General features: G+C 46.5%; 231 protein-coding genes, 1 tRNA gene and 2 pseudogenes (2 of these 234 cut by a window edge). 84 read left to right on the top strand and 150 right to left on the bottom strand.

What is annotated here, in order from left to right; all coding sequences use genetic code 11:
- The 9 genes from dnaG to Pcarn_RS01660 all read left to right on the top strand — a co-directional run.
- Nucleotides 1–1,569, top strand: the 3' portion of a protein-coding gene (dnaG, locus tag Pcarn_RS01700; RefSeq protein WP_261834682.1) for a DNA primase. 198 nt of this gene lie to the left of the window's left edge; only the last 1,569 of its 1,767 coding nucleotides appear in the window; its start codon lies off the left edge, out of view; its stop codon occupies nt 1,567–1,569.
- A 98-nt stretch (nt 1,570–1,667) separates the two neighbouring features.
- On the top strand, nt 1,668–3,515 hold the full coding sequence (gene rpoD / locus Pcarn_RS01695) for an RNA polymerase sigma factor RpoD (protein ID WP_261834681.1): 1,848 nt from the start codon (nt 1,668–1,670) through the stop codon (nt 3,513–3,515).
- A 152-nt stretch (nt 3,516–3,667) separates the two neighbouring features.
- Nucleotides 3,668–3,743 (top strand) — tRNA-Ile (locus tag Pcarn_RS01690).
- A 220-nt stretch (nt 3,744–3,963) separates the two neighbouring features.
- Complete coding sequence (locus Pcarn_RS01685) at nt 3,964–5,037, top strand: restriction endonuclease PLD domain-containing protein (protein WP_261834680.1); 1,074 nt, start codon at nt 3,964–3,966, stop codon at nt 5,035–5,037.
- Nucleotides 5,038–5,149: 112 nt separating this feature from the next.
- Nucleotides 5,150–6,226, top strand: coding sequence for a DNA cytosine methyltransferase (locus Pcarn_RS01680; protein WP_261834679.1), 1,077 nt, complete (start codon nt 5,150–5,152; stop codon nt 6,224–6,226).
- Nucleotides 6,227–6,466: 240 nt separating this feature from the next.
- Nucleotides 6,467–8,071 (top strand): BCCT family transporter, encoded by a 1,605-nt coding sequence (locus Pcarn_RS01675; RefSeq protein WP_261834678.1) that lies wholly within the window; start codon nt 6,467–6,469, stop codon nt 8,069–8,071.
- A gap of 370 nt (nt 8,072–8,441) precedes the next feature.
- Nucleotides 8,442–8,888, top strand: coding sequence for an L-alanine exporter AlaE (gene alaE, locus Pcarn_RS01670; protein ID WP_261834677.1), 447 nt, complete (start codon nt 8,442–8,444; stop codon nt 8,886–8,888).
- Nucleotides 8,889–8,957: 69 nt separating this feature from the next.
- Nucleotides 8,958–9,500, top strand: a complete 543-nt coding sequence (sigZ, locus tag Pcarn_RS01665) for an RNA polymerase sigma factor SigZ (RefSeq protein ID WP_261834676.1) — start codon at nt 8,958–8,960, stop codon at nt 9,498–9,500.
- Nucleotides 9,501–9,583: 83 nt separating this feature from the next.
- A complete protein-coding gene (locus tag Pcarn_RS01660) occupies nt 9,584–10,291 on the top strand; it encodes a glutathione S-transferase family protein (protein ID WP_261834675.1) in 708 nt (235 codons plus the stop codon).
- Between the two features lie 34 nt (nt 10,292–10,325).
- Here the strand turns inward: Pcarn_RS01660 and Pcarn_RS01655 are convergent, their stop codons facing one another.
- From Pcarn_RS01655 to Pcarn_RS01635, 5 genes are all read right to left on the bottom strand, one after another.
- Complete coding sequence (locus tag Pcarn_RS01655; protein ID WP_261834674.1) at nt 10,326–11,285, bottom strand: LacI family DNA-binding transcriptional regulator; 960 nt, start codon at nt 11,283–11,285, stop codon at nt 10,326–10,328.
- 164 nt (nt 11,286–11,449) lie between these two features.
- A complete protein-coding gene (gene chbA / locus Pcarn_RS01650; RefSeq protein ID WP_261835624.1) occupies nt 11,450–11,758 on the bottom strand; it encodes a PTS N,N'-diacetylchitobiose transporter subunit IIA in 309 nt (102 codons plus the stop codon).
- A gap of 22 nt (nt 11,759–11,780) precedes the next feature.
- The gene (locus Pcarn_RS01645) at nt 11,781–13,163 is read right to left on the bottom strand and encodes a glycoside hydrolase family 1 protein (RefSeq protein ID WP_261834673.1); all 1,383 of its coding nucleotides are present in this window, start codon (nt 13,161–13,163) and stop codon (nt 11,781–11,783) included.
- Between the two features lie 56 nt (nt 13,164–13,219).
- Nucleotides 13,220–14,542: a PTS sugar transporter subunit IIC gene (locus Pcarn_RS01640; protein WP_261834672.1), complete on the bottom strand. Its 1,323-nt coding sequence runs from the start codon at nt 14,540–14,542 to the stop codon at nt 13,220–13,222.
- 45 nt (nt 14,543–14,587) lie between these two features.
- A complete protein-coding gene (locus tag Pcarn_RS01635; RefSeq protein ID WP_261834671.1) occupies nt 14,588–14,893 on the bottom strand; it encodes a PTS sugar transporter subunit IIB in 306 nt (101 codons plus the stop codon).
- Between the two features lie 349 nt (nt 14,894–15,242).
- Here Pcarn_RS01635 and Pcarn_RS01630 point away from each other — a divergent pair, with 349 nt between their 5' ends.
- Nucleotides 15,243–16,562: a PTS sugar transporter subunit IIC gene (locus tag Pcarn_RS01630; RefSeq protein WP_261834670.1), complete on the top strand. Its 1,320-nt coding sequence runs from the start codon at nt 15,243–15,245 to the stop codon at nt 16,560–16,562.
- A gap of 19 nt (nt 16,563–16,581) precedes the next feature.
- Here the strand turns inward: Pcarn_RS01630 and focA are convergent, their stop codons facing one another.
- Nucleotides 16,582–17,433: a formate transporter FocA gene (focA, locus tag Pcarn_RS01625; protein ID WP_261834669.1), complete on the bottom strand. Its 852-nt coding sequence runs from the start codon at nt 17,431–17,433 to the stop codon at nt 16,582–16,584.
- 143 nt (nt 17,434–17,576) lie between these two features.
- The gene (locus Pcarn_RS01620; RefSeq protein WP_261834668.1) at nt 17,577–18,104 is read right to left on the bottom strand and encodes a DUF3299 domain-containing protein; all 528 of its coding nucleotides are present in this window, start codon (nt 18,102–18,104) and stop codon (nt 17,577–17,579) included.
- Nucleotides 18,105–18,483: 379 nt separating this feature from the next.
- Between Pcarn_RS01620 and Pcarn_RS01615 the strand changes: the two genes are divergently transcribed.
- Nucleotides 18,484–18,870, top strand: coding sequence for a DoxX family protein (locus tag Pcarn_RS01615; RefSeq protein WP_261834667.1), 387 nt, complete (start codon nt 18,484–18,486; stop codon nt 18,868–18,870).
- Here Pcarn_RS01615 and Pcarn_RS01610 read toward each other — a convergent pair.
- Both Pcarn_RS01610 and Pcarn_RS01605 read right to left on the bottom strand, forming a co-directional pair.
- Nucleotides 18,863–19,507 (bottom strand): HAD-IA family hydrolase, encoded by a 645-nt coding sequence (locus Pcarn_RS01610; protein ID WP_261834666.1) that lies wholly within the window; start codon nt 19,505–19,507, stop codon nt 18,863–18,865. The genes Pcarn_RS01615 and Pcarn_RS01610 overlap by 8 nt on opposite strands.
- Nucleotides 19,508–19,509: 2 nt before the next feature.
- Entirely contained in the window at nt 19,510–20,394 is an 885-nt protein-coding gene (locus tag Pcarn_RS01605) for a LysR family transcriptional regulator (protein ID WP_261834665.1), read from the bottom strand.
- Between the two features lie 95 nt (nt 20,395–20,489).
- On the opposite strand from Pcarn_RS01605, the gene Pcarn_RS01600 reads away from it, so the two are divergent.
- Nucleotides 20,490–21,854, top strand: a complete 1,365-nt coding sequence (locus tag Pcarn_RS01600) for an MATE family efflux transporter (protein WP_261834664.1) — start codon at nt 20,490–20,492, stop codon at nt 21,852–21,854.
- A gap of 29 nt (nt 21,855–21,883) precedes the next feature.
- Here the strand turns inward: Pcarn_RS01600 and Pcarn_RS01595 are convergent, their stop codons facing one another.
- From Pcarn_RS01595 to Pcarn_RS01575, 5 genes are all read right to left on the bottom strand, one after another.
- The gene (locus Pcarn_RS01595) at nt 21,884–22,804 is read right to left on the bottom strand and encodes a M14 family metallopeptidase (protein WP_261834663.1); all 921 of its coding nucleotides are present in this window, start codon (nt 22,802–22,804) and stop codon (nt 21,884–21,886) included.
- Nucleotides 22,805–22,835: 31 nt separating this feature from the next.
- Nucleotides 22,836–23,414, bottom strand: coding sequence for an alpha-ketoglutarate-dependent dioxygenase AlkB family protein (locus Pcarn_RS01590; protein ID WP_261834662.1), 579 nt, complete (start codon nt 23,412–23,414; stop codon nt 22,836–22,838).
- Between the two features lie 54 nt (nt 23,415–23,468).
- Nucleotides 23,469–24,617, bottom strand: a complete 1,149-nt coding sequence (locus tag Pcarn_RS01585; RefSeq protein ID WP_261834661.1) for an HlyD family secretion protein — start codon at nt 24,615–24,617, stop codon at nt 23,469–23,471.
- Nucleotides 24,617–25,018, bottom strand: a complete 402-nt coding sequence (locus tag Pcarn_RS01580; protein ID WP_261834660.1) for a hypothetical protein — start codon at nt 25,016–25,018, stop codon at nt 24,617–24,619. Before Pcarn_RS01580 ends, Pcarn_RS01585 begins: the two co-directional genes overlap by 1 nt.
- Nucleotides 25,019–25,279: 261 nt before the next feature.
- Entirely contained in the window at nt 25,280–25,702 is a 423-nt protein-coding gene (locus Pcarn_RS01575; RefSeq protein ID WP_261834659.1) for a glycine zipper domain-containing protein, read from the bottom strand.
- Between the two features lie 216 nt (nt 25,703–25,918).
- Here Pcarn_RS01575 and Pcarn_RS01570 point away from each other — a divergent pair, with 216 nt between their 5' ends.
- Together Pcarn_RS01570 and Pcarn_RS01565 are read left to right on the top strand one after the other, a co-directional pair.
- A complete protein-coding gene (locus tag Pcarn_RS01570) occupies nt 25,919–27,988 on the top strand; it encodes an alkyl/aryl-sulfatase (protein WP_261834658.1) in 2,070 nt (689 codons plus the stop codon).
- Between the two features lie 66 nt (nt 27,989–28,054).
- Nucleotides 28,055–28,546, top strand: coding sequence for a hypothetical protein (locus tag Pcarn_RS01565; RefSeq protein WP_261834657.1), 492 nt, complete (start codon nt 28,055–28,057; stop codon nt 28,544–28,546).
- Here the strand turns inward: Pcarn_RS01565 and Pcarn_RS01560 are convergent.
- Nucleotides 28,543–29,472, bottom strand: coding sequence for a LysR family transcriptional regulator (locus Pcarn_RS01560; RefSeq protein WP_261834656.1), 930 nt, complete (start codon nt 29,470–29,472; stop codon nt 28,543–28,545). The genes Pcarn_RS01565 and Pcarn_RS01560 overlap by 4 nt on opposite strands.
- Entirely contained in the window at nt 29,469–30,449 is a 981-nt protein-coding gene (locus Pcarn_RS01555; protein ID WP_261834655.1) for a Gfo/Idh/MocA family protein, read from the bottom strand. Before Pcarn_RS01555 ends, Pcarn_RS01560 begins: the two co-directional genes overlap by 4 nt.
- Before the next feature lie 456 nt (nt 30,450–30,905).
- On the opposite strand from Pcarn_RS01555, the gene pykF reads away from it, so the two are divergent.
- A complete protein-coding gene (gene pykF, locus Pcarn_RS01550) occupies nt 30,906–32,318 on the top strand; it encodes a pyruvate kinase PykF (RefSeq protein WP_261834654.1) in 1,413 nt (470 codons plus the stop codon).
- Between the two features lie 71 nt (nt 32,319–32,389).
- Here pykF and Pcarn_RS01545 read toward each other — a convergent pair whose 3' ends face one another.
- The 10 genes from Pcarn_RS01545 to Pcarn_RS01500 all read right to left on the bottom strand — a co-directional run bounded on the left by Pcarn_RS01545 (nt 32,390) and on the right by Pcarn_RS01500 (nt 45,485).
- The gene (locus Pcarn_RS01545; protein ID WP_261834653.1) at nt 32,390–32,521 is read right to left on the bottom strand and encodes a hypothetical protein; all 132 of its coding nucleotides are present in this window, start codon (nt 32,519–32,521) and stop codon (nt 32,390–32,392) included.
- 197 nt (nt 32,522–32,718) lie between these two features.
- The gene (gene ilvN / locus Pcarn_RS01540) at nt 32,719–33,213 is read right to left on the bottom strand and encodes an acetolactate synthase small subunit (protein WP_261834652.1); all 495 of its coding nucleotides are present in this window, start codon (nt 33,211–33,213) and stop codon (nt 32,719–32,721) included.
- A gap of 1 nt (nt 33,214) precedes the next feature.
- On the bottom strand, nt 33,215–34,936 hold the full coding sequence (locus tag Pcarn_RS01535) for an acetolactate synthase 3 large subunit (RefSeq protein ID WP_261834651.1): 1,722 nt from the start codon (nt 34,934–34,936) through the stop codon (nt 33,215–33,217).
- Between the two features lie 350 nt (nt 34,937–35,286).
- Entirely contained in the window at nt 35,287–37,128 is a 1,842-nt protein-coding gene (locus Pcarn_RS01530; protein ID WP_261834650.1) for an AMP-dependent synthetase/ligase, read from the bottom strand.
- Nucleotides 37,129–37,345: 217 nt separating this feature from the next.
- Complete coding sequence (gene leuO, locus Pcarn_RS01525) at nt 37,346–38,323, bottom strand: transcriptional regulator LeuO (RefSeq protein WP_261834649.1); 978 nt, start codon at nt 38,321–38,323, stop codon at nt 37,346–37,348.
- Between the two features lie 364 nt (nt 38,324–38,687).
- Nucleotides 38,688–39,746: an MJ1255/VC2487 family glycosyltransferase gene (locus Pcarn_RS01520; protein ID WP_261834648.1), complete on the bottom strand. Its 1,059-nt coding sequence runs from the start codon at nt 39,744–39,746 to the stop codon at nt 38,688–38,690.
- Nucleotide 39,747: 1 nt separating this feature from the next.
- A complete protein-coding gene (locus Pcarn_RS01515; protein ID WP_261834647.1) occupies nt 39,748–40,305 on the bottom strand; it encodes a phosphatase PAP2 family protein in 558 nt (185 codons plus the stop codon).
- A 125-nt stretch (nt 40,306–40,430) separates the two neighbouring features.
- A complete protein-coding gene (locus Pcarn_RS01510; RefSeq protein ID WP_261834646.1) occupies nt 40,431–43,538 on the bottom strand; it encodes an efflux RND transporter permease subunit in 3,108 nt (1,035 codons plus the stop codon).
- On the bottom strand, nt 43,535–44,845 hold the full coding sequence (locus Pcarn_RS01505; protein ID WP_261834645.1) for an efflux RND transporter periplasmic adaptor subunit: 1,311 nt from the start codon (nt 44,843–44,845) through the stop codon (nt 43,535–43,537). Before Pcarn_RS01505 ends, Pcarn_RS01510 begins: the two co-directional genes overlap by 4 nt.
- A complete protein-coding gene (locus Pcarn_RS01500; RefSeq protein WP_261834644.1) occupies nt 44,835–45,485 on the bottom strand; it encodes a TetR/AcrR family transcriptional regulator in 651 nt (216 codons plus the stop codon). The genes Pcarn_RS01505 and Pcarn_RS01500 overlap by 11 nt, the downstream gene beginning before the upstream one ends.
- A 394-nt stretch (nt 45,486–45,879) precedes the next feature.
- Between Pcarn_RS01500 and leuA the strand changes: the two genes are divergently transcribed.
- The 5 genes from leuA (at nt 45,880) to Pcarn_RS01475 (ending at nt 51,482) form a co-directional block, all read left to right on the top strand.
- Nucleotides 45,880–47,430, top strand: a complete 1,551-nt coding sequence (gene leuA / locus Pcarn_RS01495) for a 2-isopropylmalate synthase (protein WP_261834643.1) — start codon at nt 45,880–45,882, stop codon at nt 47,428–47,430.
- Nucleotides 47,431–47,490: 60 nt separating this feature from the next.
- Nucleotides 47,491–48,582 carry a 3-isopropylmalate dehydrogenase gene (leuB, locus tag Pcarn_RS01490; RefSeq protein WP_261834642.1) on the top strand — a complete coding sequence of 364 codons (1,092 nt, stop codon included), beginning with the start codon at nt 47,491–47,493 and terminating at the stop codon, nt 48,580–48,582.
- 10 nt (nt 48,583–48,592) lie between these two features.
- Complete coding sequence (gene leuC, locus Pcarn_RS01485; RefSeq protein WP_261834641.1) at nt 48,593–49,996, top strand: 3-isopropylmalate dehydratase large subunit; 1,404 nt, start codon at nt 48,593–48,595, stop codon at nt 49,994–49,996.
- Nucleotides 49,997–50,008: 12 nt separating this feature from the next.
- On the top strand, nt 50,009–50,611 hold the full coding sequence (gene leuD / locus Pcarn_RS01480; RefSeq protein ID WP_261834640.1) for a 3-isopropylmalate dehydratase small subunit: 603 nt from the start codon (nt 50,009–50,011) through the stop codon (nt 50,609–50,611).
- A gap of 91 nt (nt 50,612–50,702) precedes the next feature.
- Nucleotides 50,703–51,482, top strand: a complete 780-nt coding sequence (locus tag Pcarn_RS01475; protein ID WP_261835623.1) for a DUF547 domain-containing protein — start codon at nt 50,703–50,705, stop codon at nt 51,480–51,482.
- On the opposite strand, the gene Pcarn_RS01470 is transcribed toward Pcarn_RS01475, so the two are convergent.
- Both Pcarn_RS01470 and djlA read right to left on the bottom strand, forming a co-directional pair.
- Nucleotides 51,472–52,011, bottom strand: coding sequence for a DUF924 family protein (locus tag Pcarn_RS01470; RefSeq protein WP_261834639.1), 540 nt, complete (start codon nt 52,009–52,011; stop codon nt 51,472–51,474). The genes Pcarn_RS01475 and Pcarn_RS01470 overlap by 11 nt on opposite strands.
- A gap of 7 nt (nt 52,012–52,018) precedes the next feature.
- On the bottom strand, nt 52,019–52,861 hold the full coding sequence (djlA, locus tag Pcarn_RS01465) for a co-chaperone DjlA (RefSeq protein WP_261834638.1): 843 nt from the start codon (nt 52,859–52,861) through the stop codon (nt 52,019–52,021).
- Nucleotides 52,862–53,010: 149 nt separating this feature from the next.
- Between djlA and lptD the strand changes: the two genes are divergently transcribed.
- From lptD to Pcarn_RS01435, 6 genes are read left to right on the top strand one after another with little or no spacing between them, the layout of a single operon-like run.
- Nucleotides 53,011–55,476, top strand: coding sequence for an LPS assembly protein LptD (gene lptD / locus Pcarn_RS01460; protein WP_261834637.1), 2,466 nt, complete (start codon nt 53,011–53,013; stop codon nt 55,474–55,476).
- Nucleotides 55,477–55,506: 30 nt separating this feature from the next.
- Complete coding sequence (gene surA / locus Pcarn_RS01455; protein ID WP_261834636.1) at nt 55,507–56,823, top strand: peptidylprolyl isomerase SurA; 1,317 nt, start codon at nt 55,507–55,509, stop codon at nt 56,821–56,823.
- Nucleotides 56,813–57,799 carry a 4-hydroxythreonine-4-phosphate dehydrogenase PdxA gene (gene pdxA / locus Pcarn_RS01450; RefSeq protein ID WP_261834635.1) on the top strand — a complete coding sequence of 329 codons (987 nt, stop codon included), beginning with the start codon at nt 56,813–56,815 and terminating at the stop codon, nt 57,797–57,799. Before surA ends, pdxA begins: the two co-directional genes overlap by 11 nt.
- A complete protein-coding gene (gene rsmA / locus Pcarn_RS01445) occupies nt 57,796–58,602 on the top strand; it encodes a 16S rRNA (adenine(1518)-N(6)/adenine(1519)-N(6))-dimethyltransferase RsmA (protein ID WP_261834634.1) in 807 nt (268 codons plus the stop codon). Before pdxA ends, rsmA begins: the two co-directional genes overlap by 4 nt.
- 21 nt (nt 58,603–58,623) lie before the next feature.
- Nucleotides 58,624–59,004: a Co2+/Mg2+ efflux protein ApaG gene (gene apaG / locus Pcarn_RS01440; RefSeq protein ID WP_261834633.1), complete on the top strand. Its 381-nt coding sequence runs from the start codon at nt 58,624–58,626 to the stop codon at nt 59,002–59,004.
- 12 nt (nt 59,005–59,016) lie between these two features.
- A complete protein-coding gene (locus Pcarn_RS01435) occupies nt 59,017–59,820 on the top strand; it encodes a symmetrical bis(5'-nucleosyl)-tetraphosphatase (protein ID WP_261834632.1) in 804 nt (267 codons plus the stop codon).
- 5 nt (nt 59,821–59,825) lie between these two features.
- Here Pcarn_RS01435 and Pcarn_RS01430 read toward each other — a convergent pair whose 3' ends face one another.
- The 9 genes from Pcarn_RS01430 to rplU form a co-directional block, all read right to left on the bottom strand.
- Complete coding sequence (locus Pcarn_RS01430) at nt 59,826–60,362, bottom strand: porin family protein (protein WP_261834631.1); 537 nt, start codon at nt 60,360–60,362, stop codon at nt 59,826–59,828.
- Between the two features lie 129 nt (nt 60,363–60,491).
- A complete protein-coding gene (locus tag Pcarn_RS01425; protein WP_261834630.1) occupies nt 60,492–61,421 on the bottom strand; it encodes a LysR family transcriptional regulator in 930 nt (309 codons plus the stop codon).
- A gap of 1 nt (nt 61,422) precedes the next feature.
- The gene (folA, locus tag Pcarn_RS01420; protein ID WP_261834629.1) at nt 61,423–61,905 is read right to left on the bottom strand and encodes a type 3 dihydrofolate reductase; all 483 of its coding nucleotides are present in this window, start codon (nt 61,903–61,905) and stop codon (nt 61,423–61,425) included.
- A 19-nt stretch (nt 61,906–61,924) separates the two neighbouring features.
- On the bottom strand, nt 61,925–62,401 hold the full coding sequence (locus tag Pcarn_RS01415) for a threonine/serine exporter family protein (RefSeq protein ID WP_261834628.1): 477 nt from the start codon (nt 62,399–62,401) through the stop codon (nt 61,925–61,927).
- A complete protein-coding gene (locus Pcarn_RS01410) occupies nt 62,398–63,165 on the bottom strand; it encodes a threonine/serine exporter family protein (RefSeq protein ID WP_261834627.1) in 768 nt (255 codons plus the stop codon). Before Pcarn_RS01410 ends, Pcarn_RS01415 begins: the two co-directional genes overlap by 4 nt.
- Nucleotides 63,166–63,252: 87 nt before the next feature.
- Nucleotides 63,253–64,320, bottom strand: a complete 1,068-nt coding sequence (locus tag Pcarn_RS01405; RefSeq protein WP_261834626.1) for an FUSC family protein — start codon at nt 64,318–64,320, stop codon at nt 63,253–63,255.
- Between the two features lie 103 nt (nt 64,321–64,423).
- On the bottom strand, nt 64,424–65,593 hold the full coding sequence (cgtA, locus tag Pcarn_RS01400) for an Obg family GTPase CgtA (protein ID WP_261834625.1): 1,170 nt from the start codon (nt 65,591–65,593) through the stop codon (nt 64,424–64,426).
- A 200-nt stretch (nt 65,594–65,793) separates the two neighbouring features.
- Nucleotides 65,794–66,051, bottom strand: a complete 258-nt coding sequence (rpmA, locus tag Pcarn_RS01395) for a 50S ribosomal protein L27 (protein WP_101113344.1) — start codon at nt 66,049–66,051, stop codon at nt 65,794–65,796.
- Nucleotides 66,052–66,070: 19 nt separating this feature from the next.
- Nucleotides 66,071–66,382 (bottom strand): 50S ribosomal protein L21, encoded by a 312-nt coding sequence (gene rplU, locus Pcarn_RS01390; RefSeq protein ID WP_017029047.1) that lies wholly within the window; start codon nt 66,380–66,382, stop codon nt 66,071–66,073.
- Nucleotides 66,383–66,651: 269 nt separating this feature from the next.
- On the opposite strand from rplU, the gene ispB reads away from it, so the two are divergent.
- Nucleotides 66,652–67,623 (top strand): octaprenyl diphosphate synthase, encoded by a 972-nt coding sequence (ispB, locus tag Pcarn_RS01385; protein ID WP_261834624.1) that lies wholly within the window; start codon nt 66,652–66,654, stop codon nt 67,621–67,623.
- Between the two features lie 45 nt (nt 67,624–67,668).
- Here the strand turns inward: ispB and Pcarn_RS01380 are convergent, their stop codons facing one another.
- Nucleotides 67,669–67,857 carry a hypothetical protein gene (locus Pcarn_RS01380; protein ID WP_261834623.1) on the bottom strand — a complete coding sequence of 63 codons (189 nt, stop codon included), beginning with the start codon at nt 67,855–67,857 and terminating at the stop codon, nt 67,669–67,671.
- Between the two features lie 106 nt (nt 67,858–67,963).
- Nucleotides 67,964–68,899, bottom strand: a complete 936-nt coding sequence (gene mdh, locus Pcarn_RS01375) for a malate dehydrogenase (RefSeq protein ID WP_261834622.1) — start codon at nt 68,897–68,899, stop codon at nt 67,964–67,966.
- A gap of 279 nt (nt 68,900–69,178) precedes the next feature.
- Between mdh and argR the strand changes: the two genes are divergently transcribed.
- The 4 genes from argR to Pcarn_RS01355 all read left to right on the top strand — a co-directional run bounded on the left by argR (nt 69,179) and on the right by Pcarn_RS01355 (nt 74,317).
- A complete protein-coding gene (gene argR, locus Pcarn_RS01370; RefSeq protein ID WP_261834621.1) occupies nt 69,179–69,649 on the top strand; it encodes a transcriptional regulator ArgR in 471 nt (156 codons plus the stop codon).
- Between the two features lie 417 nt (nt 69,650–70,066).
- Nucleotides 70,067–71,035, top strand: a complete 969-nt coding sequence (locus Pcarn_RS01365; RefSeq protein WP_261834620.1) for a TAXI family TRAP transporter solute-binding subunit — start codon at nt 70,067–70,069, stop codon at nt 71,033–71,035.
- Nucleotides 71,036–71,231: 196 nt separating this feature from the next.
- Entirely contained in the window at nt 71,232–73,805 is a 2,574-nt protein-coding gene (locus Pcarn_RS01360) for a TRAP transporter permease (protein WP_261834619.1), read from the top strand.
- Nucleotides 73,806–73,879: 74 nt separating this feature from the next.
- Nucleotides 73,880–74,317: a universal stress protein gene (locus tag Pcarn_RS01355; protein WP_261834618.1), complete on the top strand. Its 438-nt coding sequence runs from the start codon at nt 73,880–73,882 to the stop codon at nt 74,315–74,317.
- Nucleotides 74,318–74,348: 31 nt separating this feature from the next.
- On the opposite strand, the gene Pcarn_RS01350 is transcribed toward Pcarn_RS01355, so the two are convergent.
- From Pcarn_RS01350 to rapA, 3 genes are read right to left on the bottom strand one after another with little or no spacing between them, the layout of a single operon-like run.
- Nucleotides 74,349–75,305: a D-2-hydroxyacid dehydrogenase gene (locus Pcarn_RS01350; protein WP_261834617.1), complete on the bottom strand. Its 957-nt coding sequence runs from the start codon at nt 75,303–75,305 to the stop codon at nt 74,349–74,351.
- Between the two features lie 8 nt (nt 75,306–75,313).
- On the bottom strand, nt 75,314–76,051 hold the full coding sequence (rluA, locus tag Pcarn_RS01345) for a bifunctional tRNA pseudouridine(32) synthase/23S rRNA pseudouridine(746) synthase RluA (protein WP_261834616.1): 738 nt from the start codon (nt 76,049–76,051) through the stop codon (nt 75,314–75,316).
- Between the two features lie 10 nt (nt 76,052–76,061).
- Nucleotides 76,062–78,968 carry an RNA polymerase-associated protein RapA gene (gene rapA, locus Pcarn_RS01340; RefSeq protein ID WP_261834615.1) on the bottom strand — a complete coding sequence of 969 codons (2,907 nt, stop codon included), beginning with the start codon at nt 78,966–78,968 and terminating at the stop codon, nt 76,062–76,064.
- Nucleotides 78,969–79,227: 259 nt separating this feature from the next.
- Here rapA and Pcarn_RS01335 point away from each other — a divergent pair, with 259 nt between their 5' ends.
- The gene (locus Pcarn_RS01335; RefSeq protein ID WP_261834614.1) at nt 79,228–80,604 is read left to right on the top strand and encodes a PhoH family protein; all 1,377 of its coding nucleotides are present in this window, start codon (nt 79,228–79,230) and stop codon (nt 80,602–80,604) included.
- A gap of 46 nt (nt 80,605–80,650) precedes the next feature.
- Here the strand turns inward: Pcarn_RS01335 and Pcarn_RS01330 are convergent, their stop codons facing one another.
- Together Pcarn_RS01330 and mpl are read right to left on the bottom strand one after the other, a co-directional pair.
- On the bottom strand, nt 80,651–81,280 hold the full coding sequence (locus Pcarn_RS01330; RefSeq protein ID WP_390904459.1) for a flavin prenyltransferase UbiX: 630 nt from the start codon (nt 81,278–81,280) through the stop codon (nt 80,651–80,653).
- Between the two features lie 2 nt (nt 81,281–81,282).
- On the bottom strand, nt 81,283–82,644 hold the full coding sequence (gene mpl / locus Pcarn_RS01325) for a UDP-N-acetylmuramate:L-alanyl-gamma-D-glutamyl-meso-diaminopimelate ligase (RefSeq protein WP_261834613.1): 1,362 nt from the start codon (nt 82,642–82,644) through the stop codon (nt 81,283–81,285).
- 283 nt (nt 82,645–82,927) lie between these two features.
- Between mpl and fbp the strand changes: the two genes are divergently transcribed.
- On the top strand, nt 82,928–83,941 hold the full coding sequence (gene fbp / locus Pcarn_RS01320; protein WP_261834612.1) for a class 1 fructose-bisphosphatase: 1,014 nt from the start codon (nt 82,928–82,930) through the stop codon (nt 83,939–83,941).
- 31 nt (nt 83,942–83,972) lie between these two features.
- Here fbp and Pcarn_RS01315 read toward each other — a convergent pair whose 3' ends face one another.
- Nucleotides 83,973–84,488 (bottom strand): lipocalin family protein, encoded by a 516-nt coding sequence (locus Pcarn_RS01315; RefSeq protein ID WP_261834611.1) that lies wholly within the window; start codon nt 84,486–84,488, stop codon nt 83,973–83,975.
- Nucleotides 84,489–84,626: 138 nt separating this feature from the next.
- Here Pcarn_RS01315 and Pcarn_RS01310 point away from each other — a divergent pair, with 138 nt between their 5' ends.
- On the top strand, nt 84,627–85,376 hold the full coding sequence (locus tag Pcarn_RS01310) for a sugar nucleotide-binding protein (RefSeq protein ID WP_261834610.1): 750 nt from the start codon (nt 84,627–84,629) through the stop codon (nt 85,374–85,376).
- On the opposite strand, the gene Pcarn_RS01305 is transcribed toward Pcarn_RS01310, so the two are convergent.
- Genes Pcarn_RS01305 through tamA form a run of 3 tightly spaced genes read right to left on the bottom strand, consistent with a single transcriptional unit; the run spans nt 85,365 to nt 91,283 of the window.
- Nucleotides 85,365–85,709 carry a gamma-glutamylcyclotransferase family protein gene (locus tag Pcarn_RS01305; RefSeq protein WP_261834609.1) on the bottom strand — a complete coding sequence of 115 codons (345 nt, stop codon included), beginning with the start codon at nt 85,707–85,709 and terminating at the stop codon, nt 85,365–85,367. The genes Pcarn_RS01310 and Pcarn_RS01305 overlap by 12 nt on opposite strands.
- Nucleotides 85,710–85,731: 22 nt before the next feature.
- Nucleotides 85,732–89,559 (bottom strand): autotransporter assembly complex protein TamB, encoded by a 3,828-nt coding sequence (gene tamB / locus Pcarn_RS01300; RefSeq protein ID WP_261834608.1) that lies wholly within the window; start codon nt 89,557–89,559, stop codon nt 85,732–85,734.
- On the bottom strand, nt 89,559–91,283 hold the full coding sequence (tamA, locus tag Pcarn_RS01295) for an autotransporter assembly complex protein TamA (RefSeq protein ID WP_261834607.1): 1,725 nt from the start codon (nt 91,281–91,283) through the stop codon (nt 89,559–89,561). Before tamA ends, tamB begins: the two co-directional genes overlap by 1 nt.
- A 129-nt stretch (nt 91,284–91,412) precedes the next feature.
- Here tamA and msrA point away from each other — a divergent pair, with 129 nt between their 5' ends.
- The 6 genes from msrA to Pcarn_RS01265 all read left to right on the top strand — a co-directional run bounded on the left by msrA (nt 91,413) and on the right by Pcarn_RS01265 (nt 96,062).
- Nucleotides 91,413–92,048 (top strand): peptide-methionine (S)-S-oxide reductase MsrA, encoded by a 636-nt coding sequence (gene msrA / locus Pcarn_RS01290; RefSeq protein WP_261834606.1) that lies wholly within the window; start codon nt 91,413–91,415, stop codon nt 92,046–92,048.
- A gap of 74 nt (nt 92,049–92,122) precedes the next feature.
- Nucleotides 92,123–92,674 (top strand): YtfJ family protein, encoded by a 552-nt coding sequence (locus Pcarn_RS01285; protein WP_261834605.1) that lies wholly within the window; start codon nt 92,123–92,125, stop codon nt 92,672–92,674.
- A 120-nt stretch (nt 92,675–92,794) separates the two neighbouring features.
- A complete protein-coding gene (zrgA, locus tag Pcarn_RS01280) occupies nt 92,795–93,538 on the top strand; it encodes a zinc uptake protein ZrgA (protein ID WP_261834604.1) in 744 nt (247 codons plus the stop codon).
- A 52-nt stretch (nt 93,539–93,590) separates the two neighbouring features.
- Nucleotides 93,591–94,295 carry an ABC transporter ATP-binding protein gene (locus tag Pcarn_RS01275; RefSeq protein ID WP_390904478.1) on the top strand — a complete coding sequence of 235 codons (705 nt, stop codon included), beginning with the start codon at nt 93,591–93,593 and terminating at the stop codon, nt 94,293–94,295.
- Between the two features lie 2 nt (nt 94,296–94,297).
- Entirely contained in the window at nt 94,298–95,557 is a 1,260-nt protein-coding gene (locus Pcarn_RS01270) for an ABC transporter permease (protein ID WP_261834602.1), read from the top strand.
- Between the two features lie 10 nt (nt 95,558–95,567).
- On the top strand, nt 95,568–96,062 hold the full coding sequence (locus tag Pcarn_RS01265) for a DUF3299 domain-containing protein (RefSeq protein ID WP_261834601.1): 495 nt from the start codon (nt 95,568–95,570) through the stop codon (nt 96,060–96,062).
- A 1-nt stretch (nt 96,063) separates the two neighbouring features.
- Here the strand turns inward: Pcarn_RS01265 and cobA are convergent, their stop codons facing one another.
- The gene (gene cobA, locus Pcarn_RS01260; protein WP_261834600.1) at nt 96,064–96,900 is read right to left on the bottom strand and encodes a uroporphyrinogen-III C-methyltransferase; all 837 of its coding nucleotides are present in this window, start codon (nt 96,898–96,900) and stop codon (nt 96,064–96,066) included.
- A 102-nt stretch (nt 96,901–97,002) separates the two neighbouring features.
- On the opposite strand from cobA, the gene Pcarn_RS01255 reads away from it, so the two are divergent.
- Entirely contained in the window at nt 97,003–97,455 is a 453-nt protein-coding gene (locus tag Pcarn_RS01255) for a GNAT family N-acetyltransferase (RefSeq protein ID WP_261834599.1), read from the top strand.
- Here Pcarn_RS01255 and Pcarn_RS01250 read toward each other — a convergent pair whose 3' ends face one another.
- Nucleotides 97,456–98,058: a LysM-like peptidoglycan-binding domain-containing protein gene (locus Pcarn_RS01250; RefSeq protein ID WP_261834598.1), complete on the bottom strand. Its 603-nt coding sequence runs from the start codon at nt 98,056–98,058 to the stop codon at nt 97,456–97,458. It abuts the gene before it with no gap.
- 214 nt (nt 98,059–98,272) lie between these two features.
- Here Pcarn_RS01250 and Pcarn_RS01245 point away from each other — a divergent pair, with 214 nt between their 5' ends.
- The 3 genes from Pcarn_RS01245 (at nt 98,273) to Pcarn_RS01235 (ending at nt 100,906) form a co-directional block, all read left to right on the top strand.
- On the top strand, nt 98,273–98,893 hold the full coding sequence (locus tag Pcarn_RS01245) for an FKBP-type peptidyl-prolyl cis-trans isomerase (protein ID WP_261834597.1): 621 nt from the start codon (nt 98,273–98,275) through the stop codon (nt 98,891–98,893).
- Between the two features lie 153 nt (nt 98,894–99,046).
- Nucleotides 99,047–100,315: an O-acetylhomoserine aminocarboxypropyltransferase/cysteine synthase family protein gene (locus Pcarn_RS01240; RefSeq protein ID WP_261834596.1), complete on the top strand. Its 1,269-nt coding sequence runs from the start codon at nt 99,047–99,049 to the stop codon at nt 100,313–100,315.
- A gap of 102 nt (nt 100,316–100,417) precedes the next feature.
- Nucleotides 100,418–100,906, top strand: coding sequence for a DUF2780 domain-containing protein (locus Pcarn_RS01235; RefSeq protein WP_261834595.1), 489 nt, complete (start codon nt 100,418–100,420; stop codon nt 100,904–100,906).
- Nucleotides 100,907–100,968: 62 nt separating this feature from the next.
- Here the strand turns inward: Pcarn_RS01235 and rplQ are convergent, their stop codons facing one another.
- The 37 genes from rplQ to fkpA form a co-directional block, all read right to left on the bottom strand.
- Nucleotides 100,969–101,349, bottom strand: coding sequence for a 50S ribosomal protein L17 (gene rplQ / locus Pcarn_RS01230; protein WP_005383141.1), 381 nt, complete (start codon nt 101,347–101,349; stop codon nt 100,969–100,971).
- A 26-nt stretch (nt 101,350–101,375) separates the two neighbouring features.
- A complete protein-coding gene (locus Pcarn_RS01225) occupies nt 101,376–102,368 on the bottom strand; it encodes a DNA-directed RNA polymerase subunit alpha (RefSeq protein ID WP_141270902.1) in 993 nt (330 codons plus the stop codon).
- A 24-nt stretch (nt 102,369–102,392) separates the two neighbouring features.
- Nucleotides 102,393–103,013, bottom strand: a complete 621-nt coding sequence (gene rpsD / locus Pcarn_RS01220) for a 30S ribosomal protein S4 (protein ID WP_261834594.1) — start codon at nt 103,011–103,013, stop codon at nt 102,393–102,395.
- A gap of 31 nt (nt 103,014–103,044) precedes the next feature.
- Complete coding sequence (gene rpsK / locus Pcarn_RS01215) at nt 103,045–103,434, bottom strand: 30S ribosomal protein S11 (protein WP_004398450.1); 390 nt, start codon at nt 103,432–103,434, stop codon at nt 103,045–103,047.
- Nucleotides 103,435–103,452: 18 nt separating this feature from the next.
- Nucleotides 103,453–103,809, bottom strand: coding sequence for a 30S ribosomal protein S13 (rpsM, locus tag Pcarn_RS01210; protein ID WP_261834593.1), 357 nt, complete (start codon nt 103,807–103,809; stop codon nt 103,453–103,455).
- A 147-nt stretch (nt 103,810–103,956) separates the two neighbouring features.
- Nucleotides 103,957–104,070, bottom strand: a complete 114-nt coding sequence (gene rpmJ, locus Pcarn_RS01205; RefSeq protein WP_039969906.1) for a 50S ribosomal protein L36 — start codon at nt 104,068–104,070, stop codon at nt 103,957–103,959.
- Between the two features lie 38 nt (nt 104,071–104,108).
- The gene (gene secY / locus Pcarn_RS01200; protein WP_261834592.1) at nt 104,109–105,443 is read right to left on the bottom strand and encodes a preprotein translocase subunit SecY; all 1,335 of its coding nucleotides are present in this window, start codon (nt 105,441–105,443) and stop codon (nt 104,109–104,111) included.
- 20 nt (nt 105,444–105,463) lie between these two features.
- Entirely contained in the window at nt 105,464–105,898 is a 435-nt protein-coding gene (gene rplO, locus Pcarn_RS01195; protein WP_261834591.1) for a 50S ribosomal protein L15, read from the bottom strand.
- 5 nt (nt 105,899–105,903) lie between these two features.
- The gene (gene rpmD / locus Pcarn_RS01190; RefSeq protein WP_017029085.1) at nt 105,904–106,080 is read right to left on the bottom strand and encodes a 50S ribosomal protein L30; all 177 of its coding nucleotides are present in this window, start codon (nt 106,078–106,080) and stop codon (nt 105,904–105,906) included.
- A gap of 3 nt (nt 106,081–106,083) precedes the next feature.
- On the bottom strand, nt 106,084–106,584 hold the full coding sequence (gene rpsE, locus Pcarn_RS01185; protein WP_261834590.1) for a 30S ribosomal protein S5: 501 nt from the start codon (nt 106,582–106,584) through the stop codon (nt 106,084–106,086).
- Between the two features lie 14 nt (nt 106,585–106,598).
- Nucleotides 106,599–106,952, bottom strand: coding sequence for a 50S ribosomal protein L18 (gene rplR, locus Pcarn_RS01180; protein ID WP_261834589.1), 354 nt, complete (start codon nt 106,950–106,952; stop codon nt 106,599–106,601).
- Between the two features lie 9 nt (nt 106,953–106,961).
- Entirely contained in the window at nt 106,962–107,495 is a 534-nt protein-coding gene (gene rplF, locus Pcarn_RS01175) for a 50S ribosomal protein L6 (protein ID WP_261834588.1), read from the bottom strand.
- Between the two features lie 12 nt (nt 107,496–107,507).
- Entirely contained in the window at nt 107,508–107,900 is a 393-nt protein-coding gene (gene rpsH / locus Pcarn_RS01170; protein WP_261834587.1) for a 30S ribosomal protein S8, read from the bottom strand.
- 29 nt (nt 107,901–107,929) lie between these two features.
- Nucleotides 107,930–108,235 (bottom strand): 30S ribosomal protein S14, encoded by a 306-nt coding sequence (gene rpsN, locus Pcarn_RS01165; RefSeq protein ID WP_261834586.1) that lies wholly within the window; start codon nt 108,233–108,235, stop codon nt 107,930–107,932.
- 17 nt (nt 108,236–108,252) lie between these two features.
- Nucleotides 108,253–108,792, bottom strand: coding sequence for a 50S ribosomal protein L5 (rplE, locus tag Pcarn_RS01160; protein ID WP_261834585.1), 540 nt, complete (start codon nt 108,790–108,792; stop codon nt 108,253–108,255).
- A 25-nt stretch (nt 108,793–108,817) separates the two neighbouring features.
- Nucleotides 108,818–109,135: a 50S ribosomal protein L24 gene (gene rplX, locus Pcarn_RS01155; protein WP_261834584.1), complete on the bottom strand. Its 318-nt coding sequence runs from the start codon at nt 109,133–109,135 to the stop codon at nt 108,818–108,820.
- Nucleotides 109,136–109,147: 12 nt separating this feature from the next.
- A complete protein-coding gene (gene rplN / locus Pcarn_RS01150) occupies nt 109,148–109,519 on the bottom strand; it encodes a 50S ribosomal protein L14 (protein ID WP_006075569.1) in 372 nt (123 codons plus the stop codon).
- A 164-nt stretch (nt 109,520–109,683) separates the two neighbouring features.
- Nucleotides 109,684–109,938 (bottom strand): 30S ribosomal protein S17, encoded by a 255-nt coding sequence (rpsQ, locus tag Pcarn_RS01145; protein WP_261834583.1) that lies wholly within the window; start codon nt 109,936–109,938, stop codon nt 109,684–109,686.
- Entirely contained in the window at nt 109,938–110,129 is a 192-nt protein-coding gene (rpmC, locus tag Pcarn_RS01140) for a 50S ribosomal protein L29 (RefSeq protein WP_261834582.1), read from the bottom strand. The genes rpsQ and rpmC overlap by 1 nt, the downstream gene beginning before the upstream one ends.
- On the bottom strand, nt 110,129–110,539 hold the full coding sequence (rplP, locus tag Pcarn_RS01135; RefSeq protein ID WP_261834581.1) for a 50S ribosomal protein L16: 411 nt from the start codon (nt 110,537–110,539) through the stop codon (nt 110,129–110,131). Before rplP ends, rpmC begins: the two co-directional genes overlap by 1 nt.
- 11 nt (nt 110,540–110,550) lie before the next feature.
- Nucleotides 110,551–111,249 carry a 30S ribosomal protein S3 gene (rpsC, locus tag Pcarn_RS01130; protein WP_261816529.1) on the bottom strand — a complete coding sequence of 233 codons (699 nt, stop codon included), beginning with the start codon at nt 111,247–111,249 and terminating at the stop codon, nt 110,551–110,553.
- Between the two features lie 19 nt (nt 111,250–111,268).
- The gene (gene rplV, locus Pcarn_RS01125) at nt 111,269–111,601 is read right to left on the bottom strand and encodes a 50S ribosomal protein L22 (RefSeq protein ID WP_261834580.1); all 333 of its coding nucleotides are present in this window, start codon (nt 111,599–111,601) and stop codon (nt 111,269–111,271) included.
- Nucleotides 111,602–111,611: 10 nt separating this feature from the next.
- On the bottom strand, nt 111,612–111,890 hold the full coding sequence (rpsS, locus tag Pcarn_RS01120; RefSeq protein WP_004736729.1) for a 30S ribosomal protein S19: 279 nt from the start codon (nt 111,888–111,890) through the stop codon (nt 111,612–111,614).
- Between the two features lie 20 nt (nt 111,891–111,910).
- On the bottom strand, nt 111,911–112,735 hold the full coding sequence (gene rplB, locus Pcarn_RS01115) for a 50S ribosomal protein L2 (protein WP_261834579.1): 825 nt from the start codon (nt 112,733–112,735) through the stop codon (nt 111,911–111,913).
- A 16-nt stretch (nt 112,736–112,751) separates the two neighbouring features.
- A complete protein-coding gene (rplW, locus tag Pcarn_RS01110; RefSeq protein ID WP_261816526.1) occupies nt 112,752–113,054 on the bottom strand; it encodes a 50S ribosomal protein L23 in 303 nt (100 codons plus the stop codon).
- Entirely contained in the window at nt 113,051–113,653 is a 603-nt protein-coding gene (gene rplD, locus Pcarn_RS01105; protein WP_038228833.1) for a 50S ribosomal protein L4, read from the bottom strand. Before rplD ends, rplW begins: the two co-directional genes overlap by 4 nt.
- Nucleotides 113,654–113,669: 16 nt before the next feature.
- A complete protein-coding gene (rplC, locus tag Pcarn_RS01100) occupies nt 113,670–114,299 on the bottom strand; it encodes a 50S ribosomal protein L3 (protein ID WP_261834578.1) in 630 nt (209 codons plus the stop codon).
- A gap of 14 nt (nt 114,300–114,313) precedes the next feature.
- Complete coding sequence (rpsJ, locus tag Pcarn_RS01095; RefSeq protein ID WP_001181007.1) at nt 114,314–114,625, bottom strand: 30S ribosomal protein S10; 312 nt, start codon at nt 114,623–114,625, stop codon at nt 114,314–114,316.
- A gap of 481 nt (nt 114,626–115,106) precedes the next feature.
- Nucleotides 115,107–116,291 carry an elongation factor Tu gene (tuf, locus tag Pcarn_RS01090; protein WP_261834263.1) on the bottom strand — a complete coding sequence of 395 codons (1,185 nt, stop codon included), beginning with the start codon at nt 116,289–116,291 and terminating at the stop codon, nt 115,107–115,109.
- A 147-nt stretch (nt 116,292–116,438) separates the two neighbouring features.
- Entirely contained in the window at nt 116,439–118,532 is a 2,094-nt protein-coding gene (fusA, locus tag Pcarn_RS01085) for an elongation factor G (RefSeq protein ID WP_261834577.1), read from the bottom strand.
- 139 nt (nt 118,533–118,671) lie between these two features.
- Nucleotides 118,672–119,142 carry a 30S ribosomal protein S7 gene (rpsG, locus tag Pcarn_RS01080; RefSeq protein ID WP_045957025.1) on the bottom strand — a complete coding sequence of 157 codons (471 nt, stop codon included), beginning with the start codon at nt 119,140–119,142 and terminating at the stop codon, nt 118,672–118,674.
- Nucleotides 119,143–119,239: 97 nt separating this feature from the next.
- Nucleotides 119,240–119,614 carry a 30S ribosomal protein S12 gene (gene rpsL, locus Pcarn_RS01075; RefSeq protein WP_004399892.1) on the bottom strand — a complete coding sequence of 125 codons (375 nt, stop codon included), beginning with the start codon at nt 119,612–119,614 and terminating at the stop codon, nt 119,240–119,242.
- A gap of 167 nt (nt 119,615–119,781) precedes the next feature.
- The gene (gene tusB / locus Pcarn_RS01070; protein WP_261834576.1) at nt 119,782–120,054 is read right to left on the bottom strand and encodes a sulfurtransferase complex subunit TusB; all 273 of its coding nucleotides are present in this window, start codon (nt 120,052–120,054) and stop codon (nt 119,782–119,784) included.
- On the bottom strand, nt 120,055–120,411 hold the full coding sequence (gene tusC, locus Pcarn_RS01065; protein ID WP_261834575.1) for a sulfurtransferase complex subunit TusC: 357 nt from the start codon (nt 120,409–120,411) through the stop codon (nt 120,055–120,057).
- A complete protein-coding gene (gene tusD, locus Pcarn_RS01060; protein ID WP_261834574.1) occupies nt 120,408–120,800 on the bottom strand; it encodes a sulfurtransferase complex subunit TusD in 393 nt (130 codons plus the stop codon). The genes tusC and tusD overlap by 4 nt, the downstream gene beginning before the upstream one ends.
- A gap of 3 nt (nt 120,801–120,803) precedes the next feature.
- Complete coding sequence (locus Pcarn_RS01055) at nt 120,804–121,475, bottom strand: helix-turn-helix transcriptional regulator (RefSeq protein WP_261835621.1); 672 nt, start codon at nt 121,473–121,475, stop codon at nt 120,804–120,806.
- A 248-nt stretch (nt 121,476–121,723) separates the two neighbouring features.
- A complete protein-coding gene (gene fkpA / locus Pcarn_RS01050; protein WP_261834573.1) occupies nt 121,724–122,509 on the bottom strand; it encodes an FKBP-type peptidyl-prolyl cis-trans isomerase in 786 nt (261 codons plus the stop codon).
- 273 nt (nt 122,510–122,782) lie between these two features.
- Here fkpA and Pcarn_RS01045 point away from each other — a divergent pair, with 273 nt between their 5' ends.
- Nucleotides 122,783–123,025, top strand: coding sequence for a SlyX family protein (locus Pcarn_RS01045; protein ID WP_261834572.1), 243 nt, complete (start codon nt 122,783–122,785; stop codon nt 123,023–123,025).
- 3 nt (nt 123,026–123,028) lie between these two features.
- On the opposite strand, the gene Pcarn_RS01040 is transcribed toward Pcarn_RS01045, so the two are convergent.
- The 5 genes from Pcarn_RS01040 to kefG all read right to left on the bottom strand — a co-directional run bounded on the left by Pcarn_RS01040 (nt 123,029) and on the right by kefG (nt 127,270).
- Nucleotides 123,029–123,970 carry an isoaspartyl peptidase/L-asparaginase family protein gene (locus Pcarn_RS01040; RefSeq protein WP_261834571.1) on the bottom strand — a complete coding sequence of 314 codons (942 nt, stop codon included), beginning with the start codon at nt 123,968–123,970 and terminating at the stop codon, nt 123,029–123,031.
- A 108-nt stretch (nt 123,971–124,078) separates the two neighbouring features.
- Nucleotides 124,079–124,642 (bottom strand): peptidylprolyl isomerase, encoded by a 564-nt coding sequence (slyD, locus tag Pcarn_RS01035; RefSeq protein ID WP_261834570.1) that lies wholly within the window; start codon nt 124,640–124,642, stop codon nt 124,079–124,081.
- Nucleotides 124,643–124,706: 64 nt separating this feature from the next.
- Nucleotides 124,707–124,901 carry a YheV family putative zinc ribbon protein gene (locus Pcarn_RS01030; protein ID WP_261834569.1) on the bottom strand — a complete coding sequence of 65 codons (195 nt, stop codon included), beginning with the start codon at nt 124,899–124,901 and terminating at the stop codon, nt 124,707–124,709.
- Nucleotides 124,891–126,702, bottom strand: coding sequence for a glutathione-regulated potassium-efflux system protein KefB (gene kefB / locus Pcarn_RS01025; RefSeq protein WP_261834568.1), 1,812 nt, complete (start codon nt 126,700–126,702; stop codon nt 124,891–124,893). The genes Pcarn_RS01030 and kefB overlap by 11 nt, the downstream gene beginning before the upstream one ends.
- Nucleotides 126,689–127,270, bottom strand: a complete 582-nt coding sequence (gene kefG, locus Pcarn_RS01020; RefSeq protein WP_261834567.1) for a glutathione-regulated potassium-efflux system ancillary protein KefG — start codon at nt 127,268–127,270, stop codon at nt 126,689–126,691. Before kefG ends, kefB begins: the two co-directional genes overlap by 14 nt.
- A 146-nt stretch (nt 127,271–127,416) precedes the next feature.
- Between kefG and Pcarn_RS01015 the strand changes: the two genes are divergently transcribed.
- From Pcarn_RS01015 to crp, 6 genes are all read left to right on the top strand, one after another.
- On the top strand, nt 127,417–129,345 hold the full coding sequence (locus tag Pcarn_RS01015) for an ABC transporter ATP-binding protein (protein ID WP_261834566.1): 1,929 nt from the start codon (nt 127,417–127,419) through the stop codon (nt 129,343–129,345).
- Nucleotides 129,342–129,800 (top strand): TIGR02444 family protein, encoded by a 459-nt coding sequence (locus Pcarn_RS01010; RefSeq protein ID WP_261834565.1) that lies wholly within the window; start codon nt 129,342–129,344, stop codon nt 129,798–129,800. The genes Pcarn_RS01015 and Pcarn_RS01010 overlap by 4 nt, the downstream gene beginning before the upstream one ends.
- A 4-nt stretch (nt 129,801–129,804) precedes the next feature.
- Nucleotides 129,805–130,827 carry a hydrolase gene (locus Pcarn_RS01005; RefSeq protein WP_261834564.1) on the top strand — a complete coding sequence of 341 codons (1,023 nt, stop codon included), beginning with the start codon at nt 129,805–129,807 and terminating at the stop codon, nt 130,825–130,827.
- Entirely contained in the window at nt 130,802–131,023 is a 222-nt protein-coding gene (locus tag Pcarn_RS01000; protein WP_261834563.1) for a YheU family protein, read from the top strand. The genes Pcarn_RS01005 and Pcarn_RS01000 overlap by 26 nt, the downstream gene beginning before the upstream one ends.
- Nucleotides 131,024–131,046: 23 nt before the next feature.
- Entirely contained in the window at nt 131,047–131,916 is an 870-nt protein-coding gene (locus tag Pcarn_RS00995) for a phosphoribulokinase (RefSeq protein ID WP_261834562.1), read from the top strand.
- A gap of 213 nt (nt 131,917–132,129) precedes the next feature.
- Entirely contained in the window at nt 132,130–132,762 is a 633-nt protein-coding gene (crp, locus tag Pcarn_RS00990; protein ID WP_261834561.1) for a cAMP-activated global transcriptional regulator CRP, read from the top strand.
- A gap of 50 nt (nt 132,763–132,812) precedes the next feature.
- Here the strand turns inward: crp and Pcarn_RS00985 are convergent, their stop codons facing one another.
- The 16 genes and pseudogenes from Pcarn_RS00985 to Pcarn_RS00910 form a co-directional block, all read right to left on the bottom strand.
- Complete coding sequence (locus Pcarn_RS00985) at nt 132,813–133,604, bottom strand: DUF1338 domain-containing protein (protein WP_261834560.1); 792 nt, start codon at nt 133,602–133,604, stop codon at nt 132,813–132,815.
- Nucleotides 133,605–133,619: 15 nt separating this feature from the next.
- Nucleotides 133,620–135,080, bottom strand: coding sequence for a succinylglutamate-semialdehyde dehydrogenase (gene astD / locus Pcarn_RS00980; protein ID WP_261834559.1), 1,461 nt, complete (start codon nt 135,078–135,080; stop codon nt 133,620–133,622).
- Nucleotides 135,081–135,110: 30 nt separating this feature from the next.
- A complete protein-coding gene (astA, locus tag Pcarn_RS00975) occupies nt 135,111–136,130 on the bottom strand; it encodes an arginine N-succinyltransferase (protein WP_261834558.1) in 1,020 nt (339 codons plus the stop codon).
- A gap of 24 nt (nt 136,131–136,154) precedes the next feature.
- On the bottom strand, nt 136,155–137,366 hold the full coding sequence (locus Pcarn_RS00970; protein WP_261834557.1) for an aspartate aminotransferase family protein: 1,212 nt from the start codon (nt 137,364–137,366) through the stop codon (nt 136,155–136,157).
- 216 nt (nt 137,367–137,582) lie between these two features.
- Nucleotides 137,583–138,167: an anthranilate synthase component II gene (locus Pcarn_RS00965; protein WP_261834556.1), complete on the bottom strand. Its 585-nt coding sequence runs from the start codon at nt 138,165–138,167 to the stop codon at nt 137,583–137,585.
- 80 nt (nt 138,168–138,247) lie between these two features.
- Nucleotides 138,248–139,273, bottom strand: a complete 1,026-nt coding sequence (trpS, locus tag Pcarn_RS00960) for a tryptophan--tRNA ligase (protein WP_261834555.1) — start codon at nt 139,271–139,273, stop codon at nt 138,248–138,250.
- Nucleotides 139,274–139,405: 132 nt separating this feature from the next.
- Nucleotides 139,406–140,083 (bottom strand): phosphoglycolate phosphatase, encoded by a 678-nt coding sequence (locus tag Pcarn_RS00955; protein WP_261834554.1) that lies wholly within the window; start codon nt 140,081–140,083, stop codon nt 139,406–139,408.
- Nucleotides 140,076–140,750 (bottom strand): ribulose-phosphate 3-epimerase, encoded by a 675-nt coding sequence (rpe, locus tag Pcarn_RS00950; RefSeq protein ID WP_261834553.1) that lies wholly within the window; start codon nt 140,748–140,750, stop codon nt 140,076–140,078. The genes Pcarn_RS00955 and rpe overlap by 8 nt, the downstream gene beginning before the upstream one ends.
- A gap of 82 nt (nt 140,751–140,832) precedes the next feature.
- Complete coding sequence (locus Pcarn_RS00945; protein ID WP_261834552.1) at nt 140,833–141,663, bottom strand: Dam family site-specific DNA-(adenine-N6)-methyltransferase; 831 nt, start codon at nt 141,661–141,663, stop codon at nt 140,833–140,835.
- Between the two features lie 67 nt (nt 141,664–141,730).
- Complete coding sequence (locus Pcarn_RS00940; RefSeq protein WP_261834551.1) at nt 141,731–143,161, bottom strand: SPOR domain-containing protein; 1,431 nt, start codon at nt 143,159–143,161, stop codon at nt 141,731–141,733.
- 45 nt (nt 143,162–143,206) lie between these two features.
- Nucleotides 143,207–144,313: a 3-dehydroquinate synthase gene (gene aroB / locus Pcarn_RS00935; protein WP_261834550.1), complete on the bottom strand. Its 1,107-nt coding sequence runs from the start codon at nt 144,311–144,313 to the stop codon at nt 143,207–143,209.
- A gap of 21 nt (nt 144,314–144,334) precedes the next feature.
- Nucleotides 144,335–144,853 (bottom strand): shikimate kinase AroK, encoded by a 519-nt coding sequence (gene aroK, locus Pcarn_RS00930; RefSeq protein ID WP_261834549.1) that lies wholly within the window; start codon nt 144,851–144,853, stop codon nt 144,335–144,337.
- A gap of 216 nt (nt 144,854–145,069) precedes the next feature.
- Nucleotides 145,070–146,035 (bottom strand): annotated as a pseudogene (gene pilQ, locus Pcarn_RS00925) (type IV pilus secretin PilQ); the annotation flags it as partial.
- Nucleotides 146,036–146,141: 106 nt separating this feature from the next.
- Nucleotides 146,142–146,591, bottom strand: a complete 450-nt coding sequence (locus Pcarn_RS00920) for a hypothetical protein (protein WP_261834548.1) — start codon at nt 146,589–146,591, stop codon at nt 146,142–146,144.
- Nucleotides 146,592–146,667: 76 nt separating this feature from the next.
- Nucleotides 146,668–147,216 (bottom strand): PilN domain-containing protein, encoded by a 549-nt coding sequence (locus Pcarn_RS00915; RefSeq protein ID WP_261834547.1) that lies wholly within the window; start codon nt 147,214–147,216, stop codon nt 146,668–146,670.
- The gene (locus tag Pcarn_RS00910) at nt 147,209–147,979 is read right to left on the bottom strand and encodes a hypothetical protein (protein ID WP_261834546.1); all 771 of its coding nucleotides are present in this window, start codon (nt 147,977–147,979) and stop codon (nt 147,209–147,211) included. The genes Pcarn_RS00915 and Pcarn_RS00910 overlap by 8 nt, the downstream gene beginning before the upstream one ends.
- Before the next feature lie 172 nt (nt 147,980–148,151).
- Between Pcarn_RS00910 and Pcarn_RS00905 the strand changes: the two genes are divergently transcribed.
- Nucleotides 148,152–150,794: a penicillin-binding protein 1A gene (locus Pcarn_RS00905; RefSeq protein ID WP_261834545.1), complete on the top strand. Its 2,643-nt coding sequence runs from the start codon at nt 148,152–148,154 to the stop codon at nt 150,792–150,794.
- Between the two features lie 42 nt (nt 150,795–150,836).
- Here the strand turns inward: Pcarn_RS00905 and oxyR are convergent, their stop codons facing one another.
- A complete protein-coding gene (gene oxyR, locus Pcarn_RS00900; RefSeq protein WP_261834544.1) occupies nt 150,837–151,721 on the bottom strand; it encodes a DNA-binding transcriptional regulator OxyR in 885 nt (294 codons plus the stop codon).
- Nucleotides 151,722–151,850: 129 nt separating this feature from the next.
- Here oxyR and Pcarn_RS00895 point away from each other — a divergent pair, with 129 nt between their 5' ends.
- Both Pcarn_RS00895 and Pcarn_RS00890 read left to right on the top strand, forming a co-directional pair.
- The gene (locus tag Pcarn_RS00895; protein ID WP_261834543.1) at nt 151,851–152,579 is read left to right on the top strand and encodes a redoxin family protein; all 729 of its coding nucleotides are present in this window, start codon (nt 151,851–151,853) and stop codon (nt 152,577–152,579) included.
- A 62-nt stretch (nt 152,580–152,641) separates the two neighbouring features.
- Nucleotides 152,642–154,093 carry a dihydrolipoyl dehydrogenase gene (locus Pcarn_RS00890; RefSeq protein ID WP_261834542.1) on the top strand — a complete coding sequence of 484 codons (1,452 nt, stop codon included), beginning with the start codon at nt 152,642–152,644 and terminating at the stop codon, nt 154,091–154,093.
- Nucleotides 154,094–154,143: 50 nt separating this feature from the next.
- Here the strand turns inward: Pcarn_RS00890 and Pcarn_RS00885 are convergent, their stop codons facing one another.
- From Pcarn_RS00885 to argC, 5 genes are all read right to left on the bottom strand, one after another.
- Nucleotides 154,144–154,491, bottom strand: coding sequence for a RidA family protein (locus Pcarn_RS00885; protein ID WP_261834541.1), 348 nt, complete (start codon nt 154,489–154,491; stop codon nt 154,144–154,146).
- 231 nt (nt 154,492–154,722) lie between these two features.
- Nucleotides 154,723–156,597 carry an argininosuccinate lyase gene (gene argH / locus Pcarn_RS00880; protein WP_261834540.1) on the bottom strand — a complete coding sequence of 625 codons (1,875 nt, stop codon included), beginning with the start codon at nt 156,595–156,597 and terminating at the stop codon, nt 154,723–154,725.
- A 53-nt stretch (nt 156,598–156,650) separates the two neighbouring features.
- Nucleotides 156,651–157,859: an argininosuccinate synthase gene (locus Pcarn_RS00875; protein ID WP_261834539.1), complete on the bottom strand. Its 1,209-nt coding sequence runs from the start codon at nt 157,857–157,859 to the stop codon at nt 156,651–156,653.
- Nucleotides 157,860–157,922: 63 nt separating this feature from the next.
- Nucleotides 157,923–158,705, bottom strand: a complete 783-nt coding sequence (argB, locus tag Pcarn_RS00870) for an acetylglutamate kinase (protein ID WP_261834538.1) — start codon at nt 158,703–158,705, stop codon at nt 157,923–157,925.
- Between the two features lie 20 nt (nt 158,706–158,725).
- On the bottom strand, nt 158,726–159,745 hold the full coding sequence (gene argC / locus Pcarn_RS00865) for an N-acetyl-gamma-glutamyl-phosphate reductase (RefSeq protein ID WP_261834537.1): 1,020 nt from the start codon (nt 159,743–159,745) through the stop codon (nt 158,726–158,728).
- 128 nt (nt 159,746–159,873) lie between these two features.
- Here argC and argE point away from each other — a divergent pair, with 128 nt between their 5' ends.
- The 3 genes from argE to Pcarn_RS00850 all read left to right on the top strand — a co-directional run bounded on the left by argE (nt 159,874) and on the right by Pcarn_RS00850 (nt 164,749).
- A complete protein-coding gene (gene argE / locus Pcarn_RS00860) occupies nt 159,874–161,025 on the top strand; it encodes an acetylornithine deacetylase (RefSeq protein ID WP_261834536.1) in 1,152 nt (383 codons plus the stop codon).
- A 179-nt stretch (nt 161,026–161,204) separates the two neighbouring features.
- Nucleotides 161,205–163,835: a phosphoenolpyruvate carboxylase gene (ppc, locus tag Pcarn_RS00855; RefSeq protein WP_261834535.1), complete on the top strand. Its 2,631-nt coding sequence runs from the start codon at nt 161,205–161,207 to the stop codon at nt 163,833–163,835.
- 383 nt (nt 163,836–164,218) lie between these two features.
- Nucleotides 164,219–164,749 (top strand): PadR family transcriptional regulator, encoded by a 531-nt coding sequence (locus Pcarn_RS00850; RefSeq protein ID WP_261834534.1) that lies wholly within the window; start codon nt 164,219–164,221, stop codon nt 164,747–164,749.
- 87 nt (nt 164,750–164,836) lie between these two features.
- On the opposite strand, the gene metF is transcribed toward Pcarn_RS00850, so the two are convergent.
- The 3 genes from metF to Pcarn_RS00835 all read right to left on the bottom strand — a co-directional run bounded on the left by metF (nt 164,837) and on the right by Pcarn_RS00835 (nt 169,462).
- The gene (gene metF, locus Pcarn_RS00845) at nt 164,837–165,730 is read right to left on the bottom strand and encodes a methylenetetrahydrofolate reductase (RefSeq protein ID WP_261834533.1); all 894 of its coding nucleotides are present in this window, start codon (nt 165,728–165,730) and stop codon (nt 164,837–164,839) included.
- A 165-nt stretch (nt 165,731–165,895) separates the two neighbouring features.
- Nucleotides 165,896–168,295, bottom strand: coding sequence for a bifunctional aspartate kinase/homoserine dehydrogenase II (locus Pcarn_RS00840; protein WP_261834532.1), 2,400 nt, complete (start codon nt 168,293–168,295; stop codon nt 165,896–165,898).
- Between the two features lie 3 nt (nt 168,296–168,298).
- Nucleotides 168,299–169,462: an O-succinylhomoserine (thiol)-lyase gene (locus tag Pcarn_RS00835; RefSeq protein ID WP_261834531.1), complete on the bottom strand. Its 1,164-nt coding sequence runs from the start codon at nt 169,460–169,462 to the stop codon at nt 168,299–168,301.
- Nucleotides 169,463–169,652: 190 nt separating this feature from the next.
- On the opposite strand from Pcarn_RS00835, the gene metJ reads away from it, so the two are divergent.
- Entirely contained in the window at nt 169,653–169,970 is a 318-nt protein-coding gene (gene metJ / locus Pcarn_RS00830; RefSeq protein WP_261834530.1) for a met regulon transcriptional regulator MetJ, read from the top strand.
- 61 nt (nt 169,971–170,031) lie between these two features.
- Here metJ and Pcarn_RS00825 read toward each other — a convergent pair whose 3' ends face one another.
- Together Pcarn_RS00825 and rpmE are read right to left on the bottom strand one after the other, a co-directional pair.
- Nucleotides 170,032–171,294 (bottom strand): malic enzyme-like NAD(P)-binding protein, encoded by a 1,263-nt coding sequence (locus Pcarn_RS00825; protein ID WP_261834529.1) that lies wholly within the window; start codon nt 171,292–171,294, stop codon nt 170,032–170,034.
- Nucleotides 171,295–171,435: 141 nt separating this feature from the next.
- The gene (rpmE, locus tag Pcarn_RS00820; protein ID WP_004737142.1) at nt 171,436–171,654 is read right to left on the bottom strand and encodes a 50S ribosomal protein L31; all 219 of its coding nucleotides are present in this window, start codon (nt 171,652–171,654) and stop codon (nt 171,436–171,438) included.
- A gap of 243 nt (nt 171,655–171,897) precedes the next feature.
- Between rpmE and priA the strand changes: the two genes are divergently transcribed.
- The 5 genes from priA to hslU all read left to right on the top strand — a co-directional run bounded on the left by priA (nt 171,898) and on the right by hslU (nt 177,903).
- A complete protein-coding gene (priA, locus tag Pcarn_RS00815) occupies nt 171,898–174,099 on the top strand; it encodes a primosomal protein N' (protein WP_261834528.1) in 2,202 nt (733 codons plus the stop codon).
- Nucleotides 174,100–174,325: 226 nt separating this feature from the next.
- Nucleotides 174,326–175,330 carry a DNA-binding transcriptional regulator CytR gene (cytR, locus tag Pcarn_RS00810; RefSeq protein ID WP_261834527.1) on the top strand — a complete coding sequence of 335 codons (1,005 nt, stop codon included), beginning with the start codon at nt 174,326–174,328 and terminating at the stop codon, nt 175,328–175,330.
- Between the two features lie 65 nt (nt 175,331–175,395).
- Nucleotides 175,396–175,941 carry an SPOR domain-containing protein gene (locus tag Pcarn_RS00805; protein ID WP_261834526.1) on the top strand — a complete coding sequence of 182 codons (546 nt, stop codon included), beginning with the start codon at nt 175,396–175,398 and terminating at the stop codon, nt 175,939–175,941.
- A gap of 91 nt (nt 175,942–176,032) precedes the next feature.
- Nucleotides 176,033–176,557: an ATP-dependent protease subunit HslV gene (gene hslV / locus Pcarn_RS00800; protein ID WP_261834525.1), complete on the top strand. Its 525-nt coding sequence runs from the start codon at nt 176,033–176,035 to the stop codon at nt 176,555–176,557.
- A gap of 14 nt (nt 176,558–176,571) precedes the next feature.
- Nucleotides 176,572–177,903, top strand: coding sequence for an HslU--HslV peptidase ATPase subunit (gene hslU / locus Pcarn_RS00795; RefSeq protein WP_261834524.1), 1,332 nt, complete (start codon nt 176,572–176,574; stop codon nt 177,901–177,903).
- A 68-nt stretch (nt 177,904–177,971) separates the two neighbouring features.
- Here the strand turns inward: hslU and Pcarn_RS00790 are convergent, their stop codons facing one another.
- Nucleotides 177,972–179,138, bottom strand: a complete 1,167-nt coding sequence (locus Pcarn_RS00790; RefSeq protein WP_261834523.1) for a nucleotide sugar dehydrogenase — start codon at nt 179,136–179,138, stop codon at nt 177,972–177,974.
- A 163-nt stretch (nt 179,139–179,301) separates the two neighbouring features.
- Between Pcarn_RS00790 and rfaD the strand changes: the two genes are divergently transcribed.
- The 8 genes from rfaD to Pcarn_RS00750 are packed head-to-tail and all read left to right on the top strand — an operon-like array spanning nt 179,302 to nt 187,392.
- The gene (rfaD, locus tag Pcarn_RS00785) at nt 179,302–180,243 is read left to right on the top strand and encodes an ADP-glyceromanno-heptose 6-epimerase (protein WP_261834522.1); all 942 of its coding nucleotides are present in this window, start codon (nt 179,302–179,304) and stop codon (nt 180,241–180,243) included.
- A gap of 12 nt (nt 180,244–180,255) precedes the next feature.
- Nucleotides 180,256–181,233 (top strand): lipid A biosynthesis (KDO)2-(lauroyl)-lipid IVA acyltransferase, encoded by a 978-nt coding sequence (locus tag Pcarn_RS00780; RefSeq protein ID WP_261834521.1) that lies wholly within the window; start codon nt 180,256–180,258, stop codon nt 181,231–181,233.
- The gene (gene waaF, locus Pcarn_RS00775) at nt 181,230–182,261 is read left to right on the top strand and encodes a lipopolysaccharide heptosyltransferase II (protein WP_261834520.1); all 1,032 of its coding nucleotides are present in this window, start codon (nt 181,230–181,232) and stop codon (nt 182,259–182,261) included. Before Pcarn_RS00780 ends, waaF begins: the two co-directional genes overlap by 4 nt.
- Nucleotides 182,254–183,453, top strand: coding sequence for an O-antigen ligase family protein (locus tag Pcarn_RS00770; protein ID WP_261834519.1), 1,200 nt, complete (start codon nt 182,254–182,256; stop codon nt 183,451–183,453). Before waaF ends, Pcarn_RS00770 begins: the two co-directional genes overlap by 8 nt.
- Nucleotides 183,450–184,532 (top strand): glycosyltransferase family 4 protein, encoded by a 1,083-nt coding sequence (locus Pcarn_RS00765; protein WP_261834518.1) that lies wholly within the window; start codon nt 183,450–183,452, stop codon nt 184,530–184,532. The genes Pcarn_RS00770 and Pcarn_RS00765 overlap by 4 nt, the downstream gene beginning before the upstream one ends.
- A gap of 4 nt (nt 184,533–184,536) precedes the next feature.
- Nucleotides 184,537–185,499: a WavE lipopolysaccharide synthesis family protein gene (locus Pcarn_RS00760; protein ID WP_261834517.1), complete on the top strand. Its 963-nt coding sequence runs from the start codon at nt 184,537–184,539 to the stop codon at nt 185,497–185,499.
- A gap of 14 nt (nt 185,500–185,513) precedes the next feature.
- On the top strand, nt 185,514–186,293 hold the full coding sequence (locus tag Pcarn_RS00755) for a glycosyltransferase family 2 protein (protein WP_261834516.1): 780 nt from the start codon (nt 185,514–185,516) through the stop codon (nt 186,291–186,293).
- A complete protein-coding gene (locus tag Pcarn_RS00750) occupies nt 186,274–187,392 on the top strand; it encodes a glycosyltransferase family 4 protein (protein WP_261834515.1) in 1,119 nt (372 codons plus the stop codon). Before Pcarn_RS00755 ends, Pcarn_RS00750 begins: the two co-directional genes overlap by 20 nt.
- A 45-nt stretch (nt 187,393–187,437) precedes the next feature.
- Here Pcarn_RS00750 and Pcarn_RS00745 read toward each other — a convergent pair whose 3' ends face one another.
- Genes Pcarn_RS00745 through Pcarn_RS00725 form a run of 5 tightly spaced genes read right to left on the bottom strand, consistent with a single transcriptional unit; the run spans nt 187,438 to nt 192,331 of the window.
- Nucleotides 187,438–188,388 (bottom strand): glycosyltransferase family 9 protein, encoded by a 951-nt coding sequence (locus Pcarn_RS00745; protein WP_261834514.1) that lies wholly within the window; start codon nt 188,386–188,388, stop codon nt 187,438–187,440.
- 4 nt (nt 188,389–188,392) lie between these two features.
- Nucleotides 188,393–189,379: a WavE lipopolysaccharide synthesis family protein gene (locus Pcarn_RS00740; protein ID WP_261834513.1), complete on the bottom strand. Its 987-nt coding sequence runs from the start codon at nt 189,377–189,379 to the stop codon at nt 188,393–188,395.
- A 2-nt stretch (nt 189,380–189,381) separates the two neighbouring features.
- Nucleotides 189,382–190,428 carry a hypothetical protein gene (locus Pcarn_RS00735; protein WP_261834512.1) on the bottom strand — a complete coding sequence of 349 codons (1,047 nt, stop codon included), beginning with the start codon at nt 190,426–190,428 and terminating at the stop codon, nt 189,382–189,384.
- 16 nt (nt 190,429–190,444) lie between these two features.
- The gene (locus Pcarn_RS00730) at nt 190,445–191,299 is read right to left on the bottom strand and encodes a phosphotransferase (protein WP_261834511.1); all 855 of its coding nucleotides are present in this window, start codon (nt 191,297–191,299) and stop codon (nt 190,445–190,447) included.
- Between the two features lie 9 nt (nt 191,300–191,308).
- The gene (locus tag Pcarn_RS00725) at nt 191,309–192,331 is read right to left on the bottom strand and encodes a glycosyltransferase family 4 protein (RefSeq protein WP_261834510.1); all 1,023 of its coding nucleotides are present in this window, start codon (nt 192,329–192,331) and stop codon (nt 191,309–191,311) included.
- 124 nt (nt 192,332–192,455) lie between these two features.
- Here Pcarn_RS00725 and waaA point away from each other — a divergent pair, with 124 nt between their 5' ends.
- Complete coding sequence (gene waaA / locus Pcarn_RS00720; protein WP_261834509.1) at nt 192,456–193,724, top strand: lipid IV(A) 3-deoxy-D-manno-octulosonic acid transferase; 1,269 nt, start codon at nt 192,456–192,458, stop codon at nt 193,722–193,724.
- Here the strand turns inward: waaA and Pcarn_RS00715 are convergent.
- Entirely contained in the window at nt 193,717–194,424 is a 708-nt protein-coding gene (locus tag Pcarn_RS00715) for a 3-deoxy-D-manno-octulosonic acid kinase (protein ID WP_261834508.1), read from the bottom strand. The genes waaA and Pcarn_RS00715 overlap by 8 nt on opposite strands.
- Before the next feature lie 92 nt (nt 194,425–194,516).
- On the opposite strand from Pcarn_RS00715, the gene Pcarn_RS00710 reads away from it, so the two are divergent.
- The gene (locus tag Pcarn_RS00710) at nt 194,517–195,572 is read left to right on the top strand and encodes a glycosyltransferase family 9 protein (protein ID WP_261834507.1); all 1,056 of its coding nucleotides are present in this window, start codon (nt 194,517–194,519) and stop codon (nt 195,570–195,572) included.
- Nucleotides 195,573–195,578: 6 nt separating this feature from the next.
- On the top strand, nt 195,579–196,076 hold the full coding sequence (gene coaD / locus Pcarn_RS00705) for a pantetheine-phosphate adenylyltransferase (protein WP_261834506.1): 498 nt from the start codon (nt 195,579–195,581) through the stop codon (nt 196,074–196,076).
- Nucleotides 196,077–196,089: 13 nt separating this feature from the next.
- Here coaD and Pcarn_RS00700 read toward each other — a convergent pair whose 3' ends face one another.
- The 4 genes from Pcarn_RS00700 to rpmB form a co-directional block, all read right to left on the bottom strand.
- Entirely contained in the window at nt 196,090–197,094 is a 1,005-nt protein-coding gene (locus Pcarn_RS00700; protein ID WP_261834505.1) for an NAD-dependent epimerase, read from the bottom strand.
- Nucleotides 197,091–197,912, bottom strand: a complete 822-nt coding sequence (gene mutM / locus Pcarn_RS00695; RefSeq protein ID WP_261834504.1) for a bifunctional DNA-formamidopyrimidine glycosylase/DNA-(apurinic or apyrimidinic site) lyase — start codon at nt 197,910–197,912, stop codon at nt 197,091–197,093. The genes Pcarn_RS00700 and mutM overlap by 4 nt, the downstream gene beginning before the upstream one ends.
- A 98-nt stretch (nt 197,913–198,010) precedes the next feature.
- Nucleotides 198,011–198,178 (bottom strand): 50S ribosomal protein L33, encoded by a 168-nt coding sequence (gene rpmG, locus Pcarn_RS00690; RefSeq protein ID WP_084884015.1) that lies wholly within the window; start codon nt 198,176–198,178, stop codon nt 198,011–198,013.
- Nucleotides 198,179–198,191: 13 nt separating this feature from the next.
- Nucleotides 198,192–198,428, bottom strand: a complete 237-nt coding sequence (gene rpmB / locus Pcarn_RS00685) for a 50S ribosomal protein L28 (protein ID WP_021704597.1) — start codon at nt 198,426–198,428, stop codon at nt 198,192–198,194.
- Between the two features lie 333 nt (nt 198,429–198,761).
- On the opposite strand from rpmB, the gene recG reads away from it, so the two are divergent.
- Entirely contained in the window at nt 198,762–200,840 is a 2,079-nt protein-coding gene (gene recG / locus Pcarn_RS00680; RefSeq protein WP_261834503.1) for an ATP-dependent DNA helicase RecG, read from the top strand.
- Nucleotides 200,841–200,956: 116 nt separating this feature from the next.
- Here the strand turns inward: recG and Pcarn_RS00675 are convergent, their stop codons facing one another.
- Nucleotides 200,957–203,269 carry a Tex family protein gene (locus Pcarn_RS00675; RefSeq protein ID WP_261834502.1) on the bottom strand — a complete coding sequence of 771 codons (2,313 nt, stop codon included), beginning with the start codon at nt 203,267–203,269 and terminating at the stop codon, nt 200,957–200,959.
- Between the two features lie 211 nt (nt 203,270–203,480).
- Between Pcarn_RS00675 and Pcarn_RS00670 the strand changes: the two genes are divergently transcribed.
- The 4 genes from Pcarn_RS00670 to envZ all read left to right on the top strand — a co-directional run bounded on the left by Pcarn_RS00670 (nt 203,481) and on the right by envZ (nt 208,285).
- On the top strand, nt 203,481–205,388 hold the full coding sequence (locus tag Pcarn_RS00670; protein ID WP_261834501.1) for an ATP-dependent zinc protease family protein: 1,908 nt from the start codon (nt 203,481–203,483) through the stop codon (nt 205,386–205,388).
- Between the two features lie 60 nt (nt 205,389–205,448).
- Nucleotides 205,449–205,949, top strand: coding sequence for a transcription elongation factor GreB (gene greB, locus Pcarn_RS00665; RefSeq protein WP_261834500.1), 501 nt, complete (start codon nt 205,449–205,451; stop codon nt 205,947–205,949).
- Nucleotides 205,950–206,163: 214 nt separating this feature from the next.
- Nucleotides 206,164–206,883: an osmolarity response regulator transcription factor OmpR gene (gene ompR / locus Pcarn_RS00660; RefSeq protein ID WP_261834499.1), complete on the top strand. Its 720-nt coding sequence runs from the start codon at nt 206,164–206,166 to the stop codon at nt 206,881–206,883.
- Between the two features lie 7 nt (nt 206,884–206,890).
- Nucleotides 206,891–208,285, top strand: coding sequence for a two-component system sensor histidine kinase EnvZ (gene envZ, locus Pcarn_RS00655; RefSeq protein WP_261834498.1), 1,395 nt, complete (start codon nt 206,891–206,893; stop codon nt 208,283–208,285).
- 49 nt (nt 208,286–208,334) lie between these two features.
- Here the strand turns inward: envZ and nfuA are convergent, their stop codons facing one another.
- Both nfuA and Pcarn_RS22150 read right to left on the bottom strand, forming a co-directional pair.
- Nucleotides 208,335–208,925 (bottom strand): Fe-S biogenesis protein NfuA, encoded by a 591-nt coding sequence (gene nfuA / locus Pcarn_RS00650; RefSeq protein ID WP_261834497.1) that lies wholly within the window; start codon nt 208,923–208,925, stop codon nt 208,335–208,337.
- 110 nt (nt 208,926–209,035) lie between these two features.
- Complete coding sequence (locus tag Pcarn_RS22150; RefSeq protein ID WP_390904477.1) at nt 209,036–209,251, bottom strand: ComF family protein; 216 nt, start codon at nt 209,249–209,251, stop codon at nt 209,036–209,038.
- Nucleotides 209,252–209,820: 569 nt separating this feature from the next.
- Here Pcarn_RS22150 and bioH point away from each other — a divergent pair.
- Nucleotides 209,821–210,627: a pimeloyl-ACP methyl ester esterase BioH gene (gene bioH, locus Pcarn_RS00645; protein WP_261834496.1), complete on the top strand. Its 807-nt coding sequence runs from the start codon at nt 209,821–209,823 to the stop codon at nt 210,625–210,627.
- Here the strand turns inward: bioH and cysQ are convergent.
- The 14 genes from cysQ to gspC all read right to left on the bottom strand — a co-directional run bounded on the left by cysQ (nt 210,578) and on the right by gspC (nt 223,310).
- Nucleotides 210,578–211,396, bottom strand: coding sequence for a 3'(2'),5'-bisphosphate nucleotidase CysQ (gene cysQ, locus Pcarn_RS00640; RefSeq protein WP_261834495.1), 819 nt, complete (start codon nt 211,394–211,396; stop codon nt 210,578–210,580). The two genes, bioH and cysQ, sit on opposite strands and share 50 nt — an antisense overlap.
- Before the next feature lies 1 nt (nt 211,397).
- Nucleotides 211,398–211,952 carry an ADP compounds hydrolase NudE gene (gene nudE, locus Pcarn_RS00635; protein ID WP_261834494.1) on the bottom strand — a complete coding sequence of 185 codons (555 nt, stop codon included), beginning with the start codon at nt 211,950–211,952 and terminating at the stop codon, nt 211,398–211,400.
- 65 nt (nt 211,953–212,017) lie between these two features.
- The gene (locus tag Pcarn_RS00630; RefSeq protein ID WP_261835620.1) at nt 212,018–212,776 is read right to left on the bottom strand and encodes a type II secretion system protein N; all 759 of its coding nucleotides are present in this window, start codon (nt 212,774–212,776) and stop codon (nt 212,018–212,020) included.
- Nucleotides 212,777–212,782: 6 nt separating this feature from the next.
- Complete coding sequence (locus Pcarn_RS00625) at nt 212,783–213,283, bottom strand: type II secretion system protein M (protein ID WP_261834493.1); 501 nt, start codon at nt 213,281–213,283, stop codon at nt 212,783–212,785.
- Complete coding sequence (gspL, locus tag Pcarn_RS00620) at nt 213,283–214,533, bottom strand: type II secretion system protein GspL (RefSeq protein WP_261834492.1); 1,251 nt, start codon at nt 214,531–214,533, stop codon at nt 213,283–213,285. The genes Pcarn_RS00625 and gspL overlap by 1 nt, the downstream gene beginning before the upstream one ends.
- Complete coding sequence (gene gspK, locus Pcarn_RS00615) at nt 214,502–215,533, bottom strand: type II secretion system minor pseudopilin GspK (protein WP_261834491.1); 1,032 nt, start codon at nt 215,531–215,533, stop codon at nt 214,502–214,504. The genes gspL and gspK overlap by 32 nt, the downstream gene beginning before the upstream one ends.
- The gene (gene gspJ / locus Pcarn_RS00610; RefSeq protein WP_261834490.1) at nt 215,514–216,149 is read right to left on the bottom strand and encodes a type II secretion system minor pseudopilin GspJ; all 636 of its coding nucleotides are present in this window, start codon (nt 216,147–216,149) and stop codon (nt 215,514–215,516) included. The genes gspK and gspJ overlap by 20 nt, the downstream gene beginning before the upstream one ends.
- Entirely contained in the window at nt 216,136–216,495 is a 360-nt protein-coding gene (gene gspI / locus Pcarn_RS00605; protein ID WP_261834489.1) for a type II secretion system minor pseudopilin GspI, read from the bottom strand. The genes gspJ and gspI overlap by 14 nt, the downstream gene beginning before the upstream one ends.
- Entirely contained in the window at nt 216,479–217,096 is a 618-nt protein-coding gene (gspH, locus tag Pcarn_RS00600) for a type II secretion system minor pseudopilin GspH (protein WP_261834488.1), read from the bottom strand. The genes gspI and gspH overlap by 17 nt, the downstream gene beginning before the upstream one ends.
- Before the next feature lie 11 nt (nt 217,097–217,107).
- Nucleotides 217,108–217,551 (bottom strand): type II secretion system major pseudopilin GspG, encoded by a 444-nt coding sequence (gene gspG, locus Pcarn_RS00595; protein ID WP_261834487.1) that lies wholly within the window; start codon nt 217,549–217,551, stop codon nt 217,108–217,110.
- 20 nt (nt 217,552–217,571) lie between these two features.
- Nucleotides 217,572–218,789: a type II secretion system inner membrane protein GspF gene (gene gspF / locus Pcarn_RS00590; protein ID WP_261834486.1), complete on the bottom strand. Its 1,218-nt coding sequence runs from the start codon at nt 218,787–218,789 to the stop codon at nt 217,572–217,574.
- Nucleotides 218,789–220,288, bottom strand: a complete 1,500-nt coding sequence (gspE, locus tag Pcarn_RS00585) for a type II secretion system ATPase GspE (RefSeq protein WP_261834485.1) — start codon at nt 220,286–220,288, stop codon at nt 218,789–218,791. The genes gspF and gspE overlap by 1 nt, the downstream gene beginning before the upstream one ends.
- Complete coding sequence (gene gspD / locus Pcarn_RS00580; RefSeq protein ID WP_261834484.1) at nt 220,288–222,321, bottom strand: type II secretion system secretin GspD; 2,034 nt, start codon at nt 222,319–222,321, stop codon at nt 220,288–220,290. The genes gspE and gspD overlap by 1 nt, the downstream gene beginning before the upstream one ends.
- An 83-nt stretch (nt 222,322–222,404) precedes the next feature.
- On the bottom strand, nt 222,405–223,310 hold the full coding sequence (gene gspC / locus Pcarn_RS00575) for a type II secretion system protein GspC (RefSeq protein WP_261834483.1): 906 nt from the start codon (nt 223,308–223,310) through the stop codon (nt 222,405–222,407).
- A gap of 280 nt (nt 223,311–223,590) precedes the next feature.
- Here gspC and hslR point away from each other — a divergent pair, with 280 nt between their 5' ends.
- From hslR to Pcarn_RS00555, 4 genes are all read left to right on the top strand, one after another.
- Entirely contained in the window at nt 223,591–223,977 is a 387-nt protein-coding gene (gene hslR, locus Pcarn_RS00570; RefSeq protein WP_261834482.1) for a ribosome-associated heat shock protein Hsp15, read from the top strand.
- Between the two features lie 14 nt (nt 223,978–223,991).
- The gene (gene hslO / locus Pcarn_RS00565) at nt 223,992–224,861 is read left to right on the top strand and encodes an Hsp33 family molecular chaperone HslO (protein WP_261834481.1); all 870 of its coding nucleotides are present in this window, start codon (nt 223,992–223,994) and stop codon (nt 224,859–224,861) included.
- 323 nt (nt 224,862–225,184) lie between these two features.
- On the top strand, nt 225,185–226,813 hold the full coding sequence (gene pckA, locus Pcarn_RS00560; RefSeq protein WP_261834480.1) for a phosphoenolpyruvate carboxykinase (ATP): 1,629 nt from the start codon (nt 225,185–225,187) through the stop codon (nt 226,811–226,813).
- A 109-nt stretch (nt 226,814–226,922) separates the two neighbouring features.
- The gene (locus Pcarn_RS00555; RefSeq protein WP_261834479.1) at nt 226,923–228,821 is read left to right on the top strand and encodes an AsmA family protein; all 1,899 of its coding nucleotides are present in this window, start codon (nt 226,923–226,925) and stop codon (nt 228,819–228,821) included.
- 10 nt (nt 228,822–228,831) lie between these two features.
- On the opposite strand, the gene Pcarn_RS00550 is transcribed toward Pcarn_RS00555, so the two are convergent.
- From Pcarn_RS00550 to Pcarn_RS00540, 3 genes and pseudogenes are all read right to left on the bottom strand, one after another.
- A complete protein-coding gene (locus Pcarn_RS00550; RefSeq protein WP_261834478.1) occupies nt 228,832–229,755 on the bottom strand; it encodes a bifunctional GNAT family N-acetyltransferase/hotdog fold thioesterase in 924 nt (307 codons plus the stop codon).
- Between the two features lie 31 nt (nt 229,756–229,786).
- Complete coding sequence (gene dtd / locus Pcarn_RS00545; protein WP_261834477.1) at nt 229,787–230,221, bottom strand: D-aminoacyl-tRNA deacylase; 435 nt, start codon at nt 230,219–230,221, stop codon at nt 229,787–229,789.
- Nucleotides 230,222–230,302: 81 nt separating this feature from the next.
- Nucleotides 230,303–230,686, bottom strand: a pseudogene (locus tag Pcarn_RS00540) (virulence factor BrkB family protein); its annotated part runs 424 nt beyond the window's last position; the annotation flags it as partial.

Raw genomic sequence — 230,686 nt, 5'->3', positions numbered from 1 at the left:
CACGGTAATGCTATCGATTTTATGATGGAGTACGAACGTCTTGAGTTTGTTGAAGCCATTGAAGAGCTCGCCTCTCACCTAGGTGTTGAGGTACCAAGAGAACAGCGCCAAGGTGGATTTAATCGCCAGGGCCCATCGGCAAACTCTGAACAAAAACGTTCTCTATATGATCTTTTAGGCAGTATCTCTAACTTCTATCGAAGCCAGCTAAAAACTTCAGCAGGTAAGGTAGCAGTGGACTATCTAAAGGGACGTGGTCTCAGTGGAGAGATAGCGCAGAAATTTGATATTGGTTTTGTCCCAGACGAATGGGACTCGGTTCGTAAGAACTTTGGTCAACAGAAGCAGACCCAAGATGCGCTAGTTAGCGCGGGCATGCTGATTGAGAATGACAAAGGTAACCGCTACGACCGCTTCCGCGGACGTGTGATGTTTCCAATTCGAGACCGTCGCGGTCGAGTAATTGGATTCGGTGGTCGAGTACTAGGTGATGGAACGCCAAAATACCTAAACTCACCAGAAACCCCAATTTTCCATAAGGGTAAAGAGCTTTACGGCCTTTACGAGGTTCTTCAAACCCACCGCTCCCCCGAGCAGGTACTGGTTGTCGAAGGCTATATGGATGTGGTGGCTCTGGCGCAGTTTGGTGTGGACTATGCGGTCGCTTCCCTAGGTACTTCCACCACGGGCGATCACCTGCAGATGCTGTTCCGTCAAACCAGTACTATCGTCTGTTGTTACGATGGTGACCGTGCAGGCCGAGATGCCGCATGGCGCGCGATGGAGAATGCCCTCCCCTACCTGAACGATGGACGTCAGCTTAAGTTTATGTTCCTGCCCGATGGCGAGGATCCTGACAGCTATATTCGTCAGCACGGTAAAGAGGCATTTGAACAGCAAGTGACCGAGGCCATGTCTCTGTCGGACTTTATGTTCCAAACCTTACTGTCCCAGGTAGACACTAGCAGTAAGGAAGGTATGGCGAAGTTGAGTACCCTCGCTGTACCGTTAATCGACAAGGTTCCAGGCGGAACACTTCGTCTTTATCTGAGGGAACTGCTTGGGCGCAAACTAGGTCTAGTTGAAGAGAGCCAGCTGCAACAGCTGCTATCGAAAAATAATCAGCAAGAGACGCGCCCTGCTCCTCATAAAAAGATAGAGCGAACACCGATGCGGGTAGTTATTGCATTATTGCTACAGAACCCGCAATTTGTGGACTTTGTCCCGAATTTAGATTCCATTAGGCAAACCAACCTGCCTGGACTAAGTTTATTACTCGATGTGGTTGATAAATGTCTAAATCATCCCCATATCAGCACAGGCCAGTTATTAGAGCACTGGCGAAATCAAAAAGACGAAAGAATCTTGTCGCTTCTGGCGAGTTGGGATATCCCTACTTATAAAGAAGAAGACAACCTAGAAGATATATTTTGCGATTCACTGGATAAGGTCATTTATCAGTGTATCGAAAGGCAAATAGAAACTCTGCAAGCAAAAGAAAGAAGTATCGGCTTATCAGTCGATGAGAAAAGGGAGCTGCTAGCACTAATGCTAGATTTAAAAGCGTGAGACCCTGATCGCTTGTAATGTTGAAACTTTGCTATACTTAGCGGTTCGCAATTCGAAGCAAACTAGTTCCATCACAGACCAGAATTTGGATACCATCTATGGATCAAAATAGGCAGTCACAGCTTAAAGCACTAGTTCTTAAAGGTAAAGAACAGGGCTATCTAACTTACGCTGAAGTAAACGATCACTTGCCACCTGAAATCGTTGACTCAGAGCAGGTCGAAGACATCATCCAGATGATCAACGACATGGGCATCAAAGTAGTTGAAAACGCTACAGAAATTGATGACGACACCATCGATGAAACCACCACTGAAGTCGATGAAGAAGCTGCAGAAGCTGCGGTTGCTGCTCTTAGTAGCGTAGAAAGTGAGATTGGTCGTACTACAGACCCAGTGCGCATGTACATGCGTGAAATGGGTACCGTTGAGCTTCTTACTCGTGAAGGCGAGATCGACATTGCTAAACGCATTGAAGACGGTATCAACCAAGTACAGGCTTCTGTTGCAGAATTTCCTGGTACTATCCCATACATCCTTGAGCAGTTCGACAAGGTCCAAGCTGAAGAATTACGTCTAACCGACGTTATCGCTGGTTTCGTTGATCCTGACGATGAAGAAACTACAGCGCCTACAGCGACCCACGTTGGTTCTGAGCTTGCTGAAACTGACCTTAAAGATGAAGATGGCGAAGACGACGATTCTGACGAAGAGAGTGAGGAAGAGGAAGATACAGGTATCGACCCTGAGCTTGCTCTGGAGAAATTCACTGAACTTCGTAACACCTATCAAGACCTGCAGCTAGTTGTTAACTCTGAAGGCCGTGGTAGCGATGCATATCGCGTAGCTACTGATAAGGTTCTGGACGTATTCCGCGAGTTTCGCCTAACTCCTAAGCAGTTCGACCATTTGGTTAACGAACTACGCACCTCTATGGAGCGCGTTCGTACTCAAGAGCGTCTGATCATGCGTCAAACCGTTGAATACGGTGGCATGCCGAAAAAAGATTTCGTTAAGCTATTTACTGGCAACGAATCAAGTGAAGCTTGGGTAGACCAAGCTCTGTCTTCAGACGTGGCTTACAAAGAGAAGATCCGTCGTAACGAAGAAGACATCCGCCGCTCAATTCAAAAGCTAAAAGCGATTGAAGAAGAGACGTCACTAACGGTTCAATCTATCAAAGACATCAGCCGTCGCATGTCTATCGGTGAAGCGAAAGCTCGCCGCGCGAAGAAAGAGATGGTAGAGGCGAACCTACGTCTTGTAATCTCTATCGCGAAGAAATATACCAACCGTGGCCTACAGTTCCTTGACCTTATCCAGGAAGGTAACATTGGTCTAATGAAAGCGGTTGATAAGTTTGAATACCGTCGTGGTTACAAGTTCTCGACTTACGCAACTTGGTGGATCCGTCAGGCAATCACTCGTTCGATTGCTGACCAAGCACGTACAATCCGTATCCCAGTGCACATGATCGAGACTATCAACAAGCTAAACCGTATCTCTCGTCAAATGCTACAAGAGATGGGTCGTGAGCCACTACCGGAAGAACTGGCTGAGCGCATGCAGATGCCAGAAGACAAGATCCGTAAAGTACTGAAGATCGCTAAAGAGCCAATCTCAATGGAGACACCAATCGGTGACGATGAAGATTCGCATCTAGGTGACTTTATCGAGGATACCACTCTAGAACTGCCTCTAGACTCTGCAACTTCTACTAGCCTGAAGTTTGCAACTAAAGACGTTCTTGCTGGCCTAACTCCTCGTGAAGCTAAAGTACTTCGTATGCGCTTTGGTATCGACATGAACACTGACCACACCCTAGAAGAAGTTGGTAAGCAGTTCGACGTTACTCGTGAGCGTATCCGTCAGATCGAAGCTAAGGCTCTACGTAAACTGCGTCACCCAAGCCGCTCAGAAACCCTGCGCAGCTTCCTAGACGAGTAAAGCTAGACCTGTAAGCGTAAAAGGTGAGCCTAGGCTCACCTTTTTTGTTTTTAGTCTGTTCAATCGCTTAAAAACCATACGCAAATCAGTAGATTGGTCGAGGTGTTCCCTAGACACTCCCCCGAGCATCTCATATAATCTTCAACCTACACGGCCCCTTAGCTCAGTGGTTAGAGCAGTCGACTCATAATCGATTGGTCCGCAGTTCAAGTCTGCGAGGGGCCACCATACTCTAGAAAGCCTGAGAGCATTATTGCTTCTCAGGCTTTTTGCTTTTCTGCTCTCTGTGTAACGAATATTTACCACCTCTAGAACTTCATTTCTCGCTTTCATCAATGAAGCACCGAGAACCCAAATCACAGAAAATCCAATTACCCATGAAAACTATGTACTCTTTTTACCGCAATTATTAATGTAGGTAGGTCGGTATGTTTAGGAGATCAAATTAGTGCTATATACCAATCGTTCAAGCGAAAAATTTAAAACAGAATTTACACAGAAAGCTAATCAAGCAAAGAGTATTCACATTGCAAGTGGTTACATGGGACATTCCCTAGTTTCGGAGTTAACCCCCACTCTTACAAAAGTCGCAGAACAAGAAATATGTAGAGTCCTAATTGGAATGGTTTTTCATAAAGGACTCAACAAACAACAGCTAGACTCACTCACTAAACTTGATGATGCACTCAAAAACAAAAACCCTGAGAGCGGTGTCTTTATTTCGATGAAAGAGTATCACGGCAAGATCTACCGCATTTCCAATGGGATAGAAAACACTCTTTACATCGGGTCATCTAACTTTTCTACTCAGGGTTTCAGTGACAGACTTGAGTGCATGGCAAAAATTGAAGATCAAAATATCATAAATGAAACAGACAAATATATTGATGATCTCTTTTCCATGAACACTACCAAAAGGCTAAATCAAGTTGACCTAACACAGAAGTCTAAATCAACCATATCTTCTCTCTCACAACAAGCAGATATGGACATTAGCAACTATGAAGTACTGAGAAATTCTTTCCCATCAGTAAATCAAGCTATTGGCAAGCTAGAAATCGAACTTAGAGTAGATGCGCAGCCAAATTCAGGCCTTAACTTATTCTTTGCAAAGGGAAGGTTGAATAGAAGCACCAATACATACCAACCAAGACCTTGGTACGAAGTGGAACTTGGAGTCCAAAAGTCAGATACTCAAAATTCTTTCTATCCACCTACAACGCCAAACCCTACATCACCGACCAGTAATTCAAGAAATGGAACGTTTACCGCCTACTTTGAGCGAAATGGAAAGTACTTTAAGATAAAAATGGTCGTATCAGCAGATTTCGGCAAAAATATTGCCTCGCATGATGATTCCGGTGGACGAGCAACTTTAGGAAAGTTACTCAAGGGTAAGCTAGAGGATGCAGGGCTACTCAAGTACGGTGATAGGATTACCTCTGACACTTTAGAACAGTATGGAAAAACATCGATTACGTTCCACAAATTTGCAAACGGAGAGTACTTTCTAGAGTTTTAAGTAAATATTTATCAATGTTCTATTTGAATGTTTTTTCCTACCTGCTTGCTAGAGAAATCAGCAAAGAAAAGTTAATATAGCCGGCTGAATGTTGGACCTAGAGAGTAAAGATATGATATTTAAATTTGCAGAGATTTTTTGTGGCCCAGGAGGGCTAGCTCTAGGGGCAAAAAACGCATCATGTAAAGTCGAAGGCATTGAGTTTCAGCCTGTATGGGCAAATGACATTGATGCCTCAACCTGTAAAACTTATGCCCGCAACATTCACAATGGCGATGAATCAAAAGTATATTGCGCCCCAGTTCAAGAGCTTGATTTTGACAATCTTGAAGGTTTTGACGGTCTTAGTTTTGGTTTTCCCTGCAATGACTTTTCTCAGGTAGGGGAAAAGAAAGGGACTGATGGTAAATTTGGTCCCCTTTACAGCTATGGTGTGAAAGCGATAAACGCGAAGAATCCAAAGTGGTTCTTAGCAGAGAACGTAGGGGGGCTACAAAGTGCAAATGAAGGTAAAGCCTTCAAAACTATACTTAATGCGCTTCAAAATGCAGGTGAAGTCGGCTATAAGCTAAGCGTCCACTTATATAAGTTTGAAGAGTATGGCGTTCCTCAAAAAAGGCATCGTTTTATTATTGTGGGTATCAGAAATGATTTAGGTCTTGAGTTTAGAGTACCTAAAGCTATCACTCCAAATCCAGAAGACTATGTGACCGCCAAAGAAGCACTGAGTGATATTCCACCAACAGCAACACACCACGAGCTAACTCGTCAATCTGCTACGGTTGTAGAAAGGCTAAAACATATACCGCCGGGTGAAAATGCATGGTACGAAGGTATTCCTGAACATCTACAGTTGAATGTAAAGGGAGCTAGAATGAGCCAGATTTATAGAAGGCTTCATCCAGAGAAACCTTCATATACTGTGACTGGAAGCGGTGGTGGTGGCACTCACGGATATCACTGGTCAGAACCAAGAGCCTTGACTAATAGAGAAAGGGCTCGCATTCAAACCTTCCCTGATTCCTATTTTTTCGAAGGCAGCAAAGAAAGCATAAGAAAGCAAATTGGAATGGCTGTTCCACCAGCTGGTGTAGAGCATATATTTGTGGCTCTAGCTAAAACCTTTGCAGGTATACCTTATGAATACATTGACCCTAAATATGATGAGGACTTTCTGGCAACTTTGTAACTAAGATAATTCAAGTCTGCTAGAGGCCACCTTATTCTAGAAAGCCTGATGAAGAAATTCGTCAGGCTTTTTTTATGTCCATATGTCTGCCGTTGCTCATTCATCATACAAATTTGAACACTAGGTGACCAAATGTTAAAATTTGCGCGCAGAATTTCCTGCGCAACCTAAACGGAGGACGGTTTTGTCGTATTTCTCTAGTGATGAAGTCCTAGGCACGCGACGTGATTTTAAGAATTTATGGATGATACTAATAAAAAGTACAGTATAGAAACCACCGACTATGAGGTGGGTCAGGACAATATTCAAAAGTGGGGCTTTGACATACATAACCCCGTATTCGGAACTAGCGCAGTTCTCATCATAGTAACCCTCGTAAGTCTTCTCTTGGTTGGACCAACAACCGCCCTTAACTCACTCAACGCTCTCAAAAACGGCATCATCAATCAGTTTGATTCCTTTTTTATGTGGGCAACCAATTTCTTCCTTCTATTTGCACTGATACTTATAGCCTCACCGCTGGGCAAGATTCGTATTGGTGGCAAAGAAGCAAAGTCTGAACACAGCACCTTATCTTGGATAGCTATGCTGTTTGCTGCTGGAATGGGTATAGGGTTGCTATTCTGGGGTGTAGCTGAACCCGTCGCCTACTTTACTGATTGGTACGGAACTCCGTTAAACGTTACTGCCTATAGTGAAGAAGCCAAATCGATGGCTCTAGGCGCGACCATATTCCACTGGGGGCTGCACGGCTGGAGCATCTATGCCATCGTCGCTCTTTCACTGGCATTCTTTACCTACAACAAGGGACTTCCACTTTCAATCCGCTCTACCTTCTACCCTATCTTTGGTGATAGAGCCTGGGGTTGGATGGGGCACGTGATCGATATTCTCGCTGTATTAGCGACCCTATTTGGACTGGCAACATCACTAGGCCTGGGCGCTCAGCAAGCCACCAGCGGGTTTAACCACGTGTTTGGCTTAAATGGTGGTATTGGAACCCAGTTGATTGTTATTTCCTTAGTAACCTTTATCGCCTCTTTATCTGTAATGCGCGGTATCAATGGAGGCGTGAAAATACTGAGCAATATCAATATGTTGGCAGCATTTGCACTATTGGTTTTTGTCATCTTTGTTGGCAAAGATACCGTGCTGTCATCTTTGTGGTACACCATCGAAGGATACGCAAGTAACTTTGTAGAGCTTAGCAACCCTCACGGTCGTGAAGACAGCGTTTGGATGCATGCTTGGACCGTATTCTATTGGGCATGGTGGATCTCTTGGTCACCATTCGTGGGTATGTTTATCGCTCGCATCTCTAAAGGCCGCACAGTACGAGAGTTCCTTATTGCAGTCATTGTTATCCCAACCGCGGTAACTCTGGTGTGGATGTCAGTATTTGGTGGCATCGCCATCGACCAAGTAGCGAACAAAATCGGCCTACTGGGTGCAAATGGGCTGACCGATATCTCACTCACCCTATTCCATGTATACGATGCAATGCCGTTTAGCTCGGTATTGTCGATACTGTCGGTTGCTCTGATCCTGATTTTCTTTGTAACCTCGGCCGATTCTGGTTCGTTGGTTATTGATAGCATCACAGCGGGGGGCAAGATAGATGCTCCTGTTCCACAGAGGGTATTCTGGACCTGTATTGGTGGTGCCATCGCTGCTGTAATGCTTTGGGTAGGTGGTAAGGATGCCCTACAAGCTCTGCAGTCCGGCGTGGTAGCCACGGCGTTACCATTTGCATTGGTATTGCTACTCATGTGTGTAAGCCTGATAAAAGGTCTTAGAACCGAGATATCAGAATATCGAGCTCTAACTCCTAAGACTGAGTCTTAACGCTACAAAACTAACGTAAAAACAAAGCCTGACCACGCAAATGGTTAGGCTTTTTTCTGCTCAAAGCACTCTGATTTTCTAGGTTGAAATTTTTAACACATTTTTGTTGAACTGCGCCCAATAGTTACCCTAGAATGCGCGTCAATTATTGACTAGAAAACCATAAAGCCCGTGAACACTTGGCGCTTTCCTCAAACACATCCAGATAGTGATTATTCCGTGACATCGACTCTGTTCGGTGGTCGCTGCATTTCTGTTTTCTACGATTAACGCCTAGCTGCGCTCTGCAGCCTAAAACACCCCTCTAAATTTTGCGCCTCACGCTAGTGAAGGTGCTACTCCTCGTGCGTTTTTGAAAATAGGTATAAAAATGAAGATTAGTCGCATCTGGTTGGCTGATACCCTGGCTCTTATGAGCTTCACTATTGTCACTGGTATGTTCATCGAAGTGGTTATCGTGCAGATGACTATTCAGCAGTCTCTGATGTCTCGATTGCTGTGTCAGCCGATCAATATCCTAACCGGCAGACTTTACGGTCGTTATCGCGATAGCGTGCTTAGAGCAATTCCATTCCATGGCCCAAACTGGCTAATATCGGCTGTGGGTGATGTACTTGCCTATATCAGCTTTCAGTTGCCACTGTATATCGCTATCTTATTAATTATTGGCATGGACTTACCTAGTATTGCTACAGCGGCGACTACTCAAACCCTAGCCCTGTTTGTGCTCGGAGCCCCTTATGGAGTGTGGCTGACCAAGGTTCGTCGCTGGGTTAAAGCTCCGACTCAAATGAGTCCAGATACCGCGAGTGCCTAGTAAATTTTTTGCATCTAAATAGCTAAGGTGCCACCATCTCTAAAGATATAATTGAGGTTATTAGCCAAGATGAAGATAGAAGCTGTCTGGTCAGAATATCAGAGTGCCCTTAAGGCCTTTTTGCATAAGAACGTATCCGATCCTGATGACGTTGATGATCTACTACAAGAGGTGCTGATTAAATCTTTCAATAACCTCAGTGCGGTCAAAGATGCCAGCAAGATGAAGTCTTGGCTGTTTCAGGTAGCGAACAACACACTTATCGATTTCTACCGCAAGCGTGGTAAAACTCACGATATCGATGAGGAAGACCTGTGGCATGGCGAGAGTGAAGAGAGCATTATTGGGGAGCTTTCAGATTGCATCATGCCCTTTATCGATGCACTTCCTGACAATCAAGCGGCGTTACTAAGGGCTATCGAGCTTCAAGGCGTTTCGCAAAAAGAGTATGCGGAGCAGCAAGGCATCAAGTACTCCACCCTGAAATCTCAGGTGCAGAAAAGTCGTCAGAATCTTCTTGGTCTATTCAAACAATGCTGCGATTTCTCTATCGATAGTCGCGGCAACATTATGACCTACGAACAAAAAAGCTCTGATTGTTCAGGCTGTTAGAGAAAAGTTTTAAATTAATCTCGTCTTTCTCATCATGGCTTCGTCTTATGGGTGTAAATTGAAAAACACTCGATGGAGTCATGATGAACAAATTAATTAGCTTTAAAAACTGCCCTTTCGTACAGCGTGTAATGGGCTCTCTCATTGCTAAGAATATTGAGTTTGAGATCGAATATATCGAGCTCTCTAACAAGCCACAGTGGTTCCTAGATATCTCACCAAACGGTCAAGTGCCCGTACTAGTCACTGAAGATAAGACCGTATTGTTCGAATCCGATGCCATCGTAGAATACCTAGATGATAAGTACGCACCTATCGAGCAGGTCTCACCGGAACAGAAAGCACTAGATCGCGCTTGGTCGTATCAAGCCTCAAAGCATTACATGCCCCAGTGTGGCACCATGAGCGCCAAGGACAAGCAGACCTTTGAAACGCGACTGCAAAACCTTTCTAAGTCTTTTGCTAAGGCTGAAAAGCAGCTTGCTGATGGACCTTACTTTAAGGGTGAACAGCTATCAAATATCGATATAGCTTGGCTTCCTATCCTGCACCGTGCCCACGTTATCAAAAAACGCTCCGGCTTTGATTTACTAGACGGTTTTGCAAAGGTGCAACAGTGGCAAAAGACACTCGTTGAATCGGGCTTGGCAGCCAAGACCGTACCAGAAGACTTTGAAGAGGTATTCAGTCGCTTTTACCTAGGCGATACCTATCTAGGTAAACTGGCTCGTGGTGAAGAGTGTCATGGTCAGCAATCTTGCACAGAAAAGTCGACCTCTTGTTGCGGATAAAAAAATAGCCCTAGCAGTTGCTAGGGCTATGTTTCTAATTTCTGTCGATAACCGACTCTCGCGTAACCAAGCGACCTGTTATCAGTGGTGTTTTCTCAACCACCTTATCATCTAGACAGGCATCGAGCTTTTGCATTGCGTTGTCGATAATAGTCTGAGATGGATAGCTGATGCAGGTCAACGGTGGGTTGAGCTGGCTGGCAAGCTGTGAGTCCTCAAGAGAGATAATTGAAACCTCTTGCGGTGTTGCAAGGTTAAAGCTTCTAAATAGATTCATAGCAATCGCGGCCTGGCTATCGCGCATTACTACCAGAGCGCTAAATTGACTAAAGCTGTTAAGTAGTGACATGATTGCCTGCTCACAAGAGCCGTTAGCCGTGACTATAAGCTGACGATTCACTGGGATAGCCATATTCTGTAGTGCTTGTTTATAGCCTTGCAGAACCTGCTCTGACGCATACCCATCATCATCAAGCACAACCGCAATACTGGTGTGTCCTTTGCTCGACAAGAAGCGACACGCGCTTTCGGCAGCAAATACATAGTCATAGTTGACTCGACTCTCTGCATCTTCAGCAACCGAATCTACCGCAATCACACGACTGTCGGATTCTGAAGCAAAGCTTCCTCCTACGGAGATAATGGCATCACAATGGCGCTGCGATAACTCATCCACCAACCTCTGATGCTCCTGTGTAGTTTCAGCAAACTGCACCAACATATGTTTACCACGACTCTTCAATGCCTTAGCTAATAGTGGCAAGTAGGTAGAGACCTGCCCAGCATCGGTAGAAGAGAGAATTACGCCGATATAGTCAGAACGCTTGTTAGCTAGGGTTTGCGCCGCTGCATTAGGACGATAATTAAGCTGCTCTGCAGCACGCAGCACCGCATCTCGACTCTCTGGCTTCACTCCACGACTGCCACTCATCACGCGAGAAACGGTCGCCTTGGATACGTTCGCTAGTAACGATACGTCTGTGATGGTTGCCATATACAATCCTTGCAATCATGCTTTCCTTAGTCACGGAAAGCGGTTTCAATATAATTTCAGCATTGTACCTTATCTAGGTCACAAATAAAAAAGCGGCCTCAAGCAGGCCGCAAAAAATGCTGAATGACGGGAGCTACATCATCATCCGGCTAATCAGGAGGTTGTTAGGCGGCTACACGTTTGTGAAGCTCTATCATCTCAACCACCAACTCCTTGGCTAACATTGAGGTCATAAGGTGGTCCTGCGCGTGAACCATGATAAGTGTCATCTTAGTCTTGCCAGTGCCCTCATCGGCTTCAATCAATTGGGTCTGCACTAGGTGCGCGCGGTTAGCAGCCTCTTGCGCTTCCTTGATTAACGACTCTGCTTCTTCAAACTGGCCTTGCTTGGCCTGACGAAGCGCCTCATAACACAGACTTCGTGACTCACCGGCATTAATGATGATGCCCATTACCTGCTCTTCAAGTTCAATACTCATTGTTGTTCCCCCAGAATTAGTTAAAGCCATTCTCTTTCGAGACAGTTGCAAACCACTCACCGCTCTTCTTCACTGAGCGCTGTTGCGTCTCAAGGTCTAGACGGTAGAAGCCGTAGCGGTTCTTGTATGCGTTTGACCAAGACCAATTATCGATAAAGGTCCATAGGTGATAACCAAAGCAGTTCGAGCCCTCTTGAATGCCCTTGTGAACCCACTCTAGGTGCCCACGAATGAACTCGATGCGATAGTCATCTTGGATCTGACCATCAACAAGAAACTTCTCCTCTCCTTCAACGCCCATACCGTTTTCAGAGATATAGCAAGGCAGGTTGCCGTAGTTCTCGCGCAGGTTGGTTAAGATGTCATACACACCCTTCTCGTAGATTTCCCAGCCGCGATGCGGGTTCATCTTGCGCCCCGGCATCTCGTAGGAATCGAAGAAGTGCTCTGGCATGAATGGCGCTTCTGGATGTACCGCATTCTCGCGAGCCTTAACACGGCGCGGCTGGTAGTAGTTCACGCCAAGCACATCCACCTTACCGGCTGCGATAGTCTGGCAATCAGACTCTTGAGTCTCAGGCAGTTGTCCGTGCTCTTTTAGAAGTTCTACCAACTCTACTGGGTATTCACCTTTCACTGCTGGGTCTAGGAAGCTACGGTTAAACATCAAATCACAGATGTTTGCGGCCTTCAGGTCTGCAGGGTTTTGCGAGCGTGGATAAGATGGCGTTAGGTTCAAGATGATGCCGATCTGCCCCTCTTGCTCAAGACTACGATAACGAATTACCGCTTCAGAGTGCGCAAGAATGGTGTGATACGCCACAGTTGCGGCACGCTTAAAGTCCACCACATTTGGATAGTGGAAGTCATATAGGTAACCACCCTCTACAGGCACGATAGGCTCGTTAAAAGTGAACCAGTTCTTCACTCGGTCACCGAATAGCTTGAAACAGGTTTCAGCAAACTCAGCGTAGGCAGTCACTACCTCACGGTTTTCAAAACCACCAATCTCTTGCATCGCCATTGGCATGTCGAAGTGGAATAGGCAGATAAACGGCTCAATCTCTTGAGCAATTAGCTCATCAATAACCTGGTTGTAGAAAGCTATCGCCTCTGGATTTACCTCACCGGTTCCTTGAGGGATAAGGCGAGACCAAGAGATAGAGGTTCTAAAGCTGCTGTGACCAATATCTTTCATCAGTTGGATATCGGCCTTGTAGTTGTTGTAGAAGGTCGAAGCCTCGGTAGCCGATACTCCATTGTGGAAACGGTTTGGTTGGTCTTTGTACCAATGGTCCCAGATGTTATCGCCCTTGCCGTGAGTAAATGCCTCACCCTCGGTTTGTGTTGCCGATGCTGCGCTTCCCCAGCTAAAACCTTGTGGAAATTGAAAGTTCATTGAATAAACCTCTTATTGGGGCGGCGGGGCCGCCCACTTATGTTTGGAAATAATGTTTAAGCAGTTGCTACTTCTGAGGTAGCTTGTTTTTCTTCTTCAGCGGCTTCTTGGTCGAGCAACTGTTTTTCATAGGCTTTTAGGAATGGCAGATACATGATTGCCGACATAGCCATACAGATGAAGCACATTATCACGGGACTGAATGCCCAGTTCGCTGCCCAAGATGCCCCGATAGGTCCAGGTGTTGTCCAAGGCGTTAGAGATACCACGCGTTCTACTAGGCCTAGGTCTAGGGCAAACCAAGCTAGGGTTGCGTTGACCATAGGGATCAAGATGAATGGCAGGAAGAACACTGGGTTCATGATGATCGGTGCACCAAATAGGATTGGCTCATTGATGTTGAAGATAGCTGGCACACTGCCCATCTTACCGATAGTGCGAAGGTGGATTGCACGGCTACGCATCAATAGGAAAGCTAGAGGTAGAGTCGAGCCTACGCCACCAATCAGTAGATAGTGATCCCAGAAGCCTTGTACAAAGATATGTGGAATCGCTTCGCCCGCTGCCATAGCCGCTTGGTTTACCGAAAGGTTCGCCATCCAAAATGGATTCATGATGCCTGTCACGATAAGTGCACCATGGATACCTGCAAACCAAAGGATCTGACACACAAGCACCGCTAGTAGAACCGCTGGCAAGGTATCCGATGCCGCAACCAAAGGCTGTACTAGAGACATAATCGCCTCAGGAATGATCATGCCTGTCTTAGCTTCGATGAATAGGTTGAGTGGGTGCAGAGTCAAGATGATTGCCATTACAGGAATCAGGATCTCGAATGAGCGAGCCACACCAGTTGGAACCTCAGGTGGTAACTTGATAGTCACGTTATTACGCTTCAAGAAGGCATACACCTCTGTTGCGTAAATCGCTGAAATAATTGCGGTAAAGATGCCTTGACCCGAGAAGTACTGCATCGAGATAGAGCCGTCTTGCAGCGGTGCTGCTACCAGCAAGAACGCCATTAGAGAAAGCAGGCCGGTAGTCACAGGGTCTAGATTGTGGTGCGTTGCTAGACTGGAGCCAATTCCCACCGCAATAAATACGGTCATGATCCCCATGCTGAGATTAAACGGTAGCATCAATTGCTCACGGTAGGTCTCAGAAAAACTCAGCCAGTTTTGGGCAAAACCCCAGGTGGTATCTGGCGAGAACGGAGGGAAGATAAACACTAACATGAATGAGCCAACAATCATGAAGGGTAGCGCTGCGATAAAGCCATCTCTTATAGAGGTGACGTATTTTTGTTGGCCAATCTTACCGGCAATCGGGGTTACCTTTTGCTCGATTACATTGACCATTTTGTCGTATAGGGCACTCATTGTTTTTCTCGTTTGTTATCTATTTTTGTTCACGTGAAAAGCGGATTAATCGATAAGTTCTAGTGCGAAATCCAACACCTTATCGCCCTTCTGCATGCCGTAATCCATCATGTTGATTGGCTCAACCTTGATGCCGTGCTTGTCGGCAACCTTCTGCAGATCTGCTTGCATGTATTTCACCTGAGGGCCCAGTAGCACTACCTCATAGTTGCCCACTTGGTTATTAAATTCAGCTGCACCAAAGGCCTTGATCTCAGCCTCGATTCCACGTTGCTCAGCAGACGCTTCCATTTTTTTAACCAGTAGCGAAGTCGACATTCCAGCTGAGCAGCAAAGCATAATTTTTTTCATTTTTGGTAATCCCCTGTTTAAGTACCTTTTTAATATTGCCCAAATGAAACCATTTGGAAACCGGTTTCCAAATGGTTTCATAACTAGTGTGATTAGGATCATTGAGATCCTTAAAAATCCGCCAAAATTCGTGATCGAACCGAAATAAAAGGGTCAACAAGGCGATATAGGTAAGGGGATATTTATCTATGAAACAGGAGATGTATAAGTTTTAGCAGTGGTGAATCAGGGGCTTACGGACCTATTGACGGCATAAATGTGCGCGGGGCGTGATTTTTAGTTTCCTTAGTTTCCGCCGAGTCCAATTGTTAGGTATCCTGCCAAGCAGATCATGATTAGGTAGCCCACAATGGATCAATCTCGTATTCGAGTCCTTGCTAGCAGTGTCGAGCAATATATTCAGCCTGTCGCCAAGGTATTGATGCGAAACAAACATCTGACTGCCATTCGTGATGGCTTTCAGCTAGCTATGCCATTTATCTTCGTTGGTTGCCTATTCGTTCCCATTTTGTTTCCACCGTTCAAACACGCCAGCAATGCCTTTGCTAGTGCTTGGTTAGACCTCAGCTACTCCCTTGGCAAAATCATTCTGCCTATGTATCAACTCTCCCTGGGGGTGGTTGCGCTGATCGTCTCATTCGGGGTCGCATCTAGCTTAGCTAAGCAGTATCAACTGCCTGAGCGACTGTCTGGGCTGACCGGTGCTATGGCTTTTCTATTGCTATCCGGCTTCTATGGCGATCGCAGTGAGGGCTTTGAATACCTTGGTGGTGCGGGACTTTTTACTGCGCTTATTGGTGCGGTATTTGCCGTTGAGATAATTCGCCTGTTTGTGAAGCAAGGCTGGATAATCAAGATGCCGGAAGAGGTGCCTATCCTCACCCAGCAGAGCTTTAAGCTCATCCTACCGATCACCGCCGTTATGCTAAGCATCTCGATATTCAATGCACTGGTTGAGGCACGCTTTGGATTGCATTTCCCGCAGTTGATTGAACAGCTTCTTACGCCTTTGGTTCTGGCCTCTGATAGCTTGCCAGCACTACTTGTAGCGATACTTATCTGTCAGTTGCTGTGGTTTATCGGTATCCATGGCTCATTGATAGTCACAGGTATTATGAATCCGTTCTGGATGTCGATGCTACTCAAAAACCAAGAAGCCTATGAGGCAGGTGCGGCGGTGCTCCCTCATATCTTTCTGCAAGGATTTTGGGATTTCTTTCTATTGATTGGTGGTGTGGGCTCTACCCTGCCACTGGTATATATGGCAATAAAGAGTCGCTCCCATCACCTCAAGTCAGTGGGAAAAGTGGGCGCAGTACCGTCACTGTTTAACATTAATGAACCGATTCTATTTGGTTTCCCGATCATACTTAACCCCTTGTTCCTGATACCTTTTGTGCTAGTTCCTATGCTAAACGCCACCCTAGCCTGGTATCTGACACAGTTTGGAATCCTAGATAGGGCCTTGGGCATTATTCCTTGGTCAGTACCTGCCCCGATAGGCGCCATGTGGACCGGAAACGGCAGCCTTGCCAATGGACTCATGGTTGTCCTTGCCATGGTCAACTCCTACTTTATGTACCTACCCTTCTTCCGCTCACACGAGAAGGTATTGCTTGAGCAACAAAAAGAGCGGGCAAAAAAAATCCGCGCCATGCGCGGATATTAGAATTGATCTTGAGTTGCGATTAGTCGCGTAGGTAAACCATCCAGTAATACATACCAACGAATACACCACCGCCGATGATATTACCTAGGGTAACTGGGATAAGGTTGTTCATCACAAAGCCCATTACGTTTAGGTCTGCGTAATTGGCAATGTTAGCACCCGTCATCTGCCAGAACTCAGCCGGTGCGAAGTTCTTGATAGCGATAGCCATAGGCACTTGGAACATGTTTGCGATACTGTGCTCAAAGCCAGAAGCAACAAACATAGCAACAGGAAGAATAAGCACAAGGATCTTATCGGTTAGCGAACGAGCACTGTAAGTCATCCAAACCGCAAGACAAACAAGCAGGTTACACATAACGCCAAGAGCGAGTGCTTGCCAAAAGGTGTGGTGCAGTTTGTGCTGAGAGATAGCCATGGCATTGAGGCCCATCTGACCTGCATCGCTCATGTACTCACGGGTTACCATCATAATACCAACTAGGGTAATAGCACCAACGAAGTTACCAAAGTAAACAACTGCCCAGTTCTTGAAAAGCTCACCCCAGGTAATGCGGCCGCTGGCTCGCGCAACCAGAGTAAGTACGCTACTGGTGAACAGCTCACCACCTGTGATAACCACAAGGATCAAACCTAGGCTAAATGCTAGACCACCAGCAAGCTTGCTCATGCCATAGGCCATATCTGCACTACCGGTAGTCACTACCGTATAGAACACGAATGCGATACCAATGTGGACACCAGCAGTAAGCGCTAAAAGGAAAGATTTAAACTGATTTTTCTTCGCTTTACTTGCCCCAGCCTCTGCAGCACGCTCTGCCATTTGAGGTGGTATAAATGAGTCGAAAGGGTTTAGATTTGAGTCCGCCATATTGCAATCTGTTCCATAATAAGAGGTCAAAGAGTACGCAGAATTTACTCCCACACCTTTTGATTGCAAATAGCCGTTTCTGCAACTTTATATTTACCTTTCCGAGAAGCACAGATTAAAACCCTAAATTTTATAGGGTTTGGTTAGCCCACAGGTACTACTTGCGCACCGGTAATACGATAACCCACCCCCATGCCATCGGTCTCAAACTCACTCATCTCAAGAGTGCCCTCAACCATAACCGCATCGAAGTAATAGCTCACCGGAACACCTTGCTCCAGCTTTATATGGATCATCTGATTGGCTGGCGGAGGCGGCACATGAATGCAAGCGCCAAAGAATGGCACCAAGATAAACTCATTGATGGTCTTGCGGTCACCATCTAGGGGCACAATAAAACCACCAATGCGCACCCCTTGATTATTGAGCGCGTGTTCCACACCCACCTCTTGTAACCCATATTCTTGAGTCACCGCCGGTGCACTCTCATCATGAAGTGGCATGGCTTTTAGTTGCTCTAGCCTAGCACTAAGCTTGGTTCGTTCCTGCTCAGGGATAAGATCCATCCACTGCAACTCTCTTACCTCCGCGCTCTGGGTAGTTTGATTACAGCCCACTAATAACAAGCTCAATAAAAGACAAATAACGACACTCAGGGCTTTGCTCAACATGGACTTAATTCGATTTGGCTCAAGGAAAGTTGGCTTTGCAAGATAGTTCAGCTTTATGAAAATGAGATTAAATCTTGAATAGGACATGGAGAACAATCAAAACAAACTCATCCCAACCTAAAGAATTGTGAGCTAATTATCTGTTTTTATTGAAAAATAATTTAGATTAAATGCTCTATGCAAAAGAAAATAAAGGGTTAGATTTTATTTCAGACTCGCTTTATCTTCTAAAACGACGGGATTGAATAGGCTTTTAGCCCTAGGAAATATCGCAAGTAACTGAATTTTTTCAAATTAGTACTTAATAGATATTGTTTCATATATGTACAACAGGGTAGTATTCAACATAAAGAACACCGTTCCATAAAGGAGAATAATTATGATCAGAAATATAGAGCCCATGACTCGGGTATTTTCTATGGTTCTGGCTATTTTCTTTGGAATGGGTGGTCTCGCCAAACTGCTAGGTGTGCGTGTAATGCATTACCCTTTTGTCGAGCTCGGGCTCTCCTCTTGGTATGGCTACCTGATAGCGATAATGGAGGTGAGTTTTGCAGTTGGTGTGTTGGTGAAGTCGTTTGCCTCTATGTCGGCACTGGGTATGACAGTGGTCATCCTTGGGATCACCTACTATCACTGGAGTTACTTTCCGCTGAATGCCGTCATACCCGATATTGTTTTGTTGTTGCTGGCTATCTTCGTTAGCTATGTACGTCATGATGATTGTATTACTGTGGATCAAGAGCGCTTTGCTGATCCTACTTAAACACTAAGCTATCTCTGCCCTCTAGGCTGATCTGAGAAAGGTTTTCTACACAGCGATCAGCTTGATGCAAAACATCTGCATCAAAATGACTAAGAATCCCCACCACCGACATCTTGGCATTCACTCCAGCTAGCACACCCGCAGGTGCATCTTCAAATACGATGCAATCGCTCGGGGTTAATCCAAGCTGCTCCATCGCCATGAAGTAAGGTCTTGGATTTGGCTTGCCCTGCTCCACATCATCTTTGGTAATGAATACCTCAGGGGTTGGCAAACCTGCGGCTTTAACTCGGGCATGAGCAACTTTTTCTGTACCCGAAGTCACTATGCCCCACTTTATATCTAGCTGTTGCAACTGTTGGATAAACTCAAGCGTCCCTGGCAATGCAACCACACCTTCCACATCGTTCACCTCGGTCTGCTCTAGCCATAGACATTCTTGCTCGATCAGCTCGGGAGTCGCCTGTGGCAATAGCTGCGTAATTGAATCTACCGCCGGCTTACCGTGAATAAACTCTAGGGTGTGTTTTACATCTAGGTCATTTCGTTGAGCCCATTTTCTCCAGCTGCGCATCACAGACTCATAGGAGTCCACTAAGGTTCCATCTAGGTCAAACAGTAAGCCTTTAAATTTCATAATCATTCCTCAACTAAAAACATCTTCGGCAACTCGGTGTGTAGCCACTCTCCTACTACACCAAATCCAGTATCGCGACGACGAATCAAACCCACTTCGGTGGTTTCACTCAGAGGCAGGCTTTTAAGGCTCAGCGCCTTTAGCGCCTTCACATAAAACTCCGAGTTAACAATATGCTCGGGTATCAGGGCCCAGCCTAAACCATTGCCAACTAAATCACCGATTACGTAATAACTATCGATATACCAATGGTCAGCCACCAGCGGTTTATCCCGACCTCGACCAGTTTTGTCACAGATAACAAACTGTCGATATTTTTGCAGATCTGAAAGGCTCGGTGACTTGATATGCGTCAGTGGATGGTCGTTTGATACCACCAAACGCATTTGATATTGCCCTAGGGCCGTAAATTCGAGCTGTGCATCTATCTCTTTAGTGCGAAACAAGATACCCATAGCGGCTTTTTTCTGTAGCACGTATTGGGAGATGTCATCCCTAGAGCCGTTGATAATGGTGAGCTTAAGATGGGGAAACTTTTTGGCAAGGGCAATGATGACCGGCTGAAAGGCCAATACCTGCACCGCTTCATCAAAGGCCAGCACCAACTCAATCTCTTCCTCTCGAGAAGCGGTCAACGCCCGAGATTGCAAACGCTCTGCCTGCTCTAAAACCGCCTTTGCCTCCAGAAGCATCTCATGTCCTAGAGCCGTTAATTCAGGTAATCGCCTACTACGGTCAAAAAGCTCAAAGCCAAGATCAGTCTCTAAATTAGCGACCGCCGTACTCACCCGAGATTGCGCCTTGTCTAACTTTCTTGCTGCTGCCGAAAATGAGCCTAGCTCAGCGGCCATCACAAATGCCTGCAGTTGGTCTAATGTCCAGTTCACGCTCACCTTCCATCCGAATAGCGGATAGTAACTAACTTTTATTAATCATATTTTGATAGATAATAGTGTCAAATTTATTCATAACCTTTTGAAACATGACCATTGAAGCGATTAAAAAAGATGAATCTGTAAGCCGAGTATTCTGGCGCTTTGCTATACCTTCGGTAGCTGCCATGCTCATCAATGGCCTGTACCAAATTATCGATGGGATCTTCGTTGGTCATTACGTAGGTTACGCGGGCCTTGCTGGCATCAACATGGCTTGGCCTATCATAGCAACCATAATGGGCTTTGGTATCCTTGCGGGTATGGGCGCAGGCAGCCTGATCTCTATGGCTCGTGGCGCCGGTGACACACCTCAAGCCCAGCGAGTGCTTAACACGACTATTGGCCTATTACTGCTGTTTTCGGCTCTTTCGATACCTATCGTCTTGTTCTACGGTTACGAGCTATTGCAACTGCAAGGTGCGAGTGGTGATTCACTCAAGCACGGCTTCGACTATATCAATATCTTCAGTTATGCCGCGCCGTTTGCCATCATGGCTGCAGCCATGCCTATCTTGGTTCGCAATGATGACAGTCCTAAGGTCGCTACAGTACTCACCATCTTAGGTGCTGTGCTCAATATCGGTTTAGACTATTTGTACCTTGGTATTCTAGGGCAAGGGCTTCAGGGAGCGGCCATTGCAACCGCTATCTCTCAATCTATCGTTGTTATGCTTGGACTAATCTACTTCTTCACCCCAATGGCGAAGATACGTATTACCAAGCTGAGTATTGAAATCAAATCAGCCATAGAGATCTGTAAACTGGGCAGCTCAAGCCTAATGATGTTCGCTTATTTCTCATTTGTTATCGCGCTACATAACTTGCTACTGATGAAGTATGGCAGTGAGATACATGTGGGTGCGTTCGCCATCATTGGCTATATCGCAACCCTATACTATCTATTTGCCGAGGGTATCGCGTCGGGCATGCAACCACCGGTGAGCTACGATTATGGCAATCAAAGACCTGAGCGCGTAAAACAGACAGTCGCTCTGGCGAGTAAAGTGATTCTGATCTCTGGTGTGGCGACTGTGATCTTGTTGAACCTGTTCCCAGAGTTCTTTATCTCACTGTTCGCAGCGCAAGATGAAGCATTGCTGAGCGCAACAGTTGAAGGACTCAGACTGCACCTCAGCATGCTATTTTTAGATGGGTTCTTGTTCCTTGCCTCTGTCTACTTCATGGCTGTAGGTAAAGGGGGTAAGGCGCTGTTCGTATCTATGGGTAATATGCTGGTGCAATTCCCATTCCTATACTTAGCACCGCAGTGGCTAGGAGTAACTGGAGTATGGCTAGCGGTGCCGCTTTCAAACCTAGCGCTAACCCTAGTAGTTGCACCTATGCTGTGGAAAGACCTGAAGGAATTACTCATTCCAGATCTGGAAATGACTCCAGCAGCGCAAACCACATAGAAAAATGGCTCCTTTCGGAGCCACTTTTTTTAGATAACTGTTTTCAGATAATCCAGCATACCGGTGATAGCTGCAACCTGAGCTCTGTTGCACTCCTCAGGAGTTGCCTTTGAGCTGTCCGGATATACCTCTGTGGTTGTGGTGTACTGTGCGCCAGTAAAGCCTGCACACAAACCCAGTTTCTCTAACGGATAGTTGATCACACCAAACTGAACCACAGGAGAGCCAATGATGGTACCGTCTGGGTCTGCTGGCGCAATATGAGTCACTTTAGACACTGACTCGATCACTGCCTTTTGCAGTTCTGGCTGAGGATTTTCAGTATCGCCTACTGTGTAGAAACCATCAGGGATAGAACCTTCAAAGAAATCTAGACCATCACGAGCGGCTAGTGCTGGACGGAATTCTTGCTCATCACTGTCGGTAGTCTCATGCAGATCGATGTGCGCTAGGATCTCAATGCCAAGGTCTTTTACAAACTTCATCACTTGAGCAGACTCAGGTGCTGGGCTGTTTTCAACAAAAGAACGGTTTGGATCGATAGCTTCAGGGTTCCAACGGTTGATGATCTCGTAGCCCCAAGGCGAAACGCACGGCGCCACGATAAGGTTGAACTGCTCTAGGTATTGGGGCGCAGTTTCTTTAAGAAAAAGCAGAGCACCATGAACACCACTGGTCTCATAACCATGCACACCACCTGTAACTAGAACCGTCGGCTTGCTCGCATCCCAAGACTTAGATTTGAAACCATACAAAGGGTACGGACCCGATGGATAGGCTAGCTCACCATATTGCACACGCTCAAACTCATCACCAATAGTATCCATCTTGGTGACAACCTCTTGTTGATAAGAGCGCTGAATCTGGCGACTCTCACGCCACTGTAGAACTTCTTTCTCTGTCCATTTTTGTCCAGGTGTACCGATTGGGTAAGTGTGTGCTTGCTGCATTATGGGGCTTCCTTTGTAATAAGTATGCGGGCTAGCCTATCACACTCCTAAAGGTAAGATTAATACGCTCCATGTTAACTTTTCTCATTTTTGGCAGGCTGTGCTTCCAATATTCTTGCAATTGACCACCCATAGTAAAAAGATCACCATGATCCAAAAGGTACTCAAGAGTCTCTCCGCTGGACTTGTGCCTTAGTAAGAAACGCCTGCTCGCACCTAGGCTCACCGAGGCTATCACCGGGTTTACACCTAGCTCCTTCTCATTGTCACTGTGCCAACCCATATAGTCCTCACCGTTGCGGTAAAGATTAACTAGTACAGAGTTAAAGTGAACATCGCACACAGATTCGATTCTAGATTTAATGAATAAAAGCTCGGGAGTCCAAGGGGTTGGCTGCATAGTGAGACCCGAATAGGTGTAGCTGGCATCACCACACCAGGCCTGTAATCTAGGCTGAAGAACGGATTTGCCAAACATCTTTATCGAGCGTTGTTCCCAAGGAAGCTCTGCCCTTAGAGCTTTAAACAAATGGTCAGATTCTTGGTGCGAGAAGAAGTTCGGTTTAAATAAGATCTCTCCCTGCTCTACCTGTTGCCAATCTGCTCTCATTATTGCTCCCTGCTTGAAATAAAAAGTCGGACACTGGGTCCGACTTCAATCTAATTAAAATGCACCAAGATAACTCTTGATGGCCGATAGCCTTAAAGTGGCGCCACCTAGCATATCGATAGGACCAAGCAGGCTAAATGGTTTCTTAGCACTTACCCACGCCGAACCGCGCGCACCCACTGGTATATCTATACCCTCTGGCTCTTCAAATTCGATCAAAATCGTACGGCCGATATTACGTGAGTTACGGAAAATCTGCTGTGCAACGTTAGACTCACCACTAAAGTGGGTACCCTGCGCTTCACCCGTTGCACCAGTCAATGAGTGCACTCGGCCACGGAAGATATGACCCGGATACGCATCTACATAGAACTCCGCAAACTGCCCTTTTTCAATCTTTGACCACAGCTGATCCGGCACACGCATCTCTAGAATTTTAGTATCTGTATTCCAGATCTGAACGTTACCAAATCGAGACCCTGCCGCGGTATCTAGCCTGGTGACCACACCATCGAACGGCGCGCGTACCACTAGACGATCTTTCTCAAAGTTAACCTGATCGATCTTCGCTTCAATAGAGGCTTTTTGGTGCTCGATATTGGCGATCTGAGCCTTGATTTCCATCTGCTGGAAGTAGATCTGGTCAATCTTGGCCTGAAGTACTAATAGCTCAAGTTTTTGGTCTTCTAACATGCCCTCAGCATTCTCAATATCACGAGGGGAGTAAGCATCCTTAGTAGACTTCATACGCTCGATATCGCGCTTGGTCTGCTTGATCTTAACCTTGATCTGGGACTTTCTGGCCTCAAGCTCATTACTAATATCGATGGTCTTCAGCTTAGCCTTTAGCTCGGCTGAATTGTCGGTCATCGCCAACTGGGCTTCTAAGTCAGCAAGCTGATTCTCTTCATTATTGTCCACTAAGGTATAGAGAATTTGCCCCTTCTTCACCTTCTGGTTGTGGTCAATAAAATAGGTTTCGACTGAATCTGTGGCTGGACTCAAGATAGCTGACTGGGCACGGACGACCGCACTGTTGGTCAGGTCCACTGGCGAGTAGTGCCTGTGAGCAAAATACACCGCCACATTCATCGCAACGCCTATGAAGATCATGATGCCGTAGTTAACCTTAGTCGGCTTAACTAGCTTGGTCTTAATCAGTAACCAGCAGATAAAGATATAGGGATAGAGTAACTCTTTCATTATACGGCTCTCCCTTTAATAACATTGGCAATCTTGCTCCAATCGGTTACCACGATAAGGATGGCAGCAATCCACAACCAGCCCCAAAAGAAACCAAGCATACAAAGCCAAAACACCAATTTTGCCTGTCCAGTATGTTCAGAGTGTTTCTTTGGCATAGAGTGCACCACCCAATAACCCCAGACTGCAAGGCTTAGGGTTAGCAGGGTCATGGCTGCCAAAAAGCCCATAAATACAGGCTTATCAAACAGCTTTGCCTTTAAAGGTGAGACGTTTGTCCAATACTCTGCAGGGATATCATTGCCATGCACGGTAAAGGCTAAACCAAAGAACTTAGCTAGACCGAGGAAAGCCAAGATACCCACTAGGATATAGACCTTCTTTTTATGCTTAGCCCACATAGGCGCCTCCCAATATTGAGAGGAAATTAGGGTTATTCAGTGTCATAGCTCGCACCAACCTCGAAGTTAAGAAAAGGAATTGGGCGAATTTTTACTCAACGAGCCTAATTACACATACCCATTTTGCGCCATAACCTGTAAGTCGTGGTATCAGATGGCAATGCTATTGACCTGGCTCAAGTATGCAGTTCCATAAAAAAAGGCCCTCAAACCGAAGTTCAAGGACCTTTCCACGGGAATTTATCTATTTAAGAAAGGGGGTTAGCCTTCACTCTGTTCTGATTTCTTGTCTTCAGACTCCATCTCAGCCAGCTTAGCCTCTAACTCTTTGATCTTAATCTCTGCTTCTAGCTCAGCTACACGCTTCTCCGCATCAGAGCGATTATCTTGGCTCAAACCATCAGCTTGGATTTGGCTTCGCTCTGTTTGGCGCGCATCATCCACATCTTTCATCGAGCCTGCTACACCGCCTGCTACAGCACCCGCTGCCGCGCCTTTAGCTGCCAGACTCGCATCACCAGTCAAAGCACCGGCTGTTGCACCAAGCAGTGCACCGCCAACCGCACCTCGGTTGCGACTCGCATTCTTATTCTCAGCATCCAGTGCATCATTAGAGGCACAGCCTGTCACGGTGAACAGTGAAGCCAAAAGTAAAAGTAGAGTAGATTTAGAGCGAATTTTCATAGCAACCTCGTTGTCTCTGGTAACGGTGCCTATTTAACCACCAGCCTGAGATTCAAAATAGATCGCAAAGAATATAGCTGATATTTCTTTAATAAATATCCACGCCTCGTGACTGATATTTATATTTAAAATATCTGATCGCTAGTTGACGCTAATGATTGCCAAGTCACATCTCCTTACATTAAGCGCATCAGATTCCACGACACAAAGAGAGATATGATGAAACGTCTTCCATTGTCACTAGCAATCATTACTGCACTTACCGCTACAACTTCAATTGCTTCAACCAGCGCAAGTGAAGCCCTACCGAACTTTAATGCCGAGTCCAAGCAAGCGACCGAATACACGACAGAGTTCAACAACTCTCTACGTAGCCAGCTTAACTTTGCTGATAAAAAAGACTTCGACCTAGCCGACAAGGGCTTTATCGCTCGTGAGGATAACCTAAAGATCATGAGCAAAGATGGCAAAAAGGTTGCTTGGGAACTGGGTAGCTATGAGTTCCTATTAAAAGGCAAAGACTTCGATAGCATCCATCCAAGTATGCAGCGTCAAGCGGTGCTGAACATGAAACACGGTCTGTATAAAGTGCGTGATGGCGTGTATCAGGTGCGTGGCTACGACTTGGCTAACATCACCTTCGTTCGTTCAGACAACGGTTGGATCGTATTTGACCCACTGACTATTCCAGAAACGGCAGAGGCAGCATATAAGCTATTTAAAGAGAACACTCCCGGTGGCGACCTACCAATCAAAGCCGTAGTTTATTCTCACTCACACGCTGACCACTTTGGTGGTGTCAAAGGCATCGTATCTCAAGCGCAAGTGGACGCGGGTGAGGTAGAGATCATCGCACCGCGCGGTTTCACCAAGCACTCTATCTCTGAAAACGTACTAGCCGGCACCGCGATGGCTCGTCGAGTGCTATATCAATACGGTACTTCGCTTGAAAAAGGAGCACAAGGTCAGGTAGATGCGGCTATTGGTAAGAGTGTAGCCTCTGGTGAACTGTCTCTGATCGTACCAACTATTGAGGTACAAAAAGATATCGCTTCGGTTGAAGTAGATGGTCTAGAGCTAGTAATGCAGAATGCTCCTGAGACAGAAGCGCCATCTGAGATGAACACCTATATCCCAGAGTACAAGACCTACTGGGGAGCAGAAACTACCGTTGGTGGCCTTCATAACCTATACACGCTGCGCGGCGCATTCGTGCGTGACTCACTGCAGTGGGCAGATGTAATCAATGAAGCCCTGTATGAATTTGGTCATAAATCAGAGGTGCTTATCGCCTCTCACAGTTGGCCACGCTGGGGCAATGACAACGTGGTGGACTTCCTTGAGAAGCAGCGTGATATGTATGGTTACCTGCACGATGAGTCCCTGCGTCTGGCAAACCACGGTGTAAACATCAACGATATCCAAGATGAGTTTGTGGTACCTGATGCCCTAGCCAACGAATGGTATCTGCGTGGCTATCACGGTTCTTACCATCGTAATGCGAAAGCAGTGATCAATAAGTACCTTGGCTATTTTGATATGAACCCAGCCAACCTTATTCCGCACAATACCACTGAATCTGCAAAGCGTTATGTAGAAGACTTCGGTACAGAAAATATCATGCGTGCAGGCTTTGACGCTTACCAACGTGGTGACTATCGCTGGTGTGCAGAGATCGTAAACAAGGTGGTATTTGCTGAGCCAGAAAACAAGCAAGCGCGATTCCTACAAGCAGACTGTCTAGAACAGCTCGGCTATCAGAGTGAGTCTTCTGGTGAGCGCAACGTATTCTTGGTGGGTGCGGATGAGCTTCGCCGTGGCATCGTCAAGGGTGCATCAACCAAGACCGCCTCTGCTGACATGATTCAAAACATGCCAACCGAAGACTTCCTTAACTATATGGGTGTACGTCTAAACGGTCCAAAAGCCGTTGCCGATAAGTTTGAGATGCGTGCGAATTTGGTAATTCAAGATGAAGAACAGAAGTTTGCTATCGAAGTTAAGAACGGCCGCATGAGTTCTATCGAAGGCTATGATGTGCAAAACCCGCACTTTAGCTTGAGCATGGAACGTAAGACCCTAGACAAGCTTCTTACCCAACAAGCCACCATGCAACAGCTGATCAAGTCAGGTGAGATTCAAGCAAATGGTGAGCTAGAGAAATTGGGCGAACTGACGGCTTACCTAGATAACTTCGAGATGTACTTTAACGTTATCGAGCCTCAAGACCATTCAGACTATAGCGTAGGTTACTCAAGCACAGGTGAATCGCCAATCAACAGATAATAATAACAGCGTCATTGGCTGACTTATGGCCCCGCAAGGGGCCTTTATTAGTACAGAGGACATACCATGAAGTCGATTATCACTATCGCCGCGATTACCGCCCTTTTCTCTTCTAGCCTGTTTGCATGTGTCATGGATGGTGTGGGCACAGGAGCGCTATATACAGTGCCAAAGCAAACCTTTTCCGTTCAACTTGCCACCCACAAAGCCCTAAAAGAGCAAAAGTTTTCAGCAGCTCAAGGAGCCAGGTACGACCAAAAGATGATGATGTTGGTGTATCAACTCAAGCAACGCATGCAAGGTAAACTAAATCCCGCAATTCAAGGCAGTTGGTATCTGTTTGAAACCAGCGAAGGGCACTACCTTAGACTCGATATCAATGAGGGTAAATTAGACATCAAGCAGCATGAAGTACCCGCTGGTGATGTAGAGGATGCCATCCTAATCGATGTGGATACATTGGCGGCAATACTGCAGAATCAAATAAGCCTTGAGCAGGCCAAACAACTCGGTGTTATTCACCTGCCACAAGATATAGAAGGTTTACTTCAAAGCTAGGGCTTTATGCCCAATGCCTTATGCATCACCTTAGTGACATGCTCTCTCAGCCATTGGTTGGCTGAGTTGTCACTCAAGCGAGTGTTCCACACAAGATAGGTGTGGTATTTATTCTCCTCAAACGGAAACGGCAAGATATCCAGATTAAAGATATCTTTGTACTGCTTAGCTAGGTGCATGGGAACCGTGCCTACCGCTTCACTTTGCGATACTGCCCCCATAATACCGACCAAAGAGGCATGCTCACTGTATACCTTGCGCATAGGTAGCACCTCGCTCACCAGCATACCCACAAAAGAAAGGCTATGGCGACGAAGATTTAGCATGGCATGCTTCTCTGCCATATAGCTCTCTTTGCTAATGGTATCTTGGGTCAGCCTTGGGTGGTCCTTTCGAACCACGCAGCAGAGCAGATTGTCGGTTAACAGTTGAGACTGATAGATTCTAGAAGACGGCTTGATGACGTCTAAAACCAAATCGACCCTGTCATCACTTAGGTGCTCATAAATCTCTTGCTCTGTAGGCGGCAACTCTTTGACTATTACTTCTAGCCCTTCCGGCATAGGGTTGTCTTGCAGCACTTGTTGCAAGATATACAACAGCCCCTCATTACAGTACACCTCGAAGCTTCGCAGACTCTGCTCTGGCTCAAAGGTCTCAATACCCGAAAGGGATCTCTCGATATCCAACAGTGGCATTGAGACTCGTTGATAAAGGTCTTGAGCAAAACGGGTCGGCTTGATGCCTCGCCCTGTGCGAGAAAAGAGCTCCTGACCTGCCCCTTCTTTTAGTCTCGCCAAAGCGTTACTCACCGCAGACTGGGTCATATCCAGCTCATCGGCTGCTTTGGTTACCGACTGACTGCGATAAGCAGCCACAAACACCCGCAAAAGGTTCAGGTCAAAATGTTTACTCTTGGTTCTCATAGATTCTCATCAGCTGGGAAGGTGACACCAGTTTGGCGACGTATCTCAGTGATCAGTTTAGACACAGTTAGCGCGCGCTGTTTAGCTTCTTCTTTTATCTCACCATTTTTTACGCAATCTGCGAACGCAAGCGCCTCGTAGTACATAGGGTTTGAATGCTGCTGCTGAGTGAGGTCAATCGGTGCTTTGTTTCTTTGATGAAATGAAACCGTGTTGCATAGAGCTATCATGTCCGTTTGCAATGTGCCTTTTTCTCCCTGTACCTCACAAGGCAAGAAACTGTCATTAACCTTAGAGTGAGTCAAAACCGCATCAAATTCACCATAGTTAAGAATCACGCTACCGTGGCCATCCACACCTGTGTCCAACTTAACCGCATCCGCCTTAACCGACTTTGGTTCACCAAAAAGAGCAACTGCTGCTGAGACACAGTAGAAGCCGATGTCCATTATGGAGCCATTAGAGAAAGCAGGATTGAAGGTATTTGGGTTCTTCCCATCGAGATACTTTTGATAGCGAGAAGAATATTGGCAATAGTGGATATTGGCCTTTCTCACCTGCCCTAGGCGCTCTAGGTTCTGCTTTAGTACCGCAAAGTTTGGCAGATACTCAGACATGTACGCCTCAAACAGCACCACACCACAACGCTCTGCTACCTCAAACATCTGCTTGGCAAGTGGGAAGTTGGATGCCATTGGCTTTTCAACGATGACGTGCTTCCCCGCTTCCATCATCTGCATCGCTTGAGGAGCGTGTAGCGAGTTAGGGCTCGCAATATAAATGCAGTCAGCCTCACTACTCGCGAGCTCTTCTAGATCAGTAAAGGTTCGAGTGACATCAAACTTGCTAGCAAACGCTTTGGCTGAGTCTTGATTGCGAGAATAGACCGCGAACAGTTCAAATTGATGGGTATCTAGGGCTGCGCGCACAAAGCGCTCGGTGATCCAGTTGGTGCCAACGATGGCCAGTTTCAACATCTTTTCCTACCTTGGAGCATTTTGATTTCGAGGCACTATAGCACGCTAGGGGTCGTCAAATTTGAGCAAAACTGGGGGTAATAATTATTTCATTGTTAAAAATAAATATTTTGCGCTAAAACCTTGTTCTAAGACAAATCTGAGCCGTGAATTCAGTCTCGTAAGGTGTTAGAATCCGACACCATCAAGAAATTTTATTACATTTCTCATTTTGTCTATTACTTCACTGAAAATGTGAGCAAAAGCAAAAAACTGAGAGATGAACCGCTTTAGAATCGGCTTCAAAGCTGTTTTCAAAGCAAAATTCGTCAGAATTTCCCAATAGGGTCCTGGTAACCGTACAGGCACAGCGATGTAAGTGCTGACGGTAAATTTTGTAATTTAATTACAAATGAAGTAATATAGCCGCCAGTATCCTATTTGAACTTACATAATACTTACCGGAGAGTATTTTCCATGAAAAAGACCAAAATCGTATGTACGATTGGCCCTAAAACTGAGTCTGTAGAGAAGCTAACTGAGCTAGTGAACGCTGGCATGAACGTAATGCGTTTGAACTTCTCTCACGGTGACTTCGCTGAGCACTCTGCGCGTATCGAGAACTTCCGCACAGTAATGGCGAACACAGGTAAGCAACTAGCTATCCTACTCGACACTAAAGGTCCAGAAATCCGTACTATCAAGCTAGAAGGCGGCAATGACGTTGATCTAGTAGCTGGTCAAGAGTTCACATTCACTACTGACACTTCTGTAGTTGGTAACAAAGAAACTGTAGCGGTAACTTACGCTGGTTTCGCTAAAGACCTAACTGCTGGTAACACTATCCTAGTAGACGACGGTCTAATCGAAATGGAAGTGCTTTCTACTACTGAAACTGAAGTTAAGTGTAAAGTTCTTAACAACGGTGCACTAGGCGAAAACAAAGGTGTTAACCTTCCTGGCGTATCTGTACAGCTTCCAGCTCTTTCTGAGAAAGACAAAGCTGACCTTAAGTTCGGTTGTGAGCAAGGCGTTGATTTCGTTGCTGCTTCTTTCATTCGTAAAGAAGAAGACGTTAAAGAAATCCGTGAGCTTCTAAACGCGAACGGTGGCGAGAACATCCACATCATCTCTAAGATTGAGAACCAAGAAGGTGTAGACAACTTCGACGCTATCCTTGAAGCTTCTGACGGCATCATGGTTGCTCGTGGTGACCTAGGTGTTGAAATCCCAGCTGAAGAAGTAATCTTCGCTCAGAAGATGATGATTGAGAAGTGTAACCGCGCTCGTAAGATGGTTATCACTGCAACTCAAATGCTTGACTCAATGATCCAAAACCCACGTCCTACTCGTGCGGAAGCTGGTGACGTTGCGAACGCAGTAATGGACGGTACTGACGCAGTAATGCTTTCTGGTGAAACTGCTAAAGGTAAGTACCCAGTAGAAGCTGTTACTATCATGGCTCAAATCTGTGCACGTACTGACGGCGCTCTAAAAGCTGAACTAGGTTCTCGTCTAGACAGCCCACGTCTACGTATCACTGAAGCTGTATGTAAAGGCGCTGTAGACACTGCTGAGAAGCTAGCTGCTCCTCTAATCGTTGTTGCTACTGAAGCTGGTAAGTCTGCACGTTCTGTACGTAAATACTTCCCAACTGCAAACATCATTGCTGTAACTACTAACACTAAGACTGCTGCTCAGCTAGTTCTAACTAAAGGTGTTACTCCAGTAGTTGTTGACTCTATCGAGAGCACTGATGCGTTCTACATGGCTGGTAAAGAGATTGCTCTTGAGACTGGTCTTGGTAAGAAAGGCGACATCGTAATCATGGTTTCTGGTGCACTAGTTGCTTCAGGCACTACTAACACTGCTTCTGTACACGTACTGTAATTTACAGACCTGTTTAGATGCTAAAAAGAGAGCCAATTGGCTCTCTTTTTTTGTTTTCTTAGAAAAGAAAATTAATAAGCGAACAGCTCTCGCCTATGGGTGTTCATCAGAAGCGCCATCGCCAGAAAATAGATAGGGTTCACCGTCATACCCATCAACATCAAGCCACTAACGATCAATCGAACAAACGCACTCTTTAGCATATCTCGCCTCTTCTTCTAACCAGAGCACAATTCCGTTTCTGTCTGGGCGATTAAAATTTGCACGAATCTTATCGGTTAAATTTCAAACAATCAAGCACCTTCAACTGAGTATTAGTTTTCACTCAAATTTTTGCACTAAAAAAGCCACTCCTTTTCAGAAGTAGCTTTTGTTGTATCACAGTTTTGTTTGGGTGTGATTAAGGCTTGAGTGTACGCTCACCACGAGCAATACCTACTACTCCGCTTCGAGCCACCTCAATAACATCGGTGATCTCTGATACCGCCTTGATAAAGGCATCCAGCTTCTCACTGGTACCCGCAAGTTGAACCGTATACTGAGATGCCGTCACATCCACTATCTGCCCTCGGAAGATATCTGCGGTACGCTTTACCTCTGCACGAGCAAAACCTGATGCCTTGAGCTTCACCATCATCAGCTCGCGCTCGATGTGTTCAAACTCAGTGACTTCTTGCACCTTGAGCACATCGATAAGCTTATGCAGTTGCTTTTGGATCTGCTCTAGCTGAAGCTCATCGGTCTCAGTGGTGATGTTTAGACGCGATAGGGTTTCATCATCAGTCGGAGATACGGTCAGGGATTCGATGTTGTAACCACGTTGAGAAAACAGACCTACAACGCGAGACAGGGCCCCTGATTGGTTTTCCATTAACAGCGAAATAATGTGTCTCATGTTAGGTTCTCTCCGTCTTGCTCAACCACATCTTATCCATACCCTCGCCTTTGATCTGCATTGGGTATACGTGCTCTGTCTCATCTACGCTGATATCCACAAACACCAGCCTGTCTTTCATCGCCAACGCCTTCTCAAGGCCCGACTCTAGTTCATCTGGAGATTGGATTCTGATACCCACGTGACCATAGGCCTCAGCGATAGCGGCAAAGTCTGGTACTGAGCTCATATATGAGTTGGAGTGACGACCTTGATAGATGATGTCCTGCCACTGCTTAACCATACCTAAAAAGCGGTTGTTCAGGTTGATGATCTTAACTGGAATATCGTATTGCAGCGCAGTAGATAGCTCTTGAATATTCATCTGAATACTGCCATCACCGGTTACCACCACTACCTCTTCTTCAGGGTGAGCGAACTTAACTCCCATACCAGCAGGCAGGCCAAAGCCCATGGTGCCTAAGCCACCAGAGTTGATCCAACGACGTGATTTCTTGAACGGATAATAAAGCGCTGCAAACATCTGATGCTGACCCACATCCGATGCCACATAGGCATCACCATTGGTCAATTTGTGCAGGGTTTCAATAACCTGTTGTGGCTTGATACGCTCTGTAGAGGTTTCATAAGAAAGACACTCTTTCTCACGCCAGGTCTCGATCTCGCTCCACCAGGTATCCAGTGCCTCTTTATCGTTGCGCGCGTCATTAGTGCTCAGCAGTGAAGTTAGACTTTGCAGTACCTTCTCCGCTGAACCCACGATCGGTAAATCTACACGTACGTTCTTCGAGATAGAAGAAGGGTCGATATCGATGTGGATAACCTTAGCGTTTGGACAATACTTCTCTAGGTTGTTGGTGGTACGGTCGTCAAAGCGTACACCCACACCGAAGATAAGGTCGGCATTATGCATCGCCATATTGGCTTCATAGGTACCATGCATGCCTAGCATGCCCAGAGAATTCTTGTGCATTCCTGGGAAGGCACCAAGTCCCATTAGCGTACTTACTACAGGGATATTCAGTTCTTCAGCAAGCTGAACTAGGTATTCGTCAGATTCGGAGATTACCGCACCACCACCAACGTAAAGGACAGGTTTCTTCGCCTCAAGAAGCGCTTTCAAGGCTTTCTTGATCTGTCCCTTGTGACCCGAGGTCGTCGGATTATAAGAACGCATCTTAACCGACTCAGGGTACTCGTATGGCAGTTTGATTAGCGGATTCATCACATCCTTTGGCAGGTCGATAAGCACAGGGCCTGGGCGACCGGTGGATGCAATATAGAATGCTTTTTTAATAGTCTCTGGGATGTCTTCAGCGCGCTTGACTAGGAAACTGTGTTTTACCACAGGTCGAGATACACCCACGATATCGCACTCTTGGAAGGCGTCATTACCGATAAGATTGTTCGGTACGTTGCCGGTGATCACTATCATAGGGATAGAGTCCATATAAGCGGTTGCGATACCTGTGATAGTATTAGTTGCGCCAGGGCCAGAGCAGGTCATAACCACGCCAGGCTTACCTGTGGCGCGGGCATAGCCGTCTGCCATGTGGGTAGCCGCTTGCTCATGTCGAACCAACACGTGTTTGATCTGATCTGACTTTGCGTGAAGGGCATCGTAGATGTCGAGAACTGAACCGCCCGGATAGCCAAAGATTTGCTCTACTTGTTCTTCAATCAATGACTGGACGACCATCTCAGCGCCGGATAGCATTTCCATTAACTTCTCCTTACCGTCATTAGCCCATTGGGTGTATGAACTAAGCGGTTTGACATAGTTTAGGGCTTATTCGTAGCCTAATCGTGAAATCCTCGCTTCCTCAAGGGCGATGAGCCCATGTGGAGCCTGTTCTTACTATGTTTCTGAACCTGCCATAGCAGATGCAGAATAACCTGTTCAAGATAACGCTTTTAACCCACAAATGTCTACGTAAAAAACACAATTCATTAACAGGGTTTCACAGAAACTGGTTTTCGAGGTGAAGAGCATTAATAACCCATTGATATAAAACAAAAAGGCCACTGAGGTTATTCACACTCAGTGGCCTTTAAATCTTCAGTATTTAGAAATTAATGCTTAGGTTTTGCCTTATGATTGCCACCTTCAGCATACATATCTTCAATTTCTTCCTGATAACGCTCGTTGATCACTTTACGACGAAGCTTCTGAGTCGGGGTTAGTTCACCCTTCTCCATTGAGAACGCTTTAGGTAACAGCTTGAACTTCTTGACTTGCTCAAACTTCGCTAGGTTCTGCTGAAGCTCAGCAACGCGCGCCTCAAGCATCTCAACGATCTGGCTGTGCTTGATCAGGTCGACCTTGTCGTGATACTTGATATTCAGCTCTTTGGCGTGCTCTTCTAGCGCTTCATAGCTTGGAACAATCAATGCGGATACAAACTTACGCGTATCTGCAATAACCGCGATCTGCTCGATAAAGTGATCTTTACCGATAGTGCCTTCAACTACCTGAGGCGCAATATACTTACCGCCTGAGGTTTTCATTAGCTCTTTGATGCGATCGGTAATGAATAGGTTGCCATTGTCGTCAAAATGACCTGCATCACCGGTTTTCAAGAAGCCGTGTTCATCAAAGGTCTTTGCTGTTTCTTCAGGAAGCTTATAGTAGCCGCGCATTACCATAGGACCACGAACTAAGATTTCATTGTTCTCGCCAATCTTCACCTGAGCACCCGGCATAGAGGTACCGATGGAATCTGGGTTAAATGCTGGCTCATCCCAACAAGAAACGGTTGCAGTAGTCTCTGTCATACCATAGCCAAGCTTGACGTTTAGACCCAGAGCGTGGAAGAAGCGACCGATAGTCTCGTCCAGTTTCGCACCACCACACGGCATCATCTTAATACGTCCACCCAGCAGTTCACGAAGCTTAGCTAGCACTAGTTTATCCGCTAGAGCATGGCTCTTCTTCAGCATCACCGAAGGCTCACGGCCCTCTTGCTTACATAGTGCCATACGTGCGCCCATGTTCACCGCCCAAGTAAACATAGCTTTTTTCACGAATGAAGCGCGAGATACTTTTTCATGGATAGCAGAGAAGATCTTCTCGTAGAAACGCGGTACCGCACACATTACCGTAGGCTTAACCTCACCTAGGGCTTCACGCACCTGCATGGTGTCGATTAGATAGCAGTTAGTGGCGCCTTTATACAGCACGTACATGGTCCAAGCACGCTCGAACACGTGAGAAAGCGGGAGGAAACACAGAGATACGTCATCTTCGCCTAGGCTCAATCTCTCGTCATGGCCTTTCAGCTGAGAAGCGAAGTTGGCGTAATCGAGCATTACACCCTTAGGTTGACCTGTTGTACCTGAGGTATAGATAAGGGTTACTAAGTCATCTAGGTTAGCATCTTCGATACGTTGGTCCAGGTCTTGCTGCAACTCCGGCTTTTCAGCTAAGGCTTGTTGACCTTGCTCAATGAAGGCATCCCAAGACAGAACATTTGAGTGTTCGCCAAGGTTGATGTCCTCGCTCATTGCCACGATAAGCTCTAGTTGAGGGCATTCATCGAAGATAGATACGGCCGCATCGTACTGCTCTTGTTCACCAACAAACAGCACCTTAACGTCCGCATTTTCAATTACATATGCAGATTGCTCTGCGGTATTGGTTGGATAGATAGGCACAGTCACTAGGCGTGCTTGCAGCGATCCCAAATCAGCCATGCTCCACTTCGGCATGTTGTTGGAATTGATACCTACCTTATCTTGAACACTCAATCCTTGAGCCATCAGAGCCAGCGATACAGCATCCATTTGCTGTCCAAATTGCTTCCAAGAGATACCTTGCCAATCACCCCCAACCTTGTGTTTTAGGGCGATCTTATCTCCTCCGTCAATGGCGCGCTGACGTACTTTTTTGACAATATGAAACTCTGTGATGGTCATAACCTTACCTTTTGGCTTACACCTGTAAGCTGAGTGAGCGCCTAGTCTACATCCGAGTAAATAAAACGCAATTATATTGCGTTGAACGCTATACAAAATGCGACATCCGCCACGTTCTCTTTTCCCCATAAGGGTAGTAGTTACAAGGATTTGGACATAAAAAAAGCACTGTAAATTTGATCTACAGTGCTTTTGTAACTGAATGTAATCTTTTGGCTTAGAAACCAGTAGCTTCTTCCGATGCAACCTCGCCACAAATCGCCATCAATTGGTCACGCATCCAGGTGTGAGCGCCATCTTTTTGGATAGACTCGTGCCAGGTCAGATATGCCTTCACTTGCTTCTCTGCTTTCGGATAAGGAATGGTTTGGATGCCTAGGCTGTCTGGGAAGTACTTAGTGATCCAGCTTGGTACCGCACAGATAAGCTCAGACTGAGCCGCTACTGCAATAAGGTTACCTAGGGTTGCACCTTGATAGGCGGTCTCACAATCGAGATTCTTATAGATAAGCTCGTTAAAGCTCACCATGCCGTTTACGCGAGATAGACGAGCGTGCTTTTCATTTTGGAACTGCTCTAGATTCATCGAGCTTACACCGCCAAGACGAGGATGATTTTTCGAACACACTACTACTAACTCATCAGAGAAGATCTCTGTGCTTACAAAGCCTTCTTTTTCGAACTTCGCGTAGTCGATAACAAAATCGATATCCTGATATTTAAGCTTCTCTTCTAATGTATTGCCCGCTAGAGAGTCTAGCTTAAGGGTAACATTCGGAGCTTGTGCCGCAACATCACGCATTAGACGAGGGGCAAAACGCACATCATTTGGTGTGCAGATAGCCACTGAGAAGTTGCGAGTCGAAGTCACAGGATCAAAGCTTGCGCCTGGTAGTTCATTCTTAATTAGCTGCAGCGCCTGACGCACTGGGCCAAATAGTTGGCGTGCACGCAACGTTGGCGCAATACCGCGACCTTGACGCATGAAAAGTTCGTCTTGGAACATTACCTTTAATCGTGCCACTGCGTTACTCACCGCTGGCTGCGACATATTTAGATTCTGTGCCGCACGGGTAATGTTTTGCTCTTGCATTACTGCATCAAAAACCGTCAATAGGTTTAGATCCACACCACGCAAGTTACTCTCTTGACGAACTCCTTTTGTCACTGTGTTTTGGGTATTGCTAGTCAACATATCGTTTGTCTCTTTCAAATAAGTTCACCGAACTGGATTTATGCGAGTACATACATATCTGTAAGTACTCATTTATCTTTCAGTCATCAACTGGATGAATAATCAACGACGGCTACTATCTGGCAAAAACATTCACCGTGCCAAACGATTTGACAAAGAATCAGTACATTTTAGCACCACTTTATAAAACCCCTTTTAGATCAAGGCTTTGATATAAGTGTAAAAACATATAAATTAGCTTTTAGTAGACTTTTTGATGCAAAAATGAAAATCAGCGTTCCATTTAAGTAACGAAAGAGACAAAAAAACCGACGATTGTCAGCGTCGGTTCTGCATATTTAACGAGAGCTATAACTCTATTTTATCAATCCATCAGGTGGGTGCAGTGGCTAGGAAAATCGACCTGTTTCCATAAAGCATCGCTCAACTTCTGTTGTTGATCCCACTCTCCTTCCACTACCCACTGTGAGATCGCAGAGGCGACATCAGGATAAGAGATAGGATCCGGCTTGTCCTCTTCGAGCCAGCTTCGCACTATGCTGGGTTCAAGTTCTAGCATTGCCTTACCCAGGCCAAGATAGTCGATAGTAGCAACATTGCTCTGCTGCTCAAACTGACCTTCCAATGGCTTCAACAATAATTTCTTACCTAGACTCAACGCCTCAGAGGGCAACTCAAATCCGCCGTTGGCGATCACCCCTTGGCAGGCAAACAGGTCTCTTTGAAATTCATCCACAGAGAGAGGACGAAACTGAATATTCTGATAGTCATCTGCATTTCGCACATCCGGGTGATAGCAACGGAATTGGTACTCACCGAAGCGCTGCAGTAATTCACTGACCTGTTTGAGATCTTCAAAAGGCAGGTACACCAGGATAAAGTCTTGTTCACTCACCTCCATAGGCGCATTTATGTGCACTATAGGTGGCAATATAGGTTGGTCGAAATGATACCAATGCAGTCCTAGATGAAAATCGGCCGGTGCGAAGTGATGGATAATGGTCTTATCCATCAAACCAAAGCCTTTCTTTGGTACATGATAGCGGAATGCATTCTGGTGACTGATACCGATACATGGCACATCTTGCTTTCGGGCAGCCCAAGCGGTAACAGGTTCGAAGTCATTCAGCACTAGATCGTATTCCTTGACGTTTACTGTGCTGATATCCTGAAACAGCTCTACCAAATTATTGCTAGTCGCGGTCTTGATGTAGTCCACCTTGCCCTTGCTGGAGTTGAAGGTCAGCCCAGAGAAGGTGCGGTAATCATCAAACACATCCATAGAAAAGTACTTCTGTTTCTCTCTACCAGAGAATACAAAATCAACGTCAATGCCCTCGGTACGTTTTAGCGCTTTTGCCATCGCCCTCGCGCGAGCAATATGACCGTTTCCCGTCCCTTGGACGCCATATAGAATCTTCAATTTAAACTCCTACAATCCACATTGCGGTCAAGGTCGCTGAAACGCCCAGAATCACACCCGCTACGATATCGCTAAAGAAATGCACCCCAAGCAGGATACGAGACAGGGCTATCATGGCGGCCCAAGGCACAGCAATCAGAGCCAAGCTAGGAAAGAACACGCAGATCAAGGTCGCCATTATGGTTGCAGCTGCAGTGTGTCCAGAAGGCATGCTGTATTTGTCCGACGGCTCAATAAAGTTACAGATTTGCGTTGAGAGGTCATGAGGGCGGCGGCGACGGAAGCTATTCTTCGCTATCCAATAGATAGGCAGTTCAATGGCAAAGGCTATCAAGCCACAGATGAGTAGCAGTTTGCCAAGCACCGGATCGGCAATCCAAGCCATCAAGGCAATTACAGGGTATAGGTGCCCATCGCCAGAGTGAGAAACTGCGCGGCTAAATTGCCCAACCTGATTGGCATATCTATGCCCAACACACAGATGTGAGAACGCTAGGTCAAACCTGACTATGGGGTTGATGCGCGTAATTTGTTGCGTTTGTAGGTCAAAGCTGCTCATGGCACCTCCCTGTCCTTTTGCGATGAATTACTAAGCAAGTTAATCATCGCAAGTGACAGAGAGGTGACGTTTTCCGATCAGCTAGATTACAGTTTTAAAAAGTTTTGGTTTCTATGTTTGTTTAGCTAGGCACTCAAATCCTCGTGCTTCACTACCTTGCCAAAATCCGCGAGGATGGCGTAGGCACACGGCACCATAAACAGCACCAAGATAGTGGATGCGAAGATACCGAATACAATAGAGATAACCAGAGGTTGGATAACCTGTGCCTGAAGGCTAGTCTCCAGCAATAGTGGTAATAGGCCTGCGGCGGTAGTCATAGAGGTAATGAACACGGCGCGGAAGCGCTCACGGCTCGCCTTGACCACTGAGTCGTGCACACTATCCCCTTCATCCACATGATGGCGGATATACTGCACCAAGAGTATGGAGTCGTTAACCACGATACCCGCAAGGGACACAAAGCCCATCATACTCGGCATACTCATATTGTGTCCGAGTAGGAAATGCCCCCAAATAACCCCGATAAACGCCAGCGGAATAGCAAGCATTACCACGAAGGGTTCTAGGTAACTACGGAATTGATAGCTCAAAATGGCGAACACCCCAAACAAGCCTACTAAGAAGCCCTTACCCATAGAGGCGCCAGTCTTCGCAGAGTCCTTTGACTCACCTTCAAAATCAAAGCGCAATCCCGGATATTTACTCTTAAGCTCAGGCAGTTCCCGCTTCATAAAGGTATTGAGGATTTCTCCTGAACTTGCTTTTGAGTTATCAACATCGGCAAACACACTCACCGTACGCAGACCATTAACTCGCTCGATACGCACATAGTTACGCTGGAAATCAAAGGTCGCGATGCTGGCTAGAGGGATCTGTGCGCCATCATTGGTGATGATAGGGAAATTAGCCAAGCGCTCGATATCACCTGCAACCTCTTTATCGAGGCGCACCTCTATCTTGATGTTCTCTACGCCTACCTGAATCTCATCAGCAGTTTGACCATAAAAGGCAGCACGGAGCTGATTGGCAATCATCTGCCCGTTCACACCATAGGTTTCAGCGCCGGGACGAAGCTTAACTAACACCTCTTCCTTACCCATACGCATATCATCCAATACACCGTGTACGCCGTCGAACTCATTCAGGTAAGACTGAATCTCAATGGAAGCGGCTTTTAGCTCACGCAGATCATCGTGTTGTACTCGGATCTCAATGGCTCGGCCGCCTGGGCCCATGGTTGGCTGTTTGAACACCATAGAAATAGGCGTAGCTAACTCACCCACATCCTCACGCCAAGCATCAACAAAATCATCGATAAGGGTATTTCGAATCTCCGCGCCAAGAAGGTCTAACCGCACTGTGGCTAGGTGCGGACCAGATTCGTTGGCATCAGCATTGGTATTGAAACTGGCGGTAATGTGCTGCACCAAAGGCTCACCGCCTTCCATCTCCTGAGACCATTTTTTGTCTAGCTTTTCTGCTGACGCAATAAGCTTATCCACTACTGCTTCCGTTTGGCTCAATGATGCGCCCGGAGGCAAAATGATACGAGCCTCGGCAATATCACCATCTAGCTCTGGAAAAGGCACAAACTTAAGATGCCCACCGGCTAATAGAGAGATAGAGATGAGCAAGGTGGCAATCACTCCGCCCATAAATAGGTAGCGATACTCAACCGCTTTATCGACTGCGTTTACTAGCGTGGTATTTCTAAAGTGCTCAAACTTCTCAAGGAATACTCGCTTGAATTTAAGGTCCGGACGCTCTTTTTTCTTTGCATGCAAAGAATGCGCAAGGTGGTGAGGCAGGATAAGGAAGGCCTCTACTAGGCTCAAAGAGAGCACCAGTATCAATACCTGAGGCACAGCCTTAAGCACCGCGCCCATTTCACCGTCGAGGAACAGCAAACTACCAAAGATACAGATCGTGGTTAGAAAGGAGGACAATACGCCTGGAAAGACCTTTCGTACCCCGTTATAAATGGCATCGTCTATACTCTGCCCCCTATCAAGGTGAGAGGCGATGGACTCGGCGATTACTATGGCATCGTCCATCATGATACCTATCGCCATAAGAAGCCCCACTAGCGACATGATATTGATGGATATCCCTAAATTAGCCATCAAGAAGATGCCACCAAGGAAGGCTACTGGAAGCCCCGCCGCCACCCAGAATGAGTAGCGCAAACTAAAGAACAGCCACATGGTCAAAAACACTAGTACGATACCCTGCCAGCCGTTCTTCACCATCATGGTCAAGCGGTCCCACAGTACAGAGGATAGGTCATTAGTTGTTTCGATTGTGACGCCATCTGGGGCAATATGGCGCTGATCATCAACGAACTTAACTACCTGCTCTTTAATACGCAGGGCATCATCTTCTTTATTCTTGCTCACTTTTAGAATGGCCGAAGGCTTGCCATCAAACAGCACCTTTTGCTCATCCAACTCAAAGCGGTCGGTAATGGTCGCAACATCACGAAGGCGGATAAGTGAGCCATTGGGGCCTGAGCCCACCACTATGCTCTCAAGCTGCGTCGGAGTTATGCGCCTTTCATCGAATCTAATCAGGAAGTTTTTATCTGGTGTCTCAACGTTCCCGCTCGGCAGTTTTACGTTCTGTCTGCCTATCTGCGCGGCAATATCACTCACACTCAGGCCCAGCTGACGCATGATTTGTGTATCGAGCTCAACGCGATATTGATGGTCGGAAAAGCCGGACACCTGAACCAGAGACACGCCGTAGTCGAGCTTTAGAATCCGCTTTAGCTTCTCTGCATAGGCCTTAAGTTCAGGCCAACTAGTATCAGCAGTAATCGCGATATCGATAACCGGCTCATTCCAATCCAGCTCTTGAACCACAGGAGATTCAATCTGATCTGGAAAGTCGTTGATGGCATTTATTTGGGTTTGAACGTCCACCAACATACGACCAATATCGGCACTCTCATCCAACTTCAAGGTCAGACGTGCACTACCCTCAATTGCCTCACACTTGGTCTCTTCGATATTCGAGAGGCCATCGACGGCATCCTCCATTCGCACACACAGGCTCTCTTCCACTTCCATAGGAGAAGCACCCGGATAGACAATGGTGGCCATGATGTAGGGCGGAGAAAACTCAGGAAAGGTCTCTCGCTTGATGGTGCCAAGGGTCAACGCACCCACCAAGAGCAGCAGAAACATCAATAGGTTGGCTGCGGTTGGGTGTCTCGCAAAAAAACGAATCACGCTTCGTCCTCCTGCTTATGCTCTTCCAACTTAAGAGCCATACCAGGGATTGCAGGCAAGAGATCGTTTAAGATCAATTTGTCCCCTTGCTGGATCTCTCCCTCAATTACTACCTGTTGGTCACGACGATACTGAACCTTGACTGGCAAAATCACTAGTTTCTTATCTTTGAACAGATAGATCTTGTCGCCGTGCAGTGCTCTTTCAGGCACCACCCAACTTGCTGATGGCGCGCCTTCAATCTCAGCTCTCACTAGCATGCCACTCACAAGCGGTGGACCTGATTCAGCACTTAATTGACTGTAGTCTTGAGTGATCTCGAGGATAACCCCTGCTGTCGCTTGGCTAGGGTCAATGGAGTCTGAGATTCGAGCAACCTTAGCAGGCCAAGTAGCTTCAAAACTGCCACTAGACAGCTTCACTTCTGCTTTTAGCTTGCCGATACTTGGCAAAGGAGAGCCCACATCATCACGACTATCTGCGGAGATACTGCCGATCAGCTTCTGCACATCATGAATAGAAAGCTGTGCTTCCACCTCCATCACATCCAGGCCCTGTGCCATGATCATCTCTTGTTGCTGATTGACTACCTGATTAAGCTCAATGCCAACATCGGAGATCCTCAGATCTCGTGGCAACACGACAGAGGTTTTCTCTAACTGGCGCTCCGCTTCTTGAACCTTAGAGCGGTTTACCTCAACCAGCGCTTCAGCTACTCGTTTTTCATCTGGGTATAAGGCTAGTTGGTTCTCTATATCCTGAACGACTTTTTGCTGAGCAAGATAAGACTGCTGTTGGGTGTCCACGTCAGACTGAGAAGCCACCTTCTTGTTTCGTAGGTCTTGTTTACGCTGCAGTTCTTTTTGTGACAGAACTAGGCGGTTTCGCTCTATCTTGACCGTGTTTTGGCGATTTTTATGCTCAAGTGCCAGTTTCTTTAATTGGGTTTCACTGCTGTTGAGGTCCGCTTTGGCTTGAGTGAGCTTAAGCTCGTAATCTAAGGGATCGATGCGAATCACCTCGGTACCTGCAGGCATGATACGACCGCGCTCTAGATTTGGGTGACGATACACTACTTTACCCGACACCTCGGCGATCGCCTTCCACTCAAACTTAGGTGCAACCTTGCCAAAGCCTATGGCCTCGGGAGCAATTTCCACAGGCTCTAATTCCATCACCTCAACAACGCGAGAGCGATCTCCGGCAGGTTTTGTCGCAACCTCAGGTCGAGTCTCCATCATGATGATAAGTACGATCACCCCCACCGCTAAGGCAGGAAAAAACAACAGCTTTTTATTAATCTTCATTGGTCAAACTCGTTTTATCAGCGGGTTGCTGCAGGATGCCATTAAACATGACATCGATGTTGTGAGCGAAAAGCTCATTTAAGAACTCTGGGTTAATATCGATTCCATGCTTCTCGAGAAGGGCGTTCGGGGCGATAAATGGAAACAGCATTAGGCTCAAGATATTCAGCTTACATTTCTGTGGATCAAGCCCATCTCGTACAATGCCCTTACTATTGTCGAACAGTCGCTCGTTGACGTTCCCTACCATCTGCTCGAACATCTTATCGGTTAACCTTCTTTGTACCTCAGACGGTGGCATACCAAGCACTCGAAATAATAGGCGTGGAAACGCTAAGTCTTGACTCATCACCTCAAAATGAACCTTTAGCATTCCAACCAAGGTGCTGGAGTCTGAACTGGGATACTTAGTGCGGGCATGGGTCAGTATTGGAGCCATCACGTGCATTATCATTGCCTCAAACAGTCCCTCTTTACTGCCGAAGTAATAACGAATCATGGCAGGATTTACCCCAGCCTTTTCCGCAAGCATACGTGTAGATACTTTTTCATAGGGCATGCTAGTGAACAGATGTTGTGCCTGTTCCAATAGCGCATCCCTAGTCTTGGTTTCAGAGGTCGGACGTCCTGCTTTTCTCACCCTATTCACCCCATTAATTAATCATTTGATTAATTATAGCGATAAATTAACCACCTGATTAACAAACAAAATTAATCAAAAACCCAAGATTTGGATAATTTTGTTATCCCAACGTAGATATGACCTATATTTCTGCAATTTTAAATTTGCGCAAATTTATTCCACTTTATGCTTGACGCTCATGCCGGAAGTGCGGTACTAATTTGTTAACTTCGTTGATGGAATGTTTTTTAATATGAAATTTGGTGTATTCACTTCTCTACTGCTCCTCCTGATCGTGACTTAATCGCGCGGGTAGCTAGTGGGCGAAAAACGCCACCATCAACAAACAAACCCGCAAAGAGAATGCGGGTTTTTTTGTATTTAAATCAAACAACGGAATAAGGAAGCCAACATGAGTGATCAGGTGATAATCTTTGACACTACATTACGTGACGGTGAGCAAGCACTGTCAGCGAGTCTAACGGTCAAAGAGAAACTGCAAATCGCATATGCCCTTGAGCGCTTGGGCGTTGATGTTATCGAAGCTGGCTTCCCTATCTCTTCTCCGGGTGATTTCGAGTCAGTTCAAACCATCGCAAAAAACATCAAAAACTCTCGCATCTGTGCCCTATCTCGCGCCGTTGCCAAAGACATTGATGCCGCAGCCGAAGCCTTGAAGGTTGCTGACCAATTCCGAATCCACACTTTTATCTCTACCTCTACTATTCACGTCCAAGACAAACTTCGCCGCAGTTACGATGATGTTATCGAAATGGGTGTGAACGCCGTTAAACATGCGCGCAAATACACTGATGATGTCGAGTTCTCATGCGAAGATGCAGGTCGTACTCCAATCGATAACCTTTGTCGTATGGTAGAAGCGGCTATCGATGCCGGTGCCAACACCATCAACATCCCAGATACCGTTGGCTACACAGTACCAAACGAGTTCGGTGGCATTATCCAAACCCTTTTCAATCGCGTTCCTAACATCGACAAAGCCATCATCTCCGTGCACTGTCACGACGACCTAGGTATGTCGGTTGCTAACTCTATTGCAGCAGTTCAAGCGGGTGCTCGTCAGATTGAAGGTACCATCAATGGTATCGGTGAGCGTGCAGGTAACTGCTCACTAGAAGAAGTGGCGATGATCATCAAGACACGTGAAAGTCTACTCAACGTGTCGACCAACATTAAGCACGATGAAATCCACCGCACCAGTAAGCTAGTTAGCCAATTGTGTAACATGCCTATTCAGAGCAACAAGGCGATTGTTGGCGCAAACGCATTCAGCCACTCTTCAGGTATCCACCAAGATGGCATGCTTAAGAATAAGAACACCTATGAGATCATGACTCCAGAGTCTATCGGTCTTAAGAACCAAGCCCTTAACCTAACCAGCCGTTCTGGTCGTGCTGCGGTTAAGAGCCATATGGATAGTATGGGTTACCGTGAAGAAGAGTACGATCTAGATACTCTATATGCTGACTTCTTGAAGCTAGCTGACCGTAAAGGCCAGGTATTTGATTACGACCTAGAAGCATTGATGCACTTTGCTAACCTTCGCGACGAAGACGACTTCTTCAAGTTGAACTATCTAAGCGTGCAATCTGGTAGCGTAATGGCAACAACCAGCATTAAGCTTCAGTGTGGTGATGAAGAGAAGAGCGAAGCAGCTGTGGGTAACGGTCCTGTTGATGCCCTTTACCAATGCATCTATCGTGTTACCGGTTATGACATCGTACTAGACAAGTTCGACCTTACCGCAAAAGGCGAAGGTGAAGATGGTCTAGGTCAGGCAGACATCATCGCCAATTATAAGGGTCGCAAGTACCACGGTACCGGCGTTTCTACTGATATCGTTGAGGCATCAGGCCAAGCGCTGCTTCACGTAATCAATAGCATCCATCGCGCTGATCAGATCGAAGAGATCAAACAGAACAAACTTACTGAAACCGTTTAAATTTTATTCCCCTCGCAAGAGGGGAAATTTCTTATTTTATTTTTGAAGGAAGCCCATTTCATGGCAGATAAATCTTACAAAATTGCAGTCTTACCTGGTGACGGCATTGGCCCAGAAGTAATGCAACAAGCACACAAGGTATTGGACGCAATTGAGCAGAAGCACGCAATCAAGTTCGAGCGCAACGAGTTCGATGTAGGCGGTATCGCTATCGACAACCACGGTTGCCCACTTCCAGAAGCTACCCTTAAAGGCTGTGAAGAATCTAATGCCATCCTATTTGGCTCTGTAGGTGGTCCCAAGTGGGAAAACCTACCACCAAACGAACAACCTGAGCGTGGCGCACTACTGCCTCTACGTAAGCACTTCCAACTGTTCTGTAACCTGCGTCCAGCACAGATCCACAAAGGTCTAGAGAGCTTCTCTCCACTGCGTGCAGACATCTCAGACCGCGGTTTTGATATCGTGGTAGTGCGAGAGCTAACTGGTGGTATCTACTTCGGTCAACCAAAAGGTCGTGAAGGCGAAGGGGCGAACGAAAAAGCGTTCGACACTGAGGTTTATCACCGCTATGAGATTGAGCGCATCGCTCGCATCGCATTTGAATCAGCGCGTCTACGTAACAAGAACGTTTACTCTATCGACAAAGCAAACGTACTGCAGAGCTCTATCCTATGGCGTGAAGTGGTAGAAGAAGTAGCGAAGGACTTCCCTGACGTAATTCTAAACCACATGTACATAGATAACGCGACCATGCAACTTATCAAGGATCCATCTCAGTTCGACATCATGCTTTGCTCGAACATCTTTGGTGACATCCTATCTGATGAATGTGCAATGATTACTGGCTCTATGGGCATGCTTCCTTCTGCAAGTCTAAACGAGAGCAACTTCGGTCTTTACGAGCCAGCGGGCGGTAGTGCACCAGACATCGCAGGCAAGAACATCGCAAACCCTGTTGCTCAAATCCTATCTGCAGCACTAATGCTTCGTTATAGCCTAGGTGAAGAGCAAGCAGCTAAAGACATTGAAGCGGCAGTAAGTAAAGCACTTGCGGCAGGTGAGCTAACTGCAGACCTAGCAGGTGAAAACACAGTTCTAACTACATCAGAAATGGGTGACAAGATCGCTCAGTACATCTTAGGCGCGTAAGGAATCAATCATGGCTAAAACCTTATATGAAAAAATCTATGACGCGCACGTTGTAGTAGCAGCAGAGGGTGAAAACCCTATCCTGTACATCGACCGTCACCTAGTACACGAAGTAACTTCTCCGCAGGCGTTCGACGGCCTGCGTGAAAAAGGCCGCCGTGTTCGTCAAACAGGCAAGACATTCGCGACTATGGATCACAACGTATCCACCACCACCAAGGACATTAATGCCTCCGGTGAGATGGCCCGTATCCAAATGGAAACCCTGTCTAAAAACTGTGGTGAGTTTGGTGTTCGCCTGTATGACCTAAACCACAAGTATCAAGGCATCGTACACGTAATGGGTCCTGAACTAGGTATCACCCTACCGGGTCAAACTATCGTATGCGGTGACTCACACACAGCTACCCACGGTGCATTCGGCTCACTAGCCTTTGGTATCGGTACTTCAGAGGTTGAGCACGTACTAGCGACTCAAACCCTGAAGCAAGCGCGCGCTAAAACCATGAAGATCGAGGTTAAAGGTAAAGTTGCTCCTGGCATTACTGCGAAAGATATCGTGCTAGCTATCATCGGCAAGACCACGGCCGCTGGCGGTACAGGTTATGTAGTTGAGTTTTGTGGTGAGGCAATTACTGACCTTACTATGGAAGGCCGCATGACGGTATGTAACATGGCTATCGAGTTAGGCGCCAAAGCTGGCCTAATCGCACCAGATCAGACTACTTTCGATTATATCCAAGGTCGTAAGTTTGCACCGCAAGGTGAAGACTGGAATGAAGCGGTTGAGTACTGGTCATCACTGAAAACTGATGAAGATGCTGAATTTGATGCAGTAGTAACACTAGATGCTGCGGACATCAAACCTCAGGTTACTTGGGGTACCAACCCAGGTCAGGTTATCTCTGTTGATACGCCTATCCCAGCACCAGAAAGCTTTGCAGACCCTGTAGAGAAAGCATCGGCTGAAAAAGCACTGGCCTACATGGGTCTAGAAGCAGGTACCTCTTTACAAGATTACAAGGTCGACAAAGTATTCGTTGGCTCTTGCACGAACTCACGTATTGAAGATATGCGCGCCGCTGCTGAGATAGCGAAAGGGCGTAAGGTAGCCGAGCATGTACAGGCACTAATCGTACCTGGCTCAGAGCAAGTTAAAGCACAAGCGGAATCTGAAGGTCTGGATAAGATCTTTGTAGAGGCTGGTTTTGAATGGCGTCTTCCTGGCTGCTCTATGTGCCTAGCGATGAACAACGACCGCTTGGGGCCAAAGGAGCGTTGTGCTTCTACCAGTAACCGTAACTTTGAGGGCCGTCAGGGCCGTGAAGGTCGCACCCACTTGGTAAGCCCGGCTATGGCAGCAGCTGCTGCAATCGCAGGCCACTTTGTCGATATTCGTGAATTTGAGCAGTAAGAGGAAATAAAAATGTCAGGTTTTAAACAACATACCGGTTTGGTCGTTCCTCTTGATGCAGCGAACGTAGATACAGATGCCATCATCCCGAAACAGTTCCTACAAAAGGTAACTCGTGTAGGTTTTGGTAAACACCTGTTCCATGACTGGCGCTTCCTAGATGATGCGGGTGAGCAAGCGAATCCAGAGTTTGTAATGAACGCACCACGATACCAAGGCGCAAGCATCCTACTTGCTCGTGAAAACTTTGGCTGTGGCTCGTCTCGAGAGCACGCTCCATGGGCTCTAGCGGATTACGGTATTAAGGTGATGATTGCACCTAGCTTTGCCGATATCTTCTACGGTAACTCTATCAACAACCAGATGGTGCCAGTGCGTCTGACTGAACAAGAAGTGGATGAGATTTTCACTTTTGTTGAAGCTAATGAAGGTGCTGAGGTGACTGTTGATCTAGAAGCTATGTTGGTTACTGCAAATGGTAAGCAATACTCATTTGAAATCGATGAGTTCCGTCGTCACTGCCTGCTTAATGGTTTGGACAACATTGGTCTAACTCTGCAGCACGCAGACAAGATTGCCGAGTACGAGCAGAAGATTCCAGCGTTTATGCGTTAATTCACCAAAAGGTGAAATAAAGTCGATACTAAAAAGGTCGTGTGCTTCATACGGCCTTTTTTAATGGAAGAAAATTGTTATGCGAACGACTTTGCGCTCTCTGTGGCTACTGTTAGCCACCCTAGTATCTTTCTCTGCTCTAGCTGCTCCAAAAGCTGAGCTGTGGTCATTTTGGGATAAACATGGAAGCAGTACAGGTATCAGCCATCAAGCGTGGCAGGATATTTTGGATAAATATCTAGTCACTGAAGGTGAGTACACACTATTTCGTTACGGCCAGGTAAGTCAGCAGGATAAGACAAAGCTGCAGAACTATCTCAAGGCTTTGTCAGGTGTGGATCCACGCACCTATACCAAACCTGAGCAATATGCTTATTGGGTAAACCTGTATAACGCCCTAACCGTAGACCTCATCATTAAAGAGTACCCGGTAAAATCCATCACCAAGTTGGGTGGATTATTTAGCTTTGGACCTTGGGACCAAGAGTTGATAACTGTGCAAGGAAAAGAGCTAACCCTCAACGACATCGAGCACAAAATTCTGAGACCGATTTGGAACGATCCAAGAACCCATTATGCAGTGAATTGCGCTAGCCTAGGGTGTCCGAACCTGCAAACTCAAGCCTTTACTGCAGACAATACAGAAGCGCTTCTTGAACAGGCTGCGAATACCTTCATCAACAGCAATAAAGGCGCAAACCTTAAGGGCAATAGCCTAGAGCTCTCATCAATCTATGACTGGTTTGCGGTGGATTTTGGCGGAGAAAAGCGAGTACTTGCTCACCTTGCCAAATATCGCCCTGAGCTGGCTGATTTTTCGGGCAAGGTGCGCTTTGAATATGACTGGAATTTAAATCAGGCTAAAAACTAGAACCTGGCTGAGTGAGAAAGTCTTTCTCCTCAGCAGTGCTATCTCTTCCCAACACTGAATTGCGATGAGGATAGCGTCCGAAACGCTTGATGATAGCGGTGTGTTTATCGTGAAACTCTAGATTAGAGGTCAGGCCCGCATGCTCAAACAGGATTCGCCCCTGTTCATGCACTAGCAAGGACTCGCTATGCATATAGGGCATATACAAAAAGCTCTTTTGCTCAGAAGTGAGATTGTTGTCCTCGCCTAGTTGTACAGCCTGCTGTGCCAGAGCCAACGCCAATGCGTCGGCAGCAAAAGCCTTGGCACTGTCTCGGTATAGGTTTCTTGAGAATTGATCGAGCACGATGATCTCGGCTAAGCGACCCTCTGGCATTTCTCGCCAAGAATAAAGTTCACACTGCACAGCACTTTGATGTAACTTACCAAAGCGCTGTCTAATCTGCTCATCTAAATCTAGATTCTTCGCAAACCAGTCTTTTACTTCTAACTCATTAAACCAAAAATCTAATACGTCCTTGTATTGCATATTCTACCTACTTAAAGCCACGCTCTTTTTTCACTAAGTCATAAGCGCTTTGGATCTCTTGCGCTTTCTCTTTAGCTACCTCAAGCATTTCAGGAGGAAGACCTTTGGCTGATAGCTTGTCTGGGTGATGTTCATTCATTAGCTTGCGATAAGCTCGCTTGATCTGCTTGGAATCAGCTTCCGATTCCACACCTAGTATGTCATAAGCTGCCGCAAGCTGGTCTTGAGATGGAGCTTGTTGAAAACCTCCACCTTGCTGATGGCCTTGGTAACCGCCGCTTTGCTGGAAGCGATACGCTGCTTCTTGCATGCGCAGACGTCTTTCCAGTTGCGCAGCATTAAAACCAAGTTCTTCAGCGATGACATGCAAAACATCACGTTCATTCGGGTGAATACTGCCATCGGCAAATGCAGCTGAGATTTGAAGTTCAAGGAAAAACTGCAGTAAGTCGTGTCGACCACCGGCCGCACCCTTTACTCGTTTAAGCACAGAGCGAAGTGGGAAAGATGACGATTTACCTTCTCTAAACGCCTCTTGTGCGACGCGTCTTTGCTCGGGAGAAAGGTTCATGCGCTGCATCATGATGGTTGCCAGCTGAATCTCGCTCTCTGTTACTTGGCCTTTGGCCTTTGCAACGTGACCCATTACTGAGAATGCGGCCTCAAAAAACTCTGCTTTCTGCGCTGGATTGACGTTATTTTGAAAGCCGCCAAATCCGCCACGATAACCCGCTTGTCTTGCTTTTGCGCGGTCGAAGCTATGACCTATAATTAGGCCAAATAACAAGCCTAATGGTCCACCGAAAAGAAGCCCAAAAAAGGCGCCTAAAATTTTACCAAAAACAAACATGTTCTCTCTCAATCTACTAATTTTTAAAGAGTAATGCGCTCTCTTTAGTGCCTGTCGTTCCAAATTCTATTATCATTAGGAACATTCTGCCGAGAATACGGTCAACTACAGTCTACGGACTTATTTACCATCAAGGAAGTTTCCACCCGATGTCAACTTTTCCCCGCACCTTGCTCGCTATATCTGTATCAACCGCCCTTGTGGCTGCGAGCGCTCAAGCTGAAACAAGTGCGCAGGAAAATCCAGTTGAAGAACAAGGCGTTCAGGTAGAATCACCGGACGCGTCCATCAATGATGCGGCAAATACCTCTTCAACACAAATTTCCGATGAAGCCTCAGAAGAGGATGCAGAACCCGCGGCCGAGTTGCAGGCAATCTTGTCTGCAGCCGAAGACCAAACCTTTGATTTAACAGCTCAATGTCTCGCTCCTGATGACGCTGAGCCAAACTCGTTACCAACCAATGTCGAAGCCGACTCTCTAGACGGCATCAATGGCCAAGAAGCCACATATAGAGGTAATGTTCAGGTTACACAAGGCACCAAACGCCTAAATGCAGACACGGTCACCTTGTATCAACAAGAAAATGTGATCGTTGCTGAAGGTAATGTGGAAATGGCCAATGGCCAGATCAAGTCTGTCTCAGACAAGGCCACCACTAACCTAGATTCAGATGTCACTACTCTAGAGATGGCCAACTACCAATTGCTATGCCAGAACGGCCGTGGTGATGCGAAAGTGATTCGCGTTGAGGGCAAGGCATACTATGAGCTTGAGGATGGTACCATTACCTCATGCCCAGAAGACGACAACTCTTGGCGCCTAGTTTCTTCTTCCATCGAAATCGATAACGAGAAAGAAGAAGCTACCCTGTATAACCCAAGGTTCGAGATACAGAAGGTACCTGTATTCTATCTACCTTGGTTGACAGTACCCATTGGTGATAACCGTAAAACGGGTTTCCTATATCCCACTGTTTCCTATGGTACTAGTGATGGTTTCGAATTAGAGATTCCATTTTATTGGAACTTGGCTCCAAACTATGACTTGGAAACCACAGCAAAATACATGAGTGAACGAGGTACCCAACTCGACGGTAAATTTCGCTACCTTAGTCAATTTGGTCGAGGTGAAGTCCAAGGGCAGTACCTAGCCGATGATCAAAAATATCCCGAGTTAGGCGATCGTTGGGGGGTTGGTTACAAACACTATGGTGTGTTTGATAAAAACTGGAAACTAGAGGTCGACTACGCAAAGGTTAGTGATATCTACTATTTCAGAGACATATCATCCAGTATAGGTGAGCGTGAAGACGGACAACTCCTACAACAAGGTAAAATTTCTTGGCGAAACAACAATTGGGATACCAGTCTATTGGTTCGTGATTTCCAATTGTTGTCTACAACACAAGATTTGCCATATCAGATGATGCCTCAGCTTCGAGCAAATTATTATCTGCCGCAAGTAACTGACTACCTAGATTTTGATGTCATCAGCCACATTACACAGTTTAAGACTGATGATGAGCGTGGCGAAAAGCCAGACTCCGCGACTCGTGTACATATCGAACCTGGTATCAAGATTCCTCTGACAACCACATGGGGTGGATGGGAAACAGAAGGTCGATTGCTGGCTACCTATTACAATCAAGATATCTCCAGTATGAACCCAGGCAGTGTGGGTGACCTAGAAGAAAACGTAACTCGTGTTATTCCAGAGTTCCGCACTGCTGGTACACTTTATCTAGAGCGTGATACTACTGTTTTTGGTGGCTATACCCAGACTCTAGAGCCCAGAGTTCAGTACTTGTATGTGCCAGAAGAAGACCAGTCAAACATCTTTAACTATGACACTACCTTGCTACAGCAAGATTACTATGGGTTGTTCCGTACTCGTAAGTTCAGTGGTGTAGATAAAGTTGTTGCAGCTAACCAGGTGAGTTATGGTGCGACCACCCGATTCTATGATTCAAACTACAGGGAACGAATGAACCTGTCTTTTGGTCAAATCTATTATATTGAGGATGGCAGTGATAGCAGTTCGGGGCAGGACGACTCCAACTACTCGGCTTGGGCAATCGAAACAGATTTTAATTTCAATGATTACCTCTTCTATCATGGTGGTATTCAATACGATATCAGTGATGAAGAAATCCAGCTCGCCAACAGCACTCTAGAGTATCGCCAAGGTGCTGGGTATATACAGACCAACTATCGCTATGTATCTCGCCAATACATAGAAGACTCCGTTGATGGAATAAACATCAATAATGTTACCAACGATGGTATATCCCAGGTTGGTTTACTAGGCGGTTACCGTCTGAGTCGAAATTGGAACTTTAGCGCCCAGTATTTCCATGATGTAACGGAGAACATCATGTTAGAAGCTTTAGCTCGTGTGAGATATACATCAGACTGTTGGTATGTCGGTATTACCTACACAGACCAACTTCGTTCGTGGCCTGGTGGTGTAGGCACTCCTAATCCAGGCCCGGAATACGAGGAAAATATTAGCTTTAACATAGGTATTATCGGCTTCGGCACAAACTTTGGTACCGACACGGGTGACGGCGGCAATGCTCTAGGGTACGGTCGACCTTTCTATCTGAATAATTAAACCTCTTAATAAAGAAGTATTGGAAACAAAATGAAGATGTTTAAACAACTTCTCGCTCTGACATTAATAACGCTGATCTCGACATTGGCAACTGCAGCTCCAGTAGAGCTAGACAAGGTTGTTGTGATCGTAAATGACGGTGTGATCCTGCAGAGTGATATCGATGCAGCAATGAAGACCGTTAAAGCGGGCGCTGTAGAAAAAGATCAAAAACTGCCAGCAGATGATGTTCTGCATGATCAGGTTATCGAAAAACTGATCGTAGATGAGCTTCAAGCTCAAGAAGCGAAGCGTATCGGTGTACGAATCGATGACAATCGCCTAGATGATGCAATTCAATCTATCGCAGAAAACAACAAACAGACTCAAGAGCAGTTGCTAGAGAGTGTTCGTGCGCAAGGCATGACCTACGCTGAATTCCGCGAACAAATCCGCAAAGAGGTAGCAATCTCAGAGGCTCGAAACGCACTAGTGCGTCGACGTATCAACATTCTGCCTGCTGAGGTAGAGACTATGGCAGGTATGCTCGCGAAAGAGACCAATAAATCTGTGAACTATCGCGTTGGTCATATTCAATTGCGATTCAACGACGAACAAAGCAAAACCGAAGTACAAGAACAAGCTGAGGAACTGGTTAAGCGCCTAAACGACGGTGAGAAATTCTCTGACTTGGCAATCGAATACTCAAAAGGTCCTAAGGCCCTTGAAGGTGGTGACTGGGGATGGATGCGCAAAGAAGAGATGCCAACTATCTTTGCTGACCAAATTACCACTCAAGGTAAAGATGCCATCATAGGCCCTTTCCGCAGCGGTATTGGCTTCCACATCCTTAAGATTGAAGATGTTCAAGGCCTAGAGACTGTTGCAGTTACTGAAGTAAACGCTCGTCATATTCTAATCAAGACCTCTGTGATTCTAAGTGATGAAGGTGCCAAGCGAGAGCTAGATGGTATCAAGCGTCGTATCCAATCTGGCGAAGTTTCATTTGCGGATATGGCTCAACAATACAGTGCTGACCCAGGTTCAGCAGCTCGTGGTGGTGAGCTAGGCTACCAAACTCCAGACCTTTATGTTCCTGAATTCAAACACATGGTTGAAACCCTTCCACAAGGCCAAATCAGTGAACCATTTGAAACCGTTCATGGCTGGCACATTGTAGAGGTGATGGATCGTCGCGAGGTTGACCGTACAGACAGTGCGATGAAGAACAAGGCTTACCGCATTCTGTTCAATCGTAAGTTCAATGAAGAAGCGAGTGCTTGGCTACAAGAGCTGCGAGCTAGCGCATTCGTTGAAATGGTACAACCAGAAGATGAAGACCTAGAAGAGGTCAACAATGACGTGTAAGCGAATAGTCATCACTGCCGGAGAGCCTGCTGGTGTTGGACCTGACTTGGTGTTAGCACTTGCTAACTCCGAGTCTAACCACCAGCTAGTGGTATGCGCTGATAAACAGATGCTAGCCGATCGCGCCAAGCACCTCGGTATTGATGTCGTTCTAATCGACTACGATGCAGACGCTCAGGCTCAACCACACACCAAAGGCACTTTGATCGTTGACCACATTCCAATGGCAGCACCTGCTGTCATTGGTGAGCTTAATGAGGCGAATGGCCACTATGTTCTAAAAACCTTAGAAAGAGCGGCTCAAGGTTGCCTTAGTGATGAGTTTGGCGCTATAGTCACCGGCCCTGTGCATAAAGGGGTGATAAACCGAGCAGGTGTTGCCTTTAGTGGCCATACTGAGTTCTTTGCAGAGCAGTCAAATACGCCACTGGTGGTAATGATGCTTGCAACTGAGGGCTTGCGTGTAGCGCTAGTGACTACTCACATACCTCTAGCCTATGTATCTAAAGCAGTAACCGAAGAGCGCCTAACCAGCATCATGCATATTCTGCATCAGGATATGGTGAGTAAGTTTGCCCTGACAAATCCTAAGATTTATGTGTGTGGCTTAAACCCACACGCCGGTGAAGATGGCTGTTTAGGCACTGAAGAGATAGACACCATTGAGCCAACCTTAGACAAACTGCGAACTAAGGGTATGGACATTGTCGGCCCTCTACCTGCTGATACTATCTTCAATCAGAAATATCTTGAAGATGCCGACGTTGTGTTGGGTATGTACCATGATCAGGTGCTACCGGTGCTAAAATACAAAGGCTTCGGCAATTCAGTAAATATCACCCTAGGTTTGCCATTTATTCGTACCTCAGTGGACCATGGGACGGCATTAGATTTAGCGGGAACCGGTCAAGTGGATCCAGGAAGCTTCCAGACTGCACTTTCCCATGCGATAGAATTAGTTGAGAAAAAACAATGAGAAATGATGTCCATCTAGGGCACAAAGCGCGTAAACGTTTTGGTCAGAACTTCCTAAACGATCCTTATATCATTGATGGTATCGTTTCATCGATCAATCCAAAGCCAGGTCAAAACCTTGTAGAGATCGGCCCTGGCCTTGGCGCTATTACCGAGCCTGTAGGTAAAGAAGTCGACAAGTTTACCGTTATCGAACTTGACCGTGACCTAGCAGAGCGTCTTCGTACTCATCCAGATCTCGCTGACAAGCTAACCATCCATGAAGGCGATGCTATGCGCTTCGACTTTCAGCAACTGGTTAAGCCAAACAACAAGCTGCGTATCTTTGGTAACCTGCCTTATAACATCTCGACACCATTGATGTTCCACCTGTTCGAGTTCCATGCAGACATTCAAGACATGCACTTTATGCTTCAGAAAGAAGTGGTAAATCGTCTTGCAGCAGGTCCAGGCACTAAGGCCTATGGCCGCCTAACCATCATGGCGCAGTACTATTGTAAGGTTGTACCTGTACTGGAAGTGCCACCAACAGCATTCGTTCCGCCACCTAAGGTTGACTCTGCTGTAGTTCGTCTGGTTCCTTACGAGACGCTACCTTACCCTGCTAAAGACCTTAAATGGCTAGACAGAGTATGTCGTGATGGCTTCAACCAGAGACGTAAAACAGTACGTAACTGCTTCAAATCACTCGTTTCAGCAGAAGTACTAGAAGAGCTAGGTATTTCACCTTCGATGCGCCCAGAGAATCTAACTCTTGAGCAATTTGTAGACCTAGCAAACTGGCTGGCTGACAAACACAGCTAAACCAGAAACCAAGGAGACCACATGGACGTTAGTCAACCTTGTATCAAATGCCACGTACACACCAAATACATAGAGGCTCAGTCAGACCCTGACAACGAGCGCTATGTATTTGCGTATATGATCACCATAAAGAATCTTGGATTCGAACCCGTTCAACTCCTATCTCGTCGCTGGCTAATCACAGATGGCAATGGCAAACAACTTACCGTCGAGGGTGATGGTGTTGTCGGTGAACAACCGGTTATTCCTGCCAACGATGACTACACCTATACCAGCGGTACAGCTCTAGAAACACCTGTAGGTGTGATGCAAGGACAGTACGTGATGCAGTGCGAGAATGGCGAAACCTTTACCGCAGAGATCGCTCCCTTTAATCTTGCAGTGCCAAATATCATCAACTAGTCGAGGTTAGACTTGTCCCATTATATTGTCGGCGACATTCAAGGTTGCCTTTCTGAGCTTAAACTCCTGCTTTTGCAAGTCGACTTCAATCCCCAACAAGACACCCTTTGGATTGCTGGTGATTTGGTAGCTCGTGGCCCTGAGTCTCTCGAGACACTTAGGTTTGTTAAAGGCCTTGGAAGCAGCGTAAAAGTAGTACTAGGGAATCATGACCTGCACTTACTCGCCGTTTCTCTAGGCGTGCATAAAGCAAAAGAGAAAGACAAAACAATTCCCATCCTCGAAGCAGAAGATAGAGATGAGCTTTTAGAATGGCTTAGAAAGCAGCCTTTATTGGCTGAACACCCAGAGTTTGTCTTGAGCCATGCCGGCATCTACCCTCTATGGGATCTGAGTACCAGTCGCAATGCTGCTAAAGAGATTGAGGAGCAGCTTCAAGGTGAGAATTGGCAAGAGCTTATTCGCAATATGTACGCTAATAAGCCCGATACTTGGGATGAAAATCTGGCTGGCTATGAGCGCTCACGCTTTATTATCAACGCGTTTACTAGAATGCGTTATTGCTATAGCGATGGCAGATTGGATATGGACAGTAAATTACCACCCGAAGATGTGGATAAGTCAGTACTAATACCTTGGTTTGAGCTGCCTGAGCGTATTGAGCTTGAAAAGACCGCTATCTTTGGTCACTGGGCAGCCCTGATGGGACTTAACTCAAAAGAGGCTATTGGCCTCGACACAGGATGTGTCTGGGGCAATCACATGACTATGCTGAGATGGGAAGACAAGCGCTACTTCCATCAAGCAGCGCTTTAAGAGGCTTAGAAGCGATAGCCAAAAGTCATTGAGAACTGGTCATAGTCTAAGATCTCTGAAGCAAAGGCTTCGAAGCGAATATCGGTGTAGTAATGCTCAAACAGAGTTGCACGAGCACCGATGCCTACGAAGATAGTAGTATCGTCATAGCTCTCTTTCTCGCCAAGGGCTGTCCACTCTTCATCAATCCTAACCACACCGATAGCACCGTAAGGTTTGATAGCAAAGTTGTCAAAGTGGAAGGTATAACCAAGGTCTGTATCTAGTTTGAAGGTTGAGCCCTCTACCTTAAATAAACCACCGAGGACATCTTCACCAAAGCCAGCATACGACAAGTTAATACCTACGATGTTGTTAAACTCATAGCCGTATTCAAGTTTTAGGCCCTTACCAAAGCTGACTTCAAGATCTGGCTCCTCTGTACTGGCAAAGCCCAAACCAATGCGATGCCCTTGAGCCTTAGGCTCTGCAACTTCATCCTGTGCGATAGCTGGAATAGATAGAAGGGAAAGAGAAGCAATTAGAGCAGCAGTTTTTTTCATACAAACCTCACAAACAAATATCAGTTAATCCCTGACGTTTATGTCGCTCCTTGCGATTCAAGTTGCGAGGAAGTGTAAGGAGTTGTGCTAATAAGAGGAAATATTAAAACCTTATCTCACTCATAAGCATTAATTATTGCAAGTTTGTTGTATCAGCTCTTCTCTAATGGTTTCCACTAACCAATTAATAAGAGGGTTATTACGGTTCTTGATGTGATAGTGAGCGTAGAGAGGGACTTGTATTGTCTCCGGTGCAACATCGATATCTAGCGCAACTAAGCCATCGTGCTGGGAGACAGGAAATAGTGTAGAGACCGCTAAAAGCATATCACTTCGTCGTACTACATCGATAAGAGGAAGCATTAGCTCGGAGCGAAAACCTACGCTGATATTAACGTTGTGCTGCTTGAGATAATCTACCGCTATGGCTCTATTTTCGTTCCAGCCCTTAGCAACCAACGAAGCAATAGACGCACCTTCCAACTCCCGAATCTGTCGTTTCTTTCCAGCTAAAGGGTGATTTTCTCTTGCGATCAACAACCCCGTGAGATCGACTAACTTCTCACTATATACGCCCTTAAAGTCCTCATTATGATACCCAACACCCAGCAGAGTTTGCCCTTCAAGAATTTTCTCCATAGCCGATGAAGTCCAGCTTTGGAACTCGAGAGTTGCATTGGGTGCCTTTTGGGTTATCGAACTAAATAAGCTACCGCCAATAGCTATCTCTGCTATGGAGTTCATGCTGATACAAAGCTTCTGATCTATCTCTTGTTCAGAGAAGTTCTCGACGCCATTTATCGCAGCAGCCAGCTCATCCAATAAAGGAGTAACCGTATTCGACAATTCAATTGCATAAGCGGTAGGTTCAAGCCCACTGCGCACCTTTACAAATAGCTCATCATCAAAATGATGTCTCAGGCGTTGCAGGGCTTGGCTAATTGCGGGCTGGGAAACGTTGAGGCGTACAGACGCTTTGCGCATATTGAGCTCTTGAGAGAGTACCAAGAAGGTTCTCAGCAGATTCAAGTCCAGATTAGCAAAGCGATCTTTAGCCATTTTATTCCCTTTCTAGGATTACAAACTGCATATCATAAGCATTCTTCTCATCGGCATTGAAGCTCTCGGAATGAGTTTGCTGCCAACCCTCTCCCCAATCTGGGAATTGGGTATCACCCTCAACAGTTAAGTCGATATGAGTCAGATAAAGCCTATTGGCAAGCGGCAAGCAACTCTCATAGATAGAACCTCCACCTATGATCATAGCCTCGTCCACTCCAGATACGAGCTCTAGAGCTTTATCGATAGAGGTCGTGGTTAATACACCATCTATCTTTAGTTCGGGATCACGGCTGATAACGATATTCTGGCGACCCGGTAGTGGACGACCAATGGAGTCGTAGGTCTTACGCCCCATAATAACCGGCTTGCCGAGGGTGCATTTCTTGAACCATACAAAATCGGCTGGAAGATGCCAAGGCATCTGATTGTCTTTACCAATGACGCGATCCTGCGCCATTGCTGCGATCATACTGATGATCATAAAACCTCGATTGTCTTTGTCACACTATAGGTTTGCGTCTGTAGATAAATAGTCCCGGCATAGCTAGCCCTATGGCTAATCCCGCGATGATAAACATGGCACTCAAGAAGTTCTCTATCAAACTAGCAAATAGATCATGGGTGTACCCAAGCTGATTTATCTCAACTAACGCCGTCATAGCATTAAAGGCGTAGACACCAGGAACCATAGGGATCATGGCTGCTACAGTAAATACCTTAGGGTGAGCCAAGAAGCGATGTGACCAGAGCACACCGATAAAACCAACTAAGGTAGCTGCAAACAGAGTCGACCACTCGATAGAGAGACCAAACTGCATCATCAAATAGCGTGAGCCATGCCCGATAGCACCACCAAGGGCACAATAGACTAGTGCACTCTTGGGAACATTAAATACCAACGCAAACCCTACCGCGGGGATCGCGGCAAAGAACATATCGTCTAGCAGTCCAAGCAACAATTCAAGCCAAAACGTCATAATGTTGTCCCAAAGATATTAAGAATCCCACCAACAGCAACAATACCTAAGCAGGTAGCTAAAGTAAGAAGACTCGCCATCACAAAGCGGGCTATCCCCATATTGATATAGCCTTTCAGTACATCAGCCACCGAGTTGATCAAGGGAAAACCTGGGACGAGCATAAGAACTGAAGAAGCCATAGCTATATGAGGCTGATTACCAATATCGAAAACCACTGCTTGCGCTGAGATAAGGGAGGTAACAAAAGCGGTCACAGCGAAGTTGAGAAGCGGATTAAAGTGACGATGACCTATCTCTTGGCGCACTACCATGCCAATAGCCGAAGAAATGAAGGTCATGACAAATACCCCAAGGTCGCCGCCAGCCAGATGACTGAAGGACGCACAAGAAAGCCCGATCATAAAGACTACCAGCCAGCGGTTATATCTCTCTGGTGTAATGTTATCTAGCTTACTCTTGGCTAATTCAAAGTTGAGTATGCCCTTCTCTAACATAATGCAGATGCGCTGAACCTCAGTGATTACGCGCATATTGATGCCTCTGTCGGGACAGCGACGAGTAGTGGTTATACAGTGATCTTTATAAAGGGTGGTCACCACTAGGGCGTTAGCGGTAAGAGAGACCTCAACCTCATCCATGCCACAAGCCAAACCGATACGTTGCATTATTCCACCAATCAGCGCGCTCTCAGCACCATGGGCATGCAACATCTGGCCAGCTTGAGCAATGAGGCGACTCACCGCTCTTTGTTTTGTATCCATTCTTATCTTTGTGCTGGTTGAAATTGCATCATTCTATTGAGTTTGCTGCGCGTGAGATAGCATCAATCTTACCAAGCTTGATTCATATCAATTGGCTTTGCTCTTATCGGATAGATTAAGCGCCAGAATCAGCAAACGCTTCAGGTTTGCTAGATCCTCAATCAGCTTTACGTTGAGCCAGATATAGCCATAGATCTCGGTTTCATGACCGTCTATATCGGCAATGATTTCTTTAAGCTCTCGGATGATCTCTTTACTGTGCAGGGTTTCTTTATCTTCAACAAGCTGACCGGTTTTGACCATATGTGCTAAGTCATTCAGTTTCTTCTCAACCTGTTCTTGGCATTGCTTCAAAGACTTAGACCACAACATATTCAAGTGGCTTTCTCTGTCACTCCAATAGCTATGGTTAAGAAGCTCTATGGTAAACAGCATATTGCGCAGTTGAACCTGGATGGCATAGATAAGCTGATAGTTGAGCTTTGTCTCTTTCTCCGATGGCTTACCTAGGGAGTTCAGCTTGGTCATCTCTTTTACTAGCGCTTTCTGGAAGGGCTCAAGATCAGGCTTTTCTAACACGTTCGGTGAATAAGAGAGGTGATAAACCTTGGCAAAGTTATCAAGCACACTGTTGATGCGCATACGCCAATGAATAAAGGCGCGTTGAGGATAGATAAGGCAGAACAGAACAGCGATAACACAGCCAACGGAAACATCGAATCCGCGCCACAATGCCACACTCACGTCACTATCGCCCCCGCCTATGGTAACGGCTAGAGTGATGCCAATCAGTATCCCCACGTAAGGGCGCTTGCCAAGAGAGTAATAAGCACTAGCAAAGATAACCACCGCGCACCATGCATACATAGCGGTTAAAGAATATTGACTAAGGACTATAGCGAGAACACCAGAAGCAGCCCCTATCAAGGTGCCTAGAACACGATGCCAAGCCCGAGGAAGTACGTTTCCAAGGTAAGATATGGGACCAATCACTACCACTAGGGTGATCAAAATCCAGGTACGTTCGGGGATTTCAAAATAGCCAGTGAACAACATAGTGATGACGAAGGCGATAGCCACTCGAAAGCCATGAACTATGCGGTAATTAGAGAAAACGAAGTTATCTAGGTCTGAAATTGCTTGATTAAGGCGCATGAACTCTTTCCGTGAGACTCTGTGCATATAGATAAAAAAAGAGCCTGAACCTCGTTCAGACTCTTTCTTGAATTATGATAAATCGGCGATTAAATGTCCACGCTTACTCGCGAACCCAGATAACGTGACCGTCATCTTCATCATCATCGTCCCAATCATCCCAATCGTCTTCAGTCACTACATCTTTACCAGACATAGCATCTTTGTGGTAATCATCCCACATGAAGTCGACTTTCTCTTCCTCTGTCTTCTCTTCCATTGCGCGTGGCAGAGATTCCATAAAGTCAGCAAGCTTAAAGCACAGCTCTTTGGTGCCATTCTTGTTGATTGCAGAGATCTTGAAGTATTGATCTTCCCAGCCTAGAGCATCGAGAATCTCTTGGATCTTCTCTTCTGCTTCCTCTTCAGGCATGAGATCAACCTTGTTGAATACCAACCAACGAGGCTTACCAGCAAGCTTTTCACTGTACTGTTCAAGCTCATCGATAATGGTCAATGCATTTTGTACAGGATCACTTTGATCGATCGGCATAAGATCGATCATATGCAGAAGAACACGACAACGCTCAAGGTGCTTCAAGAAGCGAATACCAAGACCAGCACCGTCCGCAGCACCTTCGATAAGGCCAGGAATATCTGCAACCACAAAGCTCTTCTCAGGTACCACAGATACCACACCTAGGCTTGGGATAAGCGTAGTAAACGGATAGTCCGCTACCTTAGGTTTCGCTGCCGAAACTGCGCGAATAAAGGTAGATTTACCTGCGTTTGGCAAACCTAGCATACCCACGTCAGCCAGTAGCAGTAGCTCGAGGCGAAGCTCACGCACCTCACCCTTGGTACCCATTGTCTTTTGACGAGGTGCTCGGTTTACCGATGACTTGAAGCGGGTATTACCTAGACCGTGCCAGCCACCCTTGCCAACCATAACCTTCTTGCCATGCTCAGCAACCTCACCAACTATCTCGTTAGTGTGGATGTCTACCGCACGTGTACCTACAGGTACCTTAAGGGTCAGGTCTTTACCGCGTTTACCGGTACAGTTACCACCACGACCGTTCTCACCACGTTCAGCAGCGTAGAAGCGCTGGAATCGATAATCGATCAGTGTATTCAGGTTCTCATCGGCTTCGATATATACATCGCCGCCGTCACCACCATCACCACCGTCAGGGCCACCTTTGGCTACGAATTTCTCGCGCCAGAAGCTAACTACGCCGTTACCGCCGTCGCCTGCTTCAATCTTAATTGTTGCTTCATCTACGAATTTCATTTCTCACTCCAATTCGGTGTGATACCCCGCTGAATCTACTTTAGCAGATCCACCACCTAAAAGGATCTAGGGGTCTGGGCACTGCACCCTAAGCTAAGATGCACGGCCAAGAAACCTAGTCTTCCTTTCTTTATAAGTATCCTATAAATAAAAAACCCCGCCGAATCGGCAGGGCTTTTGAATTCAGCTTGAAACTGATATTACTCAGATTCGATGCTTACGAATTTACGGTTCTTAGGACCTTTAACTTCGAATTTCACTTTACCTTCAGTAAGAGCGAAAAGAGTGTGGTCTTTACCGATACCAACGTTAGTACCAGCGTGGAACTTAGTACCACGTTGACGAACGATGATGTTACCCGCTAGAACTGATTCGCCACCAAAACGCTTAACACCAAGACGTTTGCTTTCTGAATCGCGACCGTTACGAGTAGAACCGCCAGCTTTTTTGTGTGCCATTGTTAAACTCTCCTAAAACTTAAGCGTTGATGCCAGTGATTTTCACTTCAGTGAACCACTGACGGTGGCCTTGTTGCTTACGAGAGTGCTTACGGCGACGGAACTTAACGATTTTAACTTTATCGCCACGACCGTGCTTAACCACTTCAGCTACAACTTTGCCGCCCTCAACAAGAGGAGCACCAACAGTGATTTCTTCACCGTTAGCAATCATTAGAACTGAGTCAAACTCAACAGTTGCACCAGTTTCAACGTCCAATTTCTCTAAACGAAGAGTTTGACCTTCGCTTACACGGTGTTGTTTACCACCAGATTGGAAAACAGCGTACATATTTTACTCCGCTTTTTCCGCACAGCCTATGCCTGTTTTGGCAGTTCGGGTGTGCGCTAAACTAATTCATCAATAGGGCGCAGATTCTACGTGAATGCTTCACATAAGACAAGCCATATTTTAAAAAAATTGGCGAAAAGATAATCGCCACATAAAAGTGCGTGAATGATGCCCTTTACGGGTATATTTGGCAACGATTTTTAGTATAAAATCCGACATTAATTATCAGTTTAGCTACCTAGATCGTAGCCACTCACTTCGGAATAAAAATGGATTTTAGTGCTATCCAAACTCTGACCTCAGATGACATGGCTAAGGTCGACCAAACTATCCATGCTCAATTGAACTCAGACGTAGCCCTGATTAACCAACTTGGCTTTTATATCATCGGTAGTGGAGGTAAGCGCCTTCGCCCACTAATCACCCTGCTTTCTGCTCGTGCTTTGGGCTATGAAGGGGATAAACACATCACGGCAGCTGCCTTTATCGAATTTATCCATACCGCCACTCTGCTGCACGATGACGTAGTTGATGAGTCGGATATGCGTCGTGGTAAAGAGACCGCCAATGCAGCCTTTGGCAACGCCGCAAGCGTCTTGGTTGGGGATTACATCTACACCCGCTCATTTCAGATGATGACTAGCCTAGGATCTTTGAGGATCCTTGAGCTTATGAGCGAAGCGGTAAACGTGATCGCCGAGGGTGAGGTTCAGCAGTTGATCAACTGTAACGATCCTTCGACCACTGAAGAGAGCTATATGCAGGTGATCTACTCAAAGACTGCTCGCCTGTTTGAAGCAGCCTCACAGCTTGCTGCTATTCTAACCGATGCCCCAGCAGAAGTAGAAACGGCAATGCAGGACTACGGTCGCTACCTAGGTACTGCATTCCAATTGATCGATGATGTTCTAGATTACACTGCCGATGGCAAAGAGATGGGTAAGAATGTAGGTGATGATCTTGCAGAGGGTAAACCAACCCTTCCTCTTCTTTATGCCATGCAACATGGCAATGAAACGCAACGTGAGATGATTCACGAGGCGATAGAAAAGGCCAATGGTATGGAGCGTCTTGAAGATATCCTGCAAGCTATGCGCGATACAGGTGCTCTTGAGTACACCACAAGAGTTGCTGAGCAGGAAGCCGATAAAGCCATTGCCGCCCTCGATATCCTTCCAGATAGCGATGAAAAGCAAGCTTTAATAGCTCTGGCGCATCTTTCGGTTAAGCGCAACAAATAGCAAAAAGCCACGACTTTGGTCGTGGCTTCTTTTTATGAGTTTGTTCTAATAATACTTGTCACAGCCCACATGCATCTGCTCTTGAGCTTCAACTGCTTGTGCGTCTTCGGCCCACTGTTCGTCATTGAGCCCTTCTAGAAGTACTGTGTGGTGTTCTTTATCCACCACCAAAACTTTACCTACTCCTAGCTCAGACTCGACCCACATCCCTTTCTCTAATTTTGAAACGTCCATACTGCTCTCCCTTTAACGAGTGACCAATAATGATTACGCTATAAAATATAGGGGGGATCAAAAAAGCGAGCCATCAAGACTCGCTTTTGTCAAAACTCAAGTTCGATTACTTAGCGAACTCTACGCCTTTAGTGATATCACCAGATAGTGTCTCTAGCATGCCATCAAGCGCATTTCTCTCGTACTCACTTAGTGGACCGTAATCTAGCACTTCTTCGATACCTTCTTTACCCAGGCGCACAGGCTGTGCAAAGAATGGGGTATGCTCGCCTGGACCTTCTACATAAGCACACTCGATCACGTTCTCTTGACCTTGAAGCGCTTTAACAAGAGCTAGACCAAAGCGACATGCTGCCTGACCCATAGATAGAGTCGCACTACCGCCACCCGCTTTCGCTTCTACTACCTCTGTACCCGCATTCTGGATACGGTGAGTTAGTGCTGCGATCTCTTCATCGGTGAATTCAACGCCGTCTACTTGAGATAGTAGAGGAAGAATAGTCACGCCAGAGTGGCCACCGATTACAGGAACGCGGATATCGCCTGGATCTTTATCTTTAAGCTCAGCAACAAAAGTCTCAGAACGAATCACATCTAGAGTAGTTACACCGAACAGCTTGCGCTTGTCATAAACGCCTGCTTTTTTCAGGACTTCTGCTGCGATTGGCACAGTCGTGTTTACTGGGTTAGTGATGATACCTACACATGCCTTAGGACATACTACAGCAATCTTTTCTGCCAAAGATTTAACAATTCCTGCGTTTACATTGAACAGGTCAGCACGGTCCATACCTGGCTTACGAGCTACACCAGCAGAGATAAGAACTACATCAGCACCTTCTAGTGCTGGAGTTGGGTCTTCACCCGCATAACCTTTGATAGATACTGGGGTTGGGATATGGCTTAGATCCGCTGCAACGCCTGGGGTTACTGGCGCGATGTCATATAGAGCAAGATCAGAACCTGCAGGTAGACGGTTCTTCAGTAGTAGAGCTAGAGCTTGGCCGATACCACCAGCCGCTCCGATTACAGAAACTTTCATCACAATCTCCTTGGGTAAAATAGAGGTAATAGTTGTTATGCCACCCACGCTATCGGATTCACTTAATTTTTACAATTACACAACGCTATGTTTGCGACCTTACTCACTTATGGCAAACAGTCCTCAGTCACTAAAACAAAATAAGTATTCAATTTTCGAGGCTCATCACCTTCTCTACTAGGCTGTATATTGGTATCTACAATCTTATGTGAGACAATTATTTGTAATTAACCTTTCTGCTGGATTCTCACCTCCAGCAAGAATTAACTGGGACCACCAATGCGAAACAGCGAAAAACAAGATCAACTAGTCCGCGAATTCAAATCCCTACTTAAACAAGAGCGTTTTGGGTCTCAAGGAGAGATCGTTGAAGCCCTTAAGCACGAAGGCTTCGAGAACATCAACCAATCAAAAGTGTCTCGTATGCTAACCAAGTTTGGTGCTGTGCGTACGCGAAATGCGAAAATGGAAATGGTGTACTGCCTACCAGCTGAACTGGGTGTACCTACCGTTTCTAGCTCTCTGCGTGAGTTGGTATTGGACATCGATTATAACAATGCCTTAGTTGTCATCCACACTGGACCGGCAGGTGCGCAACTGATCGCTCGTTTACTAGACTCTTTAGGAAAAGCCGAAGGAATTCTTGGGGTTGTCGCTGGTGATGACACCATCTTCATTACTCCAACTCTAGATGTCAGCACACAGCAGCTGTTCGAATCGGTATGCGAATTATTTGAATACACTGGCTAACCGTTACCTGGGTCACAATCAAAACAACATATTGTGACCCCTTTCGCATTTCTTGAAATTGCCATACACCTCAAGTTACATCCTGTAACCCTTTATTCGGCAAGGGCTAGGCCTCCTATACCCAACTAACACTGCTCATCTAATTGCCTATTTTTGGTGCATTTGTCGCCTACCCAGCCTATTTATCCATATTTTTTTGTTATCATTCAGCCACTTTTTCGAGTTCTTGATACGTTTTGTTGATGTTTTCTTAACCGTTAATCACATCAACAACTACACTTAAGGCACTTTGAGGTGACTATCTCTTTTTTGTGCTTTGGGCAGGAACGATGGAGAAAAAGATGCCGTTTCCAAGTAGGAAACCAACAGCACAAAGAAGGCTGTTGATATGATCATGGATATAAGGATAAAGCTATCATGGCATTGAAAAAAGTAATCCAGCTCGGCGCAATCGCTGCAGCTACAATGAGTGCAGGCACACTTTCCGCTCAAGAGTTCATTACCATAGGTACAGGTTCAGTAACCGGTGTTTATTACCCAACCGGTGGTGCTATCTGTAAGCTGGTAAACAAAGACCGTAACGACCACAACGTGCGTTGCTCGGTTGAATCTACAGGCGGTTCCATCTACAACGTAAACACCATCCGCTCTGGTGAGCTTGATTTCGGTATCGTTCAGTCTGACTGGCAGTTCCACGGCTACAACGGTACAAGCAAGTTCTCTGAGCAAGGACCTTACAAGAAACTTCGCGCAATGTTCTCTCTTCATACAGAACCGTTTAACATCATTGCTCGTGAAGACTCTGGTATCAACAACGTTTCAGACCTAGCCGGCAAACGCGTGAACATTGGTAACCCAGGTTCAGGTGACCGCGCAACTATGGGCGTTGTTATGGATGCTATGGGCTGGACTAACGACAGCTTCAAACTAGCCTCTGAGCTTAAAGGCTCTGAGCGTTCACAAGCTCTATGTGATAACAAGATCGATGCGTTCATCTACATGGTTGGTCACCCGAACGGTTCAATCAAAGAAGCGACAACTTCTTGTAACGCTAAACTAGTACCTGCGACTGGTGAGCAGATCGACAAGATCGTTGCAGACAACCCTTACTATGCGTTCAGCACAGTTCCAGCAGGCATGTACCGTGGTACTGACCAAGACGTTAATAGCTTCGGTGTAGCTGCAACTATGGTAACCACTGCTGACGTATCTGATGAAGTCGCTTACACAGTAGCAAAAGCTGTATTCGAAAACTTCGACACCTTTAAGCGCCTACACCCTGCTTTCGCAAACCTTAAGAAAGAAAACATGGTGAAAGACGGCCTATCTATTCCTCTTCACCCAGGTGCAGAGAAATACTACCGCGAAATCGGCCTAATCAAATAAGACCGATTAATACTAGGGAGGCACAACGCCTCCTTAGTTTTTTGCCATCTGTTTAATGGCAACTCCCCGCCTCTTTCCTAGCCTACATTTCAGTCGGGGAATTTCATCTATCACAACAAGATGAAAATTTTGGCTAGACTTTGTGCACAGATAAAAAAACAACCAACCCTGTGCGTCAACAAATTAGGACACACTAATGACACATTCAACGACTCCCTCCCAAGATGTTCAGGAGATGGTCGCTCAGGCTGATACTGGAGCGAGAAACCCAAGTGGTATCCCAGGACGCATCTTGTGGCTAGTGCCTTTACTATGGTCACTGTTTCAACTGTGGTATGCCTCTCCACTGCCGTTTATCTTCAATTTCGGCATACTCAATGACACCGAAGCTCGAGCGATACACCTAACCTTTGCTATCTTCCTTGCCTTTACCGCTTATCCAGCGATGAAGACCTCGGCCCGAGATAGAATCCCTTTAATCGATTGGGTATTGGCTCTCTTAGGTAGCTTCTCTGCTGCCTATATCTATATCTTCTATACCCAGTTAGCAGGGCGCTCAGGTGCTCCAACTACACCAGATATCGTTATAGCGGTATGTGGTATGTTGCTACTTCTAGAGGCAACTCGACGTGCACTAGGGCCACCGCTGATGGTGGTAGCTGCAGTATTCCTTACTTATACTTTCGCTGGCCCTCATATGCCAGACGTTATCGCTCATAAAGGAGCGAGCCTGAACAAGGCCATGTCTCACCTATGGCTAACAACAGAAGGTGTGTTTGGTGTTGCTCTTGGGGTTTCAACCTCATTCGTATTCTTGTTTGTACTCTTTGGCGCCATGCTTGAGCGCGCCGGTGCGGGTGCTTATTTTATTAAGGTAGCCTTCTCACTGCTTGGTCATATGCGTGGCGGTCCCGCGAAAGCAGCAGTTGTGGCCTCTGGTCTATCGGGTCTAGTATCTGGTTCGTCTATCGCCAACGTAGTAACCACGGGTACTTTTACTATTCCGCTGATGAAGCGTGTTGGCTTCCCTGGCACCAAAGCAGGTGCAGTAGAAGTAGCAGCATCAACCAATGGTCAGCTTACCCCGCCTATCATGGGTGCAGCCGCATTCCTGATGGTGGAATACGTGGGTATTTCGTATGTTGAGGTTATCAAGGCGGCTCTTCTTCCAGCGCTTATCTCCTATGTTGCCCTTATCTACATCGTGCATCTAGAGGCATGTAAGGCAGGCATGCAAGGCCTTCCTCGTCGCCACAACCCTACGCTATTACAAAGCATGCTTTCGTTTACCGGCACTATTTTAGGTCTGTGTATTATCAGTGCAGCGGTTTACTACGGTATTGGGTGGACCAAAGATGTGTTTGGTGCAGCCGCTACCCCTATCGTGGCAGTGGCTTTGCTTCTTGCCTATGTGGCACTGGTGCGTATCTCATCTAAGTTCAGACACCATGCTGAGATGGATCCCGATCTTAATGAGATCCCTGAGCCGGGCCCTACGGTAAAATCTGGTCTTCACTTCCTACTACCTATCGTAGTGCTAGTATGGTGCTTGACCGTAGAGCGTTTCTCTCCAGGTCTGTCTGCATTCTGGGCTACCGTGTTTATGATCTTCATCTTGCTAACCCAGAAGCCTCTGATGGCAATATTTGCCAAAGAAGATACGCTAGTTGAGTCGTTTAAAGAGGGGGTTACCGACCTATTGGAAGCGCTCGTTTCCGGTGCTAGAAACATGATAGGTATAGGTGTAGCGACCGCGGCTGCTGGTACGGTTGTAGGTGTGGTTACCCTAACCGGTATTGGTCTGGTAATGACCGACTTCGTCGAGTTCATCTCGGGCGGTAACATTATCTTGATGCTGCTGTTTACCGCGATTATTAGCCTTGTATTGGGTATGGGTCTGCCAACCACGGCAAACTACATCGTGGTATCCACACTAATGGCACCAGTTATCGTAACCCTAGGCGCCGCACACGGCCTTATTATCCCACTTATCGCAGTACACCTATTCGTGTTCTATTTCGGTATTCTTGCGGATGACACGCCACCTGTAGGTCTGGCCGCATTTGCCGCCGCGGCTATCGCAAAATCTGACCCTATTCGCACTGGTATCCAAGGCTTTACCTACGATATCCGAACCGCGATCTTGCCATTCATGTTCGTGTTTAACACCCAGCTTCTGATGATAGGCATAGACTCATGGTGGCATCTGTTCTTGACGGTGATATCAGCAACCATAGCCATGCTGCTGTTTTCGGCAGCGACACAAGGTTGGTGGTTCACCCGCAACAAATGGTGGGAAACCATTGCCTTGCTAGTGCTAGTTTTCTCTTTCTTCCGTCCTGGTTTCTGGTGGGACATGATTTACCCAGCCAAGCTCGAGGTTCCTGCAACTCAGATAAGTGAAGTTGTAGAGCAGTTGCCAATAGGTACACCTATCGAACTTCGGGTTGAGGGTGAAAATCTTGAAGGTAAGTTCATCAGTAAAACGGTACGACTGCCATTTGAAGAGGAGGCATCTGGTGGCGAAGAGCGTATCTCATCTATGGGTCTGATGCTGTCTCAAGCAGAGAATAAAGTTACCGTTGATATGGTGGAATTTGGTTCTCCTGCAGAATCGGCCGGTATAGATTTTGATTGGGAAATCAAGCACATCATTCAACCTGCCGATCGTCCAATGAAGGAGTGGGTCTTCGTACCTGCGCTACTATTAGTGGTATTACTTGGCTTAAATCAGCGCAGACGCGCATTGAAAGGTGCGATCTCGGGATAACTTGATTTCGCTCAATGCCCCATGGGTCACACTATGGGGCAATAGTAGGACAAATAATAACGAGCACCACGAACATGTATAAACAGATTCTAGTACCTGTCGATCTCAACGAACAAGGCTTCAGCGACAAAGCACTGAAGGCTGCAGTTTGGCACGCTAAACAAAGCAACGCACAACTACACCTTTTAAATGTATTGCCGGGGATCCATATGTCGATGGTCGCCACCTACTTCCCCAAGGATGCGGTTAAAAAGATGAAAAAAGATGTTGAGGCACAACTTCGCGCCTTTGCTGATGAGTTCATCGACCCAGAATTGGTTTACAACGTGCACATTGCTGAAGGTAAGCCGTACGCAACCATTATCGACTACTCGGAGAAGCTAGGAGCCGATCTTATCGTGATGCCAAGTCATAAACGCTCGCGTATCGATAAGGTAGTGCTGGGCTCTGTAGCGAGCAAAGTGGTAGAAAACTCGCAGATAAACGTTCTGGTAATTAAGCCACACGGTTAATACAAAAAGGGTCGCTACAGCGACCCTTTTTTCATACTAGGCGGTTGTTATCTCCACCAGCGACAAAGCTCTCGATATTATCCAACAGGATATTGACCAAGCTCTGTATAGCCGAATCACTGCCCCAAGCTACATGTGGAGTGAGCAACAAATTCGGCAGATGAGCATTAGCTATCAAAGGGTTACTCTCATCAGCTGGCTCCTGGGTAAACACATCAAAGCCTGCTCCAGCAATTTCGCCCTCTTTTAATGCCTCTACTAACTCAGACTCCTCAACCAGACCACCGCGTCCGGTATTGATCAATACCGAGCTCGCTTTCATCATTTTAAGCTCTTTGCTACCAATGAGATTGGTGGTTTCCTCATTCAGAGGGCAATGCAGAGTCAGTACATCAGCTCGTTTTAAAGCATCTTCAAAGGACACGTAGCCATCACGTACATCTGTGGCCCCTTTGCGCTCAGCAAAGATAACCTGCATCCCTAGCGCCTCGCCAAGCTTGGCTACCGACTGACCTAAGCTACCAGAACCCACTACAGCCAAGGTTGAGCCTGCGATATCTGATATAGGGTGAGTAAAGAAACAAAACTGTTTTTTCTCTTGCCACACACCCTTTTGAATATCTTGGTGATAGGCAAATAGATTGCGTCTTAGGGCAAATAGCATAGCAATGACATGTTCAGGTACAGAGCGCGTCGCGTAGCCTTGAACATTACACACCCCTATACAATTCTGCTTACAGTAGTCTAAATCCACGTTATTAGTGCCCGTGGCAGACACAGCGATAAGTTTGATACTTGGGTGTTTTGCGAGAATGCTAGCGTCTAGCATTACCTTGTTAGTAATAACAATATCAGCCGACTGTAACCTCTCATCCATCTGTTCGGGTGAGGTTGAGGGGTAGCTAGTCCAAGTATGTGGAAAATCTAACTGGCGAAACTGGATATGTTCAGGAATGGTCTCCTGATCGAGAAAAACGACCTTGTACATGCTGACCTCTAGTGCTTAGGCAGACTCTTATAATCTGGGAGTGTCTGCGGTGCAGTATAGATGTCTAATACTACGGGTTTTGCTTCAGGAAAAAAGTCGCATGGCACAAACATAGATACCAATTTATCGTCTTTGGGATGATAAAAGCACAGTTCTGTGGAATGAAGCTGCAACCTTTCAGAGAAATCTTTTGCCTCATCATGGGCATAAAACTCATCACCTACAATGGGATGCCCTATCTCACTCATGTGTACTCGCAATTGATGTGATCGTCCAGTGATAGGTAGCAGGCGCACTATGCAGGTTTGTTCCTCTTGAGTCACTCTCTGGTAATCAGTGCGAGATGGCTTACCATCTTGGTTGCACACCTTTTGACGTGGTCGATTAGGCCAATCACAGATAAGGGGCAAATCCACTAGCCCCTCTCTTTCCTCAAGCTCGCCCCACACACGGGCATAATAAACCTTGTGGGTTAAGCGATACTGAAACTGCTTTTTTAGATGACGTTCGGCATCCTTAGTCAGTGCGAATAGCATCAGGCCCGAGGTCGCCATATCTAACCTATGCACCACCTGAATCTCCGGATACTCCTCAACAAGTCGGCTCCATAGGCTATCGTAGTGCTTTTCCTCGCGGCCAGGAACCGACAGCAAGCCTGCCGGTTTATTGGCGACTAGGATATGCTCGTCTTGATATACAACCTCAGTCCAAGGTTCGACAGGAGGTCGGTATTCCGTCATCGCCATACCTAACTCCTTAGTTGTGTGATACTACGATAACGCGCAATGAATCCAGTTGGATCTGAGCGTTAGAAATGTACTCTTCTAGTTGAGCAATCTGAGTCTCGATAGCGGTCACTTCCTCATCACGAATGTTCGGGTTAACCGCTTTCAGAGCAAGTAGACGTTCTAGTTCCGCATTCAGGCTATTGCGCATCTCAGTCTGTGCTTCCTGCTTCACCTGCTCATGCTTGACGCCAATCTTCTCATCGCCCGCTTTGATTAGGGCTTGGATCTGCGCCTGCACCGAGCCAACAAGCTTGCCACCCATATGACGATTGATTGGGCTTAGTTGACGGTTGAAGCTCTCAAACTCTACCTGTGCAGACAGGTCGTTTCCGTTACCGTCGAGCATAATACGGATAGGCGTTTGCGGTAAGTAGCGACCGATACCACTGCTCTTCGGTGCTTGAGCATCCACCAGATAAACCAACTCAAGCAGCATAGTGCCCACTGGCAATGCCTTGTTCTTGAGAAGCGAAACTGCAGAAGTACCCACACCCTCACTTAAAAGTAGGTCGATACCACCTTGGATCATTGGGTGCTCCCAAGACATAAAATGCATATCTTCACGCGACAGCGCCGTATCACGGTCAAAGGTGATGGTTGCACCATCGTACGGGAGACCTGGGTAGCTTGGAACTAACATATGCTCAGAAGGAGAAACAATCAGTGCATTCTCACCCTTGTCGTCTTGGTTTAGACCGATACAATCAAATAGACTCAAAGCAAAGCTAACAAACTGGGTATCACCATCTTTTGCGCCAATCTGCTTAACCAACTCATGAGCTCGCTCACCACCATTAGAGTGCATCTCAAGCAAACGATCACGACCATGCTCTAGCTGCTGCTTGAGTTCTTGGTTCAGCTTGGCAGACTCAGCAACGACATTGCTAAGCTCACTGCTGTCACCCGAAGCCACCATTTCAGTCAGCTCATAAGAGAACTTCTCATAAACGGTGCGACCGGTCGGGCAGGTCTCTGCAAAGGCGTTTAGACCTTCGTGATACCAGTGAGCCAGAACCCCTTGAGAGCTTCCCTCAAGGAAAGGTACAAAGATATCGATATCTGAGTTCTGACCGATACGGTCCAGACGACCGATACGCTGCTCAAGCAGGTCCGGGTTAAACGGCAGATCGAACATAACCAATTGATTTGCAAACTGGAAGTTACGACCCTCTGAGCCGATCTCAGAACAGATAAGTACCTGAGCGCCGCCCTCTTCTTCTGCGAAATAAGCCGCTGCTTTGTCGCGCTCTATGATGGACATACCTTCATGGAATACGGTTGCGCGAATGCCCTCGCGCTCACGCAGAGCCTGCTCTAGCTGAAGTGCTGTCTGAGCACGTGATGCAATCACTAGAATCTTATCGCCACGCTTGACCTTCACCTTTTCAATCAACCAATCTACGCGGCTATCGAACTGCCACCAGTTACCTGTATCACCCAACTCTTGGAAGATCTCTTCTGGGTAAAGCATGATGCCCGCCTGCTTTTCCATAGGCAGGTCAACATTGAACATCTTAGAAACCTTAACCGCGCGAGTGTACTGCTCAGGCATAGGCATAGGTAGCAGGTGCACACGACGCTCAGGGAAGCCTTGGATAGCGGCGCGGGTGTTTCTAAATAGCACTCGGCCCGTACCATGGCGGTCCATCAGATTATCGATAAGCTCTTGGCGAGCCAGAGCTTGCTGCTCTTCATGGTCGGTATCCGCAATCGCCTTGAACAGTGGCTCAACGTCTTGTTCTGACAAGAGCTCAGTGATCTGATTTTTAGCCTCGTTGGATAGACCAAAGCCCGAAAGAAGCTGGCCTACCGCTTCGGCTACTGGCTCATAGTTTGACTCTTCTTCAACAAAGCTTTGGTAATCGTAAAAACGGTCTGGGTCTAACAGGCGCAAACGTGCAAAGTGACTCTCACGCCCCAGCTGCTCAGGGGTTGCCGTCAATAGAAGTACTGCCGGAATAATCTTCGCTAGCGACTCTACCGCCAGATATTCAGCACTAGGAGCATCTAAGCTCCACTCGAGGTGATGGGCTTCATCCACGACCAAGAGATCCCATTTAGCTTCTAGGGCTTGCTGATGACGCTTAGGGTTGTTCTTCAAAAAGTCTAAAGAGCAAAGCACTAGCTGTTGGGTATCGAACGGGTTGTGAGCATCCGCATAAGCCTCAATACAACGCTCTTCATCAAACACAGAGAAGTGCAGGTTAAAGCGACGCATCATCTCTACTAGCCATTGGTGCTGCAGAGTCTCTGGTACCACGATAAGTACGCGCTCAGCACGACCAGCCAGTACCTGTTGATGGATGATCATGCCCGCTTCGATGGTTTTACCTAGACCTACCTCATCGGCAAGCAGCACACGCGGTGCATAACGTTTACCCACCTCATGGGCGATAAACAGTTGGTGCGGAATAAGGCCGGCACGCATCCCCTGCAGGCCGCGCATCGGGCTTTTTAGTTGTTGATATTGGTTTTGTAGGGCGCGATAGCGAAGTACAAAGTTGTCCATACGGTCAATTTGACCGGCAAACAGCTTATCTTGAGGTTTGTTGAATCGGATCTGATGGCTCAGGAAGATCTCACGAAGCTGAACATTCGTCTCTTCGGTATCGAGTCTGGTGCCCACATAGGTCAGCACACCATCTTCCTCAACCACTTCCTCTACCTGAAGCGACCAATCTTGGTGAGATTCAATCTGATCTCCCACTGCGAAGGTAACGCGAGTAATAGGCGCATCGCTAATGGCATATAGCCTCTCTTCTTCCGATGCAGCAAACATCAGTGTCACGGTACGGGCATCGATTGCCACCACTGTACCTAAGCCCAAATCACTCTCAGTATCACTAATCCAACGTTGACCAATCGCAAATGCCATTCAGCTAAAACCCTCAAAAAAATGAACTCTCTAATAGTAGAAGAAAACCGCCATGATCATGTGCAATTTCCGCCTCGTAAAAGGAGCTAAGTCACCCACAAAAAAGGGCGTCATCATATTGCATCGAGCCAAGGTGGTCACGTAAAACCTTAATTTTGTTGGGTAAAAATCATGCAATCAAACTGTCAAACTTATGAAACCAAACTACACTCAAAATGTAAGAGGTATCTAAGAAAAGACATGAGCAAAGGAGTCGCTTATGGGCGATAGCGAACGCAAAATTTTTGTACTCGACACCAACATCTTACTCCACGAACCACACGCAATATTCTCTTTCCAAGAACACGATGTCGTCATCCCGATGACAGTCCTAGAAGAACTCGACCGAATCAAAGACAGCAAGCGCGATGTTGCTCGCGATGCTCGTGTAGCGATTCGTGCGCTAGAGGACATCTTCAAGGATGCAACACCAGACCAGATCTCAGAGGGCATTTCATTCAATAGAGATTCACAAACAACGGGCTCACTCTCCATCCTTGCGGACTTTGAGCTACAAGAAACGGTGAAGGCATTCGCCGATAAAGCGGGAGATAATCGCATCCTGAATGCCGTTATCTATCTGCAGAACAAACGTTCACCTCGCGAGGTAGTGCTAGTCACCAAAGACATCAATATGCGTCTTCGTGCCAAGGGAGCAGGAGTAAGGTTTGTTGAGGATTACCGAACCGATCAACTCATCGATGATGTTCAATACCTTACCAAGGGCTTTGCCCAATACGACGGCAACTTTTGGGAATCCGTTGAAGATGTAAACTCTATCTCTCTTGCGGGTAAAACCCATCACCTGATTGACCAGAACCACCTTGAACTGCCATATGTAAACCAATATCTGCTGGATTCAGAGACTGACTTTGCAGCCAGAGTCACTGAGATAACCCCTGAGTCTGTCACCTTAAAGGACCTAAATCGTGACAAACTAATGAGTCGTCGCGCTTGGGACATCAAACCGAAGAACATCTATCAAGGCATGGCTTTAGATGCCCTACTCGACCCAGATATCGACCTAGTGATCCTGACTGGGGCTGCTGGTAGTGGTAAGACACTGCTCGCCATGGCGGCGGCATTAGAGCAGACCGTTGAGCAAAACAACTTCGATAAGATCATCGTAACCCGTAACACCCCAGATATCGGTGAATCCATCGGCTTCTTACCGGGCAACGAGGAAGAGAAGATGCTGCCGTGGCTGGCATCGGTCACCGATACCCTAGAGGCGCTGCACAAAAACGACCACTGCACTGAAGGCTCACTTCGCTACATCTGCGAAAAAGCCAACATACAGTTCAAATCCATTAACTTTATGCGCGGACGCTCCATTCAGAATGCTTTTGTGTTATTGGATGAGTGCCAAAACCTGACCGCTTCTCAGATCAAAACCATCATCACCCGTTGCGGCGAAGGCACCAAGATTGTCTGCTCGGGTAACCTAGCCCAGATTGACTCACCGTATCTAACACCGGTGACGTCAGGCTTAACCTATATGGTGGAGAGATTTAAGAACTTTGAGGGCAGCGCTAACGTGCATCTCAATGGCGTGGTGCGAAGTCGCCTAGCCGAATTTGCTGAAGAGAACCTGTAACAAAAAGGGGTTGGTGAAACACCAACCCCTTTTCAGTTTATAAGAGCTATTTGGACTCTCTCTGGTCGTAGCCCCAAGGCTGCACTAGGGTCTGGTCGACTCCTAGATGGTCCAGCACTCGAGCCACCATAAAGTCGATCAAATCCTGAATGGTCTCGGGTTTATGATAAAAACCAGGTGCCGCCGGCATTATGGTTACGCCCATCTTAGACAACTTAAGCATGTTCTCTAGATGCAAGGTAGAGAATGGGGTTTCACGAACCATAAGAATAAGCTGACCGCGCTCCTTAAGCACTACATCCGCAGCACGCTCAATCAAGTTGTCTGACATACCGTGAGAGATAGACGCAAGTGTGCCTGCTGAACACGGACACACCACCATTTGCCTAGGCGCAGCAGAGCCAGAAGCCACTGGCGAGAACCAGTCCTCTTTACCACACACCACAATCGAATCTTCGCCACATCCCAGATGCTCCACCAGCTTGCTTTGCATCGCACTAGGTCCGCTAGGCAGTTTAAGGTCATGCTCAGTAGCAAGCACCACACGCGCTGCAGAGGAGACCAGCACAAACACCTGATACTCCGCCTCAACTAGCTTTTTCAGCAACGCCAAACCATAAGGGGCACCTGAGGCGCCGGTCATTGCAAGGGTGATCTGTTTTGACTTCTTAATCATGGTCATTCGTTCGTAGATTTCGCTTCCAGAGCTTGTAACAGTTTAGTATGGATTCCTTCAAATCCGCCGTTACTCATAATCAGGATATGGTCATTAGGCTGACTGTTCTCCACCAGCGCATTCACTAACTCTTGCACCGAGTCTGATACCAGACTCGGCTGAGAACACTGCTCCGCCACCTCTTCCACAGACCAATCTATGGTCTCTGGTTGATATAGATAAACCTGATCGGCAATCTTGAGTGAGTTAGCTAAACTATCCTTATGCACGCCCATCTTCATGGTACTAGAGCGAGGCTCCACTACAGCAAGAATGCGCTGTTGACCCACCTTGTTACGCAAACCATCGAGTGTCAGCTCAATCGCTGTTGGGTGATGAGCGAAGTCATCGTAGACAGTCACACCGCCAACTTCACCCTTAAGCTCTAGACGGCGCTTGGTATTGATAAATTTAGCTAAGGCCTCGCAGGCAAGTTCAGGCACCACACCTACGTGTCTTGCCGCAGCAATCGCCATTAAGGCGTTATTCACGTTATGGTCACCCACTAGGTTCCAATTAACCTGCCCAACAACCTCACCTTGGAACAACACATCGAAGCAACTACCATCGGCACGCAGTTTATTTACTTGCCACTCTTGATGGGAAAACTCCTTCTCACTCCAACAGCCTCGCTCTAATACATCATTCAAGGCCGCATCATCGATAGGGGCAAAGATACGACCATTACCCGGAACTGTGCGCACCAAGTGATGGAACTGGCGCTTGATAGCTTCTAGGTCATCAAAGATATCTGCGTGATCGAACTCTAGGTTATTCATTATCAGGGTACGTGGATGATAGTGGACAAACTTAGAGCGCTTATCAAAGAAGGCACTATCGTACTCATCGGCCTCAACCACAAAAAATATACTCTCACCAAGGCGTGCTGATTGGTCGAAGTTTCCAAGAACACCGCCCACCAAGAAGCCTGGCTGATAGCCACAATCTTCTAGGATCCAAGCCAACATGCTTGAGGTAGTGGTTTTACCATGAGTACCCGCTACTGCCAGTACCCAACGGTCATGCAACAAGAATTCTTGAAGCCACTGAGGGCCAGAGGTGTATTTGAGGTTATGGTTAAGCACATATTCAACACATGGGTTGCCACGACTCATGGCATTACCTATCACAACAAGATCTGGTGCAGGGTCTAGTTGAGATGGGTCGTAACCCTGAATGATCTCTATCCCTTCCGATTCCAGCAAAGTGCTCATCGGAGGATAAACATTGGCGTCGCTACCAGTGACCTTATGTCCCAATTGCTTTGCCAAGACCGCTGCGCCTCCCATAAAGGTGCCGCAGATGCCTAAGATGTGAATATGCATAGTGTTTCCATTCGCTTACAGGGTATTTGCCATACTGCAAGTTATTGTGCGTGTATAAGATTTTAAGCTCAAGGTAGTTTGCAAACAGTTGACCGATTACGAGCAAAAACTACACAGCTCTCAACATGAGAGCGTAGTCATTCAACTCAATTTATAAAAATTAAAAAATATGTGAGTCTGATCGCTTAGTTTTTGACTCGTAATATGTTTTGTAGTGTAGATTTGTAGTGTACTATCGCTTAAAAAAAGAACTTGTCATACAAATAGAACGGAACTACCCCCAATGTCCAATCTTAGAACTCTTGGCGAATTCATCATTGAGAAACAGCATGATTTCCCCCATGCAAGTGGTGAACTTTCGTCGCTTTTGTCCTCTATTAACCTAGCGGCTAAGGTCGTACACCGTGAAATCAACAAGGCTGGCCTAGTTGATATTACAGGCGCTGCAGGTGAAGAGAACATTCAAGGTGAAGCTCAACAAAAGCTAGACGTACTAGCAAACGATACCTTCAAGGCTGCGCTAGAAAATCGCGATCAGGTTTGTGGTATTGCCAGTGAAGAAGAAGATTACGCAGTAGCCTTCGACAGCGAACTGAACCAAAAAGCTAAATACGTGGTGCTAATGGATCCACTAGATGGCTCTAGCAACATCGATGTAAACGTATCTGTAGGTACTATCTTCTCTATCTACCGCCGCCTATCTCCAATCGGTGGTCCGGCAGAGGATCGTGACTTCCTACAGCCTGGTACTGAGCAGGTTGCATCTGGTTACGTGATCTACGGTTCATCTACCATGCTGGTTTACACAACTGGTAAGGGTGTACACGGCTTTACCTACGACCCATCTATCGGTTCATTCTGCCTATCACACGAAGATATGCGTGTTCCTCAACAGGGTTACATCTACTCTATCAACGAAGGTAACTACATCAACTTCCCGACTGGAGTGAAGAAGTACATCAAATACTGTCAGGAAGAAGACGAAGCAGGCAAGCGCCCATATACCTCTCGCTATATTGGCTCTCTAGTATCTGACTTCCACCGTAACCTTCTGCTTGGTGGTATATTCCTATACCCAAGCACACGTGCTTATCCGAAAGGCAAGCTGCGTCTACTGTACGAATGCAACCCAATGGCATTCCTAATTGAGCAAGCTGGCGGTATGGCGACTGATGGTGTTCAACGCATCATGGAGATCAAGCCGGAAGAACTGCACCAACGTGTTCCGTTCTTTGTGGGCTCGACCAACATGATTGAAACTCTACACGGTTTCCTTCGCGATAACCCAGACCACTAATAAAAATGGGCGTCCTCGACGCCCATTTTTTTTATTTCTGATCAACCCAGATTATCTGCTCGGTATCAAAGCCGAGACTTTTCGCCTGCGCAATAAAGTCTTGTTTAAGCTCATCACTCACTTGTGGTGTGCGCGAAAGAAACCATAGGTAATCGTGGTTTGGTCCCGATATAAAGGCGTACTGATAGTCTTGCTTGTCTAGCTCAAACACCACGTAAGAGCCGTAGAAAGGGCCAAAGAAAGAGACCTTGAGATAGCCAGTGTCTTCAGCTTCAACAAAATAAGCCTTACCCTCTGCACTCTTCCACTCGTCATCCTCAACCAAGTAGCCCTGATTGAGCACCTTTACTCCGCCGTCCTCTCGCATCGAGTAATCGGCTGTGACCTGATTCATTCCCCGCTCAAACGAATGATCCAAGCGCGCAACCTCATACCATTTTCCGAGATAACGCTCGAGCTCAAAGTCATTAACCGGCGTGACTTTCTCTGGTAGGCCCACACAGCCTGTGAGTAGCATTGTCATTAATACACTTATCCATAACTTCATATCTTTCTTCCTCTGCATCCATGCACATTTTCTAGATTACCCTACCAAAGGCGAGGTGTTTCAAAATTTTCACCGTTTGCTGTCGTAACTCACACCTTGAAGGATTAATCTGACAAAAAAACCTTACGAAACAAAACGATGAAAAGATTACTTATCACTGGATTGACAGGCACTTTAGCTCCGGTCGTTGCTGACTATTTCGAATTACTAGGCTGGGAAGTCATTGGTTGGGATCATCACAGCATCTCTCCTGACGATGAAAGTGCGAGTCGCACATTCATATCTGAAACTAACCCTGACGCCATCTGTCATCTTGCAATGGGAAGTGAAGAGTGGGCCGCTTGGCTAGCTAACTGGGCGAAAGAAAACCAACGTCCTTACCTCTTTACCAGCACGGCTATGGTGTTCGATGCAGAGCACAATGGTCCTTACCAGATAGAGAGCCCGAGAGAGGGCAATGACCCCTATGGGCAATACAAGATCCGCTGTGAAGATGCCATCTGGCAGGCAAACCCAGATGCTATGATAGCTCGCTTAGGTTGGCAGATAGGAGATAAGCGCGGCGGAAACAACATGTTGGAATTTCTGCATGCCATAATGGATGAGCACGGTAAGATCGATGCTAGCTCAGCCTGGATCCCAGCAACCTCTCACATGAAGCATACCGCTGAGGTGCTGTTCAAGTTAATCGAGAAAAATGAAGCTGGTCTGTATCATGTGGACAGCAATGCACAAACCGGTTGGAACTTTGCGCAACTGGTTAAGGCTTTGGCTAAATACCATAATCAGCCTTGGGTGGTTGCTGAGAATCAAGACTACAAACACGATCAGCGCCTGCTCGATAAACGCATACAGACGCGACCACTAACGGACTGGCTAATTCCTTAAATTCCAATCTCCGGACTCTATCGCCTTACCGCTCTCTGCACCCTGGTATAGATAGATCCAAGCCTCCCCATACGGAGTATCTATGGTCTCACGTCGATACTCCGTTGGTACATCCTCAAGGATATCTAGCTTACCTAGCACTTCGTCGCTAATGCGATATACTTCGCCAACGATGGCATCATGGCCGTCCACTAGTCCCGGATAAGCACCTAGATCAAACAGAGCAAATTCTGGCTTGGTCTCAAACATGCCCAGCAACTCGCTCTGCTCTAAGAAGTAGTGGTTGCTCTCCCCTTGACGCAGGGTTCCATAAACAAAAACCAGATGTTGCATCTTCCTTGCTCCAAAACCTGTTCTAGTTAAACTCAAATTGATACAGCAAATCGACGGCGCTGTCTGTGCCCGATATCACCTCAAGATAGAGATCCTTCATGATTCGGTAACGGAAGGTAAATTCACCGATAGACTCGAATATACCCACACCATATTTCACCTGTAATCCTGGAAGTATATAACCACTTACGGTTACCTGTGAGTCATCGCCCGTTCCGGCAGTATCCAATTGCAGGTCACTCACACCGAAGGCCTCACCTATCTCACCGACTAGGCGACCACTCTGAGCCAAACTCAAGCCGATCAGGGCTGTAGTCATGGTATCACCACCACCACCACTATCTATATCCTGACCACGTAGAATATAAGAAAGGGCGTTTGCCTGTGGCATGGATGGTTCAGAGAATACTTCGATGCTAGGCTCATCCGCAGGACCGGTAACACGAATACCCGCGACCACGTCGTCTTCGGTGTTATCAGGGTTACGTATCGCCTTAATGGACAAATACGGTTGGTCCGCCGGGCCATTAAACTGCACCTTACCCTCATCGATGATCAGGTCCTGACCAAAGGAGCGATACGAACCATCGACGATGTTCACCTCGCCAAGAATGAAAGGCGCATTATTCTTTTGCGAAACGTTCAGTTCACCAATAAGGCCACCTTTCAAACCAAAGGCCACCAGCTTAAAGTCATTACCTATGATCACCTTAATGTTAGAGCGGATCTCGAATGGGAACTCATCGCCCTCATTCACCGGCTTAAGGTCTCTATCAAGGATTACCTCGTCGGAAGAAACTGAAATCGCCGATGGTGGCAACTCTTCGACCTCGATTCGAGCCCAAGGTAGTCTCACCTCACCATTCACATCGATAAGCCCCGGAGTGACCGCGACCGAGATATTTGGAGAAACCTTGGCTTTTACCTCAGGCGGGATATCCACTAAAAGTTCGTCCGCAGACAGGTTCACGTTAGCATGCCAGTCATCTAATGAGGTCCAATCCGCGTCACCAGTTAGGTCGAGATGCCCTTCTTGGGTCACTATCTTAGAATCCAACACAGCTTGATAGCCTGAGAAGCTCAAGGTGAGGTCGCCAGATTTGATATCGATAGGAGTCACATCACCCTGTGCCACTATATTCTCTATCTTAAGGTCGCCCAGAACCTGCGGCTGCAATGCAGGCCCCTTGATTCTTAGGTCACTATTGATGTCCGCTCCTACCTCACTGAACTCACCAAACATAGGCTCAAGCATCTTCAGTGTCAGCGCTTCTAGCTGTAAGCGCGCATCTATCTGCTTACTCTCTTTCGAGACGTTGGTGAGAGCTAGATTACCTTTGATATCACCATTATTATTTAGGTCGATCATCCAATCCGCTTTTAGATTGTCCTTTATCAAGCTAGCGTTAAGCGCAATGTCATCCCAGCCTACAACCAAAGGTCTATCTAACTTCTGAGTCACACTGCCCGACGGCAGTTCAACCTGAAGCTCCACCTCAGGCAAGGCATTCGGTGCCCATTTGGCACGAGCGGTGGCATTGAGCTCACCCTTAACCTTGGTTTCTTGAGGGAGTAGCGACTGGATCTGTGAGAAGTCAAATTCACTGATGCTGGCGAATACCTCTCCCGATTGGCCAGCAGTAACATCCCTATCCAAGCAGACACGAGATTGCGACTGCACCCAGCAATGAGCCTGAACAAACGCCTCTTGTTTTGCTAAATCGAAGGAGAGCTCTGGTGGATGGTCGAGACGCCAATTCCCTTGCACTGTGGTAAATTGAGCCGAGTTTAGGCGGCCTTTCCAAACCAAATCAGGCTCTTGTTTCGCTCCACCTTCAACGCTCAGTGAGCCCTTAACCATCTCAGAATCGATATTGAAATCAAATCTATGCGCTTCTTGAGAGCCGTTGAAATTAAACTCACTGGTATTAACCTTCTGCCCTTGATAGTCGAGCTGACTCACACCTAGGGTCATTTGCCCTTTCGGAGCCGGAAGTGGCACAACATCGCCCTTGAGGGTCACTGTCTCAATGGTTAATTGGTCTTGCCAAGCTAGCTTGTTAACAGCTAAGTCTAGAATGACCTCTGGCGTATTTTGCTCACCTCGAAGCTCTACATCACCAATTACTGCACCCTCAACCTCGGGCACAGAGTGTTCAAGCTCAGGGATATCCAGCTTGGCATCCAGATTCCAGGTTTTATCTAAATTACCAGACAAGCGAATACGGTTTTGACCATGGGCAACCACAAGCCCAGGCGTATCCAGCCAGAATTGGCCATTCCCCTGAACATCTTTGGCATCCAGCGCGCCATTTACGTTTAGAGGGTAGTCTCGGAATATGCCATCGATATCGAGTTTAGGAAGTTCTACCTCCCAACCACCAGCAGAGGTTAACCGGCCTGAGGTTTGCAGTTCACCACTGATATTTCCCTCTGCTTCAGGCCAATATGTACCTGGCTGGATTTGATCTAACTGAAGATCAGCCTCCCAAAAGACTAGCTTGGCCCAGTTGGCTAAAACCTTACCTTTTAACTCGCCGCCTAGGGACTTGATATCTATATCGCTAAGATCGATCTGCTCTAGACTGCCTCGCCCTTCAACGACCAGGTCAACATCTGGGATCTGTGTTCCCTGTGCCGCACCCATTAGGTTGAGCGAGTAGTCATCTAAAATACCAGCAGCCTTTAGTGACGCTATCTGTGCTGTATAATCCGCTTTGCCACTCAGTGGCCACTGCAGCTGCGCCTTAGATAGGTCAATATCAAATGGAAATTTAGGATCTAAAGGCTGTAATTTAGCATCCAAGTCAGCGACCATGAGGTCACGCAGTGTGGCCTGCAGAGTAAGGTCGGCAACACTACCCTCAGCATTTAGGGTCAGGGATTGTCCTGCGAGATCTGTTTGCTTGACCTTGGCCTTAGCTTCAAGATCCAAGGGGTAATCCCCAATCAGTTCAGTACTTCCATCTAGATTGAGCTCAATCTGAGGCATGGCCAGATCGAAGTTCTGGATATTGACCTTATTACCCTCAGCAAAACCCACCAAATTCGCTCTCTCAATCTCAACGTCTGGATTGATGAGCTTAAAATCGGTTACCGTAATATCTTGAATATTAACGCTCAGCGGAATCCACACCTCAGGCAATACGATAGGTGCATTGGGGTCGGTTTTAGGCTCTGGCTCTGCCGGGGCTGTTTCTTCACTTTGAGGCAGTTCAACTCGCCCACCATCAAAGCGGGTTGGCGTTAGAGTTAAGCTGTCAAAGCGCATCTGAGCGCCGGTATCAAACTCTCGCCACGCCACCTTGGTTCCTAGGATATCCAGATCCACGTGATCCAGATAAAGCCGACTGATCTTCACCCCAATACCGAATGGTATAGAGATAGAACGCAATGGCTCGCTTGGCTCTTCGGCTTGAGGTTCTTCACTTGGCACAACATCAGTGAGTGCAAACTTAGCCCCTTCCAAACCTAGAGTATCTACACAAAGCTCAGCTCTAGGGATACAACGAAGCTTTAGATCCAACTCAAGTTTTTGAGCTTGGAAATCAACAAATAGGTCTGGGTTGATGTACTCGACATTGTACAAACGGAAATCGGTGAGTAACGCACCATCGACTTCTTGCACCTTAAATTCAGGAACAAACTTTTCTGCACCCCAAACAATGCTTCGCAGGCCCGAGTTAGTAAACAGAAGGAAATAGAGTAGCGCTAGAACAAGGACGATCAGCGCCAACATGCCTAGAGAAAGGTGAGTAATGGCCCACAACAAACGCTTCCAGAAAGGACGGTTTTTCTTCGCATCCTTTTTGGATTTTTTGTCTGGAGTTTGCGTTTCTGTCTGCGCCATTACAATTCAGGCCCCAAGCCAAAGTGAATCTGATATTTATCTGTGCCTTCTTCGGCATCAAGGGCAAAGCCCAAATCAAGCCTTACAGGGCCCACTGGCGACGCCCAGCGGATACCAAAGCCGGTACCGGTTTTCCACTCTGGAGTGTCATTCCATGCATCGCCGTAATCGACGAAGGCCGCCAACCACCAGTTTCCATAAATCCTATATTGATACTCTAGGCTACTGGTGACCATATATTTAGCACCGGTTAACTTACCCTCGCTATCTTTTGGAGATATGGACTCGTACTCGTAGCCACGCAGGTTGTTATCACCACCAGCAAAGAAACGTAGCGACGGAGGCAAATCAAACACAGATTCGGTGAAGTTGGCACTGCCATCGACCCTAAACAGTCCACGGTGGTTTCGGCCCAGGCTACGAATCCAAGCGCTTCGGCCTTGCACGCGAAGCACACGCGCCTCAGACAAGACCGCTTCATCACCATATTCAAAGGTAATCGACTGCTTATCACCCCACATTGGCATAGCACCACCTCGAGCACGCGTCTTCGAGTATGAGATCCCTGGAAGCAACATGGTAAATCTGTCTTCCTGAGTACCCTGAGTAAAGTCTTCATTCAATAGGCGGATAAATACGGTGCGGTGCCAACCGCTATCCAGTTCCCAGTGCCTCTCAAGGCCCAAACTAGACTCGAAACTGATGGTGTCATTATTATCCAAGTATTTCATACCATACTGGATTCGATAGTACTCTTTGAGCACGTCCTCTAGCGGGATCTTATAGCCGACCACCACCTGCTGTTCAGGCACTGACAACTCAAAGCTACTGTCAAAGCTGTGCCCTTGTTCATTGAGCCATGGACGCTTCCAGGAAAGCTTACCTCGAACTCCGACATCGGTAGAGACACCTAGACCGGTTTCAACCTGGTGACGAGACTGAGGCGCTAGCTGAATAGTCATTGGCAATTCGCGATTGCCAGAGCCTACTCCCTCTAAGTTAGGCTCTACGTACACAGATGAAAACCAATCTGTACTTGAGAGATTCTGGTTTAGCTGTCCCACATCACTGGCAAGATACGGATCGCCTTGCTCGAAAGGAACCACGGATCGCACGCGATCTTCCTCGATCTGCGAACCTGAGATCCTTACAGGGCCAAAGCGATACCTCAAACCACTTTCATAGTGAAGTCTAACAAAGGCTTGATTAAGCTCGGGCGCAACCTCTAATCGGGCAAGAGAAAAATCCCCCTCAAAGTAACCTCGCTTCAACGCCAGATTACGTAGTTCAGATTTTAAGGCATCGTATTGACCGTGATTCAGACGAGCGCCCACTTTCAGCGGAGTATTCTTCAGCAGTCTCTGAAATGCAGGGTCATCTTTAGCTTCACCGCTAAGCTTGATATCCAATTCTTCTATTAATACCGGCTGACCGAGCTCAACGGTAACGTTCAGCTCTTCCTCTTCTTCATTAACAATAAAGGTCAAGGTTGGATAGTAATAGCCCATAGCTCGAAGGGCCTGAGTGATGCTCTCTTCAACACGGGATTGGAAGCGCAGTGAAGTGGAATAATCCTCTTCCGGTATGGCAGAAAGGTACACGTCGACGTTGTCTTGGATCTCTCCAGACAATCCTTCAACGTTGAGAGTTGCTTCGGCGAAACTCCATTGACTGACACCCAAGCAGGCGAGTGCCAAACAATTCCTTATGAAACGCTTAACCATTGGTGAGGGTTACAATACTTCCTGTAGTGAGACTATGATGAGGAGTGTATCCAAATCGATAACGCCATAGTATAAAGGATTGAACAGGGAAAAAAATTCCGATTACTCAATCTTTTGCAAGGAGCCCCTATGTTTGACAAACAAACAATGATCTCGGAGCTAGAAGCTTTGCCAGGACGCGATACACCTATCCTGAGCGGGGCGACGCATTTCGTCAACCACACTGATTTGACCGCAGCGCCGGCAAATGGTTGCCAAGAAATTCTATTGGGCTTAGGTTGCTTCTGGGGCGCAGAGCGTTTGTTCTGGAATCTTGAAGGCGTGATTTCTACCTCCGTAGGCTACGCTGGCGGCTTTACACAAAACCCAACCTATGAAGAGGTATGTAGTGGACGCACCGGCCATACTGAAGTGGTTCGTATCATCTATGACCCGAGCAAGCTCTCTTTAGAAAGCTTGTTGCAAGTGTTTTGGGAAAAACACGACCCAACCCAAGGCATGCGTCAAGGTAACGATAGGGGTACTCAGTATCGCTCTGCTATTTACACTTACAATGATGAGCAACAAACAACAGCAGAGACAACGCTCGCAGCCTATCAACAACTTCTCTCTCAGTCTGGAATAGCCAATATCACTACTGAGATAAAACTAGCCGGCCCATACTATCTAGCCGAAGAATACCACCAACAATATCTGGCTAAGAATCCAAATGGCTATTGTGGGATCGGCGGGACGGGCGTCTGCTTTCCACCACAAAATGACTAAGCTCTGATGTAAAATATTCGATTTAACATATACTTAAAGCCGATTAATTCTGTGGAACAACAACGGACGTACATATGAAAGCAAAACACTTGGTCGCCTTGCTGGGTATGACTCTACCTTTCTCTTCTTGGGCTCTGAATCTTAATACTGGAGAACAGGCTCCAGAGGTAAGTGTTACAAGCCATGGTGAAGTGATGGTGGCACAAGATGATATAACATATCATAATTGGGATTCAGCGAGCATGGTCGGTAAGACTCGAGTGATCCAAGCGATTGCTGGACGCTCGGCAGCTAAGGCTCTAAACAAGCCTATGATAGATGCCATTATTGAAGCCGACTTCCCGCAGGATAAATACCAGACTACGACCATAGTGAACCAAGACGATTCTGTCTGGGGTACGGGCTCATTTGTAAAGTCGAGCGCAGAAGATAGTAAGCGTGAATTTCCTCACTCTTCCATCGTGCTAGACGAAGATGGAGCTGTGGCTAAGGCGTGGGATCTTGAACCCAAGACCTCAATGATCGCGGTTCAAGATAAAGACGGCAACATCCTATGGGCTAAAGAGGGCGAGCTCACCTCTACAGAGGTACAACAGGTTATTACTCTGCTAAAAGAAAACCTGTAAAGCTCAACTTTTTAAGGGCTTAGCTGTCCAACCTTTGCAGCTGATATGCCGCAAAGAAATATGAATGCAAAAATTCGGCGCTACAATGCGCCGACTTTCCATCTATAGGTGATTAGAACAATGATAAAAGCTGTAAACCCCCTTTTTACTATGAGCGCTCTCGCTCTAGCAGTGACCTCTGTTTCAGCTCATGCAGAAGAAAACTTTCGCCAACACGGCGCTCACGTTCACGGTAGCGTCGAGTTCAACATCGCTCAAGATGGCCAAGATCTACTAGTAGAAATCATCGCTCCAGGAGCTGACGTAGTTGGCTTTGAGCACGCACCTAAAACGGACGAGCAAAAGCAACAACTTGAGTCGGCTATCGCAACTCTAAATAAGGCGGATTCTATCCTAACCTTTACTCAGACAGCTGGCTGTGAGCTTCAGTCTGCTGAGATCAGCCACACTCTAGGTCAAGACGACCATGATGATCACGGGCATGACCATGACAAGCATGACCATCATGACGACCACAAAGGCCATGACCACGACGAGCATGACCATCATGACGACCACAAAGGCCATGACCACGACGAGCACGACCATCATGACGACCACAAAGGCCATGACCATGACGAGCACGGCCATCATGACGACCACGCAGGTCATGACCACCACGATCACGACCATGGTGAAGGCGGCCACGGCGAATTCGACATCGCTTATCAATTTCAATGCAAAGACGTATCTAAGCTAAGCCAGATTGATACGGCATGGTTTGACCTATTCCCAAGCACTGAGCGCGTTAATGTAAACCTACTAACAGACAATGCTCAAGTAGCTACTGAGCTTGTAAAAAACAACACAGTAATCAAGCTGTAAGATTAACTGGCCACTGAGGTGGCCAGTTTTTTAAGCCCTCTTTTACTTAGGAATTCTTGTGTCTGAGACTGTCATCGATCTTAAGGACGTACGTTTTACTTGGCCGGATGCCCCAAAACCTACCCTAGATATCCATAACCTTGAGGTGAAACGTGGCGAGCACGTGTTTATCAAGGGCCCGAGTGGCTGTGGTAAATCCACATTACTAAGCCTACTTACAGGTATTACTAGCTGCGACAGCGGTTCATTGAAGGTATTAGATACTGAGCTTGCTTCACTATCTCAAACCCAGCGAGACCGCTTTCGAGCTGATAATATTGGCTATATCTTTCAACAATTTAATCTGTTGCCCTACCTTTCTGTCGTCGACAATGTGGTTCTGCCATGTCACTTCTCTAAAAAGCGTAAACAGGGAGCCGATTGCGACCTCAAAGTCGAAGCTAAGCGCCTCCTCAAGCGCCTTCATTTGCCAGAAGAACTGCTAAATAAGCCTGTGATTGAGCTCAGTATCGGACAGCAGCAGCGTGTTGCGGCGGCTCGAGCGATTATCGGAAAGCCCCAACTCATCATCGCCGATGAGCCAACCTCAGCCTTGGATTATGCTAACCGTACTGCCTTTATCGAACTTCTAATGGAACAAGCTAAAGAAGCTGACTCAACTCTAGTATTCGTGAGTCATGACCCGACACTAGAGAAGCTATTCAACACAGGTTTAAACCTGCAAGACATCAATCTAATTAAAACGGGAGCTATTTAATAATGAAAGCGACCGCACATTTAGCGTGGAAGAGTCTCGCCAACCGCAAGACCACAGCGATCCTCACCATACTGACTGTAGCTATCTCAGTGATTCTGCTACTAGGCGTAGAGCGCATTCGAACCCAAGCCAAAAATAGCTTCGCCAACACCATCTCAGGTACTGACCTCATAGTAGGTGCTCGCTCTGGACAGGTGAACCTATTACTCTACTCGGTATTTCGTATCGGCAATGCTACCAATAATATCGACTGGAAAAGCTTCGAAGAATTCAGTCAAAACCCCGCTGTAGATTGGGCTATTCCTATCTCGCTTGGTGATTCCCATAAAGGCTTCCGTGTTATGGGTACTACACAGGCTTACTTTGACCACTATAAATATGGCCAGAAGCAGCATATTGAACTGAGCGAAGGTCGTGAGTTTAACAGCCTGTTTGAGACGGTAATCGGTGCCGATGTCGCAAGAGAGCTCGGCTACAAGATTGGCACGGAGATCATCATTGCCCATGGTATATCAGACGTAGGATTTGCTCGTCACGATAATCTACCGTTTAAGGTTGTGGGTATCCTAGCACCAACAGGCACACCAGTTGATAAGACGGTACACGTCTCCCTTGAAGCAATAGAGGCGATACACGTTGGTTGGGAGTCAGGCACTAATATGGGCAATAACCCAGGTGCCGACGTACTGAAAAAGATGGACTTTCAACCCCAGCAAATCACCGCTTTTATGCTGGGTCTGAAGTCTAAGATCCAGACCTTCGCCCTACAGCGCCAGATCAATACCTATAACAAGGAGCCTCTATCGGCTATCTTGCCTGGTATTGCTCTTCATGAGCTTTGGGGCATGATGTCAGTTGCTGAACAAGCGTTACTGGCTGTGTCAGGTTTCGTGGTTGTCGCCGGTCTATTAGGTATGCTTAGTAGTCTTCTTACCAGCCTGCAAGAGAGACGCAGAGAGATGGCTATCTTGAGAGCTATGGGCGCACGACCGAGACATGTGTTTGTACTCTTAGTAAGTGAAGCCACCGCCCTGACATTTGCAGGAATAATAACTGGTATTGCTGGACTCTATGCACTGCTTGCGGTTATAAAACCCTTTATTCAGCATCAGTACGGGATCAGTATTGAGCTTAACTTCTTAACCAGTTACGAATGGATGCTTATGGGACTGGTGCTAATTGCAGGGGTGATCATTGGCTTCATTCCAGCATTTAGAGCGTATCGACAGTCATTGGCTGACGGTATGACCATTCGAATCTAAGAGATAAAGTATGAAAAGACTGACTCAGATTTTTTCGCTACTGCTACTCATTGTTGGCAGTGCAATGGCTCATGCAGAGCCGCTCAAACTTAACTGGATTGATTTGATCCCTGAGAGTGAGCGCGCGCAGTTTGATACGGAAGGTATGCCAGCGGCACTCAACCATGACGGCGGCCAAGCAAAGCAAAACATGATAGGTACAGTGCGTACCGAACTCGATGGCAGCGAAGTTAGAATTCCAGGTTTCGTTATCCCGCTTGAGGGTGATGCAAATAAAGTGACTGAATTCCTGCTGGTACCTTATTTTGGTGCCTGTATCCACGTTCCGCCACCGCCACCAAACCAGATCATCTATGTGAAGTTCCCATCCGGAGCACCGGTGCAACAGTTGTGGGATGTGGTGTATGTCGTGGGTGAACTAAAGGCGCAAACCGTTGAACACGAGCTTGCGCAAACTGGATATCTCATCAATGGTGTTGAGATCCAGCCATATGATGACGAATAATCTATAACGCCATCTCTTGAGCCTGTTCGTTAAGGGCAGGCTCAAACCAAGCCAACTTCTTACCCAAGGCCACTACTTCCCCTACCACCAACAATGCTGGCGCTTCAGCTTGCTTGGCAAGCTCATTAAGCTCATTCAAACTACCAAATAACACCTTTTGCGCCGAGGTCGTGCCACGTTCAACAACGGCAATGGGTGTGCTTCCCCCACGACCAAAGCTCAGCAGCTGGCTTTGAATATATTCGGACTTCATCAGCCCCATATACACCACCAAAGTTTGATTTTTTCGAGATAAGGTCGACCAATCTAGGTTATCTGATTCCTGCTTCAAGTGCCCAGTAACAAACATGGCCGATTGAGCATAATCTCTGTGAGTCAGAGGAATACCTGCGTATGCCGTTGCACCTGAGGCAGCGGTAATACCCGGAACCACTTGGAAGTTAACCCCGGCATCGACCAATACCTCTAACTCTTCTGCACCGCGACCAAAGATAAATGGGTCGCCACCTTTAAGCCTTACCACTCGATAATTTTGCTTAGCAAAGTCGACCAGTAACTGATTGGTCTTTTGCTGAGGCACACTGTGTTTCCCCGCACGTTTACCCACACAGACTAAAACCGCATCGCTCGGAGCTAAGGATAGGATCTCTTCCGATACTAGGTAGTCATACAGAATAACCTCGGCTTGCCTGAGCATATTCAACGCCTTTATGGTCAGTAGTTCAGGGTCGCCAGGCCCCGCTCCGATCAAAGCCACCTCTCCTTTGTCTAACACTGAAAAAGGAAGCTTTGAGTCGTACGCGGGTTTGGGCGTAAACGGGATAACGGTATCTAGCATGGCTGTGTCTCACTATCAGATTTAGCTCGATTATCACGCGATAACGGTATAACCTGAAATTCTATATTTGAATTTTTTATAACCAATAGGGATGTATGAAGCATGTTGCAGTGGAAAACATTGAAATTTGAGCAGTTAGATCCGCACCTTCTTTATCAGATGCTAAAGCTCAGGGTTGATGTGTTTGTGGTTGAACAAGACTGCCCTTATCCCGAACTGGACAATAAAGACATACTCGAAGGTGTACACCATCTGATTGGCTTTGTAGATGATGAGATAGTGGCAGTAGCCAGATTACTGCCCGCTGGTGCATCTTATCCTAGTGTTAGCATCGGACGCGTTGCAGTATCAGAGAAGTGGCGTGAGAAAAAGCTTGGGCACGACCTAATGAAGAAAGCCGTGTCGGAATGTGAAGCCCTGTGGCCTCAGCAAGATATTGAGATAGGTGCGCAAAACCATCTTAGAAACTTTTATTCTAAGCACGGCTTTGAGGCCTATTCTGAGGTCTACCTAGAGGATGGTATCCCGCACGTGGATATGCGTCGCAGAGCCTGACTATTTACTACGTGCAAAGCCACCGTCGGACAGACGGAAAAACATGATAGAGTCATTACCATTTTCTAGCTGAAGGATGTCGAGGCGACCATCGTCGTCTCGCTTAAAGCGCACCAATTGCCCCTGTCTGATGCGACTCAGGGGTTTATCGACACCTTCAATCCTAGCTAGAGCATTTAACTCAGTCATACTCAGACCGTTATTGCGAAAAACATTCGCTAGTGTGTCACCGGACTTTACCTCATACTCCACCCATTCTTGACGCTGCTGTACCTGCTCGGCAGTAATCGGCTCCTGTTTAACGCCCTTAGCCGCTACCGATTGCTCGCTTAGACCACGGGTATTAATAGGTACCGCGACGCGCTGATTTGGTTGTGTGGGGTTGTTTTCAGCGGTGCTGATCTTCTTAGGAAGCGGAATCAATATGGCGATTAAGGTGATCGGCACGGCTACCATCAAGGCTCGACGGTGAAAGCTAGGCAGGGAAACAGATACACCACCAAGGACACCTTTGATGCTGCTCGGCAGGTTCTTCCATTGAATGTTCTGAAACTTTTCTGCCAATAATTCTGTATGTCGCTTCGAGCGTTTACGCCGATTCATTCCTTATTTCCCTAGAGAATTCCTTAACTATCAGCATATATAAAAATTAAATCATTGAATACAAACAAACTATTTCTAAGTGCTATTTTAGGTCGAATTTCACGAAAAACTTACCCAAGTTAATGCTTTTGAATCATTCATAGTCAGCGGAATTTCAAACATAGTCTGAAACTGGTATGCTTGCCGTTTCGCTAAACACTGAAGAGAGACAATCATGTCTGAAGTAAAATTCGAAACTGTAGAGCAAAAAGCTAGCTACGGTATCGGCCTACAAATGGGTCAGCAACTTGCTGGCAGTGGCCTAGAAGGTCTAAACGTTGACGCTATCGCTGCAGGTATCGCAACTGCTCTAACTGGTGATCAACCAGCTATCGCTGTAGACGAAATCAACGAAGCTCTTCAAGAGCTACACACTCGCGTTGAAGCAGCACGTGCAGAAGCGGCTAAAGCTGCAGCTGCTGACGGCGAAGCTTTCCTAAAAGACAACGCGCTACGTTCAGAAGTAACTGTACTTGAGTCTGGCCTTCAATACGAAGTGCTAGTTGAAGGTAACGGTGAAATCCCAACTTCAGACAAGCAAGTACGTGTTCACTACCACGGTGAACTAACTGACGGTACTGTATTCGACAGCTCTGTATCTCGCGGTCAACCAGCTGAGTTCCCAGTAACTGGCGTAATCAAAGGTTGGGTTGAAGCACTTCAACTAATGCCTGTTGGTTCTAAGTGGAAGCTATACATCCCACAAGACCTAGCATACGGTGAGCGCGGCGCTGGTGCAGCGATCCCTCCATTTGCTGCTCTTGTATTCGAAGTTGAACTACTAGACATCCTGTAATTCAATCTCGAAAACTACTCTAAAAACGGTCTCATTGAGGCCGTTTTTTTATGCAATCTCTAAATTCAAAAACTCCAGTTGTTCTTTTTGGTTAAAGCATGCCATGTTTATGTTTTCGCGGACAAATATGCTCTAACTAAGGAAGGAACTACGATGAAAGACGAAACTCTGGCTATCCATTTTGGCTATGAGACGGACCCAACAACCAAGTCTTGTGCAACTCCTATCTATCAAACCGTAGCTTATGAGTTTGATGATGCCCAACACGGTGCAGACCTCTTCGACCTAGCGGTGCCCGGCAACATCTACAGCCGAATCATGAACCCAACTAACGATGTGCTGGAGAAGCGTATGGCGGCCCTTGAAGGCGGCTTGGCGGGTCTTGCAGTTAGTGCAGGTTCATCTGCGATTCACTATGCAATTCTGACTCTGGCCCATAACGGTGACAACATCGTATCCACGCCTCAGCTTTATGGTGGCACCTATACACTGTTCGCCCATATGCTTCCAAGCCTTGGTATTGATGTAAGATTTGCAAAAGATGATAGTCCTGAAGCCTTGGCTGAGCTGATTGATGACAATACTAAGGCGGTTTACTGTGAATCTATCGGCAACCCAGCAGGCAATATTGCTGATATTGCAGGTATCGCAGATATTGCCCATGCTAAAGGCGTACCGGTAATTGTAGATAATACAGTCGCAACACCTGCAGTATGTAAACCGATCGAGCACGGCGCAGATATTGTAGTTCACTCCCTAACAAAGTATGTGGGTGGTCACGGCACAACCTTAGGCGGAATGATCATCGACTCAGGTAAATTCCCTTGGGCAAACTATCCAGATAAATTTCCTGAGTTTAACCAGCCAGAACCGTCATACCATGGCGTGGTGTATACCGAGGCATTCGCTGAAGCTGCATTTATCGGCCGCGCTCGCACTGTACCACTGCGTAATACTGGTTCTGCATTATCGCCGATGAATGCTTTCTTGCTGATGCAGGGTCTGGAAACCCTATCACTTCGTATGGAACGCCACTGCGAGAACGCCGCTAAGGTAGCCGAGTTCCTACAAAACCACCCTAAAGTAAGTTGGGTAAGCTATGCGGGTCTTGAGAGCTCTGAGTACTATGAACTGTCTAAGAAATACATGCAGGGCAAGCCTTCTAGTATCCTTTCATTTGGCCTCAAAGAAGGATATGAAGCCGGCGTTAAGTTCTATGACGCACTACAGATCTTTAAACGCCTTGTGAATATAGGTGATGCTAAATCACTAGCATGCCACCCTGCGTCTACGACCCACCGCCAGTTGAATGAAGACGAGCAAAAGAGTGCCGGCGTAAGCCCGGAAATGATTCGTCTATCGGTAGGTATAGAACATATCGATGATATCTTGGCGGACCTAGATCAGGCACTAAACCAATAACTACCAACGGCGCTTTAAGCGCCGTTTTTTTAACAGCAACGCCCGTGATCCTCGCCTAGACTTATAGTCCATCTAAAAATAATAGGTTTACAGGAGTTACTAATGAAAGGGTGGATGCTTCCAGTTATTGCTTCAGTGGTGTTTAGTGCACCCAGCTTCGCTTTTTTTGGTCTATTTGATTCTGATGAAGAGGAGAAGAAGACGGACCTTAGCGCTTTAGCCAATTCAGTAAACGAACAGATCAATGCGGCACAAAGTACACCATTAACCGATCTTCTTACCAGCGAACTTGATGTCACGCCTACCCAAGCAGCGGGTGGTGCGGGCGCACTGTTATCCCTTGCACAGTCGCAACTCTCAGACAGTCAATCTAGCGAATTGAGCTCTTTAATCCCGGGATTAAGCAACTTTACTGGCTCGACTGGCCTTACCGATATGATTACCAACATGGATTCGGTGAAGAGTACATTTGAGGGCTTAGGTATAGACCCGGCATTAGTGTCGCAATTTGCTCCACTAATCCTGCAGTTTCTAACATCACAGGGGGCTAGTGATGGCTTACTTGGTTCTTTAACTAGTCTTTGGGGATAAGTTTTTTACAGGCACAAAAAAGCCGAGCTTAACGCTCGGCTTTTTGTGTTCTTACGAACTGATTACTCAGCAGCTTCTTCAGCAGCTGGGCGATCTACAAGCTCAATGTAAGCCATTGGAGCTTTATCACCAGCACGGAAGCCAGCTTTTAGGATACGAGTGTAACCGCCCTGACGAGCAGCAAAACGTGGACCTAGTTCGTTAAACAATTTTGCAACTACTTCGTTATCACGAGTACGTGCAAATGCTAGACGACGGTTAGCAACACTGTCAGTCTTAGCTAGTGTAATCAAAGGCTCAACTACGCGACGTAGCTCTTTTGCTTTTGGCAAAGTAGTCTTGATAACTTCATGACGTACTAGAGAGCTAGCCATGTTGCTGAACATCGCTTTGCGATGTGAGCTGTTGCGGTTGAGTTGACGACCACTCTTACGATGGCGCATGACCTAATCCTTCTAACTAGTATCGATTAATCTTCAGCGATAGACGCTGGCGGCCAATTTTCTAGGCGCATGCCCAGAGAAAGACCACGTGATGCAAGTACGTCTTTAATCTCGGTAAGAGATTTTTTACCAAGGTTTGGCGTTTTAAGTAGCTCAACCTCAGTACGCTGTACAAGATCACCGATGTAGTGAATCGCTTCTGCTTTCAGACAGTTAGCAGAGCGAACTGTTAGTTCAAGATCGTCTACAGGACGCAGTAGGATCGGATCGAATTCAGGCTTCTCTTCCTCTTTCTCTGGAACACGTACATCACGAAGATCTACGAACGCATCCAATTGCTCAGCAAGAATAGTTGCTGCACGACGGATAGCTTCTTCCGGTTCAAGAGTGCCATTGGTTTCCATATCGATAACCAATTTGTCCAGGTCGGTACGTTGTTCTACACGTGCCGCTTCAACGCTGTAAGCAATTTTGTCTACAGGGCTATAAGTAGCGTCAACTAGTAGGCGACCGATTGGACGCTCGTCTTCTTCAGTGTGAATACGAGCTGAAGCAGGAACATAACCACGACCACGTTCAACTTTGATACGCATAGCGATATCAGCGTTGTCATCAGTTAGATGACAGATAACGTGTTCTGGGTTAGCGATCTCTACATCACCATCATGGGTGATGTCACCTGCAACCACAGGGCCTGAGCCTGATTTGTTAAGTGTAATAAACACTTCATCTTTGCCTTCGGCAACGCGTACAGCTAGACCTTTAAGGTTTAGTAGGATTTCAAGAATGTCTTCTTGAACGCCTTCTTTAGTGCTGTACTCGTGAAGTACGCCTTCGATCTCTACTTCTGTTACGGCACAACCCGGCATAGAAGATAGAAGAATACGGCGAAGTGCATTACCAAGAGTGTGGCCAAAACCACGCTCTAATGGCTCAAGAGTTACTTTTGCGTGTGTCGTGTTGATCTGTTCGATATCAACTAGACGTGGCTTAAGAAATTCTGTTACAGAACCCTGCATTGTGTCCTCTCTTTAGTTTAAACCTTACTTAGAGTAAAGTTCGACGATCAGGTGTTCGTTGATGTCAGCTGATAGATCAGAACGCTCAGGCATACGCTTGAATGTACCTTCCATCTTGCTACCATCTACTTCAATCCAAGTTGGTTTTTCGCGTTGTTCAGCAACTTCTAGAGCCGCTTTGATGCGTGATTGGGTTTTAGCCTTCTCACGGATAGAAACAACGTCGTTTGCCGCAACTTTGAATGAAGGAACGTTTACAACTTTACCGTTAACTAGGATAGCTTTGTGGCTAACTAGCTGACGTGCTTCTGCGCGAGTTGCGCCAAAGCCCATGCGGTAAACTACGTTATCAAGACGACCTTCAAGAAGCTGAAGTAGGTTTTCACCTGTGTTGCCTTTAAGGCGAGCAGCTTCTTTGTAGTAGTTACGGAATTGTTTTTCTAGAACGCCGTAAGTACGACGAACTTTTTGCTTCTCACGAAGCTGAACGCCATATTCAGATAGACGACCGCGACGAGCGCCGTGTACACCTGGAGCGTTATCAATTTTACACTTGGTATCGATCGCACGGATACCAGACTTAAGGAATAAGTCAGTACCTTCACGACGGCTAAGCTTTAGCTTAGGACCCAAATATCTAGCCATGTTCTTTCTCCAATATTCCTAGAAACGAAACTTAAACGCGACGTTTCTTAGGTGGACGACAACCGTTATGAGGGATCGGAGTTGCATCAACGATGTTAGTGATGCGGTATCCAGCAGCGTTTAGTGCGCGGATAGTTGACTCACGACCTGGACCTGGGCCCTTAACCATAACTTCCAAGTTCTTTAGGCCATATTCTTTAGCCATTTCGCCAGCGCGCTCTGCTGCAACCTGAGCTGCGAACGGAGTTGACTTACGAGAACCACGGAAACCTGAACCACCTGCAGTAGCCCAAGCTAGTGCGTTACCTTGACGGTCAGTGATGGTTACGATTGTGTTGTTGAAAGAAGCATGAATGTGCGCTACGCCATCAGCTACTTGCTTGCGAACGCGTTTACGTGCGCGAGTTGGTTGTTTTGCCATTGTACTCTACCCTTCCGATTATTTCTTGATCGGCTTACGCGGACCCTTACGGGTGCGAGCATTGGTTTTAGTACGCTGTCCACGTAGAGGTAGACTGCGACGATGACGAAGACCACGGTAACAGCCAAGGTCCATAAGACGCTTGATGTTCATTGATACTTCACGACGTAGATCACCTTCTACAGTGTATTTAGCTACACCATCACGCAGTTGATCGATCTGCTGTTCTGTTAGTTCACTGATCTTAGCATCTTCAGCAATACCCACTTCAGCTAGGATAGCTTGAGCGCGAGTTTTACCGATACCGTAGATTGCTGTTAGAGCAATCACAGAATGCTTGTGATCAGGAATGTTAATGCCTGCTATACGGGCCACTATTCACTCCTAGTACTTTCATAAAGAATTATCCGCCACAAAGCCCGTTTAGGATACGTGGCGGCATACTACTTCTTTTGCACGCAAAAGGTAGGCCGAGTAATGTACTCGAACCCACCCTGTATTTCAAGTAAAAATTTCTGCGGATTAGCCTTGGCGCTGTTTGTGCTTTGGCTCACTGCAGATCACACGCACAACACCGTTGCGCTTAATGATCTTACAGTTACGGCAGATTTTTTTAACGGAAGCACGAACTTTCATTGCTAAACTCCGTAATTTGATCTGGAGTTACCGTCGAATTAACGACCGTAACCCTTCAGATTAGCTTTCTTCAACACAGAATCATATTGCTGAGACATCATATGAGTCTGTACCTGTGCCATAAAGTCCATAATAACCACTACTACGATAAGTAGTGAGGTACCGCCGAAGTAGAAACGTACGTTCCACGCTACCATCATGAACTCGGGAATCAGACAGATAAATGTAATGTATAGAGCACCTGCAAGGGTTAGTCTAGTCATTACTTTATCAATATATCTAGCTGTCTGCTCTCCTGGGCGGATGCCGGGTACGAAAGCACCAGACTTCTTCAAGTTATCTGCTGTTTCACGCGGGTTGAATACCAACGCCGTGTAGAAGAAACAGAAGAAGATAATCGCAGCTGCATAAAGCATTACATACAGAGGCTGACCTGGGCTTAGAGCAAGTGACACATCAGTTAACCAACCGAATGTGCTGCTTTCACCGTTTTGACCGAACCACTGAGCCAATGTTCCTGGGAACAAGATAATGCTCGATGCGAAGATTGCAGGGATAACACCAGCCATGTTGATTTTCAACGGCAAGTGAGAGCTCTGCGCAGCAAATACCTTACGACCTTGTTGACGCTTCGCGTAGTTAACAACGATACGACGCTGACCACGCTCCATGAATACAACAAAGTAGATAACAGCAAATGCCAATACTGCGATCAACAATAGAAGAAGTACGTGCAATTCACCTTGACGCGCTTGTTCAATTGTTTGACCAACTGCTGAAGGCAATCCAGCAACAATACCTGCAAAGATGATTAACGAAATACCGTTACCAATTCCGCGCTCTGTAATTTGTTCACCTAACCACATCAAGAACATGGTGCCGGTTACTAAACTCACGGTAGCAATTAGGGTGAACATGGTTTGGTTGATAACAACCAGATTGTCGACCATGTTCGGTAGACCTGTTGCGATACCGATAGCTTGGAATGTTGCAAGTACTAGCGTGCCGTAACGTGTGTACTGACTGATCTTACGACGGCCAGCTTCACCCTCTTTTTTAAGCTCTGCAAGAGCGGGATGAACCACGGTTAGCAATTGGACCACAATCGATGCCGAAATATACGGCATGATACCTAGGGCCAAGACAGACGCACGCTCCAGTGCACCACCAGAGAACATGTTGAACATTTCAACGATGGTGCCCTGCTGCTGTTCCAACAATTGGGCAAGGACAGCTGCGTCAATACCAGGGATCGGCACAAAAGAGCCTGCACGAAATACTAACAACGCGCCTATTACGAATAGTAGGCGTGATTTCAATTCCGCCATGCCGCTTTTTGCACTACTAAAATCTTGTCCTGGTTTTTTAGCCATCTGTACCTTTCCCGCGAAGATTATTCTTCGATTTTACCGCCGGCAGCTTCGATTGCAGCTTTAGCGCCTTTAGTTACGCGAAGACCTTTAACAGTCACTGCTTTGTTAATTTCACCAGAAAGAACAACTTTTACAAATTCGATGTTCTTAGTGATTACGTTAGCAGCTTTAAGGCTGTTTAGATCTACAACGTCACCAGATACCTTCGCTAGCTCAGCTAGACGAACTTCAGCAGACACTAGGCTCTTACGAGAAGTGAAACCGAATTTAGGTAGACGCTGTTTCAAAGGCATTTGACCACCTTCGAAACCTGCACGAACTTTACCGCCCGAGCGTGATTTTTGACCTTTGTGACCACGGCCACCAGTTTTACCTAGGCCAGAACCAATACCACGACCTACGCGCTTCTTAGAAGGCTTAGAACCCGCAGCTGGTGCTAGAGTATTCAAACGCATTCTGATTACTCCTCAACTTTAACCATGTAGTAAACCTTGTTGATCATGCCGCGTACTGCTGGCGTGTCTTCAAGTTCTACTGTGTGGTTGATGCGACGAAGGCCTAGACCACGTAGGCACAATTTGTGCTTTGGTAGGCGGCCGATTGAGCTTTTAGTTTGAGTTACTTTAATAGTTGCCATGGTTTACTCCGAAATATTTTCAACAGTTAGACCACGTTTAGCAGCTACCATCTCTGGAGACTTCATGCCGCTCAAACCATCGATAGTCGCGCGAACGATGTTGATTGGGTTCGTTGAACCGTATGCTTTCGCAAGTACGTTGTGAACACCTACAACTTCTAGTACTGCACGCATCGCACCACCGGCGATGATACCTGTACCTTCCGCAGCTGGCTGCATGTAAACTTTAGAGCCAGTGTGACGACCTTTCACCGCGTGGTGAAGAGTACCTTCGTTTAGCGCAACAGTAACCATGTTACGACGCGCTTTTTCCATTGCTTTTTGAATCGCAGCAGGTACTTCACGAGCTTTGCCGTAACCGAAACCTACGCGACCATTACCGTCACCAACTACTGTTAGTGCAGTGAAACTAAAGATTCGACCACCTTTAACCGTTTTAGAAACACGGTTAACAGCGATTAGCTTTTCGTGCAAATCTGAAGTTTGTTGTTGTTCTTTAGCCATCGATCAACCCTACCTTAGAATTTAAGACCAGCTTCGCGAGCAGAATCTGCTAGCGCCGCTACTCGACCGTGGTATTGGAAACCAGAACGATCAAACGCAACAGATTCAATGCCTTTTTCAAGAGCACGCTCTGCAACAGCTTTACCAACTGCTTTAGCTGCGTCTACGTTACCAGTGTTCTTAACTTGCTCACGGATCGCTTTTTCTACAGTAGAAGCAGCTGCGATAACCTCAGAGCCGTTTGGTGCAATAACCTGTGCGTATACGTGACGAGGAGTACGGTGTACTACAAGACGGTTCACACGAAGTTCAGCAATCTTACGACGTGCACGTGTAGCACGACGGATGCGAGATGCTTTCTTATCCATAGTGTTACCTTACTTCTTCTTAGCTTCTTTGGTACGCACATATTCATCTGCGTAACGAACACCTTTACCTTTATAAGGCTCAGGCTCACGGTAAGAACGAATGTCAGCCGCAACCTGACCAACTAGTTGCTTGTCAGCACCAGTTAGTACGATTTCAGTTTGGCTTGGACATTCAGCTTTAATACCCGCTGGCACTTCGTGCTCAACTGGGTGAGAGAAACCTAGAGTTAGGTTTACTGCGTTGCCTTTGATAGCAGCACGGTAACCAACACCCTTAAGGATCAGTTTCTTAGTAAAGCCTTCAGTAACACCAACAACCATGTTGTTCACTAGTGCACGTGCAGTACCTGCTTGAGCGTTAGCTTTAGCGATACCTTCACGAGGAGCGAAAACAATAGCGTTATCTTCCTGTGAAACTACTGCCGCGTCGTTAAGAACGCGTGATAGTTCACCCTTAGGGCCTTTAACAGTCACTTCTTGACCGTTAATTTTCACCTCTACGCCAGCTGGAATAGCGACAGGTGCTTTAGCAACACGAGACATATTCTACTCCTATTAAGCTACGTAGCAGATGATCTCACCACCAAGACCTGCTTTGCGAGCAGCACGGTCTGTCATAAGACCTTTGGAAGTGGACACTACAGCAATACCCAAACCACCCATCACAGAAGGTAGGCTGTCTTTATTTTTATAGACGCGCAGACCTGGACGAGAAACACGTTGGATTTGCTCGATTACTGGTTTTGCTTGGAAGTACTTAAGAGTAACTTCTAGCTCTGGTTTTGCTTCGCCTTCAACAGCGAAATCAACGATGTAACCTTCGTTCTTTAGCAAAGTAGCGATTGCAACTTTAAGCTTTGAAGAAGGCATTTTAACAGCAACTTTGTTTGCTGCCTGACCGTTACGAAGACGGGTCAGCATATCCGAAATCGGATCTTGCATGCTCATAAGATTTACTCCAAATGATTAAGTGGCAATTACCAGCTAGCCTTACGAAGTCCAGGAATCTCGCCTTTCATGCAAGCTTCACGAACTTTGATACGGCTTAGACCGAATTTACGTAGGTAACCGTGTGGGCGACCAGTTTGGTTGCAACGGTTACGCTGACGTGATGCACTTGAATCACGTGGTAGAGATTGCAGTTTAAGAACTGCTTCCCAACGCTCTTCTTCTGATGCGTTCACATCGCTGATGATGTTTTTTAGTGCAGAACGCTTTTCAGCGAACTTAGCTACTAGTTTTGCACGCTTAGCTTCGCGTGCCTTCATAGATTCTTTAGCCATAACAGTAACCCTTCACCTTACTTACGGAATGGGAAGTTAAAGGCAGCCAGCAGAGCACGGCCTTCCGCATCTGTGTCAGCTGAAGTCGTGATAGTGATATCAAGACCGCGAACACGATCAACTTTATCAAAGTCGATTTCCGGGAAGATGATTTGCTCGCGAACGCCCATGCTGTAGTTACCGCGTCCGTCAAAAGACTTAGCGCTAACGCCACGGAAGTCACGTACACGTGGAAGTGCGATTGAGATTAAACGCTCAAGGAAGTCCCACATGCGTTCGCCACGCAAGGTTACTTTACAACCGATTGGGTAGCCTTCACGAATTTTGAAACCTGCAACAGATTTACGCGCTTTAGTGATAAGTGGCTTTTGACCAGAAATAGTCGCCATATCAGAAGCTGCGTTCTCTAGAAGTTTCTTATCGTTGATTGCTTCACCAACACCCATGTTAAGGGTGATTTTTTCGATTCTAGGGACTTGCATGACGCTTGAGTAGCCGAACTCTTTGGTCAGTTCAGCAACTACAGACGACTTGTAGTAATCATGCAGTTTCGCCATAGTTAACTCCAAAATACTTTATATCTTAGTTAGAAACGGTTTCGCCGTTAGACTTGAAGAAACGAACTTTTTTGCCGTCTTCAAAACGGAAACCGATACGGTCTGCTTTACCAGTAGCTGCGTTGTAGATAGCAATGTTAGAAACATCAATAGCTGCTTCTTGCTCTACGATACCACCTTGAACACCCATTGCCGGAACTGGCTTCTGGTGCTTCTTAACAAGGTTGATACCTTCAACGATAACTTTACCGGTTGCTAGAACCTTAGTTACTTTACCTTTCTTGCCTTTATCTTTACCGGCAAGAACGATTACTTCGTCATTACGACGGATTTTAGCTGCCATTTTTCGTGCTCCTTATAGTACTTCTGGAGCCAGTGAAACGATCTTCATGAATTTCGCATTACGAAGTTCACGAGTCACTGGGCCAAAGATACGTGTGCCGACTGGTTGCTCAGTAGTGTCGTTCAACAATACACAAGCGTTACGGTCGAAGCGAATGACAGAACCGTCTGGACGACGAACGCCTTTACGGGTGCGCACTACTACCGCCTTCAGAACATCACCTTTTTTCACTTTACCGCGAGGAATTGCTTCCTTAACTGTAACTTTGATGATGTCACCGATGTGTGCATAACGACGGTGTGAGCCACCCAGAACCTTAATACACATTACCTTGCGCGCGCCAGAGTTGTCTGCAGCGTCAAGTGTACTTTGCATTTGGATCATTGTTAGTGCTCCGCTAAATATTAAAAACTAGACCCTCTCGGGTCGGGCTGCCTCTTTAAAGGGACGCGAATTGTACCACCCTTTTTTTTGTTTGGGTAGACAAAAAATAAGCGGCTTCCAAAAAAACTTGGAAGCCGCTTTAAGTTGTTAACAATTAACGAAAATTAGATTTTCGCTTTTTCAACAACTTTTACCAAAGTCCAAGACTTAGTCTTAGACAGTGGACGACACTCTTTGATTTCAACTGTATCGCCTAGGCCACACTCGTTGTTCTCATCATGTGCGTGAATTTTAGTCGTGCGCTTTACGAACTTGCCGTAAATTGGGTGTTTAACCATGCGCTCGATAGCAACAACGATAGACTTATCGCCTTTGTCGCTAACAACACGACCTAGTGAAGTACGGATTTTGTCGCTCATTATGCGCCTGCCTTCTCAGTCAAAACGGTTTTAACACGTGCGATATCACGACGTACAGCTTTCAGAGTATGAGTCTGCTGTAGCTGACCAGTTGCAGCTTGCATGCGCAAGTTGAACTGCTCGCGTAGCAGGTTCATTAGCTCAGCGTTAAGTTCTTCAACGCTTTTTTCGCGTAGCTCTTGTGCTTTCATTACATCACCTGCTTAGTTACAAATGTTGTTTTGATAGGCAGTTTACGAGCCGCTAGGCGGAACGCTTCACGTGCCAACTCTTCAGGTACGCCATTCATTTCGTACATCACTTTACCAGGTTGGATTTGAGCTACCCAGTATTCAACGTTACCTTTACCTTTACCTTGACGAACTTCAAGAGGTTTTTCAGTAATTGGTTTGTCTGGGAAGATACGAATCCAGATTTGGCCTTGACGTTTGATATGACGTGTCATTGCACGACGTGCCGCTTCGATTTGACGAGCAGTAATACGTCCACGACCTACAGCTTTAAGACCGAATTCGCCGAAGCTTACTTCAGTACCTTTAGCTAGACCGCGGTTACGACCAGTCTGAACCTTACGGAATTTAGTACGTTTAGGTTGTAGCATCAGTCGACTCCTTACTTACGGCCTTTACGCTGCTTCTTAGGCTTGTCGCCTTTAGGCTCTACTGCATTCGCAGCTGGCATTCCACCAAGGATTTCACCCTTGAAGATCCAAACTTTGATGCCGATTACACCGTATTGGGTGTGAGCCGAAGAAGTTGCGTAATCAATGTCAGCACGTAGGGTGTGTAGTGGCACACGGCCTTCACGGTACCATTCAGTACGCGCGATTTCAGCACCGCCTAGACGGCCGCTTACTTCTACTTTGATACCCTTAGCACCTAGACGCATTGCATTTTGTACTGCGCGCTTCATAGCACGACGGAACATAACACGACGCTCTAGCTGAGACGCGATGCTGTCAGCCACTAGTTGACCGTCCAGCTCAGGCTTACGTACTTCAGCGATGTTAATTTGCGCTGGTACACCTGCGATTTTAGCTACAGCTGCGCGTAGCTTCTCAACGTCTTCACCTTTCTTACCGATAACAACACCTGGACGAGCAGTGTGAATAGTCACACGGATGCTCTTAGCAGGACGCTCGATAACGATGCGTGATAGAGACGCTTTTGCAAGTTCCTTAGTAAGGAACTGACGTACCTTGAAGTCGCCGTCTAGGTTGTCAGCGAATTCTTTGGTGTTAGCAAACCATGTAGCATTCCAAGGCTTAACGATGCCAAGGCGAATACCATTAGGATGTACTTTCTGACCCATTGCTTATTCTCCTAGTCTCTTAGCGATCTGCTACAACAACAGTGATGTGGCTTGAACGCTTCAAGATACGGTCGGCACGGCCTTTAGCACGAGGCATAATACGCTTCATGATAGGGCCCTCATCTACAAAGATTTTAGCGACATTAAGATCGTCAATGTCTGCACCTTCGTTGTGCTCAGCGTTCGCGATTGCTGACTCAAGTACTTTCTTAACTAGAACAGCAGCTTTTTTGTTGCTGAAAGTTAGGATTTCTAGTGCTTGATCCACAGATTTACCGCGGATTTGGTCTGCAACTAAGCGAGCTTTCTGTGGAGAAATACGAGCAAAGTTATGTTTAGCGATAGCTTCCATCATCTACTCCTTATTTCTTCTTAGCTTTCTTATCAGCAGCGTGGCCGCGATAAGTACGAGTTGGTGCGAATTCGCCCAGTTTGTGACCGATCATTTCTTCGGTTACGAATACTGGTACGTGCTGACGACCATTATGGACAGCGATGGTCAAACCGATCATCGTAGGGATGATCATTGAGCGACGGGACCAAGTCTTAATAGGCTTTTTGTCTCCGCTTTCCACCGCTTTCTCTACCTTCTTCAGCAAGTGTAGGTCAATAAAAGGACCTTTCTTGAGAGAACGTGGCATGGCGATTCCTCTTTCTTAGATTACTTGTTACGACGACGTACGATGTACTTGTCAGTGCGCTTGTTCTTACGAGTCTTGAAGCCTTTAGTTGGCTGACCCCAAGGTGATACTGGGTGACGACCACCAGAAGTACGACCTTCACCACCACCGTGTGGGTGGTCTACTGGGTTCATTACTACACCACGTACGGTTGGACGTACGCCGCGCCAGCGTGAAGCACCAGCTTTACCTAGTTCACGTAGCATGTGCTCAGAGTTACCAACTTCACCGATCGTTGCACGACCTTCAGAAAGAACTTTGCGCATCTCGCCAGAACGTAGGCGTAGAGTTACATATGCACCGTCGCGAGCGACGATTTGTGCGTATGCACCTGCAGAACGAGCAATTTGTGCACCTTTACCAGGCTTAAGCTCAACACAGTGTACAGTTGAACCAACTGGGATGTTGCGCATTGGCAGAGTGTTACCTGCTTTGATAGGCGCATCAACACCAGACTGGATTGTATCACCAGCTGAAATGCCTTTTGGTGCAATGATGTAGCGGCGCTCACCGTCTGCGTACAGAACTAGAGCAATGTTTGCGCTACGGTTTGGATCGTATTCTAGACGCTCAACCTTTGCAGGGATGCCATCTTTAGTACGTTTGAAGTCAACGATACGATAGTGATGCTTGTGACCACCACCGATGTGACGTACTGTGATACGACCGTTGTTGTTACGACCACCGTTCTTAGAGTTTTTCTCTAGAAGTGGTGCGTATGGCTTACCCTTGTGTAGGTCAGCGTTAACAACTTTAACTACGTGACGACGACCAGGGGAAGTCGGCTTACATTTAACAATAGCCATTTCTCAACTACTCCTGTTATTCCGCACCGCCAACGAAGTCAAGATCTTGACCTTCTTTCAAAGTAACGTAGGCTTTCTTAACGTCTGAACGACGGCCTTCACGCATACCTTGACGTTTGGTCTTACCCTTAAGAACAAGAGTATTTACAGACTTAACTTCAACTTCAAATAGCTTTTCTACAGCTGCTTTGATTTCTCTTTTAGTTGCATCTTTTGCTACTTTGAAAACGATAGTGTTCGCTTTCTCTGCAGCCATAGTTGCTTTCTCAGAGATATGTGGAGCACGTAGAACTTTTAGTAGACGCTCTTCAGTGATCATGCCAGCATCTCCTCAACTTGCTTCACTGCTTCAGCAGTAATTACAACTTTGTCGAACGCGATTAGTGAAACTGGGTCGATACCAGCTACGTCACGAGCGTCAACTTTGTATAGGTTACGAGCTGCTAGGAATAGATTCTCATCTACTTCGCTAGTCACGATAAGAGCATCTGTTAGCTCAAGCTCTTTCAGCTTAGCTACTAGCTCTTTAGTCTTTGGTGCTTCTACTGAGAAGTTATCAACAACGATTAGACGCTCTTGACGAACAAGCTCAGAAAGAATGCTTTTCATAGCACCGCGGTACATTTTCTTGTTTACTTTTTGGCTGTGATCTTGTGGTTTCGCAGCAAAAGTAACACCACCTGTACGCCAGATCGGGCTACGAATTGTACCAGCACGTGCACGGCCAGTACCTTTTTGACGCCATGGCTTAGCGCCACCGCCAGATACTTCAGAACGAGTCTTTTGAGCACGAGTACCTTGACGAGCACCTGCTGCAAAAGCAACAACTACTTGGTGTACAAGAGCTTCGTTGAAGTCACGTCCGAAAGTAGTCTCGGAAACAGTTAGTGCATCAGCACCTTTAACCATCAATTCCATTACTTACTCCTAGACGTTAAGCTTTAACAGCTGGTTTTACGATAACGTTGCCGCCGATTGAGCCCGGTACTGCACCTTTGATAAGAAGCAGATTGCGCTCAGCGTCAACACGTACGATCTCTAGGTTTTGAGTCGTTACACGCTCAGCACCCATGTGACCAGCCATTTTTTTGCCTTTGAATACGCGACCTGGAGTTTGGCATTGACCAATAGAACCAGGAGCACGGTGAGACAGTGAGTTACCGTGAGTCATATCTTGAGTAGAGAAGTTCCAACGCTTAACAGCGCCTTGGAAGCCTTTACCTTTAGATGTACCAGTAACGTCAACTTTTTTAACGTCATTGAATAGTTCTACGTTTAGCTCAGCGCCAACTTCAAACTCTTCACCGTTTTCTAAACGGAATTCCCAAAGACCGCGACCAGCTTCAACACCAGCTTTAGCAAAGTGACCTGCTTCAGCTTTGTTTACACGGCTAGCTTTTTTCTCACCAGCAGTAACTTGGATTGCTGCGTAGCCGTCAGTTTCTACAGAACGGATCTGTGAAACGCGGTTGTTTTCTACTTCAACAACTGTTACTGGGATAGAAACGCCTTCTTCGGTAAATACGCGGGTCATACCCACTTTACGTCCGACTAGACCAATCATTCTTCTAATCTCCCTTAACCTAGGCTGATTTGAACATCTACACCAGCAGCAAGATCTAGACGCATAAGAGCATCAACAGTCTTGTCAGTTGGTTCTACGATGTCGATCAAACGCTTGTGAGTACGGATTTCGTACTGGTCACGCGCGTCTTTGTTAACGTGTGGAGAGATAAGAACAGTGAAACGCTCTTTGCGAGTAGGTAGTGGGATAGGACCACGAACCTGTGCGCCGGTACGTTTTGCTGTTTCAACGATTTCCGCAGTTGAAGCGTCGATTAGTTTATAATCGAAAGCTTTTAGGCGGATACGAATACGTTGGTTCTGCATGAGACAGAGCTCCAATTAATAATTAAATACACAAACAATATCGCCACTCACACTTAAAAACTTAAGGGAATGCCGATTGATTTATGTGAAACCGTAGCCTCCAAAATCAGGAAGCGTTGTCAGCTAATTTTCTATTAACTTGTAGCTTTCGCTATCTTATTAATTGTATTAACCGCGAACATAAGCGGAGTATACGTTACCCAGATAAAATCTGGCTCCTCGTTGCTAATTGGTTCACAACTGACTAAGTCAGTGCGAGGCATTATACAGATCACAGATTGGGATGCAAGACGTGAGTGAAAAATAATCGGCTATTAGCTGTCAGCTATGTGCTTTTAGCTTTCAAAGGGGATAATTTGAGATGTTCAGATCGCTGACAGCTAAAAGCTTACAGCTTCTAAAAACGCAAAAAGGGAAGCCGAAGCTCCCCTTTTCAGATGCATTTCCTCAAAAGAGGAAGTGTGCAAGATTCAACTAAATATTAGTCAAAGATCTTAGCTACAACACCAGCACCTACAGTACGGCCACCTTCACGGATTGCGAAGCGTAGACCTTCATCCATAGCGATTGGAGCGATTAGCTCAACTTTCATTTGGATGTTGTCACCTGGCATTACCATTTCTACGCCATCTGGTAGAGAGATGTCACCAGTTACGTCAGTTGTACGGAAGTAGAACTGTGGACGGTAGCCTTTGAAGAACGGAGTATGACGGCCGCCTTCGTCTTTAGAAAGTACGTATACTTCTGACTCGAACTTAGTGTGTGGGTTGATTGAGCCAGGAGCTGCAAGAACTTGACCACGCTCAACTTCGTCACGCTTAGTACCACGTAGAAGTGCACCAACGTTCTCACCTGCACGACCTTCGTCAAGAAGCTTACGGAACATCTCAACACCAGTACAAGTAGTAGTTGTAGTTTCTTTGATACCTACGATTTCTACTTCGTCACCTACGCGTAGGATACCGCGCTCGATACGACCAGTTACAACAGTACCACGACCTTGGATCGAGAATACGTCTTCGATTGGTAGTAGGAACGGTTGGTCTACTGCACGCTCTGGCTCTGGGATGTAAGAATCTAGTGCTTCTGCAAGCTCAACGATCTTGTCTTCCCACTCTTTCTCACCGTTAAGTGCACCAAGAGCTGAACCTTGGATTACTGGTAGGTCGTCGCCTGGGAAGTCGTACTCAGAAAGAAGTTCACGAACTTCCATTTCTACTAGCTCTAGAAGCTCTTCATCGTCAACCATGTCACACTTGTTCATGAATACGATGATGTAAGGGATACCAACCTGACGGCCTAGTAGGATGTGCTCACGAGTCTGAGGCATTGGGCCGTCAGTTGCAGCAACAACTAGGATACCACCGTCCATTTGCGCAGCACCAGTGATCATGTTTTTAACATAATCCGCGTGTCCTGGGCAGTCTACGTGTGCGTAGTGACGAGTTGGAGTGTCGTACTCAACGTGAGAAGTTGCGATTGTGATACCGCGCTCACGCTCTTCTGGAGCGTTATCGATAGATGCGAAGTCTTTCGCTTCACCGCCGTACACTTTAGCTAGAGTAGTACAGATTGCAGCAGTTAGAGTTGTTTTACCGTGGTCAACGTGGCCGATAGTACCAACGTTAACGTGCGGTTTCGTACGTTCAAATTTTTCTTTAGACACGATTGTGTTCCTTCCTAGTTATTGATTCGCCCAAACGATAAATTGTAGGGGCGCGCCATGAAGTTGCTATTTTATGCGCCATCTTTCGAGAGCGCAATAGAATCATTATTAAACAATAGTTATTTCACGATATTTCGTGACTAAAGTTTAACCACGTTCTGCGATGATCGATTCTGCGACACTCTTTGGTACTTCAGCGTACTCGCTAAACTCCATAGAGTAAGAAGCACGGCCTTGTGTTGCAGAACGCAAATCAGTTGAGTAACCAAACATAACCGACAATGGTACTAATGCACGAACTACTTTCACTCCTGCAGTACCGTCTTCCATGCCTTCAATAATGCCGCGGCGACGATTTAGGTCACCCACCACACTACCCATCCAGTCTTCTGGAGTAGTTACTTCAACTTTCATCATAGGTTCAAGGAGAACTGGTTGTGCCTTAAGGGCACCTTCCCTAAACGCCATTGAGGCAGCGATTCTAAACGCTATCTCACTTGAGTCAACATCGTGGTATGAACCGTCAAACAGTGTAGCTTTGACATCCTGCATAGGATAGCCAGCAAGTACACCGTTGAGCATTTGTTCTTCGATACCTTTCGATACCGAACTGATGTATTCACTAGGAACAGCACCATCCACAATATCGTTAACAAAAACAAAACCTTCGCCCGGCTCTGATGGCTCAAGCTTGAGCCAAACGTGACCATATTGGTTACGCTCGCCTTGGCGAATGAATTTACCTTCAACCTCGGTTGTACCGGTAATCGCTTCACGGTAAGCCACTTGTGGGTTACCTACGTTACAACCAACATTGAATTCACGCTTCATGCGATCGACGATGATATCTAGGTGAAGTTCACCCATACCTGAGATCAGGGTTTGGCCTGTCTCTTCGTCCATCTCTACGTGGAAAGAAGGGTCTTCCGCAGCCAGCTTATCAAGAGCGATAGTCATCTTGTCTTGGTCAGCTTGAGATCTTGGTTCAACCACAATTTGGATAACTGGATCAGGGAACTCCATTTTTTCCAGAATCACTTTATGGTTCTGGTCACACAGAGTATCACCTGTAGTTACGTCTTTAAGACCGATTACAGCAGCAATATCACCCGCGCGTACTTCTTTCACTTCTTCACGCTTGTTCGAGTGCATCTGTACGATACGACCCAAACGCTCTTTTTTCTCTTTAACAGAGTTGTAGACCGTATCTGCTGTTTTAACAACACCAGAATAAACACGCATAAAGGTTAGAGTACCTACGAACGGGTCAGTTGCGATCTTAAATGCCAATGCAGAGAATGGTTCTTTATCATCAGCATGACGCTCAACTTCTTTATCGTTCTCATCCACACCTTGAATCGCAGGAACATCTACTGGTGAAGGTAGGAAGTCAACAACAGCATCAAGCACAGCTTGAACACCCTTGTTTTTGAAGGCACTACCGCAAGTCGCCAGTACAATCTCATTGTTGAGGGTACGGATACGCAGACCTTGTTTGATCTCCGCTTCGCTTAGCTCACCCTCTTCAAGATATTTGTCCATCAACTCTTCGTTTGCTTCAGCAGCAGCTTCAACCAAGTTGGTACGCCACTCTTCAGCATCATCAAGCATGTCCGCTGGGATATCTTCATAAGTAAAAGACATACCCTGATCAGCTTCGTTCCAGCTGATGCGCTTCATCTTGATAAGGTCAACAACGCCAGCAAACTCGTCTTCCGCACCTACGTTCAGTTGGATAGGGATTGGAGTTGCGCCAAGACGCTCTTCGATTTGATTTACAACGCGTAGGAAGTCTGCACCAGTACGGTCCATCTTGTTAACAAACACTAGGCGAGGAACGCCGTATTTGTCAGCTTGACGCCAAACGGTTTCAGATTGCGGCTCAACACCAGATGCGCCACAGAAAACAACTACTGCGCCATCAAGTACACGCAATGAACGCTCTACTTCGATAGTAAAGTCAACGTGTCCTGGGGTGTCGATGATGTTGATGCGATGATCAGGGAACTGCGCTTCCATACCGCGCCAAAAGGTGGTGGTAGCTGCAGATGTGATAGTGATACCACGCTCTTGCTCTTGCTCCATCCAGTCCATTACAGCTGCGCCGTCATGAACCTCACCAATTTTATGAGAGAGACCGGTATAGAATAGAATACGTTCACTTGTGGTTGTTTTACCTGCATCTACGTGAGCAACGATACCAATATTACGGTAGCGCTCAATAGGAGTTTTACGAGCCACGTTTGTATCCTCTTACTTAGGGACTATTCGTATTTAAAAAAGACTTTTGAAATATGAATAAACCCTATTTTTCTTTTCCGAAAAATAGACAAATGCAGCGAGCATAAAGCCCGCTGCACTTAAAGGTATTACCGAGGGATTACCAACGGTAGTGAGCGAACGCTTTGTTAGCGTCAGCCATGCGGTGAACGTCTTCACGTTTCTTAACCGCAGTACCTTTGTTCTCAGACGCATCTAGCATTTCAGCAGCTAGGCGTTGAGCCATAGATTTTTCACCACGCTTACGCGCAGCTTCAACCAACCAACGCATAGCAAGTGCGTTACGGCGAACCGGACGTACTTCTACAGGTACTTGGTAAGTTGAACCACCTACACGGCGAGACTTAACTTCTACCGCTGGGCGAACATTTTCAAGAGCTTCTTCAAATACAGCTAAGTGGTCTTTACCAGACTTCTCAGCCATAGTGTCTAGTGCAGTGTAAACGATTTTTTCTGCAGTAGATTTCTTTCCGTCAACCATAAGGATGTTAACGAATTTTGCCAGCAGTTCAGATTTGAACTTAGGATCTGGAAGGATCTTACGCTGACCAATAACGCGACGACGTGGCATAGGAATTCTCCGTTGTCTTCTTCAGGTTATCCAAAACTTTTCAGTTTCTTCAAAATTAAAATTTAATTTAGTGTTTGGCCTTACTTAACGGAATCCATTAAGACTTAGGACGCTTCACACCGTACTTAGAACGACCTTGTTTACGGTCATTTACGCCTGCACAGTCAAGTGCACCGCGAACAGTGTGGTAACGCACACCTGGAAGGTCTTTAACACGACCGCCACGGATTAGAACAACTGAGTGCTCTTGAAGGTTGTGACCTTCACCGCCGATGTACGAAGTCACTTCAAAGCCGTTCGTTAGACGAACACGGCAAACCTTACGAAGTGCTGAGTTAGGTTTTTTAGGTGTAGTAGTGTAAACACGAGTACATACACCACGTTTTTGTGGACACGCTTCTAGTGCTGGCACGTTGCTTTTAACAACTTGCTTTGCACGAGGCTTACGTACCAACTGGTTAATAGTTGCCATTAACTAGCTCCTGATTTACTTAAAGTAAGCTTTGTGAAAAATCTATCCCCATCACACTAGTGCAATTAGGGACGCGAAATTCTATTCGGGGACAGGGGGGGTGTCAAGAAATATACGGATCTTTTTTGTACAGCAATCAGCCAGCGAGCCAATCGCCACCAATCCTGTTACCAAGTTATAGATTTACTGTGCTCAGCGGTGAGATCAACGAAGCCTGCGAAGTCTACTAGCTCGATAGCTGAGCCTGCTTTCTCTGATAGGCCTCTCGCCTCTACATCAGCAGAAAGGGCATAACTATTGTGCGCATTCAACTTACTATGAGCGAAATGCTTCGGATTGACAGCATATACCGCGTCTTGCACTAGCAAGAACTCATCTTTGCTTGAGGCATATTCAGTCGCCTGCTTGAGGGATTCTAAGTTAGAAATGATATGTAGCATCTAGAACCTCAAAACCTGCACACAATCAGACAGCTTTTCTGCAATCTGTTGTTTAGACAAAAACTCGCAATCAAGGATAAGGTCACCTTGCTCAAAACCAAGCTCATTCAGGCTCGACTCGCACACATACACCTGCTCGACATCATAAAGGTCAAACAAACGAAAGGCTGCGATATAGTCACGACTCAGTATAGATTGAGGTTGCTGATGTTTGAGCAATTGATTCACTCCCTGCCCTATAAAGAAAACAGCAATGTTCTCGCTAAGCGCAGAGGTTGCCAAGATAGCATCGAGTCCTTCACGACCTTGAGCAGTTGAGTGCGGTGCTGAAGAAAAGATAAAACCAAGCTGTTTCAAAACTGCACCACCCTATCTTGGGTTAAAAGGACTTCTGCCAAGCTACCCAAACCAGACTGTTCAAAGCCATCGGCAAGGTTAGTGCGAGAAAGCTGATTCAGCTTCGCCTCTTCTTCCCCTACCACACCACGGCGCAGAGCTGCGGCTACGCAGGTTTGAAGTTGCACGCCATGCTCAGCAGCTAGCTGTTGCCACGCGGCTACCAGATCAAACTCATCATTGGCCGGCACGGTTAAGCCATTACCATTACTTACACCCTGCTGATAGAAAAAGACGCTCACCAAGCGGTGACCTTTCTTTATCAAGGCCTGAGCAAACTGGTAGGCATTCAGGGGACCTTGATCTCCATACACATTGCCATTCACTACTAGGGTGTAGGTAAGACTCACTGCTTACTCTCCAGTTTTACGCTGGCGGATGTACAGATAAACGGTGTGTTTAGAGATGTTCAGACGATCAGCTACACGGTTGATCGCATCTTTTATGTCAAAGATGCCCTTGTCGTATAGCTCCATAACGATCTGACGATTCTTGGTGTTGTTAGATACACTTTTATCGGCATTTACTTCATCGATAGTGCGCTCAACGGTCTGGTCCACCAGTTCTTCCACATCACTAGCAAAGTTAACCGATGATGCCGCCGCTTCTGCTTCTTCCGTCGGCATAAAGGATTGCAACACAGAAGAGAAAGGTGCATCAAGGTTTACGTTGATACACAGAAGACCAATCACGCGGTTATCACCATTGCGGATAGCCACAGTGATAGACTTCATCAGCACCCCACCCTTGGCGCGGGTAAAGTATGAACGAGAGAAATTGCGCTCTGAGCCTTCAATATCTTTTAGCATCTTAAGTGCAAGGTCGGTAATAGGCGAACCTACTTGACGCCCGGTGTTCTCACCATTTGCGATACGAATAGCCGAGGTATTTAGGTCTTCTAGAGAGTGCAGAACGATCTCACAGAAAGGCCCGATAAGGCTGGCAATCCCGTCCACTACCGCTTCGTATGAGCGTAGGATAATTTTGTCATGATCGGTAAAGGGTTTAACGTCTACCGATTCCATCTCTAGAAGAGACTCTGCGTGTAGGGGTTCGTATTGCACTTAGGATTCCGCCAAATTGAAACTCAAATATTACGCCAAAGTTTATCAGATTATTTTAAAAAAGATGTAATAGGTTAGATTTAAGTCACTATTAATCTGATCTGAATCATGACTTTCAGGTCAAAAGCTCTCTGATTTAATTGAACTTCTCAGTCTTAGGTACAAAAAAACCGAGGACAAGCCTCGGTTTTCTAATCAATCACTCAAGATTATTGAGCTGGTGTTGCTTCTGGAGTTTCGATACCTAGAAGCTCTACCTCAAATACTAGAGTAGAGTTTGCAGGGATAGCTGGAGACTCTTGGTCGCCGTATGCTAGCTCAGGCGGGATAACGAACTTGTACTTAGAGCCAACGTTCATTAGCTGAACGCCCTCAGTCCAACCCGGGATAACACGGTTTAGAGGGAATGTAGCTGGTTCGCCACGCTCTACAGAGCTGTCGAACTGAGTACCGTCAGTTAGAGTACCTACGTAATGTACCTTAACTACGTCAGTCTCTTTTGGTGTTGGGCCTTCGCCTTGAGTCTCAACTTGGTATAGAAGACCAGACTCAGTTTGCTGAACGCCTTCTTGTTTAGCAAATTCTGCACGGAAATCTTCGCCAGCTTTTAGTGCAGCTTCTGATTTCGCTTTTGCATCTGCAGCCATCTTATCGCTAACACGCTTGTCTAGGCCTTCTAGAGCTGTGCGGATTTCATCTTCGTTCAGGCCAGCATTACCAGAGAATGCATCAGTAATGCCTTTAAGAACCATCTCGTCGCTTAGGTCAATGCCAATCTCACGAGGCTTCTCTACACTTGCTTTCAGGTAAGTCGCGAAAGAAACACCGATTGCGTACGCTGCTTTTTCATCATCGTTATTAAACTGCATTGCTGCAGCTTCAGTCGTCGCTTCTGGAGCAGCTTCAGTGTTTGCTGCTGGTGCTTCTTCTTTTTGACAGCCTACTGCTAGCGCAACGGTAGCTGCAAGCAGAGAAAGTTTTAGCATTGATTTCATTTAAATCTCCAATTCATGGCCAAGCCATTGGTTGTGGGGCACATAAAATGCCACTTTTTCGTGACCGTTTGTTTGCAGTCTAATGCAAAGCTAGTCGTGCGAATACAGGTAAGTGTACGTTTTATCGTTCAATTACAGCAACATATTGTTGTCATTTCCATGTCAGAAAGAGATAAACACACAGAAAATTGAATTGATAGCTTATAGACCCTATTTTTTGAAATAGTTCCCTAATGTAAACTTGCTCACTATTAAAAACGAAGAATATTGGTTATGACTAACAAAGCAGAAGTTAGTGAGCTCATCGAGCAGCTCACACACAAAGTGGATGACTTGGAATGCAAAATGGCTTTTCAAGAGCAAACCATCGAAGAATTAAACGAGGCGCTAAGCCAACAGCAGATGCTGATCAGTAAGATGGAGCAGCAGATGAAGTATATTGTTGGCAAGGTGAAGAACATGGAAACCTCCAACCTTGCCGACCAATCAGAAGAGACGCCACCGCCTCATTACTAATAGTCACTCGTCCGCGTAGATCTTTACTTCAAGATTACCGTGAACATCGATAGCAGCTCGGTACATACCTGAGCTGTTCATCGCAAAATGAATATCACCTTTAGCATCAAGGGCAATCAAACCGCCCTCTCCGCCCATAGCTTCTAACTCACCATGAATAACATGCTCTGAAGCAGTGTGAACGTTTTCATTCAGATAACGCATGCGTGCAGCAAGATCGCCTGCAACCTGCTTACGGATAAAGTATTCGCCTACGCCTGTAGTGGACACGGCCACATTACCGTTCTCAGCATGAGTGCCAGCGCCTATGATTGGGCTATCACCCACGCGACCAAACTTCTTATTGGTTACGCCGCCAGTACTGGTAGCGGCTGCCAGGTTACCTTGGCTATCCAGTGCCACTGCACCTACAGTGCCGTATTTTTTGTCATCTGGGTATTTACTCTCAGAGAGCGCAAACTCTCCTTTAGCCTTCATGCTTCTGAGCTGCTCAACTCGGCGCTCAGTAATGAAGTAAGACTCATCCACGAACTCAAAGCCTTGCGCCTTGGCAAATCTGTGCGCGCCATCGGCAATCAAGAACACATGATTGCTGTTTTTCATCACTGAATTGGCGAGCTCGATTGGGTTCTTAATTCCCTTTATACCTGCAACTGCCCCAGCATTGAGGTCTTTACCATGCATGATAGAGGCATCCATCTCGATATGCTCTTCATGGGTTAGCACTGAACCTTTGCCCGCATTAAATAGCGGAGAGTCTTCCATCACCTTAACCGCCGCTATAGTCGCATCGGCCGCATCGCCACCTTGTTCAAGCACCGTATAACCTGCACGTACTGAAGCCTCCAGAACACCTAGCACTTCTTGCTGGAGCTCTGCGCTCATTTTTTCTCTTAAGATGGTGCCGGCGCCACCATGGATAGCGATACTGATCGGTTGTTGCATAACATTTCCTTCGTTCTAAAACCAAAAAAGCCCCCCAATGATTGGGAGGCTTAGTATAACTAAACAAACTCAAAGTGCGCTTTTAGCACATTAAGGTTGTAAAAATTCTTAGTGGCTTGAGCAGCAGTCGTCGCCGTTTGAGCAATCGCCTTTACCACCACAGCATTCGTGGTCGTCAGCTTTTTCACCGCCACCACAGCAGCCACCTTTTTTGTGGATGTGACCGTGCTCGATCTCATCTGCAGTTGCTTCACGAATGGCAACAACTTCAACATCAAATGTTAGAGTTTGGCCAGCCAGCATGTGGTTACCGTCAACTACTACAAAGTCACCATCTACTTCAGTCACTTCAACTGGGATAGGGCCTTGGTCTGTGTCTGCTAGGAAACGCATGCCAACTTCGATTTGCTCAACGCCTTGGAATACGTCGGCAGGAACACGTTGAACCATAGCATCACTATGCTCACCGTATGCTTCTTCAGGGCCTACAGTTACGCTGAACTTCTCACCCACAGAGCGACCTGTTAGAGCATTTTCTAGGCCAGTAACTAGGTTGTTGTGGCCGTGCAGATAGTCTAGAGGAGCTTCAACGCTCGCTTGATCAACAACTACGCCTTCTTCCACTTTTACTTGGTAAGCAAGGCTTACAACTGAGTTATTGTCGATTTTCATAGTCACTCCGAATAGTGATTGTTCAAAAAAGAGCCGCAATCATACAGATTAAGTATGGGGATTGCTAGGGCTTAAAAATACCGATAACAGATTGCTCCGACGCAGCCTGTTCTTGTTCTTTGGTTAGGCGCTGCTGGGTGTGATTGCAAGCCACACACTCAACCCATTCCACCTTATTTTCTTCCCACCAACGTAAGGTATCCGTTTCGCTGCATTCTGGACATTGCGCTCCAGCAATGAATCGCTTTTTAATGTTCATCTCTTTTGTTCCAAAAATGGCTAGATTGACGTTCGTTCTCCATCTCACGATCGAAGATCTCTTCTAGCTCTTTACGTGCTTCCTTGGCTCTAAGAGCCAGATTCTTTTCATCACTATGCTGTGGCATCAGCTCTTCTAGCATAGTGTTGTCGAGTTTATTGAAATGCTTTTGCGCTCGGGTGGCTTGGTGTGGGTGCATTCCTAGGGAGATAAGAAGCTGACGACCTAAATCCAGTGCCCCTAAGAAGGTCTCGCGTGAATACGAGGTCACACCATGGTTAAGCAATTGATACGCCTCTACACGACTGCGGGCACGAGCCAGTATTTTTAAATGCGGGAAGTGTTGCTGACACAGGTCTGCAGTTTGTAGCACCTCATCAGGAGAGTCGGTACATAACACTATGGCTTCAGCGGTATTTGCTCCGGCTGCTCTTAGCAAGTCAAGGTTGGTTGCCTCACCGTAGTAAACCTTATAGCCAAACTTACGCAGCAGTTTTATCTGGCTCGCATCACTCTCCAAGATGGTTATCTTCACCTTATTGGCATACATCAAGCGCCCTATCACCTGACCAAAGCGACCAAAACCTGCCACGATAACCCTCGGCTTTCTATCACCCATAGGCTCTGCGGCCTCTTCTTCTTGAGTCGAGTTAATACTACGCGCGTACCACCAACTTTGTCCCTTAAGTAGAAGTGGCGTAGTCACCATGGACAAACTTACTACCACCAGCAAAAAACTCGAAACCGAATCATCCAATAGTCCTAACGCGAGGGCTACAGTAAAGATAACGAAGGCAAACTCACCCCCCTGACTCAGGATGGCCGACATGCGACTGCGAGACTTAGATTTCAAACCGAACAAACGGGCTAAACCATATAAGATATAGCCTTTCAGCACCACTAGGCCTACAACAGTGAGCAGAATAAGCACTGGCTTTTCAAGAAGAAGGCCAAGGTTTACCGACATCCCTACCGAGATAAAGAACAAACCAAGTAAAAGACCTTTGAACGGCTCTATGGTTATCTCAAGCTCGTGGCGATATTCACTCTCTGCAAGCAGTACACCAGCTAAGAAAGTCCCCAAAGCCATCGAAAGACCAAGGTATTGCATAAACACAGCGATACCCAACACCACTAGTAGAGCTGCTGCAGTGAAAAGCTCTCGTGTGCCGCTCAGTAAAACGTGCCTAAATAGCGGTCGCAGCAAGAAGTGACCTGCCACCAATAGACCGACAACGGCCCCGACCTTAATACCTACATCAGACCAATTACCGGCCACATTGCCAGCCAGAACGGGAAGCAATGCCAGCATAGGGATCACGGCGATATCTTGGAAAAGGAGCACCGCAAAGCCAGACTGCCCCGCTTCTTTGCCTGACAATTCAAGCTCATCAATGATACGCAGCGCGATGGCGGTTGAAGAAAGCGCGAGCCCCATACCTATCGCAAGGCTACTTGCCCAAGACTGCCCTAAAAAGTTAGCTACCATGGCGATCAACAATGTAGTCAACACCACCTGAGCACCACCCAAACCCAATATAGGGACTCTCATAGCCCACAGTTTCTTAGGATTCAGTTCTAGACCAATCAGGAATAGAAGGAGCACTACACCGAGTTCAGAGAAATGGAGTATGGCATCCACATCGCTGATAAGGCCAAACCCCCAAGGGCCAATAGTGACACCTGCAATTAGGTAGCCTATGACACTGCCAAGTCCTAGTCTTTGAGCCAATGGCACTGCGATCACAGCAGCACTGAGGAACAGCACGCCACTTTGGATAAGGTCGTTATTTATCGCCATTGTTACCTCCATTGAGCTCGGAGAATGGGTCACTCAGCCACTTGGCATAATCTAAAGCGTGCTGCAGTCTTTCAACGTCTGACACGTTACGAGCCCAATAGAGTATGAGTGGTTCAAACCAGTGCATTTGGCATAAGGCAGCGGTCAGTTCAAAGGGTTGCAGTATCTGTTCTAGAGGGTATTTATTGTAACCTTCAGGAGAAAAAGCTTCAGATTTACCACCGGTAGTAATAACGCTACGCCAGTGTTTACCCTTTAAGGAACATTGCTGTCCAAAAGCAAAGCCTTTATCTAACACCCTATCCATCCACTCTTTTAGTAATGCAGGGCAAGAATAGAGAAACATTGGATGTTGAAAGACGATAACGTCGTGTTGCAACAGGCGCTCATGCTCGGCTGCAATATCAATAAAGAAGTCAGGATACTCGGCATAGAGGTCATGCACTGTGACATTAGGTAGCGCTTTGATCTGCTCTATCATAGAGCGATTGGCTACTGAGCTGTTTGGCTCAGGGTGTGCATAGATCACCAAAACCTTAGGTGAGCTATTTGCGGTTTCCTCTGTCATTCCTTGACGTCTTCCCATAATTCCCTTCGAGGCTTCTATCCTAACATATTAAATTCATTGCAAAACCTTAGCTAATGCTAGGTATGTTCGACTTTTGACACACTAACGCCTAATATGCCTGCCAAGATTATCAATATACGGCTCTCATGATTACTTTCTCTGAAATCCAACTGCTGCGCGGTGGTAAAGCACTTCTCGACAATGCGACAGCGACCATTCATCCCGGCGACAAGGTTGGCCTTGTGGGCAAGAACGGCTGTGGTAAATCCACCCTGTTTGCGTTGATGAAGGATGAATTGTCCATAGATGCAGGGGATTTCAAACAGCCAAAACATTGGGAGCTGGCTTGGGTTGCACAGGAGACCCCTGCCCTAGAACGTTCAGCTCTAGAGTATGTGATCGATGGTGACCGTGAATATCGTCAGCTCGAGGCCGACCTTGCTCAGGCTGAAGCAGACAACAATGGCACTAAAGTAGCAGAACTGCATGGCAAGATTGAGACCATAGGTGGATACTCTATCCGTGCTCGTGCCGCTGAGCTTCTCGATGGCCTGGGCTTTTCTCAACCGCAAATGGATTGGAGCCTAACCCAGTTTTCTGGTGGCTGGCGTATGCGCCTCAACCTAGCCCAAGCGCTATTGTGTCGCTCTGACCTACTACTACTGGATGAACCAACAAACCACTTAGATCTGGATGCGGTAATGTGGCTAGAGCGCTGGCTTCAGAGCTACCGCGGCACGCTCGTAGTTATCTCCCACGACCGTGATTTCCTTGATCCTGTGGTCAACCGAATCATTCATATCGAGAACCAGACCCTAAACGAGTATACGGGCAACTATTCTTCGTTCGAGAAGCAGCGTGCCGAGAAGCTAGTGTTGCAACAGGCTATGTACCAGAAGCAGCAAAAGCAGATGTCGCATATGCAAAGCTATATCGACCGCTTCCGCTACAAGGCCTCTAAAGCAAGGCAGGCACAAAGCCGAATTAAGGCGCTCGAGCGCATGGAGAAGGTACTACCCGCTCAGTTTGATAACCCATTTAGCTTCGAGTTTAGAGAGCCAGATGCACTGCCTAACCCTATCGTAATGATGGATCAAGTCAGTGCTGGTTATGGTGACAAGCGCGTTCTCGATCAGATCAAGCTAAACCTAGTTCCTGGCAGTCGAATCGGTCTTTTAGGTCGCAACGGTGCGGGTAAGTCTACTCTGATCAAATTGCTCTCCGGAGAGTTGCAACCGCAAGCCGGTGAGTGTACCTACTCACAAGGTGTGAAGATTGGTTACTTTGCTCAGCATCAACTAGAGACCCTCCATCCAGAGGAAACACCACTGCAACACATGATGCAGATAGCGCCCAAGCATACTGAACAACAGTTGCGTGATTACCTAGGTAGTTTCGGTTTCCAAGGAGATAAGGCTCTAGATAAGGTTGCTCCATTCTCCGGGGGTGAGAAGGCTCGCCTAGTGCTAGCTTTGCTAGTTTGGCAAAAACCTAACCTATTGCTTCTGGATGAACCCACCAACCACCTAGATCTGGATATGCGTCAAGCACTTACCCTTGCCCTTCAAACCTTCGAGGGTGCTATGGTAATCGTCAGTCACGATAGGTATCTATTGAAAGCGACAACAGATGATTTGTATCTCGTACACGATCAAATGGTAGAGCCCTTCGACGGCGACCTTGTGGATTACTACAAATGGCTGACCGAGCAACAAAAGCAACAGAAAAAAGCCGAATCTAATGCTGATCCAAAAAGCACAGAGAATTCAGCAGCGGCTAAAAAAGACCTCAAGCGTAAGCAGGCCGAGTTTCGCAAGCTAACCGCACCGATACGAAAGAACATCACTAAACTCGAAACCCATATGGATAAGCTCAACCAAGCTTTAGAAGGTTTTGAAGAGCAACTTAGCGATACAGAAATGTATCAGGCGAAAAATAAGGCTAAACTTACTCAGGTCTTAAGCCAACAAGCCGAAGCCAAAGCGGAGCTCGAAGAGGTCGAAATGGAATGGATGAGTGACCAAGAGACCCTAGAGAGTATGCAGGCTGAACTGGACGCAGAATTGAATCTATGACGGAAAGCACGCCCAATAGCAATTTGACCATCGATAGCCTGTGGCAATTTAGCCTACAGTACTACTCCGAGCGGGAAATCAAAGAGGCGTGCCTTACCCTACAGAATCAATTTCACGGCAACGTAAATCTACTGCTTGCCCTTCGTTGGCTCGATCAACATCAGCTATCTTTTCCAAACCAAGAGTGGCCGCGAATGCTCCAAAGCCTTGGACGCACCGAGCCACTTTTGCACCAGTTTCGCGAACTGCGACGTAAAACAAAGCAGCACCTACCTGACACCCTATATCGTGAGTCTCTGCAATTCGAACTCCACCTAGAGCGCCAGCAACAAGCCGATATTGTCGATGCCATCCATCAGTTGCAGTTAGATAAGGTAGAGGTGCCACATTTAACCGATGACTACTGCCATCAACTGGGAGCGGAACACATAGCCTTTATCTTTAGTAAGCATTAAAAGTATGGATACCCTATTCAAGCCACATTGGAGCATGACCAACCCTCACCTGCAGACCCTGCTGCCTAGGTTTGTGCGCAAGGCGCCATTATTTACTCCCATGTGGGAGTGCATCCAAACCCCAGACAGTGACTTTTTAGATCTCGCCTGGAGCGAAGACTGGAATCAACTTCAAGCCTATCGCAAACCTATTTTTGTGCTTTTTCATGGACTAGAAGGAAGTTTCAACAGCCCTTACGCTAATGGTCTGATGCAAGCCTTTGCGCAAAGAGGTTGGCTATCGGTGATGATGCACTTTCGCGGTTGTAGCGGTAAACCAAACAAGCAGGCCAGAGCCTACCACTCGGGAGAAACCGAAGACGCGCGCCTTTTCTTAGAGCACCTGCACCAACGCTTCCCATACAATCCCAAAGTAGCAGTAGGCATCTCCCTTGGCGGTAACATGCTGGTGAACTACTTAGCCAAGTACGCCGACCAACCTCTACTGAATGAAGCGACCATCATCTCGGCACCACTGGATTTAGCCGCCTGCTCCAAACGTATCGAGCGTGGCTTTTCAAAGCTTTATAACAGTTACCTATTGGGCTCGCTAAAGCAGTCGGCCCTACAAAAACTTCACCTGTTGGAAGACAAACTTGGGATCGATAGAGAGACCATACAGAATATGCGCTTCCTTCATCAGTTTGATGATGCGATTACGGCTCCCTTGCATGGTTTCTTGAATGCGCGTGACTACTATCAAAAATGTTCGGGCCTTCCTAAATTAAATCAGACCTCTATTCCAATAAATCTGATCCACGCCAAGGATGACCCCTTTATGACCGATGAGGTCATCCCAAATTTCAAGCTGGCAGACAACATCACCTACCACCTAATGCCAAAAGGCGGGCATGTTGGCTTTATTCAGGGCACTCCTTCGTCACCAAAATTCTGGTTGGAGATGGTGGTTCCCGCTTTTTATGATAAATTTGTATCTTCAATTTATTACCAAGATGTAAATCATGATCGTACCCTGGCAAGAAATTAGCCCTGAGACCCTAGAAAACCTAGTCAAAGAATTCGTGCTTCGTGAAGGCACAGACTATGGAAGTGTCGAGGCAAGCCTACAAGACAAAGTCGATCAGGTGCTTATGCAGCTAAAAAACGGACAAGCTGTCATCGTCTATTCAGAATTGCATGAGACAATAGACATCAAAGTAAGCCAAAACTCACAACTACTATAAACTCACATTCGACAAGGAACGTCATGTCAGCCAAGCATCCCATCATAGCGGTAACCGGTTCTTCTGGAGCAGGCACTACCACCACCTCAGAAACCTTTCGCAAGATGTTCAACATGATGAAGGTTCAGGCTGCGTGGGTAGAAGGCGATAGCTTTCATCGCTTTACTCGCCCCGAGATGGATGTCGCTATTCGCAAAGCCAAAGAGCAAGGTAAACACATCAGCTACTTTGGCCCTGAGGCTAACGACTTCCCAGCCCTAGAAGAATTTTTTAAAGAGTACGGTGAGAAAGGCGAAGGTAAGGTACGCCGTTATCTGCACACCTTCGATGAAGCAGTTCCCTATAATCAGATGCCGGGTACCTTTACTCCGTGGCAAGAACTGCCTGAGAACAGCGACCTGCTTTTCTATGAGGGCCTGCATGGCGCGGTAGTGGACCACAACTGTCATGTGGCCAAGCATGTGGACCTTCTGATCGGCATGGTGCCTATCGTAAACTTGGAGTGGATACAAAAATTCGTTCGTGATACTCGCGATCGTGGTCATTCTCGAGAGGCGGTTACCGACTCTATCGTTCGCTCAATGGACGACTATCTGAATTACATCACCCCGCAATTTTCACGTACACATATCAACTTTCAACGCGTTCCGACCGTAGACACCTCAAACCCGCTAAATGCGAAAGGTATCCCAAGCCTAGATGAGAGTTTTGTGGTGATTCGAATGCGCGGATTTAAAAATGTCGATTTCCCATATCTGCTGGCTATGATTGATGGCTCTTTTATGTCTCGCCACAACACCTTAGTTGTGCCGGGAGGCAAGATGAGCTTTGCGATGGAGCTGATTATCAGACCTATCCTGCAACAGCTTTTAGAAACCGGAAAGATAGGCTAAACGATACACAGCACACACTCTTGTCCGAGACTGTGATAAAAGCCACAATTTTGTTTACATTTTCGGCAATTCTGACCGATCAAAATCAAGAAATGTGGCAAAAAAAAGGATACTATTCGTAGTACAAAATAAAAGTAGTAGCAGCAACTACAAGCCTTGAACACTCATAGGCAACAATACAAATATGCTCGCTAAAGAGAGGAAGATAAGAATATGGTTTTAGGTAAACCTCAAACGGATCCAACATTAGAATGGTTTTTGTCCCACTGTCATATCCACAAATACCCTTCTAAAAGTACGCTGATCCACGCTGGTGAAAAAGCGGAAACTTTGTATTACATCGTCAAAGGCTCTGTTGCCGTTCTAATTAAGGACGAAGAAGGTAAAGAAATGATTCTTTCTTACCTTAACCAAGGCGACTTCATCGGTGAGCTAGGTCTTTTTGAAGAAGACCAAGAGCGTACAGCTTGGGTTCGTGCAAAATCACCTTGTGAAGTTGCAGAGATCTCATTCAAGAAGTTCCGTCAGCTAATCCAAGTGAACCCAGACATCCTAATGCGTCTGTCTTCACAAATGGCGAAACGCCTACAAGTAACTAGCCAAAAAGTTGGTGACTTGGCGTTCCTAGACGTTACTGGTCGTATCGCACAGACTCTACTGAATCTTGCAAAACAACCTGACGCTATGACGCACCCAGATGGCATGCAAATCAAGATCACTCGTCAAGAAATCGGCCAAATCGTTGGTTGTTCTCGTGAGACAGTAGGTCGTATCTTGAAGATGCTAGAAGAGCAGAACCTTATCTCAGCTCACGGTAAGACTATCGTGGTATATGGTACTCGCTAAGCCGAATTCAGATTCAAAAAAACCGCTACTTAGTAGCGGTTTTTTTATGCCTAATTGTTGGTGCTCTCGAATATCTTGTCTGCCGAGGCGGCCACAAAGCCATGGTAGAGCTCGCCTTGGTTATCTTGATAACGCTTGGCAAACTCGTAGAACCCACCAGGGATAGAGTGCACAGCATCAGAGAATGCTACGTCCACTTTGTCCGCCATAGTCGATGACTGCTCTAATAACACCTTAGGAGAGCCTTTTACTTCTCCACCCGAGCTGTTAATGGCAAAGCCTTTTTGCTTCAAAAAGCCGTTCACCTCAGCCACTTCCTCATACTCAGCCAACTGATTCACGCTTACCGTAAAATGATTCGCTCCATAGCCATGCGCCGCAACCCAAGCTGCATACTCACTCTCGCTGGCTAGGATCTGATATTCACCATAGCTAAGGTCCCACAAGCGACCTTGATGTAAGAAATCGGAGCCAGATAGCTTGTCTGCATCGATTTGGTCTACCAGCTTAAGCACAACATTACGCAACTCATTCGAGCACAGGTGCAGTTGAAGCTGGCTGATAAACACCTTTGGCATTTTAGGGTCAGGGTGCTGATAATGCTCTGCAATCAGCTTTTTACTCTCGAACACATAGTCGCCACCTTTCTCGTAACCAAGCTCAATAAAAGGCTTGGCTAGAGTCGGCAATGACACAGGGTCGACACCAAAGGTGCGCAACGCGATGTGGTCGTTAATCAAAGCTTGGTCTTGCTTTAGCAACTCATGAATCGTGTGTGATGACGGGCACAGACGCTCGCAAAAATCACCCCAAAGTTGCTCGAACAGTTGTTCAGCTCCCATATTCCCTCCTTGAAATTACATGGTGATGCCCGGTGATAGAGACTCAGGCAATAATGGCTCAGCACCGTGGATAGATGCCATTGGATACGCGCAATAATCCGCCGCGTAAAACGCGCTCGGTCTTAGGTTGCCAGAAGCACCCGGGCCGCCAAATGGTGCATCACCGCTAGCTCCGGTAATCGGGCGATTGCGGTTCACGATTCCGGCACGGATCTCATCAGAGAACTGTTCCCACTCAGCATCGCGCGTCGAGATTAGCCCAGCCGATAAACCATATTGAGTGTCGTTAGCCAGCTCAATCGCCTTCTCAAAGCCAGAATAGCGCACAACCTGCAGCAGTGGACCGAAGTACTCTTCATCCGGTAGGGTATCGATAGCAGAAGCTTCAAGGATAGTCGGAGACAAGAAAGCACTCTCACCAAGCTCACCTTTGAGAAGGTACTCTGCGCCCTTACCTACCAACTCTTCTGCCGCAGCAACGATCTGCTGCGCTGCAGTGCGGGAGATGAGCGTGCCCATGAAAGGTTGGTCGTCTGCAAACGGCTGGTCCATCTTAAGCTGCTTAGTCACCTCTACTAGACGAGCGACCAAAGCATCACCGGCCTCACCCTGCGGCACGTAAAGACGACGCGCACAGGTACAACGCTGACCGGCACTGATAAACGCCGACTGGATAATGGTGTACACAGCTGCATCTAAGTCGCCATATTCTTCAGAGACGATAAGCGGGTTGTTGCCCCCCATCTCTAGCGCCAACATCTTCTCTGGCTGACCCGCAAACTGACGATGCAGGATATGACCGGTATTAGCGCTACCGGTAAACAATAGGCCATCGATCTTATTTGAACTCGCTAGTGCGATACCCGTTTCTTTACCACCTTGCACTAGGTTGACCACACCCGATGGAAGGCCTGCTTCTTGCCATAGTTTGACTGCAAGCTCACCACAAAGCGGAGTCAGATCAGATGGCTTAAACACCACAGTGTTGCCAGCAAGAAGTGCAGGAACTATGTGTCCATTTGGAAGGTGTACTGGAAAGTTATATGGGCCAAACACAGCTAGCACACCCAGCGGGCGATGTTGTAAGGTCACATCGTTGGCACCTACCTGCTTGTGTTTAGTACCGGTTCTTTCGTGATAAGACTTGATGGATAGACCTATCTTGCCCGCCATTGCAGCGGCTTCTGTGCGAGTTTCCCAGATAGGTTTACCCGTCTCTTTAGAAATGGTCTCAGCGATCAGCTCAGCGTTTTCTTTTACTAGATCTGCAAAGCGCAATACTATCTGTTCGCGCTCTGCAAAGCTCTTCTTTTTCCAACTAAGAAAGCCAGTGCGTGCGGCCATTACCGCTAGCTCTACTTGACCTTCAGTTGCGCTGTGTCCTTGCCAGATAGTTTGGCTGTTATACGGAGACTGAGACTGGATATCGGCGCCTTGGCCAGAGATCCACTCCCCTGCAATAAAATGCGTTGTCATTCCAATCGTTCCTTGTTTGTTTTATTGAACCTATTGTGCGGTCATGCGCACCCAATCACCGCTGGCGACCTCTAGAGCCTCTGCCACCTCTCTAGACAAGATCACCGTCTGGGATTCATTGTCGAAGGCTGCCGGCTGAGCCACCGCTCTGAAGTTTTCAAAAGAGGTATTACAGATCAGATAGTGCTGTGTGCTGCTGTGTTCAGCGATAGAGACCTTAGCTCTGAAGGATTGCCTTACGGTATCGATATTGTTTAGGTCACATTCAACCGTTGGACCTGCATCGAAGATGTCGACATAATCACGGCAGATAAAGCCTTCTTTTTGCAAAAGACGCAAAGCAGGTTTGGTGTTGTCATGCACCTTGCCAATCACAGCTTGGGCTTCTTCGCTCAATAGGTTGATATAGATAGGCAGCTTAGGCATCAAATCAGCAATAAAGCCCTTGTTGCCTGTACCTGTTAGATAATCTGCATGGGTAAAATCTATAGAGAAAAAGTGGTCCTGTAGCCATTCCCAGAATGGAGACTTGCCCTCAGCATCAGACACACCGCGCATCTCAGCAAAGATGGTCTGTGAGAATCTATGTGGGTGCTCTGCCAGCATTAAGAAGCGACACTTAGACATCAATCTGCCGTTGAGGCCGCCTCGAAAGCTCGGGCGTAGAAACAGGGTACAGATCTCAGAACATCCGGTGTAATTATTGCCGAAAGTCAACAGACGAACTACGTTGTTAACCCCCAAAGCCTGGGATGAATGAACCACCTTGCTGATGTGGTAAGAATAAAATGGTACGTCCCAACCAACCGCGGCCTCTATACCTGTAGTGCCGGCTACCTCACCGGTTTCACTATCGAACCCAACCATCAAGTACCCCTCATCTCCGGGTTCGGTGACATCGGGCTTAGCAAAGCTATTTATTGAATGATCGATTCGATTGTTCAGCAGGGTTTCGTTCACCGGCAAGGATGTAAATCCATGCCCCGACTCCTCTGCACACATATAGAGAGCGTTATAATCTTCCTTGGTTATTGGGCGTACTACCAACATCGCACTATCCTCCTGATAGAAAACTTAAGCGTTATATAATTTCGCCACTGCGGCTTCGAGGCGAGCAAATCCTTCCTTGATATCTTGTGGGGTGATAACCAGTGATGGGGTGAAACGAACCACATTAGCACCAGCAACTAGGACCATTAAGCCCTCATCACCTGCTGCTACCAATACGTCACGTGCACGGCCTTTCCACTCGTCTACGAGCTCAGCACCGATCAGCAGACCTTTACCACGAACCTCTTTAAAGATTGGGTATTGAGCGTTGATGCGCTCAAGCTCGGCTCGGAAAAGCTGCTCGCGTTCTTTCACGCCGTCAAGCACATCTGCTGCAGATACGTGATCAACCACGGCTTCAGCTACCGCACAAGCCAATGGGTTACCACCATAAGTAGAACCATGGGTACCCACTTTAAGGTGTGCACCGATCTCATCGGTAGTTAGGATGGCACCGATAGGGAAACCGCCACCTAGTGACTTAGCGGTACTTAGAATATCTGGAGTCACACCCAGACCTTGGTATGCATAGAAATGACCTGTACGGCCGTTACCGGTTTGTACTTCATCGAAAATAAGCAGCGCATTATGTTTGTCACACAGCTCACGCACAGTCTGCACAAACTCAGGAGTTGGAGGTACGATACCGCCCTCACCTTGTAGTGGCTCCATCATTACTGCACAGGTTTCGTCTGAAATAGCCGCTTTGAAGGCTTCGATATCGTTGTATGGGATATGCTCTACATCACCCGGCTTAGGACCAAAGCCATCTGAATATGCAGATTGACCACCAACGGTTACAGTAAAGAAGGTGCGGCCATGGAAGCCTTGGTTAAAGGCGATGATCTTGGATTTTTCTGGACCAAACTTGTCTACCGCATAACGACGTGCCAGTTTAAGTGCTGCCTCGTTTGCTTCCGCACCCGAATTAGAAAAGAAAACCTTGTCGGCGAAGCTAAGCTCGATCAGCTTCTTAGCCAGACGCAATGCCGGCTCATTTGTCATCACATTACTTAAATGCCACAACTTGCTCGCTTGCTCTGTTAGCGCATTCACCATCACTGGGTGACAATGGCCTAAACAGCTCACCGCAATACCACCAGCGAAGTCGATATACTCTTTATCCTGCTGGTCCCAAACATGCGAGCCTTCACCTTTAACAGGGATCATTGGTAGCGGGTTATAGCAAGGTAGCATTACCTCATCGAAATCTTTGCGGGTTACTTCTGAAAACATGTTGTGCTCCTTTTACTTCCTCTCCTGACACTAAGTTAGAAAATTTGCTAATAACAAAGTTCAAAAGAGATTTCCTCTGTAAGCGCATTGTATTAACAATTTATTAACTAGTTCAAGGGTAAACTGTATATAAATCCCCCCTAAATCGGGATGAAATATAGACAATGTGAAGCAGGATAGATAATTGTACTAAGAGCTAGGTCTAATAACGGCTCGTTATGAGACCAGTTTCAGAAAGTTTTTCAGGATTTCGTGACCTTGTTCGGTCTTGATCGATTCTGGATGGAACTGTACGCCTTCGATAGGTAAAGAAGTATGTCTATAACCCATAATTTCGTGGGGATTACCTGCATCATCGACAGTCCATGCGGTCATCTCTAGGCAAGCAGGGAGTGACGCTTTCTCTACTACCAATGAATGGTAGCGAGTAACCGTTAGCGGATTATTGAGGTCAGTAAACACACCCGAGTCGTTGTGCCTAATAGCCGTGGTTTTACCGTGCATCACCTTTTCAGCACGCACCACATTGGCACCTAAAACCTGAGCTATGGCTTGGTGACCAAGGCAAACACCTAAAATGGGCAGTTTACCCATGAAGTGATTAATAACTTCAAGGGAGATACCAGCATCATCTGGGGTACAAGGTCCTGGTGAGATAACCAAAGCCTCCGGCGCCAACTCTTCTATCTCTTGTATGGTGATGGCATCGTTACGCACCACTTGAGTCTCACAACCTAGCTCAGAAAAGTACTGATAGAGGTTGTAAGTAAACGAGTCGTAGTTATCGATAATCAACAGCATGAGAACAGCCTGGCTCCAAAAAAACAATGCCACCGCTTTGGGCGGTGGCATTCTAACACAGTTATTTAGCTTGGGGATGCTTAGCGAGGACGCTGAACAAAGCCCACAGCTTGGTAAACCTTGTCCAAAGTTACCGCTGCTTTCTCAGAAGCCTTATCAGCACCCGCTTTCATTACCTCATTTAGATAAGGAATGTCATTGCGGATTCTGTGGTACTCAGACTGGATAGGCTCAAGCATAGCAACAAGCGCCTGGCCTACATCCTTCTTGAATGGACCGTACATTTCCACACCTTGGTATTGCGCTTCAATCTCTTCGAATGTCTTGCCCGTAGCTGCAGAGTAAAGACCCATAAGGTTTGCAATACCCGCCTTGTTCTCTACATCGTAGGCGATGCGAGGTGGGTTATCTGGATCCGTTTGCGCCTTGTTAATCTTCTTGATGATCGATTTAGGCTCTTCAAGCAAAGTGATAACGTTCTTGCGGTTATCGTCTGACTTAGACATCTTTTTGGTCGCATCCTGCAGGCTCATTACGCGCGCATTCACCTTAGGAATGTACGGTTCAGGAACTTGGAAGATTGGCGCTTCTGCACTGCCGTAAAGGTTGTTGAAACGAGTCGCGATATCACGAGCAAGCTCAAGGTGTTGCTTCTGATCATTACCTACAGGCACTTGGTGTGCACCATACAGTAGGATATCCGCAGCCATCAGCACAGGATAGTCATACAGACCTACATTCACATCGTTAGCATAGCGCTGAGACTTGTCCTTGAACTGAGTCATACGGTTAAGCTCACCCATTTGGGTGTAGCAGTTAAGAACCCAACCTAGCTGAGCGTGCTCTGGTACGTGAGACTGAACAAATAGAGTGCTCTTCTTAGGATCAACGCCAACTGCAAGACACACGGCTAGTGCATCTAGAGTCGCCTCACGCAGGGCTGCAGCCTCTTGGCGAACAGTGATCGCGTGCAGGTCTACCACGCAGTATTGGCAGTCATAATCATCTTGCATCTGATGCCACTGACGCAGAGCACCTAGGTAGTTACCAATGCTTAGTTCACCAGACGGTTGAACACCACTTAACACAATAGGTTTCGTGCTCATGTTATGACTTCCTCAATACTACAAATTAAATCAAATGTTGAACAAAGCAGTGTACTCATCAACGAGTATATTTCTAGCAAAAAAACGCTTTTTTGCGCTGATATAGCTAAAAATGCATGGCTTCTTGGTCAGTTATTGACTCAACTGATGCAGCACTTGTTTAAGACCCGACAGCTGCTGAATCAAAAAGTCCGGATTGGAGTCTTCAATAGGCTCGCCATGGTTATAACCATATGGAAGCGCCACCGAACCAATACCTGCATTCTTGGCTGCCAATACATCGTTTTTGGAATCACCTACCAAGATCATCTGATTATGTGCCATACCATATTTATCCATTAGATATTCAAGAGGCATAGGATCAGGCTTGCGCTTAGGTAGAGCGTCACCACCGACCACCTCAACAAATAAATGTGCGATCTGGTGTTGCTCTAAGATATCTGGAACAAATTGCCCCGGTTTATTGGTGACGATTGCCAATTGATAACCCTCTGCAAAAAGCTGTTCTAGGGTATTTTTTACCGTCGGATAAAGGTGACTCTCATTATGACCACACTCGGCATAGAAATGGTCGAACTCGACTCGAGCCTGCAGCTTGAGTTCATCACTGATGCTGGGGTCGATATGATAGCTTTGACTTAGCGCTCGGGCGACTAGGTTATCTGCCCCATTGCCAACCCATTCACGAACCTGCTCCTCAGAAACGCCGTCGCGCCCCATAGAAAGCATCGCCTTATCTACGGCAACCGTAAGGTCAGGCACACTGTCTACCAGCGTGCCATCCAAATCAAAAGCGATAAACTTAACCATTAACTTTGGCCAGTTCAGCGCGCATCTGTTCGATAACCTCTTTGTAATCAGGCTGATTGAAGATAGCCGAACCCGCGACAAACATATCTGCGCCCGCTTCTGCGATTTCGCGGATATTCTCAGCCTTCACACCACCGTCAATCTCTAGACGGATATCGCGACCACTTGCATCGATACGCTTACGCACCTCACGCAGTTTATCTAGAGTATGAGGGATAAAGGATTGACCACCAAAGCCTGGGTTTACCGACATCAGTAGGATCAGGTCTACCTTATCCATGATGTAATCCAGATGAGAAAGTGGCGTTGCTGGGTTTAACACTACACCTGCCTGACAGCCGTGTTGCTTGATAAGCTGTAAGGTACGATCAACGTGCTCAGACGCCTCAACATGGAAGGTGATCATGCTGGCACCGGCTTTGGCAAAGTCAGGGATGATGGAATCAACAGGCTTCACCATAAGATGCACATCGATAGGTGCAGTGATGCCGTAATCTCTCAAGGCCTTACAGATAGGTGCACCAAAGGTCAGGTTTGGAACATAATGGTTATCCATTACATCGAAGTGCACCACGTCCGCTCCAGCAGCAAGAACGCGCTCAACGTCTTCGCCCAAGCGAGCAAAATCTGCGGATAGAATGGATGGAGCGATTAGAAAGTCTTTCATCTGAGGCCTCGAGGTTGATGTGTAGTGACGGCAAAATTGTACAAAAGCCACCACCTGAACTCAAAGCCGTTTTCAGTTTCTGTTACAGATGCGACTGTTGCGGTTTAAATAGTGCAAGAAGCTCGTCGACTTTGTTACGACCAGCACCGTTGCGACTGATAGTACGCTTCACCTTAACTACGTTAAGCTCAGCGCCATGGTACAAGCGGCGGGTGAGCGTAGTATCGTGGTTGGAGATAAGCACAGGTACGCCACGAGAGGTCGCGGCGCGCTCAGCAACATCCGCTAGAGCTGCCTGATCATCCAAAGAGAAACCGTTCCCAGCATAGGTGGTGAAATTGGCCGTGGTCGACAAAGGAGCATAAGGTGGATCGCAATATACCGCACAGCCCTTGCGCACTCGCTTAAAGGTCTCTTTATAGCCCTCACAGATAAAGGTCGCCTTTTGCGCCTTTTCTGCAAAGAACTCTAGCTCAGCTTCTGGGAAATATGGCTTCTTATAAGAACCAAAAGGTACGTTAAAGCCACCCTTTTTGTTGTAACGGCATAGACCGTTAAAACCAAAACGGTTCATATACAAGAAGGCAACTGAACGAAATTGAATATCATCGGTTTCATTAAACTGACGACGAATATCTAGATAGGCCTGCTTTTGATTGTATTCTGGCGTAAACAAACGCTTCGCCTCATCGATATAAGGCTGAGGGTTGGTCTTTAGCAGGTTATACAGATTGATAAGGTCAGGGTTGATATCAGCCAGCAAATACTGCTCATAGTCGGTATTCAGAAATACCGAGCCTGCCCCAACAAAAGGTTCTACCAGCTTTTTCGCTTGCGGAAGGTGGCGCTGAATGTCTTCAACTAACCCGTATTTTCCGCCTGCCCATTTTAAGAAGGCACGTTGTTTCTTCATCGCTGGTCTTGTTTACCCTTGTTCAACTGGGGGCGAAATGTACCACAAAAACCGTGTCGGCTCAGCGTTATTTTCCAATCTCGATCTCTTTATGCACTTGAGACATAGATTTAACCCAAGGTTGCAATGCCTGAACATCTTCAGCGAATTGAGAAATGGCCCACTGTGCAGTTTTGACAGTTTTGTAATCGCGATAAGTCACTATGTACCAGGTCTTATTTGAACGTATAGTCGGATAGATTCGAGCGGCATCGTCACCATCAAGACGATATTTTTCGATAAACACTTCGACTTCTTGCATGGTACGAAACGCTCCAAGCTGAACCGTATAGCGCGTTCTAGAAACCTCTAGTAGCTCATCTCTAGCAAAGGAAAAACTGACCGCTGGCTCAGATGGCTTAACCTGTTTTTGTGGCTTGGCAACCGCTTGCTCGTTGTCGATTAAGCTATCTAATACCTCATCAGGCACCACTACTCGCTGGCGACCATTACCGTTATCACCTACGGTAGCTGTCTCCTCGGTCACAGGCGGAGGAAGAACTGCGTCATCTTGTTGTAGGGTATCTCGCTCAGCAAGTTGCATATCCCCAGGCTCAGTGCCGTCACCCTGCTTCATCTCAAGCTCAAATTCATTGCCAGTTTGTAAACTAGCTTGATCGCCTTCTTGCTGCCTGCTGCCCGAGCCATCACTCATCCACCACCAAAGTAGCAGACCTAATACGGCAACAACAGCCAGTGCCAACAAACCATTCTTGGCTGAGCCTCTAGAACCATGTGGAGTTTTCTTAGTCGGTTTCACTTCCGTTCCTAATTCATTTAGTAGCCCTGGATAGGCCTTCATTTTATGGGCGCGCTTGCGAAGTTGATTGCGCTTTTTGATGCTCTCAAAACGCCTTAGCACCAGAAGATCCAAAAATAGGTCTCTGTCCTGATTAGATAGTGGTGAGATTGTCATAACCCTAGGCTGAACATTAAAGCTCGCGCACAGTGGAGTCAGCTTTTCTAGCTTTAACTCGGGACCGGTAATAAAGATTAGGTGTAGGGTTAGAGTTGGGTGAGCGGTTAAGCGTTCAACCAAACCCCAGAGTTCAGACAAAAGCGATGCTGGCGCCAATCCTGCGTCGTCCAGCACTATCTGTAGGCGATGATTCTCCAAACCAAAGGCTTGATCTAGATTTTCATATAAAGATAGGGATGCGTCTGAGCAGTACTCTGGGAGTAACTGCTCTAAAAGCTGAGCGCGGATATCCTGCTCACTGTCACCTGGATGACACTGAACAATGGCACTGTGATTAACGCTGGTAAATTCGAGATGAAAGCGCTGACCAAGGACGGTTTTACCTGAGCCTGTTTTCCCAGATAAAACCACTAAGCTAGAGCCAAACTGCAAACAGCCGCGTAACTGCTCAAGCAGCTGCGACTGAGATTTTAGCTCTAACCATTTATTCGACTGGTCAGAAGTCCTTCTCTGTTTTACTAGCTTATCTATCAGGCTCATCCGTCACTCCTTGACTTCAGTAAATACCAAGCCTAATGCTTTTGTCTAGTCCTCTCGGCCATCTTCAATGGCTTGATAGACATGCTTGTGGTCAAGATCACTAACCACCTGCGAGCTACCAATGGAATCTGGGATAATCAGTCTTAGCTGACCAGACAGCACTTTTTTGTCGCGCATCATGTGCTTCATAAAGTCTTCGCCCGTCATCTCGCTGGGAGTATGAACAGGAAGGTCAAAGGCTTTAAGCAGGCTTTCGATTCGGTCTACATCTTGCGACTGCATACGACCATCATGCAAGGCTGCACGTGCTGCCATAACAGTGCCTGAAGAAACCGCCTCTCCGTGGAGCCAGTTGCCGTAACCCATTTCCGCTTCGATAGCGTGGCCAAAGGTATGGCCTAGGTTTAGCAATGCACGAATACCCGACTCTTTCTCATCCTGAGCAACCACATCTGCCTTAATCTGGCAGCACTTTGCGATAGCAGAGGTAAGAGAAGCAGGCTCAAGCCCTTTCAACTGCGCTTGGCTCTGTTCAATCCAATCAAAGAAAGGCGAATCTATGATAATGCCGTACTTGATCACCTCGGCCATACCTGCGCCAAACTCACGTTTCGGCAGAGTCTTCAGCGTATCAATATCGATAATCACGGCTTTAGGCTGATAGAAGGCGCCTATCATATTTTTGCCCAGCGGATGGTTTACCGCTGTTTTACCACCAACCGATGAATCTACCTGAGATAGCAAGGTTGTTGGGATCTGAACAAAATCAACGCCGCGCTGGTAACAAGCAGCAGCAAAGCCGACCAAGTCACCAATAACACCACCGCCAAGAGCCACTAACATCACATCACGACCATAGTTATGCTCAAGCAAGAAGGTCATGACCTGATTAAAGGTCTCTAGGGATTTGTATTGCTCACCATCATTCAACTGTAGCACTCGGGTTTGACAACCTAGAGCCTGAAATTGACCCTCAACCTGATCTGCGTATAGCGGACCAACTGTGGTGTTGGTGATAATAACGACGTTTTGTTTAGAAAGGTCTTTTTGCGATGGGAATAGAGAAGAATAAAGGGCTGGGTTTCCCAATAACCCAGCACCAATAGAAATTGGGTAGCTACGCTCCCCTAAACTTACCGTGATCCGTTCCATGGGATGCACTCCTAAGTAAGATTAACGCTCTTCCAGCATTTTAACGATTTGATTCGCAACAACTTTTGCGCTCTGATCGTCAGTTTTAACTGTGTAGTCAGCAACTTCTTCGTAAAGAGGATTACGCTCATCCGCTAGGCTCTCAAGAACCTCACGTGGCTCTTCAGTTTGCAGAAGAGGACGCTTCTTGTCGCGATTTGTGCGAGCCAGTTGCTTTTCGATAGTAGTTTCTAGATATACAACTACACCGCGAGCAGATAGACGGTTACGGTTATCTTTGCTCAGTACAGAGCCACCGCCAGTTGCCAATACGATACCTTGCTCTTCAGTAAGATCGTTGATTACAGTCTCTTCGCGCTTGCGGAAACCTTCTTCACCCTCAACGTCAAATACCCAAGAAATATCCGCACCTGTGCGCTCTTCGATTACTGTATCCGAATCAACAAACTCCATGTGAAGTTGTTGTGCTAGGTGTCTACCAATTGTACTTTTGCCGGCACCCATAGGGCCAACAAGAAAAATATTACGTTTCTCAGCCATGTTCAGCAGTTATTTACAACGTTAAATCAAAATACACCGTCATTATTTGTCATTCATTTGGCGATGACACAGTTCAATGACGCCTTGTTCCTCACATATAAAATCGTGATAAGACCCGAAATTATCTGGATTTGGACGCAAATTTGCAATCGAAATTTGTTTTTTTTTAATTTTCTAGGACTAGATTCGCTTCTAAACCGCAGACTGCTTATGAGTCTACTTGGATAGACTTGATTGAATCTTGGGCGTAACAAAAATCAAAAGCTCACTTCGGGTCAGTTTTTCCGAGGTTCGCTTAAACAGATGCCCTAACCATGGAATATCAGCAAGATACGGTACTTGTTCGACGCTTTTAATTAAACTTTTTTGAAATATCCCGCCCAAAACTAGCGTTTCACCATCGTCCACCAGCACCTGAGTACGAATTCGTTGTGTATCTATTGCGACAGCTTCCCCAATTCCGGTTTTTACCACCTGTCCCGGTCTGTCTTGAGTGACGCTCAGGTCTAAGACTAAGCGATTATCCGGCGTTATCTGAGGGATCACCTCTAGGCTCAACACTGCCTTTCGAAATGAAACTGAGGTAGCGCCACTGGATGCCGCCTCCAGATAGGGAATCTCTGAGCCCTGTTCAATATAAGCAGGCTTCTTATTGGTAGTGACTAGCCTAGGACTAGAGATGATCTCCGCCTTAGTTTCAGCCTGCAATGCTGAAAGCTCCAGATCTAACAAGGTATCAGAGCCCAAGGTAGCCAATCGCAGAGCAATCCGACCAGCATTCGGATCAGCTAAGCCTAGATTAACGTTAAGATTGTCAGTGATTTCTGTACTGCCTTGCAGAGCCTCAATGGTGGGCGCAACACTCACTGGGTTGCCAGTTTTAGTCAGACCCCAGCGCACTCCAATCTCATCAGCATTACCCTGATTCAAGGTAACAATCCTAGCCTCTATCAAAACCTGTTTCACTGGAATATCTAAGCTTGAGATGATGCTCTCTATCTCATCGAACCGATCAGCATATTCATAGATAAGTAGCGAATTGGTGCGTTCATCCACAGACAAACTGCCAACATCCGAGATCACCCCCTGAGACCTATGGTGACCGAGAATGACCGCGATATCAGAGGCACTGGCATACTTGATGGAAAAAAGTTTCGATTCTAATTCAGAGGTTCGCAGCTCTGGCTCGACGATAACCACTACCTTTTTAGGCTCTGGAACATAAGGCTCCATGAACCATTCTTGTTCCGCCCAAACAATCCTGCTCATTAGAATTATCAGAAGCAGACTACTCCTCATACACCTGCTCCTTAAGATAGAAAGCGAGCTTTAGGTCTGCCGTTAACCTCCCCTCGACTAACTTGATATCCACACTCTCAAGGCGGCTGGTTTTCTGATAACCCAAAGCGAGAGTCATCAACTGTCTTATCTGTTCAAAACTTCCTTGAAACGTCATCAATAAGAACAGACGCCCATCCTGTGAAAGCCAGCGCCAAGAAGTAATTTCAATACCTCTGGAGATGCGAGAGATAAGGTAGGTATAAAACTCACTGGTAGAGAAGTTATCGGGGTAGAGACGAAGCAGATTTTGGTACTTTTCGGCATAATCTAGGCTTGGATAATGGTAACCCTCAAGCTGCTTGATCAGCTTTATCCTATTAATTTCCATAATTTGCTGATCAGACTCTATTTGCTGTTCAAGCTCTACCTTGTACTCTTGCCAAATAAGAGCGGCCACACAATTGGTAATAAAAGCTAAGATTAAACCAACCCAGAGCATGAGCTTAGGAGGCCTTAATAATAAGCCCTGCCAATTAACGAATCGCCAATGCATCGACTGACTCGTCAGTAAAGGCTAGGCTAAGCTCAAAATCAGCAACCTGTTTACCGTTATCTGCTTGCAACTCTAACTGCACTTCTCCAATACCGTCTGAGCTCCTAAGTTGATTGACCAAGCGGTTTAAGCTTTCGAACGATGCAGCACTGCCGAATATCTGGCACCGCATCTCAACACAGCTCAGGCGATTAACAAATACTCCTTCAGGTAAGGCACTAGGCAATGACTGCAGAGGATTGGAAAGATCAAAAGTAGCTAGCTCTTTTTCAAGTTGGACATATCTCTCCTTATCCGTCAGGTATCGTTCAAATTCAGTCTCAGCCTTTTCCACTCGTACCTTTAACTGCTCCAGCTGTTGCTGCTGATAGCGGATTGATTGAGTGCTACTTGTGAGTTCAAGATAGGAAAGCCCAATATAGAGACCATGCAAGCTCAAAAACAGGAGAGAGGGAGCGAAGAGAAGCAGTAATGAAAGGCGTATCCTCTTTTGCTTGCGCTCAATGCGCCAAGGCAGAATATTAATCATTTTGAAGCCCGCTTCTTTTCCAGTGAAGAGCACTCAGCGCACTAGCAAGGCAGAGGTAGAACTCCTTACTGATCTCAAGTTCAAGAACTTCCCATACTTCCTCCAAGTTAATATGAGTAAGCTTCGGAGTCTTGAGGGGTTCACCAATAAGCAAGACCTCGTCGACATCTCGTTCAGCAAAGAAGTCTTCGAGATCAGCTTCATCATTCTCTCCTGTTCGAAGAATACTAATCCCAGATAAAAAGCTCACCGCAATTAATTGATTCAAAGAAGAATAGATGTAGCCATATATTGGGTTAGTAGCCCGCTGATTGTATTCACTGCATAGACAAATAAGATCCGTAATCTGCCATCCAATAATATCCGCGCGCAGGTTAAACCTAGCCTGTAGCTTCTGCAGGGCGTTACGTTCACTAACAAAAAGCTCTAGGTACTTTTGAGACAACTTATAGTCACAAACCAGAGAGGCCTTGTCCTTTCTAACACCAAGCATCTCCTCAACTTGCTGTTCGGCCCACCAAGGCTCGGCATCCTCAGGGACAGGAATAGACTTATACAGCACATTATCTTGACGCAAACTTAACGTGATATCGGTTCTCCAAAAACGGAGAAAATGAGACACTAAGCTATTACGACTCTTGAGCTTACTGTTTGATAGTTTCCCGCACTCTAGAATTCGCCATCCCGAATTTGAGATCTCGATTGTTAAATATTGCGTCTGGTCATCAGCTTGACCCAGCGCTGTTATCCGAGTTTCAAACATAGAATTCCTGTGAAATGCGATAAAGATCAAAAATATAGGAAGCAAGGTTAAAATAGAGTTAAACTAAATCAGTCGGGATAATGGCCGTTTTTAACACCTTTCCCTACACAAAGTTTTTGTCGCACTGAGGCGGCAAAGCAATCTCGCACCTCCTCAATACAAGGATATTTCGGTGAAGTTCATAAAGATTACGTTAGCTCTTGCATTAGCTTGCATAGTTCTTGGGCTAGGTACGATTTTTGGTTTTTATTACTATCTAAAACCGCAACTTCCAGATGTAGCCACCCTTAAAGACGTTGAGCTACAGACTCCAATGCAGGTTTACTCACAAGATGGCAAGTTGATTGCTCAGTTCGGTGAGAAACGACGCATCCCTCTTAAGCTGGAAGAAATGCCGCAAGAACTGATCGATGCGGTAATCGCGACCGAAGACAGTCGTTTTTATGAACACTATGGTTTTGACCCAATTGGTATTACCCGTGCGGCAGTTGCCGTTATCTCAAGTGGTAGTGCAAGTCAGGGTGCGAGTACCATCACCCAGCAGCTAGCTCGAAACTTCTTCCTCTCTAACGAGAAGAAGATCATGCGTAAAATCAAAGAGATATTTATCGCTGTTCATATCGAGCAACTTCTTACTAAGCGTGAAATCCTTGAGCTGTATCTGAATAAGATCTACCTAGGTCACCGTTCTTACGGTGTAGGTGCTGCAGCTCAGGTTTACTTTGGTAAGGACCTGAAAGACCTAACTCTAGGAGAGCTTGCGGTTATCGCAGGTCTGCCTAAAGCACCATCGACCATGAACCCTATTTACAGCATCGACCGTGCTACCACCCGTCGTAACGTGGTACTGCAACGCATGCTGGCTGAAAACAAGATCACACAGCAGCAATTCGATGATGCACGTGCAGAGAACTTAGACGGTGAAGCACACGGTGCCGAGATCGAAGTAAGCGCACCTTATGTTGCTGAGATTGCTCGTGCGTGGATGGTGAAAAAGTTCGGAGAGGAGAAGGCATACACCTCAGGTATGCGTATCTACACTACCGTGCGTTCTGATCTACAAACCGCAGCTAACATTGCCTCTATCACTAATCTAATTCACTACGATGAGCGCCACGGCTATCGCGGTGAAGAGAAAGTAGCATGGCAGCCAGCGGACAAGGCTATGGACGAGCAAGAGCTTCGCACCTATATGCGTAGTCAACCAAGCTATGGCGTGATGCGCCCTGCAGTCGTGACCAAACTTGATGGTCAAACGGCCGAGGTGTATATCAAGGGCTATGGCTATCAAACCATCGAATGGGATGGCATGAATTGGGCTCGCCGTTTTAAGACAGATGATCGCCAAGGACCAGCGCCTAAGTCTGCTCGCGATATCATGGAAGTGGGTCAACAGGTTTGGGCTCGTCCAACAGACCTTGCTCGTGCAATGACACCTCAAATCAAAACTGAAGAGAGTGAAAAGGCCGAAGAAGAGCAGCCTATTGTATGGCGTCTAGGCCAAATTCCGAATGCCAACACTGCATTCGTTTCTATTGAACCAAATACAGGCGAAGTAACCTCTCTAGTGGGTGGCTTTAACTTCGTACATAACAAGTTCAACCGTGCCACACAGTCTCTTCGTCAAGTAGGTTCTAGCATCAAGCCATTCATCTATTCGGCAGCGATCGATAATGGTATGACACTGGCAACCCTTATCAACGATGCACCAATTAACCAATGGGATGAGTCTGGCGGTACAGCTTGGCGTCCAAAGAACTCTCCACCGACATATGCTGGCCCTACCCGACTTCGTATCGGTCTGGCACAGTCTAAGAACGTAATGGCGGTACGAGTGCTTCGCTCAGTAGGTCTAGATGAGACCCGTGATTACCTAACTCGCTTTGGTTTCGATAAGAAGAATACTCCTCGCTCTGAAACTATCGCACTAGGTGCCGGCAGTCTAACTCCAGTTCAGATGGCTCAGGGTTACTCGGTATTTGCCAACGGCGGTTACTATATCGAGCCTTACTATATTGAACGTGTAGAGGCGCCAAACGGCGAGATTCGCTTTGAATCAAACCCTACCCTCATCTGTAAGACAATCTGTGACAATGAGCTAACCACAGACGTTACCGACCAAGCCCATACAGCAGAGGTGGAACTGACCGAGATCTCTGATGAAGACGGCGACCCTGTTCCAGAGCAAGAAGAGATTCGTTATGCGCCTCGCGTTGTGACTCCACAAACGGCCTTCCTAGTGCGTGAAATGCTGTATAGCAATGTATGGGGCGGCGGTAACTGGGCAAAAGGAACCGGTTGGAACGGTACAGGTTTCCGTGCTCAAGCACTAAAACGTCGTGATGTGGGTGGTAAAACTGGTACTACTAACTCTTCTAAAGATGCTTGGTACAGCGGCTTTGGTCCAGAGACAGTAGCGGTATCTTGGGTTGGTTTCGACAGCCACGACCGTAATCTTGGTCGCACCGAACGTAACTCTAACCTAGGTAAGAGACAAGTTACTGGCGGTGAAGCCGGTGCGAAAACCGCGCAACCAGCGTGGATCGACTTTATGCGTGTTGCGCTAGCTGATGAGCCAGTTCAGCGTAAGAAGGTGCCATCTCAGATCGTTCAGGCTCGTATCGACCGCAGCTCGGGTCTATTGACCTATAAGGCTGATGAGACCTCGCGCTTCGAGTACTTCTTAAGAGGCACAGCGCCAACCGAGTATGAACCAGAGTCATCGAGCGACAACCTACTAGGGGGCGACCTCTTCTCAGGACAAGAGAGCTCAGGTGATAAAGATAGCGGTGGCGGTGACGACCTACTGTTCTAAACAAGAAAACCCAAGGTGACTACCTTGGGTTTTTTATTACCTCTAATTCAGCTGACTAGAGATATAGCTGGCTAGCTTTTCGAAGCGAGCCCTAAATGGTGAGCCAGGGCGATACGCCAATACCAATTTTCTACTCGGCACCGGGTTTTGCGCTGGAATATAACAGACTCCATCCTTTGCCTTACCCTCAGGCACTGACAGTTTAGGAAGCAGGGTTATCCCACTGCCTGCCGCAACCATATTTCGCAGCGTCTCCAAACTAGTCGCTTTAAATCTCTGGTCGTCTTCTGCGCCGGCAGCAAAGCAATAACCTAGCGCTTGGTCGCGAAGGCAGTGTCCATCTCCTAACGAAAGCACAGTGCTACCGTTAAGAAGCTGCATATCAAACTCCGCCATGTCACTCCAAGGGTGATTCTCTGGAACAGCAACCACCAAAGGCTCTTCATAGATATCTAGCTCTTTAAAAGGCTCTGTCTCTTTAACCGAGGCTAAAATGACACAATCCAGCTTCCCCTCTTCCAGTTGAGCTACCAACTGATGAGTCTGCGCCTCGTATAGAAACAGCTCTAACTCTGGGAAATCCTGCTTTATCTTAGGCACGATCAACGGCATTAAATATGGGCCAACTGTAGGGATAAAACCTATGTGCAGCGGTCCCTCCATGCTATCCCCCTGTGCACCTGCCATATCAGTAAACTGTTTTATCTCTGATAAGACGCGCTTAGCTTGCTCCACCAGCAACAGGCCTGAATCGGTGAACAGTACCTTACGACTGCTTCGCTCTAGCAATGCTGTCCCTATTTCATCTTCTAACTTTCTTATTTGACCACTTAAGGTTGGCTGGCTCACAAAGCACGCCTCTGCGGCTTTTCGAAAGTGCTTATGTTCCGCCAAGGCTACTAGATACTCAAAATCGCGTATGTTCATCTGACACTCTTAATAAGAAAAAACTATCGATACCATAGTATTAAACGATTATACCTATCAAGAGATTTCTTCAATAATGGCTTCAACAAAACGAAACAAGCAATTTCAAAAAGAATTAAAGGTATCAATATGTTCGCATCTAAAGAAGGCCAAGCAGTACCTCAGGTAACCTTCCCAGTTCGCGTTGGCGATCAGTTCACTCAAGTGACCACTGATGAAATCTTTGCCAACAAAACAGTAATCCTATTCAGTCTACCCGGCGCCTTCACTCCGACTTGTTCATCAAGCCACCTACCTCGCTTCAACGAGTTATACCCAGTATTCAAAGAGCACGGCGTTGACGAGATTGTATGTCTATCAGTCAACGACACCTTTGTAATGAATGCGTGGAAGCAAGACCAAGAGGCAGACAACATCCGCTTTCTTCCAGACGGTAACGGCGAGTTCACCGACGGCATGGGTATGCTAGTGGACAAAACAGAACTTGGCTTCGGCAAGCGTTCATGGCGCTACAGCATGCTGGTTAAAAATGGCGTAGTGGAAAAAATGTTTATCGAAGCAAACGAACCAGGCGACCCGTTCAAGGTTTCTGATGCAGACACTATGCTTAACTACATTGCTCCAGAATATAAAGCGCAAGAGTCAATCACGGTATTTACCAAACCAGGCTGCCCATTCTGTGCAAAGGCGAAACAAAACTTGATTGACCACGGTCTTCAGTATGAAGAAGTTGTTCTAGGCAAAGATGCAACAACAGTTTCACTACGAGCGGTAACCGGTCGCACTACAGTACCTCAGGTATTTATCGGTGGTGCACACATCGGCGGCAGTGAAGAGCTTGAAGCACACCTAGCTTAACTCGAGACAAAGACCCGCGCTGCGGGTCTACCCACACGAATTACACAATTAAGGATAGGTCGATGAATAATATAACTGTAGATGTAGCTGTAATTGGTGGTGGTACCGCAGGTCTTGGAGCATATCGAGCAGCCAAGGCTCACACGGATTCAGTGGTGTTGATTGAAGGTGGTCCATACGGCACTACTTGTGCTCGAGTGGGCTGTATGCCCTCAAAGCTTTTGATTGCAGCAGCAGAAAGTGTGCATCAAATCGAAAAAGCACCCCAATTTGGTGTTCATCCTACCGGTGACATTCGTATCGATGGCAAACAGGTAATGGGGCGGGTTAAGAGTGAGCGCGACCGCTTTGTGGGCTTTGTTCTAGAAGGCGTTGATGAAATTCCAGCTGAGGATAAATTGTCAGGCTATGCACACTTTGTTGACAATAACACCCTACAGATCGACGACCATACCCTAGTCACCGCTGAGCGCATCGTTATCGCGACCGGCTCTCGTCCGGCCTATCCCGCTGTTTGGAATGAGCTAGGCGATCGCCTAATTATCAATGATGATGTGTTTGAGTGGGACGACCTTCCACAGTCTGTGGCTGTATTTGGCCCCGGAGTGATAGGGCTAGAGCTTGGACAAGCTCTACATCGTTTAGGTGTTGAGGTAAAGGTATTCGGTCTGGGTGGTCAAGTAGGTCCTTTGACTGATCCAGAGGTAATGGCTTACGCAGAGAAGGCATTTCAAGAAGAGTTTTACCTTGATGCCAACGTCAACGTTAAATCTATGGTGAGAGAAGATGACAAGGTACAAATCGACTTCATCAACCATGCGAGTGAAGAAGAGCGCTTTACGGTTGATTACGTACTCGCTGCTACTGGGCGTCGCCCAAATGTGGATAAACTTGGTCTAGAAAACACCCCTATAGAGCTCGATGACAAGGGTGTTCCAGTTGCTGATCCGTTTACCATGCAAACATCAGTAGGGCATATTTTTATTGCCGGTGATGCCAGCAACCAAATCCCATTATTGCACGAGGCTGCAGACCAGGGTCGCATTTCAGGTGACAATGCAGGTCGCTACCCAGATATTCGTGCCGGACTACGTCGCTCAACTATCTCAGCAGTATTCAGTGATCCTCAGATCGCTATGGTAGGTGAGAGCTATCGACAGATCACCGAGCGTCTAGGCAGTTGTGGCTGCTTTGAAACGGGTGAGGTCTCGTTTGAAAACCAAGGTCGCTCACGGGTTATGCTGAGAAACAAAGGTGTTTTGCATGTCTACGGCGAGCAAGGTACCGGTCGATTCTTAGGCGCTGAGATGATGGGCCCAAATGCCGAACACTTAGCGCATCTGCTGGCTTGGGCGCATCAGAATCAAATGACTATTTCTCAGATGCTGGATATGCCTTTCTACCATCCAGTTATCGAGGAAGGTGTACGTACTGCCCTTCGTGACCTAAACGCGAAACTGCATCTTGGTCCAGAGATGATCAAGCACTGTCTAGACTGTGGTCCGGGGTGCTAACAAGCGTGTAAAATCTCTAAACAAAAAATCCCGCCATCGCGGGATTTTTCTTATTTCTCAGCAGCAACCACTGAAACCTCAACCAGCAGGGCTTCACGAGCCATATCTGCCGTTACGCAAGCGCGAGCTGGTGCATGACCCTCTGGCACCCATGCATCCCACACTTCATTCATCTCTTGGAAGTACTGCATATCTTTGATGTAGATGGTTGCTGATAGCATATGCTCTTTATCGCTACCTGCTTCTAGCAAAAGCTGCTCAACCTTGTCCAGCATAGTCTGCGTCTGCTCTTTGATACCTTGAGTTGCATCGGCACATACCTGGCCACACAGGTAGATGGTGCCATTGTGCTTCACGATACGGCTCATGCGCTGCTTGGTGTGTTGACGTTCAATCATTGTTTTGTCTCAAATGGGGGAATAAAGGCGGCTATTGTAAAGAATATTGCCTGTTTAGAGATAGGCATTTGAGGCCAAATCGAGACCCACGTGTTTTTGCATACGCTGAAAACAAAAAACCCTTGAACTATCTTTGTTCAAGGGTCTTCTTAGAACTTTCTAAGAAAAAAGCAGTGGTACTTTAATAGACTGCGACCTTCCTAGAGAGTTCCAAATTAATTTAAGAAAAAGTTACGCCACGTTCATCTTCACGATCAGCTGTTCATTTGGATTAATCTCAAGAGCAACCTCATCACAAGCATGCTGACGAGGACACTGTTCACAATCCTTCAGAACCTTCTCCGGCAGTAGCATCTTAGAGGTCGGAATGAAGTTTTGCTTCATAAAGAACTCAGGAGTACGGGTCAATACGAATACCTTCTGAATTGCCATCTGGCGGGCTTTATCCACCAAGTGCTGCACGATAGCACTGCCCTGTCCTTGCCCCTGCCAACCAGCTTCTACACCTAGGGAGCGAATCTCTGCCAGTCCTGAATCATACACATATAGTGATGCACAACCGGTTACCTCACCTTGATGTTCGGCCACCGCAAATGAGCCAATGTCACGGATAAGCTCACTACGATTACGAGGTAGGTTCTCACCAAGACCTGCCCAGTAGGCCACCATACCCTCAAGCATATCGATGTCGGTCAGTCTTGCCGAGCGAACCTTAACTCCAGAGGTATCACGTTGCTCAAGGCGTTTATGTGCCTGCTCAACTGCAAACTGAACCTGTTTCGGACTCACGCCGCCAAGGGCAGAACGCTTCTCAAGACAAGACTCGATGGTTAGGATGTCGTACACATCCGACTCGATCACTTCGGAGAACTGCTTAAGCTCTTCAATACTCAACTCTTCAAGAGCACAGCCCTTATCGATAGCCGCAACCACAGCAACACCCACAATATGGTGCGCCTCACGGAAAGGAATACCTTTCGCTACCAGGTAGTCAGCAAGCTCGGTTGAGTTCGCATAGCCTTGTTTGGCTGCCTCAAGAGTACGTTCTCCGTTAACCTTGATACCTTCAAAACACAGGGTCGCCATCTCCATGCAATCGTTCCAAGTATCTAGTGCATCGAACAGACCTTCTTTGTCTTCCTGCATATCCTTGTTGTAGGCAAGAGGAAGCGCCTTAACCGTCATCATCATGCTCGCTAGAGAGCCGTACACACGACCACACTTACCACGAATGAGCTCTAGAGCATCTGGATTCTTTTTCTGTGGCATGAGAGAAGAACCAGAGGTGACTGTATCGGCAAGCTCGATAAAGTTCGACTCGCCCGAATTGTAGAAGATCATATCTTCTGCAAGACGCGACAGGTGTACCATAGAAAGAGACGCGATAGACATCAACTCCATCACATGGTCTCTATCCGATACTGAGTCCAAGCTGTTACGAGTTGCACGACGGAACCCCAGAGAGTGCGCCAATTGCTCACGATCCATAGGATAAGCAGTACCCGCAAGCGCACCAGAACCCAGTGGACAGGTATCCAGACGCTTGATGGCATCGCTTAGACGCGAGTAGTCACGCTCAAGCATCTCAACATAGGCAAGACACCAGTGGGCAAAGGTTACTGGCTGAGCACGCTGAAGGTGGGTATAGCCAGGAAGCACGGTATCTTGATGCGCCTGCGCGACATCCACCATCTTGTTCTGCAGTTTATCCAACGCAATCAACAGCTGATTGCCCTGCTGACGACACCATAGCTTAAGGTCGGTGGCTACTTGGTCGTTACGAGAACGGCCTGTATGTAGCTTTTTACCTAGGTCACCTACCTTGCTGATAAGCTGCTGTTCAACCCAAGAGTGGATATCTTCAGCATCCGACAGCAAGATCTGCTCTGGGTCTTCCATCACCTCAAGCTTTAGCTCATTCAGGGCGAGCTCTAGCTTCTGCTGCTCTTCTTCACTAAGAACGTCAACAGAGTGCAAAGCCTTAGACCAGGCAATCGAACCTACAATGTCTTGCTCAGCCAATCGGTAGTCAAATCGAAGTGAATCATTGAACTGTTTAAACCGAGTGTCTGCTGCTTGGGTAAATCTTCCGCCCCATAATGCCATTGGTGCTCTCCTGCTCTGATCTTTATGTCTTTGAAATCTTTTGTAACTTTAAACTATTTCTTCATTTCGTTTAACGCACGAATACGGCTAGATAGAGAATAAAGACGAATAAAGCCACCAGCATGGCTCTGATCGTACACTTCGTCCTCACCAAAGGTTGCGAACTCTTCAGAATATAGGCTGTTATCAGAACGCTTCTGAGTAACCGTTGCATGACCTTTATAAAGCTTGATCACTACCTCACCGTTTACGTCCTGCGCTAGCTCTTCAGAAGCGGCTAGGATAGAACGGCAAAGAGGGGTGAACCAACGACCGTCATAAACAAGGTGAGAGGCCTTAACTGCTAGCTCTTCACGGAACTCAAATGCTGTTTTGTCTAGAACCAATTGCTCTACTGCACGAAGCGCTTCCATCATGATCGCGCCCCCCGGAGTTTCGTAGCAGCCACGAGACTTCATGCCCACAAGACGGTTCTCAACGATGTCGATACGGCCAACACCGTGCTTGGCACCTTTTTCGTTCAAATACACCAAAGCGTTGTACGGAGTCATAGCTTCCCCATCAACATGTGTCACAGCGCCCTTCTCAACCTTCAGGGTTACTGTCTCTGACTGGTCTGGTGCTTGCTCAGGATCGACTGTCCACACCCAGCAATCTTCGTTTGGCGCATTCCAGGTATCTTCCAGTACGCCGCCCTCAGTTGAGATGTGCCAAGCGTTAGCATCACGAGAGTAAATCTTGGTCAAAGATGCACTGCATGGGATGTTGCGCTCTGCTAGGTAATCAAGACATTCCTCACGGCTCACTAGGTCCCACTCACGCCAAGGAGCGATTACGTGCAGGTCTGGTGCTAGGGCTGCAAATGCACCCTCGAAACGTACCTGATCGTTACCTTTACCGGTACAACCGTGACATAGCGCATCTGCGCCAACCTTACGTGCTACCTCTACCTGAGCCTTAGCGATAATAGGACGCGCCATGGAAGTACCTAGTAGGTATTTACCTTCATACACAGCGCCGGTTTTTAGGGTTGGGTAGATATAGTCAGCAACCATTTCTTCTTTCAGGTCAACCACATAGCACTCAGATGCTCCAGAAGCCTTTGCTTTCGCTTCGATGCCATCGAGCTCTTCTTCGCCCTGGCCCACATCGGCCACAAAGGCTACTACTTCACAGTCATAGTTTTCTTTAAGCCAAGGAATGATTACTGATGTGTCTAGGCCACCAGAGTAAGCCACTACTACTTTGTTTACTTTAGTCATTTGAAAATTCTCCGCTCATCAGAAAAGCCGCAGCTCTTCTGCTTAAATCCGTTTAGTTACTTGTTATTGAGGCAAAAACAGGGTGCCAACATTTTGCCCAGCAAAAAGTTGATCGAGTTTCTCTGGATAGCGCCATGAGGCTACTTGAATCGGTCGTCCGAGGTCGCTTGCTGCCTGCAAAGCGGCCTGAACCTTAACTATCATTCCATCGGTGATGACTTGTCCCTCAATCAGTTCATCGGCTTGTTGCTGGTTCAGGTTCTCTAGAAGATGCCCTTTGCCATCAAGAACGCCACTCACGTCTGATAGCAGAACCAGCTCAGCGTCTAATGCACCCGCTACCGCAACGGCCGCTTGGTCAGCATTAACGTTCATCATCTCACCCTCTTTGGTAAGACCGATTGAACTGATAATTGGCAGTGTATGCGTGGCAAGGATCGCTTGCAACAGTTCTGAACTGCCTGGGGTTGCTTTACCCACGCTGCCTAGCTCAGGATCAAGTTGTTCAACCTTACACAAACCGCCATCTGCTAACGCAAGACCTACGGTTTGTAGACCGGCTTTGATCGCCTCACCTTGTAGCATCTTGTTTGCCGTACCAGCTAATGCCCCTGTTACTACAGGGATCTGCTCTGCTGGAGTCACACGCAAACCATTTTTCTTAGTAGATTCAAGGCTAAGCTTGCTTAGCAGTTCATCCACCAAATACCCGCCACCGTGCACTACCACGATGGATCGTCGCGATTGCTGTTGTACTTTTTGTAATGCACCAAACAGCTTCGCAAGAGTTTCACTACACTCTAGCGCCGCGCCACCTAACTTAACCACCAATGGTAATGTACTCATAGTCTTGCCCTTCCTATCACTTAAAGAAGTGATTCGGTTTCACTAAATTGATTACGAATGTTTAAACACTGCATCGCCTGCGCCGATGCCCCTTTTAATAAATTGTCGATTGCAGAAACTACAATCAGATGCTTACCCTTCACGCTCCAACCAATGTCGCAAAAAGGTGTAAATTCAACGTCTTGGATCTTTGGCATCACCTGGTGCTTTAAACGAACCAAGGCTTTATCGGTATACGCTTTTTCAAAGGCACTCTCTACCTGAGCCTCATCCACACCATCGGCTAGCTTAACCGTGATAGTGGCGAGGATGCCACGCTTGAAGTTACCCAGATGCGGAGTAAATATGACCTGCTGATTTAAGTGAGTGCTGATCTCTGGCTGATGACGGTGCTTGAACACACCATATGGCTGAAGGCTCACTTCACAAAAACTATTGGTCTGTGATGCCTTGATACCTGCGCCTGATACGCCGCTCACGGCGTTAATCACTGGCCACTGAGATTGATCTAAGAGCTCTGCCTCTAGTAGAGGTTTTAGTGCCAACTGAGAAGCAGTTGGATAACAACCTGCGACGGCTACTAGGTCTGTTTCCTTGATAGCTTCTGCATTCCATTCCGCTAGGCCATAAACCGCCTGCTCAAGCTGTTGCTGGTGCTGGTGCTCAAAGCCATAGAAATCTGAATAAAAGCTATTTGAGCGAACACGATATGCACCCGACAAGTCAAACACTTGGCAGTTATTGTCCAAGAAGATAGGCGCTAGGTCGTGGCTAACCTCGTGTGCGGTTGCCAAGAAAACAATGTCTACCTGCTTAGCAACGTCCGCTGCCGAGGTAAGAGGCTGAAGTGGTAGATCCACTATACCAGCTAGCTTCCCATGCAATTGGGCAATGGATTTATTGGCGTCTAAGCTGTTGGCTGACACGTACAAACCTGCTAGCTTGAGGCTAGGGTGTTTTGACACCATTAGGGCCAATTCAGCACCTGTGTAGCCACTGGCTCCGATGATTGCGACTGTCAGTTGTTTCTCTATGCTCATGAGCTACCCTGAAATGATTATAAATATACTAAAAACAGCTTAAATTGCTTTTTTATTCACTTTAAGTGACTTAGTATGTGTTTTACCGTCTCTGGTTAAATCTGTCAATAGTGGATGTGAAGATAAATATGCGATTACCTGATTTCGTGGACGTTTACCAAGGGCTTATCAGCACCTCGTCTATCAGTTCAACTGACCCCAAATGGGACCAAGGCAATGCCGAGGTAATAACCAAGCTTGCTGAGTGGTTCGAAGGGCTCGGTTTTGATGTAACCACAGAAGAGGTTGAGCCAGGCAAGGTTAACCTGATGGCTCAGTTGGGAACTGGCACAGGTGGACTGCTATTGGCAGGACATACAGATACCGTGCCTTTCGATGAAGGACGCTGGAACTACGACCCGCATCAATTGACCTTAGATAACAACCGCTTCTACGGTCTTGGCACCGCAGATATGAAGGGCTATTTCGCCTTTATTCTGGATGCAGTGTATAAAATGAATGCCAGTGGCACCGACTGGAGCAAACAGCAAAAACCTCTTTATATCCTCGCCACCTGCGATGAAGAGACCACTATGCTGGGCGCGAGGCACTTCACCAAGGAGGCACCATTCAAGCCTGATTACTGCATTATTGGCGAGCCAACCAGCCTAGTGCCTATCCGAGGACACAAGGGGCACATAGCCAATGCCATTCGAGTCACAGGTAAGTCTGGGCACTCGTCTGATCCTTCTCTGGGTGTCAATGCAATCGAGATTATGCATGAAGTGATGTTCGCGCTGATGAAGCTAAAAGAGCGTTTGGTAAAAGAGTACCATCACCCGGGATTTGCTATTCCCAGCCCAACCCTGAACCTTGGACATATTCATGGCGGCGATAGTGCCAACCGCATCTGTGGCTGTTGTGAGCTTCACTATGACCTGCGTCCACTGCCGGGTCTAAGTCTGGACAGCCTTGACCAACTTCTGCAAGAGGCCCTCGAGCCTATCGAAGCCAAATGGCCAGGCAAACTTTCCATCACACCGCTGCATGAGCCCATCCCGGGCTATGAGTGCGACCACAAGCATGAGTTTGTTCATTCAATGCAGGATATCTGTCAAACCCAGTCTCAAACGGTTAACTACTGTACTGAAGCACCGTTTTTGCAAGAGCTCTGCCCTACCTTGGTGCTTGGCCCTGGATCAATCGAACAAGCCCACCAGCCAGATGAATTTCTGAGCCTAGACTTTATCGATCCAACCTTGGACATACTTCAGCGCTCCATTCATAAGTACTGCTTTTAAATAATGAAAAAAAATTTCATCTGAAAGTGATATAAAAACCGATGAACATGATTCTCATCAAAATATTCGTCGCTTTTATAACCTTTTTGGTGCAAAGTTTGACTATGACCCCGCTTATTCGATAGATTGAATCTCATATCAAGGAATTGGATGTAATTTTGTTACGAGGCTAAACTGCAATGAACTCTAAGTATTCAGCCCTTACTAGTAACGTTAAGATGCTAGGAAACCTACTCGGTAACACGATTAAAGAGGCCCACGGAGAGGAGATACTCAACAAGGTTGAGACTATTCGTCAACTGTCCAAAGCGGCTCGCAATGGCAGTCAAGAAGACCGTCAGGCGTTAATCAATGAAATCGAGACGCTACCTGATGAGCAATTCATCCCAGTAGCACGCGCTTTCAGTCAGTTCTTGAACCTGACTAATATCGCCGAGCAATACCACACCATCTCTCGCCATTGCGAAGAGCACGTGTGCGAACCTGACGTAATTCAAAGTCTTTTCAGCAAACTAGCTGAGCAGAAAATCTCTCCAGAGCAAGCCTCTGATGCTATCAAGAACCTAAATATCGAACTGGTTCTTACTGCACACCCAACCGAAATCACCCGTCGTACCATGATCAACAAGCTAGTTAAGATAAACGATTGTTTGTCTAAGCTAGAGCTGACCGACATCCCGCATAGAGAGCGAGTAAAGACCGAGCGCCGCCTAGAGCAGTTGATTGCTCAGAGCTGGCACTCCGACGTTATCCGTAAGCAGCGCCCTACTCCACTTGATGAAGCCAAATGGGGTTTTGCGGTAGTTGAAAACTCACTATGGGAAGCGGTGCCTGAGTTCCTTCGTGAACTGAACGACAAGGTTTCTACCCACCTAGATGAAAAGCTACCGATCGACGCACGTCCGGTACACTTCTCTTCTTGGGTTGGTGGTGACCGCGATGGTAACCCATTCGTTACCCACAAGATCACCCAGCAGGTATTGTGGTTATCGCGCGCTAAAGCAGCAGAGCTTTACTACGCTGATATCCAAGAGCTGATCTCTGAGCTTTCTATGACTCAGGCGAACGACACCGTTCGTGAGATGGCTAACGATAACCACGAACCATATCGTGCCATCCTCAAAGAGCTTCGCACCCTACTTAAGAACACCACTAAGGTGATTGATGCTAAGACTCAAGGCACTGAGGTCCCTAACCTGCCAATCCTTGAATCAGCTGATCAGCTTTGGACTCCGCTTCAGGCTATCTATGAATCACTGAACGAGACCGGCATGCGCGTTATCGCCAACGGCTCACTGCTAGATACCCTGCGTCGTATCAAGTGCTTCGGTGTTCACCTAGTTCGCTTGGATATCCGTCAAGAGAGTACCCGCCACTCAAACGTGCTATCTGAAGTGACTCGTTACCTTGGTCTAGGCGACTACGATCAGTGGAGCGAGCAAGACAAGGTTGCCTTCTTGGTGAAAGAGCTAAGCTCGAACCGACCTCTTATCCCACACAACTGGGAGCCCTCTGAAGAGGTTAAAGAGGTTTTGGACACCTGTAAGACAATCGCTCAACACCCTAAAGAAGCGTTTGGTGCCTACGTTATCTCTATGGCGCGTACAGCATCGGATGTGCTAGCAGTTCACCTTCTTTTGCGTGAATCGGGTTGTCCGTTCCGTCTGGGTGTTTGTCCACTGTTTGAAACCCTAGATGACCTCAACAACTCTGAAGAGGTAATGCAGCAGCTATTCAATATCGACTGGTACCGTGGATTCATCCAAGGTGAGCAGATGGTAATGATCGGCTACTCTGATTCAGCCAAAGACGCAGGTGTTATGGCTGCTGGTTGGGCTCAGTATGATGCGATGGATAAGCTGGTTAAGGTTTCTGAGAAAGAGAACATCGACCTAACTCTGTTCCACGGTCGTGGCGGTACTATTGGTCGTGGTGGTGCTCCTGCACACGCGGCACTGTTATCTCAGCCACCTAAATCGCTAAAAGGCGGCCTACGTGTAACCGAACAAGGCGAGATGATCCGCTTTAAGCTGGGTCTACCTCAGGTTGCGGTAAACAGCTTGAACCTATACTCGAGCGCTATCCTAGAAGCTAACCTTCTTCCGCCTCCAGAGCCGAAGAAAGAGTGGCGCGACCTGATGGAAGTGCTGTCTCAGGTTTCTTGTGATGCTTATCGTGGCGTAGTTCGTGGCGAACCAGACTTTGTACCTTACTTCCGCGCAGCAACGCCTGAGCTAGAGCTTGGCAAACTGCCTCTTGGTTCTCGTCCATCTAAGCGTAATCCGAAAGGTGGTGTGGAAAGCTTACGTGCTATCCCATGGATCTTCTCTTGGAGCCAGAACCGCTTAGTACTCCCTGCATGGCTAGGTGCTGGTGAAGCAATCCAATACTCTATCGACCAAGGCCATCAGAAGCTTCTGGAAGAGATGTGTCGCGAATGGCCATTCTTCTCAACACGCCTAGGTATGCTAGAGATGGTGTTCTATAAGTGCAGCAGCGAGATCTCTAAGCTGTACGATCAGAAGCTTACCGACCCATCACTGTGGCGCTTGGGTGATAATCTACGTGCGCAGATGGTGAAAGACATCGAAGCGGTACTTAAGGTCGAAAACAACGAAAACCTAATGCAGAGCGACCCTTGGGGCCTAGAGTCCATTCGTCTTCGCAACATCTATGTTGAGCCACTCAACATGCTTCAGGTTGAACTTCTGAAACGTACTCGCCAAACAGAAGAAGACAACCCAGAGCTCGAAGAGGCTATGATGATGACCATCGCTGGTATCGCAGCAGGTATGCGAAACACAGGTTAATCCTTAATCACACTTCGATATTTCCAAACCCCAGCCTAGGCTGGGGTTTTTGTTTGTATTTATAAATATCAAAGCTGCGTGGCATTCACCAAATATATGAAACGAACTTACTGAAACTCGTTTTTGTCATACTTATTTTGCGATAATCTAATCGCGCACGATCAGGAGTACACTCCCTCATGAGCTTTGCAACTCGTTGTGCAATAAGGGCTCAAACATAATAAAACAATATTCTTCTCAGGTGAGAAAGGCTTAAAAGGTAATACATGCATTCAAGGATCACTTGAATGGCTACGCACTTTTCTTAAACAGACCTCACGTGACACATAACCGAGGCTGATTGGTGTGTTGTTTTTTAATTGCTGTAATTTTGGACGAAAAACATGTCATTACCATACGTTATCTTAACCGTACTGAGCACACGCGATGCAACTGGGTACGACATTACTAAAGAGTTTTCCTATAGCATTGGCTATTTCTGGAAAGCGAGTCATCAGCAGGTTTACCGCGAGTTAAACAAACTAGCAGCCAATGATATGGTTACCTGTGAACTGCAACCTCAATCGGGCAAGCCGGATAAGAAGATCTATTCGATTACCGAGAAAGGTCGCGAAGCGCTAGCAAGCTGGTTCGATCAACCTATTGCACACCCTGCGGTGCGCGATGAGTTTGCAGCTAAGCTATATGCATGTGAAGTGCAGCCTTCAGAGGGCTTCTCAGATCAACTGCAACTGGCTCTTAGTGACTCACGTAAACTGGTGCAGTTCTATCAAGAAATTGAGAACTCACACTACTCTGATGTACGTCTACTCAATCAAAGAGAGAAGATCGAACGCTTAGCACTGCGTCGTAACCTTCTTACTCGCCAAGCTTGGAATGAATGGGCTGAGGAAGTACTGAGCGAAATCGCTTAATCCTCACTATTCAAGTTAGCAAAAAGGACCTCTAGTAGGTCCTTTTGTTTATCTGTAAAAAAGGACGCTCAAGGCGTCCTCTCTTAGTTATGCGGTTTGTGGTCTCACACCGAGGGTATGGCACAGTGCATAGGTCATCTCGGCGCGGTTTAGGGTATAGAAGTGGAAGTCCTTCACTCCCTCACGACTTAGGATACGCACCATGTCGATAGCCTGGCTTGCACCTACTAACTGACGAGTTGTTGGATCATCATCTAGACCTTCAAACTGCTGAGACATCCAGCCAGGAACCTTAACGTTGTTCATAGCCGCAAAGCGCGATGCCTGCTTGAAGTTGGATACAGGCAGGATACCCGGAACGATCTCTACATCGATACCTGCAGCAACACTGCGGTCACGGAATCTTAGATAGCTCTCTACATCAAAGAAGAACTGAGTGATAGCACGGTTAGCGCCCGCATCTACCTTACGCTTTAGGTTAAGCAGATCGGATTGAGCACTTTTCGCTTCTGGGTGAACCTCAGGGAAGGCTGCCACAGAGATATCGAAGTCATGGCGGGCTTTCAGAAGCTCTACCAAGTCAGAAGCATACATATCAGGCTTACCGCCACCCGGTGGAATATCACCACGTAGGGCTACGATACTCTTGATACCATTGTTCCAGTAGTCATCGGCAATATTGATAAGCTCATCACGAGAGGCATCGATACAGGTCAGGTGCGGTGCCGCAACTAGGCCTGTCTGGCTCTTGATCTCTTTTATGATGGAGTGAGTACGGTCACGCTCACCTGAGTTGGCACCATAGGTTACCGATACAAACTTAGGCTGAAGTGTTTTCAGACGATGAACTGAATTCCATAGCGTCTCTTCCATCTTTTCACTGCTCGGCGGGAAAAATTCGAATGAGACATTGATGTTGTCAGAGAGCTCTGCAATGTTCTGATTCAGTGCATCAATGTGACTGGCGTGCGTATATCCCATACTTCTTTCTCCCTTAGAATCAACGCGTGATCAATTTAAAATACGTTTAGACGTCTATATGTCTAAATAATGTGGATTTATGCGAGCCTTGTCAACAAAAAAATCGAGCAAATTTTGTTTGTTTTTTTGATTACAAAAACGCCACCTTATTCGGTGGCGTTATGCTTATAGAAGACCAGAAAGTCTGTTCAGGTCTGACTGGAGCGCACCAGCCGTCACCTCTCGTCCCGCACCCGGACCGCGGATAACTAGCGGGTTGTCTTTGTACCACTTGCTCTCGATAGCAAAGATGTTGTCACACGGAAGCAGGTTCGCCAGTGCATGGTGCTCCTCAAGAGCCTCAACGCCTACAGTGGCTTCGCCCTCTTTAGTCAAACGCGCCACATAGCGAAGCACCTTACCTTGCGATTGAGCCTTCTCTAGACGCTCTTGAAGAATCTCATTCAGAAGATGCGCCTGCGAGAAGAAGTCATCCACATGCAGACCAAGCAAGGTCTCAGGAACCAGAGACTCTACCTTCACATTCTCAGGCTCGATATCTAGACCAGATTCACGCGCTAGAATTACTAGCTTGCGCATTACATCCGTACCATCTAGGTCAGAGCGAGGGTCAGGTTCAGTTAAGCCCTGCTGCCAAGCTAGGTCTACCAACTCGCTGAATGGCACCGCACCATCGTATTGCTGGAATAGCCAAGAAAGCGTGCCAGAGAAGATCCCGGCAAGGGCTACGATGTCATCACCACTCTCTCTAAGGTCACGCACCGTATGGTTTACAGGAAGGCCTGCACCCACAGTTGCATTGTATAGCCAGTGGCGACCGGTTTTAGAGAACAGGTCCTGAACCTGATGATAGAACTCACTCTTTGCCGAACCTGCCAGCTTGTTAGCAGAGATCAGATGCATGCCGTGCTCAGCAAATTCAAGATAGCGGTCTGATACCTCTTGGCTTGCAGTCACATCCAATACCACCAGCTCATCGTAGGTAGTCTGTTTGCTTACCTGAACCAGCCAGTCTTCTTCGATAGCAATGGCTTCGTCGCGGAAACGGTTGTTTACCGTCTTGGCGTCGATGCCGTTTTCATCAAACCAATAGCGATCGCTCGAAACCACAGAGATGAGATCGAAGCTCATACTATGACGCTTCTCCAGCTCGTCTTTTTGCTCAGCGAATAGCTCGACCCAGTTTGAACCTATATTACCCTTACCACATAGGATGAGACCGACGCGCTTTTGCGCTTGGAACAGCTGAGTATGGATAGACTCCAGAAGCAGAGGTACCTCAGCCTGTTTTAGCACTGCAATCAAACTTAGCTCGGTCTCCGACTCGAACATAAACTCAACTGGCGTGTTCTTTAGTTGCTGATAGAAGCCATAACAGTGGTTAGCATTATTAGTAACTCCAGCGCCTACCGCCGCCACCAAGGAATAACCCGATTTTACTTCTAGACCCACTTCAAGGGATGAACCCTCGATGCATGCAATAACACCCGGCAATAACTCACCTGTATAGGCAAGGCGAATACAACGATTGTCTAGCTGAGACTCGTAAGCAAGCGGTGCTAGTTGCGCCTTGTTCAACACGCTCAGTACTTGTGGCTCAAGCGCTTCAAAGTCGTGTGAATGAGCAACGGTTAACTCAATCAGATTTACATCATCTAGCGAGGTCACGATCTTGGCACCACGGCCCGATGCCAATACACGTTCGATACGTGTAGAACCAAATTCTGGTTGATGACTACAACGCAGCTCAAGGTCCATTGCACTTTGCGCTACCGGCTGTAAGGTGCGGCTGTGCAGAACAGGAGCCGCTAGACGAGCCAACTCGTTAGCCTCATCCAAACGAAGAAGAGGAAGCAGACATGCATCAGAAACCACACGTGGGTCTGCGCTATATACGCCTGCCACATCACTCCAGATAGTCACCTTATTCGCTTCAGCTAAGGCACCAATAATGGTTGCTGAGTAGTCGGAGCCGTTACGACCAAGAAGTACAGTTTGGCCCTGTGAATTCTGTGCCATAAAGCCTGTGATTACCTTACGACAATGTGGATGCTGAGCAAGCACAGCCTTAATCAGAGGCCAAGACAGACCACGGTCAATCTCAGGCTGTGTACCCATCTCAGCGCGCAGGAAGTCGCGCGAGTCGAGAGCTACCGATTCCATATCTTGGTGATTGAGAAGTGCTGCTAGAAGGCGTGAAGACCAAACCTCACCGTGCCCCAATACCGCGGCTTTCTCCACCTCAGATAGTGGAGTTAGTGCAGCACCCAGCTCTGCCAACTCACCATTGAGCTTCTCTTGAAGTGGCTCAGCCTTTTCTTGTGGAAGCAGGTCTTCAATAAGTTGGTTCTGATAGGCACGCAGCTCGAGCAAGATCTCATGTGCCACGCGACCATCTTTCTCTAACGCACCCAGCCATTTAAGTAAGTTGTTTGTGGTAGAACCTGCAGCTGAAACCACCACTAGATCGTGGCTGTCAGAGTGCTCTTTTAAAATGGTGGCAACGCGACGAAAGCACTCTGCATTCGCTAGGCTACTGCCACCAAACTTATGTAACTGTGTCATTGCTTATGCCCCTACTAGTTCTAGTGCTTGTTGTAGGTCAGCAATCAAATCTTCTGAATCTTCAAGGCCTACAGACAGGCGCAACAAGAAATGAGAAACACCTGCTTCTGCCAGTGCCTCTTCACCCATAGCTCTATGAGTCATAGTGGCTGGGTGACAGATAAGGCTCTCCACACCACCCAAAGACTCAGCAAGCGAGAATAGCTTCAGACCGCTAACAAAGGTCTTCAGCTCTTCCATCGAACCATTGAATTCAAAGCTCAGCATGCTACCGAAACCACTCTGCTGACGCTTAGCAATCTCATGACCAGGATGTTCAGGAAGGCTTGGGTGATAGATGGTCTTAACGCGAGATTGGGTCTGAAGAAACTGCAGGATCTGCTGCGAGCTCTCTTCGTGCACGCGCATACGTGCGCCTAGGGTGCGAATGCCGCGCAACGTCATATAACTATCAAATGGCGTACCGGTTGCACCGATACAGTTGCCCCACCAAGCCAGCTCTTCTGCATGTTCTTCACTCTTGGTGATCACCACGCCACCGATCACATCCGAGTGACCATTGATGTACTTCGTAGTGGAGTGGATAACGAAGTCAGCACCGAGCTCTAGAGGCTTTTGGAATATCGGTGTCAAAAAGGTATTGTCCACACCCACCAACGCTCCCACTTCTTTTGCTTGAGCACACACCTTAGCGATATCTACCACGCGAACCAAAGGGTTAGATGGAGTCTCAAGCAGGATAAGCTTTGGGTTTTTAGCTAGTGCTTCAGCAAACGCTTCTTCGTTCGATTGGTCTACAAACTCAACCTTGAAGTCACCCTTACGAGCGCGAGTGTTGAACAAGCGATAGGTACCACCGTAGCAATCGTGCGGCGCGATAATCAGGTCATCAGGACCAAGGAAAGCCGATACCCACAGGTTTAGTGCTGAGGTACCGCAGTTAGTCACAACTGCGCCCTTACCAGACTCAAGCTCAAACAGCGCTGTTTCCAAAAGACCGCGGTTTGGGTTACCAGAGCGGGTGTAATCATACTTAGGCACGTCACCAAATGAAGGGAAGCCGTAGTTAGTAGAAAGATAGATAGGTGGCACAACAGCGTGGTGCTGAGTGTCTGACTCGATACCGGTACGAACCGCTATCGTGGATGATTTATGTTTACTGCTCATTTTTGTGGCCTTCCTTTGACAATGAGTGGTCAAGTTTGATACCAATCACAAATACCTTAATCTGTTTATAGATTACCCTCTCCTTGCGTAGACATCAACACATCTAGACGTCTAAATGCCTTTACTTGTAGCAGTAAACATCGCTAAAATTAGGGTTATTAAATCCCTTAAATGGTAATGAAGGTTTTCAATGGCAGATTGGAACGGCGAATACATCAGCCCGTATGCAGAACATGGCAAGAAAAGCACCCAAGTAAAGAAGATCACTGTATCTATCCCTCTTAAAGTGCTTAAGATTTTGACCGACGAAAGAACACGACGCCAAATCAACAACTTGCGTCACGCAACCAACAGTGAACTACTGTGTGAAGCCTTCTTGCACGCCTATACCGGTCAACCTCTTCCAACCGATGAAGACCTGAGAAAAGACCGTCCAGACGAGATCCCAACTGAAGCCAAGGAGATCATGGCTGACCTAGGTATCGAACTAGAGACCTTCGACGATTAAATCGAACAAATAAAAAAACGCCCTCATAATTGAGGGCGTTTTTGTTGGTATCAATAATGGCTTAGCCTTGCATATAGCCTTCTGGTAGCTCGATACGAGCCACACCAGATTCTATCGCCGCTTTAGCAACTGCGGTTGCAACGCGTGGCAACAGGCGTGGGTCCATTGGCTTAGGAATGATATAGCCAGAACCAAACTCTAGGGCATCAACACCTGCCGCATCCAATACCGCTTGTGGTACAGGCTCTTTGGCTAACTGGCGAATCGCCTCAACTGCTGCAAGCTTCATCTCAATGTTGATCTCGCTTGCACGCACATCCAGCGCACCGCGGAAGATGAATGGGAAACAGATTACGTTGTTCACCTGGTTTGGATAGTCAGAACGACCTGTACCCATAATAAGGTCACTACGAACCTCGTGAGCAAGCTCAGGCTTGATCTCTGGATCTGGGTTTGAACACGCAAATACCACCGGCTTATCACCCATAAGCGCAAGCGCCTCAGGAGAAAGTAGATTTGGTCCCGATACACCCAAGAAGAGGTCAGCCCCCTCGATAACATCTTCTAGAGTGCGTTTATCGGTATTGTTCGCAAACAGCTGCTTGTATTCGTTTAGGTCTTCACGACGAGTGTGAATCACACCCTTACGGTCAAGCATGTAGATCTTCTCACGCTGTGCGCCGCACTTAATCAAAAGCTCCATACATGCCACAGCCGCAGCACCTGCGCCAAGACATACGATGGTTGAGTCACAAAGCTGTTTGCCCTGCAGTTCGATAGCATTCAGCATACCTGCAGCAGTTACGATAGCTGTACCATGTTGGTCATCGTGGAATACAGGCACGTCACAGCGTTCAATCAGACGGCTCTCGATCTCAAAGCAGTCTGGCGCCTTGATATCTTCAAGATTAATACCACCAAAGGTATCTGCGATAGCTGCAACCGTATCGACAAACTCATCGATGGTGCGGTGCTTAACCTCGATATCGATAGAATCTAGGCCTGCAAAGCGCTTAAACAGTAGAGCCTTACCTTCCATAACAGGTTTTGAAGCCATAGGCCCCAGGTTACCCAAACCAAGAATCGCCGTACCGTTTGAGATAACCGCTACCATATTGCCCTTGGCTGTGTACTTGTAGACGTTATCCACATTCTGCGCGATTTCACGCACTGGCTCAGCCACGCCTGGGCTGTAAGCCAGAGATAAATCTTTTACCGAGTCAGCCGGAGTAGTCAGTTCTACACCAATTTTGCCTGGGCGAGGGAATTCATGGTAGTCGAGGGCTTGCTGACGAAAGTCATTGGCCGAGTGTTCATCTGTCATGGAGGGGAAGTCCTTTTTTGTTCTAATAAAGAAAGAGAGTCTACTTAAATTTACTACAGCTCTCTACAATTGAAATTTATCAAACCGTAAAAATGCAAAAAGGCCGCTTTCGCGACCTTTTTGACTGTCTTACTACTAAGATTATTTCTTAGAAGAAAGAGCACCGAAACGCTTGTTGAAGCGATCTACACGGCCGCCTGTATCAACGATACGCTGCTTACCAGTGTAGAATGGGTGGCACTTGTCACACACGTCTAGGTGGATAGATTCTTTAGCTAGAGTTGAGTTGAACTCAAAAGTGTTGCCGCAAGAACAAGTTGCTGTTACAGCTTTGTATTCAGGGTGGATACCTGCTTTCATGGGAAAACCTCATATATAGGCCGTGTCGCTATACAGCTCAACGCTGAACACCACACGTAGTTTTTAAATAGTGACGCCGAACTCTCAGCATCTTCAAGGCGCAGTATAATAAAGAAACCCCTGTGGGTTATCAACCTATTTGTCCCTTTTTTCGCCATTTTTATTGCTAATCGAGAGTGGCTATCGAATTTTAGCAGGCTTTTTCTTACTATTGTCCTCGACCACCCCACTCTAGAGAGCGTCATGCGTCCATCAATAGCAAAAGTAGCCCTGCCTGTACCATTAGACCGTGAGTTTGAGTATTTAATTCCAAACCATCTTTTTCCGGTTATCGGTGCGCGCGTTTGGGTACCTTTCGGCCCTAAAAAACTACTGGGAATAGTGACCGGACTCTCTCATCAATCTGAATACGATATTAACAAGCTCAAACCAATTGCTCAGCTTCTAGATCTCGAGCCGCTATGGCCGGAAAAACTGTATAAGCTCATCAAATGGGGAAGCCGCTTCTATCAAGCTCCTATTGGTGAAACCTTCAGTAATGTAATGCCTGGAGCTCTGCGTAAAGGTAAGCCTGCACACAAGCAAGCCATCAAGACCTGGAGCCTAACTGAAGCGGGTAAGAACCAGCTTATGCAAGGCTTTGGTAGAGCGGTGCAGCAAGCCAAGATAATGCATTCTCTCGAGTCCAGCTCCATGACTCATCAACAGATGTTAGACATTGAGGCCTCCTCTTCTGTGCTAAAGACGTTAGAGCAAAAAGGCTGGATTGAGAGTCAGGAAAAGATCAGTGACAAAATTGAGTGGCCGGAAAAGCGAGTAGAAGAAGAGGACAAACGCCAGCTTAATAATGAACAGATGCTTGCGGTGGTTACCCTAAACCATGTGCAGGGATATGAATGTGCCCTACTCGATGGAGTTACTGGCTCTGGCAAGACTGAGGTCTATCTTCAGCTTATCGAGTCAGTACTAGAAAAAGGTAAACAAGCACTAGTGCTGGTTCCTGAGATAGGTCTGACGCCCCAGACCATCAATAGATTCAAACGTCGCTTCAACGTCAATATCACAACCATCCACTCTGGGCTCAATGAAACAGAAAGACTAAATGCATGGATCGAAGTGAAATCAGGTGAATGCGGCATCTTGATCGGCACGCGCTCTGCTTTGATGACCCCGTTTTCTGATCTCGGCATTATCATCGTAGATGAGGAGCACGATACCTCCTATAAACAGCAAGATAGCTGGCGCTATCATGCTCGTGATATGGCCATTATGCGCGCCCATCATGAACAGATACCGGTTGTCTTAGGCTCAGCGACACCTTCACTAGAAACGCTCGCCAATGCTAAGGCAGGAAAGTACCTACATCTGGAGCTCACTCAAAGAGCGGGTGGTGCCAAGCCAACCACTAATTCAGTTATTGATGTCAAAGGACTCTATCTGGATAGTGGATTGAGTGCCCCTTTGATAGCCCAAATGCGAAAACATCTAGACCAAGGTAATCAGGTACTGCTGTTTCTTAACCGCCGCGGTTTTTCTCCAGCCATGATGTGCCACGAATGTGGCTGGATTGCCGACTGCGTGCGTTGCGATGCCTACTACACCTATCATCAGGGAAGCCAAGAGATGCGTTGTCATCACTGTGGTTCTCAACGCCCTGTGGTGCATCAGTGTCAAAGCTGTGGCTCAACCCAGCTCGTAACCGTTGGGGTCGGTACAGAGCAATTGGAAGCTCACCTTACTGAACTGTTCCCAGAATATAAGACCATTCGCATCGACCGCGATAACACTCGTCGTAAGGGAAGCCTAGATTCAGCCCTAGAGGCGGTTCGCGAACAAGAGTATCAGATTCTTATCGGCACCCAAATGCTGGCCAAGGGACACCACTTCCCGAACGTCACCTTGGTTGCTTTATTGGATGTGGACTCTTCTCTATACAGCAGTGACTTTCGCGCCTCAGAAAAATTAGCACAGCTATTCATTCAGGTAGCGGGGCGAGCCGGTCGTGCCAGTAAGCCCGGACATGTAGTTCTACAGACTCACCATCCAGAGCACTCTCTATTGCAAGCTCTGATCCATAAGGGCTATACCGAGTTTGCCAATACAGCTCTACAAGAAAGAAGAATGGCGCAACTGCCACCCTTTGCCAGCTTGACCCTATTCCGCTCTGAAGCGAATGACTCACAACTGGTTGAAGACTTCTTAAGACAAGTACGCTCGACTCTAGAGGCACACCCGCTGTTCGATCAGAGCTGTTGGGTGATGGGGCCTTCTCCTGCCCCTATGGCAAAGCGTGCGGGTAAGTCTCGATGGCAACTTATTCTGCAGTGTCAGAATCGTCCTACCATGCAAAAGTTACTCTCTAGTGCCAAGCCTGCTATTGAATTGTTACCAAATTCTAAAAAAGTTCGCTGGAGTATTGATGTCGAGCCTCAAGATTTGAGTTAAACTGCGCCGAAATTGTGACCTTTGGTCCCTTTGTAGCGCAACCTTGCTGAAGTTAGACTGAGTTTTGCGAGTCAACTCACAGGCAACGGGTGGAATATGCTACTTTCAGCGTAAACGTCACGGACAAAAATGTTTACACTTATTTGCCTGTCTCTTACCGGAGACAGTTCTGCTCTACATCGGACGAACCAGAGCAAAGCAACGAATAGATAAGGATAAGTGAATCATGGCGACGATGAAGGATGTTGCTGAGTTGGCAGGAGTGTCAACCGCTACAGTATCGCGAGCGTTAATGAACCCAGAGAAAGTTTCTTCTGCCACACGCAAGAAGGTTGAGGATGCAGTGGTTGAATCAGGCTACTGCCCAAACACCATGGTGCGTAGCGTGAAACGAAACGAATCCAAGACGCTAGTGGTGATCGTGCCAGATCTTTGCGATCCCTACTTCTCTGAAATCATCCGCGGGATCGAGCACGCTGCATCTGAACAGGGCTATCTCGTTCTGCATGGCGATAGCCATCAGCAGAAATGTCGCGATAACTCGTTAGTAAACCTTGTCTATTCCAAGCAAGCCGATGGCCTTATTCTTTTAGGTACCGACCTACCCATCGATGCCAGCAAGGCCGAGCAAAAGAATCTGCCACCTATGGTGATGGCATGTGAGTTTGCTCCAGAGCTAGAATTGCCTACCGTTCACATCGATAACCTTACCGCTTCTTTTGAAGCAGTTAATTATCTAGCCCAACTAGGACATAAACAGATAGCGGAGATCACAGGCCCTGATACCTCAGCCCTATCGAACTTCCGTAGCCAAGGCTATCAGCAAGCTCTGCGCCGTGCTGGGTTAACTATCGACCTAACCAAATCTGTATCTGGCGACTTTAGCTTTGATTCAGGGGCAAAGGCGATGCGTAAACTACTCGGCTCACCTACCCCTCCAACTGCAGTATTCTGTCACAACGACATGATGGCTATCGGTGCAATGCGCGAGGCAAAGGCTATGGGTATGCGTATCCCGCAAGATATCTCTATCATCGGCTTCGATAACATAGAGTTCTCAGAATATTGTGAGCCCGCACTAACCACGGTTGCACAGCCAAGATTCGATATCGGCTACCAAGCAACTCAGATGCTATTCAACATATTGAATGGTGATGATGTAAGAACCGGCTCTCGTCTTCTGGATACTGAACTAATTCAGCGTCAAAGTACCATGCCACCGAGCCACTAATATTGTTATCTAGGGTAGTTCTGCTTTAACATACCCAGTATTACTCACTTTATAGAATCAATTGCGTGGCAAGAAAAGATTACGTAAAGGGTGGCCGAGCCCCGAGCAAGCGCTCAACGCGCAAGTCCGCCCCTGCTAAAAAACCATGGAAGGCCATAATCGTGGCCGTGCTTCTCGTGGCGGGCTTCAGTTATGGTCTCTATCTACTGAGTCAGGACCCTGAGCCACCCAAGCCTGTGGTTAGTAAGCCTGTAGAAAAAGCACCCACCAAAGAGCAAGAGATTCTACCGCCACCTCCAGAGGAAAAGTGGGAGTATGTTAAGTCCCTGCCCGAGCGCGAGGTGAAGGTAACGCCGAAAGAAGAGAAGCTTTCTGAGATCCCTTATGTGATGCAGTGCGGCGCCTATAAGAGCCGTGCCCAAGCCGAAGAACGTAAGATGGATATCGCCTTCCAAGGATTGTCTAGTGAGATTCGTCAGCGTCAAGGTAGTAGTTGGTATCGCGTGACTCTTGGCCCTTACGAACGTAAACGCGAAGCCGAGCGAGACAAGCACAAACTGCAGCGCGCCAAGATCGAGCCGTGCGTCATCTGGAAAGATACTGGAAACTAACTTCCCACAAGCCCTCTTCTCGAGGGCTTGATTTTATCTGCTCACATCCCCATTCAATTGGTATCTCACTGGTGAAATTTAAGGAAACCTCGTGACTACCATAGTATCCGTACGTAGAAACAATAAAGTTGTCATCGCAGGTGATGGACAAGTATCCCTGGGCAACACTGTAATGAAGGGCAACGCCCAAAAAGTACGTCGCCTATACAACGGCAAGGTACTAGCTGGCTTCGCTGGCGGTACTGCTGATGCCTTTACCCTATTCGAACGCTTTGAAAGCAAGCTTCAAATGCATCAAGGCCATTTGACTCGTGCAGCCGTTGAGCTAGCCAAAGATTGGCGTAGCGACCGCGCACTGCGTCGCCTAGAAGCACTGCTAGCCGTAGCCGATGAAACCGCTTCTCTTATCATCACAGGTAATGGTGATGTGGTTCAACCAGAAAACGACCTAATCGCAATCGGCTCAGGTGGTAACTTTGCACAAGCGGCCGCTACTGCACTTCTAGAAAATACCGAACTAGACGCACGCGAGATCGCAGAGAAATCGCTAAACATCGCTGGTGATATTTGTGTGTTCACTAACCACCATCACACCATCGATGAGCTTGAATACTAATTAAGGAATTTCGCATGTCTGAAATGACTCCTCGTGAAATCGTTCACGAACTGAATCGCCACATCATTGGCCAAGAAAAAGCTAAGCGCTCTGTTGCTATCGCACTGCGTAACCGCTGGCGTCGTATGCAGCTTGAAGAAGGTCTGCGCGCTGAAGTGACCCCAAAAAATATCCTAATGATCGGTCCAACCGGCGTAGGTAAAACCGAAATTGCCCGTCGTCTTGCGAAGCTTGCTAACGCTCCTTTTATCAAGGTTGAAGCGACCAAGTTCACCGAGGTGGGTTACGTAGGTAAAGAAGTTGAGACCATCATTCGCGACCTAACCGATGTTGCCGTAAAGATGACTCACCAGCAAGCAACCGAAAAAGTGAAATTCCGTGCTGAAGAGCAAGCAGAAGAGCGTATCCTAGATGCCCTACTGCCACCTGCACGCGATGCTTGGGGCCAGAACGAAAAAGGTGAAGACACCTCTAATACTCGTCAAATCTTCCGCAAGAAACTGCGTGAAGGCAAGCTAGACGATAAAGAGATCGATATCGAAGTAGCGGCGCCGCAAATGGGCGTGGAAATCATGTCACCACCAGGCATGGAAGAGATGACTAATCAGCTACAAGGTATGTTCCAAAATCTTGCTGGTAACACCAAGAAATCGCGCAAACTAAAGATCAAAGATGCGTTCAAGTCTCTGGTTGAAGAAGAAGCTGCCAAGCTGGTGAATCAAGAAGAGCTAAAAGAAAACGCTATCTATAACGTTGAAAACAACGGAATCGTGTTTATCGATGAGATTGACAAGATCTGTAAGCGTGGCGAAAGCTCTGGCCCAGATGTATCTCGCGAAGGTGTTCAGCGTGACCTACTACCTCTAATCGAGGGTAGCACGGTGTCTACCAAGCATGGAATGGTTAAAACCGACCATATCCTGTTTATCGCATCGGGCGCATTCCAGGTAGCTAAACCTTCAGATCTGATCCCAGAGTTGCAAGGTCGTCTGCCGATCCGAGTTGAGCTAGAAGCGCTATCAAGCCATGACTTTGAACGTATCCTAACTGAGCCTCGAGCCTCTCTCTCTGAGCAATACGTTGCCCTTCTAAAAACTGAAGAAGTCGATGTGGAGTTCACTAAAGATGGCATCACTCGCATTGCAGAAGCGGCATGGCAGGTCAATGAAACCACAGAAAACATCGGTGCACGCCGTCTGCACACTGTGATGGAGCGTCTGATGGATGAGATTTCTTACGATGCAACCGAGCAGTCTGGCAGCAAGGTTGTTATCGATTCAAACTATGTAGAAGGCAAACTAGGCAAACTGGTTGAAGACGAAGACCTAAGTCGCTTTATTCTTTAATAAAGCCAATCAGCAGATAAAACTAAGGCGCTCTATTGAGCGCCTTTTCTTTTCTTCGCGAATCTCGATTAGTCGCTACCAAATAGGTCTCGAGTGTAAACCTTATCTGCAACGTCACGAATCTCATCAACCATACGGTTAGACACAATCACATCTGATACTTTCTTGAACTCTTCCAAGTCTCGAATGTTCTTGGAGTGGAAGAAATGCTCTTCCTCAAGCACAGGCTCATAAACCACAACCTCAATACCTTTGGCCTTGAGGCGTTTCATGATGCCCTGTACAGATGAAGCACGGAAGTTGTCCGAACCCGCCTTCATGATCAGACGATAGATACCCACAACCTTAGGCTGACGCTTCAAGATAGAGTCTGAGATGAAGTCCTTTCGGGTACGGTTCGCATCAACGATAGCACCGATGATGTTGTTCGGTACTTCCTGATAGTTAGCCAGAAGTTGCTTAGTATCCTTAGGTAAGCAGTAGCCACCATAACCAAATGATGGGTTGTTATAGTGATTACCGATGCGTGGGTCTAGGCCAACACCTTCAATGATCTGACGCGTATCCAAACCATGCGCTTCAGCATAGGAGTCTAGCTCATTAAAATAAGCCACACGCAGAGCAAGATAAGTGTTAGAGAAAAGCTTAACCGCCTCTGCTTCAGTAGAGTCAGTGAAAAGAACGTCGATATTCTCTTTCTCTGCACCTTCGACAAGTAGCTCGGCAAAGCGTTTCGCACGCTCACTGCGCTCACCCACAATAATTCGGGATGGGTGAAGGTTGTCATACAGAGCACGACCTTCACGCAAAAACTCAGGAGAGAAAATGATGTTCTCGCTCTCAAGCTCTTGTTTGATGCGCGCTGTATAGCCTACCGGCACGGTCGATTTAATCACCATCACCGCATCTGGATTGATAGCCTTAACATCTCGAATTACTGCTTCAACCGATGAGGTATTGAAGTAGTTAGTCTGAGGGTCGTAATCCGTCGGTGTTGCGATAACCACGTACTCAGCATCTTTATAAGCTAACTCTTTATCGAGAGTGGCGGTAAAGTTAAGCTCTTTTTTAGTTAAAAACTGCTCAATCTCAGCGTCTGCGATAGGTGACTTACCAGTATTAAGAAGCTCAACTTTCTCTGAAATGATGTCTACCGCAACAACCTCATGGTGCTGCGCCAATAATACTGCGTTAGAGAGACCGACATAGCCGGTACCAGCGATTGCAATTTTCATATTATTCTCTGTTTTCTCAACCTACCTGAATGTCTATTCATACAGGCTTATATAAATAACGATACCATATCCTGAAAACAATGCCGAAGTATCTTATACGACTGTTAACCCCATGAATGCATTGCTATAATCCTCTCAATATAGATAAATATTAGGAAGTATTATGTTCATAGTAACCGGTGGCGCAGGAATGATTGGTAGCAATATTGTAAAAGCGCTAAATGATAGAGGTATAGATGACATCTTAGTTGTCGATAACCTCAAGAATGGCCGTAAGTTTGCAAACCTTGTCGATCTCGACATCACCGATTACATGGACAAAGAAGACTTCCTAGTTCAGATTATGGCAGGAGAAAACTTCGGCCCTATCGATGCCATTTTCCATGAAGGCGCATGCTCAGCCACCACCGAGTGGGATGGCAAGTACATAATGCATAACAATTATGAATACTCAAAAGAACTTCTGCATTACTGCTTGGAGCGAGAAATTCCGTTTCTATATGCATCCTCCGCTGCTACCTATGGTGAAACGGACACATTTATCGAAGAAAAGCCTTACGAGGGGGCACTAAACGTCTACGGTTATTCTAAACAGCAGTTTGACAACTATGTCCGTGGTGTTTTTGCTGAAGCTGAAGCGCATGGAGAGACACTATCCCAAGTAACAGGTTTCCGTTACTTCAACGTATACGGCCCTCGCGAACAGCACAAAGGATCAATGGCATCTGTGGCTTTTCATCTAAACAACCAAATGAATGCGGGTGAAAATCCTAAGCTGTTTGAAGGTAGTGAAGGATTCAAACGCGATTTTGTCTACGTTGGAGACGTTGCAGCGGTTAATATTTGGTTCTGGGAAAACAATCAGTCTGGTATTTTCAATCTAGGCACTGGCAACGCGGAGTCTTTTGAAGAAGTCGCAAAAGCGGTAATTAAACATCATGGAAAGGGTAAGTTCGAAACAATTCCATTCCCTGAACACTTAAAGGGTGTTTATCAAGAGTACACTCAAGCCGACCTAACTAAACTTCGTAAGACGGGCTGCAACCATAAGTTCAAAACAGTGGCTGACGGTGTTGCTGAGTATTTAGATATCATAAATAAGTAGCCAAGTTAGCAAATGAAAAACACGCGCTATGACTTCGACCCTAAAGAATACAGTCCTAAATTCGAGACAAGATTCTTAGCTCCTAAGTACTGGGCAACTTGGCTTGGTATCCTATTTGCCATCCCATTCAGTTTAATGCCCCTACGACTTCATAGATGGCTTGCGCTTTGTGCGGCCAAGAAAGTAGTTTCTAGGTCAAAAGGACAAGCCCAGAGAGCAAGGGTAAACCTGAGTTATTGCTACCCTAAAATGCCCCAAAAAGAACGTGAAGAGATCATTTATAATATGATATCGACAGCAGGGGCTTATCTCATGCGTTTCCCTCTGTTGACACTGCGCAACAGGAAGTGGCTGGCTAGAAATACTGTTGTGAATGGGTTAGAAAATTTTAACGAACAAAGATCCACAAACCAAAATATCATTTTTCTAGTGCCTCACACATGGTCTGTCGACGTCTTTGCTATGTTACTTGCTTCCCAGGGACATTCTGTTTGCACCATGGTCAAGAGCCAAAAGAATCCATTGAGCGAATGGGCTATGTCTAAGCAGCGCAAGCGCTATGGTGGCCGACTCTACGAAAGATCTGGCGGTATAAAACCTTTCATTAAAGCGGTTAATGATGGCTACATTGGCTATTTCTTGCCAGATCAAGATCATGGCGCCAAAAAGAGCGTGTTTGTGGATTTTTGTGCTACGACGAAGGCAACGCTCCCCGTAATGGGTTTTTTAGCCAAAACAACCAACTCTAAGATTATTCCGCTTTGGACAGAGTTTGATATTAAAACAGGCAGATTTGTGATTGATATCTATCCGGCATTGGAAAATTTTCCAACTGAAACACCAGAGGGAGACGCGACTGCAATGAATCGATTTATTGAAATGTGTTGCCAAGACAAGCCCGAACAATACATGTGGAACCTCAAGCTTTTGCACTCTCAGCAAGATGGTTCATATATTTACGATACTCCCCTACCTGAAGAACCCCAATGAAAAAGATACTCATCATAGGCCCCTCCTGGGTTGGCGACATGGTAATGAGTCAATCTCTTTATCGACAACTTAAAATACAAAGCCCCAATAGCCAAATAGACGTTTTAGCTCCTGCTTGGTGCAAGCCCCTGCTAACAAGGATGCCTGAGATACATCAAGCTATTGATATGCCACTCTCTCATGGTGAATTCAAACTCACTCAAAGATATCAAATTGGTAAACAGCTACGCTCAAAGCAGTATGATCATGCTTATGTATTACCAAACTCTGCGAAGTCTTCATTAATTCCATTTTTTGCTGGTATCCCTATCCGAACTGGGTGGAAGGGAGAGAGTCGATATGGTTTGCTCAATGATATTCGCCTGAATAAAAAGTCTTTTACTTATATGGTAGAAAGGTATGTGGCACTCGCCCACCCTAAAGGGGATATGTTGGATTCATCAAGCCTTGGTGGTTTGACTAATATCCCATGGCCAAAGCTTGTATTGGATAGAACAATAGTTGAAAAGAGTGCGACAAAATTTGGACTTAATCTTAACTCTAAGATCGTTGGATTATGCCCCGGAGCGGAGTTTGGTCCAGCAAAAAAGTGGCCAACAGAGCACTATGCCGAACTAGCAGGTCAACTATTAGATAATGGTTACCAAGTATGGTTATTTGGTTCACAAAAGGATGAAGAGACCACATCTCAAATTGTTTCTTCTCAAAAAGATTCAAATCAAGAGCACATATTTGACTTAGCTGGAAAAACCTCATTAGAAGAAGCTGTAGATCTACTGTCACAATGTAAATATGTTGTCAGCAATGACTCAGGATTAATGCATGTAGCAGCCGCCGTTGGAAGCCATGTCATAGGTATCTATGGCTCTACTTCTCCAGAATATACGCCACCTTTGACAGAGAAGTTGAATATTGTAAACACAGAGATCGAATGTCGTCCATGCTTTAAACGAGAGTGTCCACTTGGACACCTTAGATGCTTGAATGAAATTGCTCCCTCAGACATCAGTAAATTACTTAATGACTAATCAATTACCTAGACTTACTTCCATATTCGCACTGCTCATTCCTGCGTTTTTTCTAGTCGCTGAAAACAGCTATGCTTGGTTTACTATCCCTCTTATAGTGATCAGCCTATTCGCACTGCCTCATACTAAAAACGTTAAACTAACAAAAGAAGATAAGCGGCTATTTCTCGCCCTTTCTATGTACTTTTTCTGTACAGCTCTGTCAGTTCTTTTGATGGGTGGTGAACTAAAAAATCTTGATGCTCCAAGCCGAGCTTTATTAGTAATCCCAACCATAATGCTGCTGTTAAAGTACCCTCCATCTGAGCGTTTTCTTGTATCTGGTCTCCTTTTAGGAGGTATTTTTACTGGGTTGTTGGGCTACTACCACTATTTTATCTTGGGAGTGCGAGCGTTCGACATCCCTGGCTTTATGGTTATTCAATCGGGTAACTTTTCAATGTCTCTAGGGCTGTTTTCTTTAGCTTTAGTCTTTGAGTTCATAAAACAAGGCAAAGATTACAAACCGATAGCTTTCGCAACGTTTGCCTGTTTACTCGGGATCTCGGCGAGCTTTCTTTCCGGTGCTCGTGGCGGATGGGTGCTTAGTCCATTTATAATAATCGCAATCCTTATATTGCACCGTAAGGTAATATCCCGCCGCGCTACTGCCGTAATATTAGTTTCTGCGATATTGATTTCAGTGATGGGGTATTCATCGGTCAGCAAGCGAGTTGCTGTTGCTTACAAGCAGATAGATGTTTACCTCACTAAAGACAAAAGTAACACCTCCGTTGGTTATCGCTTTGAAATGTGGAAAGCGGGATTACATGCGTTCATTAATAACCCTGTATTTGGCACCGGCTATGCCGATCGCATAAAAAGCAAACATGAAGCGATAAATGACGGATTTGCAGACAGAAGCATCCTCAAACACTCTCGCTTACATAATAATTACATCGAAGAAGCTTCGATTAAAGGCAGCATAGGTTTAATAGTCTTGTTGGGGTTCTTTGGTTACCCTTTATACCTATTTACTCTATCCTACATTAAAACAGAGTCTATCTATGCCCTACTTGGTATTGTGCATGTTGCATCTACGATGGGTTACGCACTGACACAAAACTTTATCAATCATCAATCTGGAATTCTGTATTTCATTATCTTTACAGCTCTATTTTATGCCAAACTGCCCCGAGGTAGCGAAAAGTGAATATACTGGTCTGTAGCTCTTATAAAAGCAATTGGCACGCGGTTAGACCCGAAGCTGAAGTCTATATCGAGCTTTCAAAACAAGGACATTCAATCACCATTGTGACCCAAGGAGATGCTGAATACGTCTCTAGGTTTAAAGAGTTTGGCATAGAGGTCGTTGACTCTTACCCTTCGAAAAAGATCTGCTTTGATTCGATAAAAACGATTAGATCCATAATTAAAAGCAAAAATATAGATATATGTTACGCCTACAACTCTAAAACCATTCCCAATGCAGCCTTTGCATGCATAGGCACAAAAGCCAAGCTCATAGCATATAGGGGAACAATTAGTGGGCTACATAGATATGACCCTACGTCTTACTTAACAGCTCTACATCCTCGCGTAGATGGTGTTGTTTGTGTGAGTGAGGCGGTTAGGCAACAAGTATTGAAAAAGGTATGGCACAATAAAGAAAATATCGTCACTATCCACAAAGGACATGACACTGACTGGTATGACCCTTCTCCCGTTCCTAGAGCTGATCTCAACATTCCTGAAGGCAGCAAGATAGGGATATGCGTTGCCAATTCGAGGCCATCGAAAGGTGTTAAAGTACTTTTGGACGCTATTAAAGACATCGATAACCCCAATTTTCACCTAGTCTTAGTCGGCAATGGAATGGAAGCTTTGCAAGAATATGCGCAAAATTTTGCCTTGTCTGCGCAGATTCACTTTTTGGGTTTCAGGAAAGACATCTCTAACCTGATGGCTATGTCAGATTTTCAGATTCAACCTTCAGTTAGTGGCGAAGGGTTACCTAAAACAATCATCGAAGCGATGGCAGTAAGCAAGCCCTCTATTGTCACGACAACTGGAGGGTCCCCAGAACTCATCACTGATGATGTTAACGGTAAGGTTGTAACTGCAGGAAACAAAGAGCAACTAACAAAAGCCATTGAGCTTTTTATTTCTGGTGAAGTCGACTTAGCATCCATGGGTAAAGCTTCTAAGAAAAGAATGGAGCAAGAATTCAGTCTGTTAAGAGCAGTCACTGAGCATGAAAGTTACTTTAGACACTTAATGGAGACTAAATAGTACAATGATAAAAGGAAAAGACATTACATTTGTAATCCAAGGTCCCATCGTCGATAGTACAAAAAAATCAATAAGTACTCTTAGGGAAAACTTTCATGACTGTAAGATAATAGTCTCGACTTGGAAAAATGAAAATATAAACGATATTGTAGCCGATAATATTATCATGAATGAAGATCCAGGGCCAACGACAATCAGCTACAATAGAAAAAACAAGCCTCACACAGTCAATATTAATAGGCAAATTGTATCTACAATCTCTGGCCTAAAAACTGTTGAAACAAAGTATGCTGTGAAATTAAGGGCTGATAATATACTTAATAGCGATAACCTATTGAGTTACTTCGATAGATTTAACAGCCATCGAGATAGCGAATACTCTATTTTTAAAAAAAGAGTTATAACAACTACTCATTTCTCTAAAGAATTTACTCAAGGGCTAATAATACCGTTCTTTATTTCAGATTTCTTTCAATTTGGTCTCACTTCTGATTTAGTTGATTTATGGGACATACCCTTATTTGATGATTACTTATACAATTCAAAAATAAAGAACAAACTCCAACATGAAAATATGCCATATAAGCAACACCACGTTGAACAAAAGTTATGGCTTGCATATATAAGCAAACACCACAATGTAACCCTAAAAGACAAATTCGGCGACAAAAAAAGCATATACCAATCGTATAAATATATGATTAACAACCTGATAATTTTAGGGGAAGAAGAGCTAAACTTAGTAGTTCCTCAGCGACTAAGACACAAAGATAATTTTTTCTCAGAGCATTTTACTTATAGAAGATGGCATTATCTTTATTGTAAAAACTTTAATTTAGATACACATGAAAATGTACTTACCATCACTAAATGGAAACTAAAAAACATTTACTTCTTTATTAGAAGCGGGGCGAGGAGTTATATTAAAATGAGATTAAGATTAAATAAATCCAGTAGACAGCTTTAATATCAGGGGGTAAAGTGGCAACAATTGGAATCCTATTAATAACAAAGAATGCTGATAAGACGTTAAATAAGTGCTTATCTTCCATCCAAGATTGGGCTGATGAAATCGTCATATTAGACTCAGGAAGCACTGATCAAACTTTAGAGATAGCCAAAAGGTATACTCAAAATATCCATGTAAAAACTGACTGGGAAGGTTTCGGAATACAACGACAAACAGCACAGTCATACTTGAGTGCAGACTGGGTGTTTGCTATCGATTCCGATGAAGTTGTTACACCTGAGTTGAAAGAATCTATTTTAAACGCCGTAAAAACATCAGATCTAAAAACATGCTTTTCTGTAAACAGACTGACTTGGGCATTTGGCAAATTTATACGACACTCTGGATGGTATCCAGATAGAATTGTCCGTCTTTATCCAAGGAACCATACAACCTACAATAACTCTCAAGTTCACGAGAAAGTAATTGTTCCTAATAATACGAAAATAATAAAACTAAATGGTGATCTTCTCCATTATACTATTGATAGTCTCACGCAATATACATCCAAGACAAATCTTTATATAAGGTCATGGGCTGATCAGCGAGAAGGGAAAAAGCGCTCTAGCTTAGGTAAAGCAATATCTCATGCCTTCTTCCGATTCTTCAAGATGTACTTTATTAAGCTCGGCTTTCTAGATGGTAAACATGGACTTTTACTCGCTGTACTAAGTGCAAATACTGTATTTACCCGCTATGCTGATTTATGGGTCAGAGAGATATCAAAAAGAAATGAAAATATTAATCTGTAATAAAAATCTCAAAAAGCTTCATACTGGCACCAGCAGAAATGTTTATGAGCAAATTCGTTATTTTGTCTCAAAAGGTTATGAAGTAAACATAGCAGCAGAAACTCTTGACACTGATAGTATAAAGTCATTTGGAGCAATCCCTCATAAAACCCTTAGGCTTCCTTGGTTGTCTGGGTATAAACGTAGGTCTTTTTATTCAAAGCAATGTGACAAAATAAGAAGAAGCATAAAGCCTGACCTTACAATTGGTCATGGTGACTACCAAAACCCTGATATTCATTGTATTCACAACAATATTCACTTAGCCTATGAAAAAATTCACGGTGACGATATAGATGAATCAGATGATATGTATAGAATCCATACTCCTATTTTTAAAAACCGTAGCTTCAAGCATATAATTGCAAACTCTGGATTAGCAAAGTCGGACTTAAATACTAGATTTGGAATCCCAAAAAAAGACATTACTGTTGTATATCCTGCTGTGAATGAGAAGAAATTCCATAGAATAGATGATGAAAGAATAGAAGAAATAAGAAACTCTTTAAACGTCAATAACAATGAGATATTGATCGGTTTAATTACATCTGGTGACTTTAAAAAAAGAGGTTTGGATATATTTTTCAAGGCTTTAACTGAAATTTCAGAAAAAGACTCTAGAAATATTAAAATTCTATTGATAGGTGAAAGCAATATTCCTGAACACTACTTATCAATTATTGAAAGTTCAAATATCAAAGAGAAAATACTATTCTTACCTATTCAAAATAACATTGAAGAATACTTCAATGCTCTTGATGTTTTCATTCTTCCGTCTCGGATAGAAGAATTTGGTAGAGTTGTAGCGGAAGCAATGGCCTGCGGTTGTCCAATAATTACAAACACAGACGTAGGAGCTTCAGAAATTTTAAAAAATGAATCTAGAAAGTATATATACTCTAATCAACATCCTGAACAGATACCTGAAATGCTGACAGAGCTTATCAATAGTAGAGTTCTAAGAGAAAGGCTATCCATAAATAATCTGGAAAGTGTAAGAGGAATTTTAGAAATCAACACATACCCAGAATTTGACAAGGTGTTTTCTGCCTTTCTCTAGAAGTACAGAATTATTTTTAATTAGCCATAAAAAAGTACTATTCGATTATTTTGATCCAGTGACTTCTAACAATTCAAAAACCTTATCCTGGAACTCTTGATAAACAAGAAGCGAAGGTTCTTCTTTATATATAATATCTGATATTCCGCCTCCCTGAGGAAATGTTCTATTAGGCTCTCCAGGGAGAAAGAGACCTAAAACAGGTACCTTACAAGAAGCTGCTATATGCAATGGACCAGAGTCATGTCCGATAAACAACTCAGCATTTGGTAATAAAGCTATGGCATCCAGAAAATTATTATCGGACAATGTGTCTGAGAAATAGTGATCTGAAACCGATTTTCCTAGCCTATCCTTAAGCAATTGTAATTCTTTAGGTGTTCCAAACCACACTATTTTTAATTTATCTTTTAAGCTTTGCGCTAGTTTTAGCCATAATTTTAGTGGGGCACACCTACTGATATCTCCTGCAAAAGGGTGTAATACAATATACTTTTCAGGTAATTTTCTCGAAAAATCAATATCTAAAGAATACTTAGGTTCTATAACCTCAATATCGATTAGAGTCAGCAGCGAAGAAATTGAGTCCATAACAGGTATATTTTTAGAATATCCTGTTACTGATTTCGTTAAGAATAAGTTATTTTTTTTACTCTTGAAGCCGATTACTTCCTTTACTCGGATAAGTCTTGAAAATAAACTTGGCCTCCAGCTTTTTGATACATTTATAACTATATCGTAATTGTTTTTATTTAAATTTAAAAAAAGTTTCAAGAAATCAATAAACTTTCCTTTATCACTTTTGTTTTTAGCCCAGTATGGTTTAATCGATAATACATTATCAACACTAGGTATTAAATTAGCAACAACTTCACCGTAAGGTTTACAAAGGTAATCAACCTTTGAGTTGGGAAAATTACTTTTAATTGACATTGGAACTAGAGAGCTAAAAACCACATCCCCAACATTATCAAAACAAATAACCAGAACTCTCATCCTGTCACCTAGTCAGTTTTTTTCTGTATATATTAAATATAGTTTCTATACTTCTTGGGTATATAAGAATAAATCTAGTTAACGCTACCCTAATCTTACGGCTTAGCTTAGCATCAATAACATGATTGTGGTTGACATACTTTTTATACAGACGCTGCCATTCATAATACTGATAGTGAGCACATTTACCTTTAAAACTATTAACTTTAGCTTTGCCTTTGAACTTACTAGAAAGGCCTAGGCCTAACTCATTCTCATTTAAAATAATAAGGTTGTTTGCAATAAACTCTTCAGATATTTTAAGTTTATCGCCTGATAAATCATGAAGATGCCTTAAATTTATATTAAATCCGACTTTATCAAGGAATTTCAAAACAAATAATTGTGTACAATCAACCAAATGATAAGGAGCACAATTATCAATGGGTACTCTATCTGTAGGAACAAAGTCAACTTCCAACGGTAGGTCCCACAACGATAGCAAATCCTCTGTTAGACCAAAATAGAAAAAATCACTAATATGAAATGCAACATGTAATCCTTTAGCAATTTTCCTAGTGAAAACATCACAAACTACAACCCTTTCATTTAAAAATTTATATTTATCAGAGTAGCCTTTAAAATATTTTTGAAAGTCAACGAAAGCATTGCTTGTAAGGTAATTGTCGGAGCGCAGCTTAATCGCATACTTGGTCTTGACCTTCTTCAGCCCTTCAGTTGTAGATACAATTTGTCTATTGTTATTAAAGTAGTGAGGTTCACCCTTAGAATTATACTGACGTATATTCTGACCAGGATCGTCACACAGAACCAATTCATCATAGTCTAAGCCGTTTAAATCTTGACCATGCCATGTAGACAATATAATGGTAGCTCCAGGCAAATGCCTTCTTACAGATTTAAGGCAAGTTTGAGTTATACCATCATCTTGTTTTCTATCTTTGAGGGCCTGTACAGGCCCTTGTACAACTACGCTAATATCTTCAAACATACTTAGTCATCAAACAATGCATCTAAAATTTTACTATCGCGTTCAAGGTTTATCGCAACAGCTGACGGATAAGGGTTGGTAGGTGAATAATCGTTAACTAAATACCTTCTTGTATGAGGCAGACCAAACACAACGCGGTCTGTTCTAACGCCATGCTTTTTCAGTTCATTAACAGTGTATTCTTCTTCACTTTCAGGGCGAGAAGATGTCAATACTAGATACAGTAATCCAGCTCGCTGTAACTCTGATATCTTTCTCAAGTTCTCTTCTATAGCTGTTGTTTTCCATCCATGTTTAGAAAATTTACTACCATTTTTAAGTAGTACTCCGTCAACATCACAAAATAGAGTAATGTGCTTCTTACAATAGTGACGGTATTCTCTCAATGTTCCCCAGTCAGTATAGTGAGAAGCATGGACCTCTCTAAACTCTTTTCCATTGAGGAGCATTTTATAGATTATATGCGAAATGTAGACTTCTTCGTCACTTGAAATAGAATCAAATGTATCGATAAACTCACTCACTGATTCAAAACTATATCCACCACAACAAAAGGAGTTACTAATCACATTCTTTTCAACAATATTAGATATAACACCTAAAGAATTAACATCTACGTAACTTTTGTTTTTCGCATCCACTAACTCAATATCATTTAAATTTATAGTTGCGACAGAGTTTGCAGGTTGAGGGTCACACGTAAAAATATTATCACAATCCTTGATGAAGATACTGCCTTCAATTTCTGTCTGTTTAACAGCAGCATATATTGTCTCAGATTGAGACGATGTTGGTTCATCTAAAATACATAGCGTAGGTTTAAATCCAGTGGCAGATTCAAAACTATCCACAATAAACTGTTCATTTACATACAGATCTAGATGCTCTCTTAAACAGATAATAATGATATTATCAAATTTAGATAACTCTAGACCTTCCACCGATTTTTCAATCATCAACTTCCCATCAGGCATAGTCAATAGCCATTTAGGTCTCATATTTGGGAATCTTGATGAACGACCAGCAACTGGTAATAGTAATGAAAACATAATTCTCTCTTCTTAATTAATTCTCAATATTCTTGGATAGCGATTTGTCTAACCAATCCTGAGTAACCTTATCTGACTCTTTAATATATGGTGCAATGCGAAGAAGGTTTACTAGCTCAAGCAACTCTATCTCTTTCTCATATAACCTTGAAATAGTAGTAATCATATCTGGATAAGCTGATTCACAAAACATTCTTCCCTTCAGAGCTAAACTTTGCTTTTCATGCCTGAAACTCCAACCACAATCAAAATCTTGTTTAAGCTTTACAACATCTTGTAAAGGCGTCTCGATAAACCCGTCTAAAAAATCAAACAAATACAATTTATTATCTTGAGTTACTTTGATATTGGATAACGTAAGGTCTCCATGGCAATAACCAATAGGGAAAATAAAGTCCTGCTTCGATAACTCTAAAGCTTTATCTATTGCTTGGAGCACGACAGGGCTATCTCCAAAGTACTTACTTTGAATATCCAATAGTTTATGGGTGAATTTTTCTCCCGAAATCGCTTCCTCTTTGCCCCTAGCGAGGGTATCTAATAGGTAGCCATTTAAAGTAACCCTTAAACTGTCAGCTACTGACTTGTTACCTTTATAGGTAATGACATCTCCGCCAATTCCATCAACAAATGGCATTGTGAACTCAAGATAACCTGACTCTCGAATAACGCTACTTATAGGAATTGAACAAATCTTGTACGCACCAGTGCGTATGTCACTAAAATCTACTTGCTTCTTTAATGATTTTTCAGCCCTATCGAAAGAATCGTAAATCCGTTTAATTACAACAAATCTACCGTCAGATCGCTCTAAACTAAGCTTAGCTCCGGAGTGAGATGCAGCTTGTATTTTCTTATTTAATTTGTCCATCACAGCCTCTTAACTCAATGATTCATAGATGCTAATGTATTTTCTGGCTGTATGCTCAATGCGAAACTCTTGTAAGCTATTAGCTATATTGCTAACAAGTATCGACTTTTTGGACTCAAACCTAGAGAGTAAGACCAAATTCTCAGCTAGTTGTTGAGCATTCCCAATTTCCACAAGGTGACCATTCACTCCATCTTCAATTATATCTGGAATTCCACCAGCTCTTGTTGCAATTACAGGCAAACCTGTATTAAGTGCCTCCAAAATAACTGACCCCAATCCTTCAGTATAAGCTGGGTGTATCATTAGATCTGCGGCAGCGAACCAGTCTCCCATATTTGCTTGCTTACCAGCAAAGTGTACATTACTAAGTCCACTCGCTTGCTCCTCTAATTCTTGCCTCATTCGACCGTCACCAAGAAACACGAACTGCACTTCAGGGTGGAATTTTTCTACAATCTCAGCAGCCCTAATTGAAACATCAAAACCTTTGTGCTCGTACATATTGGCAGCTTGAATGACCAAGGTTTTGCCATTGTAGGTGCTCCTGATTTTTTTAACTTGTTCTTCATCAACAGGGTAGGTCACCGGTGAGCTTGGGATTCTCTCAACCTTTGATTCAGGACATGCTTCTTTAAGGCAATCGCAAATCGCTCGGCTTAGCCCAACAAGTACAGAGGCGGCACGGTACTGCCGGTAAGACTTTTTCTTAACCGGGTTATCGATTCGGCGAGTAATGATGTAAGGCATCTTATAAAGGAGATGTTGAATATACGCCCAATGAACAGCCTTGCCATCATGGACATGAATTAAGTCAAATTCTTCTCTTTTTAATCTGAAATGTAGATTCCAGAATTTCTTGGCGGTATATACGCGACAGCCTAGCCCTTCAACCTCTCCTAAAAGGGGGCTATTTGGATTCACCACTAGCGTGAGTTGCAAGCCTAATCTAAGCTGTTGCTTAATCATCTCTAGTGTTTGCCGCTCTCCTCCGCTAAAACCCGAAGCCAGATTAACGTGACATATATGCAAAGTAATTGCTCCATTTTAAAAGCGACTATGAACTACTGATTAGATGCTTATCCTAAAATTATCTTGATTTTACTTCATAACCTTTCAAACTACACTTCACGTTTTGGCTAATGAGATCAATAGTTTGATTAAAATATTTTACACTATAGTACTCGCCATTCTTTCTCCACTATTGCTGTATAAACTACTAAAACGTAAACACGGCAAACCAAATGTAGGGAATCGCTGGACCGAGTACTTTGGTATTACATCCCCCATTGAAGGGATAAATCCTATTTGGTTTCACACAGTCTCGGTAGGCGAAATCATTGCTGCTACTCCGCTAATTAGAGCCGTAAAAGCACGGTATCCGCATCAAAATATTCTGATTACAACAACGACAGCAACAGGTGCAGAACAAGCCCAAAAGCTTAAAGATTTAGCGGAACACAAATACATGCCCATCGATTTTAGCTGGTGTGTTAAAGGATTTCTAAAGGCTACTAAACCAAGCTGTATGCTGATTATGGAAACGGAGTTGTGGCCAAATACACTGCACACAGTGGCAAAGTCTGGCATACCTATCACTGTGATCAATGCGCGACTCTCTGAGCGTTCTTGCCTTCGATATCAAAAGGTTCAAGCTGTTTTCAGCACCATCAGTCAAAATATCGATCTTTTCCTCTGTCAGCATAAAGATGATGCTGGTCGCTTCAACCGCTTAGGTGTAGATAAGACTAAGACCACTGTCACTGGTTCTTTGAAATTCGATATTGCTGTACCTGCAGAGACCATTGTTGCAGGCCAAACGCTGCGAGCACAATTAGGTGAAGCCAGACCAGTTTGGATCGCAACTAGTACTCACGCGGGAGAAGACGAGCAACTGCTACAGTCTCATCAAAAGCTACTCTCACATCAACCACAAGCTTTACTTATCTTAGTACCCCGCCATCCAGAGCGATTCAATGACGTTATCGAACTAAGCAAAGGCATGCAGCTAAAAACAATAGCTCGCACTAGCAAGCGAACAGTCACATCAGATACCCAAGTGTATGTTGCCGACACTATGGGAGAGATGCTACTGCTAATTGAGAGTGCAGATATCTGCTTTATGGCTGGTAGCTTGGTAGGTGACAAAGTCGGTGGGCACAACTTATTAGAACCGGCGGCACTGGGTAAGCCGATGCTAAATGGCCCTAGTTATTTCAACTTTACCGACATAGCCAATCAACTACTTGATAAACAATCAGTTATGATTTGTGCTGATAGCGATGAGATAGCTAATCAGCTACAGCTTCTATTCAAAAATAAGAATCTAAGAGAAAAGATGGGGGCAAATGCTCTTGAGGTAGTGAGAGAGAATCAAGGAGCATTAGAGAAAACGCTAACTGCAATTGCCCCTTACATCAAATAGTCTCTCGATAGCTCTCAATTAGAATATCCCAATCACTCTCTTGCCAATTAATACCGAAGCGCTCAACTTCTTTGAGGAAAGAGCGCTTCAATCTCTCTAGATTTGCCGGCTTCCATCCCTCTCCCTCCTGCTGATAGCACTTATCGAAATCGATAATCCAAACTTTGTCTCGATTATCCAGCAAGATATTGTGAATGTTGAGATCCGTATGGTTTACTTGTGCCTGGTGCAGTCTCTTGATCTGCTTACCAATATATGAATATATCTCAGAAGAGAGCGTATTTTTCTCGAGTATAGCTACCAAGTCGCTAGCATTAGGAATACGCTCACTCAGTAAATCAGCACGATAAGTAAGCCCTGATTTTTTAGCTCGAGCGGCAATTGGCCTTGGCACATTTACGCCAGACTCTCTGAGATTCTTAAGTAATATAAACTCTTGATAGCTACGGGTTGTCTGCCAGCCTTTAAACAAATAACTGTCTTTAACCAGCTTTCCGAACAGGCCCCCTCGGCGATAATGGCGCAATGCACCTTGAAGCTTGCTTAATTGAACAAACCAGGTTATTCCCCGGCCTTTTGCGGTACCAACTACCTTGTCCTGAACGTACCAATAAGGAGCTTCACAACTAAGCTCTGCTGGGACATCGAGTAGTTCTTTATCAAACCAAATACGTTCGTTAGGCAGTTTCAGAGTTTCCAACGATAAACCTCGAAATAAATCAATCACTTCCTCATTTTACAATTAACCCAAGCAACTGCATAATTTATCCATCAATCTCAATAGAGACCATTATGTCGCTTTTCTCTTGTGCTCCTAAATCCCTTTGTATTCTTAGGCTATCTGCCATTGGTGATGTGTGTAATACCATTGCTGTAATTCAAGGTATTCAACAACATTGGCCTCAGACTAAAATTACATGGATTACAGGTAAGATTGAAGCGCAATTACTGCAAGCAGTTGAAAATATAGAAGTTATAGTTTTTGACAAAAACAAAGGAATACAGGCTTATCTAGCTCTGTGGAAATCTTTAAAGGGGCGAGAGTTTGACGCTCTTCTTCACATGCAATACGCAATTAGAGCAAGTGTTGCAACTTTAGGTATCAAATCGAAATACAAACTGGGTTTTGATAAAAAACGTAGTCAAGATTTCCAAACTCTTTTTACGAATCACAAAGTAAAGTCCCCTGAATCTATGCACGTTTTAGATGGACTTATGGCCTTTTCAAGTAAGCTAGGCGTACCGAGCCATCAAGCTTCTTGGACACTGGCCTACTCGCCTACTGACAGTGATTGGGCAAAAGAACAGCTAGACTCTTCTAAACGAAGCCTCGTGATTGTTCCTGCAGCATCTAAAGCATATAAAAACTGGACTCATGAGGGCTATTTGAGTCTTATTAATTACGCATTAAAGCAAAATTGGCAGGTTATATTAGCCGGTAGCCCAGCTCCGATTGAAGTTGAGCTAGCTCAAAACTTAGAAAATAGCATCAAAGGCGATTTATGCAACTTAGTAGGAAAAAGCAAACTGCTTGAAATGCTCGCATTGATAGATCAATGCGACTTAGTTGTTGCCCCAGATACAGGTCCTACTCACATGGCTAATGCGATGAATACCCCAGTAATAGGGCTATACGCACATCACAATCCTAAACGCACCGGTCCTTATCAATACCAAGAATATGTTGTTTCAGCCTATGAAGAAGCTATTAAGGCCGAAACTAGTACTCCAATCGAAAAACTCGACTGGCGCACAAGAGTAAAAGACAAAGATGCGATGAGCCGCATAAAATCAGAGCAAGTAATTGATATGTTTACAAAAGCAGTTACAGACTTTAAGTTGGACTAAACTACCATGAAAAATCACGTTCTATACCCCGGCACCTTTGATCCACTCACAAACGGCCACCTAGATATCATTACCCGAGCTGCCAAGATGTTCGACAAACTGACCGTTTGCGTTGCCGCTAGCCCAAGCAAAAACACCATGTTTACTTTGGAAGAACGCGTTGCGATGCTTAAAAAAGCAGTAAGTCACCTAGGAAATGTCGAGGTAGAAGGGTTTACCGGGTTGCTTGTTGAGTTCGCCAAGACAAAAAAAGCTAACCTTTTAGTGCGCGGTCTTAGGACAACTATGGATTTCGAGTATGAGTTCGGTCTAACCAGCATGTATCGTAAACTCGTCCCTGAGCTTGAGAGTATCTTCCTGACCCCATCAGAAGAGTATGCCTTCCTCTCATCTACTATAGTGCGTGAGGTTGCCATACACGGTGGTGATGTTGAGGGGTTTGTTCCCGCCTCTGTTTTCGAACAGATCAAAAAAAAAGGTTTAGCTCGGCTAAACCTTTCTTAATTACTTCAATCGATTAAAGCTTGTAGTACTCACGATACCAATCAGCAAAGGCTTTTACGCCTTCCTTGACTCCTACCTGAGGCTTGTATCCTGTAGCTTCAAACAAATCTTGGGTATCTGCATAGGTTGCGTATACGTCACCCGGTTGCATCAGCATAAAGTTCTTGTTGGCCTCGATACCTAACGCATCCTCGAGGGACTCGATAAACTCCATCAGTTTAACCGGGCTGCCATGACCTATGTTATACACGCGATAAGGCGCAGAACTTGTCGCTGGTGAGCCTTGTTCAACGGTCCAATCCGCAGTTGGCTCTGGGATCACGTCTTGAATTCGTATAATACCTTCGACAATATCATCGATATAGGTGAAGTCTCGCTGCATGTCACCGTTATTGTATACGTCGATAGTATCGCCATTCACTATCGCCTTAGTGAACTTAAACAAAGCCATGTCCGGGCGACCCCAAGGGCCATAAACAGTAAAAAAGCGCAAGCCTGTGGTTGGCACCCCATACAAGTGCGAGTAGGTATGAGCCATCAGCTCATTTGACTTCTTGGTTGCCGCGTACAAGGAGATTGGGTGATCAACAGAGTCTGAGGTATCAAATGGCATCTTCTGATTCAAGCCATACACTGAGCTCGAAGATGCATAAACCAGGTGCTTCACTTTATTGTGTCGGCAACCTTCCAAAATAGTAAGGTGTCCTACTAGATTGCTGTCTGCGTAAGCTAACGGGTTGTCGATTGAATAACGAACCCCTGCCTGCGCAGCAAGGTGAATAACAATGTCGAACTGTTCTTGTTCAAACAGGGATGCGATACCGTCACGATCCGCAAGATCGATCTCCTTAAACGTAAAGCTTGAATGCTCGATACGCTTAAGACGATCTTCTTTCAAAGAGACCTGATAGTAGTCGTTCATGTTATCGATGCCTACTACCTGATGGCCTGCTTCAGTTAGACGCTCAACAACAGCACTACCAATAAATCCGGCGGCTCCGGTTACTAAATATTTCATGCTTTTTCCTTAACTTGGCACGTCTCGCACCAAAACGTATTTCTCTGACCTACCATCTTCTGCTGGATGACCTCACCGCACTCAGGGCACTTTTCCCCTGCTTTGCCATAAACTTGAAGTTCCTGAGCAAAATAGCCCGGCTTGCCATCCGGTTGTTCAAAGTCATTGAGAGTGGTGCCACCTTGTTTAATAGCCTTGGCGAGAACCAGTTTTATCTGTTCCACCAGCAGTTGCCACTCTTGGTAACTCAATGAATTTGCAGGTCTTAACGGGTGAATTCTAGCATTAAACAAGGATTCATTGGCGTAGATATTTCCCACCCCTACGACGACCTTGTTATCCATTACAAACTGCTTGACCGGCACTCGGCGCTTGGTGGCCAAAGGGACTATATAGTCTGTGTTAAACACCTCAGAGAGAGGCTCTGGGCCCAGGTTGTTCAAAATAGATAGAGACTCGCCAGCAGGGATCCAAAGCCAAGATCCGAATCGCCTAGGATCGTTATAGCGAAGGAGTTTCCCATTGGTGAGCAATAGGTCCACATGGTCATGTTTACCATGTTCTACACCTTGCTCTAAAACTCTCAATGAGCCCGACATGCCCAAGTGCACAACTATGCTACCCAGTTCAGTTTCTAGGAGCAGATATTTGGCGCGACGAGAAATACGGTCAATACGCACACCAGACAAAGACTTGAGCTCTTCTGATACAGGCCAGCGCAATTTCGACTGCCTTATCACTATCTGCTGAATCTTTTGATTGGTGAGGTGTGGGCTGATGCCCATTCGGGAGACTTCTATTTCCGGTAGTTCTGGCATGGTGACTTCTTGCTATCCTTTTCCATCAGCATAAATTACAGGCACAAAAAAACCCAGCCAAAAGCTGGGTTTTCATGTTCTGTCTAAAGAAGAATCAATTACTTGATTTTAGCTTCTTTGTACATAACGTGCTTGCGAACAACTGGATCAAATTTCTTGATCTCAAATTTGCCCGGCATGTTACGCTTGTTTTTATCTGTAGTATAGAAGTGACCTGTACCAGCAGAAGAAACAAGTTTGATTTTTTCGCGAATGCCTTTAGCCATTGCTCAATTCCTCTTAAACGTTTTCGCCACGTGCACGGATATCAGCAAGAACAGCATCGATGCCTTTCTTGTCGATGATACGCATGCCTTTAGCAGTTAGACGTAGTTTAACAAAACGTTTTTCGCTCTCTACCCAGAAACGATGAGTTTGTAGGTTCGGCAGAAAACGACGCTTAGTAGCGTTGCGTGCGTGTGAACGGTTGTTACCCGTTACAGGACGCTTACCAGTTACTTGGCATACTCGGGACATGAATGTCTTCTCCAAATCGTTTCAGCTCGATATCAACCTTGGTGGCCGAACCTCTCAGTGAGGTCAAAAACCGCTATGGAAAACCCATACAAGGCTATCAAAGGTCGCGCATTATACTAAGTTAATAGATATTGCTCAAGACCCGAACAGATCCTTTTTGCGGATTTCAGTGATCTTTTTTTAAACAGAGCTGATTTTGTTCAAAATTAGTGCGCGAATGATACCAGAATTCTTATTCCCGACAACCTCTAATTAGCTCCACACCGCAATTGATTTGCTCTTGGTAGACAATTAAGCTCATGTTGAAGGAAATCAATCACTTTTGGAGCTTGAATGGCGCAGCTGCTCTCAGCCATCCCCTTAACCTCTCTCAATGGCGTCGGTGCCAAGGTGGCAGAAAAATTAGAAAAGATTGGGCTCAATTCAGTTCAAGATTTATTGTTCCATCTGCCCCACCGTTATGAAGATAGAACTCGAGTCTATCCCATGAGAACCATTCATGCCGGCCTTTGGGGCGCCGTCAAGGGTGAAGTGATGACGGTAGATACGGTATTTGCTCGTCGTAAGATGCTTACGGTCAAGATAAGTGATGGCAACGGCACCGTGACCCTGCGTTTCTTTAACTTCAACGCAGGCATGCGCAACAGCTTCACTGAAGGCAAATGGATTCACGCTTACGGAGAATTCAAAAGGGGCAATCATGGACTCGAGATCGTGCACCCCGATTATAAGTTCGTTGGCGAAAACGAGCGTATCGCCACAGAATCCAGCCTAACCCCTGTTTATCCAACTACAGAGGGGCTCCGTCAGCTGACCCTACGAAGTTTAACCGAGCAAGCACTACAGCTTCTAGATGGGGCCGCAGTAAACGAGCTGCTACCTAATGGACTGTATGACTCCCAACTCTCTCTCGGAGAGGCTCTGCACATAATCCATAGGCCATCACCGGATATCGACCTAGACCAGTTTGACCAAGGGCATCATCCAGCTCAGCTTCGCCTTATTATCGAAGAGCTTCTTGCACAAAACCTTTCCATGCTTGCACTGAGAAGCAAAGGTCAACAAGACGATGCGGTGAGTTTGCCTGTATCACAAACTCTCAAGCCTAAGTTGCTGGCGCAGCTACCTTTTAAGCCTACCGGCGCCCAAAGCCGAGTGGTTCAAGAGATCGAAACGGATCTTTTAAAGCCCCACCCTATGATGCGGCTGGTGCAAGGTGATGTGGGCTCAGGTAAAACGCTGGTTGCTGCCATGGCTGCTGTGGCGGCCATCGAACAGGGTTATCAGGTAGCTATGATGGCTCCTACTGAGCTTCTAGCCGAGCAACACGCCATTAACTTTCAGGGTTGGTTTGAAAGCTTAGGAATCAAGGTCGGTTGGCTAGCAGGTAAGGTCACAGGCAAGGCTAAGCAGGCTCAGTTGGATGCCATCGCCAGCGGTGAAGCGCAGATGGTTGTGGGCACCCATGCGCTCTTTCAAGAACAAGTCCAGTTCCACAAACTGGCTCTGATCATTATCGATGAACAGCACAGGTTTGGTGTTCATCAGCGCCTCGAACTGAGAGAGAAAGGCGCTTTTGATGGTCTTTATCCGCATCAACTGATCATGACAGCCACACCGATTCCCAGAACCCTGGCCATGACCGCCTATGCCGATCTGGAAACCTCGGTTATCGACGAACTACCACCGGGCAGAACGCCCATACAGACAGTAGCGATTCCTGACACCAAGCGCGAGGAAATCATCGAGCGCATCCGAAAAGCTTGTGCTGAGCAAGGCAAACAAGCGTACTGGGTGTGCACCCTTATCGATGAATCTGAGGTGCTAGAAGCTCAAGCCGCCGCAGAGATTGCTGAAGAGCTCAAGGTTAAGCTTCCCGAGATAAAAATAGGCTTGGTGCATGGGCGAATGAAGCCGGCTGAAAAACAGCAAGTGATGCAGGCATTCAAAGACAATCAGCTTCAGCTTTTGGTTGCCACCACGGTTATCGAGGTAGGTGTGGACGTTCCTAATGCCAGCTTAATGATCATAGAGAACCCAGAGCGTTTGGGTCTCGCCCAACTACACCAGCTTCGTGGCCGTGTAGGTCGTGGGCAGGTTGCGAGTCACTGCGTGCTCTTGTATCACGCGCCTTTATCTAAGACGGCTCAGAAGCGCTTAGGTGTCCTAAGACAAAGCAACGATGGCTTTGTGGTGGCTCAGAAAGACTTGGAAATTCGTGGGCCAGGTGAACTACTTGGAACCAAGCAAACTGGACTCGCAGATTTTAAGATCGCTGATCTAGTGCGAGACCAACATCTTATTCCACAGGTACAAAAAATGGCGCGCTACATCCATGATAACTATCCACAGAATGCAACCGCCATTATTGAGCGTTGGGTGATCAACAGTGAGGTTTACGCTAAGGCGTAATTCTTAGATATACAGAGCAGGTTGATAAGTAAAGTGTTGCTGGCAGGGCGCCAGCATCAAGCCTAACATGGATGTACTTGCGGGCGTCTTTACGTTCAATTGCTCTGTATGTCGCACTAACGACGTTTCTTATTTCCCGCATTAGCAAACGCTGCAGCCATAGCACCACCAAAGCCTGACTCGCTCTGATTGCCGCGCTGAGGACGTCGATTTTCTTTTGCAGGTGACTTACGAGCCGGACGGTTGTCTTGTCCTGGCTCATCCTTAAGACGCATAGAAAGACCGATTCGCTTGCGCTGCACGTCCACTTCCATCACCTTTACCTTAACGATGTCGCCTGCCTTCACCACCTCACGTGGGTCAGAAACAAACTTATCGGTAAGGGCTGAGATATGCACCAAACCATCTTGGTGTACGCCGATATCAACAAAGGCGCCGAAGTTGGCTACGTTGGAGACCACGCCTTCCAAGATCATGCCCTCTTCAAGGTCAGAGATCTTATCCACGCCATCGGCAAAGGTTGCGGTCTTGAACTCAGGGCGAGGGTCTCGGCCCGGCTTATCCAGCTCTCGGATGATGTCTGTCACTGTCGGAAGACCAAACTGCTCATCGGTGTAATCCACAGCGTTTAACTTATTTAGGAAACCGCTATCACCGATAAGCTCAGACACAGGTCGGCTGGTTTTCTCTGAAATCGCCTTAACAACAGGGTATGCCTCTGGGTGTACAGAAGAGGCATCCAGTGGGTTTTTACCATCCATGATGCGAAGGAAACCGGCACTCTGTTCGAACGCCTTAGGTCCCATACGAGCCACTTTCTTCAGACTTGCACGGCTAGCAAAGCGACCATTTTCATCACGATGAGCAACAATGTTCTGCGCAAGGGTTACCGATAGACCAGCAACGCGATTAAGAAGTGCAGCAGAAGCGGTATTTACATCTACACCCACGGCGTTTACACAATCTTCAACCACGGCATCTAGACGCTTGGCAAGAGAGGTTTGACTAACGTCATGTTGATACTGGCCCACACCGATAGATTTAGGGTCGATCTTCACCAGTTCTGCCAGTGGGTCTTGCAGACGACGAGCGATAGACACAGCGCCACGCAGAGATACATCCATATTCGGGAACTCTTTTGCAGCAAGCTCAGAAGCAGAATACACAGAAGCCCCCGCTTCACTCACTACTATCTTCTGAACTTTCAGACCAGAGGCTTTGATAAGGTCAGCAACAAAGGAGTCTGTTTCACGAGAGGCGGTGCCGTTACCAATAGCCACAAGATCAACATCGAAACGCTTGATTAACTGAGCAACTACAGCCATCGCCTTGTCATACTGCTTTTGAGGCGCATGCGGGTAAATGGTATCTGTCACCAACACCTTGCCTGTGCTATCCACAACCGCGACTTTACAGCCGGTGCGTAGGCCTGGGTCTAGGCCAAGAGTAGCCTTCGGACCAGCAGGCGCCGCCATCAGCAAATCTTTCAAGTTTGATGCAAATACCTCAATCGCTTCAACCTCTGCCTTTTCCTTCATGATAGACATCAGCTCGGTTTCAAGGTGCATAGAGACCTTCACTCGCCATGCAAAACTGATCACCTGTTTACGCCAAGTGTCTGCAGGAGCATCACTTAAGGTGATTCCGTAATAGTCAGCAATGATGCTTTCGCAGTGAGAGGTGCGAATACTCGGGTCTTGTTGAGGGTCAGCATTAAGAGCAAGTTGAAGCATGCCCTCATTACGGCCACGAAGCATCGCCAGTGCACGGTGTGAAGGTACACGACTGATTGGCTCATCATGTTCAAAATAGTCTTTGAACTTCTCACCTTCGCGCTCTTTACCAGTAACAACACGAGATTGAAGTACGGCATGCTTGTTTAGATAGCTTCGAAGTCTTTCCAGTAGATCCGCATCTTCAGCGATTCGTTCCATCAAGATGGCGCGCGCCCCATCTAGGGCTGCCTTCTCATCAGCAACGCCTTTATCCGCAGCAACGTAGGAAGATGCGGCCTGCTCTGGTTGTTGGTTTGGAATACTCCAAAGGGAGTCAGCTAAAGGCTCCAGACCCGCTTCGATAGCGATCTGACCCTTGGTTCTGCGCTTAGGCTTGTATGGAAGGTAAAGGTCTTCAAGGCGGGTCTTGTTATCCGCATCCAAGATCTCTTGTTCTAGTTCTTTGGTCAGCTTGCCTTGGTCTTCGATAGAGCGAAGTATGGTTTGGCGACGCTCATCCAGTTCTCGCAGGTAGGAAAGTCGACTGTCTAGGGTACGCAACTGGGTATCATCTAGGCCCCCTGTTACTTCCTTACGATAACGCGCAACGAAAGGTACTGTGTTGCCTTCATCCAATAGTCCTGCCGCTGCGTTTACTTGGCGCACTGGCACCTTTAACTCATCAGCAATGATCTGAAAAATCTTTTGGCTCATCCCTAATTCACTTCTTTGTGAGTAATAGTCTTTTGTTAATGGGGGCAGTTAGCGAAAAAACCACTACCCTGACAAGGATTTAACGTAAGGGAACAATTTACATTCATATGAATCAAAGTGATAAAAATTAACTGAATATTTGCCAGCAAGTTACTGATTCTTGGTTAAAATTAGTAAAGCACTTTCCGCAGATTGAATACGGATATAGAGAATGAAAAAAAGGTTTACCTACTCCCTCTCCTTGCTAGCGGCAGCTCTGCTAGCACCGAAAGCCATTGTGAACGAAGCCCATGCCGTTACTATGCTAGATTCAGACAAAGCCCCGTATACCACAGCCGCTCCTGCCCTAACTTGGGATGAGAAAGTCATCTTAGGTCGCGTAGAGAATGTTTATCACCAGGACATCCCTGAGCTCAAAGACCTTCCTTACATAGGCAAAATAGATACAGGCGCAGATACCACCTCGATGCACGCCGAGAACATTCAGGTTTACTCCAACAACCCGAAATACAAAGGCCTGAAGAACACTGAGCTGATGCAGGTGATCGTGGATGAGTATGGCGGCCCTAAGAGTAACTGGTGGCTTGAAAGCTTCGACAACCCTGAGCGTGATATCCAAGGTGTAGTGACCTTTGATTTAAGGCACCCTGTAAGCGGTGAGGTTATCTCATTGGAATACCCACTAGCACGTACCAGTGTCATTCGCAGTCGCACCAGTGAAACCCCAATCTATCGCCCGGTTATCAATATGCCACTGACCATCGCTGGTGTAACCGTAGATACGGACGTAAACCTTACCGACCGCAGCGCCTTCTCAGCACCTATCCTGATAGGTAAAACCTTCTTGAAGAAACACGCTTGGGTATTTGCAGGCTATGACTACCTGCAAGATCAAGAGAACGCACGTGTGCTTGGTCGTAGTGAAGAGATCTTTGTCGGAAATATTCCTCTTAAGACCAGCTTTAGCATGGCCAACAACTACAGCCAACTACATGCGACCAACATCAAGATTGATGAAGAGAAAAAGCTTGTGACCTTTGATACCGCAAACAAGGCGGGACAAAAGACACAGATGACACTACCACTGGTACGCATGCTTCGCGTGAGCGGAACAGAGAGACCATTGGTTTCAGTGCCTCTAGAGGCCGGAGACTTTAACAAGTCTATCCTTGCCTACCTAAAGGATCGCTCTAAATACAGCTCCCAGTTACGCATGGGCAAGAACAGCCTTAGCAAACACTTTGTTATCAACACAGGTGACAAAAATGTTCTGCGTGCGGAGGACCTAACCTTTGGTGAGCTACTGAGCAAGAGTAAGCCAACTACCATTACTCCTCATGAGATCTTATACATCGACGGCACACCGGTAGAGGCAAAACCTTCTTTTGCTATCGATACCCCAGTACTGTTTGTGCAGAGTTTTGAGTTAGTTAAAGGGGAAAGTGGCGAACAGGTAAGCTTCTATATCCCGAACGCCAATGGCGATGACAAGAAGGTCATTAAGCCAGTTGACCGCAAGATTCGTGTTGGTGACTCTGTGCGTCCTGTCGTTAAAGAGCCCGTTACCGTAGGCGGTAAAGAGCAGCAGATGGAGTTTGCTCTTGAGGTTGCTGATGAGGGCGATGATACCTACTTCGCCATCGGCCGAGGCTTCAATAAAGATGGCGTTATAATCAATACCCGCACCGAAGACTTGTTAGACCCAAGACCGCTGTTTACTGCCGGCTATATCGAGAAAGCCACCGTTGAAGGCCTGCGCTTGTCTGTAAAATTGGATACAGGTGCCGATGTTAGCTCAATGAATGCATTAAACATCAAGCGCTTCGAGGAAGATGGCAAGCCTATGGTGAGCTTCGACTATCAGAATGCTGAGGGAATGAAAGAGTCATTCACCCGCGAAGTCGTCGACATCATGCGTATCCGTGCAAAAGCAGGCGAAAAGCCAAACGAGCGCCCAGTAGTAATGATGAATGTGACCCTAGGCGAGGTAACCAAATCGGTTCGTGTGAACCTTCAAGACCGTAGCCGTTTTGAATACAGTATGATTTTAGGGAAGAACTTCCTGAAAAATGGCGCTGTTGTGAGCAGTGACGAAACTTATCTGCTTGGCAGAGAATAAGCCTTCTTGGAACTGGGTATCAGGTTAGGTAAAGTGAAGAAAAAAGAATAGCTTAACTCTATGAAAACTAACCTGATAACCCGTGAGGGTTTCGAAAAGCTGCAAAAAGAGCACGACTACCTTTGGCATGAACGTCGCCCAGAGGTCACTAAGATAGTGACTTGGGCTGCTAGCCTAGGCGATCGCTCTGAAAATGCAGACTATCAATACAACAAGCGTTTACTAAGACAGATAGACCGTAGGGTTAGGTATCTACGTAAGCGTATGCCCGATCTCAAGGTTATCGATTATTCCCCAGCTCAAGACGGCAAGGTTTTCTTTGGTGCTTGGGTGGAAATAGAAAACGAAGCGGGTGAGATAAAGCAGTTTCGAATCGTTGGTCCGGATGAGATCTATGGGGAAGAAGTAAAACGCTATATCTCTATCGACTCCCCTATGGCTCGCGCTCTGCTCAAGAAAGAAGCGGATGACGAAGTGGAGGTTCGTACCCCTGAAGGTATCAAGCTGTGGTTTGTTAATAGAATTAGTTACCAAAGCCCAGACTGGTTAGAAAATGACTAAAAACAGCACGTTACATTCATTTAATTTATGAATTTCCAATCCGGTTAACATTCATTAACACTTTATATGTCTATACTTGGGCGAGTTTTGTTACATTTCTACGGGTTCTTTTTTAGCAGGCGTGTTAAGGAGCAAGATTGCGGAGTGATGGACTACCTGATTGCAACCGCCAAATTATTAGTTCAAAACATATTGGTTAGATAGGTCTAGTCTCATGCAAGAAAACTTCAAAATTCTAGTCGTCGATGACGACGCTCGTTTGCGCTCCCTTCTAGAAAGATATCTTTCAGAGCAAGGCTTCCAGGTTCGTACTGTATCGAACGCAGAGCAAATGGACCGTTTGCTTACTCGCGAAAACTTCAACCTAATGATCCTAGATCTTATGTTGCCTGGTGAAGATGGCCTATCTATCTGTCGTCGCCTACGTAGCGCAAACAACATGCTTCCTATCCTAATGCTGACTGCGAAGGGCGATGAAATCGACCGTATCGTAGGTCTAGAGGTAGGTGCAGACGATTATCTTCCTAAGCCATTCAACCCACGCGAACTTCTTGCTCGTGCACGCGCTGTATTGCGTCGTCAATCAGTAGAAGCACCTGGTGCTCCTAGCTCGCAAGAATCTGTAGTTGAATTCGGTGAGTTCTCTTTAAACCTAGGTACTCGTGAGATGTACAAGGGTGAGCAACTTATCCCGCTGACTTCAGGTGAGTTTGCTGTGCTGAAAATCCTAGTGACTAACGCACGTGAGCCTATGTCTCGTGACAAGCTAATGAACCTAGCGCGCGGTCGTGAATACTCGGCAATGGAGCGTTCAATCGACGTTCAAATCTCGCGTCTACGTCGCATCATTGAGGAAGACCCAAGCCATCCTCGTTATATTCAAACCGTATGGGGCCTAGGTTACGTATTCGTCCCAGACGGCAAGAAGGTTTAAGGCCTTTATGCGTTCGCGTAGTTCGATAACACAATCCATCATTGGCTTCATAGTCCTGCTAATCGCAAGCCAAGTGTTCTCGTACTACGCGGTACTCAACTACGCTCTTCTCCCAAGCCTAAAACAGTTCAACCGCATCCTCTCTTACGAAATCAATCTGGTCATGGAAGAGAACGCTCGTATCCGCAAAGAGGTCGAGCTCGGTATCCCTGAAGCCCAACGTACTGCACCACTCAGGCAGGCACTACTGCTTCGCCTTGGAGTAAGTGTCAGACCCTATGCTGGCATCTACGAACAAGAATTCGAAAAATCCTTCTACCTCGACTTTATGAGCGATGAGATCAGTGAAGAGTTAGGCTCTCCCGCTGAAGCGCGCCTCAGTCGAGACAGTGAGAGCTACCTGTTGTGGATCAAGCTCGACTCCATGCCAAACTGGCTTCTTAAGGTTCCCCTCTCTGAGCTAACCCAAGACGAATTTAAGCCTTTCTTTATCAATAGCTTATTAATAACGCTACTGATTATTCTGGGTGGCTGGGGCTTTATCCGTTGGCAAAACAGACCATTGAAGAGCCTTGAGGAAGCAGCCATTAGTGTTGGTAAGGGCGTGATACCTAAGCCGCTGGAAGAGAAAGGCACTACGGAGATCCGTGAAGTAACCTTGGCCTTTAACAAGATGGCGCGAGGTATAGAAGCATTAGAAGAAGACAGACGCTTGATGCTGGCTGGTATCAGTCATGATATCCGTACGCCACTGACACGTATCCGCCTGGCCACTGAGATGATGTCTGAGCAAGACAGATATCTCGCCGAAGGCATTATTCAGGATACTGAAGAGTGTAATGAGATCATTGCCCAGTTCATGGACTACCTAAAACCGGTGGATCAAAGCGAGTTTGAGGCGATTAATCTCAATGCATTAGCCGAAGACCTGTATCGTGCGGTAGAAAACTATCAAGAGGGGGCCAGTACCGATATTGGCTCGCCAGCACCTAATGAGAAGTTCTTTGAAGGTCTTATGAAGTGTCAGGTCACCTATGACTTAGATGAGAATCTGCCAGATATCTACGCTAGCAATATTCCGCTACGTCGCGCCCTAAGCAATTTGTTGGTGAACGCCCAGCGCTACGGCGATGACTGGATTGGAATTACGACCAAGAGTATTGAACAAGGTCAGAAAGTGCAGTTTATCCTTGAGGACAATGGCCCAGGAATACCAGAGGATCAAATTGAAAGCGTGTTTGAACCCTTTACTCGCGGTGATACCGCTCGCGGTAGTGAAGGTACGGGTCTGGGCCTAGCGATAGTGAAGCGCATCATCACTGAGCACAGTGGCGAGATTAAGATGGAGAATCGCCCTCAAGGCGGTCTCAAGGTCGCCGTTACCTTCAAGGCTCATAAATAACAGACACAAAAAAGGCACGCTCAGCGTGCCTTTTCTTTAATTCATATTCTTACTTATAGTAAGAGTGAGCGCCTTGCTCGTGCTCAGTAGCATCTTTAACGCCATTCAGTTCACCAGCAAACTCTTGTAGAAGTTGCTTCTCGATACCGTCCTTTAGGGTAACGTCTACCATAGAACAGCCGTTACAACCACCACCGAACTGAACCAGAGCGATGTTGTCATCCGTGATCTTAACAAGGTTGAGGTGACCACCGTGGCTTGCTAGCTGTGGGTTAACCTGAGTTTGGATAACATACTCTACACGCTCGATAAGCGGTGCATCGTCAGAAACCTTACGCATCTTAGCGTTTGGCGCCTTAAGAGTTAGCTGAGAGCCCATTTTGTCGGTGACATAATCGATCTCTGCATCCTCAAGGAAAGGAAGGCTCAACTCGTCAACATAGGCTGAAAACGCTTCGAACTTCATCTCAGTATCGGTAGCTTCTACCGCTTCTGGTGGACAGTAAGAAACACCACATTCAGCACTTGGCGTACCCGGATTTACCACGAACACGCGAATGTTAGTTCCTTCAGCCTGCTGGCCGAGTAGGTTAGCGAAGTGCGATTGAGCACTTTCGGTAATAGTAATAGTATTTGACACAACAATACCCGAGTAATTCTGTAGGTTATTTTTCGTTACTATACTCCGAACCAGACTCAATTCCAATAATTTCGTAATATCGCCATCAAAACTTGCCAGACACATCAGACTCAACCTCGAGACGCTCTGCACAAGCAATATATCTCTATCTCTTCTACTCCTATTTGTCGCAGAAGCTTGCAGATTTCTCCGACCGTTGAGCCCGTTGTCACCACATCATCGACTATGGCAACACGATGATACCTTTGCATCTCAGCCAAACGGGCGGGGTTAATCTGAAAAGCATTATTGAGGTTTTTCAGACGTTTACTTCTATCTAATTCCATCTGCATCTTGGTATGCCGAGTTCGTACTAGAACATCCGGTAGGTAATGGATACCGAGTCCTTGAGAAAGGTAATAGGCAAGATAATGACTCTGATTGAAGCCTCGCCAAACTAAGCGTCGCCAATGGGTAGGAACGGATAAGAGTAATGGTGCAGGGTCGATAATTTTTTCAGACAGTAGTTGAGCGAGAACGCGAGAATGCCAAAACTGACGAGTATATTTGATTCTCTTTACGTAATCAGAAATAGGGGCCTCATAGTCACTGACACAATAGAGCCTATCCCAAAGTACGGGATAACTAATGCACTCGCCACAGTGACTTTCCGCATTAACTTGGGGCGCACCACATCGCTTACAGCGAGATTTATTCGGGATTAGTAGCAAGCAGTCTTCACACCACACTGATTGCGAGCTTAATTTCCTATTACACAAATCACAGCGATTCCCAATCAATTGGATGATCAGCTGTCTTGCTTTGCAATGAAAGGTTTGAGTTATCACGCCATTTCCCCTACTCTGCCTCAAGCTTTTTGATTTTAAGTCTTACGGAAAGTGCTGGAGAGTGAAAGATGACTGATATGACGCAACTGCATTGGGAAACCCAAGGAAACGGCCCAGATCTAGTGCTAGTTCATGGCTGGGGTATGAATGGTGCGGTGTGGCAGCAAGTCAGCGACTATCTTTCTAAGCATTTCACTCTGCATACCGTTGACCTTCCTGGGTATGGGCATAGTCACCATAACCACTGTCAGTCCATCGAAGATATCTGCCGCTGTGTCCTAGAAAGAGCACCAAAAAAAGCAATTTGGCTTGGCTGGTCTCTGGGTGGCTTAGTATCTACCCATATTGCACTCAATCACCCTGAGCGCGTTGAACACTTAGTTACCCTTGCTAGCTCTCCAAAGTTTGCCGCAGAAGGCAGCAAGTGGCGTGGTATTGCCCCTAAGGTTCTAAAGAACTTTACCGAGCAGCTCACCGAGGACTTCAAGGGCACTATTGAACGTTTTATGGCACTGCAAGCCATGGGAAGCCCTTCGGCAAGACAGGATGTAAAACAGCTCAAAGGCGCCGTTCTATCTCGCCCTATGCCAAATCCAGACTCATTGGCTTTAGGTTTAGAACTTTTGGGTAGCTTGGACTATCGAGAGCAACTGCAAGAGCTGAAGATGCCCTTGATGCGTCTCTACGGAAGGTTAGATGGATTGGTGCCGGTTAAGGTGGCGAGTATGTTGGATGAAGCCCTTTCAGCTGAGTCGCATATATTTCATACCTCCTCCCACGCACCATTTATGAGTGAGAGAGAGGCATTCTGCGAGCTGTTAAGCGCTACTTTTTCACCAGAATCTCATGCCATGGCAGATCTTGGTCGCCAATAACAATAAAGTTTGGATTCTCTAGGGTTTCTCTGAGGTTATAAGAGAGCGGGTCTAGCTTAGTATCTAGAATCGTACCGCCCGCTTGCTCAACGATGCATTGAGTCGCCGCCGTATCCCACTCGCCAGTTGGTCCCAGCCTTAGATAACAATCTGCGCTACCTTCAGCCACTAGACAGGCCTTAAGCGCTGCCGAACCTAATGGCACTAATTCATAGTTCCACTCATTAGACATGCAGGCGGTAATACGGTTGATGTCCTGACGACGGCTGATAGCCATCGCAATATTCTGTTTAGGCAGTTCGTGCTTGTGGGTCGTAATGCGGATGCTCTCTCCCAGCTCAGGGATCTTCCAAGCACCCTTGCCCTCATAGGCATAGTAAACCACGCCAGAGACAGGCCCATACACCACGCCCATCACTGGCTTATTGTGTTCTACCAAAGCAATGATGGTAGCAAAATCACCACTGCGAGCGATAAACTCTTGAGTGCCATCTAATGGATCCACCAGCCAATAGCGCTCCCATTGCTCACGCTCCGCCAAACTAATGTCGGCGTCTTCTTCAGATAATACCGGAATGTCAGGAGTCAGCTCTGGAAGCTTCTGCATGATCAGCTTATGCGCAGCCAGATCAGCGCTGGTTACTGGGGTATCGTCTGTCTTAGTGAACTCTTCGTAATCTCGGTTTTGATAGATATCTAGGATCAGCTGTCCAGCGGAACGAGCAATATCGATAACTTCAGGAAGCAGGTGGGAAAGGTCTTGTTTCATCTTACTGCTCCTCGGCCAACAAACGCTGAGCCAACATCAAAGCACTGATGCTGCGCGCCTCGCAAAAATCGAGATGAGTAAGCAAGTCATTGGCTTGAGCCAATGGCCATTTCACTACCTCTAGTGGTTCAGGCTCATCGCCAATCAGAGACTCGGGATACAGGTCTTTTGCCAAGAACAAGGTCATTCGGCTAGAGAAATACGAAGGCGCTAGGATCACCTCTTTTAGCGGAGTGAATTGATTAGCACCGAAGCCAATCTCTTCTTTCAGCTCCCGGTTTGCAGCCTCGACTTCAGTCTCACCTTCATCGATAAGGCCCTTGGGAAAACCAAGCTCATAGCTCTCAGTACCAGCAGCATACTCACGAACTAGCAACAAATCGCCATCGGCCGTTACTGGCACTATCATCACCGCATTGCGCCCACTCGGCTTCATACGCTCATAGGTGCGCTTCTCTCCGTTCGAAAACTCTAGGTCAAGAGATTCAATACAGAACAGGCGCGAGCGAGCAACCTCTTGTTTGTCTATAATTTGGGGCTTGCGTTGTTTTGCCATCCTAGCCTCACTAATAACCGACTCTTTCAGTCACTATATGGAAAAATCCGTGTAATGAAAACCGCTTACAGTCTCCCTGAGAGCACAAACGGATAACGACCTTGTGCATCAGGATCGCCTAGCCACTTTAGTTGCTCCCCTAACCTTGGAGGAAACTCACTGCCTGGCTTGAACCAAGCGTCTAAGTCATAGGTAAAGTTGGACTCTAACTTGGCGGTAAATGCTCCTGAAACCTGATCATTTTCTTGATTGCCTTTTGCCGACAACACGTTGTTTTCACAGCTCAAATCTGAGATCACAGTGCCTAGGTCTAGATTACCCAGAGGAGAACTCACTTCGCCTCGGTTTAGCACTAGACTGCCTTCAGCTGACTGGCACCAAGGCTGGGCATAGGTGTAATTTTTGATCATCAATTCAAGGTCACCAGTGGCATCCACAGGCGCAGGGACATTGACCTGCTCCATCACCTTAGCAACAGGAATAGAAGCGAGAAGGTTTTCAGCATAGGGGCCAGAGAAGCCGTAGCCGACGATGCCGCGCCCAGTCAGCCCAAGCTCACTGTTGCGGCCAAAACGAACATTAAGCTCAGCCTTACCAGTAAAGAGTTTAAATACCTGAAGATCCCAGGTGATCTGTCCAAAATCATATTGTTGGAACGAGACCTTTTGCGCACGCCCCTGCCAGAGAGAACCCTGCACGCCAGAGATGTTTAGGCCTCGAATAGTCGGTAGGTTATCTACGACAAACTTCGCAGGAAGATGCACCACTACACTGGTAACAAATACACTCAGCAGCAAAAAGCCGTAAAGGAAGATTTTCTTGATACTCACCTAGCCGCCTACCTTCTCAAACTGCAAACGCTTCACCTCGACTATGCCGGGTTTGTCGGTTTCATTGATATCTAAGAATGCTACATCCACACCTTGTTGCTGACGCAGATAAATAAGCCAATTAATCAATGAGTTAAATGCTACTGGTTGAACCCAAACCTGAACCATGTCATCTCGTGGCTGCAGACGCACCAACTCAACGTTGTAGTTACTGCTTGAGGTAGACAGTAGCTGGTTAAGAGGTAGTGATGAGATATTTGGCGCACTGCTGGTCTTACGCAACGCGGTAATGGTATCCGCTTCGTTCTTCACCCAGCTGAGCAGTTGTTTTTCAGAGGCTAAACGCGTCTGAGCCATCTCACTCTTCTGTTGTAGTGGCTGAACGCCTCCCCAATAGAAAGCGGCCACAAATGCGAAACCCAGAGCAATAATTAGCATGCGCTGCTCACGCAAGCTAATGCCATTCCAGTAACTTAGAATTTGCTGTTTTAAACCCTGCATTATTTCACCTTCAATACATAGCTACTGCTAACCAGTTCGCCATTTCGGTTAATCTGCCCTTGCTCTACAGCAAACTTCTCAGAAAGCGCAACACGGATCTTCTCAAAGGTCTCGAAGTCATTGGCTTGAGCTTGAATTCGGAGCTCTTCACGATTGCTGTCGTATTTGATGCTCTGAACTTTAACGTTTCTATTGTCTTTCAGAGCCGTCTGTACCTGCACCAACCAAGTCAGCACGGGCGCATCCACGGTATCACCGCTCAAGCGAGCCGATTCATCACTCATCTGGCGCTTTAGATAGCTCACAGTAGGAATACGACGTTTATCAGGGAACACAGCACGGAATATACGCTCACTCTCAGCGCGGTAAGCGGCGGCCTGCTCTTCAATCTGATTCACGTGCATAAAGGTCTTAACCGAGAACATGGCTAGCAAAATAGCCGCAGCAATAGCCGGAACTCGCCATAGCTTAATGTTCTTAAGCCATGAGGATTGACGCTTGAACTCTCCACTCAATAGCGTCACTGACGAGAGCTGAGCATATTTAGCCAACATCTGCATAGGCAGTTCGCGCTCAAGCTGCCTGCACTCAAGGCCCTCTTGCTCTAGCAAGGCTTCAGGAATTGTATCGAAGCAGTCCACAACCAGAGATTTAGCTTCTTCCTGTTCCTCTTCGTCACTTTCATTATTTGCTGCAACGAAAGGCGCCATCTTGCTTGCTACAGGTAACAAAGACTGTTGAATACTAAAGCCTGAAAACTCGTGATGTCTCACCAAAAAATGGTCTGCAAAGGGCAATATGGTGATATCGGAGTCGATGTTTGGCAGAACCAACACGTCAGGGACAATGCGATTTAGCTCGATCCCCGCCTGCTCAAAGCTTTCCACACACGAGGCTAGATAGTCTCTGTCTACTGCAGCAGTCCAAGCGGTATCACTGGTTTGCTTCAGAATAGAAAAGTGCAACTCATCTACGTCCTGTGCAACATCTTCCTCTAACAAGAAAGGTAACATGGTGGAGAGTTGTCTTGATGCACCCGCAGGCACCTCTACCTCTCGCAGAATCACATCACGACTATCCAATAACAAAATTGTGCGACGCTCTTGCGCATACTGCGTAAGGGACGACAGGTCATCCAGGCTGGTGATCTCACCGCTGGCAATGATCTCTTGCTGTGTAGCGGACCACACCAGCCAAGGGATCTCATCCGAACTGTTTCTACTCAGCCGAACTGTCAGGACTTCGCTCACTTATTCCTCCAAACCGTCGGCGTACAACCCGAGCTTCATCTTCATTCTCACTATGCAACAAACTACGAAGGCGAACCCTAGAGTCTTGCACATAAATTTCTGCATCCAATTCAAAATATCGGCTATCCACCGATAGGTATTGCTTGGCGTTATCTCTGACCGTGGCATCAATAGCATTAATGGCCGGCTCAGCGAGAAACTCATCTATGTTCTCCCAGCCATCATACGGTCGGTCTTCTAAAATCTGTTTTGCTTGGTCATCGCTGATAGCCTCCTGAAACAGGGCGACCAGTATCTTGCTCTGCCACACGCGGATGGTATTCACATTGATGCGCAGATCATCGGTCGGTATCGCACAGGCAAGCCATGAGATACGGCGCATTCCAGCGGCATCCATCTGATACACACTACGTAGCTCGCTGATATCTGCAATCAAGCCATTCGACGCCATATACGCTGGAGACAGCCCCTCATAGGTGGCATCTTCAACACCTGTCTGTGTGGTCACGCCATCGTTGCTATCTAGGTATTCCCATGTAGAGTCTGCAATCACCTCGGCTTGATAACTCTCGATGCCGACCTCTTCTAACAGTGTACGCCAAACTCCGAGTAGATATGGACGCGAGCTGGACGTTGGGTCGATTTGCACATTAGCCAGGGCGTTTACGTTAAAACACGCCTGCATATCTCGGATAACACCCTTGGCTTCACCGTTCTCCAATGGATAAACCTGCTCATCCAAAGCCCAAGCTTGGCTCAGGTTAACCGTATCGCTGTCGTCTAGGCTCTCATTGATGCCATATTTTGCCAGCGCTTCAACGCCTATTGCGTACCAATACGCTTGTTGGTTACTCACCTGACTGGTTGCTCTGTCCACGCCAAGCACCAAGCGCTCTGACATAGTAGCGGCAATGGCGGTCATCACAGCAAGCAGCAACAACACCACTAATAGGGCAACACCCTTTTGTTTGCGGATAGGTCTATTGCGGTTCATCTTCATTCACCCGCTCCAGTTGTCCATCCGCTGTGAGATAGATACGCTCTATCTCACCGTAATCTTTTAATTCAAGGTTGACGGCAATCGCCTTGGGCAACTTATCCGTCTCGTCCCACTCTTGGGACCACCCCTCACCGTTATAAAAACGTAGGTCGAAGGATTCCACACTATCCAGCACTGGGGTTATCACCCCTTGCTGGCCCGTTGGGGTATCCGGATAACGCCACCAGACACGCTCCAAGCGGTTATCTCTAACCCGATAACCAACCTTGGTAATCTCCCCTCGAGGGAATTGCTGCTGCGGATTAATCCAGCCTAGACGAGTAAACAACACACCTTTTTCATCTGAGTCGAGCAGATTGTCTTGCCAATAGAGAAGCCTCTCACCGGCCTCTTGGCCATCGTTGCGAAAGCGTCTTATCGCTATCTGCCTAAAGTCACTATCTAAGTAAACCAACGCGGTTTGCAGCTGCTGCAGGCGTGCCAACTTCTGCTGAGATTGTTCGTTGCTGAGCTGAGTCTGAAAAACTACCTGATAAGCAGCAATACTCAGGGCTGCAAACACAGCGATCGCCACCAGCACCTCAATCAGGGTGAAACCCTTATTATTGCGGGACATAGCTTCTCACCGTCACTAGTGGGCTCTTCATGTCTTCGTTCTCAGCAACGCTGACATCGATAGCTCTCAAATAGCTGTTGGCCGTTGCCACCGGTACCGCTTGCCAATACCAAGTTTTGCCAGCCAACTCACTGCTTCCCTTCTTGGTGGTAGTGATAGGGTCAGAGAGCATCACCATCGCCATCTGATTATCTGCCACCATACCGGCAAAGGTTTTTTGCTCCAGATACCCAATACTGTTGATGTGTTGGGTCACCGCACGGATCACGCTGATGGAGGCGGTGGCGAAGATAGCTAAGGCAATTAATACCTCTAGCAGAGTCATACCGCTATTGCGCTTCTTCATCGTCTAATGCCTCCCCCGGTGCTAGGAGCCTAAAGGTGCCGTTTTCAAGGGCAAGCACACGCCAATTCAGGTCACCCATAGCCGTGTTGCTTGGATGAATAAACACCTCAAACGGGGTCAATTCACCGCTTGAAAGAATAAACACCTGAGGTGGGCGCTCTTCATCTTTCTTTTCTACATCGGCAAACATCTCTTCATCGAACAGAGATCCTTGCTCAAACAAGCTTTCTTTTTGTCCCCAGACACCACCACCTAGCTCGAAACCGAGAGAAACACCGTCTTCTAATTCAGTTTCCGCCGGTATACGCCTGTGCTCAAGGGGTTGCCATCCATCCTTGCCGAGTCGAAGCAACACATATTTGTTGTTAGGCTCTTCAAACCTGACTCCGATATCCCAGCCATTTAGGATGGCATCTTGATGCAAAAGGGTTAAACGCTGAAACAGTTGCTGCGCTCGGGTATGAGCGGCATCGTCCTTATTGGTCGGCAATGTCACTACCACTGCTACAGAACTAACAGCCACTAAAACCATAATCAGCATGACTTCGAGTAAGGTGAAGCCACGCTGATTGCGTTTGCGCCGAGCGCTACCTTGCATCATCTAACTAGCGATTACTGGAAGTCTTGAAGGTTCCAGTTGCCGATATCAGCCGCTGCGCCTTCACCACCCTCTTGGCCATCTGAGCCTAGAGTAAATACATCGATGTTGCCGTTATCACCCGGGCTTAGGTATTGGTAGTCGTTACCCCATGGATCGCTTGGAAGACGACGGATATAGCCATCGTTGCGATAGTTACGTGGCTCAGGAGAACCGGTTGGGCGAGTCACTAGTGCGTCTAGGCCTTGGTCTGTGGTTGGGTATACACCGTTATCCAGCTTATACATATCCAGAGCATTCTCTAGCGCTACGATATCCGTAATCGCTTTCTGTTGGTCAGCTTTCTCTTTGTTACCCAATAGGTTAGGAACAACAAAGCTCGCTAGAATACCTAGGATTACAACAACTACCATTACCTCAAGTAGGGTAAAGCCGCCCTGTTTATTTCTGTACTTCATGTTTTCTCCACTCATCTGGCTTACGCGCCAGAAACTAAATTATTCAATTCAAGCAATGGCATCATGGTTGCCACCACGATAAATAGCACGATACCGGCCATAAATACGATTAGTAGGGGCTCGAACACCCCAAGGGCTAGGTTCACTGAGCCCTCAAAATCTCGGTCTTGGTTATCCGCTGCACGCGTCAGCATCTGTTCCAACTCACCAGACTGCTCACCACTGGCTATCATGTGCAGCATCATAGGCGGGAACAACTTGCTCTGTTGCAGCGAGTGACGCAGGCTCGCACCTTCACGTACTCTATCAGATGCCTCAAGCACCTGTTTCTTAAAGTATTTATTGCTCATCACGTCTGCCGCAACACGCATTCCTTCTAACAGAGGAATAGCACTGGACGAGCAGATAGCCAGTGTTCGTGAGAAGCGCGAAGTATTCAAACCTCGAGCCACACGACCCACCACAGGGATGGTCAACATCTTGTGATCCCAACTAAGGCGCATGGCTGGCTTTCGGAGCAATAACTTGGTGCCGACAATGGAAAGCACAATGGCGCTTACCAATAAGACCCCATAGTTCTGCACAAAATTACTCGCATCGAGCAAAAACTGAGTCGATGCTGGAAGCTCCTGCCCCATCTGCACAAACTGATCCACGATCTTAGGTACTACGGTGGCCAGCAAGAAACCAATAACGCCTACCGCTATTAGAGTAAGCATAATAGGATAGATCATCGCCTGTTGAAGCTTAGATTTCAGTGCTTGTCGCTTCTCGGCGTAGTCAGCCAATCTATCTAGCACCGCGTCTAGATGACCAGACTTTTCACCGGCTGCAACCATAGAGCAGAACAGGTCATCGAAGATAGCTGGGTATTCACGCATGCTGTCAGCCAAGGTATAACCCTCGACTACTTTGGCGCGCACGCTCACCAGCATTGAGCGAATTCGGGCCTTCTCGGATTGTTCGGCAACCGCGCGTAAGCATTCCTCTAGTGGCATACCTGCCTGAACTAGGGTCGAAAGCTGACGGGTCAACAGCGCCAGATCGGGTACACTGATACCTCGCTGAAAACCCTTAGATTGAGTCTTCTGCTGCTTGGCCTTGGTCTCAATGACCTCAACCGGCATCATTCCCTGCTCTTTCAGGCGTTGGCGTACCTGACGGGCATTATCGCCTTCGATAACCCCTTTTTTTTGCTTTCCTTTAGCGTCGAGCGCTTTGTACTCAAACGCCGCCATTATTCTTCCCTCGTCACTCGCATCACTTCTTCAAGGGTGGTTCTGCCGGCGCGAACCTTCATCAGACCATCTTGGCGAATACTTGGGGTAGTTTTGCGTATGTGTTGCTCGATATCCGACTCGCTGTGCTCGCCGTGGATAAGCTCTTGTACTTTCTCATCCACTACCAGAAGTTCATGGATACCGGTACGGCCGCGATAGCCCTTGTTGCCACACTTCTCACAACCATTTGGCTTATATAGAATCAGCCCTTCATCAGCCTCAAGACCAAACAGCTTCTTCTGCTCTGCATCCGCATCATAAGGAGTCTTACAGTCATTACACAGGGTTCTGACCAGGCGCTGAGCCAAGATGCCCAACAACGATGAAGAAATAAGGAAGGGTTCAATGCCCATATCACGCAGACGCGTGATGGTACCCACGGCGGTATTGGTGTGTAGGGTAGACATTACCAAGTGACCTGTAAGAGAGGCTTGCACCGCAATCTGTGCGGTCTCAAGGTCACGGATCTCACCGACCATTACTACATCTGGATCTTGACGCAGAATTGCACGCAAACCACGGGCAAAGGTCATGTCTACCTTAGGGTTTACCTGAGTTTGACCGATACCATCGATATCAAATTCGATCGGGTCTTCAACGGTCAGGATATTTCTCTCAGCGCTATTAAGCTCCTGCAGGCCAGCATACAAGGTGGTCGACTTACCCGAGCCTGTCGGACCGGTCACCAAGATGATACCGTGAGGTTTAGCGATAAGAGATTGAAAATTATTATGATTCTGCGGCGCCATACCTAGGCTATGCAGATCCAAGCGAGTGGCGTTCTTATCCAGAAGACGCATTACCACACGCTCACCGTGAGACGATGGCATAGTAGATACACGTACATCCACCGCGCGGCCACCGATAAGTAGCGAGATACGACCATCTTGAGGGACACGCTTCTCTGCAATGTCTAGCCTAGCCATAACCTTCACACGAGATACCAAAAGTGGTGCAAGCTTACGACTCGGCGCTAGAACATCACGCAACACACCATCTACGCGGAAACGGATAGAGAGGTTCTTCTCGAAGGTCTCGATATGGATATCCGAAGCACCCTCTTTGATTGCCTCACCCAACATGGCGTTGATAAGTTTGATGATAGGCGCGTCATCTTCTGCCTCGAGGAGGTCTTCGTTCTGCGGTAGCTCTTCAGCCAGCGAGAAGAAGTCGTCACTATCGGCACCGATATCTTCCATAAGCTGACGCGCTTCAGAAGAGTCGCGTTGGTAGGCCTCAGCGAGCTTGTTCTCAAAGTCCGATTTATTCAGCTCCACCAGCTCTAGGTCATGACTGGAAACTCGCGCCACCTCAAGCAAGGTGTTGGTCTCAAGTGGTGCGACAAAGAACAGCTGACTCTTATCTTGATCAGTATGAATCTCTAACACCACATTAAAGCGTTTAGCGAAGCTGAATGGTAGGCGGGTGGCACCCGCCCAAACTGCCGGGGCGTCCATTACTCTTTTTCCACTTGCTCGATGAAGGCTCTGAACTCAGGCGGACGGCTCGCATCATCACCAAACTTAGGCAGTACAGGGATTAGGTCATCGCTCATCAGTCTCAAGCCTTCCTCAGCCTTATACAGCTGTTCAGCACGGATATAGTTGTACTTGCGCTGTGTCAGACCGTCTGCCGATACACCATCGCGAATAATGGTTGGTTTAATAAACACCATCAGGTTACGTTTGCTCACCGTAGTGCTGGTCGACTTGAACAGCTGACCTAACCATGGGATATCACCTAGTAGAGGCACCTTGGATTCACTCTCATTCGATTGCTCATCAACTAGACCACCCAGCACTAGCATTTGTCCATCTTGTACCATTACCGAGGTATTTAGCTGACGCTTAGCAAAGCGCACGTCTACGGCACCATTAGCACCAAGAACATTGGAAACTTCTTGTTCAATCTTAAGCTGTACCGAGTCACCTTCGTTGATCTGAGGCACAACCTTAAGCTTGATACCTACCTCTTTACGGTCAACAGTCTGGAACGGGTTCTCGTTGTTTGAGCCTGAGGTTGAGCCTGTGATGACCGGCACCTCTTCACCTACGATAAACGACGCTTCGCCGTTATCCATTACCGTGATACTCGGAGACGATAGGATGTTTGAGTTAGAGTCGGTTGCAACGGCACTAATAAGCGCGGTCCAGTCACCCATCGCAAGGCTGATTGCAGCACCATTTACCCCACCCAGAGCTGAAGCTAGTGCGGTGTAGTCACCTGCTTCCGTGGTGGTTTCATTACGCAGGAAGTTGCCGTTCTCATCGTATACCGCTGTGGTAGTGGTAGTGTCTTGCGCTTCTTCCAAGCCAACCATTACCTGACCGATAGGTGCACCGGTATTACCGTACTGAACGATAGCACCGGTTTCTAGGTTACCCCATTGAACGCCAAGGTTGATGCCATCACCCTCAGCCATCTCTACGATAAGAGCTTCAATCAGAACCTGAGCACGACGAATATCTAGCTGAGCGATAACCTCTTTTAGCGCCTTCATAATATCTGGCGGAGCGGTCAGAACTAGGGCGTTTGTGCCCTTGTGCGCTGAGATAACTACCTCGTTGTTGCTGGCTGTTGCTGCGCCCTTGCCTGCGTTTTTCGCTTTAGCAAGGTTGTCAGAAACACCCTTAAGCACGTCCACTAGGTCTTCTGCGTTAGCATTCTTAAGATACACAACCTGGCTGTTGCCTGTGGTTGCCATCTCTTTGTCTAGCTGCTGAACCACGTTACGTAGGCGCTTACGCACCTGAGGGTCGCCGGATATCAGGATAGAGTTAGTACGCTCATCCGCTACCAGCTTAGGTTGTAGGAAAGCAGGAGTATTCTTAGCGTCTGTGGTCTTATTTAGGGCTTCTACGATTCGCACCATCTCAGCGGCAGAGGCATTCTTAAGCTCAACCACCTCAACGCTCTTATCACCGGCCTTGTCTACACGCTCGATGATCTCGGCAAGGCGGTTAACTACCGCCGCACGACCTGTGATAAGGATGATGTTGGCAGGATCGTAGTGAACCACGTTACCCGCACCGGCGTTATCGTTAAGCTGACGCAATAGAGGAGATAGTTCACGTACGGATACGTTACGTACCGCAACCACGCGAGTGATTACCGAGTCGCCTTGAACGCTCGCATCACCCACTACCGGAACTGCAGAGGTTTTTGCGTCTTTTGCTTTAATAACCTTAAGTACACCATTTTCCATCTCAACAACCGCAAAGCCGTACACTTCGAGGACATTCAAGAAGAACTGGTAATACTGTTTCTCGTTCAGAACGTCATAGCTGCGAACGTCGATCTTACCGCGTACCGATGGGTCAACTATGATGGTCTTCTCTAGGTTACGACCAACGATATTGATGAACTCACCGATATCTGTGCCCTTAAAGCTGGCACTAAATTCATTTGCGCCTTGCCCGTCGGCACTGAACGCAGGCGTGCATAGCAGGCTTCCCGCTAATAACCATGCACTCTTGCTAAACCATTTCACTTAATAACTCTCCAAAAAAACACACTCGGCATCCTATGCCTATCGCCGACTGGCTCTTTTTATTCCTAATCAACGCTATCGCGCTAAAACTGTAAATAGATATCGTAGCGTTGACCGTCTCGCTCAACCGTTAGATTCAATTCACTCAATTGGTTCAAATTCTTCCAAATCTCGCCCATGGAGGCCGGATTGGTAAGGTCTGCACCGTTCAATTCCACTGCGATGTCACCATCTTGCAGACCCACTGAATCAAACAGGGCGCGGTCTCTCCCCGGTCTTACTCGATAACCGACAAGCTTGCCGTCACGATTCACCTGAGAAAGTCGAATATATTTTAAAAACTGCTGCGGGTTTTCGGAGATGGCCGCCTTGATGGAGTCCAAATCTGAGACATCTAGCTCTGGGTTATTGCCCTGAACATTCGATTGCGGCTGAGAGCGAGCGACTTCTTGTTGCACATCACTCACGCGTTTGAATTCTAAACCCTCTAACATTAAGGTTTCATTACGCCCCTGGTTCTCAATGATTACGCGATCTTTGAGAACGTTACGTAATGTTGCGCGAGTACCATCTATCTGCTCGCCGATACCATAGGTATCCTGAGCGCCACGATTGGCGATCACCGCAAGGCTCCTCTGTGCATTACTGCTCGATACTACACCCACTAAAACCAAGTTTAGACGAGTCTTGGGCGCGTCTACGACCTCTTGTCTAACCACAGGGGCTTGCTCATCTTCCTTGCCAAACATATTGGCATCCAGCAACTGGCTCACATCCAATTGTTCTGAACCGCCACCTTGAGCAGCCACTTGGCGGTTGGATGGCGTCCAACGCTCCACACCCGAATCGGCACCCATGAACTGCCAAAACAGTAAACCGGCGATCCAAGCCGATAAAACCATAAGCAAAAGGGTTACAGCACTAGCAATCTGCGCCTGATGATTAATCAAGCCAGATAAAAATTGATTTGCTCGTTGCGAATAAGACAAAACTGCATCCCTTGACGACGAAAAAAGGGGAGTATACTTGAATAAGGCCACCTAAAAGGTTGCAATCTGGTTACGAATTCAAGTGCACACATTTCCCTTGCATATGGTTGGTAACACTAGGTAAACACTACTAAAAGTAGCAGACTAGCGTACCACATTCCGCAAGGTTTCTATGCAGATGTGCGGTAAATAGAAATCTTATCCAAGCCTTTTACTTGAAAAATGATATCTGCGTCACCATAACGCAGTCTGTACTTACATATAGAGAGCAAGAATAGATATGAGTTCCAATCCTGAGTCCGTAAGACTGGATAAATGGTTGTGGGCTGCTCGCTTTTATAAAACGCGTTCCATTGCTCGAAACATGATCGATGGCGGTAAGGTCCACTATGATGGCCAGCGTTCTAAACCGAGCAAGATAGTCGAGCTCGGCGCAACAGTAACGCTAAGACAGGGACACGTCGAAAAAACCGTGCTGATCGAGAAAATTTCTGACCAGAGACGCGGTGCACCTGAGGCTCAACTCCTATATAGCGAGACAGAGCAGAGTGTCGAAAAACGTGAGCGCCAAGCGCTAGAGCGCAAGATGCATGCGCACAACCCAAGTCCAGACCGTCGCCCGGACAAAAAACAACGTCGCGACCTGATTAAGTTTAAAAACCAATAAGCTGGAGTTTCCTAATGGAAAACAACGTGTTAAATCGCTACCTATTTGAAGATCTATCTGTTCGAGGAGAACTTGTTCAGCTGGATAAAGCTTACCAAAGCATCATTTCAAGCAAGCAATACCCGTTGCCTGTGCAAACTCTGCTTGGTGAACTGCTTGTTGCTACCACACTACTGACTGCAACCCTAAAATTTGAAGGCTCAATTACCCTTCAACTGCAAGGCGATGGCCCTGTATCTTTGGCGGTAATCAACGGCGACCACGACCAAAAGGTTCGCGGTGTTGCGCGCTTTGAAGGTAAGATCGCTGACGACGCTACCTTGCACCAAATGCTGGGCAAGGGTCACCTAGTGATCACTATTACCCCTAAAAAGGGCGAGCGCTACCAAGGCGTTGTCGGCCTTGAAGGCGACACTATCGCTGAAGTAATTGAAAACTACTTCGAGCGCTCAGAGCAGCTTAAGACCCGTCTTTGGATTCGCACTGGCGAGCACGAAGGTCAACTAAACGCTGCGGGTATGCTACTTCAGGTTGTTCCTGACGGTACGGGTAAACCAGAAGACTTTGATCACCTAGAGCAACTGACCAACACGGTTAAGAACGAAGAGCTGTTCTCTCTAGCAGCAAATGACCTGCTTTATCGCCTATACAACCAAGAAACAGTGCAGCTATTTGACCCACAACCGGTTGAATTCTTCTGTGGCTGTTCTCGTGAACGCAGCGGTGCCGCTATCGTAACTATCGATCGCGCTGAGGTGAACGACATCCTAGCGACCGAAGGTATGGTGTCTTTGCACTGTGACTACTGTGGCACAAGCTACGACTTTGACTCAGCACAAATTGAAGAATTGTTCGCTGATACGACCAAGCCAACTATGCACTAAGTCACAAAATTAGACTTTAGTCTAAGCCGGCCTTTTGGCCGGCTTTTTTATGCTCATCACCTTTCATATCCCCTTATCGTGCGTTTTCTCGCCCAGATTCACACTATTTCACGCATTTTATTATTTTTTCAGGTTTCAGATCCCGTTATGCCGAGTATTATTCATACAAATATAGGGATAAAAAATGTGAACCTTGTTGAAATATTAAACAAGAAAGACATATATAGTCTGAGTTAGAAAAGAGCGCTGACCAGAGAAAAAAACTATTATTTATCAGTTAGCTCAGAGGAATTCTTACCAAAATACCCTACAAAGGAGCACCTATGACCGTTATGGAACATGCAAAGGCTTCCGCAATCGACTTAACCCGCTACGGTATCACTGGCTCAACAGAGATAGTTCGTAACCCTAGTTACGAAATGTTATTTGCTGAGGAAACAAGTGAAACACTTCAAGGCTACGAAAGAGGTGTAGTGACAGAACTTGGCGCTGTTGCTGTCGACACCGGCATTTTTACTGGTCGTTCACCAAAGGATAAGTTCATCGTTAACGATGAAACTACCAAAGAGAATATGTGGTGGACCACAGACACAGTCAAAAATGACAACAAGCCGATTAACCAAGAGGTTTGGAATGACCTTAAGCAGCTAGTAACCACTCAGCTTTCAGACAAACGTCTGTTTGTTATCGATGGTTACTGTGGTGCTAACCCCGACACCCGTCTAGCGGTGCGTATCATCACTGAGGTAGCTTGGCAGGCTCACTTCGTGAAGAATATGTTTATCCGCCCAAGCGAAGAAGAGCTCACCTCCTTCGAGCCTGACTTTGTGGTAATGAATGGCGCTAAATGCACTAACAGCAAGTGGGAAGAGCACGGCCTAAACTCTGAGAACTTCACCGTATTTAACCTAACCGAGAAGATGCAGCTCATTGGCGGTACTTGGTATGGCGGTGAGATGAAGAAGGGTATGTTCGCTATGATGAACTACTTCCTTCCGCTGAAAGGCATCGCATCTATGCACTGCTCAGCAAATATGGGAGAAAAAGGCGATGTAGCTATCTTCTTTGGCCTATCGGGCACAGGTAAGACAACCCTATCAACCGACCCTAAACGCGCACTGATTGGTGATGATGAGCACGGCTGGGACGACGATGGTGTATTTAACTACGAAGGTGGTTGCTACGCTAAGACCATCAAGCTATCCAAAGAAGCTGAGCCTGACATCTACAATGCTATCCGCCGTGATGCACTACTAGAGAATGTAACCGTGCGCGGTGACGGCTCTATCGACTTCGACGATGGCTCTAAGACTGAGAACACCCGTGTTTCTTATCCGTTGCACCATATCGAGAATATCGTTAAACCAGTATCTAAGGGCGGTCATGCGAACAAGGTGATCTTCCTATCTGCTGACGCATTTGGCGTACTTCCTCCAGTAGCCAAGCTAACCCCAGAGCAGACTAAGTATCACTTCCTATCCGGCTTTACCGCTAAGCTGGCGGGTACTGAGCGTGGCATCACTGAGCCAACGCCTACCTTCTCAGCTTGTTTCGGTGCGGCTTTCCTAACCCTGCATCCAACCAAGTATGCTGAGGTATTGGTTAAGCGTATGGAAGAAGCAGGTGCAGAAGCCTACCTAGTGAATACTGGCTGGAACGGCACAGGTAAGCGTATCTCTATCCAAGATACTCGCGCCATTATCGATGCCATCCTAGACGGCTCTATCGAGAAGGCAGGCACTAAGTCTATCCCTGTGTTCAATCTAGAAGTACCAACGGCTCTACCGAACGTAAACCCAGAGATCCTAGACCCTAGAGACACCTATGTTGACCCACTGCAGTGGGAAAGCAAGGCGAAAGACCTGGCGGAGCGCTTTATAAATAACTTTGAGAAGTACACAGACAACGACGAAGGTAAATCCCTAGTCGCGGCTGGTCCTCAAGTAGACTAAGCAAAACCTTTCCTCTCTTGGCCCCTGTTCTGCAGGGGCTTTTTTGTTGATAAACAATAAGATATAGGTCATCTTTAAGGTTCGAGCTCGCAAAGGAACGACAGGCGCTATGAAGGCAGTGTTAAAACTTAGTATTGGTGTTGTGCTGATATTAGCCTTGTCTATCGCCTTACTGTTGGGCCTGCTCAGTACTCCCTACTCTTCTTGGGTCACCGACAAACTGGTGCAGCACCTAGCTCCAGAAGAGCTTTACATTCAAGACGCTCGCTTTGGATTTCCCGACCGCTTTGAGCTAAAACAGCTGGTTGTCTCTCGCCCATCAGGTCCAGCCATCACCGTAGACAGCACCCGCCTAGTGCTTGACCTTAACTGGAACAATCCACTTCAACCTCTCTATATCAAGCGTGCCACGCTAGATGGCATGAATGTACCAACGGGTATAGGTAAACCCGAGCGCTTGACGAAATGGCTAAAAACTTGGCACCCAGAGTCTATCCATGTGAAGCATATGGATTTTGCCAACAAAGACTTCGTTGCTCGTGGATTTGAGTTTGTATACACCCCAAGTGGAGAGTCTCAAGCCGATACCCTCAAGGGTTACTTCTCTGATGGCTATCTCTCGGCTGCCGGCGATCAGCTTTATTGGAAAGGTGAGGCCTTTAACGAATTCAGGCTGAGAGCAAACCTTGCCCCTAATCTAGTACAGCTCGATCAGCTCGATTTCACGTGGCGTGGCGGTGACGTACAGCTAATTGCAGAGAAGAAAGATAAAAGCTGGACAATAAACGACATCCTAATCAATCACCTGCGTCTGGGCCGATCGGATATTTCGCCTCAGGTGCACAGTGCTAGCCAAGATATACTCTCAAGCATCCGCCTTATTGAGCATGCAAAAACCTATCAATCGAGCTGGGACAATAGTGATTGGCAGCTAAGCCAAGCCAATATAGAACTGGCCAACTGGAAGCCCCAACAAGGTATTTGGGAGCAAGAGGCTCAGGTTACCTTATCTGCGGAAAGCCTTATCCAAGGCAACACTCGATTGCTAGAACCTCAGCTTGAGATAGAGTTACGCCCACAAGATATTCTAGTGAACAACCTCGAGTTCCTATTTGAGCAAGGCAAGATCGAGCTAAGCGGTGAACTCTATCCAGACCAGCTCAACCTCGACAAGCTTTCTATCTCTAACCTTGAATGGGTTCAGGAAGAAGACAACCTTCAGCAAAAACTGATCTCTCAGTTAAACCGCTATAGTGATATATCTATCGACCAACTGGCTATCACCCGCTCTCAGATCATCTCTCTAGGGGAAAAATCTTGGCAGGTGTCTAATCTCAATGCGCAAGGTACGGACCTAGTGCTCAAGGACTCAAACCAATGGGCGTTATGGAATGGCAACCTTTCTGCAAGTGCCAACAGCCTATCGCTACTAGGTAAAAACTCTCTCAAGCCCTATGTCGAGATGCAAAGCAAGCAGGGACACTGGAAGGTCAACGAGCTGTTTATTCCTATTCAAGAGGGGCTGATTGAGGCTAACGGAGAGATAAACCTTTCACGCACCAGTAAGCCTTGGGCCTTAAATATCAAGGCATACGGATTGCCTTTGGATACCTTCACCCCTTCCCTGCATCTAGCTATTGGTTGGTACGGACTTGCGGATCTCGACCTTAATCTAAAGGGGTTAGCCGGTGATGACCTGATGCTGAAGCGCAGTCTGGATGGTAAGGCAAAGATCTCTGCTCATGATGTCAGGGTACAGCTACCTTTCGATGAGCCAGTGCTGCATCCATTGATTATCCCAGAGATAAATCTCAGCGCACGCCGTGGACACATAGATGTGCCAAACATCAGCATCATCAGCGAAGACCTCACCGGTGAGGTCTCGGGCAGTATAGATATGGCCGCGCCAGAGCAGAGCCAGCTTGCGGTGACTCTGTCTAATGAATGTATGAGCCTGAAGAAATCGTTACCTAAGGGTCGTAGCCAGCTCACCTATCAGTGTGACTAGACCTGCATTATTAGACACTAAGGTTCTCGTTCGCCTTACTGTGAGGCAGAAGCACATAGGTACCGGTAAACTCTACCGCTTCTAGATCGCCACTGTAGATGTGTACCTTGATTATAATGCGTGCACGTCGACCACCCTCCAGCCTATCCAAATCACCACTGATACCATCTAGTGAGGTAGTCGCGGTGGGACTCTCTTTAACTGGGTGTCGATAACGAATATTGCTGTCAGCAAGCACGATATCGGCATGCAGATTGCGCTCTTTCATCAAAAGCCAGGTCATGCCCCAGCCAGTCAGGGTAGCGAGAGTAAAGGCCGAACCTGCAAACATGGTATTGTGCGGGTTGAGGTTAGGGTTTAGCTGAGCAACACATTCAAACTTATAGCCGGTGTACTGGTTTATCTTGATACCCATCTTGTCACTGATAGGGATCTGCTCTTCCCAACGGGTCTGTAGCTCGTTGCACCAATCTGGACGGCGCAATACATTCGCCATAGGGTCGATAGCCTTTACCATCTGCTGATGGCGGATAGGCCCACGCTCGTCGCTAAGCTCTCCTTGGCTTTCAAAACCGTTGTTACGATAGAACTCGATAGCATCCTGACGGGCGTTACACACCAGACGCTTCACGCCTTCTTGCCTTGCTAGAGACTCCAAGGCTACCAGTATCAGCGAACCGACACCCTTACTACGTCGGTTCTTTTTCACCGCCATAAAGCGGATCTGTCCATCATCATCGGCGGTAATATACAGACGGCCGATGGCGATAGGACGACCTCGGCTATCGACTATCATCCTATGATGGCTAAGCTCATCATATTCATCTCGCTCCGAACCACGCGGCCTTTGCCAAGGTTCACGCAACATCTGCCAGCGAAAGTGAAAATACTTTTCTAACTGATTCTCGGTTCTTGGAGTAATTAGTTTAAACATAAGATGTTGAATTCCTTTTCAATTCTTAGCTCTACACCTGGAGCCAGAAAGTGACAGGCCCATCGTTTACAAGGGAAACCTTCATATCTGCCGCAAATCGTCCACGTTCGGTAGGGAGCACCTCGGCGCAGCGGTCAGAAAAATATTCATATAGACGCTCAGCATCGGCTGGAGTTGCGCCTTTAGAGAAACCTGCACGAGTGCCTTTCTTGGTATCAGCAGGAAGAGTAAACTGAGATACCACCAACACGCTACCATCGACCTGTTTCACGTTTAGGTTCATCTTATCTTCTTCATCAGAAAAGACTCTATAGGTGGTCACTCGTTCCATTAGGCGCTTGGCTTTCGCTTCGTCGTCTCCCTTTTCGACACCAAGAAGGACCAAAAGTCCCTTATTTATTTCGCCTACGATCTCGCCATCAACCTTCACGCTGGCTTCGCTCACTCTCTGGATCAGTGCTATCACTTGGACCTAACCTTTTTCTCATCAATAACTGCTGGTAGTGCAGGAACCAATCCAGGCTAAAGGGTTCATCGACTCGCCAAACGCGGTCTTCGCCTAAGCTGGCTGTTATCTCTGCGCCGATCAACACTATCATCCAGCACAAATAAATCCAGATAAACAACAAAGGTACGGCAGCAAGTGCGCCATAAATCAGCTGATAGGAAGGAAACTGAGTCACGTAAAAGGCAAACAGCTTCTTACTTATCTCAAACAACAGGCCCGCCACAAGCGCTCCTGCCAAAGCATGATTCATCTTTACCTTGAGATTAGGTACCAACAGGTAGAGCCCAAAGAAGGCCAAGAAAGAGAAGGTCATGGGCAAGAAGCTATACACCAAATGCACAGTATCCTCACTCCAAGCGCGCATCGAAGCGATCTGGGAAGAGAAGACTAAGCTCAAACCCACTAATACTGGCCCTAGGGTCA

Origin of the sequence: Vibrio ishigakensis (genome assembly GCF_024347675.1) — a bacterium.
GTDB classification, from domain to species: domain Bacteria; phylum Pseudomonadota; class Gammaproteobacteria; order Enterobacterales; family Vibrionaceae; genus Vibrio; species Vibrio ishigakensis.
This window is presented reverse-complemented; position numbering and strand designations above follow the sequence as displayed.

Coding starts and splice junctions, on each gene's coding strand:
- rpoD (WP_261834681.1), top strand. CDS start 1,668: ATGGATCAAAATAGGCAGTCACAGCTTAAAGCACTAGTTCTTAAAGGT.
- Pcarn_RS01680 (WP_261834679.1), top strand. CDS start 5,150: ATGATATTTAAATTTGCAGAGATTTTTTGTGGCCCAGGAGGGCTAGCT.
- Pcarn_RS01675 (WP_261834678.1), top strand. CDS start 6,467: ATGGATGATACTAATAAAAAGTACAGTATAGAAACCACCGACTATGAG.
- alaE (WP_261834677.1), top strand. CDS start 8,442: ATGAAGATTAGTCGCATCTGGTTGGCTGATACCCTGGCTCTTATGAGC.
- sigZ (WP_261834676.1), top strand. CDS start 8,958: ATGAAGATAGAAGCTGTCTGGTCAGAATATCAGAGTGCCCTTAAGGCC.
- Pcarn_RS01660 (WP_261834675.1), top strand. CDS start 9,584: ATGAACAAATTAATTAGCTTTAAAAACTGCCCTTTCGTACAGCGTGTA.
- Pcarn_RS01655 (WP_261834674.1), bottom strand. CDS start 11,285: ATGGCAACCATCACAGACGTATCGTTACTAGCGAACGTATCCAAGGCG.
- Pcarn_RS01645 (WP_261834673.1), bottom strand. CDS start 13,163: ATGAACTTTCAATTTCCACAAGGTTTTAGCTGGGGAAGCGCAGCATCG.
- Pcarn_RS01640 (WP_261834672.1), bottom strand. CDS start 14,542: ATGAGTGCCCTATACGACAAAATGGTCAATGTAATCGAGCAAAAGGTA.
- Pcarn_RS01635 (WP_261834671.1), bottom strand. CDS start 14,893: ATGAAAAAAATTATGCTTTGCTGCTCAGCTGGAATGTCGACTTCGCTA.
- Pcarn_RS01630 (WP_261834670.1), top strand. CDS start 15,243: ATGGATCAATCTCGTATTCGAGTCCTTGCTAGCAGTGTCGAGCAATAT.
- focA (WP_261834669.1), bottom strand. CDS start 17,433: ATGGCGGACTCAAATCTAAACCCTTTCGACTCATTTATACCACCTCAA.
- Pcarn_RS01620 (WP_261834668.1), bottom strand. CDS start 18,104: ATGTTGAGCAAAGCCCTGAGTGTCGTTATTTGTCTTTTATTGAGCTTG.
- Pcarn_RS01615 (WP_261834667.1), top strand. CDS start 18,484: ATGATCAGAAATATAGAGCCCATGACTCGGGTATTTTCTATGGTTCTG.
- Pcarn_RS01610 (WP_261834666.1), bottom strand. CDS start 19,507: ATGAAATTTAAAGGCTTACTGTTTGACCTAGATGGAACCTTAGTGGAC.
- Pcarn_RS01600 (WP_261834664.1), top strand. CDS start 20,490: ATGACCATTGAAGCGATTAAAAAAGATGAATCTGTAAGCCGAGTATTC.
- Pcarn_RS01595 (WP_261834663.1), bottom strand. CDS start 22,804: ATGCAGCAAGCACACACTTACCCAATCGGTACACCTGGACAAAAATGG.
- Pcarn_RS01590 (WP_261834662.1), bottom strand. CDS start 23,414: ATGAGAGCAGATTGGCAACAGGTAGAGCAGGGAGAGATCTTATTTAAA.
- Pcarn_RS01585 (WP_261834661.1), bottom strand. CDS start 24,617: ATGAAAGAGTTACTCTATCCCTATATCTTTATCTGCTGGTTACTGATT.
- Pcarn_RS01580 (WP_261834660.1), bottom strand. CDS start 25,018: ATGTGGGCTAAGCATAAAAAGAAGGTCTATATCCTAGTGGGTATCTTG.
- Pcarn_RS01575 (WP_261834659.1), bottom strand. CDS start 25,702: ATGAAAATTCGCTCTAAATCTACTCTACTTTTACTTTTGGCTTCACTG.
- Pcarn_RS01570 (WP_261834658.1), top strand. CDS start 25,919: ATGATGAAACGTCTTCCATTGTCACTAGCAATCATTACTGCACTTACC.
- Pcarn_RS01565 (WP_261834657.1), top strand. CDS start 28,055: ATGAAGTCGATTATCACTATCGCCGCGATTACCGCCCTTTTCTCTTCT.
- Pcarn_RS01560 (WP_261834656.1), bottom strand. CDS start 29,472: ATGAGAACCAAGAGTAAACATTTTGACCTGAACCTTTTGCGGGTGTTT.
- Pcarn_RS01555 (WP_261834655.1), bottom strand. CDS start 30,449: ATGTTGAAACTGGCCATCGTTGGCACCAACTGGATCACCGAGCGCTTT.
- pykF (WP_261834654.1), top strand. CDS start 30,906: ATGAAAAAGACCAAAATCGTATGTACGATTGGCCCTAAAACTGAGTCT.
- Pcarn_RS01545 (WP_261834653.1), bottom strand. CDS start 32,521: ATGCTAAAGAGTGCGTTTGTTCGATTGATCGTTAGTGGCTTGATGTTG.
- ilvN (WP_261834652.1), bottom strand. CDS start 33,213: ATGAGACACATTATTTCGCTGTTAATGGAAAACCAATCAGGGGCCCTG.
- Pcarn_RS01535 (WP_261834651.1), bottom strand. CDS start 34,936: ATGGAAATGCTATCCGGCGCTGAGATGGTCGTCCAGTCATTGATTGAA.
- Pcarn_RS01530 (WP_261834650.1), bottom strand. CDS start 37,128: ATGACCATCACAGAGTTTCATATTGTCAAAAAAGTACGTCAGCGCGCC.
- leuO (WP_261834649.1), bottom strand. CDS start 38,323: ATGTTGACTAGCAATACCCAAAACACAGTGACAAAAGGAGTTCGTCAA.
- Pcarn_RS01515 (WP_261834647.1), bottom strand. CDS start 40,305: ATGAGCAGCTTTGACCTACAAACGCAACAAATTACGCGCATCAACCCC.
- Pcarn_RS01505 (WP_261834645.1), bottom strand. CDS start 44,845: ATGAAGATTAATAAAAAGCTGTTGTTTTTTCCTGCCTTAGCGGTGGGG.
- leuA (WP_261834643.1), top strand. CDS start 45,880: ATGAGTGATCAGGTGATAATCTTTGACACTACATTACGTGACGGTGAG.
- leuB (WP_261834642.1), top strand. CDS start 47,491: ATGGCAGATAAATCTTACAAAATTGCAGTCTTACCTGGTGACGGCATT.
- leuC (WP_261834641.1), top strand. CDS start 48,593: ATGGCTAAAACCTTATATGAAAAAATCTATGACGCGCACGTTGTAGTA.
- leuD (WP_261834640.1), top strand. CDS start 50,009: ATGTCAGGTTTTAAACAACATACCGGTTTGGTCGTTCCTCTTGATGCA.
- Pcarn_RS01470 (WP_261834639.1), bottom strand. CDS start 52,011: ATGCAATACAAGGACGTATTAGATTTTTGGTTTAATGAGTTAGAAGTA.
- djlA (WP_261834638.1), bottom strand. CDS start 52,861: ATGTTTGTTTTTGGTAAAATTTTAGGCGCCTTTTTTGGGCTTCTTTTC.
- lptD (WP_261834637.1), top strand. CDS start 53,011: ATGTCAACTTTTCCCCGCACCTTGCTCGCTATATCTGTATCAACCGCC.
- surA (WP_261834636.1), top strand. CDS start 55,507: ATGAAGATGTTTAAACAACTTCTCGCTCTGACATTAATAACGCTGATC.
- pdxA (WP_261834635.1), top strand. CDS start 56,813: ATGACGTGTAAGCGAATAGTCATCACTGCCGGAGAGCCTGCTGGTGTT.
- rsmA (WP_261834634.1), top strand. CDS start 57,796: ATGAGAAATGATGTCCATCTAGGGCACAAAGCGCGTAAACGTTTTGGT.
- apaG (WP_261834633.1), top strand. CDS start 58,624: ATGGACGTTAGTCAACCTTGTATCAAATGCCACGTACACACCAAATAC.
- Pcarn_RS01430 (WP_261834631.1), bottom strand. CDS start 60,362: ATGAAAAAAACTGCTGCTCTAATTGCTTCTCTTTCCCTTCTATCTATT.
- Pcarn_RS01425 (WP_261834630.1), bottom strand. CDS start 61,421: ATGGCTAAAGATCGCTTTGCTAATCTGGACTTGAATCTGCTGAGAACC.
- folA (WP_261834629.1), bottom strand. CDS start 61,905: ATGATCATCAGTATGATCGCAGCAATGGCGCAGGATCGCGTCATTGGT.
- Pcarn_RS01415 (WP_261834628.1), bottom strand. CDS start 62,401: ATGACGTTTTGGCTTGAATTGTTGCTTGGACTGCTAGACGATATGTTC.
- Pcarn_RS01410 (WP_261834627.1), bottom strand. CDS start 63,165: ATGGATACAAAACAAAGAGCGGTGAGTCGCCTCATTGCTCAAGCTGGC.
- Pcarn_RS01405 (WP_261834626.1), bottom strand. CDS start 64,320: ATGCGCCTTAATCAAGCAATTTCAGACCTAGATAACTTCGTTTTCTCT.
- cgtA (WP_261834625.1), bottom strand. CDS start 65,593: ATGAAATTCGTAGATGAAGCAACAATTAAGATTGAAGCAGGCGACGGC.
- rpmA (WP_101113344.1), bottom strand. CDS start 66,051: ATGGCACACAAAAAAGCTGGCGGTTCTACTCGTAACGGTCGCGATTCA.
- rplU (WP_017029047.1), bottom strand. CDS start 66,382: ATGTACGCTGTTTTCCAATCTGGTGGTAAACAACACCGTGTAAGCGAA.
- ispB (WP_261834624.1), top strand. CDS start 66,652: ATGGATTTTAGTGCTATCCAAACTCTGACCTCAGATGACATGGCTAAG.
- Pcarn_RS01380 (WP_261834623.1), bottom strand. CDS start 67,857: ATGGACGTTTCAAAATTAGAGAAAGGGATGTGGGTCGAGTCTGAGCTA.
- mdh (WP_261834622.1), bottom strand. CDS start 68,899: ATGAAAGTTTCTGTAATCGGAGCGGCTGGTGGTATCGGCCAAGCTCTA.
- argR (WP_261834621.1), top strand. CDS start 69,179: ATGCGAAACAGCGAAAAACAAGATCAACTAGTCCGCGAATTCAAATCC.
- Pcarn_RS01365 (WP_261834620.1), top strand. CDS start 70,067: ATGGCATTGAAAAAAGTAATCCAGCTCGGCGCAATCGCTGCAGCTACA.
- Pcarn_RS01360 (WP_261834619.1), top strand. CDS start 71,232: ATGACACATTCAACGACTCCCTCCCAAGATGTTCAGGAGATGGTCGCT.
- Pcarn_RS01355 (WP_261834618.1), top strand. CDS start 73,880: ATGTATAAACAGATTCTAGTACCTGTCGATCTCAACGAACAAGGCTTC.
- Pcarn_RS01350 (WP_261834617.1), bottom strand. CDS start 75,305: ATGTACAAGGTCGTTTTTCTCGATCAGGAGACCATTCCTGAACATATC.
- rluA (WP_261834616.1), bottom strand. CDS start 76,051: ATGGCGATGACGGAATACCGACCTCCTGTCGAACCTTGGACTGAGGTT.
- rapA (WP_261834615.1), bottom strand. CDS start 78,968: ATGGCATTTGCGATTGGTCAACGTTGGATTAGTGATACTGAGAGTGAT.
- Pcarn_RS01335 (WP_261834614.1), top strand. CDS start 79,228: ATGGGCGATAGCGAACGCAAAATTTTTGTACTCGACACCAACATCTTA.
- Pcarn_RS01330 (WP_390904459.1), bottom strand. CDS start 81,280: ATGATTAAGAAGTCAAAACAGATCACCCTTGCAATGACCGGCGCCTCA.
- mpl (WP_261834613.1), bottom strand. CDS start 82,644: ATGCATATTCACATCTTAGGCATCTGCGGCACCTTTATGGGAGGCGCA.
- fbp (WP_261834612.1), top strand. CDS start 82,928: ATGTCCAATCTTAGAACTCTTGGCGAATTCATCATTGAGAAACAGCAT.
- Pcarn_RS01315 (WP_261834611.1), bottom strand. CDS start 84,488: ATGAAGTTATGGATAAGTGTATTAATGACAATGCTACTCACAGGCTGT.
- Pcarn_RS01310 (WP_261834610.1), top strand. CDS start 84,627: ATGAAAAGATTACTTATCACTGGATTGACAGGCACTTTAGCTCCGGTC.
- Pcarn_RS01305 (WP_261834609.1), bottom strand. CDS start 85,709: ATGCAACATCTGGTTTTTGTTTATGGAACCCTGCGTCAAGGGGAGAGC.
- tamB (WP_261834608.1), bottom strand. CDS start 89,559: ATGGCGCAGACAGAAACGCAAACTCCAGACAAAAAATCCAAAAAGGAT.
- tamA (WP_261834607.1), bottom strand. CDS start 91,283: ATGGTTAAGCGTTTCATAAGGAATTGTTTGGCACTCGCCTGCTTGGGT.
- msrA (WP_261834606.1), top strand. CDS start 91,413: ATGTTTGACAAACAAACAATGATCTCGGAGCTAGAAGCTTTGCCAGGA.
- Pcarn_RS01285 (WP_261834605.1), top strand. CDS start 92,123: ATGAAAGCAAAACACTTGGTCGCCTTGCTGGGTATGACTCTACCTTTC.
- zrgA (WP_261834604.1), top strand. CDS start 92,795: ATGATAAAAGCTGTAAACCCCCTTTTTACTATGAGCGCTCTCGCTCTA.
- Pcarn_RS01270 (WP_261834602.1), top strand. CDS start 94,298: ATGAAAGCGACCGCACATTTAGCGTGGAAGAGTCTCGCCAACCGCAAG.
- Pcarn_RS01265 (WP_261834601.1), top strand. CDS start 95,568: ATGAAAAGACTGACTCAGATTTTTTCGCTACTGCTACTCATTGTTGGC.
- cobA (WP_261834600.1), bottom strand. CDS start 96,900: ATGCTAGATACCGTTATCCCGTTTACGCCCAAACCCGCGTACGACTCA.
- Pcarn_RS01255 (WP_261834599.1), top strand. CDS start 97,003: ATGTTGCAGTGGAAAACATTGAAATTTGAGCAGTTAGATCCGCACCTT.
- Pcarn_RS01250 (WP_261834598.1), bottom strand. CDS start 98,058: ATGAATCGGCGTAAACGCTCGAAGCGACATACAGAATTATTGGCAGAA.
- Pcarn_RS01245 (WP_261834597.1), top strand. CDS start 98,273: ATGTCTGAAGTAAAATTCGAAACTGTAGAGCAAAAAGCTAGCTACGGT.
- Pcarn_RS01240 (WP_261834596.1), top strand. CDS start 99,047: ATGAAAGACGAAACTCTGGCTATCCATTTTGGCTATGAGACGGACCCA.
- Pcarn_RS01235 (WP_261834595.1), top strand. CDS start 100,418: ATGAAAGGGTGGATGCTTCCAGTTATTGCTTCAGTGGTGTTTAGTGCA.
- rplQ (WP_005383141.1), bottom strand. CDS start 101,349: ATGCGCCATCGTAAGAGTGGTCGTCAACTCAACCGCAACAGCTCACAT.
- Pcarn_RS01225 (WP_141270902.1), bottom strand. CDS start 102,368: ATGCAGGGTTCTGTAACAGAATTTCTTAAGCCACGTCTAGTTGATATC.
- rpsD (WP_261834594.1), bottom strand. CDS start 103,013: ATGGCTAGATATTTGGGTCCTAAGCTAAAGCTTAGCCGTCGTGAAGGT.
- rpsK (WP_004398450.1), bottom strand. CDS start 103,434: ATGGCAAAACAACCAACTCGCGCACGTAAACGCGTTCGCAAGCAAGTA.
- rpmJ (WP_039969906.1), bottom strand. CDS start 104,070: ATGAAAGTTCGTGCTTCCGTTAAAAAAATCTGCCGTAACTGTAAGATC.
- secY (WP_261834592.1), bottom strand. CDS start 105,443: ATGGCTAAAAAACCAGGACAAGATTTTAGTAGTGCAAAAAGCGGCATG.
- rplO (WP_261834591.1), bottom strand. CDS start 105,898: ATGCGTTTGAATACTCTAGCACCAGCTGCGGGTTCTAAGCCTTCTAAG.
- rpmD (WP_017029085.1), bottom strand. CDS start 106,080: ATGGCAACTATTAAAGTAACTCAAACTAAAAGCTCAATCGGCCGCCTA.
- rpsE (WP_261834590.1), bottom strand. CDS start 106,584: ATGGCTAAAGAACAACAACAAACTTCAGATTTGCACGAAAAGCTAATC.
- rplR (WP_261834589.1), bottom strand. CDS start 106,952: ATGGATAAGAAAGCATCTCGCATCCGTCGTGCTACACGTGCACGTCGT.
- rplF (WP_261834588.1), bottom strand. CDS start 107,495: ATGTCTCGTGTTGCTAAAGCACCTGTCGCTATTCCAGCTGGCGTAGAG.
- rpsH (WP_261834587.1), bottom strand. CDS start 107,900: ATGAGCATGCAAGATCCGATTTCGGATATGCTGACCCGTCTTCGTAAC.
- rpsN (WP_261834586.1), bottom strand. CDS start 108,235: ATGGCTAAAGAATCTATGAAGGCACGCGAAGCTAAGCGTGCAAAACTA.
- rplE (WP_261834585.1), bottom strand. CDS start 108,792: ATGGCGAAACTGCATGATTACTACAAGTCGTCTGTAGTTGCTGAACTG.
- rplX (WP_261834584.1), bottom strand. CDS start 109,135: ATGGCAGCTAAAATCCGTCGTAATGACGAAGTAATCGTTCTTGCCGGT.
- rplN (WP_006075569.1), bottom strand. CDS start 109,519: ATGATCCAAATGCAAAGTACACTTGACGCTGCAGACAACTCTGGCGCG.
- rpsQ (WP_261834583.1), bottom strand. CDS start 109,938: ATGAGCGACAAAATCCGTACTTCACTAGGTCGTGTTGTTAGCGACAAA.
- rpmC (WP_261834582.1), bottom strand. CDS start 110,129: ATGAAAGCACAAGAGCTACGCGAAAAAAGCGTTGAAGAACTTAACGCT.
- rplP (WP_261834581.1), bottom strand. CDS start 110,539: ATGCTACAACCTAAACGTACTAAATTCCGTAAGGTTCAGACTGGTCGT.
- rpsC (WP_261816529.1), bottom strand. CDS start 111,249: ATGGGTCAGAAAGTACATCCTAATGGTATTCGCCTTGGCATCGTTAAG.
- rplV (WP_261834580.1), bottom strand. CDS start 111,601: ATGGAAGCTATCGCTAAACATAACTTTGCTCGTATTTCTCCACAGAAA.
- rpsS (WP_004736729.1), bottom strand. CDS start 111,890: ATGCCACGTTCTCTCAAGAAAGGTCCTTTTATTGACCTACACTTGCTG.
- rplB (WP_261834579.1), bottom strand. CDS start 112,735: ATGGCTATTGTTAAATGTAAGCCGACTTCCCCTGGTCGTCGTCACGTA.
- rplW (WP_261816526.1), bottom strand. CDS start 113,054: ATGATCACTGAAGAGCGTCTACTAAAAGTTCTACGTGCTCCACATATC.
- rplD (WP_038228833.1), bottom strand. CDS start 113,653: ATGGAATTGATGGTTAAAGGTGCTGATGCACTAACTGTTTCCGAGACT.
- rplC (WP_261834578.1), bottom strand. CDS start 114,299: ATGATTGGTCTAGTCGGACGTAAAGTGGGTATGACCCGCGTATTTACC.
- rpsJ (WP_001181007.1), bottom strand. CDS start 114,625: ATGCAGAACCAACGTATTCGTATCCGCCTAAAAGCTTTCGATTATAAA.
- rpsG (WP_045957025.1), bottom strand. CDS start 119,142: ATGCCACGTCGTCGCGTTATTGGTCAGCGTAAGATCCTTCCAGATCCT.
- rpsL (WP_004399892.1), bottom strand. CDS start 119,614: ATGGCAACTATTAACCAGTTGGTACGTAAGCCTCGTGCAAAGCAAGTT.
- tusB (WP_261834576.1), bottom strand. CDS start 120,054: ATGCTACATATCATTTCTAACTTAGAATCCCTCAAGCAGGCGACTGAA.
- Pcarn_RS01055 (WP_261835621.1), bottom strand. CDS start 121,475: ATGGAATCGGTAGACGTTAAACCCTTTACCGATCATGACAAAATTATC.
- fkpA (WP_261834573.1), bottom strand. CDS start 122,509: ATGAAATCAATGCTAAAACTTTCTCTGCTTGCAGCTACCGTTGCGCTA.
- Pcarn_RS01045 (WP_261834572.1), top strand. CDS start 122,783: ATGACTAACAAAGCAGAAGTTAGTGAGCTCATCGAGCAGCTCACACAC.
- Pcarn_RS01040 (WP_261834571.1), bottom strand. CDS start 123,970: ATGCAACAACCGATCAGTATCGCTATCCATGGTGGCGCCGGCACCATC.
- slyD (WP_261834570.1), bottom strand. CDS start 124,642: ATGAAAATCGACAATAACTCAGTTGTAAGCCTTGCTTACCAAGTAAAA.
- Pcarn_RS01030 (WP_261834569.1), bottom strand. CDS start 124,901: ATGAACATTAAAAAGCGATTCATTGCTGGAGCGCAATGTCCAGAATGC.
- kefB (WP_261834568.1), bottom strand. CDS start 126,702: ATGGCGATAAATAACGACCTTATCCAAAGTGGCGTGCTGTTCCTCAGT.
- kefG (WP_261834567.1), bottom strand. CDS start 127,270: ATGACAGAGGAAACCGCAAATAGCTCACCTAAGGTTTTGGTGATCTAT.
- Pcarn_RS01015 (WP_261834566.1), top strand. CDS start 127,417: ATGATTACTTTCTCTGAAATCCAACTGCTGCGCGGTGGTAAAGCACTT.
- Pcarn_RS01010 (WP_261834565.1), top strand. CDS start 129,342: ATGACGGAAAGCACGCCCAATAGCAATTTGACCATCGATAGCCTGTGG.
- Pcarn_RS01005 (WP_261834564.1), top strand. CDS start 129,805: ATGGATACCCTATTCAAGCCACATTGGAGCATGACCAACCCTCACCTG.
- Pcarn_RS01000 (WP_261834563.1), top strand. CDS start 130,802: ATGATCGTACCCTGGCAAGAAATTAGCCCTGAGACCCTAGAAAACCTA.
- Pcarn_RS00995 (WP_261834562.1), top strand. CDS start 131,047: ATGTCAGCCAAGCATCCCATCATAGCGGTAACCGGTTCTTCTGGAGCA.
- crp (WP_261834561.1), top strand. CDS start 132,130: ATGGTTTTAGGTAAACCTCAAACGGATCCAACATTAGAATGGTTTTTG.
- Pcarn_RS00985 (WP_261834560.1), bottom strand. CDS start 133,604: ATGGGAGCTGAACAACTGTTCGAGCAACTTTGGGGTGATTTTTGCGAG.
- astD (WP_261834559.1), bottom strand. CDS start 135,080: ATGACAACGCATTTTATTGCAGGGGAGTGGATCTCTGGCCAAGGCGCC.
- astA (WP_261834558.1), bottom strand. CDS start 136,130: ATGTTGGTAGTACGCCCAATAACCAAGGAAGATTATAACGCTCTCTAT.
- Pcarn_RS00970 (WP_261834557.1), bottom strand. CDS start 137,366: ATGTTTTCAGAAGTAACCCGCAAAGATTTCGATGAGGTAATGCTACCT.
- Pcarn_RS00965 (WP_261834556.1), bottom strand. CDS start 138,167: ATGCTGTTGATTATCGATAACTACGACTCGTTTACTTACAACCTCTAT.
- trpS (WP_261834555.1), bottom strand. CDS start 139,273: ATGAGCACGAAACCTATTGTGTTAAGTGGTGTTCAACCGTCTGGTGAA.
- Pcarn_RS00955 (WP_261834554.1), bottom strand. CDS start 140,083: ATGGTTAAGTTTATCGCTTTTGATTTGGATGGCACGCTGGTAGACAGT.
- rpe (WP_261834553.1), bottom strand. CDS start 140,750: ATGAAAGACTTTCTAATCGCTCCATCCATTCTATCCGCAGATTTTGCT.
- Pcarn_RS00945 (WP_261834552.1), bottom strand. CDS start 141,663: ATGAAGAAACAACGTGCCTTCTTAAAATGGGCAGGCGGAAAATACGGG.
- Pcarn_RS00940 (WP_261834551.1), bottom strand. CDS start 143,161: ATGAGCCTGATAGATAAGCTAGTAAAACAGAGAAGGACTTCTGACCAG.
- aroB (WP_261834550.1), bottom strand. CDS start 144,313: ATGGAACGGATCACGGTAAGTTTAGGGGAGCGTAGCTACCCAATTTCT.
- aroK (WP_261834549.1), bottom strand. CDS start 144,853: ATGGCTGAGAAACGTAATATTTTTCTTGTTGGCCCTATGGGTGCCGGC.
- Pcarn_RS00915 (WP_261834547.1), bottom strand. CDS start 147,216: ATGATTAATATTCTGCCTTGGCGCATTGAGCGCAAGCAAAAGAGGATA.
- Pcarn_RS00910 (WP_261834546.1), bottom strand. CDS start 147,979: ATGTTTGAAACTCGGATAACAGCGCTGGGTCAAGCTGATGACCAGACG.
- oxyR (WP_261834544.1), bottom strand. CDS start 151,721: ATGAACATACGCGATTTTGAGTATCTAGTAGCCTTGGCGGAACATAAG.
- Pcarn_RS00895 (WP_261834543.1), top strand. CDS start 151,851: ATGTTCGCATCTAAAGAAGGCCAAGCAGTACCTCAGGTAACCTTCCCA.
- Pcarn_RS00890 (WP_261834542.1), top strand. CDS start 152,642: ATGAATAATATAACTGTAGATGTAGCTGTAATTGGTGGTGGTACCGCA.
- Pcarn_RS00885 (WP_261834541.1), bottom strand. CDS start 154,491: ATGATTGAACGTCAACACACCAAGCAGCGCATGAGCCGTATCGTGAAG.
- argH (WP_261834540.1), bottom strand. CDS start 156,597: ATGGCATTATGGGGCGGAAGATTTACCCAAGCAGCAGACACTCGGTTT.
- Pcarn_RS00875 (WP_261834539.1), bottom strand. CDS start 157,859: ATGACTAAAGTAAACAAAGTAGTAGTGGCTTACTCTGGTGGCCTAGAC.
- argB (WP_261834538.1), bottom strand. CDS start 158,705: ATGAGTACATTACCATTGGTGGTTAAGTTAGGTGGCGCGGCGCTAGAG.
- argC (WP_261834537.1), bottom strand. CDS start 159,745: ATGAGCATAGAGAAACAACTGACAGTCGCAATCATCGGAGCCAGTGGC.
- argE (WP_261834536.1), top strand. CDS start 159,874: ATGCGATTACCTGATTTCGTGGACGTTTACCAAGGGCTTATCAGCACC.
- ppc (WP_261834535.1), top strand. CDS start 161,205: ATGAACTCTAAGTATTCAGCCCTTACTAGTAACGTTAAGATGCTAGGA.
- Pcarn_RS00850 (WP_261834534.1), top strand. CDS start 164,219: ATGTCATTACCATACGTTATCTTAACCGTACTGAGCACACGCGATGCA.
- metF (WP_261834533.1), bottom strand. CDS start 165,730: ATGGGATATACGCACGCCAGTCACATTGATGCACTGAATCAGAACATT.
- Pcarn_RS00840 (WP_261834532.1), bottom strand. CDS start 168,295: ATGACACAGTTACATAAGTTTGGTGGCAGTAGCCTAGCGAATGCAGAG.
- Pcarn_RS00835 (WP_261834531.1), bottom strand. CDS start 169,462: ATGAGCAGTAAACATAAATCATCCACGATAGCGGTTCGTACCGGTATC.
- metJ (WP_261834530.1), top strand. CDS start 169,653: ATGGCAGATTGGAACGGCGAATACATCAGCCCGTATGCAGAACATGGC.
- Pcarn_RS00825 (WP_261834529.1), bottom strand. CDS start 171,294: ATGACAGATGAACACTCGGCCAATGACTTTCGTCAGCAAGCCCTCGAC.
- rpmE (WP_004737142.1), bottom strand. CDS start 171,654: ATGAAAGCAGGTATCCACCCTGAATACAAAGCTGTAACAGCAACTTGT.
- priA (WP_261834528.1), top strand. CDS start 171,898: ATGCGTCCATCAATAGCAAAAGTAGCCCTGCCTGTACCATTAGACCGT.
- cytR (WP_261834527.1), top strand. CDS start 174,326: ATGGCGACGATGAAGGATGTTGCTGAGTTGGCAGGAGTGTCAACCGCT.
- hslU (WP_261834524.1), top strand. CDS start 176,572: ATGTCTGAAATGACTCCTCGTGAAATCGTTCACGAACTGAATCGCCAC.
- Pcarn_RS00790 (WP_261834523.1), bottom strand. CDS start 179,138: ATGAAAATTGCAATCGCTGGTACCGGCTATGTCGGTCTCTCTAACGCA.
- rfaD (WP_261834522.1), top strand. CDS start 179,302: ATGTTCATAGTAACCGGTGGCGCAGGAATGATTGGTAGCAATATTGTA.
- Pcarn_RS00780 (WP_261834521.1), top strand. CDS start 180,256: ATGAAAAACACGCGCTATGACTTCGACCCTAAAGAATACAGTCCTAAA.
- waaF (WP_261834520.1), top strand. CDS start 181,230: ATGAAAAAGATACTCATCATAGGCCCCTCCTGGGTTGGCGACATGGTA.
- Pcarn_RS00770 (WP_261834519.1), top strand. CDS start 182,254: ATGACTAATCAATTACCTAGACTTACTTCCATATTCGCACTGCTCATT.
- Pcarn_RS00760 (WP_261834517.1), top strand. CDS start 184,537: ATGATAAAAGGAAAAGACATTACATTTGTAATCCAAGGTCCCATCGTC.
- Pcarn_RS00750 (WP_261834515.1), top strand. CDS start 186,274: ATGAAAATATTAATCTGTAATAAAAATCTCAAAAAGCTTCATACTGGC.
- Pcarn_RS00745 (WP_261834514.1), bottom strand. CDS start 188,388: ATGAGAGTTCTGGTTATTTGTTTTGATAATGTTGGGGATGTGGTTTTT.
- Pcarn_RS00740 (WP_261834513.1), bottom strand. CDS start 189,379: ATGTTTGAAGATATTAGCGTAGTTGTACAAGGGCCTGTACAGGCCCTC.
- Pcarn_RS00735 (WP_261834512.1), bottom strand. CDS start 190,428: ATGTTTTCATTACTATTACCAGTTGCTGGTCGTTCATCAAGATTCCCA.
- Pcarn_RS00730 (WP_261834511.1), bottom strand. CDS start 191,299: ATGGACAAATTAAATAAGAAAATACAAGCTGCATCTCACTCCGGAGCT.
- Pcarn_RS00710 (WP_261834507.1), top strand. CDS start 194,517: ATGTCGCTTTTCTCTTGTGCTCCTAAATCCCTTTGTATTCTTAGGCTA.
- coaD (WP_261834506.1), top strand. CDS start 195,579: ATGAAAAATCACGTTCTATACCCCGGCACCTTTGATCCACTCACAAAC.
- Pcarn_RS00700 (WP_261834505.1), bottom strand. CDS start 197,094: ATGAAATATTTAGTAACCGGAGCCGCCGGATTTATTGGTAGTGCTGTT.
- mutM (WP_261834504.1), bottom strand. CDS start 197,912: ATGCCAGAACTACCGGAAATAGAAGTCTCCCGAATGGGCATCAGCCCA.
- rpmG (WP_084884015.1), bottom strand. CDS start 198,178: ATGGCTAAAGGCATTCGCGAAAAAATCAAACTTGTTTCTTCTGCTGGT.
- rpmB (WP_021704597.1), bottom strand. CDS start 198,428: ATGTCCCGAGTATGCCAAGTAACTGGTAAGCGTCCTGTAACGGGTAAC.
- recG (WP_261834503.1), top strand. CDS start 198,762: ATGGCGCAGCTGCTCTCAGCCATCCCCTTAACCTCTCTCAATGGCGTC.
- Pcarn_RS00675 (WP_261834502.1), bottom strand. CDS start 203,269: ATGAGCCAAAAGATTTTTCAGATCATTGCTGATGAGTTAAAGGTGCCA.
- Pcarn_RS00670 (WP_261834501.1), top strand. CDS start 203,481: ATGAAAAAAAGGTTTACCTACTCCCTCTCCTTGCTAGCGGCAGCTCTG.
- greB (WP_261834500.1), top strand. CDS start 205,449: ATGAAAACTAACCTGATAACCCGTGAGGGTTTCGAAAAGCTGCAAAAA.
- ompR (WP_261834499.1), top strand. CDS start 206,164: ATGCAAGAAAACTTCAAAATTCTAGTCGTCGATGACGACGCTCGTTTG.
- envZ (WP_261834498.1), top strand. CDS start 206,891: ATGCGTTCGCGTAGTTCGATAACACAATCCATCATTGGCTTCATAGTC.
- Pcarn_RS22150 (WP_390904477.1), bottom strand. CDS start 209,251: ATGGAATTAGATAGAAGTAAACGTCTGAAAAACCTCAATAATGCTTTT.
- bioH (WP_261834496.1), top strand. CDS start 209,821: ATGACTGATATGACGCAACTGCATTGGGAAACCCAAGGAAACGGCCCA.
- cysQ (WP_261834495.1), bottom strand. CDS start 211,396: ATGAAACAAGACCTTTCCCACCTGCTTCCTGAAGTTATCGATATTGCT.
- nudE (WP_261834494.1), bottom strand. CDS start 211,952: ATGGCAAAACAACGCAAGCCCCAAATTATAGACAAACAAGAGGTTGCT.
- Pcarn_RS00625 (WP_261834493.1), bottom strand. CDS start 213,283: ATGCAGGGTTTAAAACAGCAAATTCTAAGTTACTGGAATGGCATTAGC.
- gspK (WP_261834491.1), bottom strand. CDS start 215,533: ATGAAGATGAACCGCAATAGACCTATCCGCAAACAAAAGGGTGTTGCC.
- gspJ (WP_261834490.1), bottom strand. CDS start 216,149: ATGTCCCGCAATAATAAGGGTTTCACCCTGATTGAGGTGCTGGTGGCG.
- gspI (WP_261834489.1), bottom strand. CDS start 216,495: ATGAAGAAGCGCAATAGCGGTATGACTCTGCTAGAGGTATTAATTGCC.
- gspH (WP_261834488.1), bottom strand. CDS start 217,096: ATGATGCAAGGTAGCGCTCGGCGCAAACGCAATCAGCGTGGCTTCACC.
- gspG (WP_261834487.1), bottom strand. CDS start 217,551: ATGAAGTACAGAAATAAACAGGGCGGCTTTACCCTACTTGAGGTAATG.
- gspF (WP_261834486.1), bottom strand. CDS start 218,789: ATGGCGGCGTTTGAGTACAAAGCGCTCGACGCTAAAGGAAAGCAAAAA.
- gspE (WP_261834485.1), bottom strand. CDS start 220,288: ATGGACGCCCCGGCAGTTTGGGCGGGTGCCACCCGCCTACCATTCAGC.
- hslR (WP_261834482.1), top strand. CDS start 223,591: ATGAGTTCCAATCCTGAGTCCGTAAGACTGGATAAATGGTTGTGGGCT.
- hslO (WP_261834481.1), top strand. CDS start 223,992: ATGGAAAACAACGTGTTAAATCGCTACCTATTTGAAGATCTATCTGTT.
- pckA (WP_261834480.1), top strand. CDS start 225,185: ATGACCGTTATGGAACATGCAAAGGCTTCCGCAATCGACTTAACCCGC.
- Pcarn_RS00555 (WP_261834479.1), top strand. CDS start 226,923: ATGAAGGCAGTGTTAAAACTTAGTATTGGTGTTGTGCTGATATTAGCC.
- Pcarn_RS00550 (WP_261834478.1), bottom strand. CDS start 229,755: ATGTTTAAACTAATTACTCCAAGAACCGAGAATCAGTTAGAAAAGTAT.